General features: G+C 59.2%; 210 protein-coding genes, 5 tRNA genes, 1 other RNA gene, 1 pseudogene and 1 riboswitch (2 of these 218 running past the window's edge). Of the genes and pseudogenes, 142 read left to right on the top strand and 75 right to left on the bottom strand.

All coding sequences use genetic code 11. The features are described 5' to 3' along the window. From acs to AB4N82_RS16650, 7 genes are all read left to right on the top strand, one after another. Positions 1–1,682 carry the 3' portion of an acetate--CoA ligase gene (acs, locus tag AB4N82_RS16620; RefSeq protein WP_032886744.1) on the top strand. The gene continues 274 nt to the left of window position 1, outside the view, so the window shows 1,682 of its 1,956 coding nt (coding positions 275–1,956); its start codon lies off the left edge, out of view; it ends in the stop codon at positions 1,680–1,682. Positions 1,683–2,335: 653 nt separating this feature from the next. Beyond that, on the top strand, positions 2,336–3,121 hold the full coding sequence (locus AB4N82_RS16625; protein WP_460102246.1) for an ABC transporter substrate-binding protein: 786 nt from the start codon (positions 2,336–2,338) through the stop codon (positions 3,119–3,121). A 91-nt stretch (positions 3,122–3,212) separates the two neighbouring features. Then, positions 3,213–3,902, top strand: coding sequence for an ABC transporter permease (locus AB4N82_RS16630; protein ID WP_032886746.1), 690 nt, complete (start codon positions 3,213–3,215; stop codon positions 3,900–3,902). After that, the gene (locus AB4N82_RS16635) at positions 3,899–4,597 is read left to right on the top strand and encodes an ABC transporter permease (RefSeq protein ID WP_032886747.1); all 699 of its coding nucleotides are present in this window, start codon (positions 3,899–3,901) and stop codon (positions 4,595–4,597) included. Before AB4N82_RS16630 ends, AB4N82_RS16635 begins: the two co-directional genes overlap by 4 nt. 1 nt (position 4,598) lies before the next feature. Next, on the top strand, positions 4,599–5,711 hold the full coding sequence (locus tag AB4N82_RS16640) for a succinylglutamate desuccinylase/aspartoacylase family protein (protein ID WP_122753555.1): 1,113 nt from the start codon (positions 4,599–4,601) through the stop codon (positions 5,709–5,711). Positions 5,712–5,738: 27 nt separating this feature from the next. Next, positions 5,739–6,503, top strand: coding sequence for an ABC transporter ATP-binding protein (locus AB4N82_RS16645; RefSeq protein ID WP_032886749.1), 765 nt, complete (start codon positions 5,739–5,741; stop codon positions 6,501–6,503). 129 nt (positions 6,504–6,632) lie between these two features. Further along, on the top strand, positions 6,633–7,613 hold the full coding sequence (locus tag AB4N82_RS16650; protein WP_095185706.1) for a GlxA family transcriptional regulator: 981 nt from the start codon (positions 6,633–6,635) through the stop codon (positions 7,611–7,613). 33 nt (positions 7,614–7,646) lie between these two features. Here AB4N82_RS16650 and AB4N82_RS16655 read toward each other — a convergent pair whose 3' ends face one another. Beyond that, entirely contained in the window at positions 7,647–13,559 is a 5,913-nt protein-coding gene (locus AB4N82_RS16655) for a dermonecrotic toxin domain-containing protein (RefSeq protein ID WP_460102252.1), read from the bottom strand. Between the two features lie 310 nt (positions 13,560–13,869). On the opposite strand from AB4N82_RS16655, the gene AB4N82_RS16660 reads away from it, so the two are divergent. The 7 genes from AB4N82_RS16660 (at position 13,870) to astE (ending at position 21,683) form a co-directional block, all read left to right on the top strand. Beyond that, positions 13,870–15,090, top strand: coding sequence for an aspartate aminotransferase family protein (locus AB4N82_RS16660; protein ID WP_122764452.1), 1,221 nt, complete (start codon positions 13,870–13,872; stop codon positions 15,088–15,090). A 196-nt stretch (positions 15,091–15,286) separates the two neighbouring features. Next, complete coding sequence (gene aruF / locus AB4N82_RS16665) at positions 15,287–16,306, top strand: arginine/ornithine succinyltransferase subunit alpha (protein ID WP_032886753.1); 1,020 nt, start codon at positions 15,287–15,289, stop codon at positions 16,304–16,306. A gap of 51 nt (positions 16,307–16,357) precedes the next feature. Further along, on the top strand, positions 16,358–17,383 hold the full coding sequence (gene astA, locus AB4N82_RS16670) for an arginine N-succinyltransferase (RefSeq protein ID WP_032886754.1): 1,026 nt from the start codon (positions 16,358–16,360) through the stop codon (positions 17,381–17,383). After that, on the top strand, positions 17,380–18,849 hold the full coding sequence (astD, locus tag AB4N82_RS16675; RefSeq protein ID WP_163034919.1) for a succinylglutamate-semialdehyde dehydrogenase: 1,470 nt from the start codon (positions 17,380–17,382) through the stop codon (positions 18,847–18,849). The genes astA and astD overlap by 4 nt, the downstream gene beginning before the upstream one ends. A gap of 156 nt (positions 18,850–19,005) precedes the next feature. After that, positions 19,006–20,352: an N-succinylarginine dihydrolase gene (gene astB, locus AB4N82_RS16680; RefSeq protein WP_095185702.1), complete on the top strand. Its 1,347-nt coding sequence runs from the start codon at positions 19,006–19,008 to the stop codon at positions 20,350–20,352. 24 nt (positions 20,353–20,376) lie between these two features. Further along, the gene (locus tag AB4N82_RS16685; RefSeq protein WP_003214319.1) at positions 20,377–20,667 is read left to right on the top strand and encodes a hypothetical protein; all 291 of its coding nucleotides are present in this window, start codon (positions 20,377–20,379) and stop codon (positions 20,665–20,667) included. Between the two features lie 11 nt (positions 20,668–20,678). Next, positions 20,679–21,683, top strand: coding sequence for a succinylglutamate desuccinylase (astE, locus tag AB4N82_RS16690; protein ID WP_122764450.1), 1,005 nt, complete (start codon positions 20,679–20,681; stop codon positions 21,681–21,683). Between the two features lie 133 nt (positions 21,684–21,816). Here the strand turns inward: astE and AB4N82_RS16695 are convergent, their stop codons facing one another. Further along, on the bottom strand, positions 21,817–22,326 hold the full coding sequence (locus tag AB4N82_RS16695) for a 6,7-dimethyl-8-ribityllumazine synthase (protein ID WP_032886758.1): 510 nt from the start codon (positions 22,324–22,326) through the stop codon (positions 21,817–21,819). 97 nt (positions 22,327–22,423) lie between these two features. Continuing rightward, positions 22,424–22,593: riboswitch (FMN riboswitch) on the bottom strand. A 191-nt stretch (positions 22,594–22,784) separates the two neighbouring features. Here AB4N82_RS16695 and ltaE point away from each other — a divergent pair. The 8 genes from ltaE (at position 22,785) to mgtE (ending at position 30,525) form a co-directional block, all read left to right on the top strand. Further along, positions 22,785–23,789, top strand: a complete 1,005-nt coding sequence (gene ltaE, locus AB4N82_RS16700) for a low-specificity L-threonine aldolase (RefSeq protein WP_032886759.1) — start codon at positions 22,785–22,787, stop codon at positions 23,787–23,789. Positions 23,790–23,935: 146 nt separating this feature from the next. After that, positions 23,936–26,554, top strand: a complete 2,619-nt coding sequence (alaS, locus tag AB4N82_RS16705) for an alanine--tRNA ligase (protein WP_032886760.1) — start codon at positions 23,936–23,938, stop codon at positions 26,552–26,554. Between the two features lie 96 nt (positions 26,555–26,650). Beyond that, entirely contained in the window at positions 26,651–27,892 is a 1,242-nt protein-coding gene (locus tag AB4N82_RS16710) for an aspartate kinase (RefSeq protein WP_032886761.1), read from the top strand. 175 nt (positions 27,893–28,067) lie between these two features. Next, positions 28,068–28,256 (top strand): carbon storage regulator CsrA, encoded by a 189-nt coding sequence (gene csrA, locus AB4N82_RS16715; RefSeq protein WP_003175645.1) that lies wholly within the window; start codon positions 28,068–28,070, stop codon positions 28,254–28,256. A 62-nt stretch (positions 28,257–28,318) separates the two neighbouring features. After that, positions 28,319–28,409 (top strand) — tRNA-Ser (locus AB4N82_RS16720). A gap of 108 nt (positions 28,410–28,517) precedes the next feature. Beyond that, positions 28,518–28,594: transfer RNA gene (locus AB4N82_RS16725), tRNA-Arg, on the top strand. A gap of 72 nt (positions 28,595–28,666) precedes the next feature. Beyond that, positions 28,667–28,743 (top strand) — tRNA-Arg (locus AB4N82_RS16730). Between the two features lie 339 nt (positions 28,744–29,082). Further along, positions 29,083–30,525 carry a magnesium transporter gene (gene mgtE / locus AB4N82_RS16735; RefSeq protein WP_032886762.1) on the top strand — a complete coding sequence of 481 codons (1,443 nt, stop codon included), beginning with the start codon at positions 29,083–29,085 and terminating at the stop codon, positions 30,523–30,525. Between the two features lie 107 nt (positions 30,526–30,632). On the opposite strand, the gene AB4N82_RS16740 is transcribed toward mgtE, so the two are convergent. The 3 genes from AB4N82_RS16740 to AB4N82_RS16750 form a co-directional block, all read right to left on the bottom strand. Next, positions 30,633–30,959, bottom strand: coding sequence for an Arc family DNA-binding protein (locus AB4N82_RS16740; RefSeq protein WP_003175643.1), 327 nt, complete (start codon positions 30,957–30,959; stop codon positions 30,633–30,635). 389 nt (positions 30,960–31,348) lie between these two features. Next, on the bottom strand, positions 31,349–31,528 hold the full coding sequence (locus AB4N82_RS16745) for a PA3371 family protein (RefSeq protein WP_032886763.1): 180 nt from the start codon (positions 31,526–31,528) through the stop codon (positions 31,349–31,351). Between the two features lie 11 nt (positions 31,529–31,539). Then, positions 31,540–31,767, bottom strand: coding sequence for a hypothetical protein (locus AB4N82_RS16750; protein ID WP_032886764.1), 228 nt, complete (start codon positions 31,765–31,767; stop codon positions 31,540–31,542). 326 nt (positions 31,768–32,093) lie between these two features. On the opposite strand from AB4N82_RS16750, the gene AB4N82_RS16755 reads away from it, so the two are divergent. The 3 genes from AB4N82_RS16755 to AB4N82_RS16765 all read left to right on the top strand — a co-directional run bounded on the left by AB4N82_RS16755 (position 32,094) and on the right by AB4N82_RS16765 (position 33,755). After that, positions 32,094–32,170, top strand: a tRNA-Arg gene (locus AB4N82_RS16755). A gap of 173 nt (positions 32,171–32,343) precedes the next feature. Next, complete coding sequence (locus AB4N82_RS16760) at positions 32,344–33,267, top strand: hypothetical protein (RefSeq protein ID WP_460102262.1); 924 nt, start codon at positions 32,344–32,346, stop codon at positions 33,265–33,267. Beyond that, a complete protein-coding gene (locus tag AB4N82_RS16765; protein ID WP_460102265.1) occupies positions 33,267–33,755 on the top strand; it encodes a hypothetical protein in 489 nt (162 codons plus the stop codon). The genes AB4N82_RS16760 and AB4N82_RS16765 overlap by 1 nt, the downstream gene beginning before the upstream one ends. Positions 33,756–33,761: 6 nt before the next feature. Here the strand turns inward: AB4N82_RS16765 and AB4N82_RS16770 are convergent, their stop codons facing one another. The 9 genes from AB4N82_RS16770 to AB4N82_RS16810 all read right to left on the bottom strand — a co-directional run bounded on the left by AB4N82_RS16770 (position 33,762) and on the right by AB4N82_RS16810 (position 40,125). After that, positions 33,762–34,373: a recombinase family protein gene (locus tag AB4N82_RS16770; RefSeq protein WP_460102268.1), complete on the bottom strand. Its 612-nt coding sequence runs from the start codon at positions 34,371–34,373 to the stop codon at positions 33,762–33,764. 265 nt (positions 34,374–34,638) lie between these two features. Next, complete coding sequence (locus tag AB4N82_RS16775; RefSeq protein ID WP_460102271.1) at positions 34,639–35,109, bottom strand: hypothetical protein; 471 nt, start codon at positions 35,107–35,109, stop codon at positions 34,639–34,641. A gap of 52 nt (positions 35,110–35,161) precedes the next feature. Then, the gene (locus tag AB4N82_RS16780) at positions 35,162–35,746 is read right to left on the bottom strand and encodes a tail assembly protein (RefSeq protein WP_460102274.1); all 585 of its coding nucleotides are present in this window, start codon (positions 35,744–35,746) and stop codon (positions 35,162–35,164) included. Continuing rightward, a complete protein-coding gene (locus AB4N82_RS16785; RefSeq protein WP_460102277.1) occupies positions 35,743–36,321 on the bottom strand; it encodes a tail assembly protein in 579 nt (192 codons plus the stop codon). Before AB4N82_RS16785 ends, AB4N82_RS16780 begins: the two co-directional genes overlap by 4 nt. Positions 36,322–36,329: 8 nt before the next feature. Further along, complete coding sequence (locus AB4N82_RS16790) at positions 36,330–36,674, bottom strand: hypothetical protein (RefSeq protein WP_460102280.1); 345 nt, start codon at positions 36,672–36,674, stop codon at positions 36,330–36,332. A 69-nt stretch (positions 36,675–36,743) separates the two neighbouring features. After that, the gene (locus AB4N82_RS16795; RefSeq protein ID WP_460102283.1) at positions 36,744–37,577 is read right to left on the bottom strand and encodes a hypothetical protein; all 834 of its coding nucleotides are present in this window, start codon (positions 37,575–37,577) and stop codon (positions 36,744–36,746) included. A 202-nt stretch (positions 37,578–37,779) separates the two neighbouring features. Further along, on the bottom strand, positions 37,780–38,211 hold the full coding sequence (locus AB4N82_RS16800) for a hypothetical protein (protein ID WP_098467248.1): 432 nt from the start codon (positions 38,209–38,211) through the stop codon (positions 37,780–37,782). Continuing rightward, positions 38,208–38,624 (bottom strand): DUF5681 domain-containing protein, encoded by a 417-nt coding sequence (locus AB4N82_RS16805; RefSeq protein ID WP_017529439.1) that lies wholly within the window; start codon positions 38,622–38,624, stop codon positions 38,208–38,210. Before AB4N82_RS16805 ends, AB4N82_RS16800 begins: the two co-directional genes overlap by 4 nt. A gap of 580 nt (positions 38,625–39,204) precedes the next feature. Further along, the gene (locus tag AB4N82_RS16810) at positions 39,205–40,125 is read right to left on the bottom strand and encodes a hypothetical protein (RefSeq protein WP_460102287.1); all 921 of its coding nucleotides are present in this window, start codon (positions 40,123–40,125) and stop codon (positions 39,205–39,207) included. 402 nt (positions 40,126–40,527) lie between these two features. Between AB4N82_RS16810 and AB4N82_RS16815 the strand changes: the two genes are divergently transcribed. Continuing rightward, entirely contained in the window at positions 40,528–41,289 is a 762-nt protein-coding gene (locus AB4N82_RS16815; RefSeq protein WP_460102290.1) for a hypothetical protein, read from the top strand. 231 nt (positions 41,290–41,520) lie between these two features. Here the strand turns inward: AB4N82_RS16815 and AB4N82_RS16820 are convergent, their stop codons facing one another. Both AB4N82_RS16820 and AB4N82_RS16825 read right to left on the bottom strand, forming a co-directional pair. Next, on the bottom strand, positions 41,521–42,357 hold the full coding sequence (locus AB4N82_RS16820; protein WP_460102292.1) for a GIY-YIG nuclease family protein: 837 nt from the start codon (positions 42,355–42,357) through the stop codon (positions 41,521–41,523). A gap of 108 nt (positions 42,358–42,465) precedes the next feature. Continuing rightward, positions 42,466–43,482, bottom strand: a complete 1,017-nt coding sequence (locus AB4N82_RS16825; protein WP_460102294.1) for a hypothetical protein — start codon at positions 43,480–43,482, stop codon at positions 42,466–42,468. 599 nt (positions 43,483–44,081) lie between these two features. On the opposite strand from AB4N82_RS16825, the gene AB4N82_RS16830 reads away from it, so the two are divergent. Next, positions 44,082–44,447 carry a hypothetical protein gene (locus AB4N82_RS16830; protein ID WP_460102296.1) on the top strand — a complete coding sequence of 122 codons (366 nt, stop codon included), beginning with the start codon at positions 44,082–44,084 and terminating at the stop codon, positions 44,445–44,447. Positions 44,448–44,552: 105 nt separating this feature from the next. Here the strand turns inward: AB4N82_RS16830 and AB4N82_RS16835 are convergent, their stop codons facing one another. The 3 genes from AB4N82_RS16835 to AB4N82_RS16845 form a co-directional block, all read right to left on the bottom strand. Next, the gene (locus tag AB4N82_RS16835; protein ID WP_460102298.1) at positions 44,553–45,311 is read right to left on the bottom strand and encodes a hypothetical protein; all 759 of its coding nucleotides are present in this window, start codon (positions 45,309–45,311) and stop codon (positions 44,553–44,555) included. A 156-nt stretch (positions 45,312–45,467) separates the two neighbouring features. Beyond that, positions 45,468–45,704 (bottom strand): helix-turn-helix domain-containing protein, encoded by a 237-nt coding sequence (locus tag AB4N82_RS16840; RefSeq protein ID WP_026067396.1) that lies wholly within the window; start codon positions 45,702–45,704, stop codon positions 45,468–45,470. A gap of 118 nt (positions 45,705–45,822) precedes the next feature. Beyond that, complete coding sequence (locus tag AB4N82_RS16845) at positions 45,823–46,026, bottom strand: helix-turn-helix domain-containing protein (protein ID WP_043050372.1); 204 nt, start codon at positions 46,024–46,026, stop codon at positions 45,823–45,825. Between the two features lie 162 nt (positions 46,027–46,188). Here AB4N82_RS16845 and AB4N82_RS16850 point away from each other — a divergent pair, with 162 nt between their 5' ends. Further along, entirely contained in the window at positions 46,189–46,686 is a 498-nt protein-coding gene (locus AB4N82_RS16850) for a hypothetical protein (protein WP_460102301.1), read from the top strand. Here the strand turns inward: AB4N82_RS16850 and AB4N82_RS16855 are convergent. Then, positions 46,683–47,894, bottom strand: coding sequence for a phage integrase (locus AB4N82_RS16855; protein WP_460102304.1), 1,212 nt, complete (start codon positions 47,892–47,894; stop codon positions 46,683–46,685). The two genes, AB4N82_RS16850 and AB4N82_RS16855, sit on opposite strands and share 4 nt — an antisense overlap. 446 nt (positions 47,895–48,340) lie before the next feature. Here AB4N82_RS16855 and AB4N82_RS16860 point away from each other — a divergent pair, with 446 nt between their 5' ends. Beyond that, positions 48,341–49,735, top strand: coding sequence for an MFS transporter (locus AB4N82_RS16860; protein WP_032886765.1), 1,395 nt, complete (start codon positions 48,341–48,343; stop codon positions 49,733–49,735). Between the two features lie 60 nt (positions 49,736–49,795). On the opposite strand, the gene AB4N82_RS16865 is transcribed toward AB4N82_RS16860, so the two are convergent. From AB4N82_RS16865 to flgA, 4 genes are all read right to left on the bottom strand, one after another. Next, positions 49,796–50,545 (bottom strand): flagellar brake protein, encoded by a 750-nt coding sequence (locus AB4N82_RS16865; RefSeq protein ID WP_032886767.1) that lies wholly within the window; start codon positions 50,543–50,545, stop codon positions 49,796–49,798. Between the two features lie 96 nt (positions 50,546–50,641). Then, the gene (locus AB4N82_RS16870; protein WP_032886768.1) at positions 50,642–51,112 is read right to left on the bottom strand and encodes a flagella synthesis protein FlgN; all 471 of its coding nucleotides are present in this window, start codon (positions 51,110–51,112) and stop codon (positions 50,642–50,644) included. Between the two features lie 48 nt (positions 51,113–51,160). Beyond that, a complete protein-coding gene (gene flgM / locus AB4N82_RS16875) occupies positions 51,161–51,478 on the bottom strand; it encodes a flagellar biosynthesis anti-sigma factor FlgM (RefSeq protein ID WP_032886769.1) in 318 nt (105 codons plus the stop codon). A gap of 141 nt (positions 51,479–51,619) precedes the next feature. Further along, the gene (gene flgA, locus AB4N82_RS16880) at positions 51,620–52,384 is read right to left on the bottom strand and encodes a flagellar basal body P-ring formation chaperone FlgA (RefSeq protein WP_099601981.1); all 765 of its coding nucleotides are present in this window, start codon (positions 52,382–52,384) and stop codon (positions 51,620–51,622) included. Positions 52,385–52,464: 80 nt separating this feature from the next. Here flgA and AB4N82_RS16885 point away from each other — a divergent pair, with 80 nt between their 5' ends. The 6 genes from AB4N82_RS16885 (at position 52,465) to flgE (ending at position 57,506) form a co-directional block, all read left to right on the top strand. Beyond that, positions 52,465–53,397 carry a chemotaxis protein CheV gene (locus AB4N82_RS16885; RefSeq protein WP_095185679.1) on the top strand — a complete coding sequence of 311 codons (933 nt, stop codon included), beginning with the start codon at positions 52,465–52,467 and terminating at the stop codon, positions 53,395–53,397. Between the two features lie 44 nt (positions 53,398–53,441). After that, positions 53,442–54,269, top strand: a complete 828-nt coding sequence (cheR, locus tag AB4N82_RS16890; RefSeq protein ID WP_032886774.1) for a protein-glutamate O-methyltransferase CheR — start codon at positions 53,442–53,444, stop codon at positions 54,267–54,269. Between the two features lie 310 nt (positions 54,270–54,579). Beyond that, the gene (flgB, locus tag AB4N82_RS16895) at positions 54,580–54,987 is read left to right on the top strand and encodes a flagellar basal body rod protein FlgB (RefSeq protein ID WP_032886775.1); all 408 of its coding nucleotides are present in this window, start codon (positions 54,580–54,582) and stop codon (positions 54,985–54,987) included. Between the two features lie 3 nt (positions 54,988–54,990). Beyond that, positions 54,991–55,434 (top strand): flagellar basal body rod protein FlgC, encoded by a 444-nt coding sequence (flgC, locus tag AB4N82_RS16900; protein WP_032886776.1) that lies wholly within the window; start codon positions 54,991–54,993, stop codon positions 55,432–55,434. 16 nt (positions 55,435–55,450) lie between these two features. Continuing rightward, entirely contained in the window at positions 55,451–56,170 is a 720-nt protein-coding gene (gene flgD, locus AB4N82_RS16905; RefSeq protein ID WP_032886778.1) for a flagellar hook assembly protein FlgD, read from the top strand. 31 nt (positions 56,171–56,201) lie between these two features. Beyond that, on the top strand, positions 56,202–57,506 hold the full coding sequence (flgE, locus tag AB4N82_RS16910) for a flagellar hook protein FlgE (protein WP_032886780.1): 1,305 nt from the start codon (positions 56,202–56,204) through the stop codon (positions 57,504–57,506). Between the two features lie 184 nt (positions 57,507–57,690). Here flgE and AB4N82_RS16915 read toward each other — a convergent pair whose 3' ends face one another. Then, positions 57,691–60,585 carry a ribonucleoside-diphosphate reductase subunit alpha gene (locus AB4N82_RS16915; RefSeq protein WP_460102314.1) on the bottom strand — a complete coding sequence of 965 codons (2,895 nt, stop codon included), beginning with the start codon at positions 60,583–60,585 and terminating at the stop codon, positions 57,691–57,693. Between the two features lie 715 nt (positions 60,586–61,300). On the opposite strand from AB4N82_RS16915, the gene AB4N82_RS16920 reads away from it, so the two are divergent. Together AB4N82_RS16920 and AB4N82_RS16925 are read left to right on the top strand one after the other, a co-directional pair. Then, positions 61,301–62,026, top strand: coding sequence for a response regulator (locus AB4N82_RS16920; RefSeq protein WP_032886784.1), 726 nt, complete (start codon positions 61,301–61,303; stop codon positions 62,024–62,026). After that, positions 62,023–63,633 (top strand): ATP-binding protein, encoded by a 1,611-nt coding sequence (locus tag AB4N82_RS16925; protein ID WP_032886785.1) that lies wholly within the window; start codon positions 62,023–62,025, stop codon positions 63,631–63,633. Before AB4N82_RS16920 ends, AB4N82_RS16925 begins: the two co-directional genes overlap by 4 nt. A 4-nt stretch (positions 63,634–63,637) precedes the next feature. On the opposite strand, the gene AB4N82_RS16930 is transcribed toward AB4N82_RS16925, so the two are convergent. Further along, positions 63,638–64,354, bottom strand: a complete 717-nt coding sequence (locus AB4N82_RS16930) for a 4'-phosphopantetheinyl transferase family protein (RefSeq protein ID WP_122764449.1) — start codon at positions 64,352–64,354, stop codon at positions 63,638–63,640. A gap of 125 nt (positions 64,355–64,479) precedes the next feature. On the opposite strand from AB4N82_RS16930, the gene AB4N82_RS16935 reads away from it, so the two are divergent. Genes AB4N82_RS16935 through AB4N82_RS16945 form a run of 3 tightly spaced genes read left to right on the top strand, consistent with a single transcriptional unit; the run spans position 64,480 to position 66,827 of the window. Beyond that, a complete protein-coding gene (locus tag AB4N82_RS16935) occupies positions 64,480–64,788 on the top strand; it encodes a hypothetical protein (protein ID WP_032886787.1) in 309 nt (102 codons plus the stop codon). Between the two features lie 18 nt (positions 64,789–64,806). Further along, positions 64,807–65,484, top strand: coding sequence for a response regulator (locus tag AB4N82_RS16940; RefSeq protein WP_032886788.1), 678 nt, complete (start codon positions 64,807–64,809; stop codon positions 65,482–65,484). Then, the gene (locus AB4N82_RS16945) at positions 65,481–66,827 is read left to right on the top strand and encodes an ATP-binding protein (protein ID WP_032886789.1); all 1,347 of its coding nucleotides are present in this window, start codon (positions 65,481–65,483) and stop codon (positions 66,825–66,827) included. Before AB4N82_RS16940 ends, AB4N82_RS16945 begins: the two co-directional genes overlap by 4 nt. 138 nt (positions 66,828–66,965) lie before the next feature. Here the strand turns inward: AB4N82_RS16945 and AB4N82_RS16950 are convergent, their stop codons facing one another. Beyond that, positions 66,966–67,964 (bottom strand): AraC family transcriptional regulator, encoded by a 999-nt coding sequence (locus tag AB4N82_RS16950; RefSeq protein WP_122764448.1) that lies wholly within the window; start codon positions 67,962–67,964, stop codon positions 66,966–66,968. A gap of 339 nt (positions 67,965–68,303) precedes the next feature. Between AB4N82_RS16950 and AB4N82_RS16955 the strand changes: the two genes are divergently transcribed. The 3 genes from AB4N82_RS16955 to AB4N82_RS16965 all read left to right on the top strand — a co-directional run bounded on the left by AB4N82_RS16955 (position 68,304) and on the right by AB4N82_RS16965 (position 71,342). Then, entirely contained in the window at positions 68,304–69,635 is a 1,332-nt protein-coding gene (locus AB4N82_RS16955) for a dicarboxylate/amino acid:cation symporter (protein ID WP_032886791.1), read from the top strand. Positions 69,636–69,780: 145 nt separating this feature from the next. Next, positions 69,781–70,767, top strand: a complete 987-nt coding sequence (locus tag AB4N82_RS16960) for an XdhC family protein (RefSeq protein WP_095185674.1) — start codon at positions 69,781–69,783, stop codon at positions 70,765–70,767. Continuing rightward, a complete protein-coding gene (locus AB4N82_RS16965; protein WP_122764447.1) occupies positions 70,764–71,342 on the top strand; it encodes a nucleotidyltransferase family protein in 579 nt (192 codons plus the stop codon). The genes AB4N82_RS16960 and AB4N82_RS16965 overlap by 4 nt, the downstream gene beginning before the upstream one ends. 62 nt (positions 71,343–71,404) lie before the next feature. On the opposite strand, the gene rne is transcribed toward AB4N82_RS16965, so the two are convergent. After that, on the bottom strand, positions 71,405–74,596 hold the full coding sequence (gene rne, locus AB4N82_RS16970) for a ribonuclease E (protein ID WP_122764446.1): 3,192 nt from the start codon (positions 74,594–74,596) through the stop codon (positions 71,405–71,407). A gap of 758 nt (positions 74,597–75,354) precedes the next feature. Between rne and rluC the strand changes: the two genes are divergently transcribed. The 3 genes from rluC to AB4N82_RS16985 are packed head-to-tail and all read left to right on the top strand — an operon-like array spanning position 75,355 to position 77,968. Then, a complete protein-coding gene (gene rluC / locus AB4N82_RS16975) occupies positions 75,355–76,314 on the top strand; it encodes a 23S rRNA pseudouridine(955/2504/2580) synthase RluC (protein ID WP_032886795.1) in 960 nt (319 codons plus the stop codon). Continuing rightward, positions 76,301–76,963: an HAD-IA family hydrolase gene (locus tag AB4N82_RS16980; protein WP_095185671.1), complete on the top strand. Its 663-nt coding sequence runs from the start codon at positions 76,301–76,303 to the stop codon at positions 76,961–76,963. Before rluC ends, AB4N82_RS16980 begins: the two co-directional genes overlap by 14 nt. Before the next feature lie 21 nt (positions 76,964–76,984). Next, entirely contained in the window at positions 76,985–77,968 is a 984-nt protein-coding gene (locus tag AB4N82_RS16985; protein ID WP_122681226.1) for a S49 family peptidase, read from the top strand. 148 nt (positions 77,969–78,116) lie between these two features. On the opposite strand, the gene AB4N82_RS16990 is transcribed toward AB4N82_RS16985, so the two are convergent. Further along, entirely contained in the window at positions 78,117–78,695 is a 579-nt protein-coding gene (locus tag AB4N82_RS16990) for a Maf family protein (RefSeq protein WP_122681225.1), read from the bottom strand. Positions 78,696–78,800: 105 nt separating this feature from the next. Between AB4N82_RS16990 and AB4N82_RS16995 the strand changes: the two genes are divergently transcribed. The 20 genes from AB4N82_RS16995 to AB4N82_RS17090 all read left to right on the top strand — a co-directional run bounded on the left by AB4N82_RS16995 (position 78,801) and on the right by AB4N82_RS17090 (position 96,339). After that, on the top strand, positions 78,801–79,331 hold the full coding sequence (locus AB4N82_RS16995; RefSeq protein ID WP_032886799.1) for a YceD family protein: 531 nt from the start codon (positions 78,801–78,803) through the stop codon (positions 79,329–79,331). Between the two features lie 13 nt (positions 79,332–79,344). Further along, positions 79,345–79,527 carry a 50S ribosomal protein L32 gene (gene rpmF / locus AB4N82_RS17000; RefSeq protein ID WP_008152339.1) on the top strand — a complete coding sequence of 61 codons (183 nt, stop codon included), beginning with the start codon at positions 79,345–79,347 and terminating at the stop codon, positions 79,525–79,527. Positions 79,528–79,531: 4 nt separating this feature from the next. Next, complete coding sequence (plsX, locus tag AB4N82_RS17005; protein ID WP_460102327.1) at positions 79,532–80,542, top strand: phosphate acyltransferase PlsX; 1,011 nt, start codon at positions 79,532–79,534, stop codon at positions 80,540–80,542. A 126-nt stretch (positions 80,543–80,668) separates the two neighbouring features. Next, positions 80,669–81,607: an ACP S-malonyltransferase gene (gene fabD / locus AB4N82_RS17010; RefSeq protein WP_032886801.1), complete on the top strand. Its 939-nt coding sequence runs from the start codon at positions 80,669–80,671 to the stop codon at positions 81,605–81,607. Positions 81,608–81,631: 24 nt separating this feature from the next. Further along, positions 81,632–82,375, top strand: a complete 744-nt coding sequence (gene fabG, locus AB4N82_RS17015) for a 3-oxoacyl-ACP reductase FabG (protein WP_032886802.1) — start codon at positions 81,632–81,634, stop codon at positions 82,373–82,375. A gap of 191 nt (positions 82,376–82,566) precedes the next feature. Next, the gene (acpP, locus tag AB4N82_RS17020) at positions 82,567–82,803 is read left to right on the top strand and encodes an acyl carrier protein (protein WP_010566559.1); all 237 of its coding nucleotides are present in this window, start codon (positions 82,567–82,569) and stop codon (positions 82,801–82,803) included. A 127-nt stretch (positions 82,804–82,930) separates the two neighbouring features. Beyond that, entirely contained in the window at positions 82,931–84,175 is a 1,245-nt protein-coding gene (gene fabF / locus AB4N82_RS17025) for a beta-ketoacyl-ACP synthase II (RefSeq protein ID WP_032886804.1), read from the top strand. Continuing rightward, complete coding sequence (gene pabC, locus AB4N82_RS17030) at positions 84,175–84,990, top strand: aminodeoxychorismate lyase (protein WP_122764445.1); 816 nt, start codon at positions 84,175–84,177, stop codon at positions 84,988–84,990. The genes fabF and pabC overlap by 1 nt, the downstream gene beginning before the upstream one ends. A gap of 1 nt (position 84,991) precedes the next feature. Further along, complete coding sequence (mltG, locus tag AB4N82_RS17035) at positions 84,992–86,113, top strand: endolytic transglycosylase MltG (protein WP_122764444.1); 1,122 nt, start codon at positions 84,992–84,994, stop codon at positions 86,111–86,113. Between the two features lie 19 nt (positions 86,114–86,132). Beyond that, positions 86,133–86,765 carry a dTMP kinase gene (gene tmk, locus AB4N82_RS17040; RefSeq protein ID WP_460102333.1) on the top strand — a complete coding sequence of 211 codons (633 nt, stop codon included), beginning with the start codon at positions 86,133–86,135 and terminating at the stop codon, positions 86,763–86,765. Further along, positions 86,758–87,747: a DNA polymerase III subunit delta' gene (locus AB4N82_RS17045; RefSeq protein ID WP_122764443.1), complete on the top strand. Its 990-nt coding sequence runs from the start codon at positions 86,758–86,760 to the stop codon at positions 87,745–87,747. Before tmk ends, AB4N82_RS17045 begins: the two co-directional genes overlap by 8 nt. Before the next feature lie 63 nt (positions 87,748–87,810). Continuing rightward, complete coding sequence (locus tag AB4N82_RS17050; RefSeq protein ID WP_095185663.1) at positions 87,811–88,596, top strand: TatD family hydrolase; 786 nt, start codon at positions 87,811–87,813, stop codon at positions 88,594–88,596. Between the two features lie 447 nt (positions 88,597–89,043). Continuing rightward, positions 89,044–89,712 (top strand): TetR/AcrR family transcriptional regulator, encoded by a 669-nt coding sequence (locus AB4N82_RS17055; protein WP_032886812.1) that lies wholly within the window; start codon positions 89,044–89,046, stop codon positions 89,710–89,712. A gap of 113 nt (positions 89,713–89,825) precedes the next feature. Continuing rightward, positions 89,826–90,794, top strand: coding sequence for a GTP 3',8-cyclase MoaA (locus AB4N82_RS17060; RefSeq protein WP_095185661.1), 969 nt, complete (start codon positions 89,826–89,828; stop codon positions 90,792–90,794). Positions 90,795–90,907: 113 nt separating this feature from the next. Then, positions 90,908–91,513, top strand: a complete 606-nt coding sequence (locus AB4N82_RS17065) for a DUF4823 domain-containing protein (RefSeq protein ID WP_032886814.1) — start codon at positions 90,908–90,910, stop codon at positions 91,511–91,513. Positions 91,514–91,540: 27 nt separating this feature from the next. Further along, positions 91,541–92,101, top strand: a complete 561-nt coding sequence (locus AB4N82_RS17070) for a DUF1285 domain-containing protein (protein ID WP_122764442.1) — start codon at positions 91,541–91,543, stop codon at positions 92,099–92,101. Positions 92,102–92,171: 70 nt separating this feature from the next. Further along, positions 92,172–92,885 carry a GntR family transcriptional regulator gene (locus AB4N82_RS17075; RefSeq protein ID WP_032886816.1) on the top strand — a complete coding sequence of 238 codons (714 nt, stop codon included), beginning with the start codon at positions 92,172–92,174 and terminating at the stop codon, positions 92,883–92,885. Next, the gene (locus AB4N82_RS17080; RefSeq protein ID WP_032886817.1) at positions 92,882–93,883 is read left to right on the top strand and encodes an ADP-ribosylglycohydrolase family protein; all 1,002 of its coding nucleotides are present in this window, start codon (positions 92,882–92,884) and stop codon (positions 93,881–93,883) included. The genes AB4N82_RS17075 and AB4N82_RS17080 overlap by 4 nt, the downstream gene beginning before the upstream one ends. Positions 93,884–93,962: 79 nt before the next feature. Beyond that, a complete protein-coding gene (locus AB4N82_RS17085) occupies positions 93,963–95,429 on the top strand; it encodes a purine-cytosine permease family protein (RefSeq protein WP_122764441.1) in 1,467 nt (488 codons plus the stop codon). After that, positions 95,422–96,339, top strand: a complete 918-nt coding sequence (locus tag AB4N82_RS17090) for a PfkB family carbohydrate kinase (protein ID WP_122764440.1) — start codon at positions 95,422–95,424, stop codon at positions 96,337–96,339. Before AB4N82_RS17085 ends, AB4N82_RS17090 begins: the two co-directional genes overlap by 8 nt. A gap of 120 nt (positions 96,340–96,459) precedes the next feature. Here the strand turns inward: AB4N82_RS17090 and AB4N82_RS17095 are convergent, their stop codons facing one another. Beyond that, positions 96,460–96,720 (bottom strand): hypothetical protein, encoded by a 261-nt coding sequence (locus AB4N82_RS17095; protein ID WP_032886820.1) that lies wholly within the window; start codon positions 96,718–96,720, stop codon positions 96,460–96,462. Positions 96,721–96,771: 51 nt separating this feature from the next. Beyond that, a complete protein-coding gene (locus tag AB4N82_RS17100; RefSeq protein WP_032886822.1) occupies positions 96,772–97,110 on the bottom strand; it encodes a hypothetical protein in 339 nt (112 codons plus the stop codon). A 277-nt stretch (positions 97,111–97,387) separates the two neighbouring features. Between AB4N82_RS17100 and AB4N82_RS17105 the strand changes: the two genes are divergently transcribed. The 6 genes from AB4N82_RS17105 (at position 97,388) to AB4N82_RS17130 (ending at position 103,581) form a co-directional block, all read left to right on the top strand. After that, a complete protein-coding gene (locus tag AB4N82_RS17105) occupies positions 97,388–97,867 on the top strand; it encodes a GNAT family N-acetyltransferase (RefSeq protein ID WP_032886823.1) in 480 nt (159 codons plus the stop codon). Positions 97,868–98,024: 157 nt separating this feature from the next. Beyond that, on the top strand, positions 98,025–98,846 hold the full coding sequence (locus AB4N82_RS17110; protein ID WP_032886824.1) for an SDR family oxidoreductase: 822 nt from the start codon (positions 98,025–98,027) through the stop codon (positions 98,844–98,846). Positions 98,847–98,883: 37 nt separating this feature from the next. Further along, on the top strand, positions 98,884–99,879 hold the full coding sequence (locus tag AB4N82_RS17115) for a substrate-binding domain-containing protein (RefSeq protein ID WP_122794283.1): 996 nt from the start codon (positions 98,884–98,886) through the stop codon (positions 99,877–99,879). Continuing rightward, positions 99,876–101,378, top strand: a complete 1,503-nt coding sequence (gene araG, locus AB4N82_RS17120; protein WP_095186530.1) for an L-arabinose ABC transporter ATP-binding protein AraG — start codon at positions 99,876–99,878, stop codon at positions 101,376–101,378. The genes AB4N82_RS17115 and araG overlap by 4 nt, the downstream gene beginning before the upstream one ends. A 9-nt stretch (positions 101,379–101,387) precedes the next feature. Further along, positions 101,388–102,356, top strand: a complete 969-nt coding sequence (gene araH / locus AB4N82_RS17125; protein ID WP_122681215.1) for an L-arabinose ABC transporter permease AraH — start codon at positions 101,388–101,390, stop codon at positions 102,354–102,356. Between the two features lie 421 nt (positions 102,357–102,777). Beyond that, the gene (locus AB4N82_RS17130; RefSeq protein ID WP_032887414.1) at positions 102,778–103,581 is read left to right on the top strand and encodes an IclR family transcriptional regulator; all 804 of its coding nucleotides are present in this window, start codon (positions 102,778–102,780) and stop codon (positions 103,579–103,581) included. Here AB4N82_RS17130 and AB4N82_RS17135 read toward each other — a convergent pair whose 3' ends face one another. Beyond that, positions 103,582–104,634 (bottom strand): NAD(P)-dependent alcohol dehydrogenase, encoded by a 1,053-nt coding sequence (locus tag AB4N82_RS17135; protein WP_122764526.1) that lies wholly within the window; start codon positions 104,632–104,634, stop codon positions 103,582–103,584. Positions 104,635–104,816: 182 nt separating this feature from the next. On the opposite strand from AB4N82_RS17135, the gene AB4N82_RS17140 reads away from it, so the two are divergent. After that, positions 104,817–105,710, top strand: coding sequence for an AraC family transcriptional regulator (locus AB4N82_RS17140; RefSeq protein WP_032887418.1), 894 nt, complete (start codon positions 104,817–104,819; stop codon positions 105,708–105,710). Here AB4N82_RS17140 and AB4N82_RS17145 read toward each other — a convergent pair. Next, positions 105,707–107,098 carry an aminotransferase-like domain-containing protein gene (locus AB4N82_RS17145; RefSeq protein ID WP_095185323.1) on the bottom strand — a complete coding sequence of 464 codons (1,392 nt, stop codon included), beginning with the start codon at positions 107,096–107,098 and terminating at the stop codon, positions 105,707–105,709. The two genes, AB4N82_RS17140 and AB4N82_RS17145, sit on opposite strands and share 4 nt — an antisense overlap. A gap of 349 nt (positions 107,099–107,447) precedes the next feature. Between AB4N82_RS17145 and AB4N82_RS17150 the strand changes: the two genes are divergently transcribed. From AB4N82_RS17150 to glyA, 5 genes are all read left to right on the top strand, one after another. After that, positions 107,448–108,653, top strand: a complete 1,206-nt coding sequence (locus AB4N82_RS17150) for a benzoate/H(+) symporter BenE family transporter (protein WP_032887422.1) — start codon at positions 107,448–107,450, stop codon at positions 108,651–108,653. Further along, entirely contained in the window at positions 108,650–109,822 is a 1,173-nt protein-coding gene (locus AB4N82_RS17155; protein ID WP_095185324.1) for an NAD(P)/FAD-dependent oxidoreductase, read from the top strand. Before AB4N82_RS17150 ends, AB4N82_RS17155 begins: the two co-directional genes overlap by 4 nt. Before the next feature lie 30 nt (positions 109,823–109,852). Then, positions 109,853–110,284 carry a Rid family detoxifying hydrolase gene (locus AB4N82_RS17160; RefSeq protein ID WP_050442841.1) on the top strand — a complete coding sequence of 144 codons (432 nt, stop codon included), beginning with the start codon at positions 109,853–109,855 and terminating at the stop codon, positions 110,282–110,284. Between the two features lie 94 nt (positions 110,285–110,378). Beyond that, positions 110,379–111,620, top strand: a complete 1,242-nt coding sequence (thrC, locus tag AB4N82_RS17165; RefSeq protein WP_032887425.1) for a threonine synthase — start codon at positions 110,379–110,381, stop codon at positions 111,618–111,620. A 10-nt stretch (positions 111,621–111,630) separates the two neighbouring features. Continuing rightward, the gene (gene glyA / locus AB4N82_RS17170) at positions 111,631–112,869 is read left to right on the top strand and encodes a serine hydroxymethyltransferase (RefSeq protein WP_122764527.1); all 1,239 of its coding nucleotides are present in this window, start codon (positions 111,631–111,633) and stop codon (positions 112,867–112,869) included. A 58-nt stretch (positions 112,870–112,927) separates the two neighbouring features. Here glyA and AB4N82_RS17175 read toward each other — a convergent pair whose 3' ends face one another. Continuing rightward, positions 112,928–114,592: an electron transfer flavoprotein-ubiquinone oxidoreductase gene (locus AB4N82_RS17175; RefSeq protein ID WP_122764528.1), complete on the bottom strand. Its 1,665-nt coding sequence runs from the start codon at positions 114,590–114,592 to the stop codon at positions 112,928–112,930. A 506-nt stretch (positions 114,593–115,098) separates the two neighbouring features. On the opposite strand from AB4N82_RS17175, the gene AB4N82_RS17180 reads away from it, so the two are divergent. From AB4N82_RS17180 to AB4N82_RS17245, 14 genes are all read left to right on the top strand, one after another. Continuing rightward, positions 115,099–115,848 carry an electron transfer flavoprotein subunit beta/FixA family protein gene (locus AB4N82_RS17180; RefSeq protein ID WP_032887429.1) on the top strand — a complete coding sequence of 250 codons (750 nt, stop codon included), beginning with the start codon at positions 115,099–115,101 and terminating at the stop codon, positions 115,846–115,848. A gap of 2 nt (positions 115,849–115,850) precedes the next feature. Beyond that, a complete protein-coding gene (locus AB4N82_RS17185; protein ID WP_122764529.1) occupies positions 115,851–116,780 on the top strand; it encodes an electron transfer flavoprotein subunit alpha/FixB family protein in 930 nt (309 codons plus the stop codon). Between the two features lie 83 nt (positions 116,781–116,863). After that, positions 116,864–117,679, top strand: a complete 816-nt coding sequence (locus tag AB4N82_RS17190; protein WP_032887431.1) for a substrate-binding periplasmic protein — start codon at positions 116,864–116,866, stop codon at positions 117,677–117,679. A 9-nt stretch (positions 117,680–117,688) separates the two neighbouring features. Next, positions 117,689–118,051, top strand: coding sequence for a DUF4398 domain-containing protein (locus tag AB4N82_RS17195; protein ID WP_095185327.1), 363 nt, complete (start codon positions 117,689–117,691; stop codon positions 118,049–118,051). Next, positions 118,048–118,863: an OmpA family protein gene (locus tag AB4N82_RS17200; RefSeq protein ID WP_122764531.1), complete on the top strand. Its 816-nt coding sequence runs from the start codon at positions 118,048–118,050 to the stop codon at positions 118,861–118,863. The genes AB4N82_RS17195 and AB4N82_RS17200 overlap by 4 nt, the downstream gene beginning before the upstream one ends. A gap of 270 nt (positions 118,864–119,133) precedes the next feature. Then, on the top strand, positions 119,134–120,573 hold the full coding sequence (locus tag AB4N82_RS17205) for an aminotransferase-like domain-containing protein (protein ID WP_032887437.1): 1,440 nt from the start codon (positions 119,134–119,136) through the stop codon (positions 120,571–120,573). A gap of 104 nt (positions 120,574–120,677) precedes the next feature. After that, a complete protein-coding gene (locus AB4N82_RS17210; RefSeq protein ID WP_099602921.1) occupies positions 120,678–121,169 on the top strand; it encodes a translation initiation factor 2 in 492 nt (163 codons plus the stop codon). 161 nt (positions 121,170–121,330) lie between these two features. Next, on the top strand, positions 121,331–121,585 hold the full coding sequence (locus tag AB4N82_RS17215; RefSeq protein ID WP_032887441.1) for a YkgJ family cysteine cluster protein: 255 nt from the start codon (positions 121,331–121,333) through the stop codon (positions 121,583–121,585). Between the two features lie 41 nt (positions 121,586–121,626). Beyond that, entirely contained in the window at positions 121,627–122,232 is a 606-nt protein-coding gene (locus AB4N82_RS17220) for an START domain-containing protein (RefSeq protein ID WP_032887442.1), read from the top strand. Positions 122,233–122,335: 103 nt separating this feature from the next. Then, positions 122,336–122,572: a hypothetical protein gene (locus tag AB4N82_RS17225; protein ID WP_032887444.1), complete on the top strand. Its 237-nt coding sequence runs from the start codon at positions 122,336–122,338 to the stop codon at positions 122,570–122,572. Positions 122,573–122,786: 214 nt separating this feature from the next. Beyond that, positions 122,787–123,128 carry a ribonuclease E inhibitor RraB gene (locus AB4N82_RS17230; protein WP_015885395.1) on the top strand — a complete coding sequence of 114 codons (342 nt, stop codon included), beginning with the start codon at positions 122,787–122,789 and terminating at the stop codon, positions 123,126–123,128. Positions 123,129–123,585: 457 nt separating this feature from the next. Next, positions 123,586–124,995: a circularly permuted type 2 ATP-grasp protein gene (locus tag AB4N82_RS17235; protein WP_032887446.1), complete on the top strand. Its 1,410-nt coding sequence runs from the start codon at positions 123,586–123,588 to the stop codon at positions 124,993–124,995. A gap of 5 nt (positions 124,996–125,000) precedes the next feature. Continuing rightward, the gene (locus AB4N82_RS17240) at positions 125,001–125,951 is read left to right on the top strand and encodes an alpha-E domain-containing protein (protein ID WP_032887448.1); all 951 of its coding nucleotides are present in this window, start codon (positions 125,001–125,003) and stop codon (positions 125,949–125,951) included. Next, complete coding sequence (locus AB4N82_RS17245; RefSeq protein WP_460102356.1) at positions 125,948–126,751, top strand: transglutaminase family protein; 804 nt, start codon at positions 125,948–125,950, stop codon at positions 126,749–126,751. Before AB4N82_RS17240 ends, AB4N82_RS17245 begins: the two co-directional genes overlap by 4 nt. A 203-nt stretch (positions 126,752–126,954) precedes the next feature. Here the strand turns inward: AB4N82_RS17245 and AB4N82_RS17250 are convergent, their stop codons facing one another. Beyond that, the gene (locus AB4N82_RS17250; protein ID WP_122764532.1) at positions 126,955–127,761 is read right to left on the bottom strand and encodes a c-type cytochrome; all 807 of its coding nucleotides are present in this window, start codon (positions 127,759–127,761) and stop codon (positions 126,955–126,957) included. A gap of 660 nt (positions 127,762–128,421) precedes the next feature. Between AB4N82_RS17250 and AB4N82_RS17255 the strand changes: the two genes are divergently transcribed. From AB4N82_RS17255 to AB4N82_RS17265, 3 genes are all read left to right on the top strand, one after another. Continuing rightward, positions 128,422–129,627, top strand: coding sequence for an acetyl-CoA C-acetyltransferase (locus tag AB4N82_RS17255; RefSeq protein WP_095185331.1), 1,206 nt, complete (start codon positions 128,422–128,424; stop codon positions 129,625–129,627). Between the two features lie 16 nt (positions 129,628–129,643). Continuing rightward, positions 129,644–131,791: a 3-hydroxyacyl-CoA dehydrogenase NAD-binding domain-containing protein gene (locus tag AB4N82_RS17260; RefSeq protein ID WP_122764533.1), complete on the top strand. Its 2,148-nt coding sequence runs from the start codon at positions 129,644–129,646 to the stop codon at positions 131,789–131,791. Positions 131,792–131,875: 84 nt separating this feature from the next. Continuing rightward, positions 131,876–132,589, top strand: coding sequence for an amidotransferase (locus tag AB4N82_RS17265; protein WP_032887456.1), 714 nt, complete (start codon positions 131,876–131,878; stop codon positions 132,587–132,589). Here the strand turns inward: AB4N82_RS17265 and AB4N82_RS17270 are convergent. From AB4N82_RS17270 to AB4N82_RS17280, 3 genes are all read right to left on the bottom strand, one after another. Next, on the bottom strand, positions 132,586–133,557 hold the full coding sequence (locus tag AB4N82_RS17270; RefSeq protein ID WP_032887457.1) for a magnesium and cobalt transport protein CorA: 972 nt from the start codon (positions 133,555–133,557) through the stop codon (positions 132,586–132,588). The genes AB4N82_RS17265 and AB4N82_RS17270 overlap by 4 nt on opposite strands. Positions 133,558–133,697: 140 nt before the next feature. Then, a complete protein-coding gene (locus tag AB4N82_RS17275; RefSeq protein ID WP_095185333.1) occupies positions 133,698–134,420 on the bottom strand; it encodes a lysophospholipid acyltransferase family protein in 723 nt (240 codons plus the stop codon). Positions 134,421–134,633: 213 nt separating this feature from the next. After that, positions 134,634–135,326 carry a crotonase/enoyl-CoA hydratase family protein gene (locus AB4N82_RS17280; protein WP_032887461.1) on the bottom strand — a complete coding sequence of 231 codons (693 nt, stop codon included), beginning with the start codon at positions 135,324–135,326 and terminating at the stop codon, positions 134,634–134,636. Positions 135,327–135,645: 319 nt separating this feature from the next. Between AB4N82_RS17280 and AB4N82_RS17285 the strand changes: the two genes are divergently transcribed. The 5 genes from AB4N82_RS17285 (at position 135,646) to AB4N82_RS17305 (ending at position 137,975) form a co-directional block, all read left to right on the top strand. Continuing rightward, positions 135,646–135,735 (top strand) — tRNA-Ser (locus tag AB4N82_RS17285). A gap of 232 nt (positions 135,736–135,967) precedes the next feature. After that, complete coding sequence (locus AB4N82_RS17290) at positions 135,968–136,315, top strand: metalloregulator ArsR/SmtB family transcription factor (protein ID WP_122764534.1); 348 nt, start codon at positions 135,968–135,970, stop codon at positions 136,313–136,315. A gap of 76 nt (positions 136,316–136,391) precedes the next feature. Then, positions 136,392–136,862 (top strand): arsenate reductase ArsC, encoded by a 471-nt coding sequence (locus AB4N82_RS17295; RefSeq protein WP_032887535.1) that lies wholly within the window; start codon positions 136,392–136,394, stop codon positions 136,860–136,862. Positions 136,863–136,874: 12 nt separating this feature from the next. Continuing rightward, positions 136,875–137,576: an arsenical resistance protein ArsH gene (gene arsH, locus AB4N82_RS17300; RefSeq protein ID WP_122764535.1), complete on the top strand. Its 702-nt coding sequence runs from the start codon at positions 136,875–136,877 to the stop codon at positions 137,574–137,576. 9 nt (positions 137,577–137,585) lie between these two features. Then, a complete protein-coding gene (locus AB4N82_RS17305) occupies positions 137,586–137,975 on the top strand; it encodes an N-acetyltransferase family protein (RefSeq protein WP_460102364.1) in 390 nt (129 codons plus the stop codon). 57 nt (positions 137,976–138,032) lie between these two features. Here the strand turns inward: AB4N82_RS17305 and AB4N82_RS17310 are convergent, their stop codons facing one another. The 4 genes from AB4N82_RS17310 to AB4N82_RS17325 form a co-directional block, all read right to left on the bottom strand. Beyond that, positions 138,033–139,073: a DMT family transporter gene (locus AB4N82_RS17310; protein ID WP_122764536.1), complete on the bottom strand. Its 1,041-nt coding sequence runs from the start codon at positions 139,071–139,073 to the stop codon at positions 138,033–138,035. Positions 139,074–139,135: 62 nt separating this feature from the next. Beyond that, positions 139,136–139,471 carry a hypothetical protein gene (locus AB4N82_RS17315; protein ID WP_032887540.1) on the bottom strand — a complete coding sequence of 112 codons (336 nt, stop codon included), beginning with the start codon at positions 139,469–139,471 and terminating at the stop codon, positions 139,136–139,138. 92 nt (positions 139,472–139,563) lie between these two features. Continuing rightward, on the bottom strand, positions 139,564–140,142 hold the full coding sequence (locus AB4N82_RS17320) for a DUF4337 family protein (RefSeq protein WP_122754503.1): 579 nt from the start codon (positions 140,140–140,142) through the stop codon (positions 139,564–139,566). Positions 140,143–140,196: 54 nt separating this feature from the next. Beyond that, positions 140,197–140,562 (bottom strand): DUF2784 domain-containing protein, encoded by a 366-nt coding sequence (locus AB4N82_RS17325; RefSeq protein WP_032887544.1) that lies wholly within the window; start codon positions 140,560–140,562, stop codon positions 140,197–140,199. Between the two features lie 108 nt (positions 140,563–140,670). On the opposite strand from AB4N82_RS17325, the gene AB4N82_RS17330 reads away from it, so the two are divergent. Further along, positions 140,671–141,357, top strand: coding sequence for an HAD-IA family hydrolase (locus AB4N82_RS17330; RefSeq protein WP_095185335.1), 687 nt, complete (start codon positions 140,671–140,673; stop codon positions 141,355–141,357). A 132-nt stretch (positions 141,358–141,489) separates the two neighbouring features. On the opposite strand, the gene AB4N82_RS17335 is transcribed toward AB4N82_RS17330, so the two are convergent. Continuing rightward, positions 141,490–142,236, bottom strand: coding sequence for a 3-oxoacyl-ACP reductase family protein (locus AB4N82_RS17335; RefSeq protein ID WP_099602933.1), 747 nt, complete (start codon positions 142,234–142,236; stop codon positions 141,490–141,492). 126 nt (positions 142,237–142,362) lie between these two features. Between AB4N82_RS17335 and AB4N82_RS17340 the strand changes: the two genes are divergently transcribed. Next, entirely contained in the window at positions 142,363–143,286 is a 924-nt protein-coding gene (locus tag AB4N82_RS17340; protein ID WP_095185336.1) for a LysR family transcriptional regulator, read from the top strand. A 51-nt stretch (positions 143,287–143,337) separates the two neighbouring features. On the opposite strand, the gene AB4N82_RS17345 is transcribed toward AB4N82_RS17340, so the two are convergent. From AB4N82_RS17345 to AB4N82_RS17355, 3 genes are all read right to left on the bottom strand, one after another. Then, complete coding sequence (locus tag AB4N82_RS17345) at positions 143,338–144,066, bottom strand: aspartate/glutamate racemase family protein (RefSeq protein ID WP_032887552.1); 729 nt, start codon at positions 144,064–144,066, stop codon at positions 143,338–143,340. Between the two features lie 13 nt (positions 144,067–144,079). After that, positions 144,080–145,609: an NCS1 family nucleobase:cation symporter-1 gene (locus AB4N82_RS17350; RefSeq protein WP_095185337.1), complete on the bottom strand. Its 1,530-nt coding sequence runs from the start codon at positions 145,607–145,609 to the stop codon at positions 144,080–144,082. Between the two features lie 470 nt (positions 145,610–146,079). Further along, a complete protein-coding gene (locus tag AB4N82_RS17355) occupies positions 146,080–146,814 on the bottom strand; it encodes a phosphoadenylyl-sulfate reductase (protein WP_032887556.1) in 735 nt (244 codons plus the stop codon). Positions 146,815–146,965: 151 nt separating this feature from the next. Here AB4N82_RS17355 and thrH point away from each other — a divergent pair, with 151 nt between their 5' ends. Further along, the gene (thrH, locus tag AB4N82_RS17360; protein WP_032887558.1) at positions 146,966–147,583 is read left to right on the top strand and encodes a bifunctional phosphoserine phosphatase/homoserine phosphotransferase ThrH; all 618 of its coding nucleotides are present in this window, start codon (positions 146,966–146,968) and stop codon (positions 147,581–147,583) included. Positions 147,584–147,673: 90 nt separating this feature from the next. Here the strand turns inward: thrH and pabB are convergent, their stop codons facing one another. The 4 genes from pabB to rloA all read right to left on the bottom strand — a co-directional run bounded on the left by pabB (position 147,674) and on the right by rloA (position 152,174). After that, positions 147,674–149,017 carry an aminodeoxychorismate synthase component I gene (gene pabB / locus AB4N82_RS17365; RefSeq protein ID WP_122764537.1) on the bottom strand — a complete coding sequence of 448 codons (1,344 nt, stop codon included), beginning with the start codon at positions 149,015–149,017 and terminating at the stop codon, positions 147,674–147,676. Positions 149,018–149,116: 99 nt separating this feature from the next. Next, positions 149,117–150,103 (bottom strand): alpha-L-glutamate ligase-like protein, encoded by a 987-nt coding sequence (locus tag AB4N82_RS17370; RefSeq protein WP_122764538.1) that lies wholly within the window; start codon positions 150,101–150,103, stop codon positions 149,117–149,119. Further along, a complete protein-coding gene (rloB, locus tag AB4N82_RS17375; protein ID WP_032887564.1) occupies positions 150,103–151,635 on the bottom strand; it encodes an osmotic stress tolerance membrane protein RloB in 1,533 nt (510 codons plus the stop codon). Before rloB ends, AB4N82_RS17370 begins: the two co-directional genes overlap by 1 nt. A gap of 5 nt (positions 151,636–151,640) precedes the next feature. Then, positions 151,641–152,174 (bottom strand): retropepsin-like aspartic peptidase RloA, encoded by a 534-nt coding sequence (rloA, locus tag AB4N82_RS17380; RefSeq protein WP_095185340.1) that lies wholly within the window; start codon positions 152,172–152,174, stop codon positions 151,641–151,643. A gap of 271 nt (positions 152,175–152,445) precedes the next feature. On the opposite strand from rloA, the gene AB4N82_RS17385 reads away from it, so the two are divergent. The 6 genes from AB4N82_RS17385 (at position 152,446) to prpD (ending at position 160,927) form a co-directional block, all read left to right on the top strand. After that, positions 152,446–153,156, top strand: a complete 711-nt coding sequence (locus tag AB4N82_RS17385; RefSeq protein ID WP_032887568.1) for a GntR family transcriptional regulator — start codon at positions 152,446–152,448, stop codon at positions 153,154–153,156. Further along, positions 153,153–154,046: a methylisocitrate lyase gene (prpB, locus tag AB4N82_RS17390; protein WP_460102372.1), complete on the top strand. Its 894-nt coding sequence runs from the start codon at positions 153,153–153,155 to the stop codon at positions 154,044–154,046. The genes AB4N82_RS17385 and prpB overlap by 4 nt, the downstream gene beginning before the upstream one ends. Positions 154,047–154,088: 42 nt before the next feature. Beyond that, on the top strand, positions 154,089–155,216 hold the full coding sequence (prpC, locus tag AB4N82_RS17395; RefSeq protein ID WP_032887571.1) for a bifunctional 2-methylcitrate synthase/citrate synthase: 1,128 nt from the start codon (positions 154,089–154,091) through the stop codon (positions 155,214–155,216). Positions 155,217–155,425: 209 nt separating this feature from the next. Further along, positions 155,426–158,020: a Fe/S-dependent 2-methylisocitrate dehydratase AcnD gene (gene acnD, locus AB4N82_RS17400; RefSeq protein WP_032887573.1), complete on the top strand. Its 2,595-nt coding sequence runs from the start codon at positions 155,426–155,428 to the stop codon at positions 158,018–158,020. Positions 158,021–158,030: 10 nt separating this feature from the next. Next, the gene (prpF, locus tag AB4N82_RS17405; protein WP_095185342.1) at positions 158,031–159,221 is read left to right on the top strand and encodes a 2-methylaconitate cis-trans isomerase PrpF; all 1,191 of its coding nucleotides are present in this window, start codon (positions 158,031–158,033) and stop codon (positions 159,219–159,221) included. A 221-nt stretch (positions 159,222–159,442) separates the two neighbouring features. Further along, a complete protein-coding gene (gene prpD, locus AB4N82_RS17410; RefSeq protein ID WP_122764539.1) occupies positions 159,443–160,927 on the top strand; it encodes a 2-methylcitrate dehydratase in 1,485 nt (494 codons plus the stop codon). Between the two features lie 75 nt (positions 160,928–161,002). On the opposite strand, the gene AB4N82_RS17415 is transcribed toward prpD, so the two are convergent. The 5 genes from AB4N82_RS17415 to AB4N82_RS17435 are packed head-to-tail and all read right to left on the bottom strand — an operon-like array spanning position 161,003 to position 166,473. Beyond that, entirely contained in the window at positions 161,003–161,731 is a 729-nt protein-coding gene (locus tag AB4N82_RS17415; RefSeq protein WP_032887578.1) for an alanyl-tRNA editing protein, read from the bottom strand. A gap of 2 nt (positions 161,732–161,733) precedes the next feature. Continuing rightward, positions 161,734–162,726, bottom strand: a complete 993-nt coding sequence (locus AB4N82_RS17420; RefSeq protein ID WP_032887580.1) for a serine O-acetyltransferase — start codon at positions 162,724–162,726, stop codon at positions 161,734–161,736. 37 nt (positions 162,727–162,763) lie between these two features. Next, positions 162,764–163,678 carry a PLP-dependent cysteine synthase family protein gene (locus AB4N82_RS17425; RefSeq protein WP_032887582.1) on the bottom strand — a complete coding sequence of 305 codons (915 nt, stop codon included), beginning with the start codon at positions 163,676–163,678 and terminating at the stop codon, positions 162,764–162,766. 15 nt (positions 163,679–163,693) lie between these two features. Continuing rightward, positions 163,694–165,556, bottom strand: a complete 1,863-nt coding sequence (moeB, locus tag AB4N82_RS17430) for a molybdopterin-synthase adenylyltransferase MoeB (RefSeq protein ID WP_460102378.1) — start codon at positions 165,554–165,556, stop codon at positions 163,694–163,696. Between the two features lie 23 nt (positions 165,557–165,579). Beyond that, a complete protein-coding gene (locus tag AB4N82_RS17435) occupies positions 165,580–166,473 on the bottom strand; it encodes a DMT family transporter (protein ID WP_160385034.1) in 894 nt (297 codons plus the stop codon). Between the two features lie 160 nt (positions 166,474–166,633). Here AB4N82_RS17435 and AB4N82_RS17440 point away from each other — a divergent pair, with 160 nt between their 5' ends. Then, complete coding sequence (locus AB4N82_RS17440) at positions 166,634–168,058, top strand: aminotransferase-like domain-containing protein (RefSeq protein ID WP_122764541.1); 1,425 nt, start codon at positions 166,634–166,636, stop codon at positions 168,056–168,058. Positions 168,059–168,173: 115 nt separating this feature from the next. On the opposite strand, the gene ppsR is transcribed toward AB4N82_RS17440, so the two are convergent. Further along, positions 168,174–168,992, bottom strand: a complete 819-nt coding sequence (gene ppsR / locus AB4N82_RS17445; RefSeq protein ID WP_027603681.1) for a posphoenolpyruvate synthetase regulatory kinase/phosphorylase PpsR — start codon at positions 168,990–168,992, stop codon at positions 168,174–168,176. Between the two features lie 178 nt (positions 168,993–169,170). On the opposite strand from ppsR, the gene ppsA reads away from it, so the two are divergent. The 8 genes from ppsA (at position 169,171) to AB4N82_RS17485 (ending at position 177,265) form a co-directional block, all read left to right on the top strand. Continuing rightward, positions 169,171–171,546: a phosphoenolpyruvate synthase gene (gene ppsA / locus AB4N82_RS17450; RefSeq protein WP_032887588.1), complete on the top strand. Its 2,376-nt coding sequence runs from the start codon at positions 169,171–169,173 to the stop codon at positions 171,544–171,546. Between the two features lie 106 nt (positions 171,547–171,652). Further along, positions 171,653–172,642, top strand: a complete 990-nt coding sequence (locus AB4N82_RS17455) for an alpha/beta fold hydrolase (RefSeq protein WP_032887590.1) — start codon at positions 171,653–171,655, stop codon at positions 172,640–172,642. Between the two features lie 187 nt (positions 172,643–172,829). Beyond that, a complete protein-coding gene (gene rraA / locus AB4N82_RS17460) occupies positions 172,830–173,321 on the top strand; it encodes a ribonuclease E activity regulator RraA (protein ID WP_032887592.1) in 492 nt (163 codons plus the stop codon). A 24-nt stretch (positions 173,322–173,345) separates the two neighbouring features. Then, positions 173,346–174,341 (top strand): zinc transporter ZntB, encoded by a 996-nt coding sequence (locus AB4N82_RS17465; protein WP_032887594.1) that lies wholly within the window; start codon positions 173,346–173,348, stop codon positions 174,339–174,341. An 85-nt stretch (positions 174,342–174,426) separates the two neighbouring features. Continuing rightward, on the top strand, positions 174,427–174,672 hold the full coding sequence (locus AB4N82_RS17470) for a hypothetical protein (RefSeq protein WP_025854229.1): 246 nt from the start codon (positions 174,427–174,429) through the stop codon (positions 174,670–174,672). A 2-nt stretch (positions 174,673–174,674) separates the two neighbouring features. Beyond that, positions 174,675–175,499 (top strand): mechanosensitive ion channel family protein, encoded by an 825-nt coding sequence (locus tag AB4N82_RS17475; RefSeq protein ID WP_003175519.1) that lies wholly within the window; start codon positions 174,675–174,677, stop codon positions 175,497–175,499. A gap of 87 nt (positions 175,500–175,586) precedes the next feature. Then, positions 175,587–176,177, top strand: a complete 591-nt coding sequence (gene sigX, locus AB4N82_RS17480) for an RNA polymerase sigma factor SigX (RefSeq protein WP_032887596.1) — start codon at positions 175,587–175,589, stop codon at positions 176,175–176,177. Between the two features lie 107 nt (positions 176,178–176,284). After that, positions 176,285–177,265 (top strand): OmpA family protein, encoded by a 981-nt coding sequence (locus tag AB4N82_RS17485; RefSeq protein ID WP_032887598.1) that lies wholly within the window; start codon positions 176,285–176,287, stop codon positions 177,263–177,265. A gap of 57 nt (positions 177,266–177,322) precedes the next feature. Here the strand turns inward: AB4N82_RS17485 and cobA are convergent, their stop codons facing one another. The 5 genes from cobA to AB4N82_RS17510 all read right to left on the bottom strand — a co-directional run bounded on the left by cobA (position 177,323) and on the right by AB4N82_RS17510 (position 183,001). Then, positions 177,323–178,066: a uroporphyrinogen-III C-methyltransferase gene (gene cobA, locus AB4N82_RS17490; RefSeq protein ID WP_122764542.1), complete on the bottom strand. Its 744-nt coding sequence runs from the start codon at positions 178,064–178,066 to the stop codon at positions 177,323–177,325. Between the two features lie 26 nt (positions 178,067–178,092). Continuing rightward, positions 178,093–179,763: a protein kinase domain-containing protein gene (locus tag AB4N82_RS17495; RefSeq protein WP_122764693.1), complete on the bottom strand. Its 1,671-nt coding sequence runs from the start codon at positions 179,761–179,763 to the stop codon at positions 178,093–178,095. Then, positions 179,763–180,974 (bottom strand): nitrate/nitrite transporter, encoded by a 1,212-nt coding sequence (locus AB4N82_RS17500; protein WP_122764543.1) that lies wholly within the window; start codon positions 180,972–180,974, stop codon positions 179,763–179,765. The genes AB4N82_RS17495 and AB4N82_RS17500 overlap by 1 nt, the downstream gene beginning before the upstream one ends. Before the next feature lie 211 nt (positions 180,975–181,185). Further along, entirely contained in the window at positions 181,186–181,761 is a 576-nt protein-coding gene (locus tag AB4N82_RS17505) for an ANTAR domain-containing response regulator (RefSeq protein ID WP_032887604.1), read from the bottom strand. 13 nt (positions 181,762–181,774) lie between these two features. Beyond that, on the bottom strand, positions 181,775–183,001 hold the full coding sequence (locus AB4N82_RS17510; protein ID WP_032887605.1) for a CmpA/NrtA family ABC transporter substrate-binding protein: 1,227 nt from the start codon (positions 182,999–183,001) through the stop codon (positions 181,775–181,777). Between the two features lie 249 nt (positions 183,002–183,250). Between AB4N82_RS17510 and sctC the strand changes: the two genes are divergently transcribed. The 5 genes from sctC to AB4N82_RS17535 all read left to right on the top strand — a co-directional run bounded on the left by sctC (position 183,251) and on the right by AB4N82_RS17535 (position 187,040). Next, positions 183,251–184,699 carry a type III secretion system outer membrane ring subunit SctC gene (gene sctC / locus AB4N82_RS17515; protein WP_460102387.1) on the top strand — a complete coding sequence of 483 codons (1,449 nt, stop codon included), beginning with the start codon at positions 183,251–183,253 and terminating at the stop codon, positions 184,697–184,699. Positions 184,700–184,714: 15 nt separating this feature from the next. Continuing rightward, entirely contained in the window at positions 184,715–184,939 is a 225-nt protein-coding gene (locus AB4N82_RS17520) for a FliM/FliN family flagellar motor switch protein (protein ID WP_032887609.1), read from the top strand. Between the two features lie 142 nt (positions 184,940–185,081). Then, on the top strand, positions 185,082–185,480 hold the full coding sequence (locus tag AB4N82_RS17525) for a winged helix-turn-helix domain-containing protein (RefSeq protein ID WP_122764694.1): 399 nt from the start codon (positions 185,082–185,084) through the stop codon (positions 185,478–185,480). Further along, on the top strand, positions 185,473–185,934 hold the full coding sequence (locus AB4N82_RS17530) for a transglycosylase SLT domain-containing protein (RefSeq protein ID WP_032888087.1): 462 nt from the start codon (positions 185,473–185,475) through the stop codon (positions 185,932–185,934). The genes AB4N82_RS17525 and AB4N82_RS17530 overlap by 8 nt, the downstream gene beginning before the upstream one ends. 86 nt (positions 185,935–186,020) lie before the next feature. After that, positions 186,021–187,040, top strand: coding sequence for a quinone-dependent dihydroorotate dehydrogenase (locus tag AB4N82_RS17535; protein WP_095185350.1), 1,020 nt, complete (start codon positions 186,021–186,023; stop codon positions 187,038–187,040). Positions 187,041–187,163: 123 nt separating this feature from the next. Here the strand turns inward: AB4N82_RS17535 and rmf are convergent, their stop codons facing one another. Then, complete coding sequence (rmf, locus tag AB4N82_RS17540; protein ID WP_002553055.1) at positions 187,164–187,379, bottom strand: ribosome modulation factor; 216 nt, start codon at positions 187,377–187,379, stop codon at positions 187,164–187,166. Between the two features lie 532 nt (positions 187,380–187,911). Here rmf and rlmKL point away from each other — a divergent pair. Continuing rightward, entirely contained in the window at positions 187,912–190,179 is a 2,268-nt protein-coding gene (gene rlmKL, locus AB4N82_RS17545; protein WP_460102392.1) for a bifunctional 23S rRNA (guanine(2069)-N(7))-methyltransferase RlmK/23S rRNA (guanine(2445)-N(2))-methyltransferase RlmL, read from the top strand. A gap of 137 nt (positions 190,180–190,316) precedes the next feature. Further along, positions 190,317–192,713, top strand: a complete 2,397-nt coding sequence (locus AB4N82_RS17550; RefSeq protein ID WP_460102395.1) for a sensor domain-containing diguanylate cyclase — start codon at positions 190,317–190,319, stop codon at positions 192,711–192,713. Positions 192,714–192,765: 52 nt separating this feature from the next. On the opposite strand, the gene dacB is transcribed toward AB4N82_RS17550, so the two are convergent. Beyond that, positions 192,766–194,226 carry a D-alanyl-D-alanine carboxypeptidase/D-alanyl-D-alanine endopeptidase gene (gene dacB / locus AB4N82_RS17555; protein WP_032887618.1) on the bottom strand — a complete coding sequence of 487 codons (1,461 nt, stop codon included), beginning with the start codon at positions 194,224–194,226 and terminating at the stop codon, positions 192,766–192,768. Positions 194,227–194,464: 238 nt separating this feature from the next. Between dacB and AB4N82_RS17560 the strand changes: the two genes are divergently transcribed. Next, positions 194,465–194,809, top strand: a complete 345-nt coding sequence (locus tag AB4N82_RS17560) for a YggL family protein (RefSeq protein WP_016979277.1) — start codon at positions 194,465–194,467, stop codon at positions 194,807–194,809. Between the two features lie 37 nt (positions 194,810–194,846). Here the strand turns inward: AB4N82_RS17560 and AB4N82_RS17565 are convergent, their stop codons facing one another. Further along, on the bottom strand, positions 194,847–196,037 hold the full coding sequence (locus tag AB4N82_RS17565) for a benzoate/H(+) symporter BenE family transporter (protein ID WP_095185353.1): 1,191 nt from the start codon (positions 196,035–196,037) through the stop codon (positions 194,847–194,849). A 226-nt stretch (positions 196,038–196,263) separates the two neighbouring features. Here AB4N82_RS17565 and AB4N82_RS17570 point away from each other — a divergent pair, with 226 nt between their 5' ends. Further along, a complete protein-coding gene (locus tag AB4N82_RS17570; protein WP_017134778.1) occupies positions 196,264–197,028 on the top strand; it encodes a GntR family transcriptional regulator in 765 nt (254 codons plus the stop codon). Between the two features lie 138 nt (positions 197,029–197,166). Here AB4N82_RS17570 and guaD read toward each other — a convergent pair whose 3' ends face one another. The 4 genes from guaD to xdhA form a co-directional block, all read right to left on the bottom strand. Then, positions 197,167–198,471, bottom strand: coding sequence for a guanine deaminase (gene guaD / locus AB4N82_RS17575; RefSeq protein ID WP_095185354.1), 1,305 nt, complete (start codon positions 198,469–198,471; stop codon positions 197,167–197,169). A gap of 7 nt (positions 198,472–198,478) precedes the next feature. After that, on the bottom strand, positions 198,479–199,321 hold the full coding sequence (gene xdhC, locus AB4N82_RS17580) for a xanthine dehydrogenase accessory protein XdhC (RefSeq protein ID WP_099602947.1): 843 nt from the start codon (positions 199,319–199,321) through the stop codon (positions 198,479–198,481). Between the two features lie 123 nt (positions 199,322–199,444). Continuing rightward, entirely contained in the window at positions 199,445–201,844 is a 2,400-nt protein-coding gene (xdhB, locus tag AB4N82_RS17585) for a xanthine dehydrogenase molybdopterin binding subunit (protein ID WP_032887626.1), read from the bottom strand. Continuing rightward, complete coding sequence (xdhA, locus tag AB4N82_RS17590; protein ID WP_122764546.1) at positions 201,837–203,285, bottom strand: xanthine dehydrogenase small subunit; 1,449 nt, start codon at positions 203,283–203,285, stop codon at positions 201,837–201,839. The genes xdhB and xdhA overlap by 8 nt, the downstream gene beginning before the upstream one ends. A 280-nt stretch (positions 203,286–203,565) precedes the next feature. On the opposite strand from xdhA, the gene AB4N82_RS17595 reads away from it, so the two are divergent. The 8 genes and pseudogenes from AB4N82_RS17595 to AB4N82_RS17630 all read left to right on the top strand — a co-directional run bounded on the left by AB4N82_RS17595 (position 203,566) and on the right by AB4N82_RS17630 (position 214,834). After that, complete coding sequence (locus AB4N82_RS17595; protein ID WP_032887629.1) at positions 203,566–204,225, top strand: GntR family transcriptional regulator; 660 nt, start codon at positions 203,566–203,568, stop codon at positions 204,223–204,225. A 2-nt stretch (positions 204,226–204,227) separates the two neighbouring features. Next, a complete protein-coding gene (gene smc, locus AB4N82_RS17600; protein WP_032887631.1) occupies positions 204,228–207,716 on the top strand; it encodes a chromosome segregation protein SMC in 3,489 nt (1,162 codons plus the stop codon). A 258-nt stretch (positions 207,717–207,974) separates the two neighbouring features. Next, positions 207,975–208,838: a cell division protein ZipA gene (zipA, locus tag AB4N82_RS17605; protein ID WP_032887633.1), complete on the top strand. Its 864-nt coding sequence runs from the start codon at positions 207,975–207,977 to the stop codon at positions 208,836–208,838. An 87-nt stretch (positions 208,839–208,925) separates the two neighbouring features. Beyond that, positions 208,926–211,295 (top strand): NAD-dependent DNA ligase LigA, encoded by a 2,370-nt coding sequence (ligA, locus tag AB4N82_RS17610; protein ID WP_122764547.1) that lies wholly within the window; start codon positions 208,926–208,928, stop codon positions 211,293–211,295. Between the two features lie 151 nt (positions 211,296–211,446). Continuing rightward, complete coding sequence (locus AB4N82_RS17615; protein WP_122764548.1) at positions 211,447–212,613, top strand: zinc-binding metallopeptidase family protein; 1,167 nt, start codon at positions 211,447–211,449, stop codon at positions 212,611–212,613. Between the two features lie 236 nt (positions 212,614–212,849). Then, positions 212,850–212,946, top strand: an RNA gene (gene ffs, locus AB4N82_RS17620) — signal recognition particle sRNA small type. Positions 212,947–213,188: 242 nt separating this feature from the next. Continuing rightward, entirely contained in the window at positions 213,189–214,235 is a 1,047-nt protein-coding gene (locus AB4N82_RS17625; RefSeq protein ID WP_032887639.1) for an N-acetylmuramidase family protein, read from the top strand. A 1-nt stretch (position 214,236) separates the two neighbouring features. Next, positions 214,237–214,834: pseudogene (locus tag AB4N82_RS17630) on the top strand (hypothetical protein). Positions 214,835–214,900: 66 nt separating this feature from the next. Here the strand turns inward: AB4N82_RS17630 and AB4N82_RS17635 are convergent. After that, entirely contained in the window at positions 214,901–215,803 is a 903-nt protein-coding gene (locus AB4N82_RS17635; protein WP_032887643.1) for a DUF2167 domain-containing protein, read from the bottom strand. Between the two features lie 61 nt (positions 215,804–215,864). Then, a complete protein-coding gene (locus tag AB4N82_RS17640) occupies positions 215,865–216,728 on the bottom strand; it encodes a LysR family transcriptional regulator (RefSeq protein WP_032887645.1) in 864 nt (287 codons plus the stop codon). 102 nt (positions 216,729–216,830) lie between these two features. Between AB4N82_RS17640 and AB4N82_RS17645 the strand changes: the two genes are divergently transcribed. Then, positions 216,831–217,763 carry a DMT family transporter gene (locus tag AB4N82_RS17645; protein ID WP_122764549.1) on the top strand — a complete coding sequence of 311 codons (933 nt, stop codon included), beginning with the start codon at positions 216,831–216,833 and terminating at the stop codon, positions 217,761–217,763. 117 nt (positions 217,764–217,880) lie between these two features. On the opposite strand, the gene AB4N82_RS17650 is transcribed toward AB4N82_RS17645, so the two are convergent. After that, complete coding sequence (locus tag AB4N82_RS17650) at positions 217,881–218,642, bottom strand: substrate-binding periplasmic protein (protein WP_122764550.1); 762 nt, start codon at positions 218,640–218,642, stop codon at positions 217,881–217,883. Positions 218,643–218,775: 133 nt separating this feature from the next. On the opposite strand from AB4N82_RS17650, the gene dnaX reads away from it, so the two are divergent. From dnaX to AB4N82_RS17675, 5 genes are all read left to right on the top strand, one after another. Next, positions 218,776–220,824: a DNA polymerase III subunit gamma/tau gene (gene dnaX, locus AB4N82_RS17655; protein ID WP_122764551.1), complete on the top strand. Its 2,049-nt coding sequence runs from the start codon at positions 218,776–218,778 to the stop codon at positions 220,822–220,824. Positions 220,825–220,867: 43 nt separating this feature from the next. Beyond that, positions 220,868–221,206 carry a YbaB/EbfC family nucleoid-associated protein gene (locus AB4N82_RS17660; protein ID WP_032887653.1) on the top strand — a complete coding sequence of 113 codons (339 nt, stop codon included), beginning with the start codon at positions 220,868–220,870 and terminating at the stop codon, positions 221,204–221,206. Between the two features lie 142 nt (positions 221,207–221,348). Beyond that, on the top strand, positions 221,349–222,383 hold the full coding sequence (locus AB4N82_RS17665) for an NADP-dependent oxidoreductase (RefSeq protein ID WP_032887654.1): 1,035 nt from the start codon (positions 221,349–221,351) through the stop codon (positions 222,381–222,383). Between the two features lie 66 nt (positions 222,384–222,449). Further along, positions 222,450–223,052, top strand: coding sequence for a recombination mediator RecR (gene recR, locus AB4N82_RS17670; protein ID WP_032887656.1), 603 nt, complete (start codon positions 222,450–222,452; stop codon positions 223,050–223,052). Between the two features lie 193 nt (positions 223,053–223,245). After that, positions 223,246–224,394, top strand: a complete 1,149-nt coding sequence (locus AB4N82_RS17675) for an acyl-CoA dehydrogenase family protein (protein WP_122764552.1) — start codon at positions 223,246–223,248, stop codon at positions 224,392–224,394. 107 nt (positions 224,395–224,501) lie between these two features. Here AB4N82_RS17675 and AB4N82_RS17680 read toward each other — a convergent pair whose 3' ends face one another. Next, on the bottom strand, positions 224,502–225,050 hold the full coding sequence (locus AB4N82_RS17680) for an adenine phosphoribosyltransferase (RefSeq protein WP_032887660.1): 549 nt from the start codon (positions 225,048–225,050) through the stop codon (positions 224,502–224,504). A gap of 79 nt (positions 225,051–225,129) precedes the next feature. Next, entirely contained in the window at positions 225,130–225,864 is a 735-nt protein-coding gene (gene fnr / locus AB4N82_RS17685) for a fumarate/nitrate reduction transcriptional regulator Fnr (protein ID WP_032887662.1), read from the bottom strand. Between the two features lie 153 nt (positions 225,865–226,017). Between fnr and AB4N82_RS17690 the strand changes: the two genes are divergently transcribed. Continuing rightward, on the top strand, positions 226,018–226,473 hold the full coding sequence (locus tag AB4N82_RS17690) for a hypothetical protein (RefSeq protein ID WP_095185367.1): 456 nt from the start codon (positions 226,018–226,020) through the stop codon (positions 226,471–226,473). A gap of 14 nt (positions 226,474–226,487) precedes the next feature. Here the strand turns inward: AB4N82_RS17690 and hemN are convergent, their stop codons facing one another. Both hemN and AB4N82_RS17700 read right to left on the bottom strand, forming a co-directional pair. Then, positions 226,488–227,870, bottom strand: a complete 1,383-nt coding sequence (gene hemN, locus AB4N82_RS17695; protein WP_122764553.1) for an oxygen-independent coproporphyrinogen III oxidase — start codon at positions 227,868–227,870, stop codon at positions 226,488–226,490. Positions 227,871–227,972: 102 nt separating this feature from the next. Then, positions 227,973–228,397, bottom strand: partial view of a sulfite exporter TauE/SafE family protein gene (locus AB4N82_RS17700; RefSeq protein WP_032887667.1) — the 3' portion only. It continues 259 nt past the right edge of the window; the window shows 425 of its 684 coding nt (coding positions 260–684); its start codon lies off the right edge, out of view; it ends in the stop codon at positions 227,973–227,975.

A 228,397-nucleotide genomic window follows, 5' to 3' on the forward strand; every position in this document is an offset into this window, starting at 1 on the left:
AGATTGCGATCATCTGGGAGGGCGATGACCCTGCCGAGAGCCGCAACATCACTTACCGCGAGCTGCATGAAGAAGTCTGCAAGTTCGCCAACGCCCTGCGTGGTCAGGACGTGCACCGCGGCGACGTGGTGACTATCTATATGCCGATGATCCCCGAAGCCGTGGTCGCCATGCTGGCGTGTACCCGCATCGGTGCGATTCACTCGGTGGTGTTTGGTGGTTTTTCGCCGGAAGCCCTGGCCGGTCGCATCATCGACTGTAAGTCGAAGGTGGTGATCACTGCCGACGAAGGCATTCGCGCTGGTAAGAAGATTCCGCTCAAGGCCAACGTCGACGACGCACTGACCAACCCGGAAACCAGCAGCATCCAGAAGGTCATCGTGTGCAAACGCACCAATGGCCAGATCAAGTGGAACCAGCATCGCGACATCTGGTACGAAGACCTGATGAAAGTGGCGGGCACCGTATGCGCGCCAAAAGAAATGGGCGCCGAAGAAGCCCTGTTTATCCTCTACACCTCCGGTTCCACCGGTAAGCCTAAAGGCGTGCAGCACACCACCGGCGGCTACCTGCTTTACGCCGGCCTCACCCACGAGCGCGTGTTCGACTATCGCCCGGGCGAAATCTACTGGTGCACTGCCGACGTCGGCTGGGTCACCGGCCACACCTATATTGTCTATGGCCCGCTGTCGAATGGCGCGACCACGGTGTTGTTCGAAGGCGTGCCTAACTACCCGGACATCACTCGGGTGGCGAAGATCGTCGACAAGCACAAGGTCAACATCCTCTACACCGCGCCGACCGCCATTCGCGCAATGATGGCCTCCGGCACCGCAGCCGTTGAAGGTGCTGACGGCAGCAGCCTGCGCCTGCTCGGTTCCGTTGGCGAGCCGATCAACCCGGAAGCGTGGGATTGGTACTACAAGAACGTCGGTCAATCCCGTTGCCCAATTGTCGACACCTGGTGGCAGACCGAGACCGGCGGCAACATGATGAGCCCGCTGCCGGGCGCCCATGCGCTCAAGCCAGGCTCGGCTGCACGGCCGTTCTTCGGCGTGGTGCCGGCGTTGGTGGATAACCTGGGCAACCTGATCGAAGGGGCTGCCGAAGGCAACCTGGTGATCCTCGATTCGTGGCCGGGCCAAGCGCGTACGCTATTTGGCGATCATGACCGTTTCGTCGATACCTACTTCAAGACCTTCCGTGGCATGTACTTCACCGGTGACGGCGCGCGCCGTGACGAGGACGGTTACTACTGGATCACGGGGCGTGTGGATGACGTGTTGAACGTTTCCGGCCACCGTATGGGCACTGCCGAGATTGAAAGCGCCATGGTTGCCCACCCTAAAGTGGCTGAAGCAGCGGTGGTTGGGGTGCCGCATGACATCAAAGGGCAGGGCATTTATGTGTATGTCACCCTCAAAAATGGCGAAGAGCCAAACGAAGCGCTGCGCCTGGAGCTGAAAAATTGGGTGCGTAAAGAAATCGGGCCGATTGCTTCGCCGGACGTGATCCAGTGGGCGCCGGGCTTGCCGAAGACCCGCTCGGGCAAAATCATGCGCCGTATCCTGCGCAAGATCGCCACGGCTGAGTACGACGGGTTAGGCGATATCTCCACCCTGGCGGATCCAGGTGTAGTGGCGCATTTGATTGAAACCCACAAGACCATGAACGTCGCTTAAGGCGAGGTTGGTTGGACAAAGCCCTATTCGGTGTGAGCCGGGTGGGGCTTTTTTATGTTCGCTTCGAGCCGGTGGGGATCCAGTGTGGGAGGGGGCATGCCCCCGATTGCAGTGGGGCATTGAATACAGCTGTCGCTGGCCTAGCGCCATCGGGAGCAAGCCCCCTCCCACGTTTGGATCTGCGCCACCCGAATAAATATCGGTTTATTGCGTAGGAGGTTTCTGAATGTTACCGGGCGGGGCAAATGTGTAACCCCATGTCCACACATGAGGCAAAGCGCTACGCCCGTGCCCCGAAAAACCCCATTCCAGACACCCCAAGAAATAAGATTAAACGCCAGACTTGCCGTGCCAGAAGGGTTTGCGAATAATAGGCCCGCAATTTGCAGCGTCTACAGGTTTAATGTCTTTTGTCTCTGCATAAAATCCAGGGGCTGTCAATGAGCTGGAACCGCTTTCTCTGTGCTTCTGTAAATTGTTGTCGCATTGAGGAAATATCGGCTTCCGGCCTGTCGTTAGAATGCCGATCACTCGCTCGTCGTCGCCGATGTTGAATTGGTGTCGGACGCAGCACCGCTATTCGGTTTCACCTTCGCCGCATCGTGGGCCATGGCTCATACTGCTGTTTTGCCCTATACCGATGGAGTCCCAAGATGAAGAAACTCGTGCTGTTGGGCGCCCTGGCGCTGTCCGTGCTGTCCATGCAGACCTTCGCTGAAGGCAAGCCTCTGAAAATTGGTATCGAAGCGGCTTACCCTCCGTTTGCCTCGAAGGCGCCGGATGGCAACATCGTTGGTTTTGACTACGACATCGGCAACGCCCTGTGCGAAGAGATGAAGGTCAAATGTACGTGGGTCGAGCAAGAGTTCGACGGCCTGATCCCTGCGCTCAAAGTGCGCAAGATCGACGCCATCCTGTCGTCCATGTCCATCACTGAAGACCGCAAGAAGTCCGTTGATTTCACTAATCGCTACTACCTGTCCCCAGCACGCCTGGTGATGAAGGAAGGCACCGCTGTCAGCGACAGTCTGGATGAATTGAAAGGCAAGAAGATCGGCGTGCAACGTGGTTCGATCCACGACCGCTTCGCTCGTGAAGTCCTGGCTCCAAAAGGCGCTGACATCAAGGGTTACAGCACCCAGAACGAAATCTACCTGGATGTGGCCGCTGGCCGCCTCGACGGTACCGTGGCCGACGCCACCCTGCTGGAAGACGGTTTCCTGAAGACCGACGCTGGTAAAGGCTACGCGTTCGTTGGCCCATCCTTCACTGACGCCAAATACTTCGGCGACGGCATAGGCATCGCGGTACGTAAAGGCGACAAGGAAAACCTGGACCGCATCAACGCTGCTATCGCTGCGATCCGTGCCAACGGCAAATACAAAGAAATCGAGAAAAAGTACTTCAACTTCGACATTTACGGCCCAGAAGCCCAGTAAAACGTCGCAGCGGTCTGTCCTAAATGGCGCAAGCAACAGAATTCCTGCGGTTTGCGCCATTTTTTCATCCCCCTTTTCGAGGACCTGAATCATGTTGAAAGGCTACGGGGCCGTCATCCTCGATGGCGCATGGTTGACGCTTCAGCTCGCCTTGTCGTCCATGGCCTTGGCCATTGTTCTGGGTCTGATCGGGGTCGCGTTACGCCTGTCGCCGGTGCGCTGGTTGGCCTGGCTGGGTGACTTGTACTCCACGGTGATCCGCGGGATCCCTGACCTTGTGCTGATCCTGCTGATTTTCTACGGCGGCCAGGACTTGCTCAACCGCGTCGCGCCGATGCTCGGCTACGACGACTATATCGACTTGAACCCTTTGGCCGCCGGTATCGGCACTCTGGGGTTCATCTTTGGCGCCTACCTTTCGGAAACTTTCCGTGGCGCCTTCATGGCCATCCCCAAGGGACAGGCCGAAGCCGGCCTTGCATATGGCATGAGCAGTTTCCAAGTGTTTTTCCGGGTGATGGTGCCGCAGATGATTCGGCTGGCGATCCCTGGTTTCACCAACAACTGGCTGGTACTCACCAAGGCCACCGCGCTGATCTCGGTGGTAGGCCTGCAAGACATGATGTTCAAGGCCAAGCAGGCGGCAGATGCCACCCGCGAGCCTTTTACCTTCTTCCTCGCAGTGGCGGCGATGTACCTGGTGATCACCAGCGTATCGTTGCTGGCGCTGCGCTATCTTGAGAAGCGCTACTCGGTAGGCGTAAGGGCGGCTGATCTATGATCTTCGACTACAACGTCATCTGGGAGGCCATGCCGCTGTACCTTGGCGGCCTGCTGACTACCCTGAAATTGCTCGCCATCTCGCTGTTTTTCGGCCTGCTCGCCGCCTTGCCCCTGGGGTTGATGCGTGTGTCCAAGCAGCCTGTCGTGAACGGTGTGGCCTGGCTCTACACGTACGTGATCCGCGGCACGCCGATGCTGGTGCAACTGTTCCTGATCTACTACGGTCTGGCGCAATTCGAAGCGGTGCGCGAAAGCTTTATGTGGCCCCTGCTGTCCAGCGCCACGTTCTGTGCGTGCCTGGCCTTTGCGATCAACACCAGCGCCTACACCGCCGAGATCATTGCCGGTAGCCTCAAGGCCACGCCCAATGGCGAGATCGAAGCGGCCAAGGCGATGGGCATGTCGCGCTATAAGCTGTACCGCCGCATCCTGCTGCCGTCGGCCTTGCGCCGTGCGCTGCCGCAGTACAGCAACGAAGTGATCATGATGCTCCAGACCACGAGCCTGGCCTCCATCGTCACCCTGATCGACATCACCGGCGCCGCACGCACGGTGAACGCCCAGTTCTACTTGCCGTTTGAAGCCTATATCACCGCTGGCGTCTTCTACCTGTGCCTGACTTTTATCCTGGTGCGCCTGTTCAAGTTGGCCGAGCGCCGCTGGCTGAGCTACCTGGCTCCACGGAAGCACTGATATGGAACGTATCGACCACCTGTTGCCCTGGGGCCACCTGGGCTGCGAGCGCCAACTGAGCGTGTTCCGTTTCGGCAGCGGCGAGCGCAAGGCCTATATCCAGGCCAGCCTGCACGCCGATGAACTGCCCGGCATGCGCGCCGCCTGGGAACTGAAAAAACGCCTGACAGAACTGGAACAGCAAGGCGCCCTCAACGGTGTGATTGAGCTGGTGCCGGTGGCCAATCCGATGGGCCTGGGCCAGTTGTTGCAAGGCAGCCACCAGGGGCGTTTCGAAGTAGGCAGTGGCAAGAATTTCAACCGCGATTTCGTCGAGTTGAGCGAACCGGTTGCCGCATTGCTTCAAGGCAAGCTGGGGGATGATCCCCATGCCAATGTGGGCCTGATCCGTCAGGCCATGAGCGATGCGCTCAGTGCCTTGCCCGAGCCGAGCAGCCAGTTGCAAGGCATGCAACGCGTCTTGCTGAGCCACGCGTGCACCGCCGATATCGTCCTCGACCTGCATTGCGACGCCGAAGCCGCGCTGCATATGTACGCGCTGCCCCAGCATTGGCCCCAGTGGCGTTCGCTGTCGGCGCATCTGAATGTGAAGGTCGGCTTGTTGGCGGAGGATTCCGGTGGCAGCTCGTTTGATGAAGCCTGCTCGCTGCCATGGTTGCGCTTGTCCCGGATGTTTCCGGACGCTCAGATCCCGTTGGCGTGCCTCGCGACGACGTTGGAACTGGGCGGTCAAGCCGACACCGGGCGTGATGAAGCAATCTTCCACGCCGAGGGCATCCTCGCATTCCTTGCCGAGCAAGGCCTGATCAACGGCGAATGGCCGGCTGCGCAGCACGAAGCGTGCGAAGGCATGCCGTTTGAAGGCACCGAGTTGCTCTTCGCGCCCCACGCCGGTGTGATCAGTTACCTGCGCAAAGCCGGAGATTGGGTGGACGCTGGCGAACCGATTTTTGAAGTGATTGACCCCCTGCAAGACCGCGTGAGCGTTATCTGCGCCGGTACGTCGGGGGTGTTGTTTGCCGTTGAACGGCTACGTTATGCCCAAGCGGGTTTCTGGCTGGCCAAGGTGGCGGGGCGCGACGCGCTGCGACACGGGCGCTTGCTCAACGACTGACCACCTGTTTTTGTGAGAACCGACCGCATGTACAAACTTGAAGTCCAAGACCTGCATAAACGCTATGGCAGTCATGAAGTGCTCAAAGGCGTTTCCCTGGCCGCTGCTGCCGGTGATGTGATCAGCATCATCGGTTCCAGTGGTTCGGGCAAAAGTACCTTTTTGCGCTGCATCAACCTGCTGGAGCAACCCCACGCCGGCAAGATTCTGCTCAATAACGAAGAGCTGAAACTGGTGGCCAACAAGGACGGCGCCCTGAAGGCCGCTGATCCCAAGCAGCTGCAACGCATGCGTTCGCGCCTGTCCATGGTGTTCCAGCATTTCAACCTGTGGTCGCATATGACCGCGCTTGAAAACGTGATGGAAGCCCCGGTGCACGTGTTGGGCATGTCGAAGAAAGATGCCCGTGAAAAGGCCGAGCACTATCTGGCTAAAGTCGGCGTGGGCCATCGTAAGGATGCGTTCCCTGGCCATATGTCCGGCGGCGAGCAGCAGCGTGTGGCGATTGCCCGTGCCTTGGCGATGGAACCTGAGGTGATGCTGTTTGACGAACCGACTTCGGCGCTGGACCCGGAACTGGTCGGCGAAGTGCTCAAGGTGATGCAGGACCTGGCCCTGGAAGGCCGCACCATGGTGGTGGTCACCCACGAAATGGGCTTTGCCCGCGAAGTGTCGAACCAGTTGGTGTTCCTGCACAAAGGGATTGTTGAAGAACGCGGCAACCCGCGGGAAGTGCTGGTGAACCCGCAGTCCGAGCGGTTGCAGCAGTTCCTGTCCGGCAGTTTGAAATAATTCCTCCCACATGGATCTCTACATTGGGGTTCTACAGTTGGATCTTTATCGTTTTTAAGCTTTGTGTTGGTTTACGGGCTAGCATTGGCCCTTGTCTTCATTACTGTTACAGGCTTCGGATAGCACTCCATGACCGCCCATAAAATTGGTTTCCTGATTTGGCCCAGCACAAAGGCACTCACGCTTGCGCTGGCTGAGGAGGCCTTACGCGTTGCTCAGCGGGTGCATCCGGATGTGGTTTACGAGCTGTCGTTTTTGCTCGCCGAGCCCGCCACCGAAGGCGCCTGGCAATTGCCGGGCGAACCATGGGCCGGCAAGCTCGAAGGCTTTCAGAAACTGTTTCTGCTGGCCGACGAGCCGCCAACCGTTATTGCCTCGCAACTGAGCACGGCCCTCAAGCAATTGGTGCGGGCCGGGTGTGTGATCGGTGGTTTGTCGGCCGGCGTGTACCCGTTGGCCCAGCTCGGTCTGCTCGACGGTTATCGCGCCGCCGTGCACTGGCGCTGGCAGGATGACTTCGCCGAACGTTTTCCCAAGGTTATCGCCACCAGCCACCTGTTCGACTGGGACCGTGATCGCCTGAGCGCCTGCGGTGGCATGTCGGTACTCGACTTGCTGCTGGCGGTACTGGCCCGCGACCACGGCGCCGAACTGGCGGGTGCAGTCTCCGAAGAACTGGTGGTGGAACGCATCCGCGAAGGCGGCGAACGCCAGCGGATTCCTCTGCAAAACCGCCTGGGTTCCAGCCATCCTAAGCTGACCCAGGCCGTGTTGCTGATGGAAGCCAATATCGAAGAACCGCTGACCACTGACGAAATTGCCCAGCACGTCTGTGTGTCGCGACGACAACTGGAGCGGATCTTCAAGCAGTACCTCAACCGCGTCCCCAGCCAGTATTACCTGGAGCTGCGTCTGAACAAGGCCCGCCAAATGCTGATGCAAACCAGCAAGTCGATCATCCAGATCGGCCTGTCCTGCGGCTTCTCCTCAGGGCCACACTTCTCCAGCGCCTACCGCAACTTCTTCGGCGCCACCCCGCGTGAAGACCGCAATCAACGGCGCAGCAGCAGCCCGTTCGAGTTGTCATCGGTGCCGTCCGAACGCGGCTGAAACCGGGTTGTCACGAACAGGTACGCGACTGTCTCACTCCTCCATGGGTTCCGGTGTGCCGGGCGGGGTTATATCCTCCATGTTTTCGTCGTATGTCGCTTCCTCCACCCCCAACTCATAACCCGTCTGCCGGTAATAGGTACGCAAGATCGTCAGGCTTTCGGGAGACAGGGGGTTGCCGCTCACATCCGAGTCATCGTCGAGCGGCAGTGGCATTCCCAGCAGGTCGTCCGGCAAGTGCTCGATCAGGTTGTCGCTCAGGTCTACGGCCCGCAGGCGCGGTAGGCTGAAGATCCCCGTGGGTACGTCGCGCAGCCTGCAGTTGTGCAGGTACACCATCGTCAGTCGCGTCATGTTGCGCAGGTCCGGCGTTTGGGTGAGGGTGTTGTCGCTCAGATCCAGGTAAGTGAGCTCCGTCAGGCGTGACAGCTGCTCGATGCTGTTCGGCGTCAGGCGGATCTGGTTATTGCTGAGCTTGAGCAGGCGCAATTGCTTGAGTTCGAACACTCGGTCGGGAATCCGCTGCAGGGCGTGCTGCTCCACTGTCAGCGCAGTCAGGTTTGGGAACGCCTGCAGGAATTCGCCTACGCGAACATGGCGCTTGTCGCCCGTCAGTTCCATCAGCGTCACATGTTCCAGGCGCGCATTCAGGGCTGGCAGATCACCGGAAAGCTGGCCGTTGAAGATCAGCTTGTGAGTGTTTCGGGCGGGCCATTCGTTTTCATCCAGATCGGTTTCTCTGCGCCAGCAGCGCAGTATCAATTCCTTGAATGCCAGGCGACGCACCTGCTCCTCGGCGCGGGCATTTTCGATCAGCAGGGGGTTGGCCAGTTGGTCCATGGCGGGGACGTTGAGTACCCATTCCTCCAGGTCGCTGTCGAGCCGCTCGTATTCGGCACTCAGGCGGCTGATTTGCGCGTCGGCGTCCTCCAGTTCGCCGGGTAGCTCAAAAAAGATGCGCTTGGTGTCTCGCTCCGTGAGGCTGGGGTAGAGCGCGTTGATGCGCTGCAATTGTGCATCGGGAATGCTGGCATTCCAGTGTTCGCCCTTGGCTTGGCAATAGCGCTTGATCGCGTGCAAGGTCGAGGGCGACAACGGGTTGGCCGACAGGTCGAATGCGTTGCTGGCCGCCCGCGGCAGTTCGAAGGCCTCTTCAGGCAGCTCGCGCAAAGCGTTCTGGCTCAAGTCCACGCGGGCACGCAATACCGCTGGCTGAATCAGCGAGCGCGGCAGTTCGCTCAAGCCAGTGTTACGCAGTGACAGGCTGACCAGGTTGGGCAGCTGGTTGAAATCCGGCAGTCGCGCCAGCGGGTTGTTATCGAGGTTCAGGTGCTTGAGTTCACGCATGCCCTGCAAGGCTTGCTGCGCGGATGGCGACAATTGCAGCGTGCAGCGGTCCAGCACTAGGTACGACAGGTTTGGCAGGTGGCCGAGTCGCGGCAGTTCACTCAGTGCATAGTTTTCGATATGCAGCGCAGTCAGCGCCGGGAAACTGCGCAGGAACGCATCCAGGCCCAACGGTGAGCCCAAGCCCTTTAAGGCGAGCACGGACACATGATTGAACGAGGTGCGCAGGGCGGGCAAATCGCCGCTCACCGGGAGGAAAAGGCTGAATTCGTAGCTGAGCATCGGTAGCCCGAAGTTGACATCGCCCGAGGTGATATCGCGTCGCCAGCCTGCCTCAAGGGCAGCGATGAATCGGTGCCGCAGGGCCTGTTCCTCGGCGGTGACGCTGCTATCGTTGGCCCAGCCAAGGCAATCCTGACGGATGGTGGGAAATTCGTTCTCCAGCCGACTCATCTCGACGCGACCGGCTGCCAGGTCCCCTGGCAGGCCAAAAATGAAGCGGTTGATTTGGTCACCGTTGAACGAGGGGAACAGTCTTTTGGCCTGCTCCGCGTCGACCATGGCCGGGATCGCTTCCAAGTAGTGTTGGGTACGCTGGAAGTAGGCTTTGACGCGCTCCAGTGTCGGCTCGGACAACGGGTTGTTGGACAGGTCGAAATGCCGAGTGATGTCGACGGGCAAATCGAACAGGGCGGCAGGCAACTCGCTGATCCTGTTATTGGACAGCATCGCCAGCGTCAGGTGGCTGCGACTTAGCAATCCTTCGGGCAGTTGCTCGATGTCGGTGTTGGCCAGGTCCAGGTATTGCAACTGCGGCATCTGTTCCACATTGGGAGTCAGCGTCAGGGGGTTGTTGTACAGGTCAAGGGTCAACAGGCGCGTCATGTTGTTGATGACCGCATGGCTTTGCTCGGTGAGGCGGATGTTGCAGCTACTCAGGATCAATTCGTTGAGCGTGTTCATCGAGGCCAGGCTGGGCGGCAGTTCGTCCACGGCAAGATTGCGGATGTTCAGCCGACGCAAGCTTGGAAAAAGCTGCAGGAATCCGTCGATTTCCATGCGTTGGTGCGCACCCTGCAATTCCAGGTGAGAGACATGTTCGAAGCGTGCACTCAGGGTGGGCAACTCACCCAGCAGGGGGGCTGACAGTCGCAGGATATGACCGTTGATGGCTGGCGGCTCATAGAAGTTATCGAGCTCGGTTTCCTGGCGCCAGGCTCGCCGTAGTTGGTGGGCGAACAAATTGCGGTCGCGCCGCAGGTATTCATATTGGAGCGCGCTCAGCGTAGCGCCGGTTGTGGGGTGTACACGGGGTGTCTGGGATTCCCAGACCACCAGGTTCAGGTCCAGTTGGATGTATTCGTTGCGCAACCGGGTTAAGGCCAGTTGTGCACCGCCGGGGGTGTTTTGCAGGGCGGCGATCATGTCGCGGATTCTTGCACGCGACAGTTGCGGGCGCAGCGTCTGCAGCTGTTGTTCGAGCGAGGGGCCGCGGCTGGGTCCCGGCACCTCGGGAATGGCTGGCGGGTAACCGTCCATGCCGCCGCGCAAACGCATGACATTGGGGTCGTAGCTGGGTTTGTTGTGCGGGTCGCTCTTTAATATGTCGCGCAAGGTAGGGCGATCCACCGGGGCATCGCCGATCGCCTGCTTGAGGCGTGGGCCCTGGCCGATATGAAGTTGCAGCGCATTGCGCGCACTGTCAGGCAGGGCCTGCAGGACGGCGGTGTAGAAATCGGTGCTGCCAAACAGTGCGGTCTGGCCGTTCTCGGGGATGAATTGGCCGTCCGGTGTGGCCACCAGCGTACGTTTGGTCGGCGCGTAAGTAGGCCCGATGGCGTCGAGCAACTCGCCGTCAGCGCGGTATTGGCGCAGTTCCAGACGAATCCACTCGGGCCAGCCATTGAGGTTTTCCAGCGAATGCAGCGCCAGCCGGCAAGTGTCCGGATTTTCCACAGCGTCCAGATACAGGCCTTCATAGGCGCGTGTGGTGCGCACTTCATGCAACGACCATTCGGCCAGTTCGGTCAGGCGCGTTGGTACGTTGCCAGCGTCGATAGACTTGAGCTCCTCGCCACTGGCACCGGCCAGTAACTCCTCGGCAACCGGCGTCGGCAGGCCGGGGCGCGAGGCACTGTCGATGAGCTTTTGCACACGTGGGTCGCTGGTGCGGTCCTGGCCGCGGTAGCGTGAGTCGAACAGTGAGAAGCGCTTGTCTTGGGCAATACGCGCAAGTTTTTTGCGCAAAGCGGCTGCGCGGGTGCGGCTGGAGGCGGGAGGCAGCCCGAATTCTTCTTCCAGTAGTTCCTTGCGCTCCGGCTCATTCAGGCTGTCGATCAGGGTGGGCAGCAGGTCGCCGTTGCGCAATTGCTCCTCAAGTACCTGCACAGTGCTGGCCCCGGATTCTCCTAGGAACTCCCACAGGGTGTTGCCGCCGGCATCCACCACCCGCAAGGTCTTGCCGGAGGGCCACAGGCCATAGCTGATCAGCAACTGCAATTGGGTCTGCGGATCGGCCTTGGCGTAGATCGCCGGGTCGTCGCTGTTCATCTGTGTCACAAACTCCTGCAACTGCTGGTCGATCTTGAAGCGCTTGAGGGTGTCGGCCAGTAGCGGTGGTGGCGGCTGCTGGGTGCTGTGCGTTTTGCGCAACGTGTTGTCATGGGTAGCGCTGCTGTCGCGGACCTGCGCTAATTGCGCGTCGCTCAACGAATCGGTCTGGTAACCGAGGCGGCGCATCAGCGTAGTGCTATCCCAGCTCAAGGGGTTTTCCAGCTCGGTGACCCAGGCGCCCTGTCCGTTGGTCATCACGGCCGGACGGTAAGCCGAAGGTCGCGTGGGGTGCTGGATGAAATAGCGGCCGGCGGTTTTCTGCACGTGATAGCGCTCGCCATTGAGGCTAAGGATGTTTTTGTCGGCGTGCAGGTGCAGGCCTTGCGCGTCCGGGCGTGCCTCGGCGGGCAGTGTCACGTCCTGGCGATAGGGGCTGAGGTCGGGTTGCCACAGACGGCGCTGACTGTTGGGCCGCTTGACCGGTTGCAAGCGCTCGATGAAGGCCAGCAGCTGCGCGGGCAATGCTTCGCGCACCAGTCCTTCGATGATGGGCAATCCGGTGGCGAACAGGCCCAGTTGGACCATCTGCTCCAGCAGGCCCAAAGCATGGCCCAGGGCTTCATGTCGCAGGCCCTCAGCCCAGTCGATGATGCCTTCGAAGGCCTCGTCGAGCACCTGATAGGCGGTATACGCCAGCATCAGTGCGCCCAGCGGCGGCACGAACGGCAGTGCCACGAAGGCAACGATCTGCAGCAGGGTATCGCCGATTTTCTTCAGGAATTCCCAGCGTTCCCAACGTGCGTTCTGGTCGACCTTGGCGGTGGAGACCGCGCGGCTCTGCGCGTCTGCCAGCAGCTTGCTCAGGTGCATCTGGAATAGATGCGCGAAGAGGTCACCGTTGATCCTGAGGCTGCGAAATTGCAGCTGGGGGCTCTGGGTCGGGGTGTCACGCCAACTGGGCAGTGGATCGCCCTGTTTATGCGCATGCCAGGTGACTTGGCTGAGGCGTTGATTGAGGTTGGCGAAGAACACCGCAGCGTCTTCATGGCGGACAAAACGGCTGAAGAACCCTTGAAAGTCCTTCGAGCGCAGCCGGGCGACCAGGCTCTGCATGAACGCGGCACTGCTGGGGTAGTGTTTGATCGGGTGTTGCGGATCGTCGGGGATATAGGCGATCAGCGGGGCTGTATCGCGACTGTTCTCCAGATCCGGAGCGAACAGCACCACGCCAGTGAGGCGACAATCCATGATGAATAAATCATGGGCCATCAGCGGTGGGCAGCCGTTGTGCGTGGCGTCGCCGTTTTCGATCAGATTGAGTACCGCGGTGTGGCTGGCGGCGGGCAGCTCGTCCTTGAGCAAGGCCATGTACAGAGCGAATTTCAGCGCGCCCAAGTGGCTTTGTTTGAGCCAGTGCTCCAGGGCGTTGCGCGCCACGGGGTTGCCCAGGTCGAGGTACTCGTCCAGGTAGCGTTGGTATTGGCCGCCGATGTCCAGGCGCCGGCAGAGCTGGGTGAATTGCGCGACGCTGATCTTCGCGTCGAGGTCGGGCAGGGGGCTGAACTGCCCTGTGGCCGTGGGTTGCGTGCTGAAGCCGGAGTGCTGCGCGTAGGTCTCGTCGGCTTCGAAGTTGTGCAGCGCCGCTTCCAGCAGTGAGACCGACCAGGTTCTGGCCGCGCCCTGCTTGACGGTAAAACCGACAACGGTCAACGGGACGTACAGTTGCAGGTAGGTGGTGCGCACATCAGTGTCGATGCCGAACTCGTCCTTGAGTGCCGCGTGCAGGCGTTCGGCGCCGAACTGCTCCGGGCTTTTCAGTGCCGCCAGAGCCTTGTCCACGAGGTTCTGCGCGGTCCAGGCGGCGGCGTTGAGTTCTTTGAGCTGTGCATGTTGTGACTCGGTTGCGCGGGTATACCAGTCGGCAATCAACGGCGTGCAGGCTTTCAACGCCACGCGCTTGGCGGCACTGGCCGTGCCCAACCAAGGAGGGATAGCGTCGCGGAGAATGTCGAGGTGTGGTGTTTGGGTTTCGGGATGCTGCGCCATGGGCCGTTCCTTGATGGCTTTTGAGGAGGCTCAGCAAAACAGCGCAGGCTTGTCGTTGGGCGGTAGACAGTTAGCGCAGCGCGCTGGGGCTGATTTGCGAAGATCCTGTCATCCCCTGCCCACGAGGCCTGCGCACGGTTTAAACTGCGCCTTTGCGACGCTATTTGTCGCATTGGCGTAAACCCGCTGAAAACGCGGGTTGGCGCTATAAGAAGTTGTCGCTTGGCGGCAAGGCCGCTCTGAAAACTGTCCTTACAATCCCTGCATCGCCCGCCAGTTCCAGGCAGGCGTTCCTCTTCAGGAGACTCCGATGTCCGTTGAGCAAGCCCCGGTGCAACGTGCCGATTTCGACCAGGTCATGGTTCCCAACTACGCACCTGCCGCATTCATCCCCGTGCGTGGCGCAGGCTCCCGTGTGTGGGACCAGGCGGGTCGCGAGCTGATCGACTTTGCCGGCGGCATCGCGGTCAACGTGTTGGGCCACGCCCACCCGGCGCTGGTCGGTGCGTTGACCGAACAGGCCAACAAGCTGTGGCATGTCTCCAACGTGTTCACCAATGAGCCGGCCCTGCGCCTGGCCCATAAGCTGATTGACGCCACCTTTGCCGAGCGCGTGTTCTTCTGTAACTCCGGCGCCGAAGCCAACGAGGCCGCGTTCAAGCTGGCCCGTCGCGTGGCGTTCGACCGTTTCGGTACCGAGAAGTACGAGATCATTGCCGCGCTGAACAGCTTCCACGGCCGTACCTTGTTCACCGTCAACGTTGGTGGTCAGTCGAAGTACTCCGATGGCTTCGGTCCTAAAATCACCGGCATCACCCACGTTCCTTATAACGACTTGGCTGCGCTGAAAGCCGCCGTGTCGGACAAGACCTGCGCCGTGGTGCTCGAACCGATCCAGGGCGAAGGCGGCGTACTGCCGGCCGAGTTGGCTTACCTGCAAGGCGCCCGCGAACTGTGCGACGCCAACAATGCGCTGCTGGTGTTCGACGAAGTGCAGACTGGCATGGGCCGTAGCGGCCACCTGTTTGCCTACCAGCACTACGGTGTGACGCCGGACATCCTCACCAGCGCCAAGAGCCTGGGCGGCGGTTTCCCGATCGCGGCGATGCTCACCCGCGAAGACCTGGCCAAGCACCTGGTGGTCGGCACCCACGGCACCACTTACGGCGGTAACCCGCTGGCGTGTGCGGTGGCCGAAGCGGTCATCGACGTGATCAACACCCCTGAGGTGCTGGCCGGCGTCAACGCCAAACACAACCAGTTCAAGGCGCGCCTGGAACAGATCGGCAAGCAGTACGGCATCTTCACCGAAGTGCGTGGCATGGGCCTGCTGATCGGTTGCGTATTGAGCGATGCGTTTAAAGGCAAGGCCAAGGACGTGTTCAACGCGGCCGAGAAAGAAAACCTGATGATCCTGCAAGCCGGTCCGGACGTGGTGCGTTTCGCGCCGAGCCTGGTGGTGGAAGAAGCGGACATCAACGAAGGCCTGGATCGCTTCGAACGTGCAGTAAAAGCCCTGACACAAGCCTGATAACTACACCTTCTGCCGGCCGGACTGGGTCAAAAATGTGGGAGTGGGCTTGCCCCCGATAGCAGTCTTTCAGTTGATACATCCGGTGACTGATACACCGCTATCGGGGGCAAGCCCCCTCCCACATTGGAATATGGTTGTTCCAGCTATGTCCGGTAATTTTCCCCTATGAGTTTTAGAGTTAAGGAGTGACACCATGCTGGTGATGCGCCCCGCGCAAATGGCTGATCTGGGCGAGGTACAGCGTCTGGCTGCGGACAGCCCGATTGGTGTCACCTCCTTGCCGGATGATGTGGAACGCCTCAGCGACAAGATCGCCGCCAGCGAAGCGTCCTTCGCGGCCGAGGTAAGTTTCAACGGTGAAGAAAGCTATTTCTTCGTGCTCGAAGACACCGAGACCGGCAAGCTCGCCGGTTGCTCGGCCATCGTCGCGTCGGCCGGCTACTCGGAGCCTTTCTACAGTTTTCGTAACGAGACCTTCGTGCACGCCTCGCGCGAGCTGAAGATCCACAACAAGATCCACGTGCTTTCCCAGTGCCACGACCTCACCGGCAACAGCCTGCTCACCAGTTTCTACGTGGTGCCCGAGCTGGTCGGTTCGCCGTGGTCGGAACTCAATTCCCGTGGCCGCCTGCTGTTCGTCGCCAGCCACCCCGAGCGCTTTGCCGACTCGGTGGTGACCGAGATTGTCGGCTACAGCGACGAGAACGGTGATTCGCCGTTCTGGGATGCCATCGGCCGCAACTTCTTCGACCTCAACTACGCCGCCGCCGAGCGTCTGTGCGGGCTGAAAAGCCGTACGTTCCTCGCCGAGCTGATGCCGCACTACCCAATCTACGTACCGCTGTTGCCGGACGAAGCCCAGGAAGCCATGGGCCAGGTGCACCCGCGTGCGCAGATTACCTTCGACATCCTGATGCGCGAGGGCTTCGAGACCGACCATTACATCGACATCTTCGATGGCGGCCCCACGCTGCATGCACGGGTTTCGGGGATTCGCTCTATTGCCCAGAGCCGCGTGGTTCCGGTGAAGATCGGCGAGATGGTCAAGGGTGTCGGCCGCCAATACCTGGTGAGCAACGCGCAGTTGCAGGATTACCGTGCGGTGATGCTGGAGCTGGACTACGCGCCCGGCAAACCGGTGACCCTGGACTTGGCAACTGCCGAAGCCCTGGGCGTTGGCGAAGGCGCGAGTGTGCGCTTGGTAGCGGTATAAAGACTGAGTTTCGCGGGTGGCTGACAACAGCGGCCCGTCTGAGGAGATAGCATGATCGTTCGTCCCGTACGCAGCAGCGATTTACCGGCCCTGATTGATCTGGCGCGCAGCACCGGCACCGGCCTCACGACCTTGCCGGCCAACGAAGAGCGCCTGACCCATCGGGTTGGCTGGGCGGAAAAAACCTTTCGCGGCGACGCCGGGCGTGGCGATGCGGACTACCTGTTCGTGCTGGAAAACGACGAAGGCCGCGTGGTGGGGATTTCCGCCATCGCTGGCGCCGTTGGCCTGCGTGAGCCTTGGTATAACTTCCGGGTGGGCCTGACCGTCAGCGCCTCCCAGGAACTGAACATTTACCGCGAGATTCCGACGCTGTTCCTGGCCAACGACCTCACCGGCAATTCCGAGTTGTGCTCGTTGTTCCTGCACGCCGACTACCGCAACGGCCTCAACGGCCGCATGTTGGCCAAGGCGCGCATGTTGTTTATCGCTGAGTTTCCGCAGTTGTTCGGCAACAAGATCATTGCCGAGATGCGCGGCGTGTCTAACGATGCCGGGCGTTCGCCGTTCTGGGAAAGCCTGGGGCGTCACTTCTTCAAGATGGAATTCAGCCAGGCCGATTACCTTACCGGCGTGGGCAACAAGGCGTTTATCGCCGAGCTGATGCCGAAGTTTCCGTTGTACAGCTGTTTCCTGTCGGAAGACGCGCGCAACGTGATCGGCAAAGTCCATCCGGACACCGAACCCGCGCTGAGCATGCTCAAGAGCGAAGGCTTCAGCTATCAGGGCTATGTCGATATCTTCGACGCCGGCCCGGCAGTGGAGTGTGAGACCAGCAAAATCCGTGCGGTGCGCGACAGCCAGTCGCTGGTGCTGGCCATCGGCACGCCGGGGGACGACGCCACGCCGTTCCTGATCCATAACCGCAAGCGCGAAGAGTGTCGCATCACCGCCGCACCGGCCCGCCTGGCGGCAGGCACGCTGGTGGTCGATCCGCAGACTGCCAAGCGCCTGCAACTGGTGGTGGGTGATCAAGTGCGCGCTGTACCGTTGTCTGCTGCTCGGGAGTCGAAATAATGAATTCGCTGTATATCGCAGGTAGCTGGCTGTCTGGCCAGGGTGAGTTGTTTGAATCACGCAACCCGGTGACTCAAGACGTGCTGTGGGCCGGCAACGGCGCCACTGCCGAGCAGGTCGAGTCCGCTGTGCAGGCCGCGCGCCAGGCGTTCCCGGCCTGGGCCAAGCGTTCGCTGGAAGAGCGCATCAGCGTGCTGGAAGCCTTCGCCGCGACCCTTAAACGTCGCGCCGATGAAATCGCCCGCTGCATCGGTGAGGAAACCGGCAAGCCGTTGTGGGAATCGGCCACTGAAGTCACCAGCATGGCCAACAAAATTGCGATCTCGGTGCAAAGCTACCGGGAGCGTACTGGCGAGAAGAGCGGCCCCCTGGGTGACGCCACCGCCGTGTTGCGCCACAAGCCCCACGGTGTGGTAGCGGTGTTTGGCCCTTACAACTTCCCTGGGCATTTGCCCAACGGTCATATCGTCCCGGCCTTGTTGGCGGGTAACACCGTGCTGTTCAAGCCGAGCGAGTTGACCCCCAAAGTCGCCGAGCTGACCGTGCAGTGCTGGATCGAAGCCGGTCTGCCGGCGGGTGTGCTGAACCTGCTGCAAGGTGCGCGGGAAACCGGTATCGCGTTGGCGGCCAACTCAGGCATCGACGGTTTGTTCTTTACCGGTTCGAGCCGTACCGGCAATCACCTGCACCAGCAGTTCTCCGGACGCCCGGACAAAATCCTGGCCCTGGAAATGGGCGGCAACAACCCGCTGGTGGTGGACGAAGTGGCCGATGTGGATGCGGCGGTCTACACCATTATCCAGTCGGCGTTTATCTCTGCCGGCCAACGTTGTACCTGCGCCCGTCGCCTGCTGGTACCGGAAGGCGCCTGGGGCGATGCATTGCTGGCGCGGCTGGTGGCGGTGAGTGCGACGATTGAAGTCGGTGCGTTCGACCAGCAACCGGCGCCGTTCATGGGCTCGGTGATTTCCCTCGGCGCTGCGAAAGCGCTGATGGATGCCCAGGAGCTGATGCTGGCAAATGGCGCTGTCGCGCTGCTGGAAATGACCCAGCCGCAGGATCAGGCCGCTTTGCTGACCCCAGGCATCATCGACGTGACCGGTGTGACCGAGCGCGAAGACGAAGAACTGTTCGGCCCGCTGTTGCAGGTGATCCGCTACGCTGATTTTGAGGCGGCGATTGCCGAGGCTAACAACACCCAGTACGGCCTGGCCGCCGGTTTGTTGTCGGACTCCGAGGCGCGTTACCAGCAATTTTGGCTGGAAAGCCGCGCCGGGATCGTCAACTGGAACAAACAACTGACCGGCGCTGCGAGTACCGCACCGTTCGGTGGGGTGGGGGCGTCAGGCAACCATCGCGCCAGTGCGTATTACGCGGCGGATTATTGTGCGTACCCGGTGGCGTCGCTTGAAACGCCAAGCCTGGTGGTGCCGGCCACGCTAACCCCCGGCATTACGCTGATTTAAATGTGGGAGGGAGCTTGCTCCCGATCGCGGTGTGTCAGTTGATGAATCAGGTGACTGATCCACCGCTATCGGGGGCAAGCCCCCTCCCACAGGGGTTCAGTGGTGTATTCAAGTAATTCGATGCCTATAAAAACAGATGTTCGTGGAGCCTCGCCGATGAAATCCTATGAAGTCAATTTTGACGGTCTAGTGGGGCCGACCCATAACTACGGCGGTTTGTCCTTCGGCAACGTCGCGTCCCAGAGCAACAGCCAGCAGCATTCCAACCCCAAGGAAGCAGCGTTGCAGGGCCTGCAAAAAATGAAAGCCCTGATGGACATGGGCTTTGTGCAAGGCGTACTCGCGCCCCAAGAGCGCCCGGACGTGGCCGCCTTGCGCAGCCTTGGCTTCAGCGGGACCGATGCCCAGGTGATCCAGCAGGCGGCCAAGCAGGCCATGCCGTTGTTGGTCGCCAGTTGCTCTGCGTCGAGCATGTGGGTGGCCAACGCCGCCACGGTCAGCCCGAGCGCCGACACGGCGGATGGTCGCGTGCATTTCACCGCCGCCAACCTCAACTGCAAGTACCACCGCAGCATTGAACACCCGACCACCAGCCGCGTGCTGGGCGCAATGTTTGCTGACCAGAAACACTTTGCCCATCACGCCGCATTGCCGGCGGTGGCGCAGTTCGGCGACGAAGGCGCGGCCAACCACACGCGTTTTTGCCGTGAATATGGCGAGGCCGGGGTAGAGTTTTTTGTGTTCGGCCGCAGCGCGTTCGATCCCCGTTACCCGGCCCCCCAGAAATACCCGGCACGCCAGACCCTCGAAGCCTCACAGGCCGTCGCCCGTCTGCACGGTTTGAAAGACGACGGCGTGGTCTACGCCCAGCAGAACCCGGCCGTGATTGATGCGGGTGTGTTCCACAACGACGTGATCGCGGTGGGCAACGGCGAAGTGCTGTTCTATCACGAGGATGCGTTCCTCAATACCGAACAGATGCTCGCCGAACTGCAAGGAAAGTTGGGCAAAGTGGGCGGCAACTTCCAGTCGGTGTGCGTGCCGCGCGCCCAGGTCAGCGTCGAGGACGCAGTGCGTTCCTACCTGTTCAACAGCCAACTGCTGACCCGACCTGACGGCTCGATGCTGTTGATCGTGCCAGAAGAGTGCCGCGCCAATGAGCGCGTGTGGCATTACCTGCAAGGCCTGACCGCTGCGGGTGGGCTGATCCGCGAAGTGAAGGTCTTCGACCTCAAGCAGAGCATGCAGAACGGCGGCGGCCCGGCGTGCCTGCGCTTGCGCGTGGCGCTGAACGAAACGGAACTGGCGGCGGTGAATCCAGGGGTTATCATGACCGCGCCGTTGTACGACACGCTGACCCAATGGGTCGACAAACACTACCGCGACAGCCTGCGTGAAACCGACCTGGCTGACCCGCAGTTGCTGCTTGAGTGCCGGACGGCACTGGATGAACTGACGCAAATCCTTAAACTGGGCTCGGTTTATCCTTTCCAGATCAATTAACGCCGCACGGCTGAGAACTATTTTATGACCACCGACACCCTGAAGCTGATCCTTGAAGACACCGACGGCACCCAGCTGGAAACATCCTGCACCCGCGTCGCCGTGGTCTGGCAGGGCAAGGAAATCTGGATCCAGCACGACGGCCGTGGCCAACTGCTGATCGGTGTGGACGTCGAAGAAGGCGATGCCGAATACGCCAACCTGCTGATGCGCCCACTGGCCACCAACCTGATGAGCCTGCAGCTGGAAATGGAACCGGCCGACGTTGAAGGTGATGACGACGATCACGTCCACGGCCCAGGCTGCAACCACTAAGGAAGCTGCGTATGCTCGCCCTCGGCAAATTGCTTGAACTGACCCTCGCCGGTCGTGAACCGGCGCAAAAAATTCAATCGACTGTCGACGGCGTGCAGATGCGCTGGCTCAGTGAGGGCGCGCTTGAAGTGCGTCCTCCTGAAGCACGGGACAATGGCAGCGACCTGCTGCTGTCGTCCGGCATCCATGGCAACGAAACCGCGCCGATCGAACTGCTCGACCGCTTGTTGCATGGCATCGCCCGTGGGGAGATCAAACCCCGCACTCGTATTCTGTTCCTGTTCGGCAACCCCGAGGCGATGCGCCGCGGCGAGCGTTACCTCGAACTGGACGTCAACCGGCTGTTCAACGGCCGTCACGAAAAAAACATCGGCCCCGAAGCCATGCGCGCCGCCGAGCTTGAACAACTGGCCCGTAGCTTCTTCAGCCAGCCTGGCCGTTCGCGCCTGCATTACGATTTGCACACCGCCATTCGCGGCTCGAAGATTGAGCAGTTCGCCCTGTACCCCTGGAAAGACGGGCGCCAGCATTCGCGTCGCGAACTGGCGCGTTTGAACGCTGCCGGCATGGAAGCGGTGCTACTGCAGAACAAGACATCGATCACCTTCACGGCGTTTACCTATGAGCAACTGGACGCCGAAGCTTTCACCCTGGAACTGGGCAAGGCGCGGCCATTCGGGCAGAACCAAGGGGTGAATGTTTCCCGCCTGGAGCTGCGCCTCAAACAGATTATCGAAGGCACGGAGCCTGAGACTGACAGCCTGGACGGGTTGAAACTGTTCGCCGTGTCGCGTGAAGTCATCAAGCACAGTGATGCTTTCCTGCTGCACTTGCCGGCTGACGTGGAAAACTTTTCGGAATTGGAAAAGGGTTATCTGCTGGCCGAAGATGTGGCCAAGACGCGTTGGGTGATCGAGGAGGAGGGCGCACGCATCATCTTCCCCAACCCTAAGGTGAAGAATGGTTTGCGGGCAGGGATATTGATTGTGCCGACCACGGACGCTGGCCTGGTATAGGTCTCAAGGCGTAACCGGATGCAAATGTGGGAGGGGGCTTGCCCCCGATGGCGGTGTCTCAGCTACAGATGAGCTGAATGACACACTGCTATCGGGGGCAAGCCCCCTCCCACATTTTGTTTTGCAGTATTGCTTAGACCGCTACCGCCCGTGGCTCGCTACGACGGATCGCACGTACTTTGTGCAGGGTGTCGGCGCACGTGCGTGCAGCTTCCTGGCCCTTGTGCACAAAGTGATCATGGAAGAACGCGTGGTGCTCGCTGCCCGCGTGGAAGTGATGCGGCGTCAGCGATACCGAGAACACAGGTACTTCAGTTTCCAGCTGCACCTGCATCAGGCCGCTGACCACCGATTGGGCGACGAATTCGTGACGGTAGATGCCACCGTCCACCACCAGCGCGGCGGCAACGATACCGGCGTAACGACCGGTCTTGGCCAGTAGCTTGGCGTGCAGGGGCATTTCAAAGGCGCCGCCGACTTCGAAGAAATCGATGTCCGATTCCTGGTAGCCCTGGGCGATCATTTCGGCGAGGAAGCCTTTACGGGATTGGTCGACAATATCCTTGTGCCAGCAGGCTTGGATAAACGCGACGCGCTCGCCGTAGTGGTTTTTGCTTTTGCTGTCGATAGCGGTGGGTTGCATGTTCTGACTCCTGTTTAAGAAAAAAACAGGGCGTTATGAATCGAATGGGATTTAAGGGTACGCATGCGTCAATAGGCGCGCGGCCCTTAGGTCTCAATCCCGTTCTCTCTTCATCCGGACTATGACCGTCGGCCCCGGGATCACACCGGGTCTGCTGACCTTGTCGCCGTCCCGCGTGAGCAGTTCGAGGCGCCAAGCGCTCGCGGGCTATACACATTGCGTGTAATTACCGCCGGTGGGGAATTACACCCCGCCCTGAGAACGTTGCCACCAGAACCCTGGCGGCGGGGAGATTTTTAACATGGTTTTTCAAAAACTGCACGGACGCCGTATCGATAACCTATATCGGTTTGTTTGGTTGGTATTCGATTGAATGTAAACGGGGCTTGATATTCCGGGGCTTTGCCCGCAGTAATCATCGATAAAAGGACGTACTCAACCTGTTAGAGGCCTGTTTCATGACCGTGATTGACCTGCGCAGCGATACCGTGACCCAACCCACCCCCGGCATGCTGGACGCGATGGCCACTGCCGTCAGCGGCGATGACGTCTACGGTGAAGACCCCAGCGTCAATCTGCTGGAAGCTGAATTGGCCAAGCGCCTTGGGTTTGCTGCGGCGTTGTTCGTGCCCACCGGCACCATGAGCAATCTGCTGGCGTTGATGGCTCATTGTGAGCGCGGCGAGGAATATATCGTCGGCCAGCAGGCCCACACCTACAAATATGAAGGCGGTGGTGCAGCGGTGCTGGGTTCGATCCAGCCGCAGCCGCTGGAAGTGCAGGCGGATGGCTCCCTGGATTTGAACCATGTACGGGACGCGATCAAGCCGGACGATTTCCACTTCGCCCGCACCCGCTTGCTGGCTCTGGAAAACACCATGCAAGGCAAAGTGCTGCCCTTGGAATACCTGGCCAAGGCGCGGGCGTTTACCCGTGAACATGGCTTGGCCCTCCATTTGGATGGCGCGCGAATCTACAACGCGGCGGTCAAGCTTGGGGTGGATGCGCGGGAGATCGCCCAGCATTTCGATTCGGTGTCGGTGTGCCTGTCCAAGGGGCTAGGTGCCCCCATCGGCTCGGTGCTGTGCGGCTCTACGATGTTGATCGCCAAGGCCCGGCGTTTGCGCAAGATGGTCGGTGGCGGTATGCGCCAGGCCGGTTCCCTGGCTGCGGCGGGGCTGTATGCCTTGGATCATCAGGTGCAACGCCTGGCTGATGACCACGCCAACGCTCAGTGGCTGGGCGAAGAGCTGCGCAAAGCGGGGTATGAGGTTGAGCCGGTGCAGACCAACATGGTCTACGTGCAGATCGGCGATCAGGCCCAGGCCTTGAAGGCCTTTGCTGCCGAACGCGGGATCAAGTTGAGCGCCGCGCCACGCCTTCGTATGGTCACTCATCTGGATGTCAGTCGGGCGCAGATTGAGCAGGTGCTTGCGACATTCGTCGAATTTTCGCGCAAATGATCGTGCAGACCGTCTAATTGAGCGTTTCTATCGCATAAACACGCTGTACCCCCGGCAAAGGGCCGATATAATGCGGCCTTTTGCCGTCGCTCCGTCTGATGATGTTGCGCACTGGCCTTTGGCCGCAGCCTCCGTGGAAGAACCTAATGAAAAGCGCAGAAATCCGTGAAGCCTTCCTTCGCTTCTTCGAAGAGCAAGGTCACACCCGTGTCGCCTCCAGCTCTTTGATCCCAGGCAATGACCCAACCCTGCTGTTCACTAACGCGGGGATGAACCAGTTCAAGGACTGCTTCCTGGGCCAGGAAAAGCGCGCCTACACCCGCGCCACCAGCAGCCAGAAGTGCGTACGTGCCGGCGGCAAGAACAGTGACCTGGAAAACGTCGGCTATACCGCCCGTCACCACACGTTCTTCGAAATGCTGGGTAACTTCAGCTTCGGTGACTATTTCAAAAAAGATGCGATTACCTTCGCCTGGACCTTCCTGACCGGCGTGCTGAAGCTGCCAAAGGAAAAACTCTGGGTCACCGTCTACGCGACGGACGATGAAGCGTATGACATCTGGACCCAGCAAATCGGTGTGCCTGCCGAGCGCATGATTCGCATCGGCGACAACAAGGGCGCGCCCTACGCCTCCGACAACTTCTGGACGATGGGCGATACCGGCCCATGTGGCCCTTGCACCGAGATCTTCTACGACCACGGCGCCGACATCTGGGGTGGCCCGCCGGGCTCGCCGGAAGAAGACGGCGACCGTTACATCGAGATCTGGAACAACGTATTCATGCAGTTCAACCGCACCGCCGATGGCGTGTTGCATCCGCTGCCGGCGCCGTCGGTGGACACCGGCATGGGCCTGGAGCGGATCAGTGCGGTGATGCAGCACGTTCACTCCAACTATGAAATCGACCTGTTTACCAACCTGCTGAGCGCGTCGGCGGCGGCCATTGGTTGCGCCAATGAGGGCCAGTCTTCGCTCAAGGTTGTGTCGGACCATATTCGCTCCTGCGGCTTCCTGATTGCCGACGGTGTGCTGCCGTCCAACGAAGGCCGTGGCTATGTGCTGCGCCGCATCATTCGTCGAGCCTGCCGCCACGGTAACAAGTTGGGCGCCACCGGCAGCTTCTTCTACAAAATCGTTGCCGCCTTGGTGGCCGAGATGGGCGAAGCGTTTCCAGAACTCAAGCAGCAGCAGGGCAACATCGAGCGCGTGCTCAAGGCTGAAGAGGAGCAGTTCACCAAGACGTTGGAGCACGGTCTGAAGATCCTGGAACAGGACCTGGCTGAGCTCAAAGGCACCGTGGTGCCGGGCGATGTGGTGTTCAAGCTTTACGATACCTATGGCTTCCCGATGGACCTGACCGCTGATATCGCCCGTGAGCGCGAGCTGACCATTGATGAAGCCGGCTTCGAGCGTGAGATGGAAGCCCAGCGCGTACGTGCTCGTTCCGCCAGCTCCTTTGGCCTGGACTACAACACCCTGGTCAAAGTTGATGTGCCTACCGAGTTCACTGGCTACAAGGCGACCCTTGGCTCGGCCAAGATCGTTGCCCTCTATAAAGATGGCAAGTCGGTCGACGTTCTAAATGAAGGCGACGAAGCCGTTGTGGTCCTGGACCAGACGCCGTTCTACGCCGAGTCGGGCGGCCAGATCGGTGACTGTGGTTTCCTGAGCTCGACATCGGGTCGTTTTGAAGTGCGTGACACCACCAAGACCGGCGGTGCGTTCCTGCATCACGGCGTGTTGGTGCTGGGCAACTTGACGGTCGGCGCGCCAGTGGACACGCAGGTCGATGCCGAAGTACGGCATGCAACCGCCTTGAACCACTCGGCCACTCACTTGCTGCACGCTGCATTGCGTCAGGTGCTGGGTGAGCACGTCCAGCAGAAGGGTTCGTTGGTCGATAGCCAGCGTCTGCGTTTCGACTTCAGCCACTTCGAAGCGATTAAGCCGGAGCAGATCAAGGCCCTGGAAGATATCGTCAATGCACAAGTGCGCAAGAACACCCCGGTTGAAACCGAGGAAACCGATATCGAGACCGCCAAGGCCAAGGGCGCCATGGCACTGTTCGGCGAGAAGTACGGCGACAACGTGCGCGTACTCAGCATGGGCGGCGACTTCTCGGTGGAACTGTGTGGTGGTATCCACGCCAATCGCACGGGCGACATTGGCCTGCTGAAGATCATCAGTGAAGGCGGTGTGGCCTCCGGTGTGCGACGTATCGAGGCGGTGACTGGCGCTGCGGCCCTGGCCTACCTCAATGCGGCCGAAGAACAACTCAAGGAAGCGGCCAGCCTGGTCAAGGGCAGCCGCGACAACCTGATCGACAAGCTGTCCGCCGTGCTGGAGCGTAACCGTGCTCTGGAAAAACAGCTGGAGCAGTTGCAGGCCAAGGCAGCCAGTGCGGCGGGCGACGATCTGTCGTCTTCTGCGGTGGACGTCAAGGACGTGAAAGTCCTGGCGGCGCGCCTGGATGGTCAGGATGGTAAGGCGCTGTTGGCCCTGGTCGATCAGTTGAAGAACAAGCTCGGCCGCGCAGTGATCCTGCTCGGCGGTGTCCATGAGGATAAGGTCGTTCTGGTTGCCGGTGTAACCAAAGACCTGACTGGCCAACTCAAGGCCGGTGATTTGATGAAGCAAGCCGCCGCGGCGGTGGGCGGGAAGGGCGGTGGTCGTCCGGACATGGCGCAAGGCGGTGGTGTCGATGCCGGTGCTCTGGATGCGGCCCTGGCCCTGACCGTGCCGTTTGTCGAGGCAGGTATTTAAGGCGCTGTTAACTGGCCCGTGGTCTAGTCGCGGGCTTGTTCGGTGCTGGTTGATTGGATATTTAGGCGCCCCTTTACGGGCTGAGGCGGCTTAGAAATGGCTTTGATCGTACAGAAATTTGGAGGCACCTCGGTCGGCTCTGTCGAAAGAATCGAGCAGGTTGCCGACAAGGTTAAGAAATTCCGCGATGCTGGCGACGACCTGGTGGTGGTGCTGTCGGCCATGAGCGGCGAGACCAATCGCTTGATCGAGCTGGCCAAGGCAATCAGTGGCGACCAGCAACCGCTCCCGCGTGAGCTGGACGTGATCGTCTCTACTGGTGAGCAGGTGACCATCGCCTTGCTGGCCATGGCCCTGAACAAGCGTGGCGTGCCTGCGGTGTCCTACACGGGCAGCCAGGTGCGTATCCTCACCGACAGTGCGCACACCAAGGCGCGTATTCTGCAGATCGATGATCAGAAAATTCGCACTGATCTGAAAGCTGGCCGCGTGGTAGTTGTAGCGGGCTTCCAGGGTGTGGATGAACACGGCAACATCACCACCCTCGGGCGTGGCGGTTCGGACACTACCGGCGTGGCCCTGGCGGCAGCTCTCAAGGCTGATGAGTGCCAGATCTACACCGATGTGGATGGCGTCTACACCACTGACCCGCGTGTCGTTTCCGTGGCCCAGCGTCTGGACAAGATCACCTTCGAAGAGATGCTGGAAATGGCCAGCCTCGGTTCCAAGGTTTTGCAGATCCGCGCGGTGGAGTTCGCCGGCAAGTACAACGTTCCGCTGCGCGTATTGCACAGCTTCAAAGAGGGTCCGGGCACCCTCATTACTATTGATGAAGAGGAATCCATGGAACAGCCGATCATTTCCGGCATCGCTTTCAACCGCGATGAAGCCAAGCTGACGATCCGTGGCGTGCCAGACACCCCGGGCGTGGCCTTCAAGATTCTGGGCCCGATCAGTGATGCGAATGTTGAAGTCGACATGATCGTGCAGAACGTCTCGCACGATAACACCACCGATTTCACGTTCACTGTGCACCGCAACGAGTACGATGCGGCATTGAAAATCCTGGAGAACACCGCGAGCGAGATTGGCGCCCGTGAAGTGGTCGGCGATATCAAGATTGCCAAGGTGTCGATCGTGGGTGTGGGCATGCGTTCCCATGCCGGCGTTGCCAGCCGTATGTTTGGGGCTCTGGCCAAGGAAAGCATCAATATCCAGATGATCTCCACGTCTGAAATCAAAGTCTCGGTAGTGATCGAAGAGAAGTACCTGGAGCTTGCTGTGCGCGCGCTGCATACCGCGTTTGAGCTAGACGCTCCGGCCCGACAGGGCGAGTGATGTAGTGCCAGGAAGGCGCGGTCTACCGCGCCTTTCCTTTTTTTGTAGGGCGCATGGTCTTTTGTGTGCGCTCGACAATACTTAGGTCGTTAGGGCTATGACTCTCGGGTCGTAGGTCGAACGCCTTTTTTTTGCAGACTGTTGTTCCTGAAATGAAATGCGTGAGGAGAAAGGTATGCTGATTCTGACTCGTCGGTGCGCAGAAAGCCTGATTATCGGTGATGGCGAAATCACCGTGACCGTGCTCGGCGTCAAAGGCAATCAAGTACGTATCGGGGTTAATGCTCCGAAAGAGGTAGCGGTCCACCGCGAGGAAATCTACCTGCGGATCAAGAAAGAGAAGGACGAAGAACCAAGCCTTTAATTTTTATCGTTTTTTATGTTTGCAAACGGGGAGGAACGTGGTTAATATACGCCCCGTGTTGCGGAGAGCTGGCCGAGTGGCCGAAGGCGCTCCCCTGCTAAGGGAGTACACCTCAAAAGGGTGTCGGGGGTTCGAATCCCCCGTTCTCCGCCATTATTTGCTTAGTACGTTGCAATCTGGTTTTTTCGGTAAGTTGTTGAAAATTAACGAAAAAATAGCTTTACATAGAGATTGAACGGCCTATAATGCGCGGCAACAAATGCACTCGTAGCTCAGCTGGATAGAGTACTCGGCTACGAACCGAGCGGTCACAGGTTCGAATCCTGTCGAGTGCACCATTTAAGAGTTAGTTGCAGTAATGCGGTTAACTTGGCTTCAACCAGTTGTGATCTGGTCTAAAAACACAATCTGCACTCGTAGCTCAGCTGGATAGAGTACTCGGCTACGAACCGAGCGGTCACAGGTTCGAATCCTGTCGAGTGCACCATACAAACAAAAAGCCCGCCTAGTGCGGGCTTTTTGCCGTCTGGGGTTTGTGTCGGACTTTATCTTTTTCTCCTTCCTTGTGTGTTTTCCCTTCGCGCCGTGGCGTCGCAGTTCTAAGATGCAGCCAATACTCAGCTTTGGCTCGCAAGCGCTTGTTCTTTCCAGTTTTTTGACATTTAAGATGGTCGGTCGGTGTATCATTGCGCCCGTCAGCCCCGCCGGGGCTTGTGGAATACCTCCATGGACTTACCCAGTAGTTACTCAGTACCCCGCTTTACCAATCATGAATTGACTGATTGATCCTTCCGGCGTGCCCCGCTGCTGGGAGTGGAGTTCGCCTATGACCGAAGTAGAAGTAAAGAAAACACAAGAAAGCCTGCAAGATCGCTTGGCTCAAGTCATTGAGCTGCTGCAGCGCCAGCGCGTGGTCGAAGACCTTACGCATCGTCAGGAAGGTCCAAACCACGACCGCGTCGAAAACCTGGTTCACCGGCAAAACCTCGTCGAATTGCAGCGCAAGCTCGATGATCTGCACTCCGCCGACGTTGCCTACATTCTCGAAGCCTTGCCGCTCGATGATCGACTGACCCTCTGGCAGTTGGTCAAGGCCGACCGCGACGGCGACATCCTGCTCGAAGTATCCGATTCTGTTCGTGAAACCCTGATCGCCGACATGGACGATCACGAGCTCCTGGCTGCGGCCAGGGAAATGGACGCCGACGAACTGGCTGACCTGGCCCCTGAGCTGCCCCGTGATGTTGTCCATGAGCTGATGGAGGCACTCGACGGCCAACAGCGTGAGCGCGTGCGCTCCGCGTTGTCCTATGACGAGGACCAGGTCGGCGCGCTGATGGACTTCGAGATGGTCACCATCCGAGAGGATGTCAGCCTTGAAGTGGTGTTGCGTTACCTGCGTCGTTTGAAAGAGCTGCCGAGTCATACCGACAAACTGTTCGTGGTTGACTACGAAGGCATTCTCAAGGGCGTGCTGCCGATCAAGCGGCTGCTGGTCAACGATCCTGAAAAAAGGGTTGCTGACCTGATGGCTAGCGATACCGTCAGTTTTCATCCGGACGAAGACGCCTACGACGCGGCGCAGGCTTTTGAGCGCTACGACTTGATCTCGGCGCCCGTGGTCGACAAGAACGGCAAGCTGATCGGCCGTCTGACCATCGACGAAATCGTCGACCTTATTCGTGAAGAGAGTGAAACCGAAGTCCTCAACATGGCGGGTTTGCGTGAAGAGGAAGATATTTTTGCGTCGGTCTGGCGTTCGCTGCATAACCGCTGGGCCTGGCTGGCGGTGAACCTGATCACGGCATTTATAGCCTCTCGTGTGATTGGGCTTTTTGAGGGGTCTATCGAAAAACTGGTGGCTTTGGCTGCGTTGATGCCGATTGTGGCAGGTATTGGCGGTAACTCCGGTAATCAGACCATTACTATGATCGTACGCGCCATGGCGCTGGATCAGGTGAGTACCGCCAACTCTTCCCGCCTGCTGCGCAAGGAGCTGGCAGTGGGTCTGATCAACGGCCTGGTATGGGGTGGTGTGATTGGTCTGGTGGCTTACTTGCTCTATGGCAGCTGGTCGCTGGGGGTGGTGATGACCGCCGCTATGACGCTCAACTTGCTCCTGGCAGCGCTAATGGGTGTGCTGATCCCCATGACCCTGGCGCGCCTCGGCCGAGATCCAGCCATGGGCGCCAGCGTGATGATCACCGCCATGACCGACAGTGGCGGCTTCTTTATCTTCCTGGGTCTGGCGACGATCTTCCTGCTCTGATCCCTTCCGACGGCGGGGGCAAATTTGCCCCCCAGCCTCGCGTTATCTTTCTAAAATCCGGGCAAAAAAAAGCCAGCACATGGCTGGCCTCGGCTTTCAGTTGCAGATCAATTGGCTTCTGCGGCCGCCTCTACGTCGTGCGCGATAAGCGAGACGAGGGCATTTTGTTGGCGATGGGAGAGCTGACGAAAACGCTGCAGCAGTTCGCGTTCATGCAGTGACAGCTCAGGACTATCCAGGCGCATGCTCAACTCGTCACCTAGCGCACCTTCCTGAATAAGGCTCTGTTCCAGGCGCGCGATGATTTCGGAGTTCATGCTGCGGTGATGATTGCGAGCCACCTCGGCAATGCGTTCCCGCATTCCGTCTGGCAGACGTACGACGAACTTGTCAGCCGTACGGCTGGAATAAATTGCCTGTTTCAATGGGCGCATATATTTAACCGGTTAGTTCAGGGGAGCGGTTTTTGGAATTGGCCGCAAGCGATGAGAGTTAAGACAAGACTCACGACCAAAGTTCAACCCGAATTGCAAAGAGGCCGCATCATGCCTCAGATTTGCCAGTTCCTTGGCGTCAATTCTGTGACAAATATTGAACTGCCTAAAGGCTTTATGCCAGCACTGATTTGCATTTTTGCGGACTGGTTAGAAAACTTTTCTGCGAGAGGGGCGCTTGACGATCTTCCCGTAGAACGGGCCGCAACGGGGCATTCGGGCGGCACATCGTATAGCAAAGTGGCCTTTTGCCCCTGTCTTTAAGACTAGTGGCAATTTGCCGATTTACTAGGGCGAGGCGACATAAGGTAGGACGAAGGGGGAGGGGGTCAGCGCAAAACCGGGTCGAATTTGATGCGGCGACCCATAACAAGGGTCAGCAGTAGAATGCAGGCGCAGACACCGCTCGCAATCAGTGCGTTGAGTTGAGTGTCCTGGGACTCGGCACCCAAGCCGTAGATGCCAGTGACAGTGGTCAGGCACAGAAAAAGCCAGGCAGTTTTGGTCATGAGCGGTTACCTTAAAAAACCCAGTGTTCGGAGGCCGGGGCGGCCTGAGTGCCTTGAGTCAAGCGTACCGGGGATTGCGCGTTCGGCGTCATGACTGCCAGCTGCGGGCGTTGTTGCAAGTGGTGCGGAACAGCCTGGCTGATCTGTGCTGGGTCATTATCGCCCGCCGACTGAAAATGGAATGTGACCAGCGTAGCCAGAGCGATGGCGTTAAGGGTTAACAAAAGGGCACTGTTCATGGTCATGTTCTCCGCTTAACGCCGTGGCTGAAGGGGTGGTATGGGAGAAGTATTGCAGGTGTCGTGCCAATCTATTAGTTCAATAAAATCAATGGTTTAGGTATTTATAAAGATGTCAAAGGCTTGCAATTTGCAATGCTGGCATTTTGGGGGAGTGCATTTTGCACGATTGGCCTGAGTGCCCGTATTTGCGGGTCGAAACCGCAACCTCCGGGGCGCGGATCCTCCTACACTCAAAAAGCCCACGGACGACATGACAAAACCTAACTCGGCCGTTAACATGCACGCCGTCCGTCGCAATGCCCTTGGCCCGACGGCTGTCATTTGTCCCAGTAGCTCAATTGGATAGAGCATCCCCCTCCTAAGGGGAAGGTTGGCCGTTCGAACCGGCCCTGGGACACCATATAATTCAATGGTTTAGAAGAATTTGCCCCGCGTAGTTTTTATTCGTGGGTGCGTAGTGGGTGCAAATGGATGTCTACCCCTCGCTTTTCTTGCCCGCTTTTCGCTTGGGCTCATCGTCAGGGCTAACATTCGTTTATGCATCTTCATCAATTTCGGATGCGGGATGTTTAGATGAGCCGAGTTACCAAACGGATTTACTGCTTCAGGGTGATGGATGCAGATGGAGGCTTGGTCGATTTCAGCGAAGCGCTGATCGAGATCTCTGACAAATTGAGCATTGGTGAGACGGAGCGCCTCATGTTTGAGGATGTCGTACGCATCCAACGATTCCGAGACTCGCCAGTAGGAAGGCTCTACCATCTAGCGCGATACGCACCTGGTACGCATGGTGCGACACTGACACCCAAGGCGGGTGGAAAACTCGATGATGAAGGTGTTCTCGGGGCTCCCGTAGGTAAAGAAATCAAAACCGGGGAATGCTACGCGCTCGTCAATGAGCACAACGTTCTTTTTTGCGGCCATGGTCTGACCCAGCAAAAGTGCTCGGGATATTTTTATACGCTGATCAGATCGCAAAAATACCGACTAGACCCTGTCAAGTTTCATCCTTCAAGCGACATCAACCAAGTTGCGATCCTGAATGCCCAGGGCGCTAGGTCTATCCGACTGAACGTCAACGCTTATAAATTGAGCCTGCCAAAAGCTGATAAGGGATGGTTCGGCGGTGTGCTTTCCTCTGTTGGTGATGAGGTGAAAGCGCTGATCAGCAAAGATCCTAACCGTTCTCAAGAAAAATCATTGGAAAACATGGTAGTAGCGCTCGAAATAGGTCTAGAAGGCAACTCTCGCGCGACGGTGGAATCTCAGGATACGCTTACTGACCTAGCCAATGACGTGCTTACCGATGATGATTCCCCCATAGACAGCTTTACTATTGTTACCCGTGACGGAACGCCTATCACTAGCCATGATGTCCAGCTACATTCCAGCATTTACGTTGAGAGGGTGGGTACGTCTCTAAGTCACGTTGAGATCTGGGATGCTATGGTCAGGTACATGGGGCAACTCAAGAAACAAAAACTGCTGGAGCAATAATGGACATTGACTGGCGTCGTATCGCGTTTTTTCTAGGCGCATTATTCGTTAGCGTTTGGTGTGGGTGGTACGGCCAGCCCTTAGTGCACGAAAATAACGACGCAAGGTCGATGATTACTGACGTTTTTTCTATTTTGGCCGGCTTTTTAATGACCGTGCTTACCCTGCTTATCGAGCCGAAGCCTACCGCGAAAATTTGGCGGGAGGCCGCGTCGAAGAAAACGACCTTTGTAAACCGAATAATTCGCTATAAATGGTTGTTCATGCTGTATCTGAGCGTTCTAGGGATGGTGTTCGTTGCAAATCTGCTTACTAAGGCGACGGGTGTGGCTGAGATTCTTGTGTGGGTCGAGAGAACCTACCTTTCGCTTGCGACCCTTGCGTTTATCATCTCATTGACTCTCCCCAATCAGTTAATGCAACTTCAGGTAGGGCGATATAACGAAATGATCAACGAAAAGAAAAAGCCCGTCGTTGATAAAAAGTAACTGCTACTAAGCTCCATTTTTTATTCTCAAAACTGTGGTCGTTGAGCACTTTGCATGCCTTGCCGTGGCTCGTATGCCCAGGCCCGCACCGAGCAATTCCTTTACCCGCTTGTGAAGTTCCTCGTCTACCGGCCGGCCCTGATACCTACCGGCAGCCCTAGCCTTCTCGATGCCTTGAGCCTGGCGCTCGCGGCGCTGTTCGTAATCCTTGCGGGCGATTGCGGCCATCATCTCCACCAGCATTGAGTTGATCGCACCTAGCATCCGCCCGGTGAACTCGTCGCCCTTGGTGTCCTGCATTCCCTGGTGGCTGGTCGGCAGGTCGAGCGCGACGATGCGCAGGCCCTTTGAGTCGATCGCAGCCTTTAGCTTTTTCCAATCCTCCGCGGGGAGGCGTGAAAGCCGGTCTATCGACTCCACCAGCAACACATCCCCTTTGCGTGCATCCTTGAGCAGGCGCAGCAGCTCAGGCCGGTCGGCTGTGGCGCCGCTAGCATTTTCCAGGTACACGCTTGCAATGACCTTGTTATGTTCGCTGGTGAATTGCTCAAGCGAGGCACTGGCGCGGCCGGCGTCTTGGTCTTCGGTGGAGGCTCGAAGGTATGCGCGGATGAACATGATAGGTGCCTGTATCAGTTAGGGCGTTCTACTAATAATGTTGCACTTTGGGTGTTACTTATCAAGCGGAAAGCCCGAAACAGGCAAAATAAGCCTGTATCTGGATAGGCATACTCAATGAGACGACCTTGGTCGACGTTTTCGTTGCCCCACCTCTTTCCCCAAGCCCGCTTCGCATGAGGTGCCGATACAGATTCAAATTAGGTCAATCTTGTTTTTGCCCGATTACAAAAAACCCGCCGGAGCGGGTTCTGTTATCTGGGTTTTATTTTTCTATCTTCACAGTTATGAAAGTTGAATCAACGCCGTAGTATCGGGACATCGCGTCTTTGGCGGAATCGATCGGCAAAATGTAATAGCCGCGATCAGCAGGTTTGACGGCGGTTAAATCAATGATTTCGCCCTGCTCAAAAAAGGTCTTTACGGTGCCTTCCAGAACTATCTCCTCTTTAGAGAACATAGCGCTTACTAATCCGGGAACCTGAACCGCAGCACCAAAGGCCAAAGTCCAAATCTCGCCGCCCTCGCTGACGGACTTAGACCAATCAACGACCTTTAAAAGCATTCCGCCAGTGTCGAACGCATCGCCATTGCGCTTCTCATTTGCCCAATAAACGTAGTGAACGCCTAAGGCTCGATTATCCTCAGTGCCCTCAGGAAGCCTAACTGAGAGACCTTCACGAACGCTCCAGGGTGAATCGGAGATGAAACGAAAGATCAGCTTACGAGTATTCAAACGATTTCCTCCTTGGAAAAGTGCTGATCAGGCATGATCATTGATGCAGGCGTCAAGTTTTGTCTTCAGCGTAGATGGCTGCACTGATGATCGCGCCTCCTACCCGGCGCTTACCGTAGCAGAGCGGTACCGGGTTACCGGATGCCGTGGTGTTCTTGGCGCTGCCGAAGGCGTAGCCGGGAGTATTCTCCGGCGCCGCGCTGGTCTTAAGGCCGCCGGCCTGGGGGCTGAGCATTTGGATAACCCCGCCAGCCACGAGCGCAATCCCAGGGGCAAGCGTTGCGCCGTTGGTAAATGCGCTGGCCACGATCAACACGATGCCGACGATGGTCTGGAGTATGCCGGCGCGCTTGCTCCCGGTGATCACTGGAACCACCCTTATTTCCCTGGCCCCGCCGAGAGTCAACTCGGATTCGCCGACGTTCTTCCTATTGCGGAAAATTGCGAACTCCAGGCCGATAGACCTTGCTCGCGCGATGTCGCTCAGGAAGCCCGGGTGATTCACATCGATTGCCCTAAGCGCCTCCCTGGTATCGCCATGAGCGGACAGGGCATAGGTGTGTCGACGGCCGTATTTTTTGGCCAGTGAGCCACTGAGCAGAATGGTTGTGCGCGGTGAATATTCAATGGCAGTCATACCCGATCCTCAGCGTAAATAGCAGCGCTGATGATCGCGCCACCCCAGCGGCGGTGGCCGATGCAGAGAGGCACTGGTAAGCCCGATGCCACAGTATTTTTCGCACTACCAAAAGCATAGCCAGGTGTGTTCTCGGGCGCTGCGCTGGACTTCAAGCCCTGGGCTTGCGGGCTCAGCATCTGAATCACGCCGCCGGCGGCCAAGGCGATGCCCGGCGCGAGAGTTGCACCATTCGTGAAGGGGCTCATAACGATCAGTACAGCCCCTATGATCGTCTGCAAGATGCCAGCCCGCTTACTGCCTACGATCACCGGAGCGATGATGATGTCGCCCTGGCCTTGGTAGTTGAGCTCGCTCTCCCCAATGTTTTTCTTGCCTCGAAAAACGGCGAACACCAACCCGCGCGACCTGGCGCTTGAAATAAAACGCTCCAGGCCGGGAATCTGCACGCACAGTGCTTTCAAGGCCTCTGCCGGTGTCCGCACTGCAAGGTCGTAGGACCTGCCGAACTGCCGGAGCTGGCCGTATAGTTTAATGGTGGTCATAGGAGAGTTATCGAATGCTGTAGCGGCCATGTGGCCTCCTATACGGTGATCGAAGGGGCTGGCAGCCCCAGGCGAATGGCGAGCACTGCGCGCGACATACGTGCTTGATCGATGGTCAATTGCTCCTGGCGCGGGTCGTAGTTCCACACCCGGTTGTAGATCGCCTCGCTGGCCCGGGCGCCTCGGAATGTACCCCTCAGCAGGTCGGCCGAAACCCTGGCCTCTTCCTCGGTGAAGAAGGGGCCGTCGATTGTCACCTGTTGGCCACCGCTGACGTGCTGGACCTCCCATACTGTGTAGCCGGCGTCCGGCCCCTGGATCAGTTCGTAGGGTTTGAATTTCTGCGTTTTGCACGCCTCGGTAAAGCGCTCTTGAAACGTCATGTTTTCTTACTCAAAGAATCAGCCGGCTGATCGGCGCTACCAATACTTGCGCAGCGCACGTATGGGCAGTTAGGCCGCTTCAGATTGATCAGGGGTCGCTTTTGCAGAGGTGCGAGTGGGCATTTTCGCCAGCCATTCGCGAAGCGCTTCGGAGCCCTCGCAGCCCGATCGCCACTTCTCAAATCGGCCTGTGTAACCATTCGAATTGGCAACCATGCCGCTCAGTGCAACACCAGCACTGGAGGCGGTGGCCAGCACGTCATCGTAGATAGCTAGCATCTGCTTGAGCCCTTCAATGTCTTCGGTGCGTGACGCGGCAATGCCTGCGCGCGAAAGGCTGTCAGCCGCCTCTTGCGATAACCCGGAGAGCATTGGGTTTGCCCTGAGCACCGCCTCTACAACGTCGGGGTGACTGCCTGCGCGCGCTTCAGCTACTAGGCGCTGACGCTCCTCCGGCTTGAGGCCTCGCACGATGGCTCGCAGCTCCTGATCAGCCAGGAAACCAACGACGTCCGAGCTAGCGCGCGGCGTGACCGCTGCGAAGCCGCTGGCCACTGTCTGGGCCAACGTGAGCATATCTTTTGCTGCCTTCTCCATCGCCGGCATCAGGGCGGGAATGATTCCATCAATCTGCTCCTTGCCCTTGCGCTCAATGGCAGCGGCGTTGAGGTCCTTGTTCCCTCGAATCGAGAGGATTTCTTCTCCGAGGTCCTTGAACGCCTCCAGCGACAAGCCCTGCAAATGGCGAACAGATTTCAGCAATCCACCGGCCTGCCAGGTGCCTTTGGTGCCATCGGGTCGTTGAATGTTGAATGTTCTTGCCTCTACCTGGGAGTGCTCGTATTCGGAGTAATGGAGGTTGGCCAAGCCAACTTTGAGGACGGATCGTTTGCCGATTTTCATGGAGTTACCTTTTGATTGTCTGGCCGTGGGGCGGCCGGTTTTTGGTCTGAGGATTCGCTCAGGATTTGGAGTAGGGAAACGTTTTCCCGGGCGCCACCGCCGGCTGCCGCTGCGTGCAACTCGTCCATAAGGGCGCTGATCTCTCGCACGTCACGATTGAACTGAGTGATGCCCGGATTGCTGACGCAACTTGGAAACCTGGCTACGAATGTTCATGGCTGGCCTCGATGATCAGTCGGTACTGTTCTGCGACGTGTTTTTTGATGTCCTGCCCGTCTGCCTTTGGCGGGAAGATCCAGGCTCCAGGACTTGGGAATGGCCGCATATCCATCACACCTACTGGAGCAGGGCGGCGGAGGCTTTCGATTGCTCGGACGTGGAGAATGAACGCCTCTGCCAGATTGGCCGCGTCATAGCTGTTCATGGTGCGCAGTGGGAAGTGCATGACCGTCTGTACGCCCTGGACGGGATAGTTGAACGAATGGCCCACTGTCTCGGGGTAATCCATCTCCCCCTCAACCGCGTCAACCCTGCAGTCCACCACCGTCAACATAACGAGCACTGTCTCTTCGTCTTCGGTGCCGATCTTCTCTGCAATTCGCTTGAGCTCGGCCCGCATCCACTTAATGCTCATTGCCGCATTCCCTCCATCTGTTCGCGGAGTTCTTCGACGGCCTTCTGTAGCTCGGCAACCTCGATGACTCGCGCAACAGCGCCTAGCCCCTCGATCAATGCCTTGCCCTGGTCGGGCGGTAGCTCGCCGGCGGCAACTGCGCGAAGGATTGATTTGGCTGCGCTGGGCAGGTCGGTGTCGTCCAGGTCGAAGCACACTGTCTCGGCAGTTGGCTTGATTGGCGGTACGAGGCGTTCAAGGATCAGACGGCAAGCCTGCATATCGCCTTTCTTGGCCGCTGTCAGAACCTTCTTTGTCACGGCGTCTGCACCTTCTGCGAGTCGGGCGCGCAGCTCTTGCGTCTGGCCGGAGCGGCCGCCTGGGTTACCCGACTGTCCGGGCTTCCATTTGCCGGCTTTATCGCGATCAGTCATGCGGCGGGCGATTCCATAGCGATGACCGGTTTGTTTTCGGCGAGCGCTATCAGCAGGGCGGATGCTTGAACGCTTCCGTCTGCTGCGGCTTCGCGAAGGCGGCCCCAGGCGGCGGCAACTTCGGATCGAGTTGGTTTGTGCTGGCGTCCTCGGGCGGGCTTAGCTGTGTTCATGGGTGCTGCCTCGAATGGGTTTTGAGTGGCTCAAAAACTCACATTAGGCATGATCTGATCATTTATCCAGTGCTTTTTAGGTGCACCTCAGGTGCTACACGTAACTGGATTGAACGGGACCGAAATAGTTGGTTTTGGCAGGGCTGGAGAGGGGTATTTTGTTGCAGTAAGTCGGGGGTAGGCAAAGTGATACACAGCCGGGTTTTCGGCTCAGTCCGATCTCAGATTGAGGATGGAGCGGGGAGGGCTGACCTACCGTTTTGGGATATCAGGTTGCGCGCCACGTTTTGCGAGATATGAAAACGTGGCGCGGATTTGATGTGTCCAGCTTTGGACGCATCTTCCACCAGTGGTGGATCATCGCCGCGCGCCTGTTCCGGCCTGCTGTCAGGCTGCGCTAGCTGGGCTTACTCGGGAATGAGTAATTCGTTGTACTTCTTCGGCACCAGCGCAATCTCGCCCCAGGCAAGGTGCTCGACCCCGAGCCCTCCGCCATTCCTTGTTATGACTCCGTAAAACATCACGATTCTGCCCACTGACACGTCATTAATATTCTTCGCCTGACAAAAGCCGTCTGGCATTTTAACCGTGAAGTCACCCACTCCTTTACCGCATCGCAGGCGAGTCATTCTGATGGAGGTGCTGTACTTACCTGCATTCCAGCTGCGTAGGATTTTCCCGAAATAGAGCTTTGGCGTTTGAGCTTTATCAAGGACGTCCCACTTTAGGTCAGCCACGTCGGTGAGGAGTTCTGCGAGCTTCACCGCGTGAATTGCTCCAGGGAGAACGAAGTACTTGTCTTTGTTCTTTTCAAAATTACGGCATATTCCCGCGACAGTTGTTATTTTGCTCGGAAGCTCGAACGATTCGCCCTGGTGTCGACCTATGGGTACTTCCGATGGCGGTCCGTCTGTATCCTCGACAGGAGTTTCGTCATATTCCTCGCTTGGCGTGAAGTCGATTTCGGGCCTTTCTTGCAAAAACTCATTCACTACCGCTAGCTGTCCGTGTTCCACCGCCCTTTTGGCCTCTTCCCATGTGTCATATCGTTTGCCGATGGGCTTCTTGGCCCTCAGCACGCATGCGACATGACTCCATCGCTTCAGATGCCGATAAAAAGGGTCACGCTGGTTCGTAAACAAGTCTTTTTCTTTGGGGGTGCGCTCGACGTTGGTGAAGCATCCGGGGCAATACAAGGCGCCTCTCATTTCCTCTTCATATTCATCCGGTGCCACACGTCTGCTTGCTTTCAAGACTTCTCGGTTGCCGCCCTCAAATTTCCACCCTGGCAGGTGGTGTGCATAAGCAATCTTCCGTTTGTTCGCCATTGGTCAGTCATCCATGTGGGTATGATTGCAAATAGCCACACCCTTTGTGGCAAATCAAGCTAGAAAGTGATGATTGCTACTTTGGTTTAAGGAGGCAGCGCTGGGGGAGTCGCTCTCCTTGTCTTGAGCTCAATGGCGTCTCTTGCGTGCGCCGGTCGTCAACAGACGAAACGATCCGAGTCGGCTCATTTGGTCTGTCTCGCAACGATCAAATTTAACAAGGGCCTGTGGCACTAGCCCCTCGGTATTGGTGCGGTACGGGGGGCTGATTTGAAGTCATACCTAGTAGGTGTTCGGATCGCTCAAAAACGTGAGCCAGGATCAGCATTACCTTCGATAATCTGCTGCATGGTCCAATCTTAGCCATACTCGCAAACCAATCCGACTAAATTTCGAGTGCATATGAAGCCTTTTGAAAAACCACAGAATGCCGTTGGCGACGACTGGAGGCTCCAGCTAATCACCCACCTTACAAAGGAGTTCACCCCGCCTTGGACGGGTGTCACTTCGCCCGCGGGAACACGGGTTACTCTATCGTCAGTGATACAAATGACAAAGAAGAAGCAACTGACTATCCCACTCCCTAATGCTTCAGCTTTGTTACTCAATTCGGCGGCGATCGCGTTCATTGCTGCACGCGGAATTCGTGAGCGAAGTGGAATAGACAAAACTCATAACAGGGAAGTCAGTTTTAGCACTGACGGCGAAGCTTTTGACTTCATTGAGCGAATGATTGAATCAATAGTGCTCGCTTTCACTGCAGTCGAGGCTTTCGTAAACGAGGCGATCCCTGAGGACTACATTTATGCCCATCACAATCGGAGTGACATTGTCCTGGAAGCGTCAAGTAAAGCCACTGTAGAGAGGCACACACCGCTCGATGTGAAGCTAACGGCCGTTCTTCCTGAGGTATTGAACTGCTCCTCCCCGAAAGGCACCAGATGCTGGCAAGGCTACAGACATTTGAAGAGTACGAGGGATCGCATAGTGCACATGAAGACGCTTGATCGGAGATCTTCAGGCCCCGAAGTAGAGGGTGTTTGGAAAGCAATATTGCTGTCTCCAGCACCTCACCTGGCTGCGAAGGCCGTGATTGATCACTTCGTGTCGCACATGAAAGATAAGCCAGCGTGGCACAAGAATTTCCCCTATAACACGTGGTGATTTTCTCTTGAAAAAGTCTGATTCTCTAAGGTAAAAAAGCTGCTTATTGCCGCAATTTGGCTCCGCGTGAATGCCCATGCACGATGGGAGAGGCCAAATTACGGAGTTCATGACCGATGATATTGAAAGAACCAGTGAGACCAAAACGTCTCAGTGAGACCAAATCGTCACATTTCGCGTAAACGACTTTCGCGCCTAGCATCGTAAACCTACTAACTAACGGCTAAGTTGCTATGAATTGAATCTCACAATGATAGGTTTTGGCCTCATCTCATATGCTTGTAATAGTTTCTTCGCTGCCTTCGGTGTAAAGTGCTTAAGTTTGATCCTGCTTAGAACGTCGTCTGTTGAAGAGCCTGAACGCATTAGTAGTAAAATAAATGCTTCGTTTTTTAAGTCCTCGCTAGCAAACTCTGCTTGCTCGATTGTTAAGTAGGCTTTCGTAATGTGTTCCCAGATCCGAATTTCCCGTTCTGGCGTTCTATCACGGCTAAATCCATCCAGCATTTCTTGGATTTTTTCAGGAAAAAGTCGTGATAGTTGTAACTTTAAGATTTGTATGCGGTCAAGTTGGTCTGCGGTCAGGGTGCTGGTGCCGAGCGGGGCATTTCTTAATGAATTTATCTCCACTCGCTGAAGGTTTCTTTCTATATATTCATCTTCGTCTTCATCCACTTCGGAATTCCTGTCGCAACCCGGAAGTCGTTTTGGTTCGGATATGGTTTTTTTAATTTCAAATTTTACAGGAGGGGGCAGCCCAAGCTCTTCATTCAGTTTTGTGCATGTATCAAGCGTTACGAAGGCGGCAACGTCGGGGGATATGCGGAAAAATTCGCGGCGCCCATTAAGGCGAAATGCTGCAAAACGTTTGTGGATTCGCTTTTCGGCCGCTTTGCAGTCACCCACGGAATAGGCGAAAGCTATCTCGAATGGAGTGGGAACTCCAGAGGAACCTACATATAGTTCTCTTGCTCTAGCGTCAGGCTCTCTTTTTGTTAGACCAATCTTAACTACATAGGCTCCATGAAGAGGGTTTTGTAGTATGTATATGTAGCCAGGTACCATCATACAATCTCCGTATCTTGCTATCGGAATTCAATCCATTTATCCGACGGGTCTTAAATTTTTGCGCATCAGGTAGTCAACGCGCTCGCACGTAAAACTAGCTATGCTGGATTATTTAGATTTAGGGGCTAGCGTAACTAGAGACTTAGTGATTTCAATGAACTGGTTTTTTTCTAACTCTATTTTCTTTAATTCAATAGTTGATTGACCTTTTTCAAGGATGTGATTTCTTTCCGTTTCAGCAAACTCTGAAATTACTTTGTGTGTTATATCTGCACGTTTCAAGTAAAGAGCGGCGTCGAGAGATATGTATTTTAGCTCAAGGTTAGTTAGCTCATTTTGATAGTATTTAGCGTCGACTAGGTTCGACTTGTGCAGCCGCAAAAAGAAGTAAGCTAAAATCTCAATGGAGATAATTAATGAAAACCTGGAAGTGTAGTGAATTGCAACTGCATATTCGCTCGCTCCAACTGGGGGCACGCTATCAAATAGCTTTGAGTAAGTTCCGAATGCGCCGGGGAATACAAAGCCGGCCAGTCCTAAGATGCCTAGTATGGCTAGGCATACACCAGTTGTAAGATAAACAATGCCACGAAATCCTGATCGACTAATTTCATTTTTTATCCTTTTGAAGGACAGGTCTCTTGATAGGTTGATTATTAAATTTAGTCGTTGTCGATAGTTATGTTTTTCAGCTGTGTTTAGAGCGGGATTAAATGTGTTGTGAATGGCGTGTGTATGTTCGCTTACGCTCTCAATTTTTTCAGAGCTAAGGGCTTGTAGATATTTTATTTTAGTTTCTAATTCGACGATTTTTTCATTGTGTGCTAGTTCGCTCTCGGCTTGCGGTGTAGCAAAGTTTGCTTGTTGTTCGAATATTTTTCTATCTCTGAAGCCGGTTTGTAGGTACCAAAGCAATGCGGAAATAAAACTCACGGCTATAAAAGCTGGGTATAGGTATTCTGCTATCGTTAACTTTAAGGTTTGATCTGGGTGGAAATTTGTATCTATATAGAGCTTTAATAATGCCGCTACAAGTATTGGTGTAAATGTAAATAAATACCGTGCTCTTATTATTCTATCTATATGGAGATTATTTAAGATTTCAGCGGAGTTATCTGCGGTCATTTTTAGCCATCCTTGATTTTCGAGGGCATTATGCCATCAAGAATGGTTTTTTTGCAGATCCCGTTAAGCTTGGGGCCGCTGTGAACTTACGATCTGTATCGATCAAATCAAGCTCAAATCTGTTTGGCACGTCAGAAGCTTCGATACGAGATCCTACAATCTTTTGAATCCTTGCCTTGCGTTACCGGTAATGGTGTGACAGCATGGCCTGCGTTACCGGTAATGAGAAGGCCAGATGACTAACAAGACCGAAAGCCCCAACACTCTGCGGCAGCGCGCATTTAAAGAGCGACAACGCGCAGCTGGTTACAAGAACACCACGATGTGGATTCACACAGAGACAGAGGAGGAGGGTAGGCAAGCGGCACGCGACGGGAAGCCACTCAAGCCGATGGAGTCGAAAGACCCCTTGAGCTGGGCGGCAGGGTGGATCAGCGAGAAGGGTAAGTAGTAACCGGCGGGATATTTCGCCGATTGATCGGCCGAGAAATTAGACGATCAGGCCGATGGTCCAGATTTGGTCCATCTTAGAAAAAGTGCCAAGCCGCTGCGCTAACAGCGGCCTGGCGATCACACGACGCAACCTTGAGAGACACGTCATGCAACTTTACCAAAATATCAGTAACGACCTGAAAGGCCAAGATAAGTCCGAATTTGAAGGGCAGGGCCTTGCAGGCACTGAGGTGGGCGACTCTAGCGCCTTACACCTGCCCCTCTTCACCGAGAAGCAACGAACCTTAGTGGTTGAAATCATTCTCGCAGAGCGGCGTTACGCTACCCGATGGTGGACGCACCTGTGCGAGTTGCGGCGGCGTCAGGAGCTCCCTGAGTGGGTTGCGGCGGACATTGGCACTCATGATGAGCACGACCTTCTGCTTGAGAGTAGGAAGGCCGTCAACCAGGCTCTGTTCGGCTCGGATGACCTGGGCGGCGATCAGCAATACCGCGCGGTGTTGTTGGAGTAGGGCTGACAAACATCGGAACCTCCGTGGCATCGAGGGCACTACCCCGAAACAGGGTGGTGCCCTTTTTTCATTTGCTGGCGGCGGGGGGCTTTTCGGCAAGGTAGATCATGTGGAGCTGTATGCCTCCAACCACTCATCAACACTCTGATCCTGAGGAGGCTTAGGGATAGGTAAATCAGTTATGGAAGCTGTCTTATATTCGTCCTTTCTTATTAACTTGTTTTCGTGGTTTGAAACGCACGTAGTTGGAATCGGCTGTAACCCGCGCACTGCAAGGGCTGTGGCGTTTTCCTTGTCCGGGGCTCTTGTCCGGCAGTTGTCCGGCAGTTGTCCGGATATTGTCCGGAATTTGTCCGGCAAAATTGCCTTTCTGAATTGCTCGGCAGTCAGGCTGATAGGCGCCAAAGTGCCCGCGTTAATACGGTCGTCAGTCAGCAATCCGGTCAGCATGACGCCACGCAGTTTCCCCATGTAATCGTGCATAGCTGAAAGGCGCCGAGGAAATGGCAAGCCCGTGCCCATCCAGAATTTGTAGAAGTGGCTGCGCTTACCTATACGGAATTGTCCCCTGGGAAGCAGCGTGCCAGCCTTAGCTGCGGCTGTGTTCCGCTGACGGGTCAGGTCTGCATTGAAAACGGCGTATACAGACTCCCCATTTACTAGCGAGACGAACCGCAACGTGATACCGGCACTCCGGGTTTTGCCATAGTGACCAGTTGAATAATCCGTGTACTCGAAAGCATCCAGGCCTAATGAAATAAGCGCTTCACGGCAAAGCCTGGCCCGGTTGGTGTTGATCCACTCAGGCGGCACGGGCTTGCCGCTCGCCGGTTGAATGACGAGCTGCCCACGCTCAATGCTCACCGTGTCGCCGCGGCTAAGTAGTTTTGTGGCTAGGCATTCCACTGAATCGACCTCAGCGTAGTTCGGCTGGATAAACAACGTGCTGAAGCCCGCCAGCAGCTCGCAGGCAGGCGCAAGGGGCGTCGCAATTTCGCGGCGTCCCTTGCGATCTCCGGATTACGACGCTTCGCGCATCAGGATGTACTTGGCCACGCGGTGTGGCGGTCGTCCTGGCTCAGTGGACTGATGCGTCCAGTAGGTGCGGATTTCGTGACCCTTTTTCCTGAGGCGGCGGATGGTGTTGGGGGGCTGGACGATATCCAGGTCCTTTGCGGCCTCGATGGTCGATACCGGCCCGTTTCGCAGGGCCTCCATCATCTTGCGGTCTTGCTCAGTTGAAGAATGGCGTGTCATAGTTTGCCCTTCACGTTGGTGCTATCCAGTGTGTTTTCGCTAAGGCGGTGTTCTAGCACCGCCTTGGCAATCTCCCGCGCAGTCCTGCGCAATTCCCACTCCTTATTCTTTCCGCACTTCACCGTGCGCCCACCTTTGCCGCGCGCTCGATAAAGGCCTTCAGCTCGGATGCCAGCGCTAAGCGCCGGCGGCCGATCTTGAAAGTCTTGATTTCGCCTTGAGCGATCAGCTCGTAGGTGGCCGAGCGAGATATGCCCAAGATGCGGGCCGATTCTTCGACGCTTAGCGACAGCGGCGCCATTTGTTGCTGAGCTTGTTCCATAGGTAACTCCAAATGCCCAATGAGAGTGATCGGGCGACAAGAGAATCCTATTGCTGTATTTGCATGTAGTCAACTGCAATCACGGGCTAATTATGAACGCATGGACTTGGGTGGATGCAAAAGGTACGATTGGGGAGGACACATATTTGATAGGTGAAAGTGATGGCCAAGAACAAGCCCAGCCAAGGTGCGCGAAAGACGGAGACGTTGACGCTCCGTCTTGACCCCAAGGTGAAGATGATGATTGAGATCATCTCGCGAATTCGCAGGCAATCCATCACCGGCGTGGTTGAGGCGGCTATTGAGGAAATCGCTTTTGACTTAGACACCCCATACTTTGATGATGGAGAGATGCACAATTACTCTCTTGGGTCGATTTTCTCTGAAGTTTGGTCTGCCGACGAGAGCGAGCGTTTTATCAATATGTGCTATCGCCTACCCTCCCTTCTCACCTACGAGGAGCAAAGAATTTGGGAGACGATCAAGTCCTCACGATGCTTTTGGGAGAGCCACATGACAAAGATTCCCACCGACTGGAAGGTCGAAGGGCTCGGGCGCATTGATCGTTCAAACCTCCGCCTATGGTGGACTGATCTTCTCGAACACGTAGACGCCCATAAGGATAGTCGAACCATCGTCCCTTTCGAGGCGTCGTTCTAGATCAACTCCACCGCAGCAGCCTTTGTGCCTGGCGCTAGATGTGCATAGCGCAAAGTCATTTTGATATCGGCGTGCCCCAGCAGATCCCGTACTGTGTTGAGCGGTACGCCTGCCATTACCAGGCGTGAAGCGAAGTCGTGCCGCATATCGTGCCAGCGGAATCCGTCGATCTGTGCCCGCACAAGCAACTTGAGCCAGGCGCTTTTGACGTCCTCAAAGCGACCGCCGCCCTGACCTGGGAACACATACGGCGACTTGCTCACCTGCTTCTTCCAGGCTTCCAGGACACCAATGGTCTCCTTGTTCATCGGGATGTGGCGCGTATCGCTTGTCTTGGTGGTGGCCCCGGCGACTGTGATTGTCTTCGTGTCGAAGTTCACCGCTGACCATTTCAGGTCGAACAGCTCTCCGCGCCTCATGCCGGTATTCAGCGATACCAACACCATTGGCTTCAGGTGATCGGTGAAAGGCAGTTCCAGCAGGCTTGGCATCGGCTCTCTGTGGCGGTCCGTCCGCCAGTTGTTTGCACTCTCGCGCTCGACCCTCACTTCATCCTGTCGAGCGTCCAGGGCTTCGCGTAGACGCCTGGTCTCGTCAGCATCCAGGTAGCGAATCACCCCCTTTGAATCGACCTTGAGTTGTTTCAGCTTGGTCAGCGGGTGGGTATCGATGTACTCCCACTCAACGGCACGACTGAAAACACCACTTATCGAGCCCATTTTTCGATTCACCGTCGAAGCTTTGTTGCCGGCTTGCATCCATCCGGTGCGGATCTGCTCTAGGTCTCGTCCGGTGATCGCGTCCAGGCGCTGGGCCATGATTGGGTCGAAGTTATTACTGAGGGTGTGCTGCGTCTTCTCGTGGCCTTTGTGATGAGCCTTGAACCACGGCATATAGGTGTCATCAATGAAGTCGCGCAAGGAGGGTAGGGTGGCGCCCCTTCGGCCTTGAGTGACCGCCAGAGGCTCTCCATGTGATCGGGCTTCTGCGAGGTACTGAGTGGCCTCAGTGCGCGCTTGATCAAGCGTGAGAATGCCGACACGGCCTAAAGTCTTCTTCCGGCCACGGGCCCAGGAGACGACGTAAGACTTTGCACCTGCGGCAGTAACGCGCACGAATAGACCGCCGACGGTGGTATCGTGAACTTCGTATTCGTTGCCAGTGACCTGCAGTGATCCCAGCAGTTTGGCTGTTAGCTTCTCTTTCAATTTGTTCCCATGGGTGCATGGTGGGTGCAAAAAGAACTATACGGGGTCGTTTTTACGGACACAACCGGACGCTAAGGCCAATAAACACTGGGCTACCTCAATGTTGGCTGGGCTTGATATGACCCTCCTAAGGGGAAGGTTGGCCGTTCGAACCGGCCCTGGGACACCAGTTCCAAAGCCCCGCACAGACTATTCTGGGCGGGGCTTTTTTGTGCGTGCTCGGTCTTTTCAAACAACAATCGAACCTTGCCGCCGATCAATGTTCACAGCAGGTGCTGTCGGGTATTTTTCGCGATGGTGTACCTCTTACGACGCCCTGTGTCGTCTGAGCTGTTCAAGCAAATTAATCCCCGGAAACAGCTCATACCGCCTGTCCGGAACCGGCCACCCAGGACTATCATGCCGATAGCCCTGTCTCTCACTGCAAGGAGCCGCTCGGAACGCCGATGCGTCAGATCTGGAAATCTTTTCGAGCCCTTTATTTCGCGTCCTTGATGATGCTGATCGGCTCTGGCCTGCTCAGTACCTACCTGGCCTTGCGTCTGGCGGCCGACCATGTCGACAGCCTATGGGTGGGTGCGCTGATGGCGGCCAACTACTTTGGCCTGGTTTTGGGCGGCAAGATCGGGCACCGCTTGATTGCGAGAGTCGGGCATATCCGTGCCTATGCCACCTGCGCCGGTATCGTCGGCGCGGCGGTGCTGGGCCATGGCCTGATCGACTGGTTGCCGGCCTGGATCGTGCTGCGGATGATCGTCGGCCTCGGAATGATGTGCCAGTACATGGTCATCGAGAGCTGGCTCAATGAGCAGGCGGATGCCAAGCAGAGGGGCGTGGTATTCAGCGGCTATATGATCGCGTCCTACCTTGGGCTGGTGCTGGGTCAATTGATCCTGGTCATGCATCCCCAGCTTGGCCTTGAGTTGCTGATGCTGGTGGCGCTGTGCTTTGCCCTGTGCCTGGTGCCGGTGGCCATGACTCGACGTATTCACCCGGCGGCCTTACACCCCGCGCCGATGGAGCCGCGTTTCTTTATCAAGCGCGTGCCCCAGTCGCTAAGTACAGTGCTGGGTGCGGGGCTGATTGTCGGTTCGTTTTACGGTTTGGCGCCGCTTTATGCGTCCCAGCAGGGGCTCACGACGGAGCAAGTCGGCCTGTTCATGGGTAGCTGTATTTTTGCCGGGCTGCTGGTGCAGTGGCCTCTGGGCTGGTTGTCGGATCGTTATGATAGGGCGCTGTTGATTCGTTGTTTTGCCTTGTGCCTGGCGGTAGCGGCCTTGCCGCTGGCGATCATGACTCAGGTGCCGCTGGAAGTGCTGTTTGTCGCGGGCTTCCTGTGTTCGCTGGTGCAGTTCTGTCTGTACCCGCTGGCGGTGGCGTTTTCCAATGACCATGTGGAAGGCGACCGTCGAGTATCGCTGACTGCCATGCTGCTGGTGACTTATGGCGTTGGTGCGAGTATCGGGCCGTTGCTGGCAGGCGTGATCATGAAGATGTTCGGCAGCCAAATGCTGTATGCCTTCTTCAGCCTGTGTGCGTTGATCCTGGTATGGCGCATCCGGCCGAAGGCGGTGACCAATTTGCATCAGGTGGAGGATGCCCCCCTGCATCACGTGGCGATGCCCGACAGCATGTCGAGTTCGCCGCTGGTGGCCGCGCTTGATCCACGGGTCGATGAGCAGGTGGTGCAGGAGCAGATGCAGAATGTCCCTGATCCTAATCCTGAGCCTGAGCCGGAAACTGATCCCCTGGCGCCAGTAGATGAGCCAGCCTTTGTCGGGCCGCCGGAACCTCTGGGGCCGGAAGAGCATCCGCATGACTTGAGCAGGGCGCGCCCCTGAAAGTAAAAACGGGCAGATCCCCAAAGGATCTGCCCGTTTTTTTGCCGCGATCTTTAATGATTAAAAATCGTCGTCCTTGTCGAAGCGCCGCGCTTCTCGCTGCAGTTGATACACAAAACGTTCGACTTGGCGCTGCACCAGGCCACTCATGTTGTGGAAGCGCACGCCAGCAAAGGTGGTGTTTATCTTCTCTTCGAAGTGCAGGTAACGCAGCTCGACCGAAGTGGTCATGCTGCCAAACGGCAGGGCGGCGATAAAGCGGTCGTAGACCTGGCCCAGTTGCAAGCGTTCGGAGATGTCGCCTTCAAAGCGCAGTTTGCAGCCGGTGGCGGAGATATCGAGCAATTTGCCGTTGACCGGCGCCTTGAGTTTTTCGCCGCCGAGCTCGATGTTCACCAGTTGTGCCAGCTTCAGCGCGGCGCGAAATGCATTGCGGCGCTGATGGTAGACCACCTCGTCCGGCAGGCTGCCGGTGTAGATACGGTGGCCATCTTTTTCGCTGATTTTGAGGTTGCCGGTGCTTTCCCAGGCGACGCGCACGCCGTCGTGGAAGCCTTCGATACGGAAGGGTTCGCCGTTTTCGAGGTGGCGTTCGCCATCACGGGGAATCATTTCGTCCAGCGCCAGCGTGCTGCTGTCACGGTTAACGTCCACCAGATAGCTCTGGAAGCGCTGGCTGCGCTCATGGAAGGTGATGATCAGCGGGTCATGGCTGTCTTGCAGCATCCGCAAGGTGCCTGCGATTTCCAGAGGCGTGGTGAGCACCTTGGGTGGCTGCGGCGCATCTTCCGCATTAAGGGCGTTGAACACGGTTCTTCCATCTCCAGACAAAATACGACTACACGCAAGAACCGGCATTTTGCCAGCATGTGGCGCGCCTTGGATAGGGCGCACAGTAAACTGGCGTCAGGCTTGGCTGCGGGTGCTTGGCTTGACCAGGCGCGAGGTTGATCCCTGGGCGTTATACAGTGCCGGCGGCTCTCCGCCGTGGAGTATGCGCAACTGGTTGGCAGTCGTGGCTTGCTGAAGCTGGATCGACTGACCGTTAAGCAGGTTGGCTTCCTGGCACTGGGCGAGCAATTGGTTAAGTTCTTTGCTCTGGCTCAGGAGCTGATCGCCGACCGAGGAGTGGCTGGCCAGCTGCGCCAAGCCGTCGTGGTCTGCCGGCAGGCCAAGGCTGATCAGGATCTGGCTGCGTTTTTTGCCGTGCTGTTCCAAGAGGACAATCAGCGACTGTTTGCGGGCCAGAATTTCTTCCAGCAACGGCATATCCCGGCCGTAAAGGGCCAGTGATTCCTCTCTTAGCAGCTCCAGCAATTGTTGCGTCGGCGCTAGATCATCAATGATCAGTTGCAGCAAATGTTCGTCGTGATGCATGGCTGGCCTTGGGTTTTAAGCGTCCAAAAGCCCTGCGCAGGCCTTTGCCTAGCGCTCGGCTTCGAAATTAAGCAGCTTGCTGGCTACACGGTTGCTGTCGACTTTATAGCTGCCATCGGCGATTGCCTGTTTCAATTCGGCCACACGGGCTTTATTGACCACGGGTTGATCGCGCAGCGAGTCAGTGACCTTCTGCAACTGTTGAGCCTCATTGCTCAGGTGTACGGATTCCCCGCTCTGGCTGGCCTGTTCTGCCTTGACGGGCAGCGCCGGGGCCTTGGCTTCTACGCTGTCCTTGGTGCTGGTGGTGCGCGTAGTGCCTGACGTCGTCGGGGCGTTATTTAAACGGCTGAAATCGATGACCATGATAAAAAAACCTCTGGGTATTTGGACGCTTGCCATGTTTTCGGCCATACCCGGACAAACTTTAGGCGCGAATGACAATAAATCTCCGCACGGGACTTCTCGTGCACAGTGTAGGAAAACCCAGCGTCCTGTACCAGTAATCTATAAAGCGACCTCGACTTGCCCTGGGGCTGTCACCCGCGCCTTGATCACGCGGTTGGAGTTGAGGTTCTTGACTCGAATCTGTTCGCTCATGCCGCCGTTGGACAGTGCTTCGCCAGGCATTTTCACATTCAATCCCCCGCTGCTCGCGGAAATCACTACCTGATCGCCCTTGCGAATGACCTCGGCCTGTTCCAGATGCACCAGCGTAATCACCTGATCGGTGACCACTGGTCGGGTCAATTTCTGCCCGATGGCCTGGTCCACTGATGTGAGATAGCCCTGGTTGATCAGGCTGATGTCGCGTTCACGCAGCACAACGTCTTCAAAACCAATGATGCCGGTGCGTTTCAGCGGTCGGGCCACCACCACTACATCGCGGAATAGCTTGACCTGTGCCGGCACAAACACCGTCCAGGGCGAGGCGCCATCGCAGCGCACCCGCACCGTCACGCGGCCGATAGGCTGAGCAGGGCTTTCCAGGGTCGCTGTCAATTCCTTGTCGCACATAGGCATGCGCAGGCGCGGGTCCAACTGGTTGACCTGGATTTCATAACGCCCCGGTGTCTGGGTGGTCGCCAGATAATCTTCTACAGTGAACTCAAGAAAGCCCTGAGTGACGCCGATAAGTAGATCAGGCAAGGTGACGTTATCTGCGCGGGCCGTGGCGCCGAGGCAGAAAGCAAGCAATGCCACCGAGGCGCAGAGCAATCTGCGGTACTGTGGGAATCGAAGGCGTCGGGAAACTGTCGTTTTAATATCCATGGCCAATAAATAGCAAAGCTCGTGCCGTTTAGTGTTGGGTGCGCGTCGCACCTTCAAGGTTTTAGCGTAGGAGTCTGGGCATGGCAGGAGTAATGGATTCAGTAAACCAGCGCACACAGCTGGTAGGGCAGAATCGCCTGGAGTTGTTGCTTTTTCGCCTGGATGGCAAACAGCTGTACGGCATCAATGTGTTCAAGGTGCGGGAAGTGCTGCAATGTCCCAAGCTGACGATCATGCCCAAGTCCAGCCCTGTGGTGTGTGGCGTAGCCAACATCCGTGGCGCGACCATCCCGATTCTTGACCTGGCCCTGGCCACCGGTTCGGCTGGCCTGCAGGACCGCGAGAGCCCGTTCGTAATCATCACCGAGTACAACACCAAGACCCAGGGCTTCCTGGTGCGCTCGGTGGAGCGCATCGTCAACATGAACTGGGAAGAGATTCATCCGCCGCCCAAGGGCACTGGCCGCGACCACTACCTCACGGCGGTGACGCGGGTCGATAACCAGTTGGTGGAAATCATCGACGTGGAGAAGATCCTTGCCGAAGTTGCGCCGACCTCGGAATCGATTTCCGTGGGCGTGGTGGATGCCGAAACGGCGCATAAGGCGGTCTCGCTGCGTGTGCTCACGGTGGATGACTCCTCGGTGGCACGCAAGCAGGTGACCCGTTGCCTGCAAACCGTCGGCGTGGAAGTCGTGGCGCTTAATGATGGTCGCCAGGCGCTGGATTACCTGCGCAAGCTGGTGGATGAAGGCAAGAAACCGGAAGAAGAATTCTTGATGATGATTTCCGACATCGAGATGCCGGAAATGGACGGCTACACCCTCACGGCTGAGATACGCAGCGATCCACGCATGCAAAAATTGCATATCATCCTGCATACTTCGTTGTCGGGCGTATTCAATCAGGCGATGGTCAAGAAGGTCGGTGCCGATGACTTCCTGGCCAAATTCCGTCCTGATGACCTGGCATCCCGGGTAGTCGACCGGATCAAGGCAGCAGATCACAGCTAAGGGCTTGTTGCCCTGGCGGTCTTACGATTTTAGAGGCGGTATCAGTGTCTACGGGTAATTTGGATTTTGAACAGTTCCGGGTCTTCCTGGAAAAAGCCTGTGGCATATTGCTCGGTGAAAACAAGCAATACCTGGTATCCAGCCGTCTTAACAAACTGATGGAGCAGCAGGGCATCAAGTCTCTGGGCGAGTTGGTTCAACGGATCCAGGGGCAGCCGCGCAGTGGTCTCAAAGAAATGGTGGTCGATGCCATGACCACCAACGAAACCCTTTGGTTTCGTGATACTTACCCCTTTGAAGTGCTCAAGAGCAAAGTGCTGCCGGAGGCTATCAAGGCCAGCCCGGGCCAGCGTTTGCGCATCTGGTCGGCAGCCTGCTCCTCGGGGCAGGAACCGTACTCTATCTCGATGTCCATTGATGAGTTCGAACGGACAAACATGGGTCAGTTGAAGGCCGGGGCACAAATTGTTGCCACTGACCTGTCCGGCACTATGCTCACTAATTGCAAGACCGGCGAGTACGACAGCCTGGCTCTGGGACGTGGGTTGTCCCAGGAACGCCTGCAACGTTACTTCGACCCGAAAGGGGCGGGGCGTTGGGCGATCAAGGCGCCAATCAAGAGCCGCGTTGAGTTCCGCTCGTTCAACCTGCTTGATAGCTACGCCAGCCTTGGCAAGTTCGACATGGTGTTTTGCCGCAACGTGCTGATCTACTTTTCGGCCGAAGTGAAGAAAGACATCCTGTTGCGCATCCACGGCACCCTCAAGCGTGGTGGTTACTTGTTCCTCGGTGCTTCCGAGGCGCTCAATGGCCTGCCGGATCATTTCCAGATGGTGCAGTGCAGCCCTGGGATCATCTACCAGGCCAAGTAATAAAGCGTACGCGGTCAAGAATGTGGGAGGGGGCTTGCCCCGATAACGGTGGTTCAGTTGATGCATCTATCACTGATACACCGTTATCGGGGGCAAGCCCCCTCCCACATTTTTTTGTGCGGCAATCCTCAGGATAGCGGCAAGCCGGATTGCCGCTTTACTGGCGCTACGCGGAGACCCGTTGCCGCTTTTCTGGCATTGCCGCCGGCAATATCCCCGTAAACCCTTGATTCATGGGCTTTTCAGAAACTGGCATGCGCTTTGCTATAACCCAGTTAACGAACAGCAGGTCAGCCTAAAGGTTTCCGCCATGAGCATCAGCTTCGATAAAGCGCTCGGTATCCACGAAAAAGCCCTGGGCTTCCGCGCCCAGCGTGCTGAAGTCCTGGCCAACAACATTGCCAACGCCGATACCCCGAACTACAAGGCTCGGGACCTGGACTTCTCCGCCGTGCTTGCCGCACAGCAGGACAAGACCAAGAACGGCACCTTCGCCTTGAACATGACCAACAACCGTCATATCGAAGCACAAGGTCTGAGCAGTGGTGACGAGTCGCTGCTGTATCGCACGCCGATGCAGCCGTCGATCGACCAGAACACCGTCGACGCCCAGCTGGAGCAATCGGCCTACGCCGAGAACTCGGTGAACTTCCAAGCCAGCTTTACGCTGCTCAACAGCAAATTCAAAGGGCTGATGTCGGCCCTTCGTGGAGAGTAAGCCATGTCCCTGTCCAGTGTTTTCAATATTGCCGGTAGTGGCATGAGCGCCCAGACCACGCGTCTCAACACCGTCGCCAGTAACATCGCCAACGCCGAGACTGTGTCTTCGAGCATTGACCAGACCTACCGTGCGCGTCACCCGGTCTTCGCCACCATGTTCCAGGGCGGCCAGAACGGCGGCAGCGATTCGTTGTTTCAGGAGCAGGGCGCAGCAGGCTCTGGCGTGCAGGTGCTCGGCGTGGTCGAAGACCAGAGCAACCTCGAAGCCCGCTACGAGCCGAACCACCCGGCTGCGAACGAAAAAGGCTACGTGTACTACCCGAACGTCAACGTGGTCGAGGAAATGGCCGACATGATTTCCGCCAGCCGCTCGTTCCAGACCAATGCGGAAATGATGAACACCGCCAAAACCATGATGCAGAAGGTCCTGACCCTGGGTCAGTGATAAGGGGCGCCAAATAATGGCCATCGTTGATACGTCTACTAATTCGGCAGTCCAGGACCTTTTCAATTCCAAGGTCAGCACTGCAACAAACAATGTCGCGAGTACGGCTGCTGCTGCTACCGGCAATCAGTCGTTGGGTAAAGATGCATTCCTGCAGCTGCTCGTCACCCAGCTGAAAAACCAGGACCCGCTGTCGCCTCAGGACAACGGTGCATTTGTGGCCCAACTGGCCCAGTTCAGCAGCCTGGAAGGCATCAACACCCTCAACGACTCGGTGAATGCAATCTCCAGCAACTTCAGCTCCTCCCAGGCGCTGCAGGCTTCGTCGCTGGTTGGGCGTTCGATCATCACCCAGACCGACAAGGCCCTGGTGGATACGAGCAAGAGCATGAACGGTTCGGTAGCTGTGACTGCAGCCACCGGTAACGTCGCCATCAAGATCACAGACAAAGATGGCAACTTGGTGCGCACCATTGATATGGGTGCCCAGAGCGCCGGCACCGCGAGCTTCATCTGGGATGGCAAGAACGATGCGGGTGAGGTGGCTCCAGCGGGCACCTACACCTTCGCGGCCACGACCAAGAATGACGCGGGCGATTCAGTGGCCCTGGCCACTTCGTTGCCGGCAACGGTGACCAGCGTGACTTTGAGCAAGACCGGTGGCGAGATGCTGCTGAACCTTGCGGGTGGCATGGGCAGCGTCAAGCTGTCGCAAATTCAGACTATCGGTACATAGAGCCGGCTAACTACGGCAGAGGGAGAGAAACATGTCTTTTAATATCGGCCTTAGCGGCCTCTATGCGGCCAACAAACAATTGGACGTGACTGGCAACAACATCGCCAACGTCGCGACCACTGGCTTCAAGTCGTCCCGTGCGGAATTCGCCGACATCTACGCCGCGTCCAAATTGGGCACCGGCCAGAACAGCATCGGCAATGGTGTGAACCTGGCGGCGGTGTCCCAGCAGTTCACCCAAGGTGACGTCAACAACAGCGGCGGCGTGCTGGACATGGCGATCCAGGGCGGTGGCTTCTTCGTGCAGAAGGGCAGCGACGGTTCGCTGGAATACACCCGTAGTGGTGCGTTCCGTGCCGACAAAGACGGCTATATCACCAACAACACCGGCACCTCGCGCCTGCAAGGCTACGCAGCGGATGAAGACGGCAAGATCATCAAGGGTGGCTTGACCGACCTGCAACTGAACTTGTCTTACCTGCCGCCGAAGGCGTCCACCAAAGTGGATTCCACCAGTAACCTGAACTCGTCGGAGCCGGTGATCAATCAGACCGACAAGCCGTTCAACCCAAGCGACACCACCACCTTTACCACTCAGTACAGCACCACCTTGTACGACTCCCAAGGCAACTCGCACGCCATGGTGCAGTACATGGTGAAAACCGACGCCAACGAATGGAATGCCTACACGTTGATCGATGGTCGTAACCTGGATGGTTCCAAGCCGACAACGACCGGCACCACTGCACCTGTGCCATCGACCATCACTTTTGATGGTGCCGGTAAGCTTAAAGATGTTGTTACCGGTGGCGTGAGCAGCAAGACATTGACGCTCACTGGCTGGGTCCCAGGATCGGTGACCGATGGCAATTGGACGCCAAACGAAGCGACCGCCGGGCCAATTGCCGTGAATATGGGCAATATCACCCAGTACAACTCGGCCAGCTACCGCAACCCACCGACTACCGACGGCTACGCCACCGGCCAGATCACCGGCCTGAAAATCGACGGCAACGGCGTCATGTTCGCCACGTTCAGCAACCAGCAGAGCAAGGCCATTGGCCAGATCTCCCTGGCCAGTTTCAACAACGAACAGGGCCTGCAGCCTGCGGGCAGTACCGCTTGGAGAGAGACCTTCTCCTCGGGCCAGCCGGGTTACGACACCCCGCAATCCGGGACCCTGGGTTCGATTGTGGCCAACTCCCTGGAGAACTCCAACGTCAACCTGACCAACGAGCTGGTAGACCTGATCAAGGCCCAGAGCAACTATCAGGCGAACGCCAAGACCATCTCCACCCAGAGCACCATCATGCAGACCATCATTCAGATGACCTGATGCGGTAATGCTCCACAAGAAGCCCCTCGTGAGAGGGGCTTTTTTGTGGATGTAAGAAAAGTGTGTTTGAAACGGTCCCCACGCGTGAGAGCGATCAAACCGCAGGCAAAAGAAAACCCCCGACCAGCCCAGAGGGTTGATCGGGGGTTTCGAGTAAGCGCTGTTGGGCGCTTACCTGCTCAGCTTATTGGCAAGCTTCGCAATCCGGCTCATCAATCGCGCAGGCCTTTGGCACGGGTGCCGGATCGGCTGGAGCAGCGAGTACCGAGTCATCACCATGGTTGCCGCTGGATACAGCGTTCAGCTTACCGGTGTTGATGGTCGACTTCTCGGTGCTGGTTGCGGCCAGGGCACGGAGGTAGTAAGTGGTTTTCAGGCCACGGTACCAAGCCATGCGGTAGGTCACGTCCAGCTTCTTGCCCGAAGCGCCAGCGATGTACAGGTTCAGGGACTGAGCCTGGTCGATCCACTTCTGACGACGGCTGGCGGCGTCAACGATCCACTTGGTGTCCACTTCGAAGGCGGTCGCGTAGAGCTCTTTGAGTTCTTGCGGGATGCGCTCGATCTGCTGCACGGAACCGTCGTAGTACTTCAGGTCGTTGATCATGACCGAGTCCCACAGGTCGCGAGCCTTGAGGTCGCGAACCAGGTACGGGTTGATCACGGTGAATTCGCCCGACAGGTTCGATTTCACATACAGGTTCTGGTAGGTCGGTTCGATCGACTGGGACACGCCGGTGATGTTGGCGATGGTCGCGGTCGGTGCGATGGCCATGATGTTGGAGTTACGAATACCTTTCTGCACGCGGGCACGTACCGGCGCCCAGTCCAGGGATTCTTCCAGGTCAACATCAATGTACTTCTGGCCACGTTGCTCGATCAGGATCTGTTGCGAGTCCAGCGGCAGGATGCCTTTGGACCACAGCGAACCCTGGAACGTCTCGTAGGCACCGCGCTCGTCGGCCAGGTCGCAGGACGCCTGGATCGCGTAGTAGCTGACCGCTTCCATGGACTTGTCGGCGAACTCGACCGCTGCATCCGAACCGTAAGGAATGTGCTGCAGGTACAGCGCGTCCTGGAAGCCCATGATGCCCAGGCCAACCGGGCGGTGCTTGAAGTTGGAGTTCTGCGCCTGTGGCACCGAGTAGTAGTTGATGTCGATTACGTTATCGAGCATGCGAACTGCGGTGTTGACGGTGCGCTCCAGCTTGGCAGTGTCCAGCTTGCCGTTGACGATGTGGTTCGGCAGGTTGATCGAACCCAGGTTGCAAACGGCGATCTCGTCCTTGTTGGTGTTCAAGGTGATCTCGGTGCACAGGTTCGAGCTGTGAACCACGCCCACGTGCTGCTGCGGGCTGCGCAGGTTGCATGGGTCCTTGAAGGTCAGCCATGGGTGGCCGGTTTCGAACAGCATGGACAGCATCTTGCGCCACAGGTCTTTGGCCTGGATGGTCTTGAACAGCTTGATCTTGCCTGGGTACTGGGACAGGGCTTCGTAATACTCGTAGCGTTCTTCGAAAGCCTTGCCGGTCAGGTCGTGCAGGTCCGGCACTTCGGATGGCGAGAACAGGGTCCACGGGCCGTCATCGAAGACACGCTTCATGAACAGGTCAGGGATCCAGTTGGCGGTGTTCATGTCGTGGGTACGACGACGATCATCACCTGTGTTCTTGCGCAGCTCGATGAACTCTTCAATGTCCATGTGCCAGGTTTCCAGGTAGGCACACACAGCGCCTTTGCGCTTGCCGCCCTGGTTGACCGCTACCGCGGTGTCGTTCACGACTTTCAGGAACGGTACGACGCCCTGGGACTTGCCGTTGGTGCCCTTGATGTACGAACCCAAGGCCCGCACCGGCGTCCAGTCGTTGCCCAGGCCGCCTGCGAATTTGGACAACATGGCGTTGTCGTGGATCGCGTGGTAGATGCCCGACAGGTCATCCGGCACGGTGGTCAGGTAGCAGCTCGACAGCTGTGGACGCAGGGTGCCGGCGTTGAACAGCGTCGGGGTCGACGACATGTAGTCGAAGGACGACAGCAGGTTGTAGAACTCGATCGCACGGTCTTCTTTGTGCTTCTCTTCAATCGCCAGGCCCATGGCCACGCGCATGAAGAACACTTGCGGCAGTTCGAAGCGGATACCGTCCTTGTGGATGAAGTAACGGTCGTACAGGGTTTGCAGGCCCAGGTAAGTGAACTGCTGGTCGCGCTCGTGATTGATCGCCTTGCCGAGTTTTTCCAGGTCGAAAGTGGCCAGGATTGGGTTCAGCAATTCGAACTCGATACCCTTGGCGACGTAGGCAGGCAGAGCCTTGGCATACAGGTCGGCCATTTCGTGGTGGGTGGCGCTGTCGGCCACGCCCAGGAAGCCCAGACCTTCGGCACGCAGGGTGTCCATCAGCAGGCGCGCGGTCACGAACGAGTAGTTCGGCTCGCGTTCAACCAGGGTACGGGCGGTCATCACCAGGGCGGTGTTGACGTCGGTCAGGGCCACGCCGTCGTACAGGTTCTTCAGGGTTTCGCGCTGGATCAGGTCACCGTCGACTTCTTCCAGGCCTTCGCAGGCCTCGGTGATGATGGTGTTCAGGCGGCCCAGGTCCAGCGGTGCAAACGTACCGTCGGCCAGGGTGATGCGGATCGACGGGTGAGCTTGTACGGCGGCTTCTTCGGCCGGGGAGCGCACGGCGCGCTCTTTGGAGCGGGCGTCACGGTAGATCACGTAGTCGCGCGCAACTTTTTGCTCGCCGGCACGCATCAGGGCCAGTTCGACCTGGTCCTGGATTTCTTCGATGTGGATAGTGCCGCCCGACGGCATGCGACGCTTGAAGGTCGCGGTGACTTGTTCGGTCAGGCGGGCAACGGTGTCGTGGATGCGCGACGAAGCGGCAGCGGTGCCGCCTTCAACTGCAAGAAACGCTTTGGTGATAGCGACGGTGATTTTGTCATCGGTGTAAGGAACGACAGTGCCGTTACGCTTGATCACGCGCAGTTGCCCTGGTGCAGTGGCGGACAGATCCATATTCGAATCTGCTGCCAGCGGCACGGAGCCCTGCGGGTTCTCGCGAGTTGTGTCGGTTTGCATGGGGGGTTGTCTCCACATTCTATATTTATTTGGGCACCATCACGGTGCCCACCGTTCCGTCCTGAAGCACTTACAGCAGGCGTTGGCCTGGCATAACAACTTCGGGACAGGAGGAAGGGGGGCTGTTCGCGCCGCTTCCATGCCGAAGTCTTCGGTTCGGGGCTTTAATGCCCTTGGCCGTATTCCTGGTGGGTGACAGTTGCCAGGTTCAAGCACTGCAACACCCGTACCGTTTTCTGCTATTGGAGCTTGAAAACGGCTGCCATCCGCTTGAGCGGTTTGGGCTTTCAAAAAATGCTTGGGTTCGACCAAACAGGAGCAAGAAAGGGCTTGAGTTTCTTGTCTGACTTGTGTTGGGTCTTTTCGCTCAAAACCCTACATGTAGGGTTTTTTTAGCGCCGAGGTACAAGATAATGCGTTTTGGGGGGCTTAGCAACGCACGACCTGTGGATAACGCTGTGGGTAAAATGTGTATGAAACGTGGAACGCCCGTGTAGGCCGCAGTACTGCTGGATTCGGCCGTTTGTCACCGAATATTCCAATATAAAAACAGCCGGTTGGATTTTTGAGGGCGCGAACCCTACCACAAAAAAACGCGATCACCGAATGGATTTACCGGCTTGTGTTCCAGGGTTGGGGAATGGCTACAATCGGCCTTCAATAGAGGCAGTATTGTGCTTCCCGTACATGACAATAATTAGAATCGAGGTAGCGCATGGAGCAAGAAGCCTGGCAAATCCTGATCGTCGAGGACGACGAGCGATTGGCCGAATTGACCCGTGAGTACCTGGAAAGCAACGGCCTGCGTGTTTCGGTTGAAGGCGATGGCGCCCAGGCCGCAGCGCGTATCATCGCCGAGCAACCAGACCTGGTGATCCTCGACCTGATGCTGCCCGGCGAAGATGGCCTGAGCATCTGCCGCAAGGTACGCGAGCGCTACGAGGGCGTGATCCTCATGCTTACCGCGCGCACCGACGACATGGACCAGGTGCTGGGCCTGGACATGGGCGCCGACGACTACGTATGCAAACCCGTGCGCCCCCGGCTGTTGCTGGCGCGTATCCAGGCGCTGCTGCGGCGCAGTGAGCCCGCCGAATCCGCAACGGTAGAAAACCAGCGCCGCCTGGAATTCGGCCCGTTGGTGGTAGACAACGCCCTGCGCGAAGCCTGGCTGCACGACGGCAGTATCGAACTGACCAGCGCTGAATTTGACCTGCTGTGGCTGCTGGTGGCGAATGCCGGGCGCATCCTGTCCCGCGAAGAAATCTTTATCGCCCTGCGCGGTATCGGCTATGACGGCCAAGACCGGTCCATCGATGTACGCATCTCACGAATTCGCCCGAAAATCGGCGACGATCCGATCCATCCGCGTCTGATCAAGACCATTCGTAGCAAAGGCTACTTATTCGTCCCTGAAGCCGCCGCCGATATGTCGCTGTGAACTCGATCTTCCTGCGTATCTACGGCGGCATGTGCGCGGCGCTGATCCTGGTGGCGCTGTTGGGCGTACTGGCCTTGCACCTGCTTAACGAGGTGCGCAGCGGCCAATACCGCGAGCGCCTCGCCCATGGCACCTTTGCCTTGATGGGCGACAACCTGCAACCCATGAGCGCTATCGAACGCCAACGTGCCTTGGCGGTGTGGGAGCGCTTGCTGGGGATCCCCCTGGAACTGCGCAGCCTCACCGACGCACAGTTGGACCTCAGCCAGCGCAACAGCCTGCAACGCGGCCAGGTTCTGGTGCAGCAGACCGGCCCTCACGCCGCCCGTGTTCTGCGCCTGGTCAGCGATAAAGAGCAATGGGTGCTGACGGGTGAGGTGCAGCAGATCAGCGAACAACTGGCCCGTGCGACCATTTACCTGCTGGCTGACGAATTGGTGCGCTTCCCCGTGGCCGAGCAGCCACAAAGGTTGGCGGATATAAAAGAAGCCAAGGGCTTTGGGTTCGAAATGCACCTGATGACCCTCGACCAGGCCGATATGGACGACGACCAGCGCCGCCGCGTGTCGGAGGGCGATACGGTAATGGCCCTGGGCAAGGGTGGCGACTCGATCCGCGTGTTCTCCGGCATCGTCGGTACGCCCTGGGTGCTGGAACTCGGTCCGCTGTATCAAATGAACCCGTACCCGGTGCAGTGGCTGGTCCTGATTGCTTTGATTGGCCTGACCTTGATCGGCTTGATCGTCTATCTGCTGGTGCGTCAGCTTGAGCGCCGGCTGCGTGGCCTGGAGGCGGCCGCGACACGCATTGCCAAGGGCAATCTGGAAGTGCGCGTGCCGGCCCGGGGAGCGGACTCGGTGGGTCGCCTCGCCGCGGCCTTCAATGGCATGGCCGAGCACTTGCAGCAATTGCTGGCGATCCAGCGCGAACTGGTACGTGCGGTGTCCCACGAACTGCGCACGCCGGTAGCGCGCCTGCGCTTCGGATTGGAGATGATCGGCGACGCTGCTACCCCAGAGGCCCGGCGCAAGTACCTGGAAGGCATGGACAGCGATATCCAGGACCTCGATGGCCTGGTGGATGAAATGCTCACCTACGCAAGGCTGGAGCAGGGCGCACCCGAGCTGAGTTTTCAGCGAGTGGACCTTGATGCGTTGCTTGATCAGGTGATTGGCGAATTATCGCCACTGCGCCCACAGGTGACTGTGGCGCGGGGTATCTGCTTGTCATCGGCCCACTGGGATAACGCCTGGGTCGACGCCGAACCCCGCTATTTACACCGTGCCCTGCAAAATCTGGTGAGCAATGCCATGCGCCACGCGCAGAGCCAAGTGCTGATCAGTTATCAGGTGGGTCAGGTGCGCTGTCGAATCGATGTCGAGGACGATGGCCCCGGTGTGCCGGAAAACGCCTGGGAGCGTATTTTTACACCCTTCCTGCGGCTCGACGACAGTCGCACCCGAGCGTCCGGGGGGCATGGCCTGGGCTTGTCGATTGTACGGCGGATTATCTATTGGCACGGCGGGCGCGCATTGATCAGCAAGAGCAACAACCTGGGTGGGGCGTGTTTCAGTTTGAGTTGGCCGAGGGGGCAGGATAAAACCTGACCTATCAGGCGCTGATGCTCACCAGGCTCAAGAGCTGCCCATCATTCACCGCAAACTGCCCAACCAACTCCTTGCCATGGCACCACTCATCCGACAAGTCAGTCAGCAACCGCAGCTTTATATGCCCGGCCTCGGTCCACTCCACCACCTCGGCATGCTCAAAGTAGAAGCGCTTGTGCACAATCGGGTAAAGCGCCTTGAACAGGCTCTCTTTGGCCGAAAACGTAAGCGTCACCAGCAGGGCAATCTGCTCTCGCGCCACACCGCCCATACGCTGCAGCTCGTCGGCTGTCAGAATTTCCCCGGCCAGACGCTCCGCGCGTTCCAGCGTGAGTACATTTTCCAGGTCCATCCCCAACCCGCGCCATTGCGCCTTGTACCCGACAATCGCCGCGGCATGCCCGGTGCTGTGTGTGATCGAGCCACTGATGTGCGCGGGCCAGACCGGTGCACGGTCTTCGCCGATAGCCGGGATGCAGTCAAGCTGATCGAGGTGTTGCAGAGCGGCGCGGGCGCACAGGCGACCGGCCAGAAACTCGGCTTGGCGCTTGGCCACTGAGCGCTGGATGCTCGCCGGTGCCGGCACTGCGCAGCGTTGGAAATCACCGGCTGCCAACAATGCCGGGTCGAAGTGAGTGCCGAGAAACACTGTTCCCGGTAATGGTTCGGGCAGTGGCCAATGGGCGTCGAGTGGTGTGCAGCAAGCGGGCAGAAGATTCATGGGCGGTATTTTGCCGAGTTGAGGCGCCAGAGGATAGCCCGCTGCGGCGCACCGCCTGTTCAGGGGGAGTTCAGGGGCTTTTGCGTAGGCTGACCTCAACAGCCAAACGCGTATGAGGTAACACCATGACTGCGATCAAAAAGCTGATGTTGGCGTTGACCATGCTCAGTGCCACCGCAGGGGTCCAGGCCTCTGATGGTGACTTTGCCGCATTCGGCCGCGAGAAAACCAAGAAAACCAGCACCTTGATTCAACGTGTCAGTTTCGAAGACGCGAGCAGTCAGCCTACGCCTTGGGGCCAGTCCCTGGGCCTTGCTACCCCACAGCCAGCCTACCGCACCGGTTACGCGCACCTGAGTGGCCAGTTCAATGGCATTAAACTGCGCCCGCAAGACCTGCAGGGCCGCTATGATGTCCCCCTGTCGGACAGTTGATTTGCTTTGGAGAGCCTTATGAAATTGCTGGTGGTGGAAGATGAGGCGCTGCTGCGTCATCACCTGTTTACCCGCCTGACCGACAGCGGCCACGTGGTCGAAGCTGTGGCCAACGCCGAAGAGGCGCTTTACCAGGTCGGTCAATTCAACCATGACCTGGCGATTATCGACCTGGGCCTGCCCGGCATGGGCGGCCTGGACCTGATCCGCCAACTGCGCAGCCAGGCCAAAACGTTTCCGATCCTAATCCTCACCGCGCGCGGCAACTGGCAGGACAAGGTCGAAGGCCTGGCCGCCGGTGCTGACGACTACGTGGTCAAACCATTCCAGTTCGAAGAGTTGGAGGCGCGCATGAACGCCTTGCTGCGCCGCTCCAGCGGGTTCACCCAATCGACTATCGTTGCCGGGCCCTTGCTGCTGGACCTCAACCGCAAGCAAGCGTCCCTCGACGAACAGCCCCTGGCGCTGACCGCCTACGAATACCGCATCCTTGAATACCTGATGCGCCACCACCAGCAAGTTGTCGCCAAAGACCGCTTGATGGAACAGCTTTACCCCGACGACGACGAGCGCGATCCAAACGTCATTGAAGTCTTGGTCGGCCGCCTGCGCCGCAAGCTGGAAGGCCCCACAGGGTTCAAGCCGATCGACACCGTGCGTGGCCTGGGCTACCTGTTCAATGAGCGCTGCCGTTGATCCGCTCGTTACGTGTGCGTTTGATGCTGGCGGCAGCGACCCTGGCCGTGTTGTTCATGCTGGGCTTGTTGCCGGCCATGCAGGGCGCTTTCAGTCTGGCGCTGCAGGACTCCATCGAACAGCGCCTGGCGTCGGACGTGACGACGCTGATCTCCGCCGCGCGGGTCGAAAACAACCGCCTGCTGATGCCTGCGCAGTTGCCGGACGAACGTTTCAACCTGACCGATAGCCGTCTGCTCGGCTATATCTACGACCGCGAAGGCCACTTGGTGTGGCGCTCGCGGGCTACCCGGGAAGAAAACATCAACTACAAGCCGCGCTATGACGGGCGAGGCAATGAATTCGCGAGGATTCGCGAAGCGGACGGCCAGGAGTTCTTCGTCTATGACGTGGAGGTCAAGCTGCTCGGCGGCAAGAGCGCGGCGTTCAGTATCGTCGCCCTGCAACCGGTGCGCGAATACCAGCTGACCCTAGAAGGCCTGCGCGAAAACCTCTACTTGGGCTTCGGCGCGGCGTTGCTGGTGCTGCTGACGTTGCTGTGGCTGGGCCTGACCTGGGGCCTCCAAGCCCTGCGGCGGCTGAGTCAGGAGCTTGACCAGATCGAAGGCGGCACCCGCGAAAGCCTGTCCGAACAACACCCACGTGAATTGCTGCGCCTTACCGGCTCCCTCAACCGCTTGCTGCACAGTGAGCGTGAACAACGTACGCGATACCGCGACTCCCTCGATGACTTAGCTCACAGCCTGAAAACCCCGCTCGCCGTGTTGCAAGGCGTGAGTGAAGACATGGCCAAGCGCCCAGAAGACCGCGATCAGGCCTGGGTGCTGCAATCGCAGATCGAACGCATGAGCCAGCAGATCAGCTACCAGTTGCAGCGCGCCAGTTTGCGCAAAAGCGGCCTGGTGCGCCATCAAGTGCGCCTGGAGCCGGTGCTGCAAAGCCTGTGCGATACCTTGGGCAAGGTCTACCGCGACAAGGGGGTCAGGGTGTCCTTTGAACTGCCGCACGCCTGCGATGTGCCGATCGAGAAGGGTGCCTTGCTCGAATTGCTTGGCAACCTGCTGGAAAACGCTTATCGGCTGTGCCTGAGTGAAGTGCGAGTTAGTCTGGTCGAGAACCTCGAAGGCATTGAGTTGTGCATAGAAGATGACGGACCAGGTGTGCCGCCAGATCAGCGCGCGCGGATTTTGCAACGGGGCGAGCGGCTGGACCGCCAGCATCCGGGGCAGGGGATTGGGTTGGCGGTGGTCAAGGACATCATAGAAAGCTACGGGGCGCGACTGACCCTGGGAGATTCACCGCTGGGTGGCGCGGCGTTCAAGATCCACTTTCCATCTGTGTGATCTTCACTGGCTGGGCTGGCCCTATCGGGGGCAAGCCCTCTCCCGCATTTTGAATTTATTCAAGCATCAAACTTTGTAGACGCAGTCAAAGGTGGGAGGGGGCTTGCGCCCGATGATGCCCTCACACACAACGCCTCTCTAACTCTCCCGTGCGCGATAGGCCCCCGGCGTTAACCCTGTCCACTTCTTGAACGCCCGATGAAATGCCGACGGTTCGGAAAATCCCAACTGCTCGGCAATCTCCTGCAACGACAAATCCGCCCGTCCCAGATGGTAGATGGCGATGTCCCGCCGCAACTCATCTTTGAGCGCCTGAAAGCTGGTGCCTTCTTCGCGCAAATGCCTGCGAAGGGTTTGTGGGCTGATGTGCAAGTGCTGAGCGACGGCTTCCAGATCCGGCCACGGCGTGCGATCGCGGCTCAGTAGGCGTCGCAACTGACTGCTCAAGCTATCGCCTTCATCCGGGCGTGACAGCAGGTCAGCGGGAGAGCGCTCCAGAAAGTGCTTGAGGGTGCGCTCATCCTGCAGCAGCGGCATGTTCAGGTAGCGGGCAGGGAACACCAGGCTACTGTTCGGCGAACCGAACACCCGGTCGCAGGGAAACAGCAGGTCATATTCGCTGGAGTGGGCCGGCATCGGGTAGCTGAACGTGGCCTGGTGCAGTCGGATGCGCTGGCCGATCAGCCAACTGCCCAGGCGGTGCCAGATCACCAGCAGGCATTCGCTGAGGAAGTGATCCGGGTCCCACAGTTGGGAGTCATCCAGGCTCAGGCGGGCCATTTCGCCTTCCCGTGTGAGCTGCCAACGCGGGCCTTGTGAGAATAGGCTATAAAATAATAAGCCGCGTTCCAGGGCTTTCTCCAACGTGCGGCAGTGGATCAACGCATGGCACATCATGGCGAAAGTGCCACGTTTGCTCGGACCGTCGGCAAAGCCCAGGTATTCGTCGTCCAACGCCAGCCAAAGCATCTGGAGCAACCGGGTAAATTGCTCCGGCGCAATGCGGGCGCGAGGTTCAGTCAACTGCTCGGGGGTGATGCCCAACTGTTGCAGCAGGCCCGAATAATCGTAACCGGCCCGACGCGCTCCGCCCAGGGCGGCCCGTGCGTAGTGACTGGCGATGGTGCGTTCACGCATGCGGGGCCCTCGTCCATGGAATGGCGGATGGTAGTCAGCACCTGGCAAGGCGACAAGGCGGATATCCGCCAAATTGTAGGACGCGATTGGGTGCGGTGGCGGAAATTCGCCAACCGATTTGGCGCCTGGCGAGGCATCTGAAAACGATCAGCCCTGATGCCTAAAGGCCTTTAGGGCTTTTGAGCAAAGTGGCACGGCGTTTGCGATAAGGATTACAGCGCAGGCCTGGACCTACAGGCTTCGCAAACAACAAATCCCTCCAGTGCAGGAGGGTTCGCAATTCAAGTGTCGTGGGCAATGGCGGATATTTGCCACACGGGACGATTGAGGAATTTTGCAATGACGACTCGTCAGCCAATCTACAAATCCCTGTATTTCCAGGTGATCGTTGCAATCGTTATCGGTATTTTGCTCGGTCACTTCTACCCGCAAACCGGTGTGGCCCTTAAGCCACTGGGTGACGGGTTTATCAAACTGATCAAAATGGTCATCGCCCCGATCATCTTCTGCACCGTTGTCAGCGGCATCGCTGGCATGCAAAGCATGAAATCGGTCGGCAAAACCGGCGGCTACGCGCTGCTGTACTTCGAAATCGTTTCCACCGTCGCCCTGCTGATCGGCCTGATCGTGGTGAACGTTGTGCAACCGGGCGCCGGTATGCACATCGACGTAGCGACCCTGGACGCTTCCAAAGTCGCTGCCTATGTGACTGCTGGCGCAGACCAGAGCATCGTTGGCTTCCTGCTTAACGTGATCCCGAACACCATCGTCGGCGCCTTCGCCAACGGCGACATCCTGCAAGTGCTGATGTTCTCGGTGATCTTCGGTTTTGCCCTGCATCGCCTGGGTGCCTACGGCAAGCCGGTGCTGGACTTCATCGATCGCTTCGCCCACGTGATGTTCAACATCATCAACATGATCATGAAGCTCGCGCCACTTGGTGCCCTGGGCGCCATGGCGTTCACCATCGGTGCCTACGGTGTAGGTTCCCTGGTGCAGTTGGGCCAACTGATGATCTGCTTCTACATCACTTGCCTGTTGTTCGTGCTGGTGGTGCTGGGCGGTATCTGCCGCGCTCACGGTTTCAGCGTCATCAAGCTGATCCGCTACATCCGTGAAGAGCTGCTGATCGTATTGGGTACTTCCTCCTCCGAGTCCGCACTGCCACGCATGCTGATCAAGATGGAGCGTCTGGGTGCCAAGAAATCCGTAGTAGGTCTGGTAATCCCGACTGGCTACTCCTTCAACCTTGACGGTACTTCGATCTACCTGACCATGGCTGCCGTGTTCATCGCTCAAGCGACTGACACCCACATGGACATCACCCACCAGATCACTCTGCTGCTGGTGCTGCTGCTGTCCTCCAAAGGCGCTGCTGGCGTGACCGGTAGTGGCTTCATCGTTTTGGCTGCAACCTTGTCGGCTGTAGGCCACCTGCCGGTTGCCGGCTTGGCGCTGATCCTGGGTATCGACCGCTTCATGTCCGAAGCCCGCGCACTGACCAACCTGGTCGGTAACGCCGTTGCCACCATCGTTGTGGCTAAGTGGGTCAAGGAACTGGACACCGACAAGCTGCAAAGCGAGCTGGCGTCTGGCGGTACCGGTATCTCCGAAACCCGCGAAATCGATGACCTGGGCGTGGCCGAAGGCCCTGCACCTGTCGTCAAGTAAGCCGCTGAAGGCGTGAGCCCACGCTAGCAGCTATACGCAAACGCCCCGACTGGTTCGGGGCGTTTGCGTTTCTGCTCGGCCACTTTTGAATCGCTTTGCTTTACAGTAAATGAATACTTCATCAACAACGCTGGCGGGAGACTGAATGGACAGTGTGGATTTGAATGTCCTGCGCAGCGTGCTGGAATGGCGCCGCGCTGGACAGCGAGTGGTGTTGTACAGCGTGGTCCAGACCTGGGGCAGTGCACCGCGTCCGCCGGGGGCAATGCTAGCCCTGCGGGGCGACGGCGTGGTGATTGGCTCGGTTTCCGGTGGTTGCATCGAGGATGACTTGATCGCGCGGTTGCAGGACGGCCGCTTGCCTGATGACGGCCCGCCGGTACAACTGGTGACCTACGGCGTTACACGCGACGAAGCTGCGCGTTTTGGGCTGCCGTGCGGCGGCACGCTGCGCTTGACCGAGGAGAGGGTGGATGACTGGGGCTGGGTAGAGAAGTTACTGGCGCGCTGCGAGGATCATCAGATTGTTGCTCGGGAGCTAAACCTTGCTACCGGCGAAGTGACCCTGAGCGGCGCGAGCAAGACTGATGTGGTGAGTTTCGACGGTGAACGCTTGCGCGCCATCTATGGACCACGCTGGCGCCTGCTGCTGATCGGCGCCGGGCAACTGTCGCGCTATGTGGCGGAAATGGCGCGTTTGCTGGATTTCGAAGTGCTGATCTGCGACCCGCGCGAAGAGTTCGTGTATGGCTGGGAAGAGCAACATGGCCGCTTTGTGCCGGGTATGCCTGATGAGGCAGTGTTGAATATCCAGACCGACGAACGCACGGCGATTGTCTGCCTCACACACGACCCGCGCCTGGATGACATGGCGTTGCTGACGGCGTTGAATTCCAATGCCTTCTATATCGGCGCGCTAGGTTCAAGGGTCAATACCCAGAAGCGCCGTGAAAACCTCGCCGCACTGGGTTTGTCGGCGGAGGCGATTGCCCGCTTGCATGGGCCGATTGGTTTGCATATCGGCAGCCATACGCCGGCGGAAATCGCGCTGTCGCTGATGGCGGAAATTGTCGCAATCAAGAACGGCGTGGCGCCTATGCAGAAAAAGCCTTTGCCGGTGGTAGCTGAGTGACCGTGACGGCGATTGTGCTGGCGGCAGGGCAGGGCAGCCGCTTCCGAGCAGAGGCTGGGGCCGACCAGGATAAACTGCTGGCGCTCTGTGTAGGTCGCGATGGCGTGACGCGACCTGTGATCGAGCAGGTGCTGTTGAATCTGCCGGCAGACGTAGTGGAGCGCTGGGTGGTGACCTCGCCGGATCGTTCGGAGGTCATTCGGTTGGCGAAGGTGTATGGCTGCAAGGTCTTGCTGCTGCAGTCGGCTGGCATGGGCGACAGTATTGCCGCAGCTGTCGCGGCCAGTGCTTCGGCGCAGGGTTGGCTGGTGGTACTGGGGGATATGCCGTTTATTCAAGCGTCGACGATCGAGCGCGTGATAGACGGCCTGGATAGCATCAATGTGCCGGTACATGCCGGTCAGTATGGCCACCCGGTTGCCTTTGCCCGTGCATTTGGGCCCGCCTTGATGGCGCTGAGTGGCGATCGTGGTGCCAAAGCGTTATTTGTACAGGCTGTTTTGAAGGCGGTGCGGGTGGAGGATTCCGGTGTTTTGTGGGATGTGGATGTGCCCGCGTTATTGCATTACCGCTGACCGGCAGCCACTAAAAAGCCCCGCCTGATCACTCAGGCGGGGCTTTTTAGTGGCTGATGGAATCAGACGAGGGGTTTAGGCTCGTGCTCTTCTTCCAGGGCCTTGTGCTCTACCACGGCTTCAGCAACCGGAGCAGGCGCTTCGACAGCTTCGACTACAGCCGGAGCGGCGGCAGCAGCAGCAGCGGCGGCTGCCTCAGCTTCCTTGCGGCGACGACGCACTTCACGTGGATCGTTCGGCGCACGGCCGTTTTCGCTCAAGGCGCTGGCAGGAGCAGCTTCAACCACGGGTGCTTCAACTTCAGCAACAACCGGGGCTTCAACAGCCACTGGTGCAGGCTCGGCAACCACGACTTCAACCACCGGTGCTGGCGCTTCTTCTACAACAGGCGCTGGCGCGGGAGCTTCAACCGGGGCGGCAGGTTCGGCAGTCCATTGGAAGGCGGTCTGTTCTTCGCGAACTTCACGTACCGCTGGGGCAGCCTCTTCGACAGCCGGAGCTTCAACTACGGCTTCAACCACTGGCTGAGGTTCAACAACCGGCGCAGGTTCAATGGCGACCGCTTCGGTTTCTGGCTGGGCGTCGCGAACCGGGGCTACTTCCACTTCCGGAACCACTGGGGCTTCGATCGGGGTAATTGCCTCAACAGCGGGGGCCTCAACGACCGATTCTTCAACCGCTGGGGTCTCGGCAACTGGTGCTTCTACAGCAGCGGTTTCTTCAACGGCTGCAGTAGCGCGTTCAGCTTGCTCGTGAGCCTGGGCTTCAGCAGGGGCGCTGATGACCGAGCTGGCAACGGCAGCAGTAACGGCCAGGCCGGCAGCCAGTTCGGCACCCGTCGGTTCGTTAGCTTCGTTGGTTGCGCCCTCAGCGTTCTCGCCGGTCTCTTCCGAGCCTTCGATTACGTTGCCGTTGGCATCACGCTGGCGCTCGCGACGGTTGCTGCGACGACGCTGACCACGGGAGCGGCGGCGAGGACGATCGCCTTCGGCGTTGTCCTGACCATCTTCCTGCAGTTGCTCTTCGCCGGTCAGTACTTCTTCCTCTTCGCTGGCGGAAGCAGCTTGCTCGGCGCGTGGTTGACGCTCTTCACGCGGAGGGCGCGGCTGGCGCTCTTCACGGGGGGCGCGTTCTTCACGCGGCTGGCGGGCCGGGCGCTCTTCGGTAGTCGCAGCAGCGGCAGCAGCAACGGCTGGCGCAGCGTCCAGCGGCTCACGCAGTTCACGTACGCGTTCCTCACGCTCGCCACGTGGCTTGCGATCTTCACGCGGAGCACGTGGGGTGCGAGGTGCGCGCTCTTCACGCGGTGCGCGTTCTTCACGGGCTACGGCTGGTGTTTCTTCACGGGCTTCACGAGGCGCACGCTCTTCACGTGGCGCGCGTTCTTCACGCGGTGCACGTTCTTCGCGCGGCTTGCGCTCTTCGTCACGGCGACCGTTGCGGTTGCGGCTCTGCTGACGGCCGTTGCGACGTTCTTCGTTACGTGCCGGGCGCTCGGAGGCTGGTTTTTCAACTACAACCGGGGCCACAGGCTCTTCTTTGGTAGCGAACAGGCTGACCAGCGATTTCACCAGGCCTTTGAACAGGCTCGGCTCAGGCAGGGCGGCTGGTGCAGCAACCGGTGCGGCAGCTTCAACCGGCACTGGTGCGTTGGCACGGGCTGGCGCGGTTTTCACAGCAGCTTCCTGGCGAACCAGAGTGCGGGTCGCGGCGGCTGGCTGGACTTCTTCCACTTCGGCAGCGGCAGCAGCGATTTCGTAGCTGGACTGGCCGCTGTGGGCTTCCGGGCTGTCGTCACGCAGGCGCTGTACTTCGAAGTGCGGCGTTTCGAGGTGATCGTTCGGCAGGATGACGATACGGGCACGGGTGCGCAGTTCAATCTTGGTGATCGAGTTGCGTTTTTCGTTCAGCAGGAAAGCGGCGACCGGGATTGGCACTTGCGCGCGGACTTCGGCGGTGCGGTCTTTCAGGGCTTCTTCTTCGATCAGGCGCAGGATCGCCAGGGACAGCGATTCAACGTCACGGATGATGCCGGTGCCGTTGCAACGCGGGCAGACGATGCCGCTGCTCTCGCCCAGGGATGGGCGCAGGCGCTGACGGGACATTTCCAGCAGGCCGAAGCGCGAGATGCGGCCGACTTGCACGCGGGCACGGTCAGCTTCCAGGCATTCGCGGACTTTCTCTTCCACGGCGCGCTGGTTCTTGGCTGGGGTCATGTCGATGAAGTCGATCACGATCAGGCCGCCGATGTCACGCAGGCGCAGTTGGCGGGCGATTTCTTCAGCCGCTTCCAGGTTGGTCTGCAGGGCGGTTTCTTCGATGTCGCTACCCTTCGTGGCGCGCGCCGAGTTGATGTCGATGGACACCAGTGCTTCGGTCGGGTCGATCACGATGGAGCCACCGGAAGGCAGTTCGACGACGCGCTGGAAAGCGGTCTCGATCTGGCTTTCGATCTGGAAGCGGTTGAACAGCGGAACGCTGTCTTCGTACAGCTTGATCTTGCTGGCGTACTGCGGCATCACCTGGCGGATGAAGGTCAGGGCTTCGTCCTGGGCTTCAACGCTGTCGATCAGCACTTCGCCGATGTCCTGGCGCAGGTAGTCGCGGATGGCGCGGATGATCACGTTGCTTTCCTGATAGATCAGGAACGGCGCGGAACGATCCAGGGACGCTTCTTTGATAGCGGTCCACAGTTGCAGTAGGTAGTCGAGGTCCCACTGCATTTCTTCGCTGCTGCGGCCCAGGCCGGCAGTGCGCACGATCAGACCCATGTCGGCCGGTGCGATCAGGCCGTTCAGCGCTTCACGCAGTTCGTTGCGTTCTTCGCCTTCGATGCGGCGGGAAATGCCGCCAGCACGTGGGTTGTTCGGCATCAGCACCAAGTAACGGCCGGCCAAGGAGATGAAGGTGGTCAGGGCGGCGCCCTTGTTGCCACGTTCTTCTTTTTCGACCTGGACAATGACTTCCTGGCCTTCGCTCAGGACGTCCTTGATGTTCACGCGGCCTTCGGGGGCTTTCTTGAAGTATTCGCGGGAGATTTCTTTGAGGGGCAGGAAGCCGTGGCGCTCGGAGCCGAAATCGACAAAGGCAGCCTCAAGGCTTGGTTCGATGCGAGTAATACGGCCTTTATAGATGTTGGCCTTCTTTTGCTCGCGCGCACCGGATTCGATGTCCAGGTCGTAGAGGCGTTGGCCATCTACCAGTGCAACACGCAACTCTTCGGGTTGAGTTGCGTTAATCAGCATTCTTTTCATGTTGTACCGTCGGTTTCCGGGCTGCCGGAAACGGCGTTCGGCACACACGACTTCTCACGGTCGGTGTCAGGTGCGTCAAGAGTGGTTGGCCACTCCAGTGTCCAGCAAAATCGGCCAATTGGGCCGGTATCGCGACGGACGCGTCCTGCTTGTTAGCGGTGGTGACAAAGGCACCACTTCAACAAAAGCTAAGGTCAGGAGGAGGAATCAACCGGCGACTGTGGACGAGATGAAGCGTCTAAATATAAGCCTAGTGCTACACGGTCCGACGGTTGTGCATCTCCACCCTACACGTATCCCTGATAATTCGGGTGCTGCCGCGCGCAGAATCCGCAGCGGGTTGGCATTTACCGTGTACTCCAATGGGGAGTTCACGCTCATGGCTAAACAAGACTGAATGTGGGCGACTGCGCTCTCACTCAGCTCTTAACAGGCGTTGTTTCCGAAGCATTCGCCGTGGTCTGGCACAAGACTGACTGCACTTTGTGAACTGGCCGTAAATATCGGCGCAGAATGCGAGTATTCACTCTGCGTTCTGCACTCGCTTCAGGCCTCATGTCACCTGCGCTTGTTACAATCTCGAACCTTCCAGGGTGGCGAAAGCCCCGTAGGACGGCCTCGCGTCCTGATGAATTGCGATGGTCAGGGCCGGCAGCTTGCCGCAAGTCCTCTGTCCAGGCCGCTTTTGGCGGCGTTCGCGACTATAGCAGCAATGATTAAGTGCTTCAATTCCATAAAAAATTGTTATCATCGCCGCCATGACGACTACCGCCCCCCAGACCCCCAGCGTCCAGCTGCTTGAGGTCTCGCCGGAATATGCCGGCCAACGCATCGACAACTTTCTCCTGGCCAGGCTCAAAGGCGTGCCCAAGACCTTGATTTACCGCATCTTGCGTAAAGGCGAGGTGCGCGTGAACAAGGGTCGTATCAAGCCCGAGTACAAGCTGCAGGCGGGCGATATCGTCCGTGTGCCGCCAGTGCGCGTGCCTGAGCGGGACGAGCCTGTTCCCCTCGCTCAAGGGCTGCTGCAGCGCCTTGAGGCGTCGATTGTCTTTGAAGACAACAAACTAATCGTGATCAACAAGCCCTGTGGCATTGCTGTGCATGGTGGCAGCGGCCTAACGTTTGGGGTGATCGAAGCCTTTCGCCAGTTGCGCCCGGATGCCAAGGAACTGGAACTGGTCCATCGCCTGGATCGCGATACTTCCGGCCTGTTGATGATCGCCAAGAAGCGCAGCATGTTACGGCACCTGCACACCGCCCTGCGGGGTGATGGCGTGGACAAGCGCTACATGGCGTTGGTGCGTGGCAACTGGGCCAGCTCAATCAAAAGCGTTCGCGCGCCGCTTCAGAAGAGCAATCTGCGCTCGGGCGAGCGCATGGTCGAAGTGGACGAGGAGGGTAAAGAAGCCCTGACCCTGTTCAAGGTGCTGCGCCGCTTCGGTGACTTCGCCACCCTGGTCGAGGCCAAACCGGTCACAGGGCGTACCCACCAGATTCGCGTGCATACCTTGCATGCGGGCCATTGCATTGCCGGTGATACCAAGTACGGCGACGAAGACTTTTCCAAGGAAATTAGAGACTTGGGCGGTAAGCGCCTGTTTCTCCATGCCTACATGCTGACTGTGCCGCTGCCTGATGGTGGCGAGCTGAAGTTGCAGGCGCCTGTCGATGAGATGTGGGCCAAGACCGTGGAGCGTTTGAGTGTCGCACCTTGATTACAAGCTGCTGATTTTTGATTGGGATGGGACGCTGGCCAACTCCATTGGTCGCATTGTCGAGTCGATGCACATGGCGTCCACCCGTTCAGGCTTTGCGTTATGCAGCGATCAGGCGGTCAAGGGCATTATTGGTCTGGGGCTGCCTGAAGCCATCCGTACCCTGTATCCCGAAATCAGTGACGCTGAACTGATAGCGTTTCGCGAGCATTACGCCGATCACTACATTGCGCTGGAGGCAGAGCCGTCGCCGCTGTTTGAGGGCGTTGTGCAATCGCTGGCGGCGTTCCGGGCGCAGGGCTACCACTTGGCAGTTGCTACCGGCAAGGCTCGTCGCGGGCTGGATCGGGTGCTCAAGGCTCATGGTTGGGAAGATTACTTCGACATCACCCGTGCTGCGGATGAAACCGCCAGCAAACCTCACCCTCTGATGCTGGAGCAGATCCTTGCCCATTGCGGCGTGTCGCCGCGTGAGGCGCTGATGGTGGGTGATGCTTCCTTCGATCTGATGATGGCGCGCAACGCCGGCATGGACAGCGTTGCAGTCAGCTATGGTGCCCAGTCCGCTGAGGCGTTACAGCAATACGAGCCTAGGGTCACGATTGATCATTTTTCTGAATTGCAGGCCTGGCTCGGTCGGGCTCAATAAGTCTTTGCTGGGGTTGATGGCATGAGTGATGAGTGGAAAGCGCCTGAAAAGGCTGAAAGCGGTGACGACAAGAGTTGGAAGCTGCTGGAGAAGACGCTCCTGGCCAGCGTCCAGGAGCAGCGTCGTGCGCGGCGCTGGGGGATTTTCTTCAAGCTGCTGACCTTTACTTATCTGTTGCTCATGCTGGCGCTGTTCAGTCCGCTGATGGATATGGAAAAGAGCGCAACCCGTGGCGCGAACTACACCGCGCTGATCGAGGTGCGCGGTGTAATTGCCGACAAGGAGCCGGCAAGCGCCGATAACATCGTCGGCAGCCTGCGTGCTGCGTTCGAAGATCCCAAGGTCAAAGGGGTGATCCTGCGCATCAACAGCCCGGGCGGCAGCCCGGTGCAATCGGGATATGTGTATGACGAGATTCGCCGCCTGCGTGGCCTGCATCCGGATATCAAACTGTACGCCGTGATTTCCGATCTGGGTGCTTCGGGTGCTTATTACATCGCCAGTGCCGCTGATCAGATCTATGCCGACAAGGCCAGTCTTGTGGGCTCCATTGGTGTGACGGCGGCCGGTTATGGGTTTGTTGGCACTATGGAGAAGCTGGGTGTTGAGCGCCGCACCTACACCTCGGGCGAGCACAAAGCGTTTCTGGATCCGTTCCAGCCGCAAAAGCCCGATGAAACCCAATTCTGGCAGAGCGTGCTGGATGCCACTCATCGCCAGTTCATCGCCAGCGTGAAGCAGGGGCGCGGGGATCGTCTGAAGGATAAAGATCATCCTGAGCTGTTCTCGGGGCTGGTGTGGTCCGGTGAGCAGGCGTTGCCGCTGGGTTTGATCGATGGCCTGGGCAGTGCCAGTTCGGTGGCGCGGGATGTGATTGGCGAGAAGGAGTTGGTGGATTTCACGGTTGAGGAATCGCCGTTTGATCGCTTCTCCAAGAAGCTCGGTGCCAGCGTGGCTGAGAAGCTGGCGCTGTACATGGGCTTCCAGGGGCCGACGCTGCGCTAATATCTCAAGTCTGTCGTAGGTCAAAATGTAGAAGGGGCGGTGCGACGATTTGACTTGCCCCCGATAGCGGTGGATCAGTCAACCCAAGGTTGGCTGATACGCTTCTAGCGGGGGGAAAACCCTCTCCCGTATTTGGTTTGCGGTGTTCTTAAGGGACTTGCACGCCTTCGCTGAGTAGCATATCTACCAAGCGAATCAGCGGTAAGCCGACAAGGCTGGTCGCATCTGGCCCGTCGGTGCTTTGGAACAAACTCACGCCCAGCCCTTCCGCCTTGAAGCTGCCCGCGCAGTCATATGGTTGTTCGACACGCAGGTAGCGCTCGATGCGCGCTGCATCCAGCTCGCGCATGTGCACGGTAAAGGGCACGCAGTCGACCTGGCAGTGCCCCGTCTCGCTGTTCAGCAGGGCCAGGCCGGTGAGGAAGCTGACACGCTTGCCGCTGGCGGCCAATAATTGCTCACGCGCATTTTCGAAAGTGTGAGGTTTGCCGATGATGCGGCCTTCCAGTGCGGCGACCTGGTCTGAACCGATGATCAGGTGTCCTGGGTGGCTGGCGGCGAGGGCGCGCGCCTTCGCTTCGGCAAGGCGCTTGACCAGCTCGATGGCGGACTCATTTGCAGCATGGCTTTCGTCGATATCCGGCGAGCTGCAGATGAATGGCAGGTGCAGGCGACTGAGCAATTCCCGGCGATAAACCGAGCTGGAAGCGAGTAATAAAGGCAGCATGTACGACTCCTCAAGGCAGTCGCCGATTCTAGCGGGGCGACCGGCTGACGCACAGGGCTGAATTTCCTTTGACATGGCTGGGTGCATCCCTATAATGCTGCGCCTATGTTGAATGACCCGATTCCACCTCACGTTGACCCGCGCAAATTGGCTGATCGTGGCACTTCCCTTCAAGGTGAATTGCTGCTGGCCGATTTGGAGAGACTCTGCGACCCGCTTTCCGACACTGTCGGTACGGTGCAGGCCAAATTCGTTTTTGAACGAGATGAACGTAAATCTGTGGTAATCCACAGCTTTATCGACACCGAGGTCAAAATGGTTTGCCAGCGTTGTCTTGAGCTGGTCACCCTGCCGATCCACAGCGAGTGCAGTTATGCCGTGGTAAAGGAGGGTGCGAATACCCAGTCGTTGCCGAAAGGTTATGACGTGCTGGAACTGGGCGAAGATCCTTTGGATCTGCATGCACTGATCGAGGAAGAGCTTCTGCTCGCCTTGCCCATTGTGCCTGCTCATCATCCGGAAGAATGCCAGCAGCCGGAGGGTCTCGATGACGAGGCCGAGCCGAGCGAGGACGAGGTAACGCGGTCCAACCCGTTCAGTGTATTGGCGCAGTTAAAGCGTGACCCAAACGTTTAGGAGTTAATCAATTATGGCTGTTCAGCAGAACAAAAAATCCCGTTCCGCCCGTGATATGCGTCGTTCGCACGATGCCCTGACGGCGAGCACTCTGTCTGTAGAAAAAACCACCGGTGAAATTCACCTGCGTCACCACGTATCGCCAGAAGGCGTATACCGTGGCCGTAAAGTGATCGACAAGGGCGCTGACGAGTAATCACTTGTCTGCTCAAGTCATCGCGATTGACGCAATGGGCGGGGACTTCGGTCCCCGCAGCATTGTTCAGGCCTGTATTGCCAGCCTGATTGCTACGCCCTCGCTGCACCTGACCCTCGTCGGTCAACCCTCACTCCTTGAAGAATTGATCGCCAGCCATCCGGTTGTGGATCGCGCGCGCCTGACGATTACGCCGGCCAGCGAAACCATCAGCATGGATGACAAGCCTGCTTCGGCCCTGCGCGGCAAGCCTGACTCTTCAATGCGAGTGGCCTTGGAGTTATTGCGTGATGGCAAGGTGCAAGCCTGTGTCAGTGCAGGTAACACCGGGGCGTTGATGGCACTGTCACGGTATGTGCTCAAGACGATGCCTGGCATAGACCGGCCCGCGATGGTCGCGGCGATTCCAACGCAGAAAGGCTACTGCCAACTGCTGGACTTAGGTGCGAACGTGGATTGCAGTGCCGAGCACTTGTTCCAGTTCGCCGTGATGGGCTCGGTGGCCGCAGAAGCGCTGGGTATAGCCCGGCCGCGTGTGGCCTTGCTGAATATCGGCACTGAAGACATCAAGGGCAATCAGCAGGTCAAGCTTGCCGCCAGTCTGTTGCAGGGCGCGCGGGGCTTGAATTACATCGGTTTTGTCGAGGGTGACGGTGTTTACCGCGGCGAAGCGGATGTGGTGGTCTGCGATGGGTTTGTCGGCAATATCCTGCTTAAATCCAGCGAAGGCCTGGCGACCATGATCGCTGTGCGCATTGAGGCGTTGTTCAGGCGTAATCTGGTATCGCGCATCGTAGGTGCTCTGGCGCTACCTTTGATGCGACGTCTGCAGGCCGACCTGGCTCCGGCGCGGCACAATGGTGCGAGCTTTCTGGGGTTGCAGGGGATTGTGGTGAAGAGTCACGGTTCAGCCGGTGTTGAAGGCTTTCAAAGTGCTATTGCGCGGGCCTTGATCGAGATTCAGGAAAACCTGCCGCAACGCTTGCACGGCCGTCTTGAGGATCTGTTGCCTTAGGCGAATTGGCTCGGGAGTGCTTAAATGTGACCGGCCAGTTCAATTGACCATCCAATCTGTCAGTTTCGCGCGCTCCCATAGTCGGCGCGCGCATTTTTGACGACCAGATCATTAGGGGCTTGTTACATGTCTACATCCCTCGCATTCGTCTTTCCAGGGCAGGGTTCGCAGTCCCTCGGCATGTTGGCCGAGCTGGGCGCGCAATACCCGCTGATCCTGGATACCTTCAAGGAAGCTTCCGAGGCCCTGGGTTACGACCTGTGGGCGCTGACCCAGCAGGGGCCGGAAGAGCAGCTCAATCAAACCGATAAAACGCAACCGGCCATCCTGACCGCTTCGATCGCCTTGTGGCGCCTGTGGCTGGCCGAAGGTGGCGCGCGCCCGGCATTCGTCGCCGGTCACAGCTTGGGCGAATACAGCGCCTTGGTTGCTGCGGGCAGCCTGACCCTCGCCGAAGCGGTCAAGCTGGTCGAGCGTCGTGGTCAACTGATGCAGGAAGCCGTTCCGGCCGGGCAGGGCGGCATGGCCGCTATTCTGGGCCTGGACGACGCAGTAGTGATCGAAGCCTGCGCCGAAGCGGCCCAGGGCGAAGTGGTCAGCGCAGTGAATTTCAACTCCCCTGGCCAGGTGGTGATCGCCGGTGCCAAGGCGGCAGTCGAGCGCGCCATCGAAGGCTGCAAGGCGCGTGGCGCCAAGCGTGCGCTGCCGTTGCCGGTGAGCGTGCCGTCCCACTGCGAGCTGATGCGCCCGGCGGCCGAGCGTTTTGCCGAGTCCATCGCAGCCATCAACTGGCAGGCACCGCAAATTCCTCTGGTGCAGAACGTCAGCGCGGCCGTGGCGGTCGACCTCGACACGCTCAAGCGGGACCTGCTGGAGCAACTCTACAAGCCTGTGCGCTGGGTCGAGTCGGTCCAAACCCTGGCCGCCAACGGCGCCACCGAGCTGGTCGAGTGCGGCCCAGGCAAAGTCCTGGCTGGTCTGAACAAGCGTTGCGCCGACGGCGTGTCGACTGCCAACCTCAATACCCCGGATGCCTTCGCTGCCGCTCGTGCGGCGCTGGCCTGATCCCCGAACTTAGGAGAAGCCTGCATGAGTCTGCAAGGTAAAGTTGCACTGGTTACCGGCGCGAGCCGTGGCATTGGCCAGGCTATCGCCCTGGAACTGGGCCGTCAGGGTGCCGTTGTGATCGGCACCGCCACTTCCGCTTCGGGCGCCGAGCGTATCGCCGCGACCCTGAAGGAAAATGGCGTTCAAGGCACTGGCCTTGAGCTGAACGTGACCAGCGATGAGTCTGTGGCTGCTGTATTGGCCGAGATCACTGCACAGTTCGGCGCACCGGCTATTCTGGTGAACAATGCCGGTATCACGCGCGACAATCTGATGATGCGTATGAAAGACGACGAGTGGTACGACGTGGTCGATACCAACCTGAACAGTCTGTTTCGCCTGTCCAAGGGCGTTTTGCGCGGCATGACCAAGGCTCGTTGGGGTCGAATTATCAATATTGGCTCCGTAGTGGGTGCCATGGGCAACGCAGGCCAAGTAAACTACGCAGCTGCCAAGGCTGGTCTGGAAGGTTTCAGTCGTGCTTTGGCACGTGAGGTCGGCTCGCGGTCGATTACGGTCAACTCGGTGGCCCCAGGGTTCATTGACACCGATATGACCCGCGAACTGCCGGAAGCACAGCGTGAAGGCTTGCTGACGCAGATTCCGCTGGGCCGTCTGGGCCAGGCTCAAGAGATCGCGAATGTGGTCACTTTCCTGGCATCCGACGGTGCGGCATACGTGACTGGGGCTACAATCCCGGTGAACGGCGGGATGTACATGAGTTAAATTGTGACGGATCGCTTCAAAAAAATGTCATATGAGCTGTCTAAAATCCGTTATAAAGCTGCAACTTAATTTATAGGCAGGTGGCGGACCGGGTACAGGGTGAAGCTTTCAGTTGAAAAGCTGAAAAGGCTTTCTATACACTTACCCACTGGCCAGCTGCCTGAATTTGTCCATTAGGAGTTAAACAAGGTATGAGCACCATCGAAGAGCGCGTCAAGAAAATCGTTGCCGAGCAACTGGGCGTCAAAGAAGAAGAAGTGACCAACACTGCTTCCTTCGTAGAAGACCTGGGTGCCGATTCCCTTGACACCGTTGAGCTGGTGATGGCTCTGGAAGAGGAATTCGAGACCGAAATCCCGGACGAAGAAGCTGAAAAAATCACTACTGTTCAAGCTGCTATCGACTACGTTACTGCCCACCAGGCGTAATAGTTTGTAGTCGTCGCTTGCTGTTAGGGAAAACCGCACTGCTGTAACGGCGTGCGGTTTTTTCTTTAGCGGTGATGAAAAAGTAAGCTCTGAAGCAAAGTGTCGTCATTAGAAAAAGGAGAGTGCTGTGTCGCGTAGACGCGTCGTAGTCACCGGTATGGGTATGTTGTCGCCACTGGGTACGGATGTGCCGAGCAGTTGGCAGGGCATTCTGGCTGGCCGCAGTGGTATTGGTCTGATCGAACACACGGACCTTTCTGCCTATTCCACCCGTTTTGGCGGCTCGGTAAAGGGGTTCAATGTCGAGGAATATCTCTCGATCAAAGAGTCCCGCAAACTCGACCTGTTCATTCAATACGGCCTGGCAGCCGGTTTTCAGGCAGTGCGTAACGCCGGCCTGGAAGTCACTGATGCCAACCGTGAACGCATCGGCGTGGCGATGGGGTCTGGTATTGGTGGTCTGACCAATATCGAAGAAACCAGCCGCACGTTGCACGATACTGGCCCTCGTCGAATTTCACCGTTCTTCGTGCCTGGCTCGATCATCAATATGATTTCCGGCTTCCTGTCCATCCACCTGGGTGCACAGGGACCGAACTACGCCATCGCTACGGCGTGCACAACCGGCACGCATTGCATCGGCATGGCAGCGCGCAACATTGCCTACGACGAAGCCGACGTGATGATCGCCGGCGGTGCCGAAATGGCAGCCTGCGGCCTGGGTATGGGCGGCTTTGGCGCATCCCGTGCGCTATCGACCCGCAATGACGAGCCGACCCGCGCCAGCCGTCCGTGGGACAAGGGTCGTGACGGCTTCGTACTGTCCGATGGTGCTGGTGCCCTGGTGCTGGAGGAGTTGGAGCACGCTAAGGCGCGCGGAGCCACCATCTATGCCGAGCTGATCGGCTTTGGCATGAGCGGCGACGCCTACCACATGACCTCGCCACCGTCTGACGGTGCCGGCGCTGCGCGCTGTATCACCAACGCATTGCGTGATGCGAAGGTCAATGTCGATCAGGTGCAGTACATCAACGCCCATGGCACTTCGACCCCGACCGGTGACTTGGCGGAAGCTGAGGCCATCAAGTCGGTGTTCGGCGAGCACGCTTACAAGCTGGCTGTCAGCTCCACCAAGTCCATGACCGGTCACCTGCTGGGTGCGGCGGGCGCGGTCGAGGCGATCTTCAGCGTGATGGCCATCAAGGATCAGGTCGCTCCGCCGACCATCAACCTGGATGAGCCGGATGAAGGCTGCGACCTGAACTTCGTACCGCACGAGCCGCAACAGATGCCGATCGACGTTGCGATCTCCAACTCGTTCGGATTTGGTGGCACCAACGGTTCCCTGGTGTTCCGCCGGTACGCCGAGTGATGCACAGCTGGGTCGACGGTCAGCCAGCGGACAACGTGCCCCTGAAAGATCGCGGCCTGGCGTATGGCGATGGCCTGTTCGAGACCGTCGCCGTCAAGGCCGGGCAGCCCCTGCTACTCGACCGCCACCTGCAGCGCCTTGATGAGGGCTGCAGGCGCTTTGCGTTCGTGGTCGATCTCGGGTTGATCCGCAACGAAGTGCTTGCCTATGCCGCCGCCCTCGGTGACGGTGTCCTCAAGCTGATCCTTACCCGTGGCGACAGCCTGCGCGGTTACGGCATCAATCCCGACGCACCTGTGCGCCGTATCCTGCAGGGCAGTCCGCCCGCCACCTATCCCCACGCCCATGGAGCCGACGGCATTCGCCTGTTTCCGTGCGCTACCCGTTTGGCGGAGCAGCCCTTGCTGGCCGGCCTGAAGCACCTTAACCGCCTGGAGCAGGTGATCGCGCGTGCCGAATGGCAAGATGTCGAACATGCTGAAGGTTTGATGCTTGATATGTCCGGCCGCGTCATTGAGGGCGTATTCAGCAATCTGTTTCTCGTGCGTAACGGCTTGTTACTAACCGCCGATCTGAAGCGTTGCGGTGTCGCGGGCGTGATGCGTGCCGAGATCCTGGACCAGGCACAATCGCTGGGCATCCCGGTGGCCGTGGCCGACATCACTGTCGAGCAACTGCAGCAGGCCGACGAAGTCTTTGTCTGTAACAGCGTGTATGGCATTTGGCCGGTGGGCGGCTGTGCTGCGATGAGCTGGCCGGTTGGGCCGCTCACCCGTAAACTGCAGGGCATTGTTCGCGCGCTATTGGATATCTGAGTTGATACGAAAACTGATTGTACTGCTGCTGATCGGTCTGTTCTCGGCAGCTTTGCTGTTGGGGGTCTGCGCCTGGAAATACGACGCTGCCTTGAAGCAGCCGCTGAATCTGACCCAAGAGCAGTTGCTCGATGTGCCGGCAGGGGCGACTCCGACCGGCACCTTCAATCGACTGGAAGCCGACGGCGTGATCGACGGAGCCTTCTGGCTGCGTCTGTATTGGCGCTTCAACCTCGACGGCCAACCGCTGCATAGCGGCGAATACCGCATGACGCCGGGCATGACCGCCGAAGGCCTGATCGGCCTCTGGCAGCGTGGCGACGTGGTGCAATACAGTCTGACACTGGTGGAAGGCTGGAACTTCCGCCAAGTGCGTTCGGCCCTGGCCAAGCATGAAAAGATCGTACAGAGCCTCTCCGGACTGAGTGACAGCGAAGTGATGGAGAAACTTGGTCACCCTGGGGTGTTTCCCGAAGGGCGATTCTTCCCGGATACGTATCGATTCGTGCGCGGCATGACCGACGTCGAATTCCTTAAAAAAGCTTACAACCGCCTTGACGACGTACTGGCCCAGGAATGGAGCAAGCGCGCCCCCGATGTGCCGTACACCGACCCTTATCAAGCGCTGATCATGGCGTCTCTGGTGGAAAAAGAGACCGGTGTGCCTGAGGAGCGTGGCCAGATTGCCGGTGTGTTCGTCCGCCGTCTGAAGATCGGCATGCTGCTGCAGACCGACCCTACGGTGATCTACGGCCTGGGTGAGCGTTACAACGGCAAGTTGACGCGCGCTCACCTCAAGGAATCCAACCCTTACAACACCTACATGATTGCCGGGCTGCCGCCGACGCCAATCGCCATGGTCGGCCGCGAGGCGATCCATGCCGCATTGAACCCGGTGTCTGGCAGCAGCCTGTATTTCGTCGCCCGTGGCGATGGCAGTCATATTTTCTCCGATGACCTGGGTGCGCATAATGCCGCCGTGCGTGAGTTCCAGCTCAAACGCCGTGCCGATTACCGCTCGAGTCCGGCACCGGTGGTAAAACCGCCGGAAGATGCAACGCCGCCAACGGAAGCGCCCGCCGAGCCCGTGCTGGACACCACCGCGCCGCAAAGCCCGCAATGACTCTGACTAAGGACTGCCTGTGACTGGCTTGTTTATTACCCTGGAAGGCCCGGAAGGCGCCGGCAAAAGCACCAACCGCGATTACTTGGCAGAGCGCTTGCGTGCCGAAGGCATCGAGGTGGTGTTGACCCGTGAGCCCGGCGGTACGCCTTTGGCCGAGCGCATCCGTGAAGTGTTGCTGGCCCCAGGCGAAGAACAGATGAACCCGGACACCGAGCTGCTACTGGTGTTCGCTGCCCGGGCACAACATCTGGCCGAGGTGATTCGCCCGGCCCTGGCCCGCGGTGCCGTGGTGATTTGCGACCGGTTTACCGATTCCACCTACGCCTACCAGGGCGGCGGCCGCGGGTTGTCATTGGCGCGCATCGCTACCCTGGAAACGTTCGTGCAAGGTGATTTGCGTCCTGACCTGACCCTGTTGTTCGACTTGCCCGTAGAAGTGGGCATGGCCCGCGCCAGTGCTCGTGGTCGTCTCGATCGCTTCGAACTCGAAGGCCAGGCGTTCTTCGATGCTGTGCGCAGCGCGTTTCTCAAACGTGCTCAGGTCGAACCTGCTCGCTATCACCTGCTTGAGGCATCCCAGCCGTTGGCCAATGTGCAGCAGGCCATCGACGGCTTGTTGCCAACACTGTTGGAGCGCGCCCGTGGCTGAAGCCTACCCGTGGCAGGACAGTCTCTGGCAACAGTTAGCCGGCCGCGCCCAGCACGCTCATGCCTACTTGTTGCATGGGCCAATCGGTATTGGTAAACGGGCCCTTGCCGAGCGCCTGATGGCCAGCCTGCTGTGCCAGCGTCCGGTCAACTTGGAGGCCTGTTGCGAGTGCAAATCCTGCCTGTTGCTCAAGGCTGGCAGCCATCCGGACAATTACCTGCTGGAGCCCGAGGAAGCCGACAAGGCAATCAAGGTCGACCAAGTGCGTGATCTCGTCAACTTCGTGGTGCAAACCGCGCAGATGGGCGGGCGCAAGGTGGTGCTGATCGAGCCGGTAGAAGCGATGAATATCAACGCCGCCAACGCCCTGCTCAAAAGCCTGGAAGAACCCTCCGGCGATACTGTGCTGTTGCTCGTGAGCCACCAGTCAAGCCGCCTGTTGCCGACCATCCGCAGCCGCTGCGTGCAGCAGGCCTGTCCGCTGCCAAGCGAGGCGATAAGCCTGCAATGGCTGGCGCAGGCACTGCCAGACTGCTCCGCCGATGAACGTGTCGAACTACTGACCCTGGCCGCCGGTTCGCCCTTAGCGGCCGTGAAGCTGCAAGCCCAAGGCGTGCGTGACCAGCGCGCGCTGGTGGTGGATGGGGTTAAAAAACTGCTCAAGCAGGAACTGTCTGCGACACAACTGGCCGAAAGCGCCTGGAAAGACATTCCCCTGTTGCTGCTGTTCGACTGGTTCTGCGACTGGTCGAGCCTGATCCTGCGGTATCAGTTGACCCAGGATGAAAATGGCCTGGGCCTGCAGGACATGCGCAAGGTGGTGCAGTATCTCGCGCAGAAAAGCGCCCAGGACAAGGTGCTGTCCATCCAGGACTGGATCCTCGCCCAGCGCCAGAAAGTGCTCGGCAAGGCCAACCTCAACCGTGTGCTGTTGCTTGAAGCGCTGCTGGTGCAGTGGGTGGGCTTGCTCGGCCGCCGTTAATTTCCGTGGCCGACGGATGTATCGTCGGCCAGACACTTTCCGTGACTCAAGTTGTAACTTCCTATGCTCGTAGATTCCCACTGCCACCTTGATCGTCTTGACCTCGCCCAGCACGGCGGCTCCCTTGATGCCGCCCTGGAAGCGGCTCGGCAGCGCGGAGTCGGGCATTTCCTGTGCATCGGCGTCAGCGCCGACAACGCCGCCGACGTCAAAGCCTTGGCTGATCGTTATGCCGACGTGGATTGCTCAGTGGGTATCCACCCGCTGGACCTCAAGCCTGGCGAGGCCCCGGCCCTCGACTGGCTGCTGGGCGAACTCAACCATCCGCGTGTAGTGGCCATCGGCGAGACCGGCCTGGATTACCACTACGAACCCGAAGCTGCCGAGTTGCAGCAGGCATCCTTTCGCCTGCATCTGCAAGCCGCCCAGCAGACGGGCAAGCCGGTGATTGTTCATACCCGCGGCGCCCGTGCCGACACGCTCACCTTGCTGCGCGAAGCCGCGTTGCCCCAGGCCGGCGTATTGCACTGCTTCACTGAAGACTGGGACATGGCCAAGGCGGCGTTGGACCTGGGTTTCTATATCTCCCTGTCGGGCATCGTCACTTTTCGCAATGCCGACGCGTTGCGTGACGTGGCCCGCCAAGTCCCGGCCGATCGCCTGTTGGTGGAAACGGACTCGCCGTACCTGGCGCCCATCCCCCATCGCGGCAAGCCCAACCTGCCGGAGTACGTGCGTGATGTGGCGGATTACCTGGCGATGCTGCGGGGTGAGTCCTACGAGCGTTTTGCGCAACAGACTACCGAGAACTTCAAGCGCCTGTTTCCATTGGCTCACGTCGCTTCGTAGATCCAGGGTCAAATTGCGGGCAAAAAAACCCGGGTTCTGGGGGGTGAATCCGGGTTAAGACCATTAGGAGTAAAGCAAGGGCACACAGTCCGTCGGTACCCAGGTCGGCGCTTCACTTGGGGGAGATGTCACGCCGACAGTTCAAGTATTGATCAGTATCTGATTCAGTCCAGTCGCGACTGATCGTTTTTTAAACAGATTTGGAATACACGCGCTTCGCTTGAGTTCTCATTAGGCCGGTGCACGGGTGCAGTTGTTGCGTATTATTTCTGACTGATAGCCATGAAATCGTTGGCAGTCTGAAAGTAAAGTGCATGGCGGGTTCACATAGACGTTGCCCAACGACCGTTCAGTCGGGATAATCCCTCGCACTGGGTAAATCGTATCGCCATGTAATCTTGGTCATGCGCAACCCTCCCTATTCCGACCTTTGCAGACCTCTTCCTCATGCACAAAGAACCCCGTAAGGTCCGTGAGTTTCGCCGCCGTGAGCAGGAAATTCTCGACACCGCACTCAAATTGTTCCTCGAACAAGGCGAAGACAGCGTCACCGTCGAGATGATCGCGGATGCCGTGGGTATCGGCAAAGGCACGATCTACAAGCACTTCAAGTCCAAGGCGGAGATCTATCTGCGCCTGATGCTCGACTACGAGCGCGACTTGAACGAGCTGCTGCATTCGGCCGATGTCGATAAAGACAAGGAAGCGCTGTCCCGCGCTTACTTCGAGTTCCGTATGCGTGATCCGCAGCGCTATCGCCTGTTCGACCGCCTGGAGGAGAAGGTCGTCAAGGGCCATCAGGTGCCAGAGATGGTCGAAGAGCTGCACAAGATCCGCGCCTCGAACTTCGAACGCCTGACCCTGTTGATCAAGGGCCGTATCAGTGAAGGCAAGCTTGAAGACGTACCTCCTTATTTCCACTATTGCGCGGCTTGGGCCTTGGTGCACGGCGCCGTGGCGCTGTACCACTCGCCATTCTGGAGCAATGTGCTGGAAGATCAGGAAGGTTTCTTCCAGTTCCTGATGGACATTGGCGTACGCATGGGCAACAAGCGCAAGCATAGCGCCGAGCCAGCAGCCGTAGAGTCTGCGCCCGTTGAGACGCCTGCGTCGTAATCTTTACTGCCAGGCGTAGTACCCCAGGAATATACTCAGGCAAGGACCTTGCTAAAAGCTGATTTATCAGTCAGTTTTTAGCGCGCCCGAATCATCCTCTGCCGGAGTGATCCATGATCGTTGATCGTCAAGGCAGGCGTTTTCGCAATTTGCGGATCAGCCTGACTTCAGCCTGCAACTACGCGTGTACCTACTGCGTGCCCAACGGCAAGCGGCTGGTGGCTGCCCAAGACGAACTCTCGGCCGAGGCCATGGCCCGTGGCGTGGCTTACCTGATCGAAGCGGCGGGCATCGACCGACTGCGCATCACGGGTGGCGAGCCGCTGGTCAGCCCCAAGCTGGAAGCCTTCATGAGCGCAGTCGGTGGCATGGGGCTCAGCGATATCAGCTTGACCACCAACGGCCAGTTGTTGGCGCGTAAACTGCCGCTGTTGGTGGATGCCGGCATTCGGCGTATCAACGTCTCTCTCGATACCTTGGACGCGGACGCCTTCCGCAGCATCGCCCGTGGTGGCGATTTGGCCACCGTGCTCGATGGCATGGACCAGGCGCGCGCCGCCGGAATCAAGATCAAGGTTAACATGGTGCCGTTGCGCGGCCAGAACCTCGACCAAGTGATGCCGTTGCTCGACTACTGCCTGGAGCGTGGTTACGAGCTGCGCTTTATAGAGTTGATGCGCATGGGCCACCTGGCCAAGGATTCCAACGCGTTCCTGCAGCAATTCGTCAGCCTGCAGCAACTGCTCAGCCTGATTGGCGAACATCACGAATACCTGCAAGCCAACGCACCAGTGGACGCAACCGCAGTTCGCTACGAGGTACCGGGCAAAGGCTACTTTGGCGTGATCGCCAACGAGAGCGTTCCATTCTGCCGTACCTGCTCACGGTTGCGCCTTTCGTCCACCGGCTGGCTGCATGGCTGCTTGTCTTCCAGCAACCGCCACTATGTCGGCGACCTGCTCGACAAACCGCGCCACCAGGCACTGCCGGCGCTGCAAGGCTTGCTGATGAAAGCCCTGGGCGACAAACAGGAAGTGGCATTCTCCGGCGGCGCGACGATCATGAAGATCATCGGCGGCTAACGCTATCCCTAGATTACACATCACCCAATATTGGAGTTGCCTTCAAGCTGGCGCAGAACCTGCATCTCACGTCCATTCGCCGGTTTTCCGTCACCGGCTTCTGGAGGATTAGGATGCGTAATCTGGTTTTGTTGCTGGCGTCATTGACGCTGAGTGGTTGCATGACCGTCAGCGATATGGCCGAAGGCACCCGCTATCAGATGAGCGACGCCGGGTTGCTTGACCACAGTGATACCCGCCGTACCGCCTCGGTTCGCATACAGCCGGACTCCTTTGTTTTCATCGCGCAGGGTGCCTTCGTGCCGCCGGGCAGCGCCTATCCGCGACCGAACGTGGTGGCCGAAGAAGCCTTCAACGGATTCGTCGAATACTTCCCCATGGTGCGCCGCGCCCGTCAGCCCGAAGGTCTGGAACAGGCGATGGCCGAAGCTCGTGCGGCGGGTGCCCATTACCTGCTGTACTGCCGATTCGCCAAGGCAGATGACCGTATCGGCAATGCCGACGAATGGGCCGATCAAGAGGCCTTGGACCGGGTAGGGCTAGACAGTGGCGTAATCCAGATCATGTTGATCGAGACCAGTACCCAGTATTTGATTGATACTGCACGCATTCGCAGTCGTGGCGGTTTACTGACGTTCCACGACAATCGGCCACAAGACTTGATTGCCCGCCCGCTGGCGCAGTACGCCCGAGGCCTGCTGGGTATGAGCGATCAGTAAGGCCAGATCAAAAAAAGGGAGAACCCCATGACCGATTCCGCCAAGGCCAACGACCTGTTGGCCCAACTGCCCAAAGGCAAGGGACCGGCGCCGGTGCACCTGTGGAACCCGGACTTCTGCGGCAACATCGACATGCGCATCGCCCGCGATGGCACCTGGTTCTACCAAGGCACGCCTATTGGGCGAAAGCCGATGGTCAAGTTATTCTCCAATATCATTCGCCGCGATGGCGATGATTATTTCCTGATTACTCTCGTGGAAAAAGTCGGCATCACCGTCGATGATGCGCCCTTTGTCGCGTTGACCCTGGAGGTTGAAGGGCAGGGTGAAAGCCAGTTGCTGCGCTTCACCACCAACGTCGATGAACAGATCGAAGCCGATATCGAACACCCGATGCGGGTGGTCATCGACCCCGTCACCCAGGAACCTGCGCCCTATCTACGGGTGCGTACCAACCTCGAAGCGCTGGTGCACCGCAACGTGTTCTATCAATTGGTCGAGCTTGCTGTAAGCCGTCCGATCAACGGTCAGAACTGGCTGGGCGTTTGGAGCGGTGGCGAGTTTTTCCCGATCGGCGTGGAACCTTGAGGCCGGTTTTTTCACCTTCTTGAAATAATAAGCTTGCTGCTAACGGGCGCTTTCGGTTATCAATTTGTACATGATTAGACATGTTCGATTTGATAAGAAAAAACGCGTCGTCGACGAGCTCATCCGCCGTATCGAGGGTGGGGTGATGGCCGACGGTTTCCTGCTGCCAGGCGAGCACCAACTAGCGGAAGAGTTTGCAGTCAGCCGCGGCACCCTGCGCGAAGCCCTGGCCGAACTCAAGCGGCGCAATTACATTGCGACCCAGAGCGGCGTCGGCTCCATCGTCACATTTGACGGCATGGTGCTCGATCAAAACAGCGGGTGGGCCCAGGCCTTGGCGGACAATGGCGCCTTGGTGACCACCGATGTCCTGCGCCTGGAAGCGGTGACGCGCCCCGACCTGTTCAGCCGGTTCGGCACCGATCAATTTATCGCCCTCGACCGCCGCCGGCGCACCACCGATGGTACCGCCGTTTCCCTTGAACGTTCGTTGATGCCCGCGTCCGGTGGCCTGGAAAGCCTGCCCCGTGTCGGCCTGATCGACAATTCCCTGACCATCACCCTGGCGGCCTACGGCTATGTCGGCGCCGAAGGTGACCAGTGGATCGGCGCCGAACCCCTCAGCGATGAAGACGCCCAACTGCTCGGTCGCCCGGCGGGGACCGTATTCCTCAAGGCATCGCGCACCACCTATGACCGGCGCGAGCGTTTCATGGAGCACGTCGAAAGCTTGCTTGACCCTCTGCACTTTCGCCTGCACCTGCAATTTGGATCGTCGAAATGACCTCGAATAACCGCGCCGTTGGCGCTTTCTACGGTCTCGCGCTGGGCGATGCCCTGGGCATGCCTACTCAGTCCCTCAGCCGCGAGCAGGTGCGACAGCGCTTCGGTGCTATCACCACCTTGGAAGATGCCGGTGCCGACCAACCTATCGCGCCGAACATGCCCGCCGGTTCCATTACCGATGACACCGAACAGGCAATTCTGGTCGGCGAGTTGCTGGTTGAAGGCCAAGGCAAGATTGAGCCCACCGTGCTCGCCCAGCGCCTGATCGACTGGGAAGCGGTGATGCGTGCCAAGGGTTCCCAGGACCTGCTCGGCCCGTCGACCAAGCGTGCCATCGACATGATCCTCGCCGGTCATACCCCGGAAGAGTCCGGCCGCTACGGCACCACCAACGGTGCTGCCATGCGCATCACGCCGGTGGGAATCGCCGCCGATGTCAGCGACCCGGCAGCGTTTATCCAGGCGGTCATCCAGGCGTGCCAGGTCACCCACAACACCACCTTGGGCATCTCCAGTGCAGCGGCGGTGGCGGCGGTGGTGTCAGCCGGTATCAACGGTGCGGATCTCGGCGAAGCGTTGAATATTGGCGCCCAGATCGCCCGACAGGCGGAAGGCCACGGTCATTGGATTGCTGGCGGGCGTATCTCCACCCGTATCAGTTGGGCGCGCACTCTGAGTGTTGGCAGCGGCGACAAAGCGTTGTTTGCTGAACTGCTCTACGAATTGATCGGCACCTCAGTCGCCTCCCAGGAGTCGGTGGTGGTGTCGTTTGCCCTCGCCCAGCAAGTGGCAGTGGGGGATATGAACGCCTTCGAGGCTTTGTGCCTGGCCGCCAGCCTTGGCGGTGACACCGACACCATCGCGGCGATTCTGGGTGCAATGCTCGGCGCCTGTTTAGGCATGCAGTGCTGGCCTGCGGCAATGATCGAACAGATCAAGGCCGTGAATGGGTTGGACTTGCAGCCGTTGGTTGAAGATCTGTTGAAAATGCGCTGAGTCAGGACAGTTGGGAAGACCGATTCACCTTGCACACCTGCCACAACCACAACAATACCGGCACCAGGAGCACCCCCTCATGAGCAGCACCTCTTCCGGCCAAAGCGCCGGACAATTGGAAACACGCGGCATCGAACCGGTCCCCGAAGGCGAGTGCAATGGCCATCCGCTGCAACTGTTCTGGGTGTGGTTCGCCGCCAACATCAGCATCCTTGGCTTGCCGCTCGGCGCGACGCTGGTGGCGTTCCGTGGCCTGGCAATCTGGCAGGCGATCATCGTGGCGATCCTCGGCGCAGCAGGCTCCTTCGCGGTGGTGGGCATCATCTCCATCGCTGGCCGTCGTGGTAGGGCTCCCAGCCTGACCCTGTCCCGCGCTATCTTCGGCGTGCGTGGCAATATCGGCCCAACGCTGGTGTCGCTGATGTCGCGCCTCGGCTGGGAAACCGTCAATACCACCACCGCCGCCTTTGTGCTGCTGTCGTTGTGTTCGATCCTGTTCGGGTCGCCGGTCGAGGCCAAAAGCGCGCCGATGCTGACCCTGATCTTCATTGCCATCTTCGTGTTGCTGACCCTGTCCGTTTCCGGCCTGGGCCATGCCACCCTGCTGGTCATCCAGAAGTGGGCCACGTACGTGTTTGGTGCGTTGAATATCCTGGTCGGCGGCTTCCTCTGCGCCACCATCGACTGGAGCGCCGTGTTCAACGCCACACCCGCACCGCTGAGCGCAATGATCATCGGCATAGGCACCATGGCCGCCGGCACCGGTATCGGTTGGGCCAACGCCGGTGCCGACATGTCGCGCTACCAGCACCGCAGCGTCAAGGCCGCGCGTCTGGTGGCATCCGCCGCGTTTGGTGCGGGCATTCCGCTGGTACTGCTCATCACCCTCGGCGGCTTGCTGTCGGTGGGCAACAACGACCTGGCCTCGGCCACCGACCCGATCATCGCGATCCGCGACATGCTGCCTACCTGGATGGCCGTGCCGTATTTGATCACCGCGTTCGGTGGTTTGCTGCTGTCCAATAACCTGTCGGTATACTCGGCCGGTCTCACCACCTTGACCCTCGGTTTGAAGGTCAAGCGCGTGCACGCAGTGATCGTCGACATCGTCGCGATCTTCGCCGGTTCGATTTACTTCATGTTGATTGCCGACAGTTTCTACGGTCCGTTCATCACCTTCATCTCGTTGCTGGCGGTGCCGATTACCGCGTGGGTCGGGATCTTTGTGGTCGACCTGATCCACCGTCACTACTACAGCCCCAAGGATCTGCTGGACGTCAGCCCCAGCAGCGCCTACTGGTATCGCGGCGGTGTGGAGTGGCGTGCGTTCGGCGCGTGGGCCGTGGCGATTGTGCTGGGCTTCAGCTTCACCACCATCGGCACCACCGCCGAAAATATCTGGTTCGCCGGGCCGCTGTCCGACTCCTGGCTGGGCCACAACGGCCTGGGCTGGATCGTCACCTTTCTGGTGGCCGGCGGGATTTATGCCGTACTGGGCGGCGCGGCTGATCGTCGCCCAGCGTTAGTAGAGAGCCCCAATGTCTAGATTGCTGCACACCGGCCAGGTCATTGTTGACCTGGTCATGGCCCTCGATACCTTGCCCGCCACCGGCGGCGACGTGCTCGCCAAGTCCGCCGGTTTCGAAGCCGGCGGCGGCTTCAATGTGATGGCGGCGGCACGACGCAATGGGTTGCCGGTGGTTTACCTGGGGCGCCACGGCAACGGCCGTTTTGGCGACCTGGCCCGCGCGGCGATGCAGGCCGAGGGCGTGGAAATGGCCCAGGCGGCAAGTGAGGGAAAGGACACCGGGTTGTGTGTCTCGCTGACCGAGGCCACCACCGAGCGCACCTTCATCTCCCATATCGGCGCTGAAGGTGACTTGACTGCCGATGACTTAGCGCGCGTCGTTCCCCAGGCTGATGATTATGTATACGTCAGCGGCTACAGCCTGCTGCTGGAAGGCAAAGCGCAGGCATTGCTCGATTGGTTACTGTCGTTATCCCGCGCGATCACCGTGGTGTTCGACCCGGGCCCGCTGGTCAAGGCGCCCGATTCTGCACTGATGATTGCCTTGCTGCCACGTATCGACATCTGGACCAGCAATGGCCCGGAAGCCTTGGCGTTTACCGGTGCGAAAACACTGGCGGACGCACTGCTGGACCTCAATCGGCATCTGCCTGATGGCGCGCTGCTGGTGGTGCGTGATGGGCCGAATGGCTGTTGGGTCAGTCGTCACGGACATGCCGACCATGTGCCAGGCTTTAAGGTGAGGGCGGTGGATAGCAATGGCGCGGGTGATGCGCATGCGGGGGTGTTTATTGCAGGTTTGGCTGCGGGTTTGACACCGTGTGAGGCGGCGCGTCGGGCGAATGCGGCGGCGGCGCTGGCGGTGACCCGTTGGGGCCCGGCCACCTCGCCCGGCACCGACGAAGTTGATGCTTTGCTCACTCACTGAGCGCGGAGCAGACATGTGGAAGGGGGCGTGCTCCCGATTGCAGTGCATCAGCCCATGTACAGGTAGCTGACACGCCGCTATCGGGAGCACGCCCCCTCGCACATTTGGTTGGTGTGGAGGCTACTGACCGGCGTCCAGTTTGCGCGCCTCATCCACTCCAGATGCCGTCAGCTTGATCGGCAAGTTCAGCGAGTATTCGCCGGCGTCGTCGGTGGTCACATGCCCATCCTTGATAAACCCGCGGTCCTGTAGGAACGCCAACACACTGGCGACCTCCTTTTCGCCGCGGTAGTTATCCAGCACCTCCTTGCCCAAACCTTGTGGGTGGGCGTGCAGCAGGCGGGTGAGGACTTCTTTTTCAAGGTTTCTATCGACGTTCATGCGTACCTCTTCACTGGGAAATGATCGGGTGTTCATCTTGCGGTCGAGTGCTTAAGGCGCAGGTTGTTTCGGCGCGCCGGGCAGGTTCGAGTCGTCGCCTTTGTTGATCTTCGGCTCATTGATCGACGGGCCCATTTTACCGTTGCCGACTGCGGCAGGTGCCTGGCGCTCGGTGTCGTGGCCCTTGGTATGCGGGTCGGCGCCGTTGGCGTTATCAATGACTGCGCCACCATTGGTGTCCAGGCCGGTGCCCATGGATTTTTGCGATTCGGTGGTGGCGTCAGGCGTAGGATCGGTCGGGCCGGTGGTCGAGCTGGCAGCGACGGCGCTCAGCGATGCGGCGGACAGCAGGCCGGTGAGGGCGAAGGCAGCAAACTTGGAAGGCTTCATGAGGATATCTCCATAGAATTAATGTCCTTACCCTCTATTGGTCAGTTGCCGTTTGTTGATGGTGCCTTGATGGCGACGAACGGTATCAGCGCGCCTGTAAGATTTTGTGTGGCGCGGCCCCTCACCACTCCCGCCGCGCCACCCCCGGCTTTGTCGTGTGCGTGCGGGTGCTTGCAGCAGCGCAGGCCGGCGTAACTGCACGGCCCATGAAAATGCGCTGCAATCAGTCATCAAAGCGCCTTAGTATGTCGGCTTTGAAATTGCCCAAGGCTTGCCCATGACCATCGAGATTCGCCCCGCCGTGCCCAGCGATGCTGCGCAGATCCTGACGTTCATCACCGAACTCGCCGAGTACGAGAAAGCCCGGCATGAAGTGATCGCCAGCGTGGTGGATATCCAGCGCAGCCTGTTCAGCGAGGGCGCCACCGCCCATGGCCTGATCTGCTTGCGCGATGGGCTGCCGATTGGTTTTGCGGTGTTCTTTTTCAGCTATTCCACCTGGCTGGGCAGCAACTGCTTGTACCTGGAAGACCTCTATATCAACCCCGAGCAGCGCGGTGGCGGGGCGGGCAAGAAGTTGCTGCGCCACCTGGCCAAGATCGCGTTTGATAACGGCTGCGCGCGCTTCGAGTGGAGCGTGCTGGACTGGAACGAGCCAGCGATTGCCTTCTACAAATCCATCGGCGCCCAGCCCCAGGAAGAGTGGGTGCGCTATCGCATGGAAGGTGATGCATTACGGGATTTTGCCCTGGGCTGATTGTCATCCTGCCTACAAAACCGGCCAATCCAGGGCCGGTTTTTTTATGTCAAAGCTCACAATATGGGATGCAAATTTATATATTGAGATGTTTCTGGGTCTGGGTTTATAGTCGGCGGCATCAGCACTCACTACCAAAAATAAAACAGGTGAAGCGATGCAGGCACAACCGTTGTCACTCCCCGCCGTGCCCGAGCCCACTTACGGCGAGCGGCTCAAAGGCAAGGTGGTGATCATCACCGGCGCCGCCCAAGGCATTGGCGAAGCGATCGTCGCGTGTTTCCAGGCCCAGCAGGCGCGCCTGGTTATCGCCGATATTCAGGGTGAAAAAGTCGAGAAGGTGGCCGCCCATTGGCGCGAACGCGGTGCGCAGATTTACGCGCAAGCCGTCGACATCACTTCAAAAGAGCAATGGCAGGCGCTGGTCAATGTGGCCATTGAGCGCTTTGGTCGCGTGGATGTGCTGGTCAACTGTGCTGGCGTCAATGTGTTCTGCGACCCGCTGGAGATGACCGACGAAGATTGGCGCCGCTGCTTCGCCATTGACCTCGACGGCGCCTGGTTTGGCTGCCGCACGGTGCTACCGCACATGATTGAGCAGGGCGTCGGCAACATCATCAATATCGCCTCCACCCATTCCAGCCACATCATTCCTGGTTGCTTCCCGTACCCCGTCGCCAAGCATGGCTTGCTCGGCCTCACCCGCGCCCTCGGTATCGAATACGCGCCCAAGGGCATTCGCGTTAACGCTATCGCGCCGGGCTATATCGAAACCCAACTCAACGTCGACTACTGGAACGGTTTTTCCGATCCTCACGCCGAGCGCCAGCGCGCCTTTGACCTGCACCCGCCCAAACGCATCGGCCAGCCGGTGGAGGTGGCGATGACTGCGCTGTTTTTGGCCACCGACGAGGCGCCCTTTATCAATGCTACCTGCCTGATGATCGATGGCGGGCGGTCTGTGATGTATCACGACTAGAACTTTTACCGCTCAATAACAATAAAAGGTGTCGTTCATGAAAAAAGCCCTACGCGTCCTTGCCGCCGCCGTTGCTTTAAGCAGCCTCAGCAGCCTCAGCAGCCTCGCATCCGCCGAAGAAGTGAAGATCGGCTTCCTGGTTAAACAAGCCGAAGAACCCTGGTTTCAGACTGAATGGGCCTTCGCCGAAAAAGCCGGCAAGGAACACGGTTTCACCGTGATCAAAATCGCCGTGCCCGATGGTGAGAAAACCCTCTCCGCCATCGACAGCCTGGCCGCCAACGGTGCCAAGGGCTTTGTGATCTGCCCGCCGGACGTGTCCCTCGGCCCAGCCATCGTGGCCAAGGCCAAGCTCAATGGCTTGAAAGTCATGGCCGTGGATGACCGCTTCGTCGATGCCAAAGGCAACTTCATGGAGGACGTGCCGTACCTGGGCATGGCCGCTTTTGAAGTCGGCCAGAAACAAGGCGCCGCCATGGCTGCCGAAGCAAAAAAACGTGGCTGGGACTGGAAGGACACCTACGCGGTGATCAACACCTTCAACGAACTCGACACCGGTAAAAAACGCACCGACGGCTCGATCAAATCCCTTGAAGAAGCCGGCATTCCGAAAGACCACATCCTCACCGCTGCACTGAAAACCCTCGACGTCCCCGGCAGCATGGACGCCACCAACTCGGCGCTGGTCAAGCTGCCCAGCGGTGCGAAAAACCTGATCATCGGCGGCATGAACGACAACACCGTGCTTGGCGGCGTGCGCGCTACCGAAAGCGCAGGCTTCAAAGCGGCCAACGTGATCGGCATCGGCATCAATGGCACCGACGCCATCGGCGAACTGAAAAAGGCCGACAGCGGCTTCTTCGGCTCCATGCTGCCAAGCCCGCATATCGAGGGCTATAACACGGCGCTGATGATGTACGAGTGGGTTACCAAAGGTACCGAGCCACCGAAGTACACCGCGATGGATGAAGTCACCCTGATCACCCGCGCCAACTTCCAGGAAGAACTGACCAAGATCGGGCTGTGGAAATGAGTGCGGCGGCCCTGCGGTTTGAGGGTATCGGCAAAACCTTTCCCGGGGTCAAGGCGCTGGACGGCATCAGCTTCAGCGCCCAGCCCGGGCAGGTGCATGCCTTGATGGGCGAGAACGGCGCGGGCAAGTCGACGCTGCTGAAAATCCTCGGCGGCGCCTACATTCCCAGCAGCGGCACGGTGCAGATCGGCGAGCAGACCATGGCGTTCAAATGCGCTGCGGACAGCATCGCCAGCGGCGTCGCGGTGATTCACCAGGAGCTGCACCTGGTGCCGGAAATGACCGTGGCCGAGAACCTTTTCCTTGGGCACCTGCCGTCGCGTTTTGGGGTGGTCAACCGGAGCCTGCTGCGCAAGCAGGCCCTGGCGTGCCTTAAGGGTCTGGCCGATGAAATCGATCCTGAAGAAAAGCTCGGGCGCTTGTCCCTGGGCCAGCGCCAACTGGTGGAAATCGCCAAGGCGCTGTCCCGTGGCGCCCATGTGATCGCGTTCGACGAACCGACCAGCAGCCTGTCGGCGCGGGAGATCGACCGTTTGATGGCGATCATCACGCGCCTGCGGGATGAGGGCAAAGTGGTGCTGTACGTGTCGCACCGCATGGAAGAGGTGTTCCGGATTTGCAATGCCGTGACGGTGTTCAAAGACGGGCGTTACGTGCGCACTTTTGATGATATGAGTGCGCTCAGCCACGACCAGTTGGTGACCTGCATGGTCGGTCGCGACATTCAGGATATTTACGACTACCGCCCGCGAGAGCATGGCGAGGTCGCACTCAAGGTCGACGGGTTGCTGGGGCCTGGCCTGCGTGAGCCGATCAGTTTCGACGTGCGCAAGGGCGAGATTCTTGGCTTGTTCGGACTGGTCGGGGCAGGGCGCACGGAGCTGTTTCGTTTGCTCAGCGGGTTGGAACGCAGCAGCGCTGGCAGCCTGCAATTGTGCGGTGAAAACCTGCAACTACGCTCACCTCGCGACGCCATCGCCGCCGGTGTGTTGCTGTGTCCGGAAGACCGCAAAAAGGAAGGGATCATTCCGCTTTCCAGCGTCGCCGAGAACATCAATATCAGCGCCCGTGGTGCCCATTCCTCGTTCGGTTGGTTGCTGCGCGAGCCCTGGGAGAAAGGCAACGCCGACCAGCAAATCAAGGCGATGAAAGTCAAAACCCCGGATGCGCAACAGAAAATCATGTACCTGTCCGGCGGCAATCAGCAGAAGGCTATTTTGGGTCGCTGGCTGTCGATGCCGATGAAGGTCTTGCTGTTGGATGAACCGACGCGGGGCATCGACATCGGCGCCAAGTCGGAGATCTACCAGATCATCCATAACCTGGCGGCCAGCGGCATTGCGGTGATCGTAGTGTCCAGCGACTTGATGGAAGTCATGGGTATTTCCGACCGCATCCTGGTGCTGTGCGAAGGCGCCCTGCGCGGTGAACAAACCCGTGAAAACGCCACCGAATCCAACCTGCTGCAGCTGGCCCTGCCGCGCCGCGTGACGAACTGAGAGACGACCATGAACACTCAAAACAACGCGTTGCCCACCGCACGCAAACCCTTCGACCTGCGCGCACTGCTCGACAACTGGGCGATGCTGTTGGCGGCGGTGAGCATCTTTGTGCTGTGCGCCTTGCTGATCGACAACTTCCTCTCACCGCTGAACATGCGCGGCCTGGGCCTGGCGATTTCCACCGTGGGCATCGCCGCGTGCACCATGCTGTTCTGCCTGGCGTCGGGGCACTTCGACTTGTCGGTGGGCTCGGTGATCGCCTGTGCCGGCGTGGTGGCGGCGATTGTGATGCGCGACACCGAGAGCGTCATGCTCGGCATCGGCGCCGCGCTGCTGATGGGCCTGATCGTCGGGCTGATCAACGGCATCGTCATCGCCAAGCTGCGGGTCAATGCGTTGATCACCACCTTGGCCACGATGCAGATCGTGCGCGGCCTTGCCTACATCTTTGCCGACGGCAAGGCGGTTGGCGTGTCCCAGGAGCAGTTCTTTGTGTTCGGCAACGGCCAGTTGTTCGGCGTGCCGGTGCCGATTTTGATCACCATCGTGTGCTTTGTGTTTTTCGGCTGGCTGCTGAACTACACCACCTACGGGCGCAACACCATGGCCATCGGCGGCAACCCGGAAGCGGCGTTGCTGGCAGGGGTGAACGTTGACCGCACCAAGATCCTGATCTTCGCCGTGCACGGTCTGATCGGCGCGTTGGCCGGCGTGATCCTCGCCTCGCGCATGACCTCGGGCCAGCCGATGATCGGGCAGGGTTTTGAGCTGACGGTGATCTCGGCCTGTGTACTGGGCGGGGTGTCGTTGAGTGGTGGGATTGGCATGATCCGCCATGTGATCGCGGGGGTGTTGATCCTGGCGATCATCGAGAACGCGATGAACCTGAAGAACATCGACACGTTTTATCAATACGTAATCCGCGGTTCGATCCTGCTACTGGCGGTGGTCATCGACCGCATGAAACAGCGCTGAACCCTCGCCATGTGAAGCTCAAACTGTGGGAGGGGGCTTGCTCCCGATAGCAGTGGGTCAGGTAATGAATATGTAGTTGACACACTGCAATCGGGAGCAAGCCCCCTCCCACAGTTTTAATCGGCGGAGAATTTGAATACGGTGTTTTGGCTGTAAGTTTGTCCTGGGTTCATCAATACGTGATCTGCGGTTTGATCCTGCTACTGGCGGTGGTCATCGACCGTATGAAACAACGCTGAACCCTCGCCATGTGAAGCCCAAAATGTGGGAGGGGGCTTGCTCCCGATAGCGGAGTGTCAGTTTGCACATTTGTCTCTGACACACCGCCATCGGGGGCAAGCCCCTCCCACCTATAGATCTCAACTGTATTGACGGGCGGTATTTGCCATAATGCCCGCGCTTTCATACTTATAGGCCCGATATGCAGGAAAACGCCCACACCCCCGTCAAAGACGCCGCTCCCACCGGCACCCAGACCCTGCTGCGTGGCTTGGGCGTGGTGCAGGCAGTGGCGGCCGGTGCGCGGGATCTGAAAGAGATCGCCAAGCGCATCGGCACCACCCGCAGCACCACCCACCGCCTGGCCAGTTGCCTGGTGGATGAGCGTTACCTGCGCGTAGTGCCGCAAGTCGGTTACCTGCTGGGTCCAAAGTTGATTGAACTGGGCTTCCAGGCACGGGAAGAGCTGCCATTGGTGACCCTGGCGGTGCCGTATCTGGACGAGTTGTCGGCGCTGACCGGTGACACTATCCACCTGGCGATTCGCGAATTTGACGACGTGCTGTACCTGCACAAGAACCCCGGCCGTAATGGCCCGGAAATGCGTTCACGGGTCGGCCATCGCATGCCGTTGGCGCGCACGGGCGTAGGCAAGGCAATGCTGCTGGATGACACGGTGCAAGAGTGGCAACGCTTGTACGAAACCAGCCTGCCGGCGGGAGGAAAAAACCTGCAGTGGCCGCAGCACCCGGAGCAATCCTGGGCACAGTTCGAGCAGCGTATGCATGAATATGTGGTGGGCGGTTATGCGTTCGACCTGGAAGACAACGAACCGTCGATCCGCTGCGTGGCGGCACCGGTGCGCGATGCGAGCCGGCGAATCGTCGCCGGCATCAGCATCGCCAGTACCGTGCCTTATATGCCGCTGGAGAAAATGGCCGAGCTGATCCCTGTCATCAAACAAGTCGCAGCGCGGCTTTCAGCGGAGTTGGGCGCGAAGGTCTGATCAGACCTTCAGGGTCGCCATGTCGATGACAAAGCGGTACTTCACATCACCGGCGATCATGCGGGCATAGGCCTCGTTGATCTGGCGGATGTCGAGCATTTCGATGTCGCAGGTGATGCCATGCTCGGCGCAGAAATCCAGGACTTCCTGGGTTTCGGCAATGCCACCGATCAGCGAACCGGCCAGTACTTTACGGCCCAGCACCAGCTTGGCTGCATTCACCGGCGGGTCCACTGGCTCGATCAAACCCACCAGGATGTGCACGCCGTCAAAGCGCAGCACGTCGAGGTAGGGGTTCAGGTCGTGCTGCACTGGGATAGTGTCCAGCAAGAAATCAAAGTGCCCGGCAGCGGCTTTCATCTGCTCGGCGTCGGTGGACACGATCACGTGGTCGGCGCCCTGGCGACGGCCTTCTTCAGCCTTGCTCGCGGAGCGGGTGAACAGCGTGACTTCCGCGCCCATGGCCTTGGCGAACTTGATGCCCATATGGCCCAGACCGCCCATGCCCAGGATCCCGACTTTATCGCCGGCCTTTACGCCGTAGTGCTTGAGCGGCGAGTAAGTGGTAATGCCGGCGCACAGGATCGGCGCGGCGCTGGCCAGGTCGAGCTTGGCCGGAATCTTCACCACAAAGTGCTCGCTGACCACGATGCTGTCGGAGTAGCCGCCCATGGTGTTGCTGCCATCCACACGATCCGGCGTGGCGTAGGTCATGGTCGGGCCTTCGAGGCAATATTGCTCCAAGTCCGATTTGCACGCTTCACAGTGACGGCACGAATCGACCATGCAGCCTACGCCGACGAGGTCGCCGATTTTATGCGCGGTAACGCTGGCGCCGACGGCAGTGACCTTGCCGACAATTTCGTGACCGGGCATCAGCGGGTACACAGCGATGCCCCATTCGTTGCGCGCCTGGTGGATGTCGGAGTGGCAGACGCCGCAGTACATAATCTCGATCGCCACGTCATCGGCGCGCGGGCTGCGGCGTTCAAACGACATGGGGGCGAGGGGAGTGGTGGCCGACTGGGCGGCATAACCGATGGCGGTATACATGGTGAAACCTCGCAAAAAGCAGTGACAAGTGAGGCGGGCCATTCTCCCCATCGACCGTCGAGGCGACCATGGCGATTGCTCCGAGTCTCATGCCTATTCGTCCGGGAGTGCCCCTTGTTTGGATTTATGTGCCGCCAGACCTGCGATGATGCTCTCATCCCTTTTTCGCGAAGTTTTTTGCCATGTTGTTGACCCGCCATCTCGACGCCAACGCCACGTTGGTTTCCCTGATTGAGGGGCTCACGCCCTGTGACGGTTTTTCCCCTACCCATCTGCCCGGTGTGAAGGTGCTGCGCGCCAGTTGCGACGTGGCGCGCGGCCCGCAGATCTATGAGCCGAGCCTGATGTTCGTGGCCCAAGGCAGCAAACTCGCTTATCTGGGGCCGCGGACCCTGGAGTATGGCGCTGGGCATTACTTGATCCAGGCGATGCCCGTGCCGTTCGAGTGCGAGACATTCGCCATGGCGCCCGGAGCACCGCTGTTGGGTGTGTCGGTGGGTATCGACCGTGTGGTGTTGGGGGAGTTGGTGATGGCCATGGGCATGCAGGCTGGGCCGCCACCGACCCCGCAAACCCTGGAGTCGATGAGTTCGGTGGTGCTGGATGACGCCATGCGCGGTTGCGTCGAACGGTTGTTGCAGTGCCTGCACGATCCGCTGGAAAGCCGGATCATGGGTCCAGCGCGGGTGCGCGAATTGTTGTTCACCGCGCTGCGCGGGCCGCAGGCGGATGTGCTGCGCGCGTTGGTAGAGCAACAGGGGCAATTCTCGCGGATTGCCACGTCGTTGAGTCACCTGCATGCCCATTTCGCCGAGCCGCTCAATATCGAGACGTTAGCCGGGTATGCGCACATGAGTGCGTCGACCTTCCATGAGCACTTCAAGCGCTGCACCTTGCTGTCGCCGGTGCAGTACCTCAAGCGTCTGCGCCTGCTCAAGGCCCAGCAATTGCTGCTGGTGGAAGGCATGGGCGTGGCCCAGGCGGCGCACAACGTGGGTTACCAGAGCACGTCGCAGTTCAGTCGCGAATACAAGCGCTACTTCGAGCGCAACCCGGGGGAAGAGCGCGCGGCTTAGTAGTAACGTCGCGGGTCAGAATCGATCAGGCTGGCCAACTTGGTCAGGGCGAAGCGCAGCTCGTCCTGACTGGTGGGCGACATCAGTACCAGCCGTACACTGCGCGTCACCCCGGAACGTTCGGCCTGGAACTGAGTGCCACTGAGCACCAGCACCCCATTGGCCCGCGCCAGCATGGTGAATTCGTCGCTGGTCCAGGGTTCGGGCAGCGTCAGCCAGACATGGTAGGAGTACGGCTGGGTCTTGAGTTCGTAATTGGCGAAGATCTCTTGGGCAATCGCTTGGCGCCCGGCGGCTTCGTTGCGCTGGATACGGATCAGTTTTTTGTCCAGGCCTTCGGTGACGACATTGCTGGCCAGTTGCGCAGTCAGTGGCGACGGCATCCACACGCTGCTGCGGACCATCGATGTCAAGCGTGACAGTAGTTTTGGCGGGCTATACAGGTAGCCGATGCGCAGCGCAGGCATCACCGACTTCGACAGGCTGGTCAGGTACACCGAACGGTCCGGGGCGAACGCCGACAGCGGTTTGATTGACGGGTCGGTGGCGAGAAAACCGTAGATGTCATCGTCGAGGATGATGAAGTCGAACTCTTCGGCCAGCGCCGCGATTTGCGCCCGACGCTTTTGCGACATGATCGCCGCCGTCGGGTTCTGGCAGGTTGCCACGCAGACCAGCATCGCCGGTTTTTCGCGCTGGCACAGTTCGCGCAGTGCCTCGGGGATGATGCCTTCGTCATCCATCGGCACGCCCCGCAGACGGCGCTCCAGGCCGTGGGCCAGGGAAATGATGCCGGGGTAGCAAAGCGCTTCGCAGAGCACCAGGTCGCCGGCGTTGGTCAGGGCGCTCATGGCCACCATCAAGCCATGCTGGGCCCCGGCGGTGATGATCACTTGCTGCCACTGCGCATCGGGCAACGAATGCCGCAACCACTGTGCACCCGCCTCGCGATGAGCCGGGTGGCCGCCATCGGGTGCGTAGTCCAGGGCGCGCGCGAAATCGGTGCTCTTGGCCATGCTCACCAATGCATCGCGCAGCCAGTATTCCAGGGTTTCGCTGTAGGGCTTGATGATCGACAGATCGAGCAGTTCGGACTGCCCAAGATTCAAGGGTACGGACGCGCTGTTACTCGCCGGCAGTTCCAACTGCTTTTGATTGAGCACATACGTGCCGCGCCCCACTTCACCCTGCACCAGGCGACGCCGCTGGGCTTCGCTGTACGCGCGGCTGATGGTGCCCGGCGTGACATTCAGCGTCGTGGCCAGCTCCCGCAGGGTCGGCAGGCGATCGCCTTCGTTCAATACGCCGTTGCCGATATCGCGTGCCAACGCATCGGCAATCGACAAATACATCGGCTGGCCGAATTCGCTTAGCTGGGGAACCCACATGAATGATCACTGCCCATCGTAGAAATGATGAATATCCGAGCATATCACATGGAGGTTAGGCAACTAATAAATCGACACAATTGGCGAATTGATTCGATTGATCCCGTGATTGAATCGATATTGATCGCTAGGTTTAGATATTTTTTGGTTTTTTAATCGCCTTATAAATCAAATAATTAAATGCCTAATGGCGCGAAAAAAGGCACGTATAGCAAAAAAACATCCCGTAACAACCTCGCCAGCTATTGAATCAACTCAATTCCTTCAAATACACTCATCTCGAATCGAAGCAATCGACTCAATCTTCCCCTGTTCACTGCCCGGCCCCGCCGCGCCAAGTCGAGACATCATGGACACACTCAGAAAGGATCTATCCCTGTCAGCCGTCATCGCGGGCTTTATTGCCGTGATCATTTCTTATGCCGGCCCGTTGATCATCGTGTTTCAGGCGGCCAAGGAAGCGCACCTGCCCAATGACGTGGTGTCTTCGTGGATCTGGGCGATTTCCATCGGCAGCGGCATCACTGGCCTGTTCCTCAGCTGGCGCCTACGGGTTCCGGTGATTACCGCGTGGTCCACACCTGGCGCGGCATTGCTCGTCTCGATGCTGCCGACGGTGACGCTGCCACAGGCCATCGGTGCCTATGTGGTCGCGTCGGTGATCATTGCCGTGGTGGGGTTGTCCGGCGCATTCGACAAGTTGATGAGTCGACTGCCCAAGGCCATCGCCGCTGCCATGCTTGCCGGCATTCTGTTCCGCTTCGGCGCCGAGCTGTTTACCTCGATCAAGCTGCAACCCGCGCTGGTACTGTCGATGATCGCGGCCTACCTGATCTTCAAACGCCTGTCGCCGCGCTACGCAATTCTTTCGGTGTTGATTATCGGCTGTGCAGTCGCCGCCTCGTTTGGAGAGTTGAACAGCACGGCAATCACCATCGCTGTGGCGCACCCGGTGTTTATCGCGCCGGAATGGAGTTGGCACGCCATCATCAACATCGGCCTGCCGCTGGCGCTGGTGACACTGACCGGGCAGTACGTGCCGGGCATGGCAGTGTTGCGTACTTCGGGCTACAACACCCCGGCGCGCTCGATCATTTCGGTGACGGCGATCGGTTCGGTGCTGATGGCACCGTTCGGTTCCCACGGCTTCAACCTCGCCGCGATCACCGCTGCCATCTGCACCGGCCGCGAAGCCCACGAGGACCGCGACAAACGCTACATCGCCGGGATCGCCTGCGGGGTGTTCTACATCCTGATGGGCACCTTCGGCGCGACCCTGGCTTCGGTGTTTTCCGCCTTGCCTAAAGAGTTGATTGCGTCCCTCGCCGGGTTGGCCCTGTTCGGTGCGATCAGCGCCGGGCTGACCGGTGCCATGGCCGACGAGAAGCAACGGGAAGCCGCGTTGATCACCTTCCTGGTCACCGCCTCGGGCATGAGTTTCCTCGGCTTGGCCGCGGCGTTCTGGGGCTTGATCTTTGGTCTCGTCGCCCACTTCGTGCTGACCTACACCCGAGAAAGCAAGGCCATCGCGATGGCTGAGGGCAGCCGTCCATGACCGCACGTTACGATTTCATAGTGGTGGGCGGTGGCATCGCTGGCGTGTCGGCGGCGTATGAGCTGGCGGCCCACGGCAGCGTTTGCCTGCTGGAGCAGGAGCAGCAACTGGCCTATCACACCACTGGCCGTTCGGCGGCGATCTCCATGGAGAGCTACGGCAACCAGCAGATCCGCTCGCTGACCTGCGCTTCCCGAGGCTTTTTCGAGAACCCGCCCGAAGGCCTGGCCGAACACCCGCTGTGGTCGCCACGCGGTGCCTTGATCGTGGCACAAGCGCAGCGGGTGGACAAACTGGCTGCGCGGTTCACCGCGGTGCTCGGGCAAGTGCCCACGGCAAAGTTCCTCGACGACAAACAGGTGCTCGAACTGGTGCCCTACCTGGCCGAAGGCGCCTGGAGCGCAGGCATCTATGAGCCCAGCGCGTTCGACCTGGATGTGCATGGCATTCATGGCGCCTACCTCGGCGGCCTGCGGGGGCGCGGCGGTGTGGTCAAGCGCGAAGCCGAAGTGGTGCGCGGCGAACACCGCAACGATCACTGGACCTTGCACACCGCTGACGGCCAACGGTTGGAGGCGGCGATCGTGGTCAACGCCGCCGGTGCCTGGGCTGATGAGTTTGCCCAGCGTTGCGGGGTGCCCAAGGTTGGTGTGCGGCCGCTGCGCCGCACGGTGCTGGCGGTGGATCCGCAGTGCGACGTGCACCACACGCCGTACCTGGGCACGGTGGACGAAGATATTTTCATCAAGCCGGAAGCCGGGCGCCTGATCGTCTCGCCCTGCGATGAAAACCCGTCGCTGCCCTGTGACGCGCTGCCTGACGAGCTGGACCTGGCGATCACCATGGACCGTCTGCAAAGCACTACGCGCCTGCGTCCACGCTCGATCATCAACAAGTGGGCAGGCCTGCGTACCTTTGTTGCCGACCGGTCCCCGGTGCTCGGCCAGGATCCGCAACACGAGAGCTTTATCTGGCTAGCCGCCCTCGGTGGCTACGGGATTCAAGCCGCGCCAGCCATTGCCCGGCTGTGCAGTCACGCGGCGCTGGGCATCGCCATGCCGACCGATCTGGCGGCGCTGCAACTCAACTACCAGCATTTCTCCCCGGCGCGTTGCCGCGACGAGGCGTTTTCCAGCCTGGCCGTCAAACAGGTTGCCGATTTGCACTAACCCTCCACCCACTTCACAAGGAACGTCACCATGCAGACCAACGCTCAACACCAGTCCGTCGCCAAGCCTTTCCTGGGCGAAGAAAACGTGATCTTCACCGACAAGGCGCCGCTGCCCCTGGGCACGTATTCCCAAGGGATCAAGGTCAGTCACGGGCAAACCATCTACCTGTCGGCACAGACTCCCGTCTCGGCGCTGAACAACGAGGTGCTGGCCAAGGACTTCGAAGGCCAGTTGCGTCAGACCCTGGACAATCTGCAGCAAATGGCCGAGGCCGCAGGCGGCACTTTGGCGAACGTGGTCAAGGTCACGGCGTTCATCACGGACTTGAGCGAGTTCCCGACCCTCAACCGGGTGATGGAGGAGTACTTCACCCAGCCATACCCGGCGCGCACCACTGCCGGGGCTAGCGCCCTCGCGCGCAATACCCTGGTCGCCATCGACGCCATCATGGTGGTCTGAAGCCCACTCTCTGCGTGCAGTGCCCGTCGGTCCGGGGCAGTGGACCGACGTCGGCAGCAAAAGCACCCGCACCGCGTATTTTCAGGGGTTGGTCATGAAACATTCGTACAGCGAGTATGTGTTGCAGTGCCTGGTCTGCGATCGCAGCTACCAGCCGCATGAGGTCAGCTACTACTGCCCTCATTGCAAAACCGACGGTGCCCTCGATGCGCTTTACGATTATTCGACGCTCAAGCGCGAATGGTCCAGGGACACCCTGGTCCATGATCACGCCCGAGGCATGTGGCGTTATGACCGGCTGATGCCATTGCGTTCGACGCAGTTCATCCCGCCGCTGCTGGTGGGGAATACGCCGCTGTATTCGCGCCCGGAACTGCTCGGTAGGGGCGCGCGGATCAAGGTCTATATCAAAGATGAATCGCGCCAGCCCACCGGCTCGCTGAAAGACCGCGCCAGCGCCCTGGCGGTGGCCCATGCCATGCAGTCCGGTGCACGCACCGTGGCGGTGGCCAGTACCGGCAACGCCGCCTCGGCCCTGGCCGGGATGAGTGCAAGCCTGGGCCTGCATAACGTGATTTACCTGCCCAAAAGTGCGCCCCGCGAGAAGCTCGCTCAGATGCAAGGCTATGGCGCCGAGATTGTACTGGTCGATGGCCAGTACGACGAAGCCTTCGAACAATGCCTCAACGCCTGTGAAACCCACGGTTGGTACAACCGCACCACCGGGATCAACTCGTACATGAGCGAAGGCAAGAAAACCGTGGCCTTCGAGATGTGCGAGCAGCTCAACTGGCAGGTGCCGGATCTGGTGTTCGTGCCGGTCGGTAATGGCTGCATTCTGGGCTCGGTCTACAAGGGGTTCTTCGACCTGCTGCAAATGGGCTGGATCGAGCGTATTCCACGTCTGATCGGCGTCCAGGCCGAGCACAGCAACTTTATGTACCGGGCCTGGCGCAGTGACCGGCCGATGCAGCAGATTGAACGCATTGCCCCCACCAGCCTGGCCAGCAGCATCAATGTGGCCTTGCCGCGCGACCGTCTCAAAGCCATGCGCGCCGTGACGGCCAGCGGCGGCGAGTTCATTTGCGTCAGCGATCCGAGCATTGTCGCGGCGGCTTCCCGCTTGGCCGCCAGCACCGGTGTGTTTCCCGAGGCCGGCGCGGCGAGTGCCTTCGCCGGGCTGCTCAAGTACGCCGAAGCACACCCCGACACCCCGCAGACCGCCGTGATCCTGATCACCGGCAGCGGTTTGAAAGACACCTCCATTTTTCTCTCCAACTCGACCAGGGGCCAGACACGGGTGCAATCCCAGCCCCTGGCCGACCTGCTGACCTAGGAATCCCACCATGAGCCTGCAAAATTTCGACCCCGCCATTGCCCGCCTGATCGACCGTGAACGCAATCGTCAGGAAACCCACCTGGAGCTGATCGCTTCAGAAAACTATGTGAGCGACGAAGTGCTCCAGGCCCAGGGCTCGGTGCTCACCAACAAGTACGCTGAAGGTTATCCGGGCAAGCGGTATTACGGTGGGTGCAAGGTCGTCGACGAGATCGAAAACCTGGCCATCGAACGCGCCCGCAAACTGTTCAATTGTGAATACGTCAACGTTCAGCCGCACTCCGGGTCGCAGGCCAACCAGGCGGTGTTTCTCGCGGTGCTGGAACCCGGCGATACCATTCTGGGGATGTCCCTGGCTCATGGTGGTCACCTGACCCATGGCGCATCGGTGAATTTCTCGGGCAAGTTCTACCAGGCGTTTTTCTACGGCCTTGACCCTGACACCGAGACCCTGGACTACGCCGAAATGGAAGCCCTGGCCCGGCAGCACAAACCGAAGATGATCATCGCCGGGGCCTCCGCCTATTCGCGCACCCTGGACTTCCAGCGCTTTCGCAAGATCTGCGATGAGGTAGGCGCCTACTTGATGGTGGACATGGCGCATTACGCCGGTTTGATCGCGGCGGGCGTGTACCCGTCGCCGGTCGGCATTGCCGACTTCATCACCTCGACCACTCATAAAACCCTGCGTGGCCCGCGCGGCGGCTTGATCCTGGCCAAGGCGCAATACGCGGCGTTGCTCGATAAGACGATTTTTCCGGTCTACCAGGGCGGCCCGCTGATGCATGTCATCGCAGCCAAGGCTGTGGCGTTCAACGAGGCGCTTAGTGATGGGTTCAAGCATTACCAGCAACGGGTGATCGACAACGCCCGCACCATGGCCGACGTCCTCACTCGACGTGGTTTGCGTGTGGTGTCGGGAGGCACCGATTGCCATATGTTCCTGCTTGATCTGCGCGCGATGAACATCACTGGCAAGGATGCCGAAGCGTTGCTGGAGAGTGCGCACATCACCTTGAACAAGAATGCGATTCCCAACGACCCGCAAAAACCGGCGATCACCAGCGGCATTCGCATCGGTACGCCGGCGCTGACCACACGGGGCTTTGGGGAGGCGGAGTGTGCTGAAGTGGCAAACCTGATCGCCGACCTGCTGGAGCAGCCGAACAACGCGACACTGCTGGAGAACACTCGGCGCCGGGTGATGCACCTGTGCGAGTGCTTTCCGGTTTATCTGCTGAGCTGACGCAAACAAAAAAGCCAACGCTTTTGGGCGTTGGCTTTTTGTGTTTCAGGCAATCGTCTTACATGTTCGGGTAAGTCGGTCCACCTGCGCCTTCCGGCGTGACCCACGTGATGTTCTGCGAAGGGTCCTTGATGTCACAGGTCTTGCAGTGCACGCAGTTCTGGGCGTTGATCTGGAAGCGCTTCTCGCCGTCTTCCTTGGTGATCACTTCATACACACCGGCCGGGCAGTAGCGCTGTGCCGGTTCATCGTAGAGCGGCAGGTTGGTGCCGATCGGGATGCTCGGGTCTTTCAACTTCAAGTGGCACGGCTGCTCTTCTTCATGGTTGGTACCAGAGATGAACACCGAACTCAGCTTATCGAAGCTCAGCTTGCCGTCTGGCTTGGGGTAGTCAATCTTCGTGCTGTCCTTGGCCAGCTTCAGGCAGGCGTAGTCCGGCTTGGTGTCGTGCAAGGTGAACGGCATCTTGCCGCCGAGGATGTTCTGGTCGAGCCAGTTGAAGCCCGCACCGAGGATCGGGCCGAACTTGTGCATCGCCGGGCCGAAGTTGCGGGTGGCGAACAGTTCTTCGTAGAGCCAGCTGGCTTTGAAGCTGTCGACGTAATTGGTCAGTTCATCACCGCCTTCGGACTCTGCCAGCAGGCGCTCGGCCACAGCGTCGGCGGCGAGCATGCCGGACTTCATGGCGGTGTGGCTGCCTTTGATCTTGGCCACGTTCATGGTGCCCAGGTCGCAGCCGATCAAAGCGCCGCCCTTGAAGACCATCTTCGGCAACGAGTTGATGCCGCCCTTGGCCAGGGCGCGAGCGCCGTAGCTGATGCGCTTGCCGCCTTCCAGGTACTGTGCGAGCACCGGGTGATGCTTGAGGCGCTGGAACTCATCGAACGGCGACAGGAAAGCGTTGCTGTAGGACAGGTCGACGATCAGGCCCACGACCACCTGGTTGTTTTCCAGGTGATAAAGGAAGGAGCCGCCAGTGTTCTCGTTGCTCATGATGTCCAGCGGCCAACCGGCGGTGTGGACCACCAGGCCTGGCTGGTGCTTGGCCGGGTCGATTTCCCAGATTTCCTTGAGACCAATGCCGTAGTGCTGGGCGTCGGCGTCGCTGTCCAGGTTGAAGCGCTGGATCAACTGCTTGCCGATATGCCCACGGCAGCCTTCGGCGAACAACGTGTACTTGCCACGCAGTTCCATGCCTGGGGTGTACACGCCTTCTTTAGGATTGCCTTCGCGGTCGACGCCGAGGTCACCGGTGATGATCCCGCGCACCACGCCGTTCTCGTCGAACAGTGCTTCCTGGGCGGCGAAACCTGGGTAGACTTCCACGCCCAGATTCTCGGCCTGCTGGGCGAGCCAGCGGCACAGGTTGCCGAGGGAGATGATGTAGTTGCCTTCGTTGTGCATGGTCTTGGGCACGAAGAAGTCAGGCACTTTGGTGGAAGCTTCGGGGCTGCGCAGTACATAGATGTCATCGCGCACCACGGGTGTGTTGAGCGGGGCGCCGAGTTCTTTCCAGTCCGGGAACAGTTCGTTCAGGGCCCGTGGTTCAAACACGGCACCGGAGAGGATGTGTGCGCCGACTTCGGAGCCTTTCTCGACCACGCAGACGCTGATTTCCTTACCGGCTTCGGCGGCCTTCTGCTTCAGTCGGCAGGCGGCGGACAGGCCAGCCGGGCCAGCGCCGACGATGACCACGTCGAATTCCATGTATTCGCGTTCCACAGGCTATCTCCTACTCAAGGCTCAACAGGCTTTTTTTCTAATGGGTGGAGGTTCGGTGTCGTCTTGCGGCAACGGCAAGACCCACCTTTCTCTCTAGGTGGCGCATTATATATAGACCACTGTCAGCGTCCAATACAAACGTTTGTTTGAATTGCCCGCAGGCTAGGAAAATCAAAGCAACGCGGCTTATGACTGGCCATTTTGCCGTATTGACCAGAATAGGCGTTCCGGTCAATATACGGTCGGTTTTGCGCTTACCGTAGGCAGACAGCAGGTTTCAAGAGCACGTCCAAAAGCGAAACAGGTGACGCGCGCCTAAACACCGGCGCGCAGTTTACACGCCGCGATAAAGAATGACCTCTCAGTCACCACTGACGAACGGTCGTCATTTCCCGTGAGCAAGGTCATTTGCCCAGGTTTTTGGAGGTGCCCTTGTGTGCCGATGAGCATCAACCGCCAGGTTCGCCTAGGCGACTTTCTTTTCACCGGAGAGTAACGAGGAATCCATGAAGGTTCTTGTAGCTGTCAAACGCGTTGTCGATTACAACGTGAAAGTTCGCGTCAAGGCGGACAATTCCGGCGTCGATCTTGCTAACGTCAAGATGTCGATGAACCCTTTCTGTGAAATCGCTGTGGAAGAAGCCGTACGCCTGAAAGAGAAAGGCGTAGCGACTGAAATCGTCGTGGTTTCCATCGGTCCTACCACTGCTCAAGAGCAGCTGCGTACCGCCCTGGCACTGGGCGCTGACCGCGCTATCCTGGTCGAATCCGCTGAAGACCTGACCTCCCTGGCCGTTGCCAAGCTGCTCAAGGCTGTTGTCGACAAGGAACAGCCTCAGCTGGTGATCCTCGGCAAACAGGCCATCGACAGCGACAACAACCAGACTGGCCAGATGTTGGCTGCACTGACCGGTTACGGCCAGGGCACCTTCGCCTCGAAAGTCGAAGTAAGCGGCGACAGCGTTGCCGTGACCCGCGAAATCGACGGCGGCGCACAGACGGTTTCCCTGAAACTGCCGGCCATCGTCACCACCGACCTGCGTTTGAACGAGCCGCGCTACGCGTCCCTGCCAAACATCATGAAAGCCAAGAAGAAGCCTCTCGAAGTGCTGACTCCGGACGCTTTGGGCGTTTCCACCGCCTCCACCAACAAGACCGTCAAAGTTGAAGCGCCGGCTGCACGCAGCGCGGGCATCAAGGTCAAGTCGGTGGCTGAACTGGTCGAGAAACTGAAAAACGAAGCGAAGGTAATCTAACCATGACTATCTTGGTAATCGCAGAACACGACAACAAAGTGCTGGCCCCGGCCACGCTGAACACTGTTGCTGCTGCCGCCAAAATCGGTGGCGACATCCACGTGCTGGTAGCAGGCCAAGGCGCTGGCGCCGTGGCTGAAGCCGCAGCCAAAGTGGCTGGCGTGAGCAAAGTACTGCTGGCCGACAACGCCGCTTACGCTCACCAACTGCCGGAAAACGTCGCTCCACTGGTTGCAGAGCTGGGCGCTGGCTACAGCCATATCCTGGCTGCCGCTACCTCCAACGGCAAAAACATCCTGCCACGCGTTGCCGCGCAGTTGGACGTTGACCAGATCTCCGAGATCATCTCGGTTGAAAGCGCCGATACCTTCAAGCGCCCGATCTACGCCGGTAACGCCATTGCCACCGTGCAATCGACTGCTGCCGTCAAAGTCATCACCGTGCGTGCCACCGGTTTCGATCCGGTTGCTGCTGAAGGTAGTTCGGCTGCCGTTGAAGCCGTCTCCGCTGCCCACGACGCTGGCACTTCCAGCTTTGTTGGCGAAGAGCTGGCCAAGTCGGACCGTCCTGAGCTGACCGCTGCCAAGATCGTCGTATCCGGCGGTCGTGGCATGCAGAACGGTGACAACTTCAAGCACCTGTACGCCCTGGCCGACAAGCTGGGTGCTGCGGTTGGCGCTTCCCGCGCCGCCGTCGACGCAGGTTTCGTACCCAACGACATGCAGGTCGGCCAGACCGGCAAGATCGTGGCGCCACAGCTGTACATTGCCGTCGGTATCTCCGGCGCGATCCAGCACTTGGCCGGTATGAAAGACTCCAAAGTGATCGTTGCGATCAACAAGGACGAAGAAGCACCGATCTTCCAGGTGGCTGATTACGGCCTGGTAGCGGACTTGTTCGAAGCCGTACCTGAGTTGGAGAAGCTGGTCTAATCCAGCCGCTTCACTTATAAAGAGCCCGGTCTTGCGACCGGGCTTTTTTTTGTCCGGCCTTTTTGAATATCGGAGAAACCGCCATGGAATTGCGTCCCTGGGCACTATTGCTGGGCCTGTCGCTGCTGCCGAGCCTGACCTTGGCCGCTGGCAAATGTGAGCGCCTGGTGATCACCGGCAGCCCTGACGCACCGCCCTTGTTATGGCGCGACCCCCAAGACCCCACGCACCTGATCGGCGCCACCGCCGACGTGCTCCAGCAAGTGGCAAAGGACCTAGGGTTGAAAATCGACCTGCTTTACGGCGGCAAGCGTTCCCAGGCCTTGGATGAGGTGCGCAGCGGCCGTATGGATATATTCGCCGACACGCCGCTAAACCTCGGCGAGCTGGAAAATCTTGATTACATCCACCCGGCGTTGGTGCAGACCGATTATCTCGTCTGGACGCGCAAAGACTCGGCACTGGTCTACACCACAGCTGCCGACCTGCACGGGCACAAGGGTGCAGTATCGGAGCGTTCCCGTTTTAGTGCCGGATTCGAAACGTTCGCCGGTGAGCAACTGACCTTACAGCGCCTGCCGACGTTGACTCCGGCGTTCCAGAAACTGCTGCTGGGGGAGGTGGAGTACGTGCTGGCGGGACGTTATTCCGCAATGGCCATGGCTCAGACACTGGGCATGAGCAACGACCTGATCGCCCGCGATGTTCCGATCGATCAGCCGGGGCTGTACCTGGCGATTTCCCACAACTCGGCCTGCAATGATCCGTGGTTGCGCGGACAGCTCACCAAAAAGATGACAGAATTGCCCGGGTCTGGTGTGACGGAAGCCGCGCTGCAGCGCAATCTGGAGCGTTGGAAAGCGCAATTGCAACAACCCGTCGGCACCCCAACAAAGTAGGGATTTTCAGTGACTCTTCGACCTTTTTTCGCGGCCCTCGCCGTTGTCGCTCTGGCGGGATGTGCGGCCGATCCTGCGCCGAATGAACAAATTCGCCTCACCCAGCAAGCCCTGGAGCAAGCCAACGCGGTGGGCGCCAGCGCCGATGAATCCCCTGAACTGAAGCTGGCCGAAGACAAATTCGCCCAGGCCAAGGCCGAAATGGCCGACCAATCCTACAAAGACGCGCGCATGCAGGCCGAACAGGCCGAGTTGGACGCGCGCCTGGCCGAAGCCCAGGTGCTGACTCGCAAGAGCCAGGAACAACTGAACGTGCTTAACACCCGCATCACGCGCTTGCGCAAGCAATTGCAGTTAGGGGAAGCCCAATGAGTCGGATGATCCGTGGAGTGGGTTTTACCGTGCTGCTGTGCAGTGCGGTGCTGGGCGGTTGCGCCAGTCACCCGAATGGCGAGCAAGCCTTGCAACAGGCCGGCAGCGACTTCCAGAAGGTCAAGGAAGACGCCAACGTGCTGCGCATTGCGCCTAAAGACGTGATTCGCGCCGGTGAATCCCTGGCGCGGGCTGACCGCTTGTCCAGCTACTGGGGCAGCGGCGCCGACGTGGTGCATTACGCCTACCTGAGCCAGCGCTACAGTGCCATAGCCCGTGAACACACCGAGCAGGCACTCAACGAGGAACGCGCCGCCAAGCTCGAACTGGAACGCCAGCGCCTGCAACTGGCCCTGCGTGAAAGCAAGCTGATCAGCGTGCAGCAACAGGGCAAATGGCTGGAAGAACAGATAGCCAGCCTGACCACCACCCAGACCGATCGTGGCCTGGTGATGACGTTGGGCGATGTGCTGTTCGATACCGGCGAAGCGGAGTTGAAGAACTCGGCCAACCGCACCGTGCTGAAAATCGTGCAGTTCCTGCAATTGAACCCCAAGCGCGTAGTGCGCATTGAGGGTTACGCCGACAACACCGGCGGCCAGCAGGAAAACCTCAAACTGTCCCGTGACCGCGCGCAATCGGTGGCCGATGTGTTGGTGGATCTGGGAATCGATGAAAAGCGTATCCAGGTCGAAGGCTATGGTGACCAATACCCGGTGGAAGCCAACGCCTCCGAACGAGGTCGCGCGCAGAACCGTCGGGTCGAGATTGTGTTTTCCGACGAGAAAGGCCAACTGGGCGCCGCTCGCTAAAGGCTTGCCCCGATCAAAACTGTGGGAGGGGACTTGCCCCGATGACGGAATATCAGTCACCGAAAAAGCTGACTGAACTACCGCTATCGGGAGCCAGACCCTCCCACAGTTGTTTCGTATACACCTGAAAATTCTATCCGCCACCCTTACAGTTTTTACTGTCACTCCCGCGCGCGCTCGACTATTGTGGCAACTGTCCCCGTACACTTTCAAACTGTGCCGGTATGTTTCACACAAAAATAAAATACCCGTGAAATCGAGTGCTGCGTCATGACCAATCTGTTGCTTTACCAACGTATCGCCCAGCAACTGGCTGAGGACATCCGACGCGGTGTCTATCAACCGGGTGAGCGCGTGCCCTCGGTGCGCAAGATGAGCTCCCAGCTCAATGTGAGCCACGCCACGGTATTGCAGGCTTACGCCAACCTGGAAGACCAGGGGCTGATCCGGGCGCGGCCGCAGTCCGGCTACTACGTGCACCAGACGCCAGCGCTCACGGCGCCGACACCGGACATCGCACGGGTCGAGCGCCCGGGGTTGGTTACGCGCAGCAGCATCATTCAGCAGGTTTTGGGCGAATCGCGCCGCGAAGGCGTGTTCCCGCTGGGCGCCGCCGTGCCGAGTGTCGACTACTTGCCGGTGCGGGCGCTCCACCAGCAGTTGGCCAAGGTCACGCGGTTCCAGAGCCCGCGCGCGTTCAGTTATATGTTCAGCCCAGGTTTCGAGCCGCTGCGCCGCCAAGTGGCGATCCGCATGCGCGATGCGGGCGTTGTGGTGGACCCGTCCGAAGTAGTCATCACCCACGGTTGTGTCGATGCATTGCAGATGTCTTTGCGCGTGCTGACGCGTCCCGGCGACTTGATCGCGGCTGAATCACCGACGTATTACGGCTTGCTGCAACTGGCCGACTTGCTGGGCCTTAAAGTCATTGAGATCCCCAGTGATCCGTCCACCGGCATGAGCCTGGAGGCCTTGCAACTGGCGGCCAACCAATGGTCGATCAAGGCCCTGGTGCTGACCACGCGCCTGAGCAACCCCTTGGGCGGCACCATGCCCGAGGAGCGGCAGAAACAGTTGCTGCGCCTGGCCTCGGATTTCGATATCCAGATTGTCGAGGACGATATCTACGGCGAGTTGATGTTCGAAATCGGTCGCACCAAGGCCCTCAAGGCCTACGACCGCCTGGACCGGGTGATCTATTGCTCAAGCTTCTCCAAGACGTTGTCGCCGGGTGTGCGTATCGGCTGGATGATCGCCGGTAAGTACCAGCAGGAAATTCAGCGTCTGCAGATGTTCAGTACCCATTCGGCATGCAGTGTCACCCAGATGGGCGTGGCGGCGTACTTGGAGAACGGCGGCTACGACCGGCATCTGCGCTACATCCGCCAGGAATACCGCAAGAATCTCAGCGCCTTCCAACTGGCAGTGCAGCAGTATTTTCCCGAAGGCACCCAGATGACCCGTCCGACCGGTGGTTTTATCCTGTGGGTCAGTTTGCCCGGACGCGTCAATACCCAGGAACTGCACGTGCGCGCCCTGCAACAGGGCATCAGCATCGCGCCGGGGTTGATCTTCAGTAACACCGAGCAGTTCAACCACTGTATTCGCCTTAACTGCGGCACCCCGTGGAACCGCGAGGCAGAGCGGGCGCTGATGACGTTGGGGATGCTGGCCAGCCAGTTGTGTCAGGAAACCGCGGCAGGATTTTGAGGCGCTGAAAGGGGACAACTCCGATAGCTGGCTAATCACCGCCCTTGTCATGGCGCGCACAACAAGCGAGCATATGGCCCTCTGCCGTTAATGCTGTAGGCGATATGACCTCGATTGTTCGTGCTGTTTTGGTGATTGGCCTGTTAAGCCTGTGCAACGTCAGCACAGTGCTGGCGGCGGCACCTGTGACTGAAAACAAGCCTGCTGCCACTACCGAGCAGAACGCTCCGGCAAAGAAACCAAGCCCCGCCAAGCAAGCCTCCGTTACGAAGAAACAAGCCGCCACGGCGAAAAAGCGTGCAGCGAAGGCGAAAAAGTCCAAGTCAGCCCAGGAAGTGGCACAGACCAAGCTGCCACCGGCACAGTTGGATCTGTCGCTGCCGTCGGACATGGTCAGGCACCTGCAGCCCCTCGGCACCATGCCCAAGCCCCAGAGCGTGCCGTTGCTGCCGCCAATGTTTGGCGAAAAGCCCACCGACAACAGTGCCTTCCAGATCAATGGCCGTCTGCTCAGCAATGAGATGAAGCTACAACTGCGGAACGAAGAGCGCCGTGACGTGGAAGGTGCCGCGCTGGAATTCGAGTTCAAGCAATAAACGTTTCCCATAGACGTGACGCAGGCCAATGACCATCTGTCGCAGACTGGTCAGTCATGTTTTTTTATGCGAAAAACCCCTGTTAGACCATTTTAAAACGGCTGTTTAAGGGCGTACTCTAGCCCGGCCATCCCTATTGAGTCGTCGAGGACCTGCTGGTCATGAATTGCCGTGAAGGCTGTGGCGCTTGCTGCATCGCTCCCTCCATCAGTTCGCCATTACCCGGAATGCCCCATGGCAAACCGGCGGGCGAACGCTGCCTGCACCTGTCGGTCGAACAGCTGTGCCAACTGTTCGGCCAACCGGAACGCCCGGCGGTGTGCAGTGATTTCAAGGCGGATATCGATGTCTGCGGCACCGACCAAGCCGACGCGATCCGGTTGATCGGATGGTGGGAGCAGATGACGGCGGCTTGATGGGCTTTACTATCGGAACTTCAACAATAAGGAATACAACAATGGGTTCGCTGAAACGAATGGCTGTGCTGTGCGGGTTTACGGTGTTGTTCGCTGCCACTGCCCAGGCTGAGGATTGGCAAGTCGCGAAGGATGAGGACGGTATCAAGATTTCCCTGAGCGAAATCGCCGGCTCCAAGTACAAGGCGTATCGCGGTGTGACCGTGATCAAGGCCCCTGTCGCCAAGATCCAGGCCCTGCAGGAAGATGTGGCAGGCGCCTGTTCATGGATTCATGAGTGTAAATCCCAGAAGCTGGTGGACAAGAAAGGCGATGAGGCCTGGACTTACACCCAGTTCAAGGCGCCGTTCCCGGTGACCGATCGCGATTCGTATATCCATGTCACCACCACCAAGGACGCCGATGGCAGCGTGACCCGCAAGTTGCAGGGCGTGCCTACCTACAAGCCTGAAGAGAAAGGTTACGTGCGTGTTGCCCAGGTTGAGGGTTTCTGGAAGCTGGTGCCTAAAGGCGCCAATGAAACCGAAGTCACTTATCAGGTTCACACCGAGCCAGGCGGCAGCGTGCCTTCGTGGTTGGCGAACAAGTTTGTGGTGGACGCGCCGTTCAACACTTTGAAAGCCTTGAAAGAACACGCTGAAAAATAAGTGCAGTTGATCAGGTGTCTCCGGACTTGAGCGGAACGTTTTCCGAGCCCTCAAGGTCCAGATAGTTGTAAGCCCAAACACGGGTTTTATCGAGGAGGCACCGATGCAAAAGTGGCAGATTACCTTCGTTGATGATCACGGCGTCCAGTCCGTGGAGCAGTTCACCTGCGACCAAAAGCCCAGCCTCGAAGATGCGGCACACATGATTCGCAACAAGTTGGTCCCCGTCGCAGCCGAACTCGACCTCAATGACCTGGAGGGCCGCAAGCCCGAGCCTACGGTCAAGATCCTGAAAGACCAGAACAGTATCCAGATCCTCGATATCTCGCCCGCCGTCTGAACATTCCCGCTATGCCATTCATGCGCCTCTGGTGGAGGTGATAGCTTCGCGCTACTCTGCAAGTGAGATCAGCGAATGAATCGCTAAGGTCTGGTCTTGTCAGCTACATGCTTGTTTTCCTGCGGTGATGTTATTGCCGTGGTGCCCGCGCCAGCAGCGCGCGGGGCTTTGGGAAGCACGGAAAGTCTATCCATCAGTTTGAGGAGGACGTTTCATGAGCACAGCCTATCAAGAAGACATCAGCACCAACGTTCTGCGTCGCATGAAAGAGGGCGGCTTCGACTTTTCACGCTTCCACCCCATCGAGTTCTACGCCATTTTCCCGGATGAGGAACGGGCGCGCAGGGCTGCGGGTGAGTTTCGTGGAGAGTCACTGAATGCCCAGGTCAGCGCGCGCGACGATGGCGCCTGGTACCTGGAACTGAGCAAAATCATGTTCGCCACCTACGACGGCATAGGAGACTTCGAGCAGGACTTTGAGGCGGTGGTCGAGCCGCTGGGCGGGATCATCGAAGGATGGGGCGTCAAGCAGGAGGTGCGTGGGTTACCCATGTAGCGCAATTGTATGAGTAACGCAGCGTATCGGCTGACCTTAGGGTCGGCCGATTTTGTATGGGTTGCGAGAAAATTCCTGGAACTTGCGCTGCCTTTTCGTGCACCAAAAAAAAAGCCATCCTTAAAGGATGGCTGAAAGGGAAGACCTTAGGAGTCAGTCAGTACACGAGCTGTCACGGTACCGAGTGTGCAAGGGGTAAAGCTGTAGGAAAGATCCTGTTCAGCTGATGGAGGCGATTATCCGCACCCTTCGTCGGGCAGTGAAATCAACTCTGGCTATGCTGTTGATAGTCAAAGCCTGCATTGCGATGAAGCGTGCAGCAATACGACGGGCGTTCTGCGCACCAGGACGGTGCGATCAGCGCTTCGCTTTTATTTAACTCACTGTTTTTTAAGTGTTTATGCCGCTGGCACGGGCCTTGCGATGGTTCTTGCGTCCGGGTGACAAGGAGTACGGCATGATCCGCACTTATTACGACGAAATGTACGATGGAGCGGGGCAGGTCCGCCCCCATTACCGCGAGTTTGCCCGTTGGTTGGCCGAGACCCCTGCAGAACTGCTGGCCCAGCGCCGGCGTGAAGCCGATTTGCTGTTTCATCGCGCCGGTATCACCTTCACGCTTTATGGCGACGAGCAGGGCACCGAACGCCTCATTCCTTTCGACACCATCCCCCGCAGTATCCCCGCCAGTGAGTGGCGAATTGTGGAGCGCGGCTGTATTCAAAGGGTCAAGGCGCTGAACATGTTCCTTGCCGACCTGTACCACGAGCAACGCATCATCAAGGCTGGGATCATCCCCGCCGAACAGGTGTTGGCTAACGAGCAATATCAGTTGGCGATGCAGGGCCTGGACCTGCATCGCGACCTGTATTCCCACGTCTCCGGGGTCGACCTCGTACGCGATGGCGACGGCACTTACTACGTGCTTGAAGACAACCTGCGCACACCGAGCGGCGTGAGCTACATGCTCGAAGACCGCAAGATGATGATGCGCCTGTTCCCCGAACTGTTCGCCGCCCAGCGCATCGCGCCCATCGACCACTATCCCAACCTGTTGCTCGACACCCTTAAAAGCTCCAGTCCTTTGGATAACCCCAGCGTGGTGGTGCTGACGCCGGGGCGCTTCAACAGCGCGTTCTTTGAACATGCGTTCCTTGCCCGGGAAATGGGTGTGGAACTGGTGGAAGGCGCCGATCTGTTCGTACGTGATGACCGCGTCTTCATGCGCACCACCGACGGACCTAAGGCGGTGGACGTGATCTACCGCCGTCTCGATGACGCGTTCCTCGACCCGCTGGCCTTCAACCCGGATTCCATGCTCGGTGTGCCGGGTCTGCTGGCGGCCTATCGCTCCGGCAACGTGGTGCTGGCCAACGCCATCGGCACCGGGGTGGCGGATGACAAGTCGGTGTACCCCTTCGTTACCGAGATGATCCGTTTCTATCTGGATGAAGAACCGATCCTAAAGAACGTTCCTACCTTTCAATGCCGTAAGCCTGACGAATTGTCCCACGTACTGGCCAACCTGCCGGACCTGGTGGTCAAGGAAACCCAAGGCTCCGGCGGCTACGGGATGTTGGTGGGGCCGGCGTCCACGGCGGCTGAAATCGAAGCGTTCCGGGCGCGAATCAAAGCCAAGCCTCATGCCTATATCGCACAGCCGACCCTGTGTTTATCCACCTGCCCGACCTTTGTCGAAAACGGTATCGCCCCGCGCCACATCGACCTGCGCCCGTTTGTGCTGTCCGGCAAGGAAACCCGTGTGGTGCCGGGTGGCTTGACCCGCGTGGCGCTGCGCGAAGGTTCGCTGGTGGTCAACTCGTCCCAGGGCGGCGGCACCAAAGACACCTGGGTGGTTGAGGACTGAATGCCATGTTGAGTAGAACTGCCTCGGATTTGTATTGGATGTCGCGCTATCTGGAGCGTGCGGAAAACCTCGCGCGCATGCTCGATGTCAGTTATTCGCTGTCGCTGATGCCTCAGGATGGGCGCGGCGATGGCCTGCATGAATTAGCCATGCCGCTGCTGATCACCGGCACCCTGGATGATTACCGCGAGCGCCACGGTGAATTGCATGCCGAACGCCTGCTGCACTTCTTTGCCCTGGACGCGGCCAACCCGGCGAGCATCTACAGTTGCCTCGGCTCGGCGCGGGCCAGCGCCCATGCGGTGCGTGGGCGAATTACCGCCGACATGTGGGAAAACATCAACGCCACTTGGTTGGATATTCGCGATATCGCTCAGCAAGGTCTCAGCCGCTACGGTATGAGTCGCTTCTGTGAGTGGGTTAAGGAACGCTCCCATCTGTTTCGAGGGGCGACCTACGGCACCATCATGCGCAACGATGCATTCCGTTTCATTCGTTTGGGCACCTTTATCGAACGCGCTGACAACACCCTGCGTTTGCTTGATGCGCGCTATGAAATGGCCGGCGACCGTGCTGAAGCCGTCACCGATGGCACGGCCCACGCCTACTATCAATGGAGTGCCTTGCTGCGGGCGTTGTCGTCGTTCGAGGCCTACACCGAGATCTATCGCGACGCCCCTGGCGCCCGGCAAGTCGCCGAATTATTGCTGTTACGCGCCGATGTGCCGCGCTCGCTGCGCGCCTGCAGTGAAGAAATCGACCAGATCCTTGCCAGTCTGCCCGGCCTCAACGGTCGACCGGCCCAGCGCTTGGCCGCCGAAATGGACGCGCGCCTGCGCTTTACCGCGATCGATGAAATCCTTGAGGAAGGCCTGCACGCCTGGCTGACCGACTTTATCCCCCTGGTCCGCCAATTGGGCGACGCCATCTACAGTTCCTACCTGGAGGCGGCATGAGACTCTCCATCAGCCACGAAACCACCTACCACTACGAGGACCAGGTTCGCGCCAGCATCCAATACCTGCGCCTGACGCCCCATGACAGCGAGCGTCAACACGTGCTCAGTTGGCAACTGGACCTGCCGCGCCCGGTGCGCGCCCAAGTGGACCCTTTCGGCAATATCCTGCACGTGTTGACTCTGGACGAACCCCATGACGCCATCATCATCGGCGCCCGTGGCCAAGTGGATATCGACGAATTACGCGAAGCCGAGCATGAGAGCCAGTCGGCGTTTCCGTTCCTGCGTTGCACGCGCCTGACTGAACCGGATGACGCCTTGCGTGGCTTTGCCGCACAGCATTGTCGTCAGCGTCGCGATCGCACCGCGCTAATCGATCTGATGCACGCGCTCAACCAAGCGATGGTCTACACGCCAGGCGCTACTGAGCTCGACACCTGCGCCGCCGAGGCCTTCGCTGGGGCTGCGGGCGTGTGCCAGGACCACACCCACGCGTTCCTGGCCTGCGCACGCAGCCTGGGCATTCCTGCGCGGTATGTGTCGGGGTATTTGTACACCGAAGACAGTACGCATCTGGCCAGCCACGCCTGGGCCGAAGCCTGGTTGGATGACGCCTGGTACAGTTTTGACGTGACCAACCAATTGGCGCGCCCGGAGCGGCATCTCAAGCTGGCTGTGGGACTGGATTACCTGGATGCCTGCCCCGTACGCGGCATGCGTCGTGGCGGCGGGCATGAGCAAATGCACGCCAAGGTGTTTGTGGCGCCGACGCCGGTGGTTTCTGTGCAGCAGCAATAAATGATGAGTGGGTCGTGGCTTGTTGGGGGGAGAGAGCTTTCTTTGGTGAGCGGGCTTGCCCCGCGCTGGGCTGCGAAGCAGCCCCAAGACCATCCGCCGCGTAATGCCTGCCCGACAAAATTCTGCTGTATTGGGGCTGCTGCGCAGCCCAGCGCGGGGCAAGCCCGCTCACTACACGAAACTGTCTTTCGAAGGAGGCTGGCTCAGGGCTGCTGCTTACGCCCCGCCATATGCTTCAAATACCCCACCAATAAATCCAGCTCGCTGTCAGGCAATACACTGGCAGCGAACGCCGGCATCTTCGCCTGGGGCCAATGCCTCAAACTCTGCGGATCACGGATATAGCGCTTTAGGAAATCCCCACCGAAATATTCGGTAGGGCTGTAGGGGATATTCAGATCCGGACCCACCTGCGCATCGCCTACACCATTGAGGCGATGGCAGGCCAGGCAGTTTTTCTGGAACAGTGCAAAGCCCTGGTTGATGGGATCATTCGCCGCCAGTTCCGGATCGGGTAGCAGCGCGGGGAAGCGCTCGGCTACGGTCTTCAATTGCTTGATTGTCGAGACTTGAAACGGCCACTGCTCGGGGCTGATGTGCCCTGCTTGCGGGTCGGTCCACACCAGATAAAACGGGCCGGCACTGTGTTTGCCATCGGCCAGGGCGGGCCACGGTTTGGCCGGATCTTCCACGGCCAACCACGCGCGCGCGCCGTGTTGTTCCAGCAGCGGTGCGGCAGTAAGTTCTGCTGCGAAGCCATCCAGGGCAACGGCTTGCACATGGCTCTGCGGCGAAAGGCCTGGTAAGAGTACCGCCAGCGGCACCGCGCGATAGGTCATATTGCGCTTGTAGGAAACGTCATCGACGATCTGCACCGTCTGCGCATCCGGATGCTTGAGCAGGTCGGCGGTCTGCCAGGTCTTGCGGGTGTGGTCCAGTTCGATAGTCAATTGCGCTGCGGCTGCGGGCAGAGCAAGCAACAAGGCTAAGAGTGCGAAGATCGGTTTCAAGACAGAGGCCCCGGGTTAAATGGCGATGGGGCTCACGATACCGGAAAAACGCGCGTAAAAAGGCAGCCCCTGCAACGGGGTCGCTATGCACGAAGTCCCGGCAGGTGCTGCCAAAAAGCTGCAATCCTGATGCACAAAGCGCGGAGGATAGAGGGTCACCCAATGACCTTGGTCAAATTGGGCAGGATCAGAATCAGTGTGGTGGCGAACAGAATAAGTCCCGCCTGACGTACTTTCGAATGCTTGAACATGGCTGACTGCCTTTTGTTGTTATTCCTGAGCGTCAAATACGTGCCGTTTTATTTCAGTATGGCGCTATGACGTGTCACTTTTCTTACAGCTGCTCCAGCAAAACCCGGCAGCAACATCTTACTGATTGAACCTTAGATTACTGATTGAACCTTAGAGCCCTCGTTCTTCGCGGCTTAGATCCATTTCATATCAGCTAATCAGGATTTCAGCTTAAAAAGGCATGAGGCAGAACGCCATCTTGGCGCCAATGCCTTGGCTAGACAGCTAAAACGATTAATCAGCCTATGCGCTTAGGGGCCTACCGTTCGTCCGAGCGTGGGGGTCAAAAGCAATGAGCGCATCCGTCATTGAAACCGTGTCAATCGGGCCTAAGGTAAGGGCACTACTGCGCAATGGTTCGAGGATGTCATGACCCAAGCTTTGATCTTTGATGCGATACGCACGCCCCGGGGCAAAGGCAAGGCAGACGGCGCCTTGCACAGCGTGAAACCGGTAAATCTGGTGGCAGGTCTGCTCACGGCGCTGGCTCAACGCAGCGACCTCGACACCCACCAAGTGGATGACATCGTGCTCGGCTGCGTCACCCCGGTGGGCGACCAAGGCGCCGACATCGCCAAGACCGCCGCCTTGGTAGCGAACTGGGCGATCAGCGTCGCTGGCGTACAGGTCAACCGCTTCTGCGCCTCGGGCCTTGAAGCAGTGAACCTGGGGGCGATGAAAGTGCGCTCCGGCTTTGAAGACCTGGTGGTGGTCGGCGGAGTCGAGTCTATGTCCCGTGTGCCCATGGGCAGCGATGGCGGTGCCTGGGTGCTGGACCCGCAGACCAACCTGCACAGCCACTTCACACCCCAAGGCATCGGCGCGGATCTGATCGCCACCCTGGAGGGTTTCAGTCGCCAGGATGTCGATAGCTTTGCCCTGCAGTCCCAGCAGAAAGCAGCCAGGGCCAGTGCCGACGGTTCCTTCAGCAAGTCGTTGATCGCGGTGCAGGACCAGAACGGTATTGTCCTGCTGGACCATGACGAATTTATCCGTGGCGACTCGACCCTTGAAGGCCTGGGCAATCTCAAACCGAGCTTCGAGATGATGGGGCAAATGGGCTTCGACGCTACGGCTCTGCGGGTCTACAGCCATGTGGAACGCATCAACCACGTACATACCCCGGGTAATAGCTCCGGCATTGTCGACGGCGCCGCACTGATGTTGATCGGCTCTGAAGCGAAGGGGCGCGAACTGGGCTTGCAACCGCGGGCGCGCATCGTCGCCACGGCGGTTACCAGCACTGATCCCACCATCATGCTCACGGGCCCCGCGCCAGCCACACGAAAAGCCTTGGCCAAGGCCGGTTTGCGCGTGGAAGACATCGATCTGTTCGAGGTCAACGAGGCCTTTGCCTCAGTGGTGCTCAAATTCATCAAGGACATGGGCATCGATGCCGCACGCGTCAACGTCAACGGCGGTTCCATCGCAATGGGCCACCCGTTGGGCGCCACTGGTTGCGCGATCCTTGGCACTCTGCTTGACGAGCTTGAAGTGCGCCGGCAGCGCTACGGCCTGGCCACCCTGTGTGTCGGCGGTGGCATGGGCATCGCCACTATTATCGAACGTCTCTGAGCCTAAGGAATTTCTAATGACCGATGCCATTCGTTACGAAAAAGGCCAGGACCAGATTGTGGTGCTGACTCTCGACATGCCCGGCCAGAGCGCCAACACCATGAACGGTGTTTACCGCGATGCCATGGCCGCTGCGGTTCTGCGCCTGGAGTCGGAAAAGGACCACATTGCCGGTGTGATTATCACCTCTGCAAAGAAGACTTTTTTCGCGGGCGGTGACCTCAATGAATTGATCAAGGTCGAGAAGTCCCACGCCAAGGACTTCTATGAGAGCGTGTTGGTGCTTAAAGCGCAGTTGCGTCGCTTGGAAACCCTCGGCAAGCCGGTGGTGGCCGCGATCAACGGCGCGGCCCTGGGCGGCGGCTGGGAGATTTGCCTGGCCTGTCATTACCGTGTCGCGCTGGATGACAAATCGGTGCAGCTTGGATTGCCGGAAGTCACCCTCGGCTTGCTGCCGGGCGGCGGTAGCGTGGTGCGTATGGTGCGCATGCTCGGCTTGGAAAAAGCCCTGCCGTATTTACTGGAAGGTAAAAAAGTACGGCCGCAACAGGCGCTCCAGGCGGGGTTGATCAACGAACTGGCGGAGGACCGCGATGGGCTGCTGGCCAAGTCCCGCGCTTGGATTCTCGGCAATCCCGAGGCTAAACAACCCTGGGACAGCAAGGCGTACCAGATTCCCGGCGGCACTCCATCGAACCCAAAAGTCGCGCAGATGCTGGCGATTGCACCGTCGATCCTGCGCAGCAAAACCAATGGCTGTTTTCCGGCTCCAGAGAAAATCCTCTGTGCTGCCGTTGAAGGCGCTCAGGTGGACTTCGACACCGCGCACCTGATCGAAACCCGTTACTTCACCGAGTTGGTCACCGGGCAAGTGGCGAAAAACATGATTGGCACCTTCTGGTTCCAACTCAATGAAATCAACGCCGGCAGCTCGCGACCCAAGGGTTTTTCACCTTGCGTGACACGCAAAGTGGGTGTGCTTGGTGCCGGGATGATGGGGGCTGGAATTGCGTATGTCAGCGCCTGTGCGGGGATCGAGGTGGTGCTCAAGGACGTCACCCAGGCCGCCGCCGAGAAGGGCAAGGCACATTCGGCCGCGCTGCTGGACAAGAAGGTCAGCCGTGGGCAATTGACCGCCGAGCAGCGGGAAGCCACCTTGGCGCGGATTTACCCTACTGCCTCGGATGCTGATTTGGTCGGCTGCGATTTGATCATTGAGGCCGTTTTCGAAGACCGTGAACTTAAGGCCAAGGTTTCGGCCGCCGCGCAACATGTGGTCGGAGCCGACGCGGTGATCGCCTCCAATACCTCAACGTTGCCCATCACCGGCCTTGCTAGAGCTGTGGCGGATCAAGGCAAATTTATCGGCCTGCATTTTTTCAGCCCGGTGGACAAGATGCCTCTGGTTGAAATCATCAAGGGCGCCCAGACCTCGGACGAAACCCTGGCCCGAGGTTTCGATTTCGTCCTGCAAATCAAGAAAACTCCGATTGTGGTCAACGACAGTCGCGGCTTCTTCACCTCGCGGGTGTTCGGCACGTTCACCAATGAAGGCATCGCCATGCTCGGTGAAGGTGTGGCCGCGCCGATGATCGAGACCGAGGCGCGCAAGGCCGGTATGCCGGTGGGGCCGCTGGCGGTGTCCGATGAAGTGTCCCTCAGCCTCATGAGCCATATCCGACAGCAGACGGCCAAGGATTTGCAGGCCGAAGGTAAGACGGTGCCAGGGCATCCGGCAACGGCGGTCATCGATCTGTTGGTGAATGAATACAAACGCGCGGGCAAGGCGGCGGGTGGCGGTTTTTACGAGTATCCCGCTGGAGGGCAGAAGTACCTGTGGCCGGAGTTGAAAGCCCGCTTTGAACGGCCGGGCCAGCAGATTTCGCCACAGGATGTGCGCGACCGTTTGCTGTTTATCCAAGCCATCGAAACTGTGCGCTGTGTGGAGGAGGGCGTGTTGATGTCCACCGCTGATGCCAATGTGGGATCGATCTTCGGCATTGGTTTTGCGGCGTGGAGCGGTGGGGCGTTGCAGTTTATCAATCAGTACGGCTTGAACGACTTCATCGCCCGCGCGCGTTATCTGGCTGAGCAATATGGGGAGCGCTTTGCGCCGCCAGTGTTGTTGCTGGAGAAAGCGGCGAGGAGTGAAGTGTTTCGGTGATTAATGGAGGGGCTTGCCTTGAAGGGGTGTTTCAAGGCAGGCTCTGGGTGTTCAATATTCCCATCGCCGTGTCAGGTATTTTTTATGTCGCTACGCGTCTGCATCCTGGAAACCGATATCCTGCGTCCAGGCTTGATCGATCAGTACCAAGGTTACGGGCAGATGTTCAAGCGCCTGTTCTCCAAGCAGCCGATTGCTGCCGAGTTTGTGGTTTACAACGTGGTGCAGGGCGAATATCCGTCAGACGATGAAGTGTTTGATGCCTACCTCGTTACCGGCAGCAAGGCCGATTCCTTCGGTACCGACCCTTGGATCCAGACCCTCAAGACCTACTTGCTGCAGCGCTATGAGCGTGGCGACAAATTGCTCGGTATCTGCTTCGGTCACCAGTTGTTGGCATTGCTGCTCGGCGGCAAGACTGAGCGCGCCAGCAAAGGCTGGGGCATGGGCATTCATGACTACAAACTCGATGCCAAGGCCCCGTGGATGAGCCCTGAGGTGCCTGAGTTGACGCTGTTGATCAGTCACCAGGACCAAGTCACCAGCTTGCCGGACAATGCCACGGTCATCGCCTCCAGCGATTTTTGCCCGTTCGCGGCGTATCACATTGGCGACCAGGTGCTGTGCTTCCAAGGCCACCCGGAATTTATCCACGACTATTCGCGCGAGTTGCTGGAGATTCTTCAGACAACCCTCGGGGAAACGGTTTACACGAATGGTGTCGCCAGCCTGGAGCGCGACCACCACGGCGCCACCGTGGCGGAATGGATGATGCGGTTTGTGGCGCACAAAGCTTAAAGCCAGCCCGAGCGTTTGAAACTGGCCCACAGGCTGGTGCATCCCACCGCAATAAACCCGAGCACCGCAAAATAGCCATAGTGCCATTGCAGCTCGGGCATGTTCTGGAAGTTCATCCCATAAATCCCTGCCACCGCGGTGGGGAATGCCAGGATCGCCGCCCACGCGGCAAACTTGCGCTGCACCACGCTCTGGCGTGACGCCTCCAGCAACACCCCGATTTCGATCGTCTGGCTGGCGATGTCGCGCAGGGTGGTGAGGTCCTCCATCTGCCGTGTCACGTGGATCTGCACATCACGAAAATAAGGGCGCATGTTCTTGTCGATAAACGGGAAGCTCAGCTTCTGCAACTCCTGGCTGATCTCCACCATCGGCGCCACATACCGCTTGAGCCGCAGCACATCGCGGCGCAGACCGTGGATCTTCTGAATATCGCGTTCGCTCAGTGAACTGCACAGTACGTTGCGCTCCAGTTCATCGATCTCGGCGTGGATCGCCTCGCTGACCGGCTGGTAGTTTTCAGTGACGAAATCCAGCAACGCATAGAGTACGAAATCTTCCCCATGCTCCAGCAACAGCGGGCGCGCCTCACAGCGTTGGCGCACAAAGCCGTAGGACGCTGAGTGACCGTTGCGGGCGGTGATGATATAGCCGGTGCCGGCAAAGATATGGGTTTCGATAAACTCCAGCTTGCCGTTCTCGCGCACCGGTGAATAGGTGACGATAAACAGCGCATCGCCGAAGGTTTCGAGCTTGGGGCGGCTGTGTTTTTCCAGGGCGTCTTCGATGGCCAGTTCATGCAGGTTGAACTGGCGCTGCAGGTTGGCCAGCTCCTGGGCATCGGGCTCTTCCAGGCCGATCCACACAAAATGCCCGGGCTTGGCGGCCCAGGCGGCGCCTTCATCAAGGGTGATATCAGAGACTTTCTTACCGGCGCTGTAGACGGCGGCCGCAACAACTCTACCCATGGTGCTGATCACTTCTTGTTTGGAGGACAGATGTTGGGCAGCTTAGCTTGAATGGCGTTCCGTTGTAGACGTCGTTGCGGCGAGCTTTGTGTGGTGAGCGAGGTTGCTCGCGATGGGGAAGGAGCGCCCAAATAACGTGTTCAGGCGGACTGCACTTCGCGGTCCAGTTCTGCAATGCATGCATCCATCTGCGCCTGACACGCCTGCATCAACGCAGGGACGTCATTCGCTGTCAGCCCGGCTGTAGGAACGGGTGGCAAAGAACGTATGAGCACATCACCACTGTTCCAGCGATTAAGCTTCATATGAACGACGTAATTGCTGACGCACACCTGCACGATAGGTACACCCGCCGCAATCGCCATATGAAACGCGCCTTTCTTGAACGGCAGCAGGCCCTTGCCCAGATTGCGCGTGCCTTCCGGGAACACCCAGATCGACGTGTCTTTGTGTTGCAGCGTATGGGTGGTGGTCAGCATCGCACGGCGCGCCTTGTGCGCATTGCCGCGGTCGATCAACACATTGCCTGCCAGCCAGAACAACTGGCCGAACAACGGCACCCATTTCAGGCTCTTTTTGGCAATACACACTGTGCGATGGGGCACTACAGTGCCCACCACGAACAGGTCATAGTTGGACTGGTGGTTGGCGATGACCACGCAGGTGCCGGGCTTGTTGCGCAGCGAGTCGACATCGGCCTTCACGTTCAATCGCAAGATGCGCATCGCGGGCAGCGCATACAGGCGCGCGCACAGGCGGCTGTTGTCCGGGTTGAACGGCCGGCAGATACCTAGAAAAACCCCGAGCACACCCGCCACCATAAAGTGCAGGCCCATCAACAACATACGCAGCAGAAAAAGCATCGACACGGCCTATCGGGACAAAAGGTGGCGCAGTGTACGGATGTGCACTGACTTCGGCAATTACCCAGGTAGAGGTCGGAGATAGGCGATGTTTAAGCGTATGTTTCAACATGTGCCGACACTGGCTGGCTAGAGCGGCTAGGGGCGTTTCGGATTTACGTGTAAGAAAAAGCCCGACACAAGGTCGGGCTCTGGCACAGCAGGTGTAGGGACTTAGCTCAGGTTGTGGCCCTGATCCTGGATAATTGCATCGTCCAAGGCTTCCAGGAGCGCTTTACGCACTTTCAACTTGGTGTGCTTGTGGGCATTCATATTGATCTTCTTCAACTGGCGCGCCGCTTCCAGTGCCGCTGCGTGCAGTTCTTCAGGCGCCACCACCTTGTCGAGGAAACCGGCCTGCAACGCGCCCTGCGGGTCAAACATCTCGGCATTGATCACCGAGCGGTGGAACGCCGACTTGCGCAGACGATCCCGCGCCAGCTCGATCCCTGCGTGGTGCATGGTCATGCCGATTGCCACTTCATTCAGGCCGATGCTGAACGGGCCTTCCACCCCAATCCGATAATCGGCCGACAGCAACAGAAACGCGCCCTTGGCCACGGCATGCCCAGGGCACGCCACAATTACCGGGAATGGGTGCGACAACAGACGACGCGCCAACGTCGAGCCCGACGTGACCAGGCCGATGGCCTCTTTAGGGCCTGCCGTCATCACTTTCAAATCATAACCACCCGACAAAATCCCCGGCGTGCCGGTGATCACCACCACCGCCCGATCTTTCTCGGCTTGGTCCAGCGCTGTATTGAACGCACTGACAACATCTGGAGAAATGGCATTCACCTTGCCGTTGCTCAAGGTCAGGGTCGCGATACCGTCTTCGAGGTGGTAGGCAATCAACTCACTCATGACGCGGTTCCTTGTAGGACTTGTTATAGAAGAATGCAGCAGACGTTACCCACCACGCCCGTTCCGGTAAAGCGCAATGACTGACTGGCCAGTCAGCCTTTTCCCGTATCCCTGGTCGAAAATGGCCTGCAGCCGGGCACAGTACCCAGCGAAGACCCTCTGAACCCTCCCCGAGATTGGCATAATCACCGTCCTCCCGCGGACCCATTCCGGTATAACCGTCTAACCGCATGAAAATTCTCAAAAAAACCTTTGCCATCAGAAAGGCTTTCGACTACATTAGCGCGCCTCGACAGACTGAACTGGTTTGACGAGATACGGTGAAGTGTCCGAGTGGCTTAAGGAGCACGCCTGGAAAGTGTGTATACAAGAAATTGTATCGAGAGTTCGAATCTCTCCTTCACCGCCATATTCTACAAACACAAACCACTGATTTTACTAGAGAAAGTCGGGGGTTTGTGGTTTTTGGCGTTCAAAAAAAGCCTCGTTAGCGGGTTTGCGACAGGGTCATCTCGTATGGGCGCTCACGAAGGTCCTACGTACGGTTCCCATCGCCCTGAAGAAACCCACCCGATCGATAGCTTGCTTTAAACATGTGTGTATCCGTATATTCGGTTATTCACATATAGCAAGCGGCCCACATGATTACGCCTCCAGAAGTGTTTAAGAGCCTTGCAGAGGAAACTCGCGCACGCGCTACTTTGCTAATTGCCTCCCAAGGAGAACTCTGCGTCTGCGAACTGATGTGCGCTCTCGGCGACAGCCAATCGAAGATCAGCCGTCACCTCGCACAGTTACGCAGCAGTGGTCTCCTGCTGGATCGTCGGCAGGGACTCTGGGTTTACTACCACTTAAATCCGGACCTTCCCAGCTGGGTGCACGAGATCCTGCAAGTGACGTTACGAGCCAACGTTCACTGGCTGCAGGGCGACACTTCCCGCCTACAGAATATGGATGGACGCCCTGTCCGCGATGTTGCCTGCTGCTAATCCCAACTGTTAACCCTATCGAAGCTGGCGCTGCGCCTAAGTGTTTAATGTCCGCGAAGAGTGGAAGGAGCAATTAATGCGAGTCTTGTTCATGTGCACGGCCAACAGCTGCCGAAGCATTCTTTCAGAAGCCATGTTCAACCACCTGGCGCCGGAGGGTTTCAAAGCGGTGAGCTCCGGAAGCTTTCCCAAGGGGCAGGTGCTACCTCGCAGTTTGACTACTTTGACCCAGTCGGGCATTTCCATCGAAGGCTTGAGCAGCAAGGGCAACGAAGCCTTCGAAGATAACCCTCCGGATATCGTCATTACCGTATGCGACAAGGCAGCAGGTGAGTCTTGCCCGGTGTATTTCGGCCCAGCCGTGAAAGCTCATTGGGGCCTGGAAGATCCTTCCGATGTGATGGGGGGCGAAGAAGAAGTTGATGCCGCTTTCCGAGCCACGCTCGCTTGCATCGAAAAACGCTGTAAAGCGTTCTTTGCGCTTCCCTTCAACAGCCTCAGCCGCGATGAACTCAAACGCGAGCTGGATCAAATCAGCAAACACTGAGAAGGAGGACATATGTCAGAGCAACTGCCCAACCTAGACCTCTCTCTGTTCGACCCCCTGCAGATTGCATCTCGCCCGAAAGATCAAAAGCCTCGAATTCTCTTGCTGTATGGGTCGACCCGCGAGCGCTCTTTCAGCCGTCTCCTCGTCGAAGAAGCTGCGCGTTTACTGGAGCACTTTGGTGCGCAAACCCGTGTGTTCAATCCTAGTGGGCTGCCACTGCCCGACGACGCATCGGTGAATCATCCTAAGGTGCAGGAACTGCGGGATCTGATGTTGTGGTCGGAAGGTCAGGTCTGGTGTTCACCAGAACGGCATGGGGCGATGTCAGCGGTGTTCAAGGCGCAGATCGACTGGGTGCCTCTTGAACTCGGCGCTGTTCGCCCCACCCAGGGAAAGACCCTAGCCGTGATGCAGGTCTGTGGTGGCTCACAGTCCTTCAATGTGGTTAATCAGTTGAGGGTACTGGGTCGCTGGATGCGCATGTTCACGATACCCAATCAATCCTCTGTACCGAAAGCCTATATGGAGTTCGACGAGGCAGGCCGAATGAAGCCTTCTGCTTTTTACGATCGCGTGGTCGATGTGATGGAGGAACTGGTGAAGTTCACCCTGTTGCTGCGTGACCAAAAGGCGTTTTTGGTGGATCGTTACTCGGAACGCAAGGAAAGCGCGGAACAGCTCATGGCGCGCGTGAACCAGCGTTCAATCTGAGTTCAATCAATGTCCATTGAAATCAGAGCGGTACGGCTTGGAGATGCTGTTGCCATCCAGGCTATCTATGCCTCGGTAGTGACCGGCTCGGCTATTTCCTTTGAAGAGGTGCCGCCTAGTATTGAAGAGATACAGCAGCGCATTGAGCTAACGCTGCGGATCTATCCATATCTGGTGGCGGTTCGAGAAGGCAAGGTGGTCGGCATATGCTTATGCAAGTCAGCACCGAGCTTCTGGTTCGGCAGGGCTATTGTCCGGCCTATGCTGGCATTTCTCAGCCCAATTCAGGCAGCGTCAAGTTGCATGAGCGGTTTGGCTTCCAACACATCGGTACCTATCCTCAAGTCGGTTATAAGCTCGGTCAGTGGCACGATGTGGGCTATTGGCACCTTGAGTTAGCGGATAAAAGCCAGCCGATCGGGCGTATGTTGGTCTCAGAGCCATGCCCATCGCCCCTCAATGCCTGTGCCGATGATGCACATCCGGAAAATGCGCATGGCTGTGCCTCAGCGGACTGTGCACATGCACATGGCTATGGGGCTCAGCCGGATCCCACTCAAACCCATGCTCATGTTGGTGATGTTCATCATGCACATGCCGATGTCCGTGCTCCATGGCCTCATGCTGATGATTATGGGCATGCCGTTCCGTCAGGTGCAGCCAAACGCCCATGGCCATCAACGCCGATGCAATCCAGAAAGCCAATGTCACTGACTCACCCAACATCAGCACCGCAATCGCGGCACCCAGAAACGGCGCGGTAGAAAAATAGGCTCCCGTGCGTGCACTGCCCAGTCCGCGCAGCGCCAGCACGAACATCACCAGGCTGATGCCATAGCCCAGAAAACCAACCAGCAAGATAGGCGTCAGCTGCGCCATACCCGGGATTTGCGCTCCGAGATAGAGCGCCAACCCGCCATTCACCAGCCCTGCAATCAACCCCTTGGCCCCGGCGATAAACAGCGCGTCCGACGGAGACACTTTGCGCGTCAGGTTGTTATCAATCCCCCAGCACAGGCACGCCACGGCAACCGCCAGCGGCCCCGTCCAGTCATGGCTCGTGCCACCGCCGTCGGCCCATGACAACACCACGCCGCCCATCACGATGGCGATCATCCCCAGGACGATGCGACGGTCGGCGTTTTCCTTGAACACGACCCAGGCGATGACGGCGGTCAGCACTGATTCCAGGTTGAGCATCAGGGCGGCGGTTGCGCCGGCCGTGCGGGTCAGGCCGAACATCAGCGCGACAGGCCCGAGGATGCCGCCGAATGCGATGGCGCCGAGCAGCCAGGGCCATTCCGATGAGGTCAGTCCGCTGGGTTTCCAGCCACGATCACGGATCAGGCGCACGCCGGCGAGACCGACGCCGCTGCCGAGGTAGAGCAGGCCGGCGAGCAGCACGGGCGAGAGGCCCAGGCCGAGATTTTTGGCGAGCGGGGTGCTGGCGCCGAACAGGGCGGCGGCGGCGAGTGCGTAGAGGATACTGAGGTTCATGGGTCATCCTCGAAAGGGTGGCCCATGATACGTCGCGGGCTCAGGTGAAAGCCCGAGCGGATTTACTGCGCGGTTTTCAGCTTGATCACATCACCGGAAATCTTGGTGGTGTAACCGCTGAGGACCCAGGCCCAGAACCAGTTTTCCTGCACTTGGGTGTTGATCAGCGCATCGCCGCCTTTTGCTTTGATGGCGGCATCCTGGGCGCGCACGAAACGGCTGTTCTGGCCGATCGGGATCACGCCGAACAGCATAATGCCGGTGGCGCTGGCTTCACTGTGGCCCAGGACGGTGTATTGGCTGCTGTCGTATTGCGGGGATTTGATGGCGGTGCCGGTGCAGCCTGCAAGCGTGAAACCGAGAACGGCTGCTGCAACCACTTTACTGATGTACTTCACTGGGAAACTCCATGGACTAAAGCCCGAGATTCAATTCTCGGGGGGCGTACTTTAATCGCCCCGGCAGGGGATTGAAATCAATCTTCCCGTCGTCAGATGTGCAACCACGCCAGGCTGCCTAACACCACCGCCACACCCGCCGCCGTATACGCCATGCGCTTCAACCACTCCTTCCTTGTGAGCAACGTAATTGCCGCCAGCGAAATCGCGATCTGAATCGCGGTCATCGCCTGGGCCCAGCGGTGGTGCTGGTGCAACGCCTGTTCTGATTTTTCATCCCATTCCCGCGAGGTGGCCTCAAGCTTTTCTGCCTGCTGGCGCACGTCTTCCTTCTGGCTTTTGTAGCGCTCGATCTCGCCCTTGTAATGCGCAGCGTCTACGCCGGGAATATGGGTGGCCAGCTCCGCCAGGTTTTGGCGGCTGGATTTGGCCTGGTAGTAGTTCCACTGGTTGGCAGCTTCGGTCTTGATGATGGCCGCGTTGTTTTTGTCCATCGCCGCTTCGCTTTCGGTGGAACCGGCCTGGTAGCTGAGCATGGCGCCGAGAGTGGCCATCAGCGCGGTCATGACGGCGATTCGGCTGGCGAAACGGTCTCCTCTTGCGTGGGCATGTTCGGTGGTGTGTTCGATGTGTTTTTCGTGGGGGCTGGGGACTTCGAAGGCTTCGGACATGGCGGCGGCTATGAAGGGACTGAGGGAGTCTGATTCTTCACCCGTGCGGCTGTCTCAAGGCTGTACGTAACGCCGAATCAGCCGCGTATACACCGCGATATTGATCACTAACACCAATGCACCCAGCGCCAGTTGAATCTGCGGAGTCAGGCCAGCCGGATAGATGAGCGTAAGAATGTAGTGTTCGATGAATCCGCCGCCGTAGCCGTCTTGACCGGCGAGATGGCGAAGCAAGTTTTCCCAGCGCGTGAGTGGGCACGGCAGGTGAAAGACCTCGACGGCCACGCCCCACGCGGCAGCGGGCAAGTGAAGCCAGATAACCGGCCGCCACTTAAGGGCCAGCAGCCCGCCGAATAATACGAACAGGATAAAACACAGGTGAAACAGCACGAGGCTGTCGGCAGCTAGACGGTAGAGCATTGTGCGCGCTTCAAAAAGGGGAGGGCGTAGTCTAAGGGTTGCCCGCAGGTAAGCGGGACCGTTATTGTGCTGAATCCTTTTAGTCCTTCCTCCCAAGGATCTGTTGTGATGAATTCGCCACGTACCGTTGCCCCGATCAAGGCTGTGATTTTCGATATGGACGGGTTGTTGCTCGATACAGAAGGCATCTACACCGAAGTCACGCAGATCATCGCCGAGCGCTACGGTCGTACTTATGATTGGGGGATCAAGCAGCATATTATTGGCCGTGGCGCCCAGGACCTGGCCGATTACGTGGTCAAGGCACTGGACTTGCCGATCACACCGGCGCAGTTTCTGGAAATTCGCGAACCGTTGATGAGCGAGCGCTTTCCAAAGGCCCTGGGCATGCCCGGTGCCGAGGCGCTGGTTCGGCACTTGAAGGCACACAACATTCCGATTGCCGTGGGCACCAGTTCGTCGCGCAATTCGTTTGGCCACAAAACCACGTTGCACCGCGAGTGGTTTAGCCTGTTTGGGACCATCGTTACCGCAGATGACCCCGAAGTTGGCGCCGCGAAACCCGCGCCGGATATTTTCCTCACCGCTGCACGCCGCCTGGGCGTTGCCCCTGAAGATTGCCTGGTGTTCGAGGATTCGCCCTTTGGTGTAACGGCTGCGAAGGCCGCCCATATGACCGCCATCGCCGTGCCCGACGAAGCCATGGCCGACAGCAAGTACCAGCATGCCGACCAGATCATCCGCAAGCTTGCGGACTTTGACCTGGCGGCCTATGGCTTGCCGCCAATCTCCTGACCTTACTCGGTAAAAAATGTGGGAGGGGGTTTTCCCCCCGATGGCAGAGTGTCAGTCACCATTGAGCTGGCTGACACTCTGCCATCGGGGGCAAGCCCCCTCCCACATTTGTTTTTGCAGGGATTCAGAAAATCAGGCGCTGAACCCACCATCAATGGTCAGGCTGGCACCGGTGATATACCCCGCTTCCGGTCCGGCCAGATAGGCCACGAAACTGGCAATCTCTTCCACATGCCCATAACGTCCCACCGCCATTAACCCGATCAGGCTCTCGGCAAAATCACTGTTTGCCGGGTTCATATCGGTGTCCACCGGCCCAGGCTGCACATTATTGATGGTGATGCCCCTCGGTCCCAGATCTCGCGCCAACCCCTTAGTCAGGCCCACCAGTGCCGCTTTGCTCATCGCGTACGGGCCACCACCGCCAAAGGGCATGCGTTCGGCATTGGTGCTGCCGATGTTGATCACCCGACCACCTTCACCCATATGCTTGGCGGCTTCCTGGGTAGCGATAAACACGCTGCGCACGTTGATCGCCAAGGTCTGGTCGAAGTCTTCCAGCTTGAAGTCTTCCAGCGGTGCGATGGCCAGCACGCCAGCGTTGTTCACCAGGATGTCCAGGCGGCCAAAGGCTTCCACGGTGGCATTGACCGCGTTGCGGATCGCAGTGGCATCGGCGCTGTCGGCGTGAATCGCCAGGGCTTTGCCGCCGGCGCTGATTACGCTGTTCTGCAACTCTTCTGCCTTGGCGGCCGAGCTGACATAGGTAAAGGCGACCGCTGCGCCTTGAGCTGCGAGGCGCTTGACGATGGCGGCGCCGATACCGCGGGAACCGCCTTGAATCAAGGCGACTTTGCCGCTGAGGTTGAGTGTGGTCATGTCGATCTCCTAGCTGTTCAAGGCAGGCTGCCTTGTTGTTGGAGCCGAGTATCGACTTCACCCAGCCCTACCGGTAGACCGTGATTGCTATAGTCTGTGTAAACCAAAAGTTTAGAGTGGGGCGTGATGGAAAGCTTTGGAAGTATCGAATGCTTCGTGCGCAGCGCCGAAGGTGGCAGCTTTGCCGAAGCGGCGCGGCACTTGAGCCTGACCCCGGCGGCGGTCGGTAAAAGCGTCGCCAAGCTGGAAGCGCGCCTCGGTGTGCGGCTCTTCCAGCGCAGCACCCGGCGCCTCACGCTGACTGAAGCCGGCAAGCTGTTTCTAGAAGAGGTCAGCGCCAGCCTTACCACTATCCAGAACGCCGTCGCCAACCTGGCCAGCGCCGAAGGGCGACCGGTGGGTACGCTCAAGGTCAGCATGGGCACGGTGTTCGGCAATCGCTATGTGGTGCCGCTGCTGGGGGAGTTTATGCGGCGTTTCCCGGATATCAGCCCGGACTGGCATTTTGATAACCGCCAGGTGGACCTGATCGGCCAAGGCTTTGATGCCGCGATTGGCGGCGGTTTTGAACTGCCCCAAGGCGTGGTGGCGCGCAAGTTGACGCCCGCGCACCGGGTGCTGGTGGCTTCACCGGGTTACCTGGCGCAACGCCCACCGGTGCGCGAGCCCGAAGACCTGTCGCGGTGCAAAGGTATCCTGATCCGCTCACCGCAAACCGGGCGTATCCGTTCCTGGCAGTTGACCAGTGTCGAACGTGAATGCCGCCCGCTGGTGCTCAAACCCGGCATGACCATGAGCGACTCCGAAGCCGCCTGCCGCGCCAGCGCTCAAGGCTTGGGAATTGCGCTGGTGAGCATGCCCATGGCCGTGCCGTTCTTCGACAGCGGCGAGGTGGTAAGGGTATTGCCCGACTGGTACGTCGACGACGGCAATATTTCCATCTACTACGCCGAGCACAAACTGCTGCCCGGCAAGACCCGGGCGTTTGTGGACTTCATCATTGAGCAGTTTGCCGAAAAAAAACTGGGGCAACGGTTCAGCGCAATCTAAAACCAGACGCAGCTCGAAATGTGGGAGGTGGCTTGCTCCCACATTTGATTTTCAGCGGCCGAACCGGGTCGGCCAGCCAATGACCTTCTTCGGCCGAGGCGTCGCGTAAGTCCGGATCTTCGACGTCGACAACCCCAGCCGCACCAAGGATTCGGCGATGGTCACCGCCGCCGTCACGCCATCCACCACCGGCACCCCGGTGCGCTGGCGAATCTGCTCATCCAGCCCGGCCATGCCGCCGCAACCCAGGCAAATCACTTCGGCCTTGTCCTCGCGGATGGCCAGTTCCGCCTGGCGCACGATGGCTTCCATCGCAGCCAACGGGTCTTCTTCCAGCTCCAAAACCGCCATGCCACTGGCCCGAACTGAAGCGCAGCGCTGGTACAGGCCGGCAAGTTTCAGGCGGTCTTCGATCAGCGGCACGGTGCGGTCCAGGGTGGTCACCACCGAATAGGCATGGCCCAGGAACATCGCCGTGCTGGCCGCCGCTTCGGTGATATCCACCACCGGCACATTCAATAACTCCTGCAAACCTTCCCGGCCGTGTTCGCCGTAGCCGGCCTGGATCACCGCATCGAACGGTTGGTCGTAAGCCATTACCCGGTCCATCACGGCGATGGCGGCCAGGTAGCTCTCAAAATTGCCTTCAACCGATTCCGCGCCGAAGTACGGGGTAAGTCCGACAATCTCAGTGCCCGGCGAGGCCACGGCCCGCGCTTGCTGGGCGATGGTTTCAGTGATGGATTCGGTGGTGTTGACGTTGACCACGAGGATACGCATGGAAGGTCCTTACTCAGTGACTGACGTTATCGACGGCAATGCTTTCGCCGCTGACATCGGCGTAGAACGGCTGGCGCTTGGCGATCAGCAGGTACAGCAACCCTGCAATACCGGCGCCAAACAACCAGGAAAACGGTGAGACGCTGGCAAATCCCGGCAACAGCGCCAGCAGGATGGCGATGATGGCCGCAGGAATAAACGCCGCCACTGCACGCATATTCACCCCACGGCTGTAGTAATAAACGCCATTCGGGTTTTCGCTATACAACTGCGGTACGTCCACCTGGCTTTTACGGATCAGCCAGTAGTCGACCATGATCACCCCGTACAACGGGCCTAGCAGTGCGCCGAGGCCAGAGAGGAAATACACGATCACCAGCGGGCTGTTGTAGAGGTTCCACGGCAGGATCAATACAGCCACGGTGGCGCTGATCAGACCCGCACGGCGGAAGTTCAGGTACTTGGGCGCCAGGTTGCTCAGCACAAAGGCTGGCGCAACGAAGTTGGCCATGATGTTCACCGCCACGGTGACGATCAGGAACGCCAGGCAGCCCAGCACGAGAAAGAAGGTATTGGGGATGGCCGCGATGATTTCAGTCGGGCTTTCGATCACCCGGCCATTGAGTTGGAATTGGCCGCCGCAGAGCAGCACGGTGATCGCGGCAAACACCAGGATATTCACCGGCAAGCCCCAGAAGTTGCCGACCAGGATGGTCTTGCGGCACGGCGAAGAGCGTGCAAAGTCGCAGAAGTTGAGGATCAGCGTGCCGTAGATCGCCAGCCATAGCGCGCCGCCGGCAAAGATATTGCGCCACATCTCGCCACCGCTCAGCGGTTCGCGGATCGACCAGGCAATGTTGCCGCCGGCCTGGAAGTACATCCAACCGGCCAGCGACGCCACAGTCAGCAAAATCACCGGCCCGGCGAAGCCTTCATAGCGCCGTACCATCTCCATGCCGTAGGCCAGGATCACCAGTTGTACGAACCATATCGCCACAAAACACGCCCAGCCAAGGGATGACAGGCCGAGGATTGAGTTGTGGTCATAGTCGGCAAACCCTGGATGAATTGCCGTCAGCAGCACGCGGAAAACCACTGAGGCCAGGTAGGTCTGGATACCAAACCAGGCAATCGCAATGACCGCACGGATCAGCGCGGGAATCTGTGCGCCGTGAATGCCGAAACTGATACGGCTGATGACCGGGAACGGTACGCCGGTCTTTTGCCCCATATACCCCGACAAGTTCATGAAGAAGTACACCAGCGCCGCACCGATCCCCAGGGATAACAGGATCTGCCAGCCGCCGAGGCCCAGTGCATATAAGCCAATGGCGAACGAATAGTTGGCGATGTTGTGCACGTCATTGGTCCACAACGCAAAGATGCTGTAGCGCCCCCATCGACGGCCTTCGATCTTGGTCGGCGCCAGGTCTTTATTGTGCAGGCGTGGGCTGAGCACTAACGGGCCGGGGCATGCGGCGTCCGGGTTCAGGGCGGAGGAGGGCAGATCCAGTGCGATATTGTTCGAGAGGCTTGTACGCATTCCGGCAGGCTCCAGCATATCTGCCGGGAAGAGGCAGATGGCAAAGTGTATGTAGGTTTTGTATTTATTGTATACAAAGCGCAATTCACCTTAAGCCACATGCGTGCCAGTTTTGGATCTATGAAAGTCCTGGGTAATTTCGTTTTTATAGGTTGGTTAAATAAATAGCTGAATTTAAAGAGATATAAATTGACCGACTGAACAGCTATTTATTTTTGGGTTGCCAGTATGCGATTCGCCAGGCCAATCGAGGGGAGGGGAGAGGTGTTACGTTATGGTGCGGCCGAATAAGAATTGCACACATAAATGGCACCGATGGTTACATGTATGTGTACATCTCCAACACTCAACACAAGACAAATGTGGGAGGGGGCTTGCCCCCGATAGCGGCCTGTCAGTCAATCTATGTTTGACTGGAAAACCGCTATCGGGGGCAAGCCCCCTCCCACATTTTCTAACCGCGTCAGCCCTTAGGCCTTGCTGATGATGTTCCCGGCATGCAGCCCGCATTCTTTCTGCGTGGCTTCTTCCCACCACCAACGACCCTCTCGCTCATGCTGGTTCGGCAGCACAGGCCGGGTGCACGGCTCACACCCGATGCTGATAAAACCGCGCTCATGCAAGCTGTTGTACGGCAGCTCCAGCATGCGGATATAGCCCCAGATCTCTTCGCTGCTCATCTGCGCCAGCGGGTTGAATTTGTATAGGGTGCGTTCCGGGGTAGAGAAGGCGGTGTCGATCTCCAGCGCCGCCACTTGGCTGCGGGTGCCAGGGCTCTGGTCACGGCGTTGGCCGGTGGCCCAGGCACTCACGCCCGAAAGCTTGCGGCGCAGCGGCTCGATCTTGCGCACGCCGCAGCATTCGCCATGACCATCCTTATAGAAGCTGAACAGACCTTTCTCCTTGACGAAGGGCTCCAGCTTGCTCTGGTCCGGCGAAATCAGTTCGATGTCGATCTTGTAGAAGTCGCGCACCTGCTCGATAAACCGGTAGGTCTCCGGGTGCAGACGGCCGGTGTCGAGGCTGAACACCTTGACGTTCTTGTTCAGCTTCCAGGCCATGTCCACCAGCACCACGTCCTCGGCGCCGCTGAAGGAGATCCACAGGTCATCGCCGAACTGGCTGAACGCCAGCTTGAGAATGTCCTGGGCGGATTTGTTGGCGTAAGTCGCGGCGAGTTCAGCGACGTCGAAGGCTTGGTTCATCAGGACGGTTCCTACAGGTCAGTGGCGCTGAGCGCTCTATAGGGGAGCGATGGTATCAAAATCCGCTCCGCGTTGCGGCGGCGAGCTTGAATGGCTAGAGTTCGGCAGTCCTTTTGCTCGCTCAACTAACAACATCCAATAGGAGTGTCTTGTGGAAATTGCCTGTCTTGACCTGGAAGGGGTACTGGTACCGGAAATCTGGATCGCCTTCGCCGAAAAAACCGGTATTGAATCGCTACGGGCCACCACCCGGGACATTCCTGACTACGACGTGCTGATGCAGCAGCGCCTGCGTATTCTCGACGAGCACGGGCTCAAGCTCGCCGATATCCAGGCAGTGATCGCCACGCTCAAGCCTTTGGACGGCGCCATCGAGTTCGTCAACTGGCTGCGCGAGCGTTTTCAGGTGGTGATCCTGTCCGACACCTTCTACGAATTTTCCCAGCCGCTTATGCGCCAACTGGGTTTCCCGACTCTGCTGTGCCACCGCCTCATCACCGATGAATCCGACAGGGTGGTGAGCTACCAACTGCGCCAGAAAGACCCCAAGCGCCAGTCGGTATTGGCGTTCAAGACTCTTTACTACCGCGTGATCGCCGCTGGCGACTCCTACAACGACACCACCATGTTGGGCGAGGCCGACCGTGGGATTCTGTTCCATGCGCCGGAGAATGTGATTCGCGAGTTCCCGCAATTCCCGGCGGTGCATACGTTTGAGGATTTGAAGAAAGAGTTCATCAAGGCGTCGAATCGGTCGCTGAGCCTCTAAAGCGGATTGTGGCGAGCGGGCTTGCCCCCGGAATGGGACTGCTGCGCAGTCCAACGCGAGCAAGCTCCCTCGCCACAAGAGGTCTACCTGCTACAACCCTTCCAGCGTTTGTAGCAAAACCCGCACCTTCGTCAGCGACTCCTGATACTCGGCCTCCCACTGCGAATCCGCGACAATCCCGCCGCCGCCCCAGCAGCACACTTGACCATCCTTGACCAACAAGCTGCGAATGGCGATGGAGCTGTCCATCTCGCCGCGTACGTCCAGGTACACCAGCGAACCGCAGTACAAGCCGCGTCGGGTGGGTTCCAGTTCGTCGATGATCTGCATGGCGCGAATCTTCGGCGCGCCGGTGATGGACCCACCAGGGAAGCTGCCGGCGATCAGGTCGAGGGCGTCTTTGTCGTCGGCCAGTGTGCCGGTGACGCTGCTCACCAGGTGGTGCACGTTGGGGTAGCTTTCCAGGCTGAACAACTCCGGCACGCTCACCGAGCCGGTGCGGCAACTGCGCCCCAGGTCGTTGCGCAGCAGGTCGACGATCATCAGGTTTTCGGCGCGATCCTTGGGGCTGGCCAGCAGTTCCGTGGCGTGGGCGGCGTCTTCTTCAGGCGTGACACCGCGTGGGCGGGTGCCTTTGATCGGGCGGGTTTCGACCTGGCGCTCGCTGATGCGCACGAAACGCTCCGGTGACAGGCTCAATACCGCGCCGTCATTGGGCAGGCTCTGGAATCCGGAGAAGGGCGTCGGGCAGGCTTCGCGCAAGGCGCAATAGGCGACCCAAGGATCACCGCTGCACGGCGCACGAAAACGCTGGGCGAAGTTGACCTGGTAGCAGTCGCCGGCCTGGATGTAATCCTGGATGCGCTCAATGGCCTGCTGGTAAGCCTCGACGCTGAGATCCGGCGCCATGGGGCCCTGCAATTTGAAGGTTGCAGGGGCGGTGGCGGCGTCACCGCTGAACAGCGTGATCAGTCGCTGCCGTTCGCTATCGGCCAGCGCCGGGTGAAATACCAGTTGGCTGGTCTGTGCCAAGTGGTCGCTGATCAGCGCCCAGGCATACAGTCCAAAACGCGCATCCGGCAGGTGCAAATCATCCACCGCCAAGTGCGGCAGCTGTTCCAAATGCCGGCCAAAGTCGTAGCTCAGGTAGCCGATCAAGCCACCGGCAAACGGCAACTCATAGCCGTCGGGCAATTTCGCTTCACCCAACTGTGAAAGGTTTTTCCGTAATCGCCGCAGGAAGTTGCTGCCGCTTTCGTCAGGATCCACTGCAAGAGTCGCCTCGGGCCAGGCGCTGAGCAGGTCATAACGACCGCGTTCGGCAGCAGGTCGGCCGCTGTCGAGCAGGACCGCGCCGGGTGCATGGCGAATCGCCGCAAAATACTCGGCGGGGTTGGCCCGATAGGGCAGCGGGTGTACTGAACAGGTCGACATGCGAGGGTGGATCAGCCAAGGCGCGGGGGAGGGGATTGTAGTCCCCTGTAGGATTTGCTCCTAGAGGGGATGTCGGCGATAGACAGTTCGAAGACCGGATCAGCCTTCTACGGGGGGTATATGCCCAAACATTTCCTGCACAAACGTCACCCGCTCTTCCGGGGTTTCCGTCACGCCGGCGGCTTTGAGTGCTTCCAGTCGTGCTTCTACCGCGTGGGTGCGCAAGGTCAGGCCGCAATCGTTGGCGATCTGGATGTTCAGCCCTGGCCGCGCATTGAGCTCCAGGATCAGCGGGCCTTTTTCCTGGTCCAGCACCATGTCCACACCGATGTAGCCCAGCCCGCATAGCTCATAGCAGCCGGCGGCCAGCTTCATGAAACCGTCCCAGTTGGGCAGTTGCACGCCATCCACCGCGTTAGTGGTGTCGGGGTGCTTGGTGATGATGTTGTTCAGCCAGGTACCGCGCAGTGTCAGGCCGGTGGCAAGGTCCACACCGACGCCAATCGCGCCCTGGTGCAGGTTGGCCTTGCCGCCGGACTGGCGGGTCGGCAACCGCAGCATGGCCATCACCGGGTAGCCCATCAGCACGATGATGCGGATATCCGGAACGCCTTCGTAGCTGATGCTCTTGAAGATCTGGTCGGGTACCACACGGTACTCGATCAGCGCGCGGTCACGGTGGCCGCCCAGGGAATACAGGCCTGTGAGGATGCTGGAAATCTGATGCTCGATCTCTTCATGGCTGATGATCTTGCCGGACACCGTGCGGTAGCGCCCTTCAAAACGGTCGGCCACCACGAGAATGCCGTCACCGCCGGCGCCCTGGGCCGGCTTGATCACGAAGTCGCTGCGCCCACCGATAATTTCATCGAGCTTGTCGATTTCCTTCTCGGTGGAGATCACTCCATACATTTCCGGCACGTGGATACCCGCCGCGATCGCCCGTTCCTTGGTGATGATCTTGTCATCCACGATAGGGTACAGGCTGCGCTTGTTGTACTTGAGCACGTAGTCGGCGTTACGCCGGTTGATGCCCATGATTCCCCGCGCTTCCAGGGCTTTCCAGGTCTTCCAGAAACCGAACATTACTTATCAGCCTTCAAGAACGCCTTGAAACGCACCAGCTCGGTCAGGCGGTAGCCGCGATAACGACCCATGGCCAGCATGAAGCCCACCAGGATCAGGAGGATCGCAGGGAAGGTGAACACGAAGTACACCAACTCCGGCACGCTCATAATCAAGTGCGCCAGGGAGGCAGCGAACAACGTACCAATCGCCACTTTCAACGCATGGTTGGCACCGCGCTCTTCCCAGGTGATCGACAGGCGTTCGATGGTCATGGTCAGGATCACCATCGGGAACAGTGCCACCGACAGCCCGCGCTCCAGCCCCAGTTTATGGCTGAACAGACTGATGGCCGCGATCAGCACCACCACGAAGGTCAGCACCACCGACAGCCTCGGCAGCATTTGCAGCTTCAAGTGTTCCAGGTACGACCTGAGTGACAGCCCCAGTGCCGTAATAATGGTGAAAAGCACGATTCCGAAGCCCAATTGCGTCTCGCGGAACGCGAGGGCAATCAGCACTGGCGTGAACGTGCCCAGGGTCTGCAGGCCGATCAGATTGCGCAGGATCAGAATCACCAGCACGCCAATCGGGATCATCACCATGATCATGAACGTCTGCTGGGTTTGCAGTGGCAGGCCGTACAGCGAGTATTCGAGGAAGTTGGCGTCGGTGTTTTCATCCGTCAGCTTGGCCAGGCGAATCGCGTTCATTTCGCTGTTGTTCAGGCTGAACGTCACCATGGCTTTCTTGCCGCCGTCGACCGTGATCAGGTTTTCATCGCCGGTCCACCACAGCAGGCGGTCGCTGGGCAGGCCCTGTTCGCCGGTTTCCGGGTTGAAGTAGAGCCAGTCATTGCCATTAAAGCTGCGCAGCCAGAGTTCGGGCGTTTGCGGCTGGTCGGCGACCAGGCGGATGGTGTGGACCTTTTCCACCGGCACGTGGGCGATGGACAGCAGCAACTCGACGATCTTGGCCTTGTGCGGCGTGGACGGGTCGCCGGCGAGCAACAGCTTCACATTGTCGTCGTTGAGGTTGTTGGTGCGCTTGATGGCTTCGGTAATGAAGGTTTCGACGTCGGCCGAATGCTGGCGGATCGGCGCCAGCAGGGCTTCGGCGGCGATTTTTTCCGGGCCTTCCACCGCGATGCTATCGCGGAACGTTGGGCCTTTGATCTTGGTTTTTTCACCGCTGTAACGCTTGGTCAGCACCAGGCGGTAATACAGGGTCTGGTTGCCGTTGGCGCGGCGTGCCGACCAGGTGACCTTACGGTTACCGTCAATACGATTGACGCTCACCCCATAGTTGTTCGAGATAAAGCTCTCATTAAGGCTGACGAAGTCGCGGCTCAGGGGCGGCACGAACATCTGGATCTTCACCGGGTCCTTCGGATTGGCGACGAACTCGACCTTGGCGTCGATGTTCCACAAATCGTCGGTCGCGTCCTCAGTGACAGGAATGCCCAGCACGAAGATCTGGTAGGCGGTGACCGAAATACCCAGCACCACCAGGATGGCGATCAGGATTTTCAGGTGCAGGGTAAGAGAGCGCATTCGGTTTACTCGGCGGTATGAGCGTCGGTGGCGCAGGCGGGTTTGCCTGCTGCGTATTTAAGACTGGGGTCGACCAGCGCATCAAAGCGTTTCAACGCTTCGGAGCCGATCAGCAGCGGATATTGGAATGCGCTGCGGTCAGTCAAGTTCACTTCGATGCTGCGTAAAGCGGTGCCCATGCAGATATCCAGGGCTATCACTGGACGGGCGGTGTAGTTCTTGTCCTCATCGGGGTCGTAGTCACCGGCGCGGCGTTTGATCTTGCTGACGCGGGCCAGGGGCCGTTCGATGGGGTGGGAATGGGCGGTGTCGATGGCCAGGTAGAAGCGCACCCAGGATTCGCCGTTGCGCTTGAAGCGCTTGATATCACGGGCGCTGAGGGAGGCGGTCTTGGCGCCGGTGTCCAGCTTGGCGGCCACTTCAAGGTCGATGCCAGCCAATTGGGCATATTCATTGAGGCCATACACGGTCTTCTCGGCGGCAACGCCAAGGCCGGGGATGAACAGTAGGCAAAACAGGGGGAAGGGCTTGAGTCTCATAGATCCTGAGGCGGTGCAGTGCGATGTTCAATTCAAGGCGACTGGCATTGCTGCGCAAACTCCCTCGTGCGCCGTTTCATCAAGCGATGTCAGGCAAATGCGGCGGCATTCTAACATGATGCTTTTTTGGCGCCACCGCTGGCAGGCGGCCATGCTCCGAGCGCGTGCAACAAGGGTTATTAGACGATTGTCGACAATGTGTATTTATTCTTTGACTATCGAGGTCTGATTGGCTAGTTTTTGCGGCATTGCTTTTCAAGGTGTCGACAATATGCTGGTTCAGCCTGAAGCTCCGATAGTCGTGTCGGACGAATCCCAAACGATGTCGGAGAACGTTTTCCGGCGCATCCAGGCCGCCATCGTCAAAGGCGAGATCGCCCCCGGCAGCAAGATCTCCGAACCGGAACTGGCCCGCACCTACGGCATCAGCCGTGGCCCGTTGCGTGAGGCGATCCACCGCCTGGAAGGCCAGCGCCTGCTGGTTCGCGTGCCCCATGTGGGCGCGCGGGTCGTGTCCCTGAGCCACGCCGAGCTGATCGAACTCTATGAAATCCGCGAATCTCTGGAAGGCATGGCCTGCCGCCTGGCCGCCGAGCGCATGACCGACGCCGAAATCGAAGAGCTGCGCCAAGTGCTGCACACCCACGAACGGGATGCTGCGTTCCAGGCCGGCGTCGGCTACTACCAGCAAGAAGGCGACTTCGACTTTCATTACCGGATAATTCAAGGCGCCGGTAACCGCACCCTGACCCAAATGCTCTGCGGCGAGCTGTACCAGTTGGTGCGCATGTACCGCATCCAGTTCTCCACCACCCCCAATCGTCCACGCCAGGCTTTTGCCGAGCATCACCGCATTCTTGACGCGATTGCCGATCGCGACGGTGAACTGGCCGAACTGCTGATGCGCCGTCATATCGGTGCGTCCAAACGCAACATTGCCCGTCACTTCCCGGACGGCGCCCCTGATAGAGGTGAGTCATGAGTTCGAACAATAAAAGCACACCCGGCCAGCGTTTCCGTGACGCAGTCGCCAGTGAACAGCCGTTGCAGGTCGTCGGCGCAATCAACGCCAACCACGCGCTGCTGGCCAAGCGCGCTCGCTTCAAGGCGATCTACCTGTCAGGCGGGGGCGTGGCGGCCGGTTCCCTGGGCGTGCCCGACCTGGGCATCACTGGCCTGGATGACGTGCTCACCGACGTGCGCCGCATCACCGACGTCTGCGACCTGCCGCTGTTGGTGGACGTGGACACCGGTTTTGGCTCCTCGGCGTTCAACGTCGCGCGCACCGTCAAATCGATGATCAAGTTCGGCGCCGCCGCGATTCATATCGAAGACCAGGTCGGCGCCAAGCGCTGCGGCCATCGTCCGAATAAAGAAATCGTGTCCCAGCAGGAAATGGTCGACCGCATCAAGGCCGCCGTGGATGCGCGCACCGATGACAGCTTCGTGATCATGGCGCGTACCGATGCCTTGGCCGTCGAAGGGTTGGAGTCCGCCCTGGAGCGTGCCGCCGCCTGCATCGAGGCTGGTGCCGACATGGTGTTCCCGGAAGCCATCACTGAACTGGAGATGTACAAGCTGTTCGCCGCCCGTGTGAAAGCGCCGATCCTGGCCAACATCACCGAATTCGGCGCGACGCCGCTGTACACCACCGAACAGTTGAAATCTGCTGATGTTTCCATCGTGCTGTATCCGCTCTCGGCCTTTCGCGCCATGAACAAGGCCGCCGAGAACGTTTACACCGCGATCCGTCGCGACGGCACCCAACAGAACGTGATCGACACCATGCAAACCCGCATGGAGCTTTACGATCGCATCGACTACCACACCTTCGAGCAGAAGCTCGACGCGCTGTTCGCCGCGAAGAAGTGACGAACACGTCTCCCTGAATAACGACAAAATTGGAGAAAATCCATGGCTGAAGCAAAAGTACTGAGTGGCGCCGGCCTGCGTGGCCAGGTCGCCGGGCAAACTGCACTGTCCACCGTGGGCCAGGCCGGTGCCGGCCTGACCTACCGCGGCTACGATGTTCGCGAACTTGCTGCCGATGCGCAGTTTGAGGAAGTCGCCTACCTGCTGCTGTACGGCGAATTGCCGACCAAAGCCGAACTGGCTGCGTACAGCCAGAAGCTGAGCAAGCTGCGCGACCTGCCGCAAGCGCTCAAGGAAGTGCTGGAACGCATCCCCGCCGACGCCCATCCGATGGACGTGATGCGCACCGGTTGTTCGTTCCTGGGCAACATCGAGCCGGAAAAAGACTTCAGCGTGCAGCGCGATGTCACCGACCGCTTGCTCGCCGCCTTCCCGGCAATCATGTGTTACTGGTACCGCTTCAGCCACGACGGTAAGCGCATCGACTGCGTGACCGACGAGCCGAGTATCGGTGGTCATTTCCTGCACCTGCTGCACGGCGAGAAACCGAGCGAGCTGCATGAGAAGGTCATGAACGTCTCGCTGATCCTTTACGCCGAGCACGAATTCAACGCGTCGACCTTCACCGCTCGCGTGTGTGCCTCGACCCTGTCCGATCTCTACTCCTGCGTCACTGCCGCCATTGGCTCCCTGCGCGGTCCGCTGCATGGCGGCGCCAACGAAGCGGCGATGGAAATGATCGAGCGTTTCGGTTCGGCAGAAGAGGCTGTCGAAGGCACCCTCGGCATGCTGGCGCGCAAAGACAAGATCATGGGCTTCGGCCACGCGATCTACAAAGACAACGACCCGCGTAATGAAGTGATCAAGGGCTGGTCGAAAAAACTCGCTGACGAAGTGGGCGACACCGTGCTGTTCCCAGTGTCCGAAGCCATCGACAAGACCATGTGGGAACAGAAAAAACTCTTCCCTAATGCCGACTTCTACCATGCCTCGGCGTACCACTTCATGGGCATTCCGACCAAGCTGTTCACGCCGATCTTCGTGTGCTCGCGGCTTACAGGATGGGCAGCCCACGTATTCGAGCAACGCGCCAACAACCGCATCATCCGTCCAAGCGCCGAGTACACCGGCGTCGAACAGCGCAAGTTCGTGCCAATCGAACGTCGCTGAAGACTGACGATCCCAGGATTGGAATGAGGTCAAAGTGTGGGAGGGGCTTGCTCCCGATGGCGGTATGTCATTCAACACCTATGGCAACTGATAAACCGCTATCGGGGGCAAGTCGAAACGTCGCACCGCCCCTCCCACATTTGAATCGCATTTCAATTCTGGATCGGCCCAGGTCTTCCTTTTGTAATCACCGTGACCGAGTCCTGACGATGAACACAGAATTTCGCAAACCGCTCCCCGGCAGCCGCCTGGATTTCTTCGACGCCCGTGCGGCAGTCGAAGCAATCACCCCCGGCGCCTACGCCACCTTGCCCTACACCTCCCGCGTACTGGCAGAAAACCTGGTGCGCCGCTGCGACCCGGCCACTCTCAATGCTTCCCTGAGCCAGTTGATCGAACGCAAGCGCGATCTCGACTTCCCCTGGTTCCCGGCGCGTGTGGTGTGCCACGACATTCTTGGCCAGACCGCGCTGGTCGACCTCGCCGGCCTGCGCGATGCCATCGCCCTGCAAGGCGGCGACCCGGCCCAGGTCAACCCGGTGGTGCCGACCCAATTGATCGTTGACCACTCCCTGGCCGTCGAAGCCGGGGGTTTTGACCCCGATGCGTTCGAGAAAAACCGCGCCATTGAAGACCGTCGCAACGAAGACCGTTTCCACTTTATCGAGTGGACCAAAAAGGCCTTCAAGAACGTCGACGTGATCCCGCCGGGTAATGGCATCATGCACCAGATCAACCTGGAGAAAATGTCCCCGGTGATCCAGGTGCGTGACGGCGTGGCGTTTCCGGATACCTGCGTCGGCACCGACAGCCACACGCCCCACGTGGATGCTCTGGGCGTGATCGCCATTGGCGTCGGCGGCCTGGAAGCGGAGAGCGTGATGCTCGGTCGCGCCTCGTGGATGCGCCTGCCGGAAAGCGTCGGTGTCGAGCTGACGGGCAAGCTGCTGCCGGGCATCACCGCCACCGATATGGTGCTGGCGCTGACCGAGTTCCTGCGCCAACAGAAAGTCGTCGGCGCATGGCTGGAGTTCTTTGGCGAAGGCGCATCAAACCTGACCTTGGGCGACCGCGCGACCATCTCCAACATGGCCCCGGAATACGGCGCCACGGCAGCGATGTTTTATATCGACCAACAAACCATCGCCTACCTGAAACTCACCGGCCGTGAAGATCAACAGGTCGCGCTGGTCGAGCAATATGCGCGCCACACCGGTCTGTGGGCGGATGATTTGAAAGGCGCGCAGTACGAGCGCGGCCTGACCTTCGACCTGTCCAGCGTCGTGCGCAACATGGCCGGCCCGAGCAATCCCCACGCCCGCGTCGCCACCCGCGACCTGGCGGCCAAAGGTATCTCCGGACAGTGGGATGAAGTGCCGGGGCAAATGCCTGATGGCGCGGTGATCATCGCCGCCATCACCAGTTGCACCAACACCAGCAACCCGCGCAACGTGATCGCCGCCGGGCTGTTGGCGCGCAATGCCAACAAGCTGGGGCTCAAGCGCAAGCCGTGGGTCAAATCCTCCTTGGCACCCGGTTCGAAAACCGTGGCCATGTACCTGGAAGAAGCCGGCCTCGGTCACGAACTGGATAAGCTCGGTTTCGGCGTGGTGGCGTTTGCCTGCACCACCTGCAACGGCATGTCCGGCGCGCTCGACCCGGTGATCCAGCAAGAGATCATTGACCGCGACCTTTACGCCACCGCCGTACTGTCGGGTAATCGCAACTTCGACGGGCGCATTCATCCTTACGCCAAGCAAGCCTTCCTCGCGTCGCCGCCGTTGGTGGTGGCGTATGCGATTGCTGGCACCATCCGTTTCGACATCGAGAAGGACGTGCTCGGCCTCGACGCCGACGGCAAGGAAATCCGCCTGCAGGACATCTGGCCGAGCGACGAAGAAATCGATGCGGTGGTCAAGGCCTCGGTCAAGCCGGAGCAGTTCCGCGCGGTGTATATCCCGATGTTTGCGATCCACGAAGACACCGGCCCCAAAGTCGCGCCGCTGTACGACTGGCGTCCGCAGAGCACGTATATCCGCCGTCCGCCGTATTGGGAAGGTGCGCTGGCCGGAGCGCGTCCGCTGAAGGGCATGCGCCCGCTGGCGGTGCTGCCGGACAACATCACCACCGATCACCTGTCGCCGTCCAACGCGATCATGCTCGACAGCGCTGCCGGTGAATACCTGGCGAAAATGGGCCTGCCGGAAGTCGACTTCAACTCCTACGCAACCCACCGCGGCGACCATTTGACCGCGCAGCGCGCAACGTTCGCCAACCCGAAACTGTTCAACGAAATGGTGGTGGAAAACGGCAAGGTCAAACAGGGTTCCCTGGCGCGCATCGAGCCGGAAGGCCAGGTTACGCGGATGTGGGAAGCCATCGAAACCTACATGGAACGCAAGCAGCCGCTGATCATCATCGCCGGTGCCGATTACGGCCAGGGCTCGTCCCGCGACTGGGCGGCCAAGGGCGTGCGCCTGGCTGGTGTGGAGGCGATTGCCGCCGAAGGTTTCGAGCGCATCCACCGCACCAACCTGGTGGGCATGGGCGTGTTGCCCCTGGAGTTTTTGCCGGGAACCGACCGTCACACCTTGCACATCGACGGCAGTGAAACCTATGACGTGGTCGGCGAGCGCACCCCGCGTGCGCAGTTGACCCTGGTGATCAACCGCAAGAATGGCGAACGTGTCGAAGTGCCGGTGACCTGCCGCCTCGACACCGCCGAAGAAGTGTCGATCTACGAGGCGGGCGGCGTGTTGCAACGTTTTGCCCAGGACTTCCTGGAATCGGCGGCGACCGCTTAAGAGGACGACCATGGCACACGTACCGCAAATCAAGATCCCCGCCACCTATATGCGTGGCGGCACGAGCAAGGGCGTATTTTTCAGCCTCCAGGACCTGCCCGCCTCGGCGCAGGTACCGGGCGCTGCCCGCGATGCCTTGTTGTTGCGGGTGATCGGCAGCCCCGATCCCTACGACAAACAAATCGACGGCATGGGCGGCGCCACATCTAGCACCAGTAAAAGCGTGATCCTGGCCAAAAGCACCCGCGCCGAGCACGACGTGGACTACCTGTTTGGCCAAGTCTCCATCGACAAACCCTTTGTCGACTGGAGCGGCAACTGCGGCAACCTGTCGGCGGCGGTGGGTTCGTTCGCCATCACCGCCGGGTTGGTCGACCCGGCTCGCATTCCGCACAACGGCGTGGCCGTGGTGCGTGTGTGGCAGGCCAATATCGGCAAGACCATCATCGCCCACGTGCCGATTACCGACGGCGCTGTGCAGGAAACCGGCGACTTCGAACTGGACGGCGTGACCTTTCCGGCCGCCGAAGTGCAGCTGGAATTCATGGACCCGGCGGCAGAAGAAGAGGGCGGCGGCGGCTCGATGTTTCCCACCGGCAACCTGGTCGATGACCTGGAAGTGCCCGGTGTCGGCACCTTCAAGGCCACGCTGATCAACGCCGGCATCCCGACGATTTTCATCAACGCCGAAGACCTCGGCTACACCGGCACCGAGCTGCAAGGCGCGATCAACGGCGACCCCAAGGCTTTGGCCATGTTCGAGACCGTGCGGGCCTATGGCGCGTTGCGCATGGGCCTGATCAAACACCTGGACGAAGCCGCCCAGCGCCAGCACACGCCGAAGGTCGCATTTGTGGCCAAGCCTGCGGATTACGTGGCGTCCAGCGGCAAGGCGATCAAGGCTGGCGATGTGGATTTGCTGGTGCGCGCCCTGTCCATGGGCAAGCTGCACCACGCCATGATGGGCACGGCTGCCGTGGCGATTGGCACGGCGGCGGCGATTTCCGGGACGCTGGTCAACCTTGCCGCAGGCGGCATTGAACGTAATGCGGTGCGCTTCGGGCATCCGTCCGGCACGTTGCGCGTGGGGGCTGAAGCCACCCAGGTGAACGGTGAGTGGGTGGTGAAGAAAGCCATCATGAGCCGCAGTGCACGGGTGTTGATGGAAGGTTTCGTCCGCGTACCCGGCGACTCTTTCTAAAGTCCAACACCAATCCCTTGTGGGAGGGGCGGTGCGACGATTCGACTTGCCCTTGATAGCGGTGCGTCAGTCGACCCATTCATCACTGACCCATCGCCATCGGGGGCAAGTCGAATCGTCGCACCGCCCCCCCCACAGTCATAAGCAGGCATTCAGACCTGCGAAACGATCAACCCTGACCCTGAGGATGCAACAACCCTAACTCACTTTGGAGATCTGCCATGAGCACCAACGTCGACCAGAACAACCGCCCCGACTACGACCAGGTTCTGCAGGACATCGCCGACTACGTCCTCACCTACCGGATCGACTCCCCAGCGGCCCTCGACACTGCCCGCAACTGCCTGATGGACACCCTCGGTTGCGGTCTCCTGGCGCTGCGTTTTCCCGAGTGCACCAAGCACCTGGGGCCGATCGTCGAGGGCACGGTGGTGCCGTTCGGTGCGCGAGTGCCGGGCACGTCGTTGCGCCTGGATCCGGTCAAGGCCGCCTGGGACATTGGCTGCATCGTGCGTTGGCTCGACTACAACGACACCTGGCTCGCCGCTGAATGGGGCCACCCTTCGGATAACCTCGGTGGCATTCTGGCCGTGGCCGATCACCTGTCGCAAAAACGTGTGGCCAATGGAGATGCGCCGCTGACCGTGCGTGCGGTGTTGGAAGCGATGATCATGGCCCACGAAATTCAGGGCGTTATCGCGCTGGAAAACTCGTTCAACCGTGTCGGCCTCGACCATGTGCTGCTGGTCAAAGTCGCCTCGACGGCGGTCACTGCCAAGCTGATGGGCGCCACCCGTGAGCAACTGCTGGCGGCCTTGTCCCACGCGTTTGTGGATGGGCAAGCGCTGCGCACTTACCGCCATGCGCCGAATGCCGGCTCGCGAAAATCCTGGGCGGCGGGTGATGCATCAAGCCGTGGCGTGCGCCTGGCGGATATCGCGCTGCGTGGCGAGATGGGCATTCCTGGTGTCTTGAGCGCGCCGCAGTGGGGCTTTTACGACGTGTTGTTCAGCCACACCAACAAGGACCTGGCGCTCAAGCCCGAGGACAAGCGCGCGTTCAGCCTTTCCCAGGCATACGGCACCTATGTGATGGAAAACGTGCTGTTCAAGATCAGCTTCCCCGCCGAGTTCCATGCGCAAACAGCCTGCGAAGCGGCGGTGACTTTGCATCCTCAGGTCAAACATCGACTGCATGAGATCGAGCGCATCGTGATCACTACCCATGAGTCGGCGATCCGCATCATTTCCAAGGTGGGCCAGTTGGCCAACGCCGCTGATCGCGACCACTGTTTGCAATACATGACCGCCGTGCCTCTGGCGTTCGGCAATCTGGTGGCCGAGCAGTACGAAGATGAATTCCATGCAGCCCACCCGATCATTGATGAGCTGCGCGACAAGATGGTCATTGTCGAAGACCCACGCTACAGCCGCGAATACCTGGAGGCCGACAAACGTTCCATCGCCAATGCAGTGCAGGTGTTCTTCAAGGATGGCTCCAGCACCCAGCAGGTGGCGGTGGAATATCCCATCGGCCATCGTCGCCGGCGCGTGAATGGCATCCCGTTGCTGGAAGACAAGTTCAAGGCCAACCTGGCGACGCGGTTTACCGCGCAACGCAGCGCTGAGATCTTTGCGTTGTGCAAGGACCAGGCGAAGCTTGAGGCCACAGCTGTAAACCGCTTCATGGACCTGTTCGTGATCTAGCAGGCGACGCAAAACTAAAAATGTGGGAGGGCGGCGCGACGATTCGACTTGCCCCCTCCCACATTTGAATTGCGTTCATTCGAACCGCAGGATCACCCGGCGATTGTGCTTACTCTTCTTCTCGATCTTTTCGCAGAACACCCGGCCGATTTCCTCAGTGTTGATCACGTGGGTGCCGCCGCACGGCTGGATGTCGATCCCGGCAATTTCAATCACCCGTACCGAACCTTGGATCACCGGGGGGGCGACCGCTTGGGTGCGGGTGATCTGCAACAGGGTGGAGTATTCCGTGGCAGCCATCGACAGGGTTTTCACCGGGTGAGCCTGTTCGATCAGCGCGTTGAGGTCGCGGGTGATGCTGTCTTTGTCGAGGGTCATTTCCGGCAGGTCGAAATCCAGGCGACCTTTGTCGGCACTGATGCTGCAGCCCGTTACCGGTGCATCGATGAGCGAGCACAACAAATGCAGGCAGGTGTGCATTTTCATGTGCTGGTAGCGCCGTGCCCAATCCAGCCCGGCATCCACCTGTACTCCGGCAACCAGTTGCTCGGGGCAGTGTTCAACCTGGTGCCAGATGATCGAGCGCAGTACTTGGTCGCGTACGGTGCCGATCACTTCGACCCGCGTACCATCGGGTAAGGTCAAGTGGCCGGTATCGCCCGGCTGTCCGCCGCCGGTGGGGTAGAACAGTGTGTGCTCCAGGGCAATGCCGTGTTCGCTTACGGCAATCACCCGGGCGCTGAATGCGTTCTGGTAGGGCGCGCTGTCATACAGCGCCAGGGTTTCCATGGAGTGCACGGACATGTTCAACCTCCGACGATCAGTGGGCTGGCTTGCAACAGGTGGCGCACCATTGCACTCAAGCCAGGGGGGGAAAGCAGGGTTATTTCAAATTCCGGGCCGCAGATTTTCAGGTTCAGCGGCAGGCGCGGCAGTTGATTGCCGGCTTCGACCCGGTGCAGACGAAATTGGAGGTGATGACGCTCCTTCACTGTCGGCTCCAGCATCAGCCCAGGCAAAGGGTGGAAGTCGGCATCCAGCACCGTCACCTTGTGGCTGGCGTTGACCTCGCCGACCACGTGCAAGCGCTCCTCCAGGGCGAAGGCGCCAAGGTAGCTGCTGTGGTCCGATTCATCGTTTTTCTGCAGTTGGATCTGGTTGACCACCTTGACCTTGGTCCCGGCGGGCACGTCCTGGGTGATCACGCAGGACGGGCTGATAAACACGTTATCGCCAATTAACACATACCCCAGCACCCGGGCACCGGAGCCGACTTCGACGTTGTTGCCCAGGCGTGGATGGCGCTTGCCGTCAGGGTTGTTGGCAATGCCCCGAGCGCCGAGGGTCACGCCGCAGAGGATGTAGCAGTCGTTGCCGATCTCGCAGGTTTCACCGATGACCGTGCCGTAGCCGTGGTCCAGCACAAAGCGCCGGCCGATGCGCGCCGCCGGGTGTATCTCGGCGCCGGACAGCACTTTGCCCTGGTTGCTGAGCTTGAGGGCGATGCGCGAGAACACGCCGTTGGTCTGGTCGGGGAAATTCCACACCAGGTGCGCAAGCCGGTAATACAGCACCGCCTTGAACGAGGCATAGGATTCCAGAATCAGCTCGCCGCGACCGCGTGAAGCCGGGTCGCGGTAGGCATAGGCGATCAGGTCTTCGGCCACCGATTGGGCGGCGCTCTGGATCAGCGGCGCCAGGTGCGGTTCCAACTGTTTCATTTGCGCAGGCGTCAGGGTCTTGATGAGTTGGGTGAGCAACTCATCATGCAGGTGTTGCATGTCGATAAAGCCGCCCATGGAGGAACCCCCGCATTCTGGCTGGTTGGAAAACCGGTTATTCGAAGCTGGGCAGGTAGCTGTCGGCATTGTCGTAGACCATGGTCAACACCACCGTTTCGGGCGGCAGTTCGGGGGCAAGCCTGGCGACGGCCACCATGTTGGCGGCGGAGGAGAGGCCCAGGCTGATGGCGTCGGTGCGCATGATGCGTTTCATCATGTCGATGCAGTCTTGGCGCGAAACCTTGAGCATGCCGTCAATCACATCGAGGTTGAGGATGCTCGGGATCAGCCCAATCGACAGGCCCTGGATATGGTGCGGCGCGTGTTGGTTTTTCAGCAGGTCACATTCTTCCGGTTCCACGCCCATTACGCGTAGTGCCGGCCAGGCGGCTTTGAGGGTTTCGCCGATACCGGTGATATGGCCACCGGTGCCGATGCCGCTGACGAAGTAGTCCACGCGGCGATCACCAAAGGCGCGGAGGATTTCCGGCGCGGTGGTGTCGCGGTGAGTCTGCGGGTTGGCGCCGTTACGTTGCTGGTTGAGCATCACGTAGTTGGGGTTTTCCAGCTGCAACTCCATGCATTTTTCACCGTGGGAATTGTTGCCCAGGCGGCTGTCCGACAGCACCACCTTGGCGCCGTACAGGCGCAGCAGCTTCTGTTTTTCAGGGCTGTAGTTGTCGGGAATCACCAGCACCACCTTGTAGCCCAGCACGTTACCGGCCATCACCAGGCCGATGCCGGTGTTGCCGCCACTGGGCTCGATGATGGTTTGCCCGGAATCGCGCATCAGCACGCCCCGGCGCTCGGCGTCGAGGATCATGCCGAGGGCGATGCGCGCCTTGTGGCTGCCGCCGGGGTTGAGGGATTCGAGCTTGGCGTAGACCTCGATGCCGAGGTCTTCGGAAAACTGCGCCAGACGCACGATGGGCGTGTGGCCGATGGCATCGAGGATCGAGTTATGCAACATCAGTCAGTCCTCAACTCAGTACAAGGGCATGTCGGGTTCGACGTCGCGAACCCAGTGCTTCATGCCGCCTTGCAGGACTTTGGTGTTGGCAAAACCTGCCGCGAGCAGCGTACTGGCCGCTTGCTCGGCGCGGGTGCCGGCGTAGCAGATCAGGTAATGAGTGTTGTCGCGGCTGAGGCGGTCGAGTTGACCGTCCAGCTCGGCGAGGGGGATGTGCACCACCCCCGGTAACTTGCACACCTCCAGTTCGCTGGCGTCGCGCACGTCCAGCAGCACGTCGGCGCTGCGCGGGTGTTCGAGCAATTGCTTGAGAACGCGCGGCTTGATGTAGCGCTCTTCGGCGAGTGACGGTGCGCTGGGCATGGTGTCGGCGCACACGGCTGGCGCGACCGTTTCACTGTGGCGCAGTTCGGAGCAGCACGGGCAGTCGGCGCGGCGTTTGAAGCGGATTTCACTGAATTTCATCGCCAGCGCATCGAAGCGCATCAAGCGCCCGGACAGCGGCTCGCCAATGCCGATCAACAGCTTGATGGCCTCGGTGGCCTGGATCATCCCCACCACGCCGGGCAGTACGCCTATCACGCCACCGGCGCTGCAATTGGGTGCCAGCTCTGCGGGCGGTGCGCTGGGGAACAGGCAGCGGTAGCACGGCCCGCCCTTGTAGTTGAGGACGCTGATCTGCCCGTCGAAACGGTAAATGGCGCCATACACCAAGGGTTTTCCAAGCTGTACGCAGGCGTCATTGACCAGGTAGCGGGTGTCGAAATTGTCGGTGCCGTCGATCACCAGGTCATAGGCACCCACCAACTCCAGGGCATTGTCGGCATTCAGGGCGGTGTCGTGGGCGTTGATCTGGATATGACTGTTGAGGTCTTGCAGGCGTTGCTTGGCGGATTCGACCTTGGGCATGCCGAGGGTGCTGTTGCCGTGGACGATTTGGCGTTGCAGGTTGCTGCTTTCCACCACATCGAAATCCACCAGGCCCAGAGTGCCGACACCGGCCGCCGCCAGGTACAGGCTGATGGGTGAGCCCAGGCCACCGGTGCCGATGATCAATACCTTGGCTTTTTTCAGGTTCAACTGGCCTTCGCGGCCGACGCCCGGCAGGGTGATGTGGCGCACGTAACGCTGTACTTCCTCGTTGCTCAGAGTGTCGAGGTCTATGCCGCCGGACGTGGCGAGCAACACTTCGATTTTGGCTTGTTCCGGCAAGGGTTCGTCGGCACCGATCAGCTCTTCTTCGGCGGTAAACAGGAAGTGTTCCTTGAGCTGGTTGTTCTTCTCGTGAAACAGGTGCGCACGCAACTGCGGGTGGCTGGTGCAGAGGTTTTCAATGACTTCGCGCAATGTCGATCCGGTGCTCTCAAGGGTCGATTCCGGCAGCTTGGCCACGCGAACCAGGATATCGGGGAAAGAGACAGCGTTCATGGACACCTCCGTGTGCAGGTCGTTGAAGGGTTGAAGGGCGAAATGTTTGCCATCCCAGGCAAATAACTTGGAACCGAGGGCCTGGCCCTGGCGAACATCCACCACCAGATAGCTCACGGGGTAGATCGGCTCGCCCAGGAACAGCGCCTTGTCCTGGTCCTCGTCGCTGAAATACGCGCCGACGTCCGGGTGGGAGTGGTAGATCACCACCACGGGGTTGTCGCCGCGAAATGCCTTGTTCAGCAGCAGGGTGTCGGCCACCGAGAAGGTGTAGCCGCTGGCCGCGCTGCGCGGGTACATCTCGGGGTTCTTGTGGTGCAATTCATTTTGGATATTGCTGCCCAGGTACACGCTGCCGTCGGCAAAGACGTAGCCACAGCATTCCTCGGGATAGCTGCGGCTGGCGTGGGCGTAGATGTGTTCCAGGGCGGTGGGGCGGAGGACTTCCATGTTTCTCTCGCGTTGGTTGTGGGTCAATTTTTCTTGGCCATGAGTTTTTCAATCGGCAACTTGGTGATCGCAAAGCCAGCCAGCAGGATGGCCGAATACAGCATCAGGTCGCGTGAAATCGCCACGCCTTCGTACCAGGCGCCGATGATCACCGCGAACACCGGGAAGATGATGAACACGAACGACAGGATGATCGGGCTCAAGCGCTTGAGCAGCATGAAGTACACGATGAACCCGCCCACCGAGGCCACCAGTCCGAGGTAGAACAGGGCACTCCAGGAGCGCAGGGTGATGTCTTCAAAGGTGGGTGTTTCAAACCACAGCCCGGCGACGAACAGCATCAGCCCGGCGATGCCGATGGGCAGGGTGTTGTAGGTGATCACGCTGATGGCGCTGCCTTTCTGCTTGGTAATCACGTAGCACAAGGCATGCATGATCGCGGCGGTCAGAATCGCCAGTACGCCGAAGAACTCGGCGTGGTCCAGGTGCAATCCCTGGCTCCTGATGATCATGTAGAGGCTGCCGAAGCCGATGCCGATGCCGACCACTTGGGAAAAGTAGATGCGCTCGCGCAGAAATAGCGCGGAGAAAATCAGGATGAATACCGGCATGCAACTGAAGAGCAGGGCGGTCAGGCCGGACGAGACATGCATCTCGCCATAGTTGAGCAGGTAGTAGGGAACGCTGAAGTAGGAAAGGGTCACGAACACGAAGAACCAGCGGCTTTCGCGGGGAAACAGGATCGGCTCGCGCCGCACCATGGCAAAACACAGGAACAGCGGGAACGCGATCAGGAAACGCAGGCCGGCAGAGGTCAGTGGCGGGACGCTTTCCACGGCAATTTTGATGCCCAGCCAGGTCGTGCCCCAACTCAGGCACACGATCAGGAACATCACACTGGTGATCAGCCCGGCCAACCACTGTTTTTGGGTGTTGGTTTTGGCGGTGTTTTCTATAACGGCGGACATTGGCATCGTTTATTACTTCCCTGAGCCGGAATTGAACTCTATATTGAACTTGTAATGAGTTATTAAATTCGGCGATTGAACCCGTAAAAGCACACTATTAGGGCGAAAGATGGCTGTCAAAACAAATATTGACATGGTGTCAATTATGCGTGAGGGCTTGTCCAACGGTCAGGGCGTGAAGTACAAGCGCCTGTCCGATGTCATGGAACGGGGCATCCTCGAAGGCTTGATTGAGCCGGGACGAAAACTGCCGCCCCATCGGGTGCTTTCCGACAATCTGGGTGTGACCATCGGCACCATCAGCCGGGCCTACGGTGAGTTGGAGCGCCTTGGCTTGGTGGTTGCGCGAGTCGGTGACGGAACATTCGTGCGCAAGCGTGGGATGGAGCGCCAGCGCGATGAAGGCTTTCGCAACGTCAGCGAGGAGCCGCGCCAGTACTTCGATATGAGCCGCAACATGCATATCCCCGGGCAGGAGACGGCGTTCCTGGCCCAGAGCTTCCAAACCTTATCGACCAACGCCAAGTTCCTTCAGGACATCAGCGCCTATACCCCGGACGCTGGCCTGCCGCGCTACCGCGAAGCGGGTGCGCAATGGCTGGTGCAGAGGGATTTTCATCCGATTCCCGAGCAGGTCATCTGCGTCAATGGCGGCCAGCACGGCCTGCTCTGCGCGATGATGGCGCTGCTGCGGGCCGGCGATACGGTGGTGACCGAGCAACTGACGTATCCAGGCTTGATCACCGCGGCGCGTATGCTTGGCATCCGCCTGATCGGCCTGGATATGGATGACGAGGGCGTGTTGCCGAATGCGCTGGACGAAGTCTGTCGAAATCACCGGATTTCGGCGCTGTACTGCACGCCGACGATCCAGAACCCCACCACCGCCGTGTTATCGGTGGCGCGCCGCGAAGCGCTGGTCAAGGTGTGCCGCGAGCACAATCTGCTGATCCTTGAAGACGAAGCTCATGGAGTATTAGTCGAAGACCGGCCGCCGCCCCTCAGCCATTTCGCCCCCGAGCGCACGATTTTGATCAGCAGCCTGAGCAAAGCCGTTTCCGCCGGGCTGCGCGTGGGCTATGTGCATGCGCCGCCGGCGTTGGTCAGCCGTATTTCGGCGGCCTTACGTTCTACGTGCTGGATGGCTACGCCGGTGACCTTGGAACTAGCCACGCAATGGATCGAAAATGGCACGGCCGAATACCTGCTGCGCCAACAGATCAACGAGATCAGCCGGCGTAAAGCCTTGGTGAGTGACCTGCTGGAAGGCCTGGCTTACCGCACCCATCTCAATAGCCCGCACTTCTGGATTGAAGTGCCGGAGCCGTGGCGTGCGTCGGAAATCGAGGCGGAGCTCAAGCAGAACAATTACCTGATCGCCACCGCCGAAGCATTTGCCGTAGGGCAGACGGCGGTCCCGCAGTTTATTCGGGCGAGTATCTGCAATACCTCGGGAGATGATCAGTTGTTGCGAGCGGGGTTTGATGCGTTGGCGACGGCGTTGGGGCAGGGCGGGGGCAGGTTCCATCTGTAGAGTTGAATGTACGCCGACCCAAATGTGGAAGGGGGCTTGCCCCCGATGGCGGTGGATCAGTCAATTAATCTGTCAACTGACACGCCGCCATCGGTAACAAGCCCCCTCCCACAGGTTATTTGAACCTGCGCTCCACACCTTTCTCCACCAGAATCTTCGCGGAAATCTCTTCCACCGAAAAATGCGTGGAATTGATGTGCGCAATATTCTCGCGACGGAACAGATTTTCCACTTCGCGCACTTCAAACTCGCACTGGGCGTAGCTTGAATAGCGGCTGTTGGGCTTGCGCTCGTTGCGGATGGCGGTGAGTCGGTCCGGGTCGATGGTCAGGCCGAACAGCTTGTGGGAGTGAGCGCGCAGGGCGGCCGGAAGTGTCAGGTGCTCCATGTCGTCTTCGGTCAGCGGGTAGTTGGCCGCGCGGATGCCGAATTGCATGGCCATGTACAGACAGGTGGGCGTTTTGCCGCAGCGCGACACGCCCACCAGGATCAGGTCGGCTTTGTCGTAGTAATGCGTGCGGGCGCCATCGTCGTTGTCGAGGGCGAAGTTCACCGCCTCGATACGCTCCATATAGTTGGAGTTATGCCCAATGGAATGGGACTTTCCTACGGAGTAGGAGGAGTGTTCGCTCAGCTCCTGCTCCAACGGCGCCAGGAAGGTCGAGAAGATGTCGATCATGAAACCATTCGACGTTGCGAGAATCTCACGGATGTCTTGATTGACGATGGTGTCGAAAATGATCGGCCGAAAGCCGTCTTTTTCAGCCGCAAGATTGATTTGTTGTACCATGGCCCGCGCTTTATCCACGCTGTCGATATAGGGCCGCGTGAATTTGGCGAAGGTATTGTTTTCGAACTGCGCGAGCAGGCTCTGACCCAATGTTTCGGCTGTAATGCCGGTGCCGTCGGAGATAAAGAAAGCAGATCGTTTCATTTGAGCCCTGGGCCTTAAGCTGATGGCGAATCTTGGATATGATAGGCGCGATTTTGCCGTCCCGCAGTGGGCCGCATTCTCACTTATTTTCCAGGTCCAGGCCACAAGCGCGGGCGTTAGCTCCTACTGAGCCGCCGGCGTCCTGAGCTTTTCCAACACAGAAAGTGGAGAGATCACCTTGGTAGAGTACGTAGTTTCCCTCGATAAGCTCGGCGTCCATGATGTAGAGCACGTGGGGGGCAAGAACGCATCCCTCGGCGAGATGATCAGTAATCTTGCAGGCGCTGGTGTCTCGGTGCCCGGTGGTTTCGCCACCACGGCCCAGGCTTACCGCGATTTCCTCGAACTGAGCGGCCTGAACGCTCAGATCCACGCCGCGCTGGACGCCCTGGACGTCGATGACGTCAATGCCCTGGCCAAGACCGGCAGCCAGATCCGCCAATGGATCATGGACGCCGAGTTCCCCGAGAAGCTCAACGAAGAAATCCGCACCGCCTTCGCCACATTGTCGGCCGGCAACCCGGACATGGCTGTCGCCGTGCGCTCCTCGGCCACTGCCGAAGACTTGCCCGACGCCTCCTTCGCCGGTCAGCAAGAAACCTTCCTTAATATTCGTGGCGTGGAAAACGTGATCCGCGCCGCCAAGGAAGTGTTTGCCTCTCTCTTTAACGATCGCGCCATTTCCTACCGCGTACACCAAGGTTTCGACCACAAGCTGGTGGCTTTGTCTGCCGGTGTGCAGCGCATGGTGCGTTCGGAAACCGGCACCGCCGGCGTGATGTTCACCCTGGATACCGAGTCGGGCTTCCGTGACGTGGTGTTTATCACCGGCGCCTACGGCCTGGGCGAAACCGTCGTACAGGGCGCGGTCAACCCGGATGAATTCTACGTACACAAGCACACCCTTGAAGCTGGCCGTCCCGCCATCCTGCGCCGCAACCTGGGCAGCAAAGCCATCAAGATGATCTACGGCGACGAGGCCAAGGCCGGTCGTTCGGTGAAAACCGTTGATGTGGACAAGGCCGAGCGTGCACGCTTCTGCCTGTCCGACGCGGAAGTCAGCGAGTTGGCCAAGCAAGCGATGATCATCGAAAAGCACTACAAGTGCCCGATGGACATCGAATGGGCCAAAGACGGCGACGACGGCAAGCTGTACATCGTGCAGGCCCGTCCGGAAACCGTGAAGAGCCGCACTTCGGCCAACGTCATGGAGCGCTACCTGCTCAAGGAAACCGGCACCGTGCTGGTGGAAGGCCGTGCCATCGGCCAGCGCATCGGCGCCGGCAAGGTGCGGATCATCAAGGACGTGTCCGAGATGGACAAGGTCCAGCCAGGCGACGTACTGGTCTCCGACATGACCGACCCGGACTGGGAACCAGTGATGAAGCGTGCCAGCGCTATCGTCACCAACCGTGGCGGGCGTACCTGCCACGCGGCGATCATCGCTCGTGAGCTGGGCATTCCGGCAGTTGTAGGTTGCGGCAACGCCACCCAACTGTTGAAGGATGGTCAAGGCGTGACCGTGTCCTGTGCCGAAGGCGACACCGGTTTCATCTTCGAAGGCGAACTGGGCTTTGACATCAAGCAAAACTCCATCGACGCCATGCCGGACCTGCCGTTCAAGATCATGATGAACGTCGGCAACCCGGACCGTGCCTTCGATTTCGCGCAGTTGCCGAACGCCGGTGTGGGCTTGGCCCGCCTGGAGTTCATCATCAACCGCATGATCGGCGTGCACCCCAAGGCGCTGTTGAACTACGACGGCCTGCCGCTGGATATCAAGGAAAGCGTCGACAAGCGCATCGCCGGTTACAACGACCCGGTGGGCTTCTACGTCGAGAAGCTGGTGGAAGGCATCAGCACCTTGGCGGCGGCGTTCTACCCGAAAAAGGTCATCGTGCGCCTGTCGGACTTCAAGTCCAACGAATACGCGAACCTGATCGGCGGCAAGCTTTACGAGCCGGAAGAAGAAAACCCAATGCTGGGTTTCCGTGGCGCCTCGCGTTACATCAGCGAAGCGTTCCGTGATTGCTTCGAGCTGGAATGCCGCGCGCTGAAACGTGTACGTAATGAGATGGGGCTGACCAACGTCGAGATCATGGTGCCGTTCGTCCGAACCCTGGGCGAAGCGAGCCAAGTGGTGGACCTGCTGGCTGAAAACGGTTTGTCCCGTGGTGAAAACGGTCTGCGCGTCATCATGATGTGCGAACTGCCGTCCAACGCCATCCTGGCCGAAGAGTTCCTGGAGTTCTTCGACGGTTTCTCCATCGGTTCCAACGACCTGACCCAACTGACCCTGGGCCTGGACCGCGATTCCGGGATCATCGCTCACCTGTTCGACGAGCGTAACCCTGCGGTTAAGAAGCTGCTGTCCAATGCTATCCAGGCCTGTAACAAGGCCGGCAAGTACATCGGCATCTGCGGCCAAGGCCCTTCCGACCATCCTGACCTGGCCCGTTGGCTGATGGAACAGGGCATCGAAAGTGTCTCGCTGAACCCCGACTCCGTGCTGGAAACCTGGTTCTTCCTGGCGGAAGGCCAAGCGTCCGCCTAAAGTCGCTACGTCAAAAGTGCCGGTCACTCGTTGTGGGTGACCGGCATTCTTATCTGTGCAGGGCGGATCTCCTTCCGGACGCCGCCCTTTTTTGTGCAAGAGCATTATGCAAAGCAGCAGCAATCTGTTTCCCGTCGCCCTGATCAGCGCTGAACGTCGTGGCGACCTGAGTGAAGATGTATATCGCCTCAAACCCGGTAATAGCCCCGACGGCACCGTTGAGCTGGCAGTTACCCGTTTGGGCCTTGCCGATGTCCCGGAAAACCGGGGCATCCCGGTGATTTTGTTGCACGGCAGTTTTTCCAATCGGCGTTTCTGGTATTCGCCTAAAGGCATCGGCTTGGGTGCTTTCCTGGCGCGCCAGGGCTTCGATGTGTGGATACCGGAAATGCGCGGCCATGGTTTGTCCAAGCGCAATCATGACTACGCCAAAAATCGGGTCGCCGACTACGCGCGCTATGATTTGCCGGCTATCGGCGCGTTTGTGAGAGAGCAAAGTGCGCAGATCCCCCACTGGATCGGGCACTCCCTGGGCGGCACAGCCTTGGCGGCGGCGCTGGGTGGTGAGCACCTTGGCGCGCCGGCAGTGGCTTCCGTGGCCTTGTTTGGTTGCCAGGTCAGTCGCACCCACTGGCCATTGAAGCTTCCTCCGGTGGAGTGGACCGGTCGATTGCTTCTGAAACGCTTCGGGGAATTGTCCGGCTCGCGCCTCAAGCGCGGTCCGGAGGATGAGCCCGCAGGCGTGCTGATCGAAGCCATGCGTTGGAATGGCCTGTTTGGACGCTTTGGCGAGGGTAAGCAGGACTGGTGGAAAGGCCTGGCAACCGTCGATGTGCCGCTGTTGGCCGTCAGTGCTGCCGGTGATCAACAGGACCCTGATTGGGCATGTCGCAAGTTGTTCGAGCAAATCGGTTCTGAGCATCGGCAATACCTTTGCCTGGGCCGCCAGCAAGGTTTTACCGAGGATTTCGGGCATGTGGAAATGCTGGTGAGCAAGGCCGCACAGGCCGAAGTGTGGCCGCTGGTGGCGCAATGGTTAAAAGATCCGCTCACACCTTTGCTTGGCGCCCCGGTCGATACAGTGGCGACGGTTTGACGCAGCGCTCTGCCAAGGGCGTTTCGCTTGTGCGAGGTTGCGGCTAAGATATGACGCGCTGAACGCTTCTGGTCATATTCAGTCGCGCAGTGGCTCTTGCGTTGCGGCGAGGCGAAAGGGATGTTCCCCGTCCGCTTCGGCCGGTACTTCTTTGAAAGACACTTCTCTGGCAGAAAGGAATTTTTCGATGAACCATTACGTGACCCCCGACCTGTGCGACGCCTACCCGGATCTGGTGCAGGTGGTCGAGCCGATGTTCAGTAATTTTGGCGGCCGAGATTCCTTTGGCGGCGAGATTGTCACCATCAAGTGCTTCGAAGATAACTCGCTGGTGAAGGAGCAAGCCGACCAGCCGGGCGCCGGCAAGGTGCTCGTGGTCGACGGGGGCGGTTCCCTGCGGCGCGCGTTGTTGGGGGACATGATCGCCGAGAAAGCCGCAAAAAACGGCTGGGAAGGGTTGGTGATCTACGGTTGCATCCGTGATGTCGATGTCATCGCGCAGACCGATCTTGGCGTCCAGGCCCTGGCCAGCCACCCGATGAAGACCGACAAGCGCGGCATCGGTGACTTGAATGTGGTGGTCACATTTGCCGGCGTGACCTTTCGTCCGGGTGAGTACATCTATGCGGATAATAATGGCGTGATTGTGTCGCCAAGCCCGCTGAAAATGCCTGAATAAACCGCAATAACCGACGGGGTGAGGATGTTCGAGGAAGAAAACGCGCAATGGGGGCTGGTGCATGCCCTGGTGCTGGACGGTAAAGGCGGTGCGCGTTCGATTGCCCGGACTGAGCTCGACGACTTGCAACTGCAGCCCCAGGAAAGCCTGTGGCTGCATTGGGATCGCAGCCATCCGCAGACCCAGACCTGGCTGCGTAAATCCAGTGGCCTGAGCGAATTTGCCTGCGACCTGCTGCTGGAGGAGAACACCCGCCCGCGCTTGTTGCCGCTGCCAGAGGGCGAGCTCCTCTTGTTCCTGCGCGGGGTTAACCTCAATCCGGGTGCAGAGCCCGAAGACATGGTGTCGGTGCGTATCTTCGCCGCCGCCAGCCGCGTGATTTCCTTGCGCCTGCGCCCGCTGCGCGCTACCGATGAACTGCTTGTGCAACTGGCGGAGGGAAAAGGGCCAAGAACTGCGTCTGAACTCATCCTTTATATGGCGCAGTACCTGACCAATAAAGTGCAGGATCTGGTCACGGACCTCTCTGAAGTCGTGGATTCCGAGGAAGAAAAACTCGATACCGACGAACGGTATACTCCGGAGCACGGCAGCGTGTTGCAGATCCGTCGACGAGCGGCAGGGCTCAAGCGATTCCTCGCGCCGCAGCGGGACATTTTTGCTCAACTGACGCGGATCAAATTGCCATGGTTCTGCGATGACGATGCCGACTATTGGAACGAATTGAACAACAGCCTGACCCGCTATCTGGAAGAGCTCGAATTGACCCGCGAGCGCGTGGGGCTTGTGCTGGAGGCCGAAGACCGGCGCTTGAGCGTGCGCATGAACCGCACGATGTATCGCTTTGGGATCATCACTGGAATCTTCCTGCCCATGAGCTTCTTGACCGGCTTACTGGGTATAAATGTGGGAGGCATACCTTTCTCTCAGAGCCCCTATGGCTTCATCATTGCGTGCCTGTTGATGGTGTCGGTGGCCCTCGGACAATGGTGGCTATTTCGGCGGTTACGCTGGGTTTGAGCTGAATATCACCTGAATGTAGGAAGGGTCCTATGTGACCCCAGAAATTTTCCCCTCGTCTTTAAAACACTTGCGAGAGGTCTTTATGCACGATCCGTTCGAACAGTCTTTACGTGACATGCTCAATGCCTCGCCGTCCAACCGTGACGACGATGCCTGCCTGGGCCGCGTGTTGAAAACCGCTAACCGCCAGGTGGGCGCGGGTGACCTGTTCGGTCTGCTCGGCCGCTGGGTGCCGGCGTTGATGATGGCCTTGAACAACGGTTCGGCCCACGTTTCACCGGTTTCCCGTCGTAAACCTCTTGCTCGCACTGCTGATAAGGCTGATTGAATATGGAACTTGATCTCTGGACCCAGAGCCTGGTCACTGCAATGACCGCATTGTGGACCAAGGTGGCGAACTTCATTCCCAACCTGTTTGGTGCTCTGGTCCTGGTATTGCTGGGCTTTGTCGTAGCCAAGCTGCTCGATACCCTGCTGTCCAAATTGCTCGCTAAACTCGGGCTTGATCGCCTGATGGCAGGTACTGGCCTGACCAAGCTGCTGGGGCGTGCCGGGCTGCAAGTGCCGATCTCCACGTTGATCGGTAAGATCGTCTATTGGTTCGTTTTGCTGATTTTTCTGGTTTCTGCGGCTCAATCCCTTGGACTTGAGCGAGTTTCAGCTACGCTCGACATGCTGGCGCTGTATTTACCGAAAGTTTTCGGCGGCGCGCTGGTACTGCTGGTAGGTGTTCTGCTGGCGCAACTGGCCAATGGGTTGGTGCGCGGCGCTGCCGAAGGCGTGGGGCTGGATTATGCTGCTGGCCTGGGGCGAATTGCCCAGGGGTTGGTGATCATCATCAGTATTTCGGTCGCGATCAGCCAGTTGGAGGTCAAGACTGACCTGCTCAACCATGTAATTGTGATCGTTTTGATTACCGTTGGTCTGGCCGTTGCGCTGGCCATGGGCTTGGGAAGCCGGGAAATTGCGGGTCAGATTCTTGCGGGAATCTATGTGCGCGAGCTGTATCAAGTTGGGCAACAGGTGCGTGTAGGCGAGGTCGAAGGGCAAATCGAGGAGATCGGCACGGTCAAGACGACGGTGCTGACCGATGACGGTGACCTGGTGTCGTTGTCCAATCGGATTCTCCTGGAGCAGCAGGTCAGTAGCCGCTAATCCGGTAAACCCTGCTAATGTACGCCGCCGCAAGCTCGGCTGACCGGGCTGTAGCGGACATTGACCTGACTGTCGGCACGACTTGTTTTGAATAAAGCCCAAACGCTGTCCACGCGCTATGACCCCCGTGAGCTCTCTGATGAGGAGTTGGTCGCGCGCTCGCACACGGAGCTGTTTCACGTCACTCGCGCGTACGAAGAATTGATGCGCAGATATCAACGCACTCTGTTCAACGTTTGTTCAAGGTATTTAGGGAACGATAGAGATGCGGACGATGTCTGTCAGGAAGTGATGCTCAAGGTGTTGTACGGCCTGAAGAACTTTGAGGGTAAATCGAAGTTCAAGACCTGGCTCTACAGCATCACGTACAACGAGTGCATCACGCAGTATCGGAAGGAACGGCGAAAGCGTCGCTTGATGGACGCTTTGAGTCTGGACCCCCTTGAGGAGGCGACTGAAGAGAAGTCGCCGGCACCCGAGGAAAAGGGCGGACTCGATCGCTGGCTGGTGTATGTGAACCCGATTGACCGGGAAATTCTGGTGCTGCGATTTGTCGCAGAGCTGGAGTTCCAGGAAATCGCTGACATCATGCACATGGGTTTGAGTGCTACAAAAATGCGTTACAAACGTGCTCTAGATAAATTACGTGAGAAATTTGCGGGCGAGACTGAAACTTAGTGCGTGGCAAATATCTCTTACGTGTAGGCAAGTTCTGTTAGACTTGTCGCCGAGTTGTCCCCCGGTTTGTGGGACTGCTTTACAATCACCAGATGGGGATTTAACGGATGAAACTGAAAAACACCTTGGGCTTGGCCATTGGTTCTCTTATTGCCGCAACTTCTTTCGGCGTTCTGGCACAAGGCCAAGGCGCAGTTGAAGGCGAGCTGTTCTACAAGAAGCAGTACAACGATAGCGTCAAGCACATCGAAGACGGCTTCAATCCTGGCGCTCGCATCGGTTACTTCCTGACCGACGACCTGTCCTTGAACTTGTCCTACGACAAAACCAACCACACCCGTTCGAACGACGGTACTGGTAGCCAGAAGATCAAAGGCGATACCGGCAGCCTGGTTGCCCAGTATCACTTCGGTCAAGCTGGTGTTGACAGCCTGCGTCCATACGTTGAAGGCGGTTTCGGCCACCAGAGCCGTGGCAACGTACAAGCTGACGGCCACAGCGGTCGCGATCAGACCACTTTCGCTACCGTCGGTACTGGCGTGAAGTACTACTTCACCAACAACCTGTACGCTCGTGCCGGTGTTGAAGCTGACTACGGTCTGGACAACGGCAAGTGGGACTACTCCGCACTGGTCGGCCTGGGCGTAAACTTCGGCGGTAACGCTGGCGCAGCTGCTCCAGCTCCTACTCCAGCACCAGCTCCAGAGCCAACTCCAGAGCCAGAAGCTCCAGTTGCTCAGGTTGTTCGTGTTGAGCTGGACGTTAAGTTCGACTTCGACAAATCCGTTGTTAAGCCTAACAGCTACGGCGACGTGAAAAACCTGGCCGACTTCATGGCTCAGTACCCAGCTACCAACGTAGAAGTTGCTGGTCACACTGACTCCGTAGGTCCAGACGCTTACAACCAGAAGCTGTCCCAGCGTCGTGCTGACGCTGTTAAGCAAGTCCTGGTTAAAGACGGCGTTGCTCCTAGCCGTGTAACTGCTGTTGGTTACGGCGAATCCCGCCCAGTTGCTGACAACGCAACTGAAGCAGGTCGTGCTGTTAACCGTCGCGTAGAAGCGTCGGTTGAAGCTCAAGCTCAGTAATTACTGAGTAGAAAAAAGCCCGGCTCAGGCCGGGCTTTTTTTCGCCTGGAATTTGCCTCAGGCACTGGCCGCTGCCGTGATGTAGGCCACTTGGTCGGTGGCGGCAACACTGCCAATCACCAGGATTGCAGGGCTCTTCAAGGCGAAGGAATGAGCATCCTCGTGCATGCGTGACAGCTCACTACGGCATTCGCGCTGCAGGGGCAGTGATGCATTTTCGATCATCGCCACTGGCATATCAGCTGCCATCCCGCCGCCGAGCAATTGCTGGCGAATCTCCTCCAGCTTGGCCACCCCCATGTACACCACCAATGTCGTTCCACCTTCTGCCAGCGCGCGCCAATTAACGCTGCTGTCGTCTTGAGTGTGGGCCGTGACCAACGTCACGCCGCGGCTGACACCGCGCAATGTCAGAGGAATCGCGCAGTTCGTCGCACCCGCCAGCCCTGCGGTGATCCCGTTGACCAACTCCACCTCGACGCCACGCTCGCGCAGCCACATGGCCTCTTCACCACCGCGTCCGAAAATGCACGGATCGCCACCTTTGAGCCGCACCACGCATTTGCCTTGGCGGGCGTAACGCAGCATCAGGCGATGGATAAAATCCTGCGGGGTTGAGCGGCAGCCACCGCGTTTACCCACGGTAATCACACGAGCCTCGGCGCAGTGCTCCAGTACGGCCGGGTTGACCAAATCATCGATCAACACTACATCGGCTTCGTTCATTGCCCGTACGGCTTTGAGGGTCAACAGTTCTGGGTCGCCGGGGCCTGCGCCCACCAGCCAGACTTTTGCGTTCATGTGTTTTTCCTCGTCTAGAGCTGACGTCAGCTATGAAAGAGTGAATACAGAAGAATCAGATTGATCAGCATCGAGACCAGGCCCAAGGTGCGCCAAACCTTCAAAGGTTCGCGCTCAAGGAGTGGCCTCGGACGGATGCTCAGCTCTTGGCGATCAGCCTGCTCCAGCACCAGCAGCCATTCCTCGGCAGTCTCGTAGCGATGCGTCGGCTGCGCTGCCACAGCGCGTTCCAGGCTCAGAGGGAGCCAGTCCGGGAGGTCCGGACGATAGCGGCTGGCGGTGATGGATTGGGCAAATCTAGGTCGTTGGAAAGCTTCGATTTCACCGTATGGGTAGTGCCCGGTCAGCAGGAAATACAGCGTCACACCAACGCTATATAAATCCTGTTGTGCTGTAGGACGGTCGCCATTGAACGCCTCAGGCGCGATAAAGCTCGGAGTGCCGGGCAGCACATGGGCGCGATCCTCTGACAGGCCCGAGCAATACGCCAGACCGAAATCCAATACTCGCAATTCTCCGTCGTCCCCCAGCAGCAGGTTTTCCGGCTTGATATCGCGGTGCAGGATCTGCCGTCGATGCAGCATGCCCACCGCGCGCAGCAAACGCTCGGCGACGGACTGCCATTGCGCCAGGGGCAGTGGGCCCTGGCGCTGAAAGAGCTCGGCGAGGGTCATACCGGGATATTCACGCATCACGTAGTACAAATGCTGACGCCCGCTGGCCGTATGGACTTCCGGAAACGCCCGCCCGGCAACCCTTCGCAGAAACCATTCTTCCGACAACAATGCCTGACCGCCGTCGCTGTCATTATCGCGGCTCAGGGGCAGCGTTTTCAGCAGCCAGGGTTGCTGCTGGGCATCGCGTACCCGGTACACCAATGACTGCCTGCTGTGTGCCAGGACGGCGTCGACCTGCCAACCTTCAAAGTGTTGCCCGGCTTTGAGCAGCGGTGGCAAGGGCCATTGCTGCAGCTGCACCAAGGCGTCACCGAGCGTGGCCTCGCCGACCGTGTCGACACGCACCAGCAGGGCGCTGGCATTGTCCTGGCTACCCGCCAGGTGCGCGGCGTTGATCAGGGTGCTTACCGCCAGGTCGAGGTCGGTTTGTTCACGCAGGATCGCGCTGATGCTGTGATCGGCCAGGGTCGCCCACACGCCATCGCTGAGCAGCAGGAAACACTCACCCTCGCGCAATTGACCGTCGAGAAAATCCAGGACCAGATGTTGATCCAGGCCAAGGGCACGCTTGAGCACATGCTGCATGCCCGGCTGTTCCCACACATGGTCTTCGCTGATGCGCTGCAACTCGCCGTCCAGCCAGCGATATGCCCGGCAATCGCCGACATGGGCCAGGGTGAAGCGCTGGCCGCGAAAGACCAAGGCGCTGAGGGTGGTCAGCAACGGTTGACCTCCCCCATTGGCCTGCAGCCAGCGGTTCTGTGCGAGTAGCAACCGCTCCAGTGCCTGTGCCACGCCCCAGGTTTGCGGCGTGGCGTAGTAATCCAGGGCCAGGGCCTGCAGAGTTGAGCGGGCGGCCAGACCACCGTCTGCACACTGGCTCACGCCGTCGGCCATGGCGCACAGATAGCCTTTGCTCGCCGCCAGTTCCGCAGCGGGGGTAACCACCCGCAGCGCATCCTGGTTTTCCGCCCGTGGGCCGATGGCACTGGCGTGGGCGATGCTCAGTTGCAGGCTCATCAGACGCGCGCGGCGGTCACAGCGGCCGAACCCCAAGTAGTTCTCCAGCGGCGCTTGACGCCATGCAGACCGAACCAGGCCAATACGCCCAGGCTCGCGAACAACCACAAGGCCAATTGATAGCTTCCGGTGCTCTGTTTGATCGCACCCATGCCCGCCGCCAGGGCGAAACCGCCGATGCCGCCGGCCATGCCGATCAGGCCGGTCATTACGCCGATCTCACGGCGAAAACGCTGTGGCACCAGCTGGAACACAGCGCCATTGCCTGCGCCCAAACCGAGCATGGTGCAGACGAAAAGCGCCAGCGCCGCGTAGGAACTGGGCAGGTTGAAACCGACTGCCGCGATGCAAATTGCTGCGACGCTGTACATGCCGAGCAGTGTGCGGATCCCGCCGAAACGGTCGGCCAAGGCGCCGCCCATTGGGCGCATCAGGCTGCCACCGAACACGCAGGCGGCGGTGTAGTAGCCGGCGGTCATGGGGCTCAGGCCGTATTGATCGTTGAAATAGCCGGGCAGGGCGCTGGCCAGGCCGATAAAGCCACCGAAGGTCACGCTGTAGAAAAACATGAACCACCAACTGTCGCGGTCGCCCAGAGCCTTGAAGTAATCAGCCATGGACTTGGCTTTAGGGCGTTCAGGCGCATTTTTCGCGAGCCAGGCGAACACGATCAGGGTCAGGATCAGCGGAATCAGTGCGAAGCCGAACACGTTGCTCCAGCCAAAGGCCGCCGCCAGTACCGGGGCCAACAATGCAGCGAACACTGTGCCCGAATTACCGGCGCCGGCGATGCCCATGGCCTTGCCCTGGTGTTCGGCTGGATACCACTGGGACGCCAACGGCAACGCCACTGCAAAGGATGCGCCGGCCATACCGAGGAACAGCCCTAGCAACAAGGCTTGTTCGTAGCTGTGAACCCCCAGTTTCCAGGCGCCGAACAACGCGACAATCACAATCACCTGGCCAATCAGCCCGGCTGTCTTTGGGGATAGCTTGTCCGCCAGCATGCCCATCAGGAAGCGCAACACAGCGCCCGCAAGGATCGGTGTCGCCACCATCAAGCCGCGTTGTTGAGTGGTCAGGTGCAAGTCGGCGGAAATCTGTACCGCCAGCGGGCCCAACAAATACCAGACCATGAAGCTCAGATCGAAATACAGGAACGCGGCAAACAGGGTCGGGGTGTGCCCGGATTTCCAGAAGCTTGATTTCATCACGCACCTCAACGGTTGGGAGTCTTGTAAGAAGGCCTGGTGATGGAGCAGCCGGCTGAGGCCGCCCCACCGGCCCCGTGCTGCTGGGGCCAAAACGAAAAAACGCCGCCATCGGGTTCGCGAGGGCAAACCGGATGTGCGACGTCTTTGTCGTGGAGGGGCAACCGCCGTTGGTTACCTGTGATGATTGTTTAGCAAGTCCCGCGCCACATCAGCCGAGCAGTTCACTCATGGCGATGATTTGCTCTGCCACTTGGATCAGTTTCTGTTGGCGGCTCATGGCTTGGCGGCGCATCAGTGTGTAGGCCTCTTCCTCATTACAGGCCTTCATTTTCATCAGCATGCCCTTGGCCAGTTCGATGCGCTTGCGCTCGGCCAACTGCTGGTCCCGCGCCTGAAGCTGGGCGCGCAAGGCTTGGTCGCTTTCAAAGCGGGCCATGGCCACGTCGAGGATCGGTTGCAGGCGCTGGGCCTGGATGCCCTCGACGATATAGGCACTGACACCGGACTTGATGGCCTGGCGCATCACGTTCGGGTCGTGCTCGTCGGTAAACATCACGATAGGCCGGGGCTGGTCGCGGCTGACGAGCACCACTTGCTCCATCACATCGCGGCCCGGTGACTCGGTATCGATCAGAATCACATCCGGGCGCACTGTTTCGACGCGTGCCGGCAAGTCGATGGTCAGGCCGGACTCATCGATCACCTCGAAGCCAGCTTCGATCAGCGCCGTACGCAGGCGCCCGACCTTGCGCGGGGTGTCATTGATCAACAGGATTCGCAGCATAGAAGTGCTCCTGTCAGCGCAAGGCTTGGCGGTTGGCGTGGTCGGCGATGGCATGCAATCGGAAACTGCGGGCGTAGCCGACGGGGTCCGAGCCGTCCCACACCTTGCCGTCGATCAGTTGGCTGCTGCGCATGTCCTGGCGTTGCGCATTGATGCCCAGCGCGTCTGCCGCCTGGCGATACAGCGCCAGTTGCTGGACCTGGCGGGCAACGCCCAGGTAATCAGGGTCTTCGCGCAGCAGGCCCCAGCGTCGAAACTGGGTCATGAACCACATGCCATCGCAGAGATATGGCAGGTTCACTTCGCCATCGGCGAAAAAGCGCAGGGCATGGGGATCCTGCCAGTGGTTGCCCAGGCCATCGTCATAAATGCCCAGCAGGCGGGGTTCGATGCAGTCGAGAGGCGCGTCAAGGTACTCGCGGCCGCTGAGCAACTGCGCGGTGGAACGCCGGTTTTCGATACTTTCTTCAATAAAGCGGCTGGCTTCGAGGATAGCCATGACCAATACGCGGGCGGTGTTGGGGTATTGGTCGACGAAGGCCTGTGTGCAGCCGAGCACCTTTTCTGGATGGTTCGGCCAGATCGCTTGGGTGGTTGCCAGTGTAAAGCCCTGGTTTTGCGCGACTGCGCTGGCACTCCAGGGTTCTCCGACGCAAAAGCCATCAATCCGACCAGCTTGCAGGTGCGCAACCATTTGCGGGGGCGGTACCACGACGCTGTCCACATCCTGTAACGGATGAATGCCCTGACTTGCGAGCCAGTAGTACAACCACATGGCGTGGGTACCTGTGGGAAAGGTCTGGGCGAAGGTCAGTTTTGTTCGGCTTTGGTGCACGTGACGATCCAATGCCTCAGGAGTGACCACCCCTTGTCGTTGCAGGGCGTGGGACAGGTTGATGCTTTGACCGTTCTGGTTCAATCCCATCAGCACGGCCATGTCGGTGGGTGCGACGCCGCCGATGCCCAGGTGAACGGCATAGATCAACCCGTACAGGCTGTGGGCGGCGTCCAGTTCACCGCTGACCAGTTTGTCCCGCAGGTTGGCCCACGAGGATTGGCGCTTGAGGTTTAGCGTCAGGCCATAAGGTTGAGCGAAGCCCTGGGTTGCCGCCACCACCAAGGAGGCGCAGTCGCTCAAAGCCATGAAGCCCAGGTCGAGGCTGCTCTTTTCCGGAGCATCACTGCCGTTGACCCAGGCCAGTGGGTCTCTTGTCGGGCTGCTGCCAACCGAATCGTTCATCAACACCTACCTTTTCTTTCAAAAAAAAGCGCCGTTCCCTCAGATGGCGATGCAAGGCCATTGCGGGTAACGACGCCTTTGTCCGTAAGCTCGCTCCGCCGTTGGAGTGCGCTCTGATACCGAGTGCAAAGCAAGGCACATGCCACGGGCCTGGAAGCGCTGTCGGCCGTCACCTTTCCATCAAGATTGAAAATGGACGGCCTCTCAGTATGGCCGCCTCTCACTGCCAGGCCGCCCAGGAAACCTACGGTGTACGCTGACTTCCCCTTAACGACTCCCTGCCTCTGGCTACTGCTTGCCGCGCTGATGCTGGGAGGTGCCGATGCCCATGGCGAAACCTATCAGGCGCAGGACGAGAGCCTGCATACCGTCTTTACTGCCTTGTCCGTGCCTATGGGCCTGCCCATTGTCGTGAGCAGTGAAGTGGCGCGCACACGCATCAGTGAAGTCATTGACCTCGATACACCTCAACACGCCCTGGAGACGCTTGCATTGCAATACGGCTTGATCTGGTACGGCGATGGGCAGGCGCTCTACCTCTATGACGTCAGCGAAGCAAAAAGCTCGACCGTGACGTTGTTGCATATATCCGTCGACAGGTTTCGCGCCCTCATGCGCCGCTCGGGGGTTGATGAAACGCGCTACCCCCTTAGGATCAGCGGAACTCGGACATTCTCTGTGTCGGGCCCGCCCAATTATGTCGATCAGGTGTTGCATCTGGCCCAATTGATGGACCTTGAACGTGCTGATTTGCGCGTGGGTACCCATGCGTTTGCTGTCGTCCAGGTACTCAACACCCATGTTGCTGACCGGGTGTACTCCATGGGCCCGGAAAAGGTCACGGTGCCGGGGATCGCGTCGCTGATCGACACCCTGCTGGCGTCTGAGGAGGACGGACCACTGGCCGACCAGAGTCTGGCGGTGATCCCCTATTTGGATACCAACAGCCTGCTGATCAAGGGCGAGCCTGAACAGTTGGGTTTCATCGAGCGATTGATCGCCGAGTTGGACACACCCAAGCGGTCTGTCGAAGTCTCGCTCTGGATGGTGGACGTGGAGCGTGACGACCTGAAAAAACTGGAGCCGGCCTGGGATAAGGAGGAGAAGGGTCAGGCCACGCGAATCCTGGAACCGATGGACGATAACCGCTTGATGGCGCAAATCGCCACGCTGGAGCATCGGCGGCGAGCGAAAGTGATGACGTTACCGGTGATTCTCACCCAAGAGAACGTGCCAGCGATATTTCAGGATAACCACACCTTCTACCTGCCCGCTCCCGGACAGGATCATGCTGATTGGAAGCCTGTGCATTACGGCTCCCAAGTCAGCGTGTTGCCGCGTTTTGCCGAAGCGAATCAGATCGAGATGCTTCTCCACGTTGAGGATGGTCGCCAGATGAGCCAGGCCGGTCGGCGCGGCAAACCGAGCGCGGTCGGGCGGGTGAGTATCAGTAGCGTGGTGCAAGTGCCGCAGGGCAAGCGCCTGTGGTTGGGGCCGTTTAGCCGTGAGGCCAATGAGCAGGGACGAAACGCCGTATCAAATGGCTCGGCCAAGGTTCGTCTGTTTGTGATTCAGTCCCGGGCCGTGGGTAGCGAGAAGGCCTTACCGGCAGGCGTTGGTGCGCCGCCGTTGACTGCGGCGCAATACGAACGAGTGCAACGTGCGTTTGTGCACCCGGGTCGCGATATCTCTCCGTGAAAAAGGTGCTAACCCGTGCATATGGAAATTCTTCTACAGGAACAACTGGTCAGTTTCAGGCGCCTTTCAGCCTTTGCGCCTGGGAAGGTGCTGCCATTGGCGCCTGGAATCAACCACTGCGTGGAGGTTCGGGTTAACGGCCGGCTATTGGCGTTGGGGGAGTTGGTGCAGTTGGAGGATCGCCTGGGGATTGAATTGCACGAGGTCTATCGAAAAGGGGCATCTGACAGTTGTAAATGAACGGTCTTACAGGGTGATGCTGAAAAGCGGCGGCTGTATGGGTTTTTTCCTAGCGTGGGCTGCAAGGCGGTTTTTTATAGTCATGACGTGGGCACAAGAGCCAGTACTGGAAATAAGGAATGAGTCGGATGCCGAGGTGGATATGGCCGTCGTGAATGATGGGTTGACTGCGACTTCCCTGTATTTCTCCCAGTGGATACTGCATGGCGATGGTCGTCTAAGCGGTAAAGTCAGCGATGTTCAGTTGCCGCCCAAGGAGCTGCATGTTTTGCGGTTGCTGCTTGCCTCTGGCGGTGTCCTGATGACCAAGGATCATTTGCTTGAACTGGCCTGGCCACAAGGGGAGGTCGCGGAGGAGTCACTGACCCGTTGCATTTACTCGCTGCGCAAGCATCTTGGAGCCGACAAGGGTTTTATCAAGACCATCTACGGTCGTGGGTATCGCTTCACCTGTCCGGTGAACGTTGAGTGGCATGGGGCCGGGCATACGGATGCCGCGCAGCACCTGTGTTCGGCCTGTGGCCAGCTCAGGCGTGGCTAAGCTGTGGCGCAGGCTGCTGTTGCTCGGCCTATTGATCAGCGCAAACCAGGCGTTTGCCTACTGCTGGGAGGAAACCGCCAGTCGCTACGGTATCGAGCCTGAATTGCTGCAGGCTATCGCTGCCGTGGAGTCGGGGTTTCGTGCAGATGCGATCAACCACGCAAACCAAAATGGTACGCGTGACATCGGCCTGATGCAGATCAACAGTATTCATTTGCCCCGCTTGCTCAAGCTGGGCATTACCGAGGAACGGCTGTTGAGTGAGCCGTGCCTCTCAGTGGAAGTAGGCGCTTCCATACTGGCCGATTTCATTCAGCGCTTTGGCTACAACTGGACGGCGGTAGGTTCCTACAATGTTGGCGCCGGCTCAGGCCCTCAGCGCGACGCATTGCGCATGCGCTATGCAGAGAAAATTTGGGCACGCTATGAGTTGCTCGTACAGCAGCGCTATTGATGTTTGGGTAGCACGCCTCGCGTGCACCCCGTCACCCCGGCTATAATCGCCGCCACCTTTCGCCGCCATCCGAGTCTAGCCCGCCCATGTATACCCTGGCCCGCCAGCTGTTGTTCAAACTCTCCCCGGAAACCTCCCACGATCTGTCCCTGGACCTGATCGGCGCCGGTGGCCGCCTGGGGCTCAACGGCCTGGTGTGCAAGGCACCCGCAAAAATGCCGGTATCAGTGATGGGGCTCGACTTCCCCAACCCGGTCGGACTGGCCGCTGGCCTGGACAAGAACGGCGCGGCCATCGATGGCTTCGCGCAACTGGGTTTCGGTTTTGTCGAGATCGGCACCGTGACGCCACGGCCGCAGCCCGGTAACCCCAAGCCGCGGATCTTCCGCCTGCCTGAAGCCGAGGCGATCATCAACCGCATGGGTTTCAACAACCTCGGCGTCGATCACCTGCTGTCGCGGGTTGAGGCTGCGAAGTACAAGGGCATCCTCGGCATCAATATCGGCAAGAACTTTGATACACCGGTTGAGCGAGCGGTGGACGATTACCTGATCTGCTTGGACAAGGTCTACGCCCACGCCAGCTATGTCACCGTCAACGTCAGCTCGCCGAACACACCGGGCTTGCGCAGCCTGCAGTTCGGTGACTCCCTCAAGCAGTTGCTCGAAGCCCTGCGCCAGCGCCAGGAAGATTTGGCAGTGCGCCATGGCAAGCGCGTGCCGCTGGCCATCAAGATCGCCCCGGACATGAGTGACGAGGAAACCGTACTGGTGGCCCAAGCCCTGGTGGATTCGGGTATGGACGCAGTGATCGCTACCAACACCACCCTCAGCCGTGTCGGCGTCGAAGGGTTGGCCCATGGCGACGAAGCCGGTGGCCTGTCAGGTGCGCCGGTGCGGGACAAGAGCACCCATATCGTCAAGGTGTTGGCTGCTGAGTTGGCCGGACGTTTGCCGATCATTGCAGTGGGCGGTATCACCGAAGGCAAGCACGCTGCCGAGAAGATCGCCGCCGGCGCGAGCCTGGTGCAGTTGTACTCCGGATTTATCTACAAAGGCCCGGCGCTTATTCGTCAATCGGTGGATGCGATAGCGGCATTGCGTTGAAAGATCGCCCAATAAAAAGGGCTCCTTAAAAGGAGCCCCTGGGCCGAAGCCCGCCGCCTTGAGAGGGCGTGCGTGGTTAAGTCGTCATCTATTCGTGGTGGTGTCGGAATTAAGTGCCCTTGATTAGCCGACGGCGTGAAGTTCGTTGAGTCTGTGGATTCCCGCAGTGCCAGTCATACCGTCCCAGTTGTCGCCTCGTCCTTCTCGCCAGCCGTTGATCCAGGCTTGGCGTACCGACGGTAGAGTAAATGGGCAAAGCTCACGGGATTTGCCATGAACGCCATATTGATATCCGCGTAAAAAAGCTCTTTCCAACGGATCACGCTTAAGTCTTCTCATAGGGTGTTTCCCTCACTTGTTGACTGTCTTGATATCCTTCGGCCTCGTCTGAGGCCGGGCAGAGTTTTTCTGCCGTTGGTGGGCTCGCTGCCGGCGTGGCGAGCCTAGGTGTTGGCGTCGTTACGGCGCCAACCTGTGTTGAGTTCTAACCAATAGGTCACACGGATTCAATGATCGTTTTGTCATAAGCACGTAACGATTACGATGCTATAGCCATAAGCTGGGATGGCTTTTCGCCCCTTTTTTGAGGCAAAGCCAGCTATGATGCACCCTGCAAAGAGGATGGGTTTAATCCTTTAGTGAGAATGCTGGCCCGTTGCGGTCGGTTACTATTCGACGAAGGGTCGGAATATTTCTTTTTGTTGCTTAAAAAAATCACTCTGCCCCGTCAATAAAGGCTCAAGGGCCCGTCAGACGGGGTGGGACGGCACATTCGTGCCACGCGAGTACTCTTCGAGAAAAGTGCTTGATTGAAAACCGAACCGGCGATGCGTCGCCCGTTCATTTATTGCTGAAAAGCCTGGAATGCCCCATGTCGGACCGTTTTGAACTCTTCCTCACTTGCCCCAAGGGCCTCGAAGGCCTGCTGATCGAGGAAGCCGTCGGGCTTGGCCTTGAGGAAGCCCGCGAGCACACCTCGGCCGTGCGCGGCATGGCCGACATGGAAACCGCCTATCGCCTGTGCCTCTGGTCGCGCCTGGCCAACCGCGTGTTGCTGGTGCTCAAGCGCTTCCCGATGAAGGATGCCGAAGACCTCTACCACGGCGTGCTGGACATCGAATGGGCCGACCACATGGTCTCCGACGGCACCCTGGCGGTGGAGTTCAGCGGTCACGGTTCGGGCATCGACAACACCCACTTCGGCGCGCTGAAGGTCAAGGACGCGATCGTCGACAAGCTGCGTACCCCGACCGGCGAACGCCCGTCCATCGACAAGATCAACCCGGACCTGCGCATTCACCTGCGCCTGGACCGTGGCGAAGCAATCCTGTCCCTCGATCTTTCCGGCCACAGCCTGCACCAGCGCGGCTACCGCCTGCAGCAGGGCGCGGCGCCGTTGAAGGAAAACCTGGCGGCGGCGATCCTGATTCGTGCCGGCTGGCCGCGTATTGCTGCCGAAGGCGGCGCGCTGACTGACCCGATGTGCGGTGTGGGGACCTTCCTGGTCGAAGGCGCGATGATTGCCGCCGACATGGCCCCCAACCTCAACCGCGAACTGTGGGGCTTCACCACCTGGCTTGGCCACGTGCCGGCGCTGTGGAAGAAACTTCATACAGAAGCCACTGAACGTGCCGCCATCGGCATGAACAAAACCCCGCTGTGGGTGCGTGGCTACGAGGCTGACCCCCGTCTGATCCAGCCCGCGCGCAACAACATCGAGCGTGCTGGTCTGAGCCATTGGATCAAGGTGTACCAGGGCGAAGTCGGCACCTTCGAGCCGCGCCCGGACCAGAACCAGAAAGGCCTGGTGATCTGCAACCCGCCCTACGGCGAGCGTCTGGGTGACGAAGCCAGCCTGTTGTACCTCTACCAGAACCTCGGCGAGCGTCTGCGCCAGGCCTGCATGGGCTGGGAAGCCGCGGTGTTCACCGGCGCACCGGACCTGGGCAAGCGCATGGGCATTCGCAGCCACAAGCAGTATTCGTTCTGGAACGGCGCGTTGCCGTGCAAATTGCTGCTGATCAAGGTCAACCCGGATCAGTTCGTTACCGGCGAGCGTCGTACCCCGGAACAGCGCCAGGCTGAACGTGAGCAGGCCGTTTACGACCAAGCCCCGGTCGAGCCACAAGAGCGCCAGTACAACAAGAACGGCAACCCGATCAAGCCAGTCCCGGCTCCTGTGGTCGAGCAGGCGCGCCTGAGCGAAGGCGGGCAGATGTTCGCCAACCGCCTGCAGAAGAACCTCAAGCTGCTGGGCAAGTGGGCCAAGCGTGAAGGGGTGGATTGCTATCGCGTGTACGACGCCGATATGCCCGAATACTCCATGGCCATCGACCTGTACCACGATTGGGTGCATGTGCAGGAATATGCCGCGCCGAAGTCCATTGACCCGGAAAAAGCCTCTGCACGTATGTTCGATGCGCTGGCGGCGATCCCTCAGGCGCTGAACATCGACAAGAGCCGCGTGGTGGTCAAGCGTCGTGAGCGCCAGAGCGGCACCAAGCAGTACGAGCGCCAGAGCGCCCAAGGCAAGTTCACCGAAGTCAGTGAAGGCGGCGTGAAGCTGCTGGTCAACCTCACCGATTATCTCGACACCGGCCTGTTCCTAGACCATCGCCCGATGCGCATGCGTATCCAGAAGGAAGCGGCCGGCAAGCGTTTCCTTAACCTGTATTGCTACACCGCCACCGCCAGTGTGCATGCAGCCAAGGGTGGCGCGCGCAGCACCACCAGCGTTGACCTGTCCAAGACCTATCTGGACTGGGCGCGTCGCAACTTCTCCCTCAACGGGTTCTCCGACAAGAACCGCCTGGAGCAGGGTGACGTGATGGCCTGGCTGGAGGCCAGCCGCGATGAGTTCGACATGATCTTCATCGACCCGCCGACCTTCTCCAATTCCAAGCGCATGGAAGGCATTTTCGACGTGCAGCGTGACCACGTACAGTTGCTGGACCTGGCGATGGCACGCCTGGCACCGGGTGGTGTGCTGTATTTCTCGAACAACTTCCGCAAGTTCGCGCTGGAGGAAAACCTCAGCGAGCGCTACACGGTCGAGGAAATCAGCGACAAGACCATCGATCCGGATTTTGCGCGCAACGCCAAGATCCATCGGGCCTGGAAAATCACCGCTCGCGGTTAACCAACAGCCTGAAGCCGCAAGCCTGGTTTAATCCGGTCTTGCGGCTTTTTTACGCTGGTCAAACTCTGGGCCGATAGCTATAACTTAAGGCCTAGCCAAAGTGACACCCCCGCACGCTGGCGTTGTGAGTGTTGCTTATGCCGATGCAAGCCGTTCGCCCGAAAATCCTAGGCTTTATCAGTGAACAGGCGTCGGCTTGGCTGGTGGCATTGGTGGTGTTTCTGGCGGGCTGTACCCTGACGCTCATCGTCGCCTGGGCGTCCTTCGATCTCTATCAACAACAGGTGCGCCAGCGTTTCCAGTTGCTGGTCAACGAGCGGTATACCCGCCTGCAGGAACGCTTCGAAGATCAGGAACAGCGCTTGAACAGCCTGCGGCGGTTCTTCGTCAATTCCGACGATGTGTCCCGTGAAGAGTTCGATGGTTTCGCCCAGCCTTTGCTATTGCGCACTCGGGCCTACGCCTGGGCGCCGCGCGTGTCTCGCGATCAACGCAGCCAGTTCGAACAAGAGGTGTCCCGCCAGCGTGGTGCGCCCTTTGTCATCCGTGAGTTAAATAGCGCCGGAGAACTGGCCCCGGCGCCTGAGCGTGATGAATACGTGCCGGTGCTCTATAGCCAGACTCAAAGTCTGCTGGGCTCGCCACTGGGTTTTGATCTGCTGGCCCAGCCCCTGCGGCGCTCAGCCCTTGAGCGCGCACAAAAAAGCGGCAAGCTGGCGGTTTCCCAGCCCATGCAACTGGTAGGCGTTGAGCCTGCTTATGCCACTGGCGTATTGCTGGTGGCGCCGGTCAGTCACCTGTCCACTTCCGAGCAGTCCCAGCATGAGCCCTTTGGCTACGTGATGGCCGTGATCAGCATGCGCCAGTTAGTAGCTGACGGCTTGCCCAAGCCGGAACGGGACAACCTGGTGATGCAGATCGTCGATACCTCCGACCTACAGAAACGTGTGCTCTACGAATCGAGCAATAGCGTGGCAAACGGCGACCTGATCGGTGCGCGCCGTCTTACCTTGGGGGACCACGTTTATGCCCTGACCCTGCGTCCGAGCCAGGTGTTCGACCAGACTAACCATTCTTCGTTGATCACGATCCTGACGATGGGCGGGTTGCTCAGCCTGTTGCTCAGCGCTTTGCTCTATGTGCTGGTGAGCCAACGCCAGCGCGCCGTGAAGCTGGTGGAACAGCGTACCGTGCAGTTGCGCCTGCGTGAGCAGGAGTTACGCGGTGCCCATGGCCAACTGCGCAGCGTGCTGAATGCGGCGACCCAGGTCGCCATCATTGCCACCGACTTACGCGGCGTCATCAACACCTTCAATGCCGGTGCCGAACAAATGCTCGGGTTCTCAGCCGAGCAGGTGGTGGGTAAGTTGACCCTGGAAAGCTTGCACTTGGCGTCGGAACTGGAAGCCCGTGCAGCTAGCCTGAGCGTGGCCTTGGGCAAGCGAATCCCTGCCAGTCAGGCGATGCTGGTCGAGAGCCCGGATAACCTGCACGAAGCCCGGGAATGGACCTTGGTGCGCGAGGATCGCAGCCAGTTGACTGTGAACATGCTGGCCACTGTGTTGCTGGATGATCACGGTTTGTGGATCGGGCACTTAGCGATTTACCTGGACATTACCGAGCAAAAACGCGCTTACGAAGCATTGGCGGCCCGTGACCGCCTGCTCAAGAAACTCAGCGCCCATGTGCCCGGCGGTATCTTCCAGTTCACCCTGGAACCCCGCGAAAACTGGCGGTTCATCTATGCCAGCGATGGTATGCGCGACATTTATGAAATCGAAAACGGTGTGTTGCAGCAGGACGCGAAGAAAGTTTTCGAGCGTATCCACCCGCTGGACGTGGAGCGGGTACGAGCCTCGATTCGCCTGTCGGCGTTGCAGTTGAGCCATTGGCGCGAAGAGTACCGGGTGCAGTTGCCACAACGGGGTCTGCGCTGGATTCGCGGCGAAGCCACACCGGAAGAGTTACCGGGTGGCGGTACGCTGTGGCATGGCTACGTGTCGGACATTTCCGATTTGAAGCGGGTTGAAGAGGAGCTACGCGCACTGTCCATCACTGATTCCCTGACCGGAATTCACAATCGACGCTATTTTCAGGACCGACTCAGGGCCGAGATGGTGAGGCTCAATCGGACCAGCGGGGCATTGTCGGTGATCATGCTCGATATCGATCACTTCAAACGCATCAACGACAAGCATGGGCACGCGGTCGGCGACGCGGTGTTACAGGAGTTGTGCAAACGCATCGGCCAACGCTTGCGTCGTTCCGATGTTTTCTGTCGGCTGGGTGGCGAGGAATTCATGGTGCTCTGCCCTAACACCGGTGGCGAACAGGCCTACAGCCTGGCGATGGAATTGTGGCAGTCGCTGCGCAACGAGCCTATGGAAGCGGTGGGCATCGTCACTGCCAGCTTTGGTGTGGCCAGTTGGCGGATCGACGAAGGCATTGATGGGTTGTTGCTGCGCGCCGACTCGGCCGTTTATGTAGCCAAGCAGGCGGGCAGGGATCGGGTAGAGGCGACGCCGCTGTGTTGAGTGACCTTTGTGGTGAGCGGGCAAGCCGCTCACCACAGGCCCCAGTTCAGCGTCAGAGTACTGGGGCTGAAGCCGCCAATTTAGGTTGGCGATACAGGTCCAGCAGCACCTGATCCAGCACCGACGAAGCGCCCCATGGCTTCGGATCGTTGAGAATCGCCACCACCGCCCAGGTATTGCCGTTGTTGTCGCGGCTGAACCCGGCAATGGCGCGTACCGTGTTCAAGGTGCCGGTCTTGACGTGGGCTTCGCCGCGCATCGCAGTGGTCTTCAGGCGTTTGCGCATGGTGCCGTCGGTGCCGGCAATCGGCATCGAACTGATGTATTCGGCAGCGTAAGGGCTTTTCCAGGCGGCTTGCAGCATCGCGGCCATCTCGCGGGCGCTGACCCGTTCGGCACGGGACAGCCCGGAGCCGTTCTCCATCACCAGATGCGGTGCAGTGATACCTTTTTTCGCAAGCCACTGACGCACTACACGTTGCGCGGCCTTGGCGTCGTCGCCGTCGGCATCGTTGCGAAACTGCGCGCCCAGGCTCAGGAACAACTGCTGCGCCATGGTGTTGTTACTGTATTTGTTGATGTCGCGGATGATTTCCGCCAGGTCCGGCGAGAATGCGCGGGCCAACACCTTGGCATCCTTGGGCACGGGTGCCTGGATATCACGGCCCTGGATGCTGCCGCCCAATTCCTGCCAGATTGCCCGCACGGCGCCGGCGGTATAGGTGGCATGGTCGAGCAGTGACAGGTACGTCTGGGAGCTGCAGCCGTCGCCCAGTTGGCCACTGACGGTGACCGTCACGCTGCCATCGGCGGCAGTGACCGGGTTGTAGCGCACGTCGCCGGTGCATTGCTTGGCGTTGGAAACCTTGACCTGATTGTCGATGCGAATACTGGCGATAGGCGGCTCCACCGATACGATCACACGGCCTGAGTCGTTGCGGGTCACAAAGCGCAGGGCCTTGAGGTTGACCAGCAGGGCGTCGGGCTTAACCAAGAAGGGCTTGTTCTCGTCGTTGCCGTCGTCATTGAATTCCGGCAGTTGTGGCGGGATAAAGAAGCCACGGTCCAACACCAGGTCGCCTGTGACCTGCTGTACGCCATTGGCGCGCAGGTCGCGCATCAGCAGCCAGAGTTTTTCCATGTTCAGCTTGGGATCACCGCCGCCCTTGAGGTAAAGGTTGCCATGCAACACGCCGCCGCTGAGGGTGCCGTCGGTGTAGAACTCGGTTTTCCACTGGTGGTTGGGGCCGAGCATTTCCAAGGCGGCGTAGGTGGTAACCAGCTTCATGGTGGACGCGGGGTTTACCGAGACGTCAGCGTTGAAGACGGTGGGGGTGCCAGGGCCGTTCAGGGGGATCATTACCAGTGACAGCGCGGTGTTTTGCAGCTTGGCTTTGGCCAGGGCCTGCTGAACATTCGGGGGGAGGGTGTTATTGACTGGGGCAGCTGTGGCGCTGAGGGCCAGTGGCAAGAGGAGACCGGCTAGCAAGACTGAACGTAAAGATTTGATCATAAGAAATGAAACCCTACTGCTGAGGAGGGTGAAAAAGGCGAGGGGTAAATAGGAAAAATCCCTCATTGGTCATGAAAGTGTCGGCATTATGCCCCAAGGTGGGCGCGCTTGTGGCTGAACCATAGCTGGAAATCAGCGTTTTTTTTACAGGCAAAGTGCCGCCTGTCCCAGAGAGTCGGGCAATCGTCGCCTTAAACTGCTAAAGTGCCGCCCGTTATTACTTATGAGGATTGTTCCAATGGCGACTAACCGTTCCCAGCGTCTGCGCAAAAAACTGTGCGTTGATGAATTTCAAGAGCTGGGTTTCGAACTGAACCTGGACTTCAACGAAGGCCTGAGTGAAGAAGCTATCGACGCTTTCCTCGAAGCATTCATCAAAGAAGCCATGGAAGCCAACGGTCTGGGCTATGTCGGCGGCGATGACTTCGGTCTGGTTTGCCTGCAGAAGCGTGGCTCGGTCTCCGAAGAGCAGCGCGCTGCTGTTGAAGCCTGGCTGAAAACCCGTTCCGAGCTGACCAAGGCTGAAGTCAGCCCGTTGCTGGACGTGTGGTATCCGGAAAAGCCGATCAACGCGGCTAAGTGATACTGAAAAAAACGGCGACCTGAGGGTCGCCGTTTTTTTATGCCTTGCGCCAGTTCAGAATCAGCAGCGTCAATACCCCCGCCACAATCCCCCAGAACGCCGACCCGATGGAAAACAACGTCAAGCCTGACGCGGTGACCATAAAGGTGATCAGCGCCGCTTCCCGTTCCTTCGGCTCATTCATGGCGATACTCAAGCCGTTGATGATCGAGCCAAACAACGCCAATGCCGCAATCGACAGCACCAGCTCCTTGGGCAATGCTGCGAACAATGCCGCCAACGTGGCGCCGAACACGCCAGCAATCCCGTAGAAAACCCCGCACCACACGGCCGCGGTGTAGCGTTTGTTGCGGTCTTCGTGGGCATGGGGCCCGGTGCAGATGGCTGCGCTGATCGCCGCCAGGTTGATGCCATGGGAGCCAAAAGGTGCCAGCACCAGCGAGGCCAGGCCGGTGGCTGTGATCAGTGGTGATGCCGGCACGTTATAGCCGTCGGCGCGCAACACGGCGACGCCGGGCATGTTTTGCGAAGTCATTGCCACCACAAACAGCGGAATGCCGATGCTGATCGTCGCGGCCAGTGAGAAGTGCGGCGTGGTCCAGACCGGCGTCGCTACTTCCAGGTGGAAGCCGCTGAAATCCAACAGCCCCATCACCCCGGACAGCGCGGTGCCGATCACCAGCGCGGCCAGCACCGCATAACGTGGCGACAGACGCTTAATGATCAGATACGTGAAGAACATCCCCAGGACCAGGCCGGTGCGATGCTGCGCGGCAACGAAAATCTCGCTGCCGATCTTGAACAGGATCCCTGCCAATAAGGCCGCCGCCAGTGAGGCAGGAATGCGTTTGACCAGTTTTTCAAAGCTGCCGGTCAGCCCGCAGATCGTCACCAGCACCGCACAGGTGATATAGGCACCGATGGCTTCGCCATAACTCACGCCGCCCAGGCTGGTGATCAACAGCGCCGCGCCAGGCGTGGACCAGGCAATGGTGATCGGTGTGCGATAGCGCAGGGACAGGCCGATGCTGCACACCGCCATGCCGATGGAAATTGCCCAGATCCATGAGGAAATCTGCGCGGTGGTCAAGCCGGCGGCTTGCCCGGCTTGGAACATCAGCACCAGGGAACTGGTGTAGCCGGTCATCATCGCAATGAAACCCGCGACGATGGCCGATGGAGAAGTGTCGGCCAGCGGGCGCAAAGGCGCTTGAGTGGCTTCGGTCATGGAGAGGTGTTCCTTTTACCTGGGTATTTGCCGGTGACGGCGCAGATTCAAGCCTAAACTCAAACGTAACTACTCATTGCAATACAGCCGCCGGCGCAATCAGCCGTACAGTGTGTTGGCGCATTGGGTTGTGTACAATGTGCCGTGTTTTTAGGTGATACTTGCCAGCGACCCTCGCTTGCCGTATTACCGTTAATTCGCCGCCGTTCTCCAAACCCGAGTGCCCATGAACGAACAGTTGCAACCTCTCAAGAAACAACCGCGAGCCGGCAAGGCCGGTCGCAGCGGAACCCAGGACGATATCGTCTATGCGCATATCTTCGAGGCCATCCTCGAACAACGCCTGGCGCCCGGCACCAAATTGAGCGAAGAAGCACTGGGCGAAATCTTCGGCGTAAGCCGCACCATCATTCGTCGCGCACTGTCGCGCCTGGCCCATGAAGGCGTCGTGCTGCTGCGGCCCAATCGCGGCGCGGTGGTGGCGAGTCCAAGCGTGGAAGAGGCGCGCCAAGTGTTCCTGGCACGGCGTCTGGTGGAGCGGGCGATCACCGAGTTGGCGGTGCAGCATGCTACCGCCGAACAACTGGCCGAGCTGCGCCAGATGGTCAACGACGAGCGCGACAGTTTCTCCCGTGGTGACCGCGGTGCGGGTATCCGCCTCTCCGGCGAATTCCACCTCAAGCTGGCCGAAGCGGCAAAGAACGCGCCGCTGATCAGCTTCCAGCGCAGCCTGGTGTCCCAGACCTCACTGATCATCGCCCAGTACGAAAGCGGCAACCGCTCGCACTGTTCGTATGATGAGCACACCCAGTTGATCGACGCGATTGAAGCGCGGGACGCGACACTGGCGGTGAATTTGATGATGCATCACATGGATCACATCGACAGCAAGCTCAACCTCGACGAGGAAAGTGCGTCGGATGATTTGCATGCGGTGTTTTCGCATTTGCTCCAGACCAAAAAGCCGGGGCGTTCTTCGGTCAAACTGTAATTTCCCCGTTTCACCCGGAAACAAATGTGGGAGGGGGCTTGCTCCCGATAGCGCTGGATCAGTTAACACATGACTAACTGAACCACTGCCATCGGGAGCAAGCCCCCTCCCACGTTTGGTTTTGTGTAGCGGTTGAGATCAGCGTTGGTGCACGAGTTGGCCGGCAGCGTAGGTCTGCAACACCGTCCGATCATCCCCCAGCGTCATCAACACAAACAACGTCTCGGCAATGTTGTTCGCCTGCTTCAAGCGATAGCTGAGCAGCGGCGTGGCGTTGTAATCCAGCACCAAAAAGTCCGCATCCGTGCCCGGCTGCAACGTGCCGATCTTGTCCTCAAGGCGCAGTGCACGCGCTCCGCCGAGGGTCGCCAGGTACAGCGATTTGAACGGGCTCAACCGCGCCCCTTGTAGTTGCATGACCTTGTACGCTTCGTTCAACGTTTGCAGCAGCGAGAAACTGGTGCCGCCGCCCACATCAGTGCCCAGGCCCACATTCAACTTGTGCTTCTCGGCCATTGGCAGGTTGAACAACCCACTGCCGAGGAAGAAGTTCGACGTCGGGCAGAACGCCACCGCCGAGCCCGTCTCTGCCAGCCGCGCGCACTCGTCATCACACAGGTGCACGCCGTGGGCAAATACCGAACGCTCGCCCAGCAGGTTGTAGTGGTCGTACACATCCAGATAGCCTTTGCGCTCTGGGAACAACTCCTTCACCCATTCGACTTCCTGCTTGTTCTCACTGATGTGCGTCTGCATGTACAGGTCCGGGTACTCGCCCAGCAGTTGCCCGGCCAATGCCAGTTGTTCCGGCGTGCTGGTCGGTGCGAATCGCGGCGTGACGGCATAGTGCAGACGGCCCTTACCGTGCCAGCGCTCGATGAGCGTCTTGCTTTCCTGGTAGCCGGTTTCGGCAGTGTCGGTGAGGTAGTCCGGCGCGTTGCGGTCCATCATCACTTTGCCAGCGATCATGCGCAGGTCGAGTTTCTCGGCCGCTTCGAAGAATGAGTTCACGGACTGCGGATGCACGCTGCCGAACACCAGCGCCGTGGTGGTGCCGTTGCGCAGCAGTTCCTTGATGAAAATATCCGAGACTTCGTCGGCGTGGGCCTTGTCGGCAAATTGGCTTTCACACGGGAAGGTGTAGGTGTTGAGCCAGTCCAGCAACTGCTCGCCATAAGCACCGACCATGCCGGTCTGCGGCAGGTGGATATGGGTGTCGATCAGGCCTGGGGTGATCAGCGCGTCCTGGTAATGGGTGACTTCGATGTCGGCCGGCAGGGTCGGCAGCAGGTCGCCAGCATGGCCGACAGCGCTGATCTGGCCGTTGTCGATCACCAGCAGGCCGTCTTCGAAATACTCATAGGACGCTTCGATCCCAACGATGGCGGGGTCGGCGATGCTGTGCAGGATGGCGGCACGGTAGGCTTTGCGAGTCAAAGGCATGGTTATCTCAATTCGTGGCTTGGCTGCGGCGTGACACCGGCAGCAATTTGGCAATGGGTTCGGCGCTCGCGGTGTGCTGGCCGAAATTAGCGTTATAGGTGGCGATGATTTCGCCGGCGATGGAGATGGCGATTTCTACCGGTAATTTGCCCTTCACCTCGGTCAGGCCCATGGGGCAGCGCATGCGTTGCAACTGCGCGGCGTCGAAGCCACGGTCACGCAGGCGGTGTTCAAACTTGACGCGCTTAGTCTTGGAGCCAATCAGGCCGAAGTAGGCGAAGTCATTGCGCTTGAGCAGGGCGGCGGTGAGTTCCAGGTCCAGCGCGTGATTATGGGTCATGACGATGCAATAACTGCCCGCCGGCAAGTCGGCAATTTCGTCGACCGGTTCTTCGCTGACGATTTTACGCACGCCCTGGGGGATATGTTCCGGGAACTCCTGATCGCGGGAATCGATCCAGCGTACCCGGCACGGCAGGCTCGCCAGCAAGGGCACCAGCGCGCGGCCGACGTGGCCTGCGCCAAATACCGCAATCTGCGCCTGCACCTGGCCCATGGGTTCAAACAGCAACACGGTGACGCCACCGCAGCACTGGCCCAGGCTGGCGCCGAGGCTGAAGCGCTCCAAATGAGTGTTTTGCTGGCCGCGCGCGAGCATGTCGCGGGCGATCTGCATGGCCTTGTATTCCAGGTGCCCGCCACCGATGGTGTCGAAGGTCTGCGCGGCGCTGATCACCATCTTCGAACCAGCATTGCGCGGCGTGGAGCCGAGTTCTTCGATGATGGTCACCAGTACGCAGGGTTCGCCTCTGTTTTGCAGGTCGGCGAGGGCGCTGATCCAGTTGTTCATGTTTACCTCAACATTACTGTTGTCAGTCAGGCCGCTATCGGGGGCAAGCCCCCTTCCACATTTGAAGGTATTCACAGATCAAAATGTGGGAGTGGGGCTTGCCCCCGATGGCAGCGCCTCGGTCTAGAGCGAAGCCATCTCGGTATCAGCCTCAACTACCTTCGCAGCAGCCAACTTGCGCATCTGCTCACACCCCCACAACACTCGCTCCGGCGTCGCTGGCGCATCGATTTTCGGCTGATGGCGATAGTCACCCAGACTCGCCACCGCATCCTTGATCGCGCACCACGAGGCAATCCCGAGCATGAACGGCGGTTCGCCCACGGCCTTGGAATGGAACACTGTGTCTTCCGGATTTTTGCGGTTTTCTACCAGCTTCACCCGCAGATCCAACGGCATGTCCGCCACCGCCGGGATCTTGTAGCTGGCCGGGCCGTTGGTCATCAGCTTGCCCTTGTTGTTCCACACCAGCTCTTCCATGGTCAGCCAACCCATGCCCTGGATAAAGCCGCCCTCCACCTGGCCGATGTCGATGGCCGGGTTCAGCGAGGCGCCTACGTCATGCAGGATGTCGGTGCGCAGCATTTTGTATTCGCCGGTCAGGGTGTCGACGATCACTTCGCAGCAGGCTGCGCCGAAGGCGAAGTAATAGAACGGCCGCCCGCGTGACTGGCTGCGGTCGTAGAAGATTTTCGGGGTCTTGTAGAAGCCGGTGCTCGACAGCGACACCTGAGCGAAGTAGGCCTGCTGGATCAGTGCCTCAAAGGTCAGGATCTGGTCACGCACGCGCACATGGCCGTTGTGGAATTCAACGTCCGCCTCGCTCACGTCGTATTTGCGCGCCGCAAATTCCACCAACCGTTGCTTGATGGTTTCGGCGGCATTCTGCGCGGCTTTGCCGTTCAGGTCCGCGCCGCTGGAAGCGGCGGTCGGCGAGGTGTTGGGCACCTTGTCGGTGTTGGTGGCGGTGATTTGCACGCGGTCGATTTCCACCTGGAACACTTCGGCCACTACTTGCGCCACCTTAATGTTCAAACCCTGGCCCATCTCGGTGCCGCCGTGGTTCAGGTGGATACTGCCGTCGGTGTAAATATGGATCAGCGCACCGGCCTGGTTCAGAAAGCTGGCGGTGAACGAGATGCCGAACTTCACCGGTGTCAGCGCCAGGCCTTTCTTCAGGATTGGGCTGTGGGCGTTGTACAGGCGAATCGCTTCGCGGCGCTCGGCGTACTGGCTGCTGGCCTCCAGTTCGGCGGTCATCTCTTCGAGCATGTTGTGCTCGACGGTCTGGTAGTAGTGGGTGACGTTGCGCTCGGTCTTGCCATAGTAGTTGGCCTTGCGCACCGCCAGCGGGTCCAGCGCCAGATGGCGGGCGATGGCGTCCATCACTTCTTCGATAGCGACCATACCTTGGGGCCCGCCGAAGCCACGGTAAGCCGTGTTGGACGCGGTATTGGTCTTGCAGCGATGGCCGTTGACCGTGGCATCGCCCAGGTAATACGAGTTGTCGGAGTGGAACATGGCACGGTCGACAATCGAGTTGGACAGGTCCGGCGAGCAGCCGCAGTTGCCGGCCAGCTCCAGGTTGATCCCGTGCAGGCGGCCGCTGTCGTCGAAGCCCACGTCGTATTCGATATAGAAGGGGTGGCGCTTGCCGGTCATCAGCATGTCTTCCACACGCGGCAGGCGCATTTTGGTCGGCTGGCCGGTGAGGCGCGCCACCACTGCGCACAGGCAGGCGGGGCTGGCGGCCTGGGTTTCCTTGCCACCGAAACCACCGCCCATGCGGCGCATGTCGACGACGATTTTGTTCATCGACACATCGAGTACTTCGGCCACCAGTTTCTGCACTTCGGTGGGGTTTTGTGTGGAGCAGTAGACGATCATGCCGCCGTCTTCGGTGGGCATCACCGACGAGATCTGGGTTTCCAGGTAGAAGTGTTCCTGGCCGCCGATGTGCAGAGTGCCCTGGATACGGTTTTTCGCCGTTGCCAGTGCGCCTGCCGAATCGCCGCGTTGATGGGTATGACTGTCGAGCACAAAGTGTTTTTTGCGGTAGGCCTCGACCACGTCCAGCACCGGTTCCAGGTCTTCGTATTCGATCACGGCGGCCATGGCGGCTTTGCGTGCGGTGTCCAGGTCACGGGCGGCAACCGCCAGTACCACTTGGCCAACGAACTGCACGGTGTCGATGGCCAGCAGCGGGTCGCCGGGCATCAGCGGGCCGATGTCTTTCAGGCCCGGTACGTCTTCGTGAGTGATAGCGATGCGCACACCTTCGAAGGCGTAGCAGGGCGCGGTGTCGATGCTGATGATTCGAGCGTGAGCGCGGTCAGACATGCGCGCATACAGGTGCAACTGGTTGGGGAATTCCAGGCGGTCATCGATGTACTGCGCCTCACCGCTGACGTGCTTGGCGGCGCTGTCATGCTTGACGCTGCGACCGACTCCGGAGGTCAGGTCCTGGGCGAATAGCTCGGCGAGTTCGGCCTGGGTTTTTTCCACGGCGTGATGGTTAGACATAAGCGGTCACCCGAGTCTCGATGTGCGGCGTTTGCAGTTCGATGAAGTATTTACGCAGCAGGTTCTGCGCGCTAAGCAGGCGATATTCCTTGCTGGCGCGGAAGTCCGACAGCGGCGTGAAATCCTGGGCCAGGGCGGCGCAGGCTTTCTCCACGGTGGCGGCGTTCCAAGTGGCGCCGACCAATGCGGCTTCGCAGCTTTTCGCGCGTTTTGGTGTCGCGGCCATGCCGCCGAACGCGACGCGTGCCTCACGGATTACGCCGTTGTCGATCTGCAGATTGAAGGCTGCGCAGACGGCGGAAATGTCATCGTCCAGGCGCTTGGAAACCTTATACGCACGGAACAGCGTATGGCCCTTGGGTACGATGATTTTCTCGATGAACTCACTGTCCTGGCGGGCGGTCACGCGGTAGTCGATGAAGTAGTCTTCCAGGGCCAGAGTGCGGCGTACGTCGCCCTTGCACAGCACGATCTGCGCGCCCAGGGCGATCAGCAGTGGCGGTGAGTCGCCGATGGGTGAGGCGTTACCGATATTGCCGCCCAATGTGCCCTGGTTGCGGATTTGCAGAGAGGCGAAGCGGTGCAGCAGCTCGCCGAAGTCCGGGTATTCGTGATGCAGTGCGGTGTAGCAGTCGGAGAGGGCGGTGGCGGCGCCTATTTCCAGGCGGTCGTCGAACGATTCGACGCGCTTCATTTCTTCAATATTGCCGACGTAAATCATCACTGGCAGTGTGCGGTGAAACTGGGTGACTTCCAGCGCCAGGTCTGTGCCGCCGGCCAGCAGGCGGGCTTGGGGGTAGGCGTCATAGAGGTCGGCCAGGTCGGCCACGGTCAGCGGCACCAGGCAGCGTTTGTCGCCGCTGTTGAGCTCGCCCGTTTGGGTCGGCGCGATGGCTTTGAGGCGTGCAATGGTCTCGGCCTGGCGGCTGTCGAACTGATCCTGGGGCTTGTTGCAGCAGGCCTGTTCGGCGGCCGCAAGAATCGGGCGGTAGCCGGTGCAGCGGCACAGGTTGCCGGCCAGGGCTTCATGGGCTTTCTGGCTGTCGGGAGCGTCGCTGTTCTTTTGCAAGGCGAACAGCGACATCACAAACCCTGGGGTGCAAAAGCCGCATTGCGAACCGTGGCACTCAACCATGGCTTGCTGCACGCTGTGCAGTTGGCCTTGGTGCTTGAGGTCTTCGACGCTGATCAGTTGTTTGCCGTGCAGCGACGACACAAAGGTCAGGCACGAGTTAAGGCTGCGATAACGAATCTGCTCGACGCCTTGATCGTCGCGATGCAGCTCGCCGACCACCACGGTGCACGCACCGCAGTCGCCGCTGGCGCAGCCTTCCTTGGTACCGGATTTGCCCACGTGCTCACGCAGATAGTTGAGCACGGTCAGGTTGGGGTCCAGGGCGTGCTCGCTACGGAGTTCCTGGTTGAGTAAAAACTGGATCACGGAAGGCCTCGCAGACTAATTATTGTTGTTAACCGCTTTTCGCCGAATCTAGTCATGTCTGACTTTTCGGTCAATGATTTTCTGACCAGCAGGTCAAGAAAATGCGATCGCAACACTCTCAATTATGGTCCAGTCTTTTGGAACCGGCGTTTTTGCGGGCTTACGCTGCTCAGCCGCTGCTTATTTCATGCCAAATTCGCCACGGTGGGCGTAGCGCCATCAGCCAGCCAATGCGCTACACTGCCGCGCTTGTACCGATAGAAGATTTTGAAGGGAAAACATGACGTTCAAGGCGCCGGACAGTCTCGCCGAGCAAATCGCTCACCACCTCGCCGAACGCATTATTCGCGGCGATCTCAAGCCTGGTGAGCGCATCCAGGAACAGAAAGTCACGCTGGCGCTCAATGTCAGCCGTGGTTCCGTGCGCGAAGCCTTGCTGATCCTCGAACGGCGCCACCTCATCGCGATCCTGCCGCGCCGTGGCGCCCACGTGACCGAGCTCACCGCACACAAGGTGCAGAGCCTGTGCACGCTGATGAGCGAGCTGTACATCCTGCTCGGCAATGCCGTCGCCGAAGGCTGGCAGACCCAGGCCGACATGGCGCCGTTCGTGCAGATCCAGCAGCGCCTGGTGACCAATTTCGAGCGTGAGGACATCCGCGCCTTCGTCGAAGAATGCTTTAACGTGATGCGCGCCGCGTACCCCTTTGCCAACAACCCGTACCTGCAGGAAACCGTCGAGAACCTGCAGCCGGCAATGAACCGCGCTTATTACCTGGCCCTGGATCAGCGCAAGGCCTCCATGAGCGAGTACCTGGCGCTGTTCGAGCAACTGCTCGCCGCCGTACTGGCCCGTGACGTGCCGCAGATTCGCCTGGTGCTGTCGGCCTACTGCCAGCGCAGCAGCTCGTTGGTCATCGCAGCGTTGGCGGACGGCTAAGCGTGCGGCTCAAGTGCATCAAACTGGCGGGGTTCAAATCCTTCGTCGACCCGACCACGGTTAACTTCCCCAGTAACATGGCGGCGGTGGTCGGGCCCAATGGTTGCGGCAAGTCGAACATCATCGACGCCGTCCGTTGGGTGATGGGCGAGAGCTCGGCAAAAAATCTGCGCGGCGAGTCGATGACCGACGTCATCTTCAACGGCTCCACCAGCCGCAAGCCGGTGAGCCAGGCCAGCATCGAGTTGGTGTTCGATAACTCCGACGGCACCTTGATCGGCGAGTACGCGGCCTACGCGGAAATTTCCATCCGCCGCAAAGTCACGCGCGACAGCCAGAACAGCTACTTCCTCAACGGCACCAAGTGCCGTCGACGTGACATCACCGATATTTTCCTTGGCACCGGCCTGGGCCCGCGCAGCTACTCGATCATTGAGCAGGGCATGATCTCCAAGCTGATCGAAGCCAAGCCCGAAGACCTGCGTAACTTTATTGAAGAAGCGGCCGGCATCTCCAAGTACAAAGAGCGCCGCCGCGAAACCGAAAACCGCATCCGCCGTACCCACGAAAACCTTGCCCGCCTCACCGACCTGCGCGACGAGCTGGAACGCCAGTTGGAGCGCCTGCACCGCCAGGCCCAGGCGGCCGAGAAATACCAGGAATACAAGGGCGAAGAACGCCAGCTCAAGGCACAACTCTCGGCCCTGCGCTGGCAGGCGCTGAATGAGCAAGTGGGGCAGCGCGAAGCGATCATCGGTACCCAGGAAATCAGTTTTGAAGCCTTGGTGGCGGAGCAGCGTAACGCCGACGCCAGCATCGAGCGTCTGCGCGACGGGCACCATGATCTGTCCGAACGCTTCAATCTGGTGCAAGGCCGCTTCTATTCGGTAGGCGGCGACATCGCCCGTGTCGAGCAGAGCATCCAGCACGGCCAGCAGCGCCTGCGCCAATTGCAGGACGATCTGAAGGAAGCCGAACGCGCGCGTCTGGAGACCGAATCTCACCTGGGCCATGACCGCACCTTGCTGCTGACCCTGGGCGAAGAGCTGGACATGCTCACCCCAGAGCAGGAAATCACCAGCGCCGCCGCCGAAGAAGCCGCCGCCGCCCTGGAAGAATCTGAAACCACCATGCATGGCTGGCAGGAACAGTGGGACGCTTTCAACCTGCAATCCGCCGAGCCGCGTCGCCAGGCCGAGGTGCAGCAGTCGCGCATCCAGCAACTGGAAACCAGCATGGAGCGCCTGGCCGAGCGCCAGCGCCGCTTGCAGGAAGAGCGCGTATTGCTCGCCGCTGATCCGGAAGACGCCGCGATCATGGACCTCAGCGAGCAACTGGCCGAAAGCGAAATGACGCTGGAAGAGCTGGAAGCCAGCGAAGAACAGCAAGTAGAGCGCCTTGAACAATTGCGTCAGCAGTTGCAACAGGCGACCCAGGCCCAGCAGCAGGCACAGGGCGATTTGCAGCGGCTCAATGGTCGGCTGGCATCCCTTGAAGCCTTGCAGCAAGCGGCGTTGGACCCAGGTACCGGCACCGCCGAATGGTTGCGCGACCAGCATTTGGCCGAGCGGCCACGCCTGGCGGAAGGCCTGAAGGTCGAAGCCGGCTGGGAATTGGCAGTGGAAACCGTGCTCGGTGCCGATCTTCAAGCAGTGCTGGTGGATGACTTTGGCGGTTTCGACCTGGCCGGGTTTGCCCAAGGCGATCTGCGTTTGCTCAGCCCCGCCGCCGATGGAGCGCGGGTGCCGGGCAGCCTGCTGGATAAGGTCGAGGCCGCCATTGACCTGTCGCCGTGGTTGGGCCAAGTCAAACCGGTGGATTCCCTGGAGCAGGCCCTGGCCCAGCGCGGTCAATTGGCAGCCGGCGAAAGCCTGATCAGCCGCGATGGCTATTGGGTCGGCCGGCACTTTTTGCGGGTTCGCCGCGCCAGTGAAGCGGAAAGTGGCGTTCTGGCCCGTGGCCAGGAAATCGTCAACCTGATCGCTGAGCGCGAAGAGCGTGAAGCGACCCTCGAAAGCCTGGAAACCGAACTGCAAACCCTGCGCGCCACCCAGCGCCAGCAAGAGACCGGCCGCGAACACCTGCGCCGTCTGTTGCAGGACGAAGCGCGTCAGCAAGGCGAGTTGAAGGCGCAACTGTCGGCGAGCAAAGCCAAGGCCGAACAACTGACCCTGCGCCGTACCCGTCTTGATGAAGAAGTCGCCGAGATGGGCGAGCAACGCGCCCTGGAACATGAACAGATCGGCGAAGCGCGCCTGCACTTGCAGGAGGCGCTCGACAGCATGGCCCTCGATACCGAGCAGCGCGAACTGCTACTGGCCCAGCGCGACAGCTTGCGCGAACGCCTTGACCGCGTGCGCCAGGAAGCCCGGCAGCACAAGGATCACGCGCACCAATTGGCGGTACGCCTCGGCTCGCTGCGCGCCCAGCATGATTCCACACGCCAGGCCCTTGAACGCCTGGAGATGCAATCCGAACGCCTCACCGAAAAGCGCGAGCAACTGAGCCTCAATCTGGAGGAGGGCGAAGCGCCGTTGGAAGAGCTGCGCCTCAAGCTCGAAGAATTGCTCGACAAGCGCATGACCGTCGACGAAGAACTCAAGACCGCGCAGATCGCCCTGGAAGACGCCGACCGCGAATTGCGCGACGCGGAAAAACGCCGAACCCAGGCCGAGCAGCAATCCCAATTGATTCGCGGCCAACTCGAACAACAGCGTATGGAATGGCAAGCCTTGACCGTGCGCCGCAAAACCTTGCAAGACCAATTGCTGGAAGACGGCTACGACCTGCACGGCGTGCTCAACACCCTGACCTCCCAGGCCAACGAGAAAGAAGCCGAGGAAGAACTTGAGCGGATTGCTGCACGTATCCAACGCCTGGGCGCGATCAACCTCGCGGCCATCGATGAATATCAGCAGCAGTCCGAGCGTAAACGTTATTTGGATGCCCAGGACGCCGACCTGGTCGAAGCCCTGGATACGTTGGAAAACGTGATCCGCAAGATCGACAAGGAAACCCGTAATCGCTTCAAAGATACCTTTGATCAGATTAATAGCGGTTTACAGGCGTTATTCCCGAAAGTTTTCGGCGGTGGCAGCGCTTACTTGGAACTGACGGGCGAAGATCTACTCGATACAGGGGTAACGATCATGGCGCGGCCTCCAGGCAAGAAGAACAGCACCATTCATTTGTTGTCCGGCGGCGAAAAAGCCCTGACCGCATTGGCCCTGGTATTTGCCATCTTCAAATTGAACCCGGCGCCGTTCTGTATGCTCGACGAAGTTGACGCCCCATTGGATGACGCTAACGTTGGACGCTATGCACGACTGGTCAAAGAGATGTCCCAGACCGTGCAGTTCATCTATATCACCCACAACAAGATCGCCATGGAAATGGCTGATCAGTTGATGGGGGTGACGATGCATGAACCGGGCTGTTCGCGTTTGGTCGCAGTGGATGTCGAAGAAGCGATGGCGATGGTGGAATCCTGAGCTGCACCATGAGAGATAGTTTTCATGCGATGTCAGGTGATTTACCGGTCAAGTGAAAGTGGCAAATGGACATATTTGTTCAAGGCATTTTGACAGACGGTGTAAAGTTATCTTTGGTCGTGCTAGTTTAATGTCAATTTTTCGTGTGCGTGGGCAAAACGTCAGTCAGAACATAGAGTTGGCGCCACGTTTTAAAGCGGTTTGCACGGTGCTAAACCCCTTATTTTTCAGCATTTTTTATTAGAGGCACGGGATTACATGGAAATCGGTCTGCGCGAGTGGCTGATCGTCATCGGCATTATTGTCATTGCCGGTATTCTTTTTGATGGCTGGCGCCGCATGCGCGGTGGCAAGGGCAAGCTCAAATTCCGTCTGGACCGCAACCTGTCCAACTTGCCTGACGACGACGGCAGCGCCGAGCTGCTGGGGCCGCCCCGTGTGCTGGACACGCATAAAGAGCCGCAACTGGACGAGCACGACTTGCCGTCGATGAGCGCGCCGTTGCGTGAAGCCCGTGAACCGTCCTCCAAACGTGGCAAGCGCGCCAATGCCGCCGTGGCCGAACCCCATCAGGGCGACCTGAACCTCGACGTCGACGAAGGCCCGAGTTTCAGCAGCCGTGACGATGACTTCCCGGACGAAAACGTTGGCAAGAACGCGCCGCGCCAATCGGTTAACGATCAGCCTGCTGCTGAAGAAGTGCTGGTGATCAGCGTGATCTGCCGCGACGCCGCCGGCTTTAAAGGCCCGGCTCTTTTGCAGAACATCCTCGAAAGCGGCCTGCGCTTTGGTGAGATGGATATTTTCCATCGCCACGAAAGCATGGCAGGCAACGGCGAAGTGCTGTTCTCCATGGCCAACGCAGTCAAGCCTGGCACCTTCGACCTGGACGACATCGACCTGTTCAGCACTCCAGCGGTGAGCTTCTTCCTTGGCCTGCCAGGCCCGCGTCACCCGAAGCAAGCGTTCGATGTGATGGTGGCTGCAGCACGCAAGCTGTCCCAGGAGTTGAACGGCGAACTGAAGGACGACCAACGTAGCGTCCTGACCGCCCAGACCATCGAACACTACCGTCAGCGCATCGTCGAATTCGAGCGTCGCGCCCTGACACAGAAACGCTGAGGTTTGGCTTCAAGCGTTGTCGATAGAATTAAGCGCACCAACATTTGAGCAGCTTCGGCTGCTCTTTTGCTTTATGAGAGAACACCCATGACCGCCGCCCACACCCGCATCCTCGAACTGCGCGCTGAACTGGATCAGCACAACTACCGTTACCACGTCCTCGACGAGCCGAGTATTCCGGACGCCGAGTACGATCGGCTGTTCCACGAGCTCAAGTCTCTGGAAGCTGAGCATCCGGAACTGATCACGCGGGATTCGCCGACGCAGCGGGTGGGCAGCGCGGCGTTGTCGGCGTTCACTCAGGTCAAGCACGAGATCCCGATGCTCAGCCTGGGCAACGCCTTTGATGAAACCACGATGTTGGAGTTTGATCGCCGGGTGACTGAAGGCCTCGACCTGCCGGTGGGCGACCTTTTTGGCGCTGGTGCCGAGGTGGAGTACAGCTGCGAACCCAAACTGGACGGCCTGGCGGTCAGCCTGCTGTATCAGGACGGTGAGTTGGTGCGCGGTGCCACCCGAGGTGACGGCACCACTGGCGAAGACATCAGCGTCAACGTGCGCACCGTGCGCAATATCCCTTTGAAACTGCACGGCAGCGGCTGGCCGGCGACCTTGGAGGTGCGTGGCGAGGTCTTTATGTCCAAGGCCGGCTTCGAACGGCTCAATGCCTCGCAACTGGAAGTCGGCGGCAAGACCTTCGCCAACCCGCGCAATGCCGCCGCCGGCAGTCTGCGTCAGTTGGATTCGAAAATCACCGCCAGCCGCCCGCTGGAATTCTGCTGCTATGGCATTGGCCAGGTAACTGCTGACATCAGCGATACCCACATCGGGAACCTGCAGCAGTTGCAAAAATGGGGCATGCCCATCAGTCATGAGCTGAAGCTGGCCAAGGGTATTCAGGATTGCCTCGACTACTACCGCGATATCGGCGAGCGGCGTAACAGCCTGCCCTATGAGATCGACGGTGTTGTCTTCAAGGTCAACAGCATTGCTGCTCAGCGTGAATTGGGCTTCCGCGCCCGTGAGCCGCGCTGGGCCATCGCCCACAAATTCCCGGCGATGGAAGAACTCACTGAGCTGCTCGACGTTGAATTTCAGGTCGGCCGCACCGGCGCCGTCACCCCGGTAGCGCGTCTGAAGCCCGTCAAGGTCGCGGGTGTGACTGTGTCCAACGCCACCTTGCACAACATGGATGAAGTGGCGCGTCTGGGCGTCATGATTGGCGACACCGTGATCATTCGGCGCGCCGGGGATGTGATCCCTCAAGTGGTGTCCGTAGTGCTTGAGCGACGTCCGGCCGACGCCCGCGTGGTACCGGTTCCCGAGAGCTGCCCGGTGTGCGGCTCGCACGTGGAGCGCACTCAACTGGTCAAGCGCAGCAAGGGCAAGGAAACCGTCAGCGAAGGCGCCGTGTACCGCTGCGTCGGGCGCCTGGCCTGTGGCGCTCAGCTGAAGCAGGCGATCATTCATTTTGTCTCGCGCCGGGCCATGGACATTGATGGGCTGGGTGACAAGACCATCGAGCAACTGGTGGATGAAAAACTCATCGGTTCGCCAGCCGACCTCTACACGCTCAAGTACGAGCAGATCATCGACCTGGAAGGCTTCGCCGACATCTCCAGCAAGAAGCTGATCGCCGCCATCGAGAACAGCAAGACGCCGACCCTCGCGCGTTTTATCTACGCGCTCGGCATCCCCGACGTGGGCGAGGAGACTGCCAAAGTGCTGGCACGCTCGCTGGGGTCCCTTGAGCGCGTGCAGCAGGCGTTGCCGCCGGTGCTGACGTACTTGCCCGACGTGGGCCTTGAAGTGGCGCACGAGATCCACAGCTTCTTTGAAGACAGTCATAACCAGGAAGTGATTGGCGCACTGCTGTCGCCGGAGACGTGCGGCCTGCAATTGCAGGATCAGGGCGACCTCAGCGCCGAGTTCGCCGCTAGCACCACCTTGGGCGGCTTGCTCGACAAGCTGCACGTACCGTCCGTGGGCCCAGGCGCTGCGCAGAAGCTGGCGGACAAGTTCGGCAGCCTGGAAGGCGTGATCAAGGCCGACTGGCTGGACATGCGCCAGGCGCTGCCCGAAAAGCAGGCCAAGGCCGTGCGCGACTTCTTCGACAACCCGGACAACGCCCAGCACGCCTTGGCCATTGAGCAGCAGCTCAAGGACTTCGGCATGCACTGGCAAAGCGAGAAAAAGGTCGTAGAAGGCTTGCCTGAAGCCGGACACACGTGGGTGCTCACTGGCTCCCTGGAGCTTATGAGTCGCGACGTGGCCAAGGAAAAGCTCGAAAGCCTCGGCGCCAAGGTGGCCGGTTCCGTCTCGGCGAAAACCCACTGCGTGGTGGCCGGGCCGGGTGCTGGTTCGAAACTGGCAAAGGCCAGCGAGTTAGGCTTGAAGGTGCTGGACGAAGAGGCTTTCGTGGCCTTTCTCGCCACGCACAACATTCCAGTCAGTTGACCCTCACCTGTAGGCGTCCGGCTTGCCGGCGATCGCGCGCCAAGGAGTGCCATCGTCGGCACGCCTGACGCCTATAGGGATGTCATCCCATTTTTGGAACGATCTTCGAAGGGAATTGATCTAGTCTTGGTCACCCCAGGAAGAGATCGCCATGTTCCGCTACTTCGAGCAACTCAGTTCGCGCATTGCCGCACCGTTCATGGCCGAATCCTCGCGCAACAGCAAGGTTTGGCAATGTCGTTGCGGCCAGTCCCTATTCTTTCGCAACAGCCAATGCCTGGCATGCGCAGCGCTGCTGGGCTATCAACCCCGGCAAAGTCGCTTGTCCTCGCTGCAACCCGGCCCCGTCGAAGGCACCTGGCTGCAGGACGATAACCTCGACGCCGGCGCCTTTCGCCGCTGCGCCAACCTTGACACGCCTGCCGCCTGCAACTGGCTGATTCCGGCCCACAGCACCGCACCGCTGTGCGTGGCCTGTAGTCTCAACCGCACGATCCCCGACCTGTCGATCCCGGAAAACCATGAGCGCTGGCGCAAGGTAGAAACCGCCAAGCGCCGGTTGGTGGCGCAACTGATCAGCCTGGGCCTGAGCGTCGTGCCCAAGAGCGTTGACGAAGACACCGGTCTGGCCTTCGATTTCGTTGGCATCGACCTGGAAGGCAACGCCCCGATGACAGGCCATTCGAACGGCTTGATCACCCTCGACATCAAAGAAGCCGACGACGCCCACCGCGAAAAAATCCGGGTGCAGATGCGCGAGCCTTACCGCACCTTGCTCGGTCACTTTCGCCATGAGGTCGGCCACTATTATTGGGATCGCCTGATCGCCAATACCCACTGGCAGGAGTCCTTTCGCACCCTGTTCGGCGACGAACGCGCCAGTTACGCCGACGCCCTTGACCAGCATTATCAAAACGGCCCGCGTCCTGACTGGCAGCAAACCTGTGTCAGCGCCTACGCCACCATGCACCCTTGGGAAGACTGGGCCGAAACCTGGGCTCATTACTTGCACATGATGGACGCCGTCGACACTGCCCTGGGCTTTGGCATGAGCGCCCGCGAGATGGACCTGGATTACCAGCCGTTCCCCCTTACTACGCTTTTTGACCCCCAACATCCCAGCGGTCCGGCGTTCCTGTCGTTCGTTAACGCCTGGATTGAACTGGCGGGCATGCTCAATGAGCTGTCGCGCGCCATGGGCCAGCCGGATTTCTACCCGTTCGTGCTACCACCGGCGGTGATCGCCAAGCTGCACTTCATCCACCTGGTGATCCAGGAAGAGGGCGGCCGGGCGGATGAGGTGTTGCAGGCACAATGATCAGCCAATGTGGGAGGGGGCTTGCCCCCGATAGCGTTGGGTCCGTCACTGATTTATTGGCTGGCAGTCCGCTATCGGGGCAAGCCCCCTCCCACAGGGGATGACGGGGAAGCTGATGGCCATGGCAAGTGCTTGAACCCCTTCATATTTTTAATCCGTCACCAACGGTTGTAACTTCCGATGAGATCGGTACAATGGCCCCGCTTGCCGAGAGGCAGGCGTCGTTATGGTGACCCCATCGGTCCCCCCGCAACGATTACCCGTGAACCTGGTCAGAGCCGGAAGGCAGCAGCCACAGCGGGAACATTGTGTGCCGGGGTGTGGCTGGTGGGGTTGCCTCCATAACGCTCCTCCTTGCAATACCCCTTCGATTCAAATCCAAATGTCTTATTTTCAGCCAACTGCCGATGTTTATTGCGCAGTCGATGACGGCTGTTTCACAACTTTCCAAACCCCCGCTGGACAACCCTAAACCGCCTTGTTAGTTTGCGCCGGCCACTTGTTTCAGAATATGACAATGGCGCTGAATTGATATTGAAGTGCTATCACTTCTTTAACTAACAAGGATGTCTGTGATGAAAAGCCTGCAAGGTTTACCTCGTCTTATCAGTGCTTCGGTAGGCGCTCCGGGTAAAGCCCGCAACTTGCCCGCCGATGTGCAGTGCATCCAATATTTATTCAATCTGATCATTCCCAAGATGGGTTTCCCGTTGGCCGAAAACGGCAAATGCGATGGTCAGTTGGTGCAGTGCATCAGCCAGTACCAGTTTCGCCATCTCAAATACGCCCATCCCGATGGTGTGGTCGACCCCACCGGTCGTACGTTCAACAGCCTGATCGAAGAGGCGGTGAAGGTGCCGGTTAAGTCCTTCCCGACGATGCGTATACCGAGTTTTCTCAACGCATTTGGCAACAACCAGGGCGACGCGGTGCAGGCCACGGTCAATGTGTACCTGGACCGCATGCGCGCGATGATTGAGGCCGAGCGGCGTAACCGGCAATTGATGCTCCAGGCCACGTGCGACGGGGGCATGACCCTTAGCGAAACGGACTTCCAGAACGCCGCTACGCAACTGGGTAGCGGTATTTCGGTGAATATCATCAAGGCCTTCGCCACCGTGGAATCTGGCGGGCGCTCCGGCTTCGGGCCGGCCAAGCTGCCGGTGATCGCCTTTGAAGGTCACCTGTTTCGCAAATACACCAAGCACATCTATGACCAGGCGCACCCGCTGCTGTCCTACCCCTACAAGAAAAAAGCAGGGCCACAGTGGCAGGCGAACAACAAGGACCAGACAAAGGCTTGGGAAACCATGGCTACCGCATTCGCCCTGGATCAGGAAGCCGCATTGATGTCGGCATCGTGGGGCATGTTCCAGATCATGGGTTTCAACTTTGCGTCGTGCGGGTACAAGACGGTATTTGAGTTTTCGGCGGCATTAAAGGTGAATGCCGGTAATCAACTAAAGGCGTTCCTCGGCTTTTGCAGTAAGAGCCCTGCGTTGATGAAGGCGATGAAGGCCAAAGACTTTACTGGAATGGCGCGTAACTATAACGGTGAGGACTACGGCAACTACGACGTCCTTATGCAAAAAGCCTACGAAAAACTTGAAGGGAAAAAATAGGATGATCCGTTTACTCGCGATAGGTGTGTTGTCGTTGTGCGCCGTGGCACCTGCCATGGCTGGTTCGGCCGCGCTGCATTCGGGCAAGTACGAAGGGCTGATGCTGGCAGTGACGCCGGAGCATCAGGTCGAAGGTTTTTACACGGAATCAATGGGTGAGGGCGTGACGCGCAGCTGTGCGTTCTACCTGCAAGGTAAGCCCGACGCGCTCACCACTTGGCTCGACGACGCCTACCCTGGCAGCGTGGCGCCGTCGTCCGACGGTGTGACCCTGACCGTGGAAGAAGGCCGTCAGCATCCCGGCTGCATCAACGTACTGATGCCGGAAATCGCCACCGGTCTTGATCTGACCCAGACCGCCAGTAAGAAGTGGATCGGCCTAGTCACAGTGTTCTGCCGACAAGGCTTACCTGCAGAAAACCCCCGGCGCCAAGGCGGCCAAGCGTCCGTATATCGTCAAGAACGATGTGGTAGGGGTGCTGGCGTTCAAGGATGGCTGGGCTCAGGTTGAGTTCATCAATGCTGAGGATCGCTCGTTTAAGGGTTGGATCACCCAGGATCAATACAGTCGTCTGGCCGCGCCCACTGCAAAAAACTGAGCAGAACCGCGCACACAAAAACGCCGCAACGTGTCCAGCACGCTGCGGCGTTTTTGTGTGCGGCGGTCAGGCCTTGTTGCGGTTGAACAGCTTGCGGATCACCGCGAACAACGCCACGACACCCACCACCAGAAACTTCTTCGCGGCCAGCAGGAAGATCCCGATCTTGGCGAATAACCCGGCCTTGGCGGCAATCCCGCCGGCAACCAACGCGGCTAGGCCGTAAGTGGCGAGCTTGTCGGTTTTCGGGTTGAAGTCGGTGTAGAGGTTGCCGTCGGTGAAGTTGGTAAACGCCAGGACCTTGGGCAGTTCCTGCTTGATGGTCGGCAGGTCGGCCATCGCCGCGACGGCGTTGAGTTCCAGTACACCCTCACGGCCCAGCACGCGGATGCTGTAGTTGAGGGTGTTCTGGTCGGCGTCGTCGGCCTTCAGTTCACGGGCCCAGTACATCTTGTGGGTGGTGTCGTCGTAGCGCGGCGGCTCGGCCCAGCCCACCAGATGCAGGCCGGCGTAGCCTTGTTTCTGGCGTTCCTTGTTGTCTGTTTCGTCTTCTTCCTGCATTTGCTTGAGCAGGTCGGAGTAGTCGATTTTCGCGGCATCTTCGTCGGAAATATGCCCGTCGGCCTTATAGCTGACGATGACGCCCCAACCGCGCTCCGACAGTGGGCTGACGGCTTTAGGCACGATCATGCCCAGGGTCTTGAAGCCCGGCGGGTTGCCCCAGCCATCGGTGAGCAAGCGCTCAGTGTCGGCGGGGTCGAGGTAATAAAATTCGTCGTTGAGCTTGAGGGTGGCAATGCCACTTGGGAGCGTGACGGTGCCGGTCTTTTGCTTAAGTGACGCCAGAAAGTGCTCGGCCGTTTCGGCGGGGGCACTGGCTTCAACGGGGGCAGGCGAGGCAGCAGCAACGGCAGGTGCGGTAGGCAGGCTCAGAGCAGCCGCCGCCAACAACAGGCGGAAGTAATTCATGGTAGTCCCTTACATTTTGAATTAATTTCGTAAGAGGATAACCGAAACAACATGTTGCGAGTTAGCCGAAAGTTTCCCGCAACAGCCCCGCGAATGCATCCCGTGCCAGGTGGCGTTGGGTGTCCTTGTGCCAGAACAGCAGGTTATCCACGGCCGCCAGCTCTTCAAATCGATAAGACGCCAGCTGATTGGCCTGCTCATAGCGCGCCAGGATGCCTTCCGGCGCCAATGCCACGCCAATCCCGGCGCTGACGCAACCGATGATCGTGCCCCAACTGGCATAGCTGGCAATGGTCGGTTTGAAGTTGTGCGGCTTGACCCAGTTTTCCAGTGCTGCGCGATACGGGCAGCCAGGCGGCCAGACCAGCAAGGTGCGGCCGGCGAGGTCCTCGGCGCCATTGATGGGTGCACTGGATGCGCTGGCGATCAGCACCAGGCGCTCGCTGTAGACCACGCTGTGTTCGAGCTTGGAGCGTTTGTTGCCGGCGGCCACGAGCGCCACGTCCAGGCGATGGTGTTGCAGGTCGTCGAGCAACGGGCCCCAGGCGCCTGTCACCAGTTCCAGGCTGACATCCGGGTAGCGCCGGTGATACTCCGCCAGCAGCGGCGGCAAACGTCCGCTGGCGCTGGATTCCACCGCGCCGATACGCAAAGTGCCACGGGGAATGGCGCTGGCGTCCACGGCGCGTTTGGACTCATCCACTAGCGCCAGAATGCGCTCGCAGTACTCCAGGAAAATTTCACCGGCGGCACTGATCGCCAGCCCACGCCCGGCGCGGATGAACAGTGGTGTGCCCAGCTCGCCTTCCAGCTGCTTGATGCGCGTGGTGATGTTGGACGGCACGCAATGCAGCAGCACGGCCGCTTGGGCCACGCTGCCGGTTTGTGCCACGGCTCGCACCATTTTCAGTTGGGCCAGTTCCATTGCTCAGTTCCAGTGATTGCAGAAGTCAGAAACGGTTAATTGTCCTGCGCCTTACGGGGGCCAAGACTGACGGCACACCTTCTCAGTTTCTGGACGCCGTCGATGAATAACCCTTCACCCGCAAAGCTTACGCTAGTCATCGCCAGCGTCATCCTGTGTTGGGCCTATTCGCCGATTGGCGTGCACATGGGGCTGCACAGCTACAGCCCCGGACAATTGGCGTTGTTAAGGTTTTTGATTGCGTCGGTGTTCATGGGCGGTGTGGCACTGGTGATGGGCATCGGTCGTCCGCGCTTGCGGGATTTTCCGTGGTTGTTGGTGCTGGGGTTCTTCGGCGTGTTCCTGCACCACACCAGCCTCAACTATGGGCAGCAATGGGTCACGGCAGCGGCGTCCAGCGTACTGGCGCAGTCGGCGCCGCTGTTCAGTGTGCTGATCGCGTTTTTCTGCCTGAAGGAGCGGGTCAGCGCTTGGCGCTGGGCCTGCGTATTGCTGGGGCTGCTCGGCGTGATGGTGGTGATCTGGGGGGATCAGGGGCTGGGTGAGATCGACCCGCGTGGCTTGTTGATCCTGCTGGCGGCGGTGTCGTGGAGTGTGTATTTCGCCCTGCAGAAACACTATGCCCACCGCTACAGTCCGCTGACTATGGCGTGCTACATGGTGTGGGCGGGCACCCTGATGCTGTGCGTGAACCTGCCGGGCCTGCCTGCTGCGGTGGTGCAGGCGCCGTTGGCGGAGAACGTCGCGGTGCTGGTACTCGGTATTTTTCCCAGCGCCTTGGCGTATCTGGCTTGGGGTTATGTGTTGAAGCATGTGGAGGTCAGTCGCGCGTCGGTGGCGATGTACCTGATCCCGCCGGTGGCGATGGTGATGGCCGCAACGTTGCTGGGTGAACACATTGCCTTGCAGGTGATGATGGGCGGTGTGATCGTGCTGGCCAGCGTGGCGGCGATCAGCTTAGAAGGGCGCTGGCGGTCAATCGTTCAGACAAAACGCACGCAAACGGTGGCCATCGAAGTCCAGGGCCGGCGGTGACTGGATAACGATGGCGCCGCATTCTACCCATCGGTCGTGCAGCAAGAAGCCCACTTCACCGCCGGCTGTAAGCTGGACTGCGGCTCGACCTGAGCCCGAGCCTATAAGGAGCGCCTGTCAGTTTTTGTCAGGGGCGAGCAGGGGCGCCGGGTTTTCGCCGGTGTACAGCTTGATGATGTCGTCGATTTCGCCGGACATTTTCATCCGCAACAAGGTCCGCAGGATTTTTTGCGCCGGCACGTCGGGATCGTTACGCACGATGCAACCGAGGTTTTGCTCGTCAATCAACGCGACCTTGTGCAGCCGCTGGCTGATCGGCATTTTCTGGTTGAAACGGTCGACGATCCATTCGTTGCTCACCGCATAGTTGAATCGCCCCGCCACCAGTTTGTGCAGCACCAGCTCTTCGCTATGGGCGTCGTCGCGGGTGAGTTGGCCGTTGGCAAACAGCGAGTCGAGGGCGGCATAGCGATAGTTGAGCACCGTGCCGATCGGCTGAGGTGCCAGCTTGAGCACCTGTACCGGCTGGTTTTGCGCGCTGACCAGCACATTGCGCTGCACCATTAAAGGCAAGCTCCAGAGGTAGTCGCCGGACAGGTTGTCGACCCACGCCTGGGTGACATAACAGCGCACATCAATGTCGCCGTGTCCCATGGCCGCAGAGATGCGTGCCCGGGCCAGCACGTGGAACTGCGCCGGATGGCCAACCTGGGTGGCCAGGCTCAGCATCACGTCATACAAAATGCCCTGGGTCGGCCGACCGTTCTCCAGTTGCACCATGGGCATCGCCCAACTATCGGAAACCGAGAAGCGCAGCGGTGCAGGCGCCGCCAGGCAAGCCGTGGTCATCATCCATAAAGCGCCCAGGACTACGCGCATACACTCTCCGGGTTCAGGCCTTTTGGAGGCCAGTCAGCAGAGCTTAGTCAGATTAGGCGAGCGTGCCGGATGCAATTTCCCCCTTGCTCCGCTAGCATTACCGGCTTCCGCTTCCCAGTTGCGACGGTTTTCGATGAGTTATCAGGTTCTTGCACGTAAATGGCGTCCGCGCTCGTTCCGCGAAATGGTCGGCCAGACCCATGTGCTCAAGGCTCTGATCAATGCCTTGGACAGCCAACGGCTGCACCACGCCTACCTGTTCACCGGTACCCGGGGCGTGGGCAAGACCACCATTGCGCGCATCATCGCCAAATGCCTGAACTGTGAAACCGGTATCACTTCGACGCCTTGTGGCACTTGCTCGGTGTGCCGCGAGATCGACGAAGGGCGCTTCGTAGACCTGATCGAGATCGACGCCGCGAGCCGCACCAAGGTCGAAGACACCCGCGAGTTGCTCGACAACGTGCAGTACGCGCCTAGCCGCGGTCGCTTCAAGGTCTACTTGATCGACGAAGTGCACATGCTGTCCAGCCATTCCTTCAACGCGCTGCTGAAAACCCTGGAAGAGCCGCCGCCCTACGTCAAATTCATCCTGGCCACCACCGACCCGCAGAAACTTCCTGCAACGATCCTGTCGCGGTGCTTGCAGTTCTCCCTGAAAAACATGACCCCCGAGCGCGTGGTCGAGCATTTGACCCACGTGCTGGGTGTCGAGAACGTACCGTTCGAAGACGACGCGCTATGGCTGCTCGGCCGTGCCGCCGATGGTTCGATGCGTGATGCCATGAGCCTTACCGACCAGGCCATCGCCTTCGGTGAAGGCAAGGTCATGGCCGCCGATGTGCGCGCCATGCTCGGCACCCTCGACCACGGCCAGGTGTTCGATGTGCTGCATGCATTGATCGAAGGGGATGCCAAGGCGTTGCTCGAAGCCGTGCGCCACCTCTCGGAGCAAGGCCCGGACTGGAATGGCGTGCTCTCGGAAATCCTCAACGTCTTGCACCGCGTCGCTATCGCCCAGGCTTTGCCGGAAGGTGTCGACAACGGCCATGGCGACCGCGACCGCGTGTTGGCCCTGGCCCAGGCGTTGCCGGCCGAAGATGTGCAGTTCTACTACCAGATGGGCCTGATCGGTCGTCGGGACTTGCCTTTGGCGCCGGACCCGCGTGGGGGCTTCGAGATGGTCCTGCTGCGCATGCTGGCGTTCCGGCCAGCTGATTCGGCCGATGCGCCGAGACAGCCGCTAAAGCCAGTGGGGATCAGCCAGGCCACAGTTGATTCCGCCAAACCAGTGGCTGGCGCGGCGGTGGTTGCGCCAGTGGTTGCTGCCCCGGTTGCGCCGGCGCCTGAGCCAGCCCCCGTGGTGGCACCTGTGGTTGATCCGGAGACGGTGGTTGAGCCCGAGCCTGTCGTCGACTTGCCTTGGAATGACCCGGTAGAAGCCGAGGTCGAAGAAGTCGAACAGCAGCCCTATGTTGAGCCCGTGCTGGAAACTGCCAGCGAGCAGCCTGAGCTGACGCCTATGCCTGCGCCGACACCGGACAGCGTGGTGCCAGCCGCTCCTGAGTGGGTTTCAGCACCGGTTCCCGAGCCGACAGTCGCCCAGGTTGAGGCCGCAACCCCAGGCATCGACCTCGACGACGAGCCGCCGCTGGACGAAGACTACATCGAGCCGGACATGGATTCGGCCTACAGTTACCTGGACGATTTGGCCAGCGAACACACCGCCGAACCGGCCCCCGAGCCCGAAGCAGAACCCGCGGCAGCCCCGGCCACTGGCCTGGCGTTGCAATGGCTGGAACTGTTCCCGAAACTGCCGATCTCCGGCATGACCGGCAGTATTGCCGCCAACTGCACCCTGATTTCCGTCGACGGCGACCATTGGCTGTTGCACTTGGACCCGGCCCACAGCGCCCTGTTCAACGCGACCCAGCAACGGCGCCTCAACGATGCCCTGAACCAGTACCATGAGCGCACGCTGACCATCACCATCGAGTTGATCAAGCCCGAGCAGGAAACCCCGGCCCAGGCCGCGACCCGCCGGCGTATCAACCGTCAGCGCGAGGCTGAGGATTCGATCCACGCAGACCCGCTCATCCAGCAAATGATGCAACAGTTTGGTGCGGTCGTTCGTCACGATACTATTGAACCTGTCGAAGCCCCGGTGACCCAAGCGTCATGACACCGGGCTATTAATTGATCCACGTACTTTTGAGGTGATTCCCATGATGAAAGGTGGCATGGCCGGCCTGATGAAGCAGGCGCAGCAGATGCAGGAAAAGATGGCCAAGATGCAGGAAGAACTGGCCAACGCCGAAGTCACCGGTAAAGCCGGGGGCGATATGGTCAGCGTGGTGATGACTGGGCGTCACGACATCAAGCGCGTGAGCATCGACCCAAGCGTGCTGCCAGGCGTGGGTGAAGATGACCTGGAAATGCTCGAAGCGCTGTTCGCCGCGGCCGTCAACGACGCCGTGCGCAAGATCGAAGCCAATAGCCAGGACAAAATGTCCGGCGTGACCGCTGGCATGCAACTGCCACCGGGCATGAAGATGCCGTTCTGATTCTCCAGCGTTAGCTAGACTCCAATGCCAGGCCCAGTGCCTGGCATTTTTGTTTGTGCCTATTCAATCGAATCCCGATCGAACCCTGGCCTGGCACCCATGGTCTGCAACCTATACCGATGAATTCGATAAGGAGCCCCTGATGCCTCAAGAACTGACCCTGAACCAACGTATCGTGCTGGTCTCGCGCCCCCAAGGCGCGCCCACTCCGGAAAACTTTCGCCTGGAGCGCGTGAGCTTGCCGGAGTTGGCGGACGGCCAAGTGCTGCTCAAGACCCTCTACCTGTCCCTTGACCCCTACATGCGCGGGCGCATGAGCGACGCACCGTCCTACGCCGCCCCGGTGGAAATCGATGAGGTGATGACCGGCGGTGCTGTCAGCCGTATCGAGCAATCCCGTAACCCGAAATTCGAAGTGGGTGATCTGGTGGTCGGCGCCACCGGTTGGCAGAGCCACAGCATTTCCGACGGCCGCAACCTGATTCCGGTGCCCAAAGGTCTCGCCAGTCCGTCCATGGCGTTGGGCGTATTGGGGATGCCGGGTATGACGGCCTACATGGGCCTGATGGACATTGGTCAACCCAAGGCTGGGGAAACCCTGGTGGTCGCCGCTGCCTCCGGCGCAGTCGGTTCGGTAGTGGGCCAGGTCGCCAAGCTCAAGGGCCTGCGCGTGGTCGGGATTGCAGGCGGTGCGGACAAGTGCCGCTATGTCGTGGATGAACTGGGTTTTGATGCCTGTATCGACCATAAGAGCGCAGACTTCGCCGATCAACTCGCCCAGGCTTGCTTCAACGGCGTGGACATCTATTTCGAGAACGTCGGTGGCAAGGTGTTCGACGCCGTGGTGCCTTTGCTCAACCCCAAGGCACGCATTCCTTTGTGCGGGCTGATTGCCGGCTACAACGCCCATGAAGCCCCCAGCGGGCCTGATCGCTTGCCGGCGCTGCAACGCACGTTGCTGACCAAGCGGGTGCGCATCCAGGGCTTTATCGTGTTTGATGACTACGGTGATCGTCAGCCAGAGTTCCTCAGTGCCATGGCGCCCTGGGTCCGCGACGGCAAGATCAAGTTCCGCGAGGACGTGGTCGATGGCTTGGAGCAGGCGCCCGAAGCCTTTATCGGCCTGCTTGAAGGGCGCAACTTCGGCAAGTTGGTGGTGCGGGTCGCGCAGGATTGAGGATTTGACGCTAATCCGGGGCGCGGGTATAAACCGCGTCTCGTTGTTTTGTCGGACCATTGCCCCATGAGCTTCAGCCCCCTGATTCGCCAACTGATCGACGCCCTGCGCACGTTGCCGGGTGTCGGCCAGAAAACCGCCCAGCGCATGGCGCTGCAACTGCTGGAGCGTGATCGCAGCGGCGGCACCCGGTTGGCCCAGGCCCTGAGCCAGGCCATGACGGGCGTCGGCCACTGCCGCCAGTGCCGAACCCTCACCGAAGAAGACCTTTGCCCGCAATGCGCCGACCCGCGTCGCGACGACACGTTGCTGTGTGTGGTGGAAGGCCCGATGGACGTCTACGCGGTGGAGCAGACCGGTTATCGCGGGCGTTACTTCGTGCTCAAGGGCCACCTGTCGCCGCTGGACGGCCTGGGTCCGGAGGCCATCGGCATTCCGCAACTGGTGGCACGTATCGAAGAGCAGGGCACCTTTACCGAGGTGATCCTGGCCACCAACCCGACCGTGGAAGGTGAAGCCACCGCCCATTACATTGCCCAACTGCTGAGCAACAAAGGCCTGATCACTTCGCGTATCGCCCATGGCGTACCGTTGGGTGGGGAGTTGGAGCTGGTGGATGGCGGCACGCTGGCGCATTCGTTTGCCGGTCGCAAGCCGATCGCGCTCTAACAATAAACACCAGCCAAATGTGGGAGGGGGCTTGCTCCCGATGGCAGTGGATTAGGCCATGAATCTATTGGCTGACACACTGCTATCGGGAGCAAGCCCCCTCCCACAATGGTTTTGCGGTGTGATTGAGATCTGTGTTGCTAACCAAGCAAGCGCTTGGTAATTTCGCTCCACCTCTCCGTGGAGCTTGCCGATGTCTGCCTATCAGGACTACTTCGACCCCAGCCACCAATTGCTCCGCGACAGCGTGCGCCGTTTTGTCGAGCGCGAGCTGTTACCGGACATCGAGCAATGGGAGGAGGCGGAGAGCTTTCCCCGAGCGTTGTACCTTAAGGCCGGTGCGGCGGGGATCCTCGGTATCGGTTATCCCGAATCCTTGGGCGGCAGTCACGAGGGCGATCTGTTCGCCAAGGTGGCCGTCAGCGAGGAATTGATGCGCTGCGGCTCCGGCGGCGTGGTCGCGGGATTGGGCTCGCTGGATATCGGCTTGCCTCCCATCATCAAATGGGCGCGGCCCGAAGTGCGCGAACGTGTGGCCCCGCAAGTGCTCTCGGGCGAGAAGATCATCGCCTTGGCCGTCACCGAACCCAGCGGCGGCTCCGATGTAGCCAGCCTGCGCACCCGCGCCGTGCGTGATGGCGACGTTTACCGGGTCAGCGGCAGCAAGACCTTTATCACCAGCGGCAACCGCGCCGATTTCTACACCGTTGCTGTTCGTACCGGCGGGCCAGGCTTTGGCGGCATCAGCCTCTTGCTCATCGAAAAAGACACCCCGGGTTTCACCGTCGGCCAGCCCCTGAAGAAAATGGGTTGGTGGGCGTCGGACACGGCAGAGTTGTTCTTCGATGATTGCCAGGTGCCCGTAGGCAACCTGATCGGCGCCGAGAACATGGGGTTTGCCTGCATCATGGGCAACTTTCAGAGTGAACGGCTGGCGCTGGCATTGATGGCCAATATGACCGCGCAGCTTGCGCTTGAGGAAAGCCTCAAATGGGCCGCGCAGCGTGAAGCATTTGGCAAGCCCATTGGCAAATTCCAGGTGCTCAAGCATCGCCTGGCGGAAATGGCGACGGCTGTGGAAGTGTCCAGGGAATTCACCTACCGCCAAGCCGCCAAGATGGCCGCTGGCAAGAGTGTGATCAAGGAGATATCCATGGCCAAGAACCTGGCCACCGATACCGCCGATCGGGTGACTTATGACGCCGTGCAGATCCTCGGCGGCCAGGGCTATATGCGCGGCAGCCTGGTGGAGAGGCTGTATCGCGACAACCGTATCCTGTCGATCGGCGGCGGCACTCGTGAAGTGATGAATGAAATCATCAGCAAACAGATGGGGCTTTGAGGCGGCTTACCTGCCTCATCGGGGCAAGCCCTCTGCCACATTTTGATGTGTAAACACCTTCAAGTGTGGGAGGGGGCAGCCCTTGATAGCGTCAGTCCAGGCAAATATTACCGCTCGCTCAGCGCAAACTGCGTCAGGCAAAACGTCGGAATCCCCATGTCTTCCAAACGCTGCGAGCCACCTAGCTCCGGCAAATCAATAATTGCCGCGGCTTCAAAAATCTTCGCACCCATGCGCCGCACCAGGTTCGCCGCAGCGATCAAGGTCCCGCCTGTGGCGATCAGGTCATCGAACATCAGCACCGAGTCGCCTTCGCACAGGCTGTCGGCGTGCACTTCCAGGAAAGCTTCGCCGTATTCGGTCTGATAACCCTCGGCCAGGACATCGGCCGGCAGCTTGCCCTGCTTGCGGAACAGGATCAGCGGTTTGTTCAGTTGGTAGGCAATGATCGAACCGATCAGAAACCCGCGGGCATCCATCGCGCCGATGTGGGTGAAATCGGCTTCGACATAGCGATGGGCAAAGGTATCGGCCACCAGGCGCAGGGCCTTGGGCGATTGGAACAGCGGCGTGATGTCACGGAAGATCACCCCAGGCTTGGGGAAGTCGATGACGGGGCGGATCAGGGATTTGATGTCGAACGAATCGAAGGTCATCGTCGAAGAGTCCTGGGAGGAAAACGGACTCGAAGTATACCTGCGGCCTCACCGATTGGCGCGGCCACAAGTGTCTGCATCAACCCTCTAGAGAACCACCCGCCAACGCACACAGCTGGATCGGGTCGAGAATGTGCACTTCCTTGCCTTCGGCGGCAATCAACTCGTTCTGCTGGAAACGGGTGAACACGCGGGACACGGTTTCCACCGCCAGACCCAGGTAGTTGCCGATTTCGTTACGCGACATGCTCAAGCGGAACTGGTTGGCCGAGAAACCGCGTGCCCGGAACCGGGCCGACAGGTTGACCAAGAATGTCGCGATGCGCTCGTCGGCGGTTTTCTTCGATAACAGCAGCATCATCTGCTGATCGTCACGAATTTCTCGGCTCATCACGCGCATCAACTGGCGGCGCAGTTGAGGTAATTGGATGGCCAGTTCGTCCAGGCGTTCGAAGGGGATTTCGCACACCGACGTGGTCTCCAGCGCCTGGGCCGACACGGGATGCATCTCGGTGTCCATGCCCGACAAACCCACCAGTTCGCTGGGCAGGTGAAAACCGGTGATCTGCTCCTCGCCGTTGTCGCTCAGGCTGAAGGTCTTCAACGCGCCCGAACGTACTGCATAGACGGAGTCGAACTGATCGCCCTGGCGAAACAAAAACTCGCCTTTCTTCAGCGGGCGACCACGTTTAACGATGTCGTCCAGCGCATCCATGTCTTCCAGATTCAGCGAAAGTGGCAGGCAGAGGGGGGCCAGGCTGCAATCCTTGCAGTGAGCCTGGCTGTGAGCGCGCAGTTTGACTGGCTCGGACATTTCTTAAATCCTTGTGGGAAAACACACATAAGACGTAAGGGTAACGCACTGGGGGGCAGTGAGGCCAGCGTGTACAAAAAACAGACAGCCGTATAAAGCTTTGTGTATCGGTGCCGATACATATGTGTACGTTCATGAGCAGGAGCTCAGCGCATGTTGATCATCGCCGCCAACAACCCCTCCATCCGTGTGCCAAACCCAGAGCCGGCCCCGCCCGCTGCGGCGGTTGAGACGCAGGATGCCGTGTCAACGCCTGCCACGAGCGAAGGCGTGAAGGTGAGCATTTCGCCGGATGGCTTCAAGGCTGCGGGTGCGGCCAAAAGTGCCAACGCCGATATCGACGACAGCGGTCTGGACGACAACGTTAAGCAAGTTCTTAAAATGATCCGTCAGTTGAAGCAGCAGATCGCCGAAAAATTGGCGGAGCTTCAGGCCATCGCCGCGGACAAAAGCCTGACGCCGGAGGAGGTTCAGGCCAAGGTCGCTAACGTGCAAGGTGCCATCAGTTCCTTGCAGGCCGGCTTGATGACGGCCCAAATCTCCTTGGCCAAGGCCATGAAAACCATGAGTGCCGATCAGGCGCTCAAGGCCGCTTCGTTGTCGATGTAACTAGGTCGATGTAACTAGATCACCCGTGAAAACCGTTGCCGGTTCTGGTGTTCCAGGTACGCGTCGAACACCATGCACACCGAGCGCACCAGCAAGCGCCCTGCGGGCAGCACCCGAATGCCCTGGGCGTCGAGCGCGATCAGGCCGTCCTTGGCCATGGCCTCAAGTTGCAGCCAGATCTCGTCGAAGTACCCGCGAAAATCAATATTGAAGGCCTGTTCGATACGCTCGAATGCCAGGCTGAAATTGCAGATCAACTGCTGAATCACTTCCCGTCTTAGTCGATCGTCTGTGGTGCAGACCAAGCCACGGCTGGTCGCCAGCTGCGCGCCGGCCAGGGTGTTCTGGTAGCCGTTGAGGTCACTGCTGTTCTGGCAATACAAGTCGCCGATCTGGCTGATCGCCGACACACCCAGGCCGATCAGGTCGCAATGGCCGTGGGTGGTGTAGCCCTGGAAATTGCGTTGCAGCGTGCCTTCTTCCTGGGCGATGGCGAGTTCGTCATCCGGCAGAGCGAAGTGGTCCATGCCGATGTAGCGATAACCCGCCTCGGTCAATTGCGTGATGGTGGTTTGCAGCATCAGCAGTTTTTCCGCCGGTGCTGGCAGCTCGTCGCTGTCGATGCGCCGCTGGGGCATGAAGCGCTCCGGCAGGTGCGCATAGTTGAACACCGACAGGCGATCCGGTTGCAGCTTGATCACTTCTTCCACGGTGCGCGCGAAGTTGATCGGCGTTTGCTTGGGCAGGCCGTAGATCAGGTCGATATTGATCGAGCGAAACTGCAAAGTGCGCGCCGCATCGATTACTGCGCGAGTCTCTTCCAGGCTTTGCAGGCGGTTAACGGCCCGCTGCACCTCGGGGTCGAGGTCTTGCAGGCCAATGCTGACGCGGTTGAAACCGAGTTCACGCAGCAGGCCCATGGTGGCCCAGTCGGCTTCGCGCGGGTCGATCTCGATGCCGTAGTCGCCGGAATCATCATCGAGCAAATTGAAGTGCTGGCGCAGGGAGCCCATGACCTGACGCAGTTCGTCGTGGCTGAGAAACGTCGGCGTGCCGCCGCCGAAATGCAACTGCTCCACCGGCTGTTTCGGGTCGAGGTGGCAGGCCACCATTTGGATCTCCTGCTCCAAGCGGTGCAGATATGCCTGGGCGCGGCCACGGTCCTTGGTGATTACCTTGTTGCAGGCGCAGTAGTAGCAAATGTTCGCGCAGAACGGCACATGCACATACAGCGACAATGGGCGCACAGCCTTGCGACTGTCGCGCAGGGCGTGCAGCAGGTCGAAGGTGCCGACCTGGCTGTCGAATTGTACGGCGGTGGGGTAGGACGTATAGCGCGGTCCCGCCAGGTCGTAGCGATGAATCAGATCGGTGTCCCAACGAATGGCGTCGAGCATGCGGGCGTCCCCCGGATAGGCTAGTGGGCCGAGTCTAGAGGCGTGGAGCAGAGGGCATCTTGATTTGCATCAACGAGCAGCGGCGCTATGCCACATGGCCTTTTAGTGGCCCATCAGCCAGTGCTGGTGCGGCCCTGGCAAGGTCCAAATACCGAACACAATGACCAGCAATCCACCGGCCATGCGCACGCTGCGTTTGCGCAATAACGCGGTGACGCGTTCGGCGGCCAGCCCAGTCGCCAGCAGCACGGGCCAGGTGCCCAACCCGAACGCGAGCATCAGCAAGGCACTGTCCAGCGCATTGCCCTGGCTCGCGGCCCACAGCAGGGTGCTGTAGACCAACCCGCACGGCAACCAGCCCCACAGCGCACCCAGCAGTAAAGCGCGAGGCAGGCTGGACACCGGCAGCAAACGGGTGGCAACGGGCTGGATATGCCGCCACAGGCCGCGCCCGAGGCTTTCGATACGGGTGAGGCCGCTCCACCAACCGGCCAGGTACAGGCCCATGCAGATCAGCAGCAGACCGG

Source organism: Pseudomonas sp. H1_D04 (assembly GCF_054683855.1).

Excerpts from the sequence above, each read along its gene's own strand:
- AB4N82_RS17420 (WP_032887580.1), bottom strand. The coding sequence starts at position 162,726 with ATGGGCGGCTTTATCGACATGCAACACCTGCATGATGAGTTGCTCACC.
- mgtE (WP_032886762.1), top strand. The coding sequence starts at position 29,083 with ATGACCGAAGTAGAAGTAAAGAAAACACAAGAAAGCCTGCAAGATCGC.
- AB4N82_RS17070 (WP_122764442.1), top strand. The coding sequence starts at position 91,541 with ATGACCGATTCCGCCAAGGCCAACGACCTGTTGGCCCAACTGCCCAAA.
- AB4N82_RS17675 (WP_122764552.1), top strand. The coding sequence starts at position 223,246 with ATGTCTGCCTATCAGGACTACTTCGACCCCAGCCACCAATTGCTCCGC.
- hemN (WP_122764553.1), bottom strand. The coding sequence starts at position 227,870 with ATGCTCGACGCCATTCGTTGGGACACCGATCTGATTCATCGCTACGAC.
- rraA (WP_032887592.1), top strand. The coding sequence starts at position 172,830 with ATGAACCATTACGTGACCCCCGACCTGTGCGACGCCTACCCGGATCTG.
- AB4N82_RS16645 (WP_032886749.1), top strand. The coding sequence starts at position 5,739 with ATGTACAAACTTGAAGTCCAAGACCTGCATAAACGCTATGGCAGTCAT.
- AB4N82_RS17270 (WP_032887457.1), bottom strand. The coding sequence starts at position 133,557 with ATGGGTAGAGTTGTTGCGGCCGCCGTCTACAGCGCCGGTAAGAAAGTC.
- AB4N82_RS17425 (WP_032887582.1), bottom strand. The coding sequence starts at position 163,678 with ATGTTGCATAACTCGATCCTCGATGCCATCGGCCACACGCCCATCGTG.
- AB4N82_RS17615 (WP_122764548.1), top strand. The coding sequence starts at position 211,447 with ATGTTCCGCTACTTCGAGCAACTCAGTTCGCGCATTGCCGCACCGTTC.
- AB4N82_RS16955 (WP_032886791.1), top strand. The coding sequence starts at position 68,304 with ATGACGACTCGTCAGCCAATCTACAAATCCCTGTATTTCCAGGTGATC.
- AB4N82_RS17185 (WP_122764529.1), top strand. The coding sequence starts at position 115,851 with ATGACTATCTTGGTAATCGCAGAACACGACAACAAAGTGCTGGCCCCG.
- AB4N82_RS16860 (WP_032886765.1), top strand. The coding sequence starts at position 48,341 with ATGCGTCAGATCTGGAAATCTTTTCGAGCCCTTTATTTCGCGTCCTTG.
- AB4N82_RS17280 (WP_032887461.1), bottom strand. The coding sequence starts at position 135,326 with ATGAGTGAGTTGATTGCCTACCACCTCGAAGACGGTATCGCGACCCTG.
- fabD (WP_032886801.1), top strand. The coding sequence starts at position 80,669 with ATGTCTACATCCCTCGCATTCGTCTTTCCAGGGCAGGGTTCGCAGTCC.
- AB4N82_RS17290 (WP_122764534.1), top strand. The coding sequence starts at position 135,968 with ATGATTACGCCTCCAGAAGTGTTTAAGAGCCTTGCAGAGGAAACTCGC.
- arsH (WP_122764535.1), top strand. The coding sequence starts at position 136,875 with ATGTCAGAGCAACTGCCCAACCTAGACCTCTCTCTGTTCGACCCCCTG.
- AB4N82_RS17550 (WP_460102395.1), top strand. The coding sequence starts at position 190,317 with ATGCCGATGCAAGCCGTTCGCCCGAAAATCCTAGGCTTTATCAGTGAA.
- AB4N82_RS17565 (WP_095185353.1), bottom strand. The coding sequence starts at position 196,037 with ATGACCGAAGCCACTCAAGCGCCTTTGCGCCCGCTGGCCGACACTTCT.
- rluC (WP_032886795.1), top strand. The coding sequence starts at position 75,355 with ATGACGACTACCGCCCCCCAGACCCCCAGCGTCCAGCTGCTTGAGGTC.
- AB4N82_RS17205 (WP_032887437.1), top strand. The coding sequence starts at position 119,134 with ATGACCAATCTGTTGCTTTACCAACGTATCGCCCAGCAACTGGCTGAG.
- AB4N82_RS17440 (WP_122764541.1), top strand. The coding sequence starts at position 166,634 with ATGGCTGTCAAAACAAATATTGACATGGTGTCAATTATGCGTGAGGGC.
- AB4N82_RS16790 (WP_460102280.1), bottom strand. The coding sequence starts at position 36,674 with ATGACGTTTCAAGAGCGCTTTACCGAGGCGTGCAAAACGCAGAAATTC.
- AB4N82_RS17260 (WP_122764533.1), top strand. The coding sequence starts at position 129,644 with ATGACCGATGCCATTCGTTACGAAAAAGGCCAGGACCAGATTGTGGTG.
- AB4N82_RS17295 (WP_032887535.1), top strand. The coding sequence starts at position 136,392 with ATGCGAGTCTTGTTCATGTGCACGGCCAACAGCTGCCGAAGCATTCTT.
- AB4N82_RS16780 (WP_460102274.1), bottom strand. The coding sequence starts at position 35,746 with ATGACTGCCATTGAATATTCACCGCGCACAACCATTCTGCTCAGTGGC.
- csrA (WP_003175645.1), top strand. The coding sequence starts at position 28,068 with ATGCTGATTCTGACTCGTCGGTGCGCAGAAAGCCTGATTATCGGTGAT.
- AB4N82_RS17525 (WP_122764694.1), top strand. The coding sequence starts at position 185,082 with ATGGCCGTCGTGAATGATGGGTTGACTGCGACTTCCCTGTATTTCTCC.
- AB4N82_RS16995 (WP_032886799.1), top strand. The coding sequence starts at position 78,801 with ATGTTGAATGACCCGATTCCACCTCACGTTGACCCGCGCAAATTGGCT.
- flgC (WP_032886776.1), top strand. The coding sequence starts at position 54,991 with ATGTCCCTGTCCAGTGTTTTCAATATTGCCGGTAGTGGCATGAGCGCC.
- AB4N82_RS16760 (WP_460102262.1), top strand. The coding sequence starts at position 32,344 with ATGAGCCGAGTTACCAAACGGATTTACTGCTTCAGGGTGATGGATGCA.
- prpF (WP_095185342.1), top strand. The coding sequence starts at position 158,031 with ATGGCACACGTACCGCAAATCAAGATCCCCGCCACCTATATGCGTGGC.
- araG (WP_095186530.1), top strand. The coding sequence starts at position 99,876 with ATGAGTGCGGCGGCCCTGCGGTTTGAGGGTATCGGCAAAACCTTTCCC.
- AB4N82_RS16660 (WP_122764452.1), top strand. The coding sequence starts at position 13,870 with ATGTCCGTTGAGCAAGCCCCGGTGCAACGTGCCGATTTCGACCAGGTC.
- AB4N82_RS16960 (WP_095185674.1), top strand. The coding sequence starts at position 69,781 with ATGGACAGTGTGGATTTGAATGTCCTGCGCAGCGTGCTGGAATGGCGC.
- AB4N82_RS17340 (WP_095185336.1), top strand. The coding sequence starts at position 142,363 with ATGGAAAGCTTTGGAAGTATCGAATGCTTCGTGCGCAGCGCCGAAGGT.
- xdhC (WP_099602947.1), bottom strand. The coding sequence starts at position 199,321 with ATGAACAACTGGATCAGCGCCCTCGCCGACCTGCAAAACAGAGGCGAA.
- rlmKL (WP_460102392.1), top strand. The coding sequence starts at position 187,912 with ATGTCGGACCGTTTTGAACTCTTCCTCACTTGCCCCAAGGGCCTCGAA.
- AB4N82_RS17645 (WP_122764549.1), top strand. The coding sequence starts at position 216,831 with ATGAATAACCCTTCACCCGCAAAGCTTACGCTAGTCATCGCCAGCGTC.
- AB4N82_RS17220 (WP_032887442.1), top strand. The coding sequence starts at position 121,627 with ATGGGTTCGCTGAAACGAATGGCTGTGCTGTGCGGGTTTACGGTGTTG.
- fabG (WP_032886802.1), top strand. The coding sequence starts at position 81,632 with ATGAGTCTGCAAGGTAAAGTTGCACTGGTTACCGGCGCGAGCCGTGGC.
- AB4N82_RS17305 (WP_460102364.1), top strand. The coding sequence starts at position 137,586 with ATGTCCATTGAAATCAGAGCGGTACGGCTTGGAGATGCTGTTGCCATC.
- prpD (WP_122764539.1), top strand. The coding sequence starts at position 159,443 with ATGAGCACCAACGTCGACCAGAACAACCGCCCCGACTACGACCAGGTT.
- AB4N82_RS16930 (WP_122764449.1), bottom strand. The coding sequence starts at position 64,354 with ATGAATCTTCTGCCCGCTTGCTGCACACCACTCGACGCCCATTGGCCA.
- AB4N82_RS16785 (WP_460102277.1), bottom strand. The coding sequence starts at position 36,321 with ATGGCCGCTACAGCATTCGATAACTCTCCTATGACCACCATTAAACTA.
- AB4N82_RS17640 (WP_032887645.1), bottom strand. The coding sequence starts at position 216,728 with ATGGAACTGGCCCAACTGAAAATGGTGCGAGCCGTGGCACAAACCGGC.
- AB4N82_RS17230 (WP_015885395.1), top strand. The coding sequence starts at position 122,787 with ATGAGCACAGCCTATCAAGAAGACATCAGCACCAACGTTCTGCGTCGC.
- AB4N82_RS16810 (WP_460102287.1), bottom strand. The coding sequence starts at position 40,125 with ATGGCGAACAAACGGAAGATTGCTTATGCACACCACCTGCCAGGGTGG.
- AB4N82_RS16655 (WP_460102252.1), bottom strand. The coding sequence starts at position 13,559 with ATGGCGCAGCATCCCGAAACCCAAACACCACACCTCGACATTCTCCGC.
- dacB (WP_032887618.1), bottom strand. The coding sequence starts at position 194,226 with ATGATCAAATCTTTACGTTCAGTCTTGCTAGCCGGTCTCCTCTTGCCA.
- AB4N82_RS17625 (WP_032887639.1), top strand. The coding sequence starts at position 213,189 with ATGAAAAGCCTGCAAGGTTTACCTCGTCTTATCAGTGCTTCGGTAGGC.
- AB4N82_RS16740 (WP_003175643.1), bottom strand. The coding sequence starts at position 30,959 with ATGCGCCCATTGAAACAGGCAATTTATTCCAGCCGTACGGCTGACAAG.
- AB4N82_RS17210 (WP_099602921.1), top strand. The coding sequence starts at position 120,678 with ATGACCTCGATTGTTCGTGCTGTTTTGGTGATTGGCCTGTTAAGCCTG.
- AB4N82_RS17385 (WP_032887568.1), top strand. The coding sequence starts at position 152,446 with ATGCTGGTTCAGCCTGAAGCTCCGATAGTCGTGTCGGACGAATCCCAA.
- AB4N82_RS17065 (WP_032886814.1), top strand. The coding sequence starts at position 90,908 with ATGCGTAATCTGGTTTTGTTGCTGGCGTCATTGACGCTGAGTGGTTGC.
- AB4N82_RS16695 (WP_032886758.1), bottom strand. The coding sequence starts at position 22,326 with ATGCAACCCACCGCTATCGACAGCAAAAGCAAAAACCACTACGGCGAG.
- AB4N82_RS17455 (WP_032887590.1), top strand. The coding sequence starts at position 171,653 with ATGCAAAGCAGCAGCAATCTGTTTCCCGTCGCCCTGATCAGCGCTGAA.
- pabC (WP_122764445.1), top strand. The coding sequence starts at position 84,175 with ATGCACAGCTGGGTCGACGGTCAGCCAGCGGACAACGTGCCCCTGAAA.
- AB4N82_RS17535 (WP_095185350.1), top strand. The coding sequence starts at position 186,021 with ATGTATACCCTGGCCCGCCAGCTGTTGTTCAAACTCTCCCCGGAAACC.
- AB4N82_RS16845 (WP_043050372.1), bottom strand. The coding sequence starts at position 46,026 with ATGGAACAAGCTCAGCAACAAATGGCGCCGCTGTCGCTAAGCGTCGAA.
- AB4N82_RS17100 (WP_032886822.1), bottom strand. The coding sequence starts at position 97,110 with ATGAAGCCTTCCAAGTTTGCTGCCTTCGCCCTCACCGGCCTGCTGTCC.
- AB4N82_RS16710 (WP_032886761.1), top strand. The coding sequence starts at position 26,651 with ATGGCTTTGATCGTACAGAAATTTGGAGGCACCTCGGTCGGCTCTGTC.
- AB4N82_RS17505 (WP_032887604.1), bottom strand. The coding sequence starts at position 181,761 with ATGCTGCGAATCCTGTTGATCAATGACACCCCGCGCAAGGTCGGGCGC.
- AB4N82_RS17160 (WP_050442841.1), top strand. The coding sequence starts at position 109,853 with ATGCAGACCAACGCTCAACACCAGTCCGTCGCCAAGCCTTTCCTGGGC.
- AB4N82_RS17560 (WP_016979277.1), top strand. The coding sequence starts at position 194,465 with ATGGCGACTAACCGTTCCCAGCGTCTGCGCAAAAAACTGTGCGTTGAT.
- AB4N82_RS17510 (WP_032887605.1), bottom strand. The coding sequence starts at position 183,001 with ATGAACGATTCGGTTGGCAGCAGCCCGACAAGAGACCCACTGGCCTGG.
- AB4N82_RS17225 (WP_032887444.1), top strand. The coding sequence starts at position 122,336 with ATGCAAAAGTGGCAGATTACCTTCGTTGATGATCACGGCGTCCAGTCC.
- AB4N82_RS16830 (WP_460102296.1), top strand. The coding sequence starts at position 44,082 with ATGCAACTTTACCAAAATATCAGTAACGACCTGAAAGGCCAAGATAAG.
- AB4N82_RS16950 (WP_122764448.1), bottom strand. The coding sequence starts at position 67,964 with ATGCGTGAACGCACCATCGCCAGTCACTACGCACGGGCCGCCCTGGGC.
- flgE (WP_032886780.1), top strand. The coding sequence starts at position 56,202 with ATGTCTTTTAATATCGGCCTTAGCGGCCTCTATGCGGCCAACAAACAA.
- astA (WP_032886754.1), top strand. The coding sequence starts at position 16,358 with ATGATCGTTCGTCCCGTACGCAGCAGCGATTTACCGGCCCTGATTGAT.
- AB4N82_RS16795 (WP_460102283.1), bottom strand. The coding sequence starts at position 37,577 with ATGAAAATCGGCAAACGATCCGTCCTCAAAGTTGGCTTGGCCAACCTC.
- AB4N82_RS16870 (WP_032886768.1), bottom strand. The coding sequence starts at position 51,112 with ATGCATCACGACGAACATTTGCTGCAACTGATCATTGATGATCTAGCG.
- AB4N82_RS16985 (WP_122681226.1), top strand. The coding sequence starts at position 76,985 with ATGAGTGATGAGTGGAAAGCGCCTGAAAAGGCTGAAAGCGGTGACGAC.
- AB4N82_RS17495 (WP_122764693.1), bottom strand. The coding sequence starts at position 179,763 with ATGAGCCTGCAACTGAGCATCGCCCACGCCAGTGCCATCGGCCCACGG.
- AB4N82_RS17595 (WP_032887629.1), top strand. The coding sequence starts at position 203,566 with ATGACGTTCAAGGCGCCGGACAGTCTCGCCGAGCAAATCGCTCACCAC.
- AB4N82_RS16770 (WP_460102268.1), bottom strand. The coding sequence starts at position 34,373 with ATGTTCATCCGCGCATACCTTCGAGCCTCCACCGAAGACCAAGACGCC.
- AB4N82_RS17150 (WP_032887422.1), top strand. The coding sequence starts at position 107,448 with ATGGACACACTCAGAAAGGATCTATCCCTGTCAGCCGTCATCGCGGGC.
- AB4N82_RS17060 (WP_095185661.1), top strand. The coding sequence starts at position 89,826 with ATGATCGTTGATCGTCAAGGCAGGCGTTTTCGCAATTTGCGGATCAGC.
- cobA (WP_122764542.1), bottom strand. The coding sequence starts at position 178,066 with ATGAACGCAAAAGTCTGGCTGGTGGGCGCAGGCCCCGGCGACCCAGAA.
- AB4N82_RS17240 (WP_032887448.1), top strand. The coding sequence starts at position 125,001 with ATGTTGAGTAGAACTGCCTCGGATTTGTATTGGATGTCGCGCTATCTG.
- astE (WP_122764450.1), top strand. The coding sequence starts at position 20,679 with ATGCTCGCCCTCGGCAAATTGCTTGAACTGACCCTCGCCGGTCGTGAA.
- acpP (WP_010566559.1), top strand. The coding sequence starts at position 82,567 with ATGAGCACCATCGAAGAGCGCGTCAAGAAAATCGTTGCCGAGCAACTG.
- AB4N82_RS17090 (WP_122764440.1), top strand. The coding sequence starts at position 95,422 with ATGTCTAGATTGCTGCACACCGGCCAGGTCATTGTTGACCTGGTCATG.
- AB4N82_RS16635 (WP_032886747.1), top strand. The coding sequence starts at position 3,899 with ATGATCTTCGACTACAACGTCATCTGGGAGGCCATGCCGCTGTACCTT.
- flgA (WP_099601981.1), bottom strand. The coding sequence starts at position 52,384 with ATGGATATTAAAACGACAGTTTCCCGACGCCTTCGATTCCCACAGTAC.
- aruF (WP_032886753.1), top strand. The coding sequence starts at position 15,287 with ATGCTGGTGATGCGCCCCGCGCAAATGGCTGATCTGGGCGAGGTACAG.
- AB4N82_RS16990 (WP_122681225.1), bottom strand. The coding sequence starts at position 78,695 with ATGCTGCCTTTATTACTCGCTTCCAGCTCGGTTTATCGCCGGGAATTG.
- AB4N82_RS17650 (WP_122764550.1), bottom strand. The coding sequence starts at position 218,642 with ATGCGCGTAGTCCTGGGCGCTTTATGGATGATGACCACGGCTTGCCTG.
- AB4N82_RS16625 (WP_460102246.1), top strand. The coding sequence starts at position 2,336 with ATGAAGAAACTCGTGCTGTTGGGCGCCCTGGCGCTGTCCGTGCTGTCC.
- AB4N82_RS17055 (WP_032886812.1), top strand. The coding sequence starts at position 89,044 with ATGCACAAAGAACCCCGTAAGGTCCGTGAGTTTCGCCGCCGTGAGCAG.
- AB4N82_RS17145 (WP_095185323.1), bottom strand. The coding sequence starts at position 107,098 with ATGTGGGTTCCCCAGCTAAGCGAATTCGGCCAGCCGATGTATTTGTCG.
- fnr (WP_032887662.1), bottom strand. The coding sequence starts at position 225,864 with ATGTCCGAGCCAGTCAAACTGCGCGCTCACAGCCAGGCTCACTGCAAG.
- AB4N82_RS16805 (WP_017529439.1), bottom strand. The coding sequence starts at position 38,624 with ATGACTGATCGCGATAAAGCCGGCAAATGGAAGCCCGGACAGTCGGGT.
- AB4N82_RS17370 (WP_122764538.1), bottom strand. The coding sequence starts at position 150,103 with ATGTTCGGTTTCTGGAAGACCTGGAAAGCCCTGGAAGCGCGGGGAATC.
- AB4N82_RS17310 (WP_122764536.1), bottom strand. The coding sequence starts at position 139,073 with ATGAACCTCAGTATCCTCTACGCACTCGCCGCCGCCGCCCTGTTCGGC.
- AB4N82_RS17635 (WP_032887643.1), bottom strand. The coding sequence starts at position 215,803 with ATGAATTACTTCCGCCTGTTGTTGGCGGCGGCTGCTCTGAGCCTGCCT.
- AB4N82_RS17190 (WP_032887431.1), top strand. The coding sequence starts at position 116,864 with ATGGAATTGCGTCCCTGGGCACTATTGCTGGGCCTGTCGCTGCTGCCG.
- AB4N82_RS16820 (WP_460102292.1), bottom strand. The coding sequence starts at position 42,357 with ATGATGGTACCTGGCTACATATACATACTACAAAACCCTCTTCATGGA.
- AB4N82_RS16800 (WP_098467248.1), bottom strand. The coding sequence starts at position 38,211 with ATGAGCATTAAGTGGATGCGGGCCGAGCTCAAGCGAATTGCAGAGAAG.
- AB4N82_RS16685 (WP_003214319.1), top strand. The coding sequence starts at position 20,377 with ATGACCACCGACACCCTGAAGCTGATCCTTGAAGACACCGACGGCACC.
- AB4N82_RS17095 (WP_032886820.1), bottom strand. The coding sequence starts at position 96,720 with ATGAACGTCGATAGAAACCTTGAAAAAGAAGTCCTCACCCGCCTGCTG.
- AB4N82_RS17475 (WP_003175519.1), top strand. The coding sequence starts at position 174,675 with ATGGAACTTGATCTCTGGACCCAGAGCCTGGTCACTGCAATGACCGCA.
- thrC (WP_032887425.1), top strand. The coding sequence starts at position 110,379 with ATGAAACATTCGTACAGCGAGTATGTGTTGCAGTGCCTGGTCTGCGAT.
- AB4N82_RS16815 (WP_460102290.1), top strand. The coding sequence starts at position 40,528 with ATGAAGCCTTTTGAAAAACCACAGAATGCCGTTGGCGACGACTGGAGG.
- dnaX (WP_122764551.1), top strand. The coding sequence starts at position 218,776 with ATGAGTTATCAGGTTCTTGCACGTAAATGGCGTCCGCGCTCGTTCCGC.
- flgM (WP_032886769.1), bottom strand. The coding sequence starts at position 51,478 with ATGGTCATCGATTTCAGCCGTTTAAATAACGCCCCGACGACGTCAGGC.
- AB4N82_RS17050 (WP_095185663.1), top strand. The coding sequence starts at position 87,811 with ATGCTCGTAGATTCCCACTGCCACCTTGATCGTCTTGACCTCGCCCAG.
- astB (WP_095185702.1), top strand. The coding sequence starts at position 19,006 with ATGAAATCCTATGAAGTCAATTTTGACGGTCTAGTGGGGCCGACCCAT.
- AB4N82_RS17135 (WP_122764526.1), bottom strand. The coding sequence starts at position 104,634 with ATGTATACCGCCATCGGTTATGCCGCCCAGTCGGCCACCACTCCCCTC.
- AB4N82_RS17200 (WP_122764531.1), top strand. The coding sequence starts at position 118,048 with ATGAGTCGGATGATCCGTGGAGTGGGTTTTACCGTGCTGCTGTGCAGT.
- AB4N82_RS16640 (WP_122753555.1), top strand. The coding sequence starts at position 4,599 with ATGGAACGTATCGACCACCTGTTGCCCTGGGGCCACCTGGGCTGCGAG.
- flgB (WP_032886775.1), top strand. The coding sequence starts at position 54,580 with ATGAGCATCAGCTTCGATAAAGCGCTCGGTATCCACGAAAAAGCCCTG.
- rloA (WP_095185340.1), bottom strand. The coding sequence starts at position 152,174 with ATGAGACTCAAGCCCTTCCCCCTGTTTTGCCTACTGTTCATCCCCGGC.
- AB4N82_RS16885 (WP_095185679.1), top strand. The coding sequence starts at position 52,465 with ATGGCAGGAGTAATGGATTCAGTAAACCAGCGCACACAGCTGGTAGGG.
- prpC (WP_032887571.1), top strand. The coding sequence starts at position 154,089 with ATGGCTGAAGCAAAAGTACTGAGTGGCGCCGGCCTGCGTGGCCAGGTC.
- xdhB (WP_032887626.1), bottom strand. The coding sequence starts at position 201,844 with ATGTCTAACCATCACGCCGTGGAAAAAACCCAGGCCGAACTCGCCGAG.
- AB4N82_RS17500 (WP_122764543.1), bottom strand. The coding sequence starts at position 180,974 with ATGAAATCAAGCTTCTGGAAATCCGGGCACACCCCGACCCTGTTTGCC.
- AB4N82_RS17485 (WP_032887598.1), top strand. The coding sequence starts at position 176,285 with ATGAAACTGAAAAACACCTTGGGCTTGGCCATTGGTTCTCTTATTGCC.
- ligA (WP_122764547.1), top strand. The coding sequence starts at position 208,926 with ATGACCGCCGCCCACACCCGCATCCTCGAACTGCGCGCTGAACTGGAT.
- AB4N82_RS17105 (WP_032886823.1), top strand. The coding sequence starts at position 97,388 with ATGACCATCGAGATTCGCCCCGCCGTGCCCAGCGATGCTGCGCAGATC.
- AB4N82_RS17330 (WP_095185335.1), top strand. The coding sequence starts at position 140,671 with ATGAATTCGCCACGTACCGTTGCCCCGATCAAGGCTGTGATTTTCGAT.
- ppsR (WP_027603681.1), bottom strand. The coding sequence starts at position 168,992 with ATGAAACGATCTGCTTTCTTTATCTCCGACGGCACCGGCATTACAGCC.
- AB4N82_RS17355 (WP_032887556.1), bottom strand. The coding sequence starts at position 146,814 with ATGAACCAAGCCTTCGACGTCGCTGAACTCGCCGCGACTTACGCCAAC.
- recR (WP_032887656.1), top strand. The coding sequence starts at position 222,450 with ATGAGCTTCAGCCCCCTGATTCGCCAACTGATCGACGCCCTGCGCACG.
- AB4N82_RS17110 (WP_032886824.1), top strand. The coding sequence starts at position 98,025 with ATGCAGGCACAACCGTTGTCACTCCCCGCCGTGCCCGAGCCCACTTAC.
- AB4N82_RS17570 (WP_017134778.1), top strand. The coding sequence starts at position 196,264 with ATGAACGAACAGTTGCAACCTCTCAAGAAACAACCGCGAGCCGGCAAG.
- AB4N82_RS17325 (WP_032887544.1), bottom strand. The coding sequence starts at position 140,562 with ATGCTCTACCGTCTAGCTGCCGACAGCCTCGTGCTGTTTCACCTGTGT.
- AB4N82_RS17075 (WP_032886816.1), top strand. The coding sequence starts at position 92,172 with ATGATTAGACATGTTCGATTTGATAAGAAAAAACGCGTCGTCGACGAG.
- rloB (WP_032887564.1), bottom strand. The coding sequence starts at position 151,635 with ATGCGCTCTCTTACCCTGCACCTGAAAATCCTGATCGCCATCCTGGTG.
- AB4N82_RS17665 (WP_032887654.1), top strand. The coding sequence starts at position 221,349 with ATGCCTCAAGAACTGACCCTGAACCAACGTATCGTGCTGGTCTCGCGC.
- AB4N82_RS16765 (WP_460102265.1), top strand. The coding sequence starts at position 33,267 with ATGGACATTGACTGGCGTCGTATCGCGTTTTTTCTAGGCGCATTATTC.
- AB4N82_RS17275 (WP_095185333.1), bottom strand. The coding sequence starts at position 134,420 with ATGCTTTTTCTGCTGCGTATGTTGTTGATGGGCCTGCACTTTATGGTG.
- AB4N82_RS16745 (WP_032886763.1), bottom strand. The coding sequence starts at position 31,528 with ATGACCAAAACTGCCTGGCTTTTTCTGTGCCTGACCACTGTCACTGGC.
- AB4N82_RS17140 (WP_032887418.1), top strand. The coding sequence starts at position 104,817 with ATGTTGTTGACCCGCCATCTCGACGCCAACGCCACGTTGGTTTCCCTG.
- AB4N82_RS16915 (WP_460102314.1), bottom strand. The coding sequence starts at position 60,585 with ATGCAAACCGACACAACTCGCGAGAACCCGCAGGGCTCCGTGCCGCTG.
- ltaE (WP_032886759.1), top strand. The coding sequence starts at position 22,785 with ATGACCGTGATTGACCTGCGCAGCGATACCGTGACCCAACCCACCCCC.
- AB4N82_RS17345 (WP_032887552.1), bottom strand. The coding sequence starts at position 144,066 with ATGCGTATCCTCGTGGTCAACGTCAACACCACCGAATCCATCACTGAA.
- AB4N82_RS17255 (WP_095185331.1), top strand. The coding sequence starts at position 128,422 with ATGACCCAAGCTTTGATCTTTGATGCGATACGCACGCCCCGGGGCAAA.
- AB4N82_RS16940 (WP_032886788.1), top strand. The coding sequence starts at position 64,807 with ATGAAATTGCTGGTGGTGGAAGATGAGGCGCTGCTGCGTCATCACCTG.
- AB4N82_RS16935 (WP_032886787.1), top strand. The coding sequence starts at position 64,480 with ATGACTGCGATCAAAAAGCTGATGTTGGCGTTGACCATGCTCAGTGCC.
- AB4N82_RS17115 (WP_122794283.1), top strand. The coding sequence starts at position 98,884 with ATGAAAAAAGCCCTACGCGTCCTTGCCGCCGCCGTTGCTTTAAGCAGC.
- AB4N82_RS16650 (WP_095185706.1), top strand. The coding sequence starts at position 6,633 with ATGACCGCCCATAAAATTGGTTTCCTGATTTGGCCCAGCACAAAGGCA.
- AB4N82_RS17245 (WP_460102356.1), top strand. The coding sequence starts at position 125,948 with ATGAGACTCTCCATCAGCCACGAAACCACCTACCACTACGAGGACCAG.
- AB4N82_RS17130 (WP_032887414.1), top strand. The coding sequence starts at position 102,778 with ATGCAGGAAAACGCCCACACCCCCGTCAAAGACGCCGCTCCCACCGGC.
- rmf (WP_002553055.1), bottom strand. The coding sequence starts at position 187,379 with ATGAGAAGACTTAAGCGTGATCCGTTGGAAAGAGCTTTTTTACGCGGA.
- AB4N82_RS17660 (WP_032887653.1), top strand. The coding sequence starts at position 220,868 with ATGATGAAAGGTGGCATGGCCGGCCTGATGAAGCAGGCGCAGCAGATG.
- rne (WP_122764446.1), bottom strand. The coding sequence starts at position 74,596 with ATGAAAAGAATGCTGATTAACGCAACTCAACCCGAAGAGTTGCGTGTT.
- AB4N82_RS17680 (WP_032887660.1), bottom strand. The coding sequence starts at position 225,050 with ATGACCTTCGATTCGTTCGACATCAAATCCCTGATCCGCCCCGTCATC.
- AB4N82_RS17215 (WP_032887441.1), top strand. The coding sequence starts at position 121,331 with ATGAATTGCCGTGAAGGCTGTGGCGCTTGCTGCATCGCTCCCTCCATC.
- AB4N82_RS17415 (WP_032887578.1), bottom strand. The coding sequence starts at position 161,731 with ATGTCCGTGCACTCCATGGAAACCCTGGCGCTGTATGACAGCGCGCCC.
- AB4N82_RS17085 (WP_122764441.1), top strand. The coding sequence starts at position 93,963 with ATGAGCAGCACCTCTTCCGGCCAAAGCGCCGGACAATTGGAAACACGC.
- AB4N82_RS17350 (WP_095185337.1), bottom strand. The coding sequence starts at position 145,609 with ATGCGTACAAGCCTCTCGAACAATATCGCACTGGATCTGCCCTCCTCC.
- moeB (WP_460102378.1), bottom strand. The coding sequence starts at position 165,556 with ATGGAAGTCCTCCGCCCCACCGCCCTGGAACACATCTACGCCCACGCC.
- AB4N82_RS16825 (WP_460102294.1), bottom strand. The coding sequence starts at position 43,482 with ATGACCGCAGATAACTCCGCTGAAATCTTAAATAATCTCCATATAGAT.
- araH (WP_122681215.1), top strand. The coding sequence starts at position 101,388 with ATGAACACTCAAAACAACGCGTTGCCCACCGCACGCAAACCCTTCGAC.
- AB4N82_RS17080 (WP_032886817.1), top strand. The coding sequence starts at position 92,882 with ATGACCTCGAATAACCGCGCCGTTGGCGCTTTCTACGGTCTCGCGCTG.
- rpmF (WP_008152339.1), top strand. The coding sequence starts at position 79,345 with ATGGCTGTTCAGCAGAACAAAAAATCCCGTTCCGCCCGTGATATGCGT.
- AB4N82_RS17465 (WP_032887594.1), top strand. The coding sequence starts at position 173,346 with ATGTTCGAGGAAGAAAACGCGCAATGGGGGCTGGTGCATGCCCTGGTG.
- acnD (WP_032887573.1), top strand. The coding sequence starts at position 155,426 with ATGAACACAGAATTTCGCAAACCGCTCCCCGGCAGCCGCCTGGATTTC.
- AB4N82_RS17155 (WP_095185324.1), top strand. The coding sequence starts at position 108,650 with ATGACCGCACGTTACGATTTCATAGTGGTGGGCGGTGGCATCGCTGGC.
- AB4N82_RS16840 (WP_026067396.1), bottom strand. The coding sequence starts at position 45,704 with ATGACACGCCATTCTTCAACTGAGCAAGACCGCAAGATGATGGAGGCC.
- AB4N82_RS17235 (WP_032887446.1), top strand. The coding sequence starts at position 123,586 with ATGATCCGCACTTATTACGACGAAATGTACGATGGAGCGGGGCAGGTC.
- AB4N82_RS17320 (WP_122754503.1), bottom strand. The coding sequence starts at position 140,142 with ATGTCCGAAGCCTTCGAAGTCCCCAGCCCCCACGAAAAACACATCGAA.
- glyA (WP_122764527.1), top strand. The coding sequence starts at position 111,631 with ATGAGCCTGCAAAATTTCGACCCCGCCATTGCCCGCCTGATCGACCGT.
- alaS (WP_032886760.1), top strand. The coding sequence starts at position 23,936 with ATGAAAAGCGCAGAAATCCGTGAAGCCTTCCTTCGCTTCTTCGAAGAG.
- AB4N82_RS16920 (WP_032886784.1), top strand. The coding sequence starts at position 61,301 with ATGGAGCAAGAAGCCTGGCAAATCCTGATCGTCGAGGACGACGAGCGA.
- pabB (WP_122764537.1), bottom strand. The coding sequence starts at position 149,017 with ATGTCGACCTGTTCAGTACACCCGCTGCCCTATCGGGCCAACCCCGCC.
- prpB (WP_460102372.1), top strand. The coding sequence starts at position 153,153 with ATGAGTTCGAACAATAAAAGCACACCCGGCCAGCGTTTCCGTGACGCA.
- AB4N82_RS17470 (WP_025854229.1), top strand. The coding sequence starts at position 174,427 with ATGCACGATCCGTTCGAACAGTCTTTACGTGACATGCTCAATGCCTCG.
- AB4N82_RS17690 (WP_095185367.1), top strand. The coding sequence starts at position 226,018 with ATGTTGATCATCGCCGCCAACAACCCCTCCATCCGTGTGCCAAACCCA.
- AB4N82_RS17265 (WP_032887456.1), top strand. The coding sequence starts at position 131,876 with ATGTCGCTACGCGTCTGCATCCTGGAAACCGATATCCTGCGTCCAGGC.
- AB4N82_RS16630 (WP_032886746.1), top strand. The coding sequence starts at position 3,213 with ATGTTGAAAGGCTACGGGGCCGTCATCCTCGATGGCGCATGGTTGACG.
- AB4N82_RS16750 (WP_032886764.1), bottom strand. The coding sequence starts at position 31,767 with ATGAACAGTGCCCTTTTGTTAACCCTTAACGCCATCGCTCTGGCTACG.
- AB4N82_RS17335 (WP_099602933.1), bottom strand. The coding sequence starts at position 142,236 with ATGACCACACTCAACCTCAGCGGCAAAGTCGCCTTGATTCAAGGCGGT.
- guaD (WP_095185354.1), bottom strand. The coding sequence starts at position 198,471 with ATGCCTTTGACTCGCAAAGCCTACCGTGCCGCCATCCTGCACAGCATC.
- AB4N82_RS16850 (WP_460102301.1), top strand. The coding sequence starts at position 46,189 with ATGGCCAAGAACAAGCCCAGCCAAGGTGCGCGAAAGACGGAGACGTTG.
- flgD (WP_032886778.1), top strand. The coding sequence starts at position 55,451 with ATGGCCATCGTTGATACGTCTACTAATTCGGCAGTCCAGGACCTTTTC.
- zipA (WP_032887633.1), top strand. The coding sequence starts at position 207,975 with ATGGAAATCGGTCTGCGCGAGTGGCTGATCGTCATCGGCATTATTGTC.
- AB4N82_RS17180 (WP_032887429.1), top strand. The coding sequence starts at position 115,099 with ATGAAGGTTCTTGTAGCTGTCAAACGCGTTGTCGATTACAACGTGAAA.